Source organism: Lysinibacillus sp. KU-BSD001 (genome assembly GCF_042920265.1).
Taxonomy (GTDB): Bacteria; Bacillota; Bacilli; order Bacillales_A; family Planococcaceae; genus Lysinibacillus_B.
This window is the reverse complement of sequence record NZ_JBDQZI010000002.1, coordinates 1-230,686: the sequence shown is the minus strand read 5'-3', so window position 1 is coordinate 230,686 and position 230,686 is coordinate 1. Positions and strand designations below refer to the sequence as shown.

Annotated in this window: 192 protein-coding genes, 1 pseudogene and 1 riboswitch (1 of these 194 cut by a window edge); of the genes and pseudogenes, 164 read left to right on the top strand and 29 right to left on the bottom strand. The window is 38.2% G+C overall.

Annotated elements, in window-relative coordinates; genetic code table 11:
* The 4 genes and pseudogenes from AAGS61_RS04360 to AAGS61_RS04345 form a co-directional block, all read left to right on the top strand.
* Window positions 1-580, top strand: a pseudogene (locus tag AAGS61_RS04360) (phosphoribosyltransferase family protein) (its annotated part extends 713 nt beyond the left edge of the window); the annotation flags it as partial.
* 78 nt (window positions 581-658) lie between these two features.
* Window positions 659-1,735, top strand: a complete 1,077-nt coding sequence (locus tag AAGS61_RS04355; protein ID WP_391368331.1) for a cysteine protease StiP family protein — start codon at window positions 659-661, stop codon at window positions 1,733-1,735.
* Window positions 1,735-2,526 carry an HAD family hydrolase gene (locus tag AAGS61_RS04350; RefSeq protein WP_391367846.1) on the top strand — a complete coding sequence of 264 codons (792 nt, stop codon included), beginning with the start codon at window positions 1,735-1,737 and terminating at the stop codon, window positions 2,524-2,526. Before AAGS61_RS04355 ends, AAGS61_RS04350 begins: the two co-directional genes overlap by 1 nt.
* Window positions 2,527-2,740: 214 nt before the next feature.
* A complete protein-coding gene (locus tag AAGS61_RS04345; RefSeq protein WP_391367844.1) occupies window positions 2,741-4,129 on the top strand; it encodes an L-cystine transporter in 1,389 nt (462 codons plus the stop codon).
* A gap of 37 nt (window positions 4,130-4,166) precedes the next feature.
* Here the strand turns inward: AAGS61_RS04345 and AAGS61_RS04340 are convergent, their stop codons facing one another.
* From AAGS61_RS04340 to AAGS61_RS04330, 3 genes are all read right to left on the bottom strand, one after another.
* Window positions 4,167-5,516, bottom strand: a complete 1,350-nt coding sequence (locus AAGS61_RS04340) for a YjiH family protein (protein ID WP_391367841.1) — start codon at window positions 5,514-5,516, stop codon at window positions 4,167-4,169.
* Between the two features lie 293 nt (window positions 5,517-5,809).
* The gene (gene bshB2, locus AAGS61_RS04335) at window positions 5,810-6,520 is read right to left on the bottom strand and encodes a bacillithiol biosynthesis deacetylase BshB2 (RefSeq protein WP_391367838.1); all 711 of its coding nucleotides are present in this window, start codon (window positions 6,518-6,520) and stop codon (window positions 5,810-5,812) included.
* Between the two features lie 14 nt (window positions 6,521-6,534).
* The gene (locus tag AAGS61_RS04330) at window positions 6,535-6,885 is read right to left on the bottom strand and encodes a YojF family protein (RefSeq protein ID WP_391367835.1); all 351 of its coding nucleotides are present in this window, start codon (window positions 6,883-6,885) and stop codon (window positions 6,535-6,537) included.
* Between the two features lie 202 nt (window positions 6,886-7,087).
* Between AAGS61_RS04330 and AAGS61_RS04325 the strand changes: the two genes are divergently transcribed.
* The 6 genes from AAGS61_RS04325 to AAGS61_RS04300 all read left to right on the top strand — a co-directional run bounded on the left by AAGS61_RS04325 (window position 7,088) and on the right by AAGS61_RS04300 (window position 11,713).
* The gene (locus tag AAGS61_RS04325; protein ID WP_391368328.1) at window positions 7,088-7,759 is read left to right on the top strand and encodes a uracil-DNA glycosylase; all 672 of its coding nucleotides are present in this window, start codon (window positions 7,088-7,090) and stop codon (window positions 7,757-7,759) included.
* Between the two features lie 62 nt (window positions 7,760-7,821).
* A complete protein-coding gene (locus AAGS61_RS04320; RefSeq protein ID WP_391367833.1) occupies window positions 7,822-7,992 on the top strand; it encodes a uracil-DNA glycosylase in 171 nt (56 codons plus the stop codon).
* Window positions 7,992-8,252, top strand: a complete 261-nt coding sequence (locus tag AAGS61_RS04315) for a YwdI family protein (RefSeq protein WP_391367830.1) — start codon at window positions 7,992-7,994, stop codon at window positions 8,250-8,252. The genes AAGS61_RS04320 and AAGS61_RS04315 overlap by 1 nt, the downstream gene beginning before the upstream one ends.
* 18 nt (window positions 8,253-8,270) lie before the next feature.
* A complete protein-coding gene (locus tag AAGS61_RS04310) occupies window positions 8,271-8,651 on the top strand; it encodes a DUF423 domain-containing protein (protein ID WP_391367827.1) in 381 nt (126 codons plus the stop codon).
* A 118-nt stretch (window positions 8,652-8,769) separates the two neighbouring features.
* Window positions 8,770-9,939, top strand: coding sequence for a M20 family metallopeptidase (locus AAGS61_RS04305; RefSeq protein ID WP_391367824.1), 1,170 nt, complete (start codon window positions 8,770-8,772; stop codon window positions 9,937-9,939).
* Window positions 9,940-10,027: 88 nt separating this feature from the next.
* Window positions 10,028-11,713 (top strand): methyl-accepting chemotaxis protein, encoded by a 1,686-nt coding sequence (locus AAGS61_RS04300; protein WP_391367822.1) that lies wholly within the window; start codon window positions 10,028-10,030, stop codon window positions 11,711-11,713.
* Between the two features lie 40 nt (window positions 11,714-11,753).
* Here the strand turns inward: AAGS61_RS04300 and gerQ are convergent, their stop codons facing one another.
* Window positions 11,754-12,023, bottom strand: coding sequence for a spore coat protein GerQ (gene gerQ, locus AAGS61_RS04295; protein ID WP_391368325.1), 270 nt, complete (start codon window positions 12,021-12,023; stop codon window positions 11,754-11,756).
* 557 nt (window positions 12,024-12,580) lie between these two features.
* On the opposite strand from gerQ, the gene AAGS61_RS04290 reads away from it, so the two are divergent.
* On the top strand, window positions 12,581-12,751 hold the full coding sequence (locus AAGS61_RS04290; RefSeq protein ID WP_391367819.1) for a hypothetical protein: 171 nt from the start codon (window positions 12,581-12,583) through the stop codon (window positions 12,749-12,751).
* Between the two features lie 117 nt (window positions 12,752-12,868).
* On the opposite strand, the gene hemQ is transcribed toward AAGS61_RS04290, so the two are convergent.
* Complete coding sequence (gene hemQ, locus AAGS61_RS04285; protein ID WP_391367816.1) at window positions 12,869-13,618, bottom strand: hydrogen peroxide-dependent heme synthase; 750 nt, start codon at window positions 13,616-13,618, stop codon at window positions 12,869-12,871.
* 162 nt (window positions 13,619-13,780) lie between these two features.
* On the opposite strand from hemQ, the gene AAGS61_RS04280 reads away from it, so the two are divergent.
* Window positions 13,781-14,608 carry a lipoate--protein ligase family protein gene (locus AAGS61_RS04280; RefSeq protein ID WP_391367813.1) on the top strand — a complete coding sequence of 276 codons (828 nt, stop codon included), beginning with the start codon at window positions 13,781-13,783 and terminating at the stop codon, window positions 14,606-14,608.
* Between the two features lie 45 nt (window positions 14,609-14,653).
* Here the strand turns inward: AAGS61_RS04280 and AAGS61_RS04275 are convergent, their stop codons facing one another.
* Entirely contained in the window at window positions 14,654-15,301 is a 648-nt protein-coding gene (locus tag AAGS61_RS04275; protein ID WP_391367810.1) for an RsfA family transcriptional regulator, read from the bottom strand.
* 222 nt (window positions 15,302-15,523) lie between these two features.
* Here AAGS61_RS04275 and AAGS61_RS04270 point away from each other — a divergent pair, with 222 nt between their 5' ends.
* The 3 genes from AAGS61_RS04270 to AAGS61_RS04260 all read left to right on the top strand — a co-directional run bounded on the left by AAGS61_RS04270 (window position 15,524) and on the right by AAGS61_RS04260 (window position 23,815).
* Window positions 15,524-15,748, top strand: a complete 225-nt coding sequence (locus AAGS61_RS04270; protein ID WP_391367807.1) for a DUF1450 domain-containing protein — start codon at window positions 15,524-15,526, stop codon at window positions 15,746-15,748.
* Between the two features lie 107 nt (window positions 15,749-15,855).
* Entirely contained in the window at window positions 15,856-17,106 is a 1,251-nt protein-coding gene (locus AAGS61_RS04265) for an HD domain-containing protein (RefSeq protein WP_391367805.1), read from the top strand.
* 853 nt (window positions 17,107-17,959) lie between these two features.
* On the top strand, window positions 17,960-23,815 hold the full coding sequence (locus AAGS61_RS04260; RefSeq protein ID WP_391367802.1) for a collagen binding domain-containing protein: 5,856 nt from the start codon (window positions 17,960-17,962) through the stop codon (window positions 23,813-23,815).
* 145 nt (window positions 23,816-23,960) lie between these two features.
* On the opposite strand, the gene AAGS61_RS04255 is transcribed toward AAGS61_RS04260, so the two are convergent.
* The 4 genes from AAGS61_RS04255 to AAGS61_RS04240 all read right to left on the bottom strand — a co-directional run bounded on the left by AAGS61_RS04255 (window position 23,961) and on the right by AAGS61_RS04240 (window position 26,762).
* Window positions 23,961-24,614 carry a class A sortase gene (locus AAGS61_RS04255; RefSeq protein WP_391367799.1) on the bottom strand — a complete coding sequence of 218 codons (654 nt, stop codon included), beginning with the start codon at window positions 24,612-24,614 and terminating at the stop codon, window positions 23,961-23,963.
* Window positions 24,615-24,671: 57 nt separating this feature from the next.
* The gene (locus AAGS61_RS04250; RefSeq protein ID WP_391367796.1) at window positions 24,672-24,857 is read right to left on the bottom strand and encodes a 2-hydroxymuconate tautomerase; all 186 of its coding nucleotides are present in this window, start codon (window positions 24,855-24,857) and stop codon (window positions 24,672-24,674) included.
* A 104-nt stretch (window positions 24,858-24,961) separates the two neighbouring features.
* On the bottom strand, window positions 24,962-26,134 hold the full coding sequence (locus AAGS61_RS04245; protein WP_391367794.1) for a tyrosine-type recombinase/integrase: 1,173 nt from the start codon (window positions 26,132-26,134) through the stop codon (window positions 24,962-24,964).
* Between the two features lie 58 nt (window positions 26,135-26,192).
* Window positions 26,193-26,762: a helix-turn-helix domain-containing protein gene (locus AAGS61_RS04240; protein ID WP_391367791.1), complete on the bottom strand. Its 570-nt coding sequence runs from the start codon at window positions 26,760-26,762 to the stop codon at window positions 26,193-26,195.
* Between the two features lie 180 nt (window positions 26,763-26,942).
* Here AAGS61_RS04240 and AAGS61_RS04235 point away from each other — a divergent pair, with 180 nt between their 5' ends.
* The 11 genes from AAGS61_RS04235 to AAGS61_RS04185 all read left to right on the top strand — a co-directional run bounded on the left by AAGS61_RS04235 (window position 26,943) and on the right by AAGS61_RS04185 (window position 34,355).
* On the top strand, window positions 26,943-27,173 hold the full coding sequence (locus AAGS61_RS04235; protein ID WP_391367788.1) for a helix-turn-helix domain-containing protein: 231 nt from the start codon (window positions 26,943-26,945) through the stop codon (window positions 27,171-27,173).
* The gene (locus AAGS61_RS04230) at window positions 27,170-27,442 is read left to right on the top strand and encodes a hypothetical protein (RefSeq protein WP_391367785.1); all 273 of its coding nucleotides are present in this window, start codon (window positions 27,170-27,172) and stop codon (window positions 27,440-27,442) included. The genes AAGS61_RS04235 and AAGS61_RS04230 overlap by 4 nt, the downstream gene beginning before the upstream one ends.
* Before the next feature lie 262 nt (window positions 27,443-27,704).
* Window positions 27,705-29,234, top strand: coding sequence for a hypothetical protein (locus tag AAGS61_RS04225; RefSeq protein ID WP_391367783.1), 1,530 nt, complete (start codon window positions 27,705-27,707; stop codon window positions 29,232-29,234).
* 12 nt (window positions 29,235-29,246) lie between these two features.
* Complete coding sequence (locus tag AAGS61_RS04220; protein WP_391367780.1) at window positions 29,247-30,029, top strand: VapE domain-containing protein; 783 nt, start codon at window positions 29,247-29,249, stop codon at window positions 30,027-30,029.
* Between the two features lie 329 nt (window positions 30,030-30,358).
* Window positions 30,359-30,715, top strand: a complete 357-nt coding sequence (locus AAGS61_RS04215; RefSeq protein ID WP_391367777.1) for a pathogenicity island protein — start codon at window positions 30,359-30,361, stop codon at window positions 30,713-30,715.
* Between the two features lie 25 nt (window positions 30,716-30,740).
* Window positions 30,741-30,878 (top strand): hypothetical protein, encoded by a 138-nt coding sequence (locus tag AAGS61_RS04210; protein ID WP_391367775.1) that lies wholly within the window; start codon window positions 30,741-30,743, stop codon window positions 30,876-30,878.
* Window positions 30,879-31,046: 168 nt separating this feature from the next.
* Complete coding sequence (locus AAGS61_RS04205; RefSeq protein ID WP_391367772.1) at window positions 31,047-31,697, top strand: hypothetical protein; 651 nt, start codon at window positions 31,047-31,049, stop codon at window positions 31,695-31,697.
* Window positions 31,694-32,236: a hypothetical protein gene (locus AAGS61_RS04200; protein WP_391367770.1), complete on the top strand. Its 543-nt coding sequence runs from the start codon at window positions 31,694-31,696 to the stop codon at window positions 32,234-32,236. Before AAGS61_RS04205 ends, AAGS61_RS04200 begins: the two co-directional genes overlap by 4 nt.
* A gap of 4 nt (window positions 32,237-32,240) precedes the next feature.
* Complete coding sequence (locus tag AAGS61_RS04195) at window positions 32,241-32,528, top strand: hypothetical protein (RefSeq protein ID WP_391367767.1); 288 nt, start codon at window positions 32,241-32,243, stop codon at window positions 32,526-32,528.
* 222 nt (window positions 32,529-32,750) lie between these two features.
* Window positions 32,751-33,533 (top strand): hypothetical protein, encoded by a 783-nt coding sequence (locus AAGS61_RS04190; RefSeq protein ID WP_391367761.1) that lies wholly within the window; start codon window positions 32,751-32,753, stop codon window positions 33,531-33,533.
* A gap of 201 nt (window positions 33,534-33,734) precedes the next feature.
* Window positions 33,735-34,355, top strand: coding sequence for a hypothetical protein (locus AAGS61_RS04185; protein WP_391367759.1), 621 nt, complete (start codon window positions 33,735-33,737; stop codon window positions 34,353-34,355).
* Window positions 34,356-34,417: 62 nt separating this feature from the next.
* On the opposite strand, the gene AAGS61_RS04180 is transcribed toward AAGS61_RS04185, so the two are convergent.
* The gene (locus AAGS61_RS04180) at window positions 34,418-34,624 is read right to left on the bottom strand and encodes a helix-turn-helix transcriptional regulator (RefSeq protein ID WP_391367757.1); all 207 of its coding nucleotides are present in this window, start codon (window positions 34,622-34,624) and stop codon (window positions 34,418-34,420) included.
* Between the two features lie 205 nt (window positions 34,625-34,829).
* Between AAGS61_RS04180 and AAGS61_RS04175 the strand changes: the two genes are divergently transcribed.
* The 5 genes from AAGS61_RS04175 (at window position 34,830) to AAGS61_RS04155 (ending at window position 38,909) form a co-directional block, all read left to right on the top strand.
* Entirely contained in the window at window positions 34,830-35,756 is a 927-nt protein-coding gene (locus AAGS61_RS04175; protein ID WP_391367754.1) for an HTH domain-containing protein, read from the top strand.
* 113 nt (window positions 35,757-35,869) lie between these two features.
* On the top strand, window positions 35,870-36,424 hold the full coding sequence (locus tag AAGS61_RS04170) for a hypothetical protein (RefSeq protein ID WP_391367752.1): 555 nt from the start codon (window positions 35,870-35,872) through the stop codon (window positions 36,422-36,424).
* A 211-nt stretch (window positions 36,425-36,635) separates the two neighbouring features.
* Window positions 36,636-37,709 carry a S8 family peptidase gene (locus AAGS61_RS04165; protein WP_391367750.1) on the top strand — a complete coding sequence of 358 codons (1,074 nt, stop codon included), beginning with the start codon at window positions 36,636-36,638 and terminating at the stop codon, window positions 37,707-37,709.
* Complete coding sequence (locus AAGS61_RS04160) at window positions 37,657-37,860, top strand: hypothetical protein (RefSeq protein ID WP_391367748.1); 204 nt, start codon at window positions 37,657-37,659, stop codon at window positions 37,858-37,860. Before AAGS61_RS04165 ends, AAGS61_RS04160 begins: the two co-directional genes overlap by 53 nt.
* Before the next feature lie 527 nt (window positions 37,861-38,387).
* Entirely contained in the window at window positions 38,388-38,909 is a 522-nt protein-coding gene (locus AAGS61_RS04155; protein WP_391367746.1) for a YwhD family protein, read from the top strand.
* Window positions 38,910-39,311: 402 nt separating this feature from the next.
* Here the strand turns inward: AAGS61_RS04155 and AAGS61_RS04150 are convergent, their stop codons facing one another.
* Window positions 39,312-41,396 carry a transglycosylase domain-containing protein gene (locus AAGS61_RS04150; RefSeq protein ID WP_391367743.1) on the bottom strand — a complete coding sequence of 695 codons (2,085 nt, stop codon included), beginning with the start codon at window positions 41,394-41,396 and terminating at the stop codon, window positions 39,312-39,314.
* Between the two features lie 305 nt (window positions 41,397-41,701).
* Here AAGS61_RS04150 and speB point away from each other — a divergent pair, with 305 nt between their 5' ends.
* From speB to AAGS61_RS04110, 8 genes are all read left to right on the top strand, one after another.
* A complete protein-coding gene (speB, locus tag AAGS61_RS04145) occupies window positions 41,702-42,574 on the top strand; it encodes an agmatinase (RefSeq protein WP_391367740.1) in 873 nt (290 codons plus the stop codon).
* Between the two features lie 202 nt (window positions 42,575-42,776).
* Entirely contained in the window at window positions 42,777-43,208 is a 432-nt protein-coding gene (locus AAGS61_RS04140) for a DUF1934 domain-containing protein (protein WP_391367737.1), read from the top strand.
* Complete coding sequence (gene argS, locus AAGS61_RS04135; protein ID WP_391367734.1) at window positions 43,205-44,872, top strand: arginine--tRNA ligase; 1,668 nt, start codon at window positions 43,205-43,207, stop codon at window positions 44,870-44,872. The genes AAGS61_RS04140 and argS overlap by 4 nt, the downstream gene beginning before the upstream one ends.
* A gap of 253 nt (window positions 44,873-45,125) precedes the next feature.
* Window positions 45,126-45,309: riboswitch (cobalamin riboswitch) on the top strand.
* Between the two features lie 183 nt (window positions 45,310-45,492).
* Entirely contained in the window at window positions 45,493-46,440 is a 948-nt protein-coding gene (locus AAGS61_RS04130; RefSeq protein ID WP_391367732.1) for an ABC transporter substrate-binding protein, read from the top strand.
* On the top strand, window positions 46,433-47,431 hold the full coding sequence (locus AAGS61_RS04125) for a FecCD family ABC transporter permease (protein ID WP_391367729.1): 999 nt from the start codon (window positions 46,433-46,435) through the stop codon (window positions 47,429-47,431). The genes AAGS61_RS04130 and AAGS61_RS04125 overlap by 8 nt, the downstream gene beginning before the upstream one ends.
* Complete coding sequence (locus AAGS61_RS04120; protein ID WP_391367727.1) at window positions 47,432-48,892, top strand: adenosylcobinamide amidohydrolase; 1,461 nt, start codon at window positions 47,432-47,434, stop codon at window positions 48,890-48,892.
* A gap of 17 nt (window positions 48,893-48,909) precedes the next feature.
* Window positions 48,910-49,470, top strand: a complete 561-nt coding sequence (locus tag AAGS61_RS04115; protein ID WP_391367724.1) for a cob(I)yrinic acid a,c-diamide adenosyltransferase — start codon at window positions 48,910-48,912, stop codon at window positions 49,468-49,470.
* A gap of 324 nt (window positions 49,471-49,794) precedes the next feature.
* Window positions 49,795-52,026: a (Fe-S)-binding protein gene (locus tag AAGS61_RS04110; RefSeq protein ID WP_391367721.1), complete on the top strand. Its 2,232-nt coding sequence runs from the start codon at window positions 49,795-49,797 to the stop codon at window positions 52,024-52,026.
* Window positions 52,027-52,166: 140 nt separating this feature from the next.
* Here AAGS61_RS04110 and AAGS61_RS04105 read toward each other — a convergent pair whose 3' ends face one another.
* Window positions 52,167-53,762 (bottom strand): Ig-like domain-containing protein, encoded by a 1,596-nt coding sequence (locus AAGS61_RS04105; RefSeq protein ID WP_391367718.1) that lies wholly within the window; start codon window positions 53,760-53,762, stop codon window positions 52,167-52,169.
* A 233-nt stretch (window positions 53,763-53,995) separates the two neighbouring features.
* On the opposite strand from AAGS61_RS04105, the gene AAGS61_RS04100 reads away from it, so the two are divergent.
* From AAGS61_RS04100 to AAGS61_RS04065, 8 genes are all read left to right on the top strand, one after another.
* Window positions 53,996-55,186, top strand: coding sequence for an acetyl-CoA C-acetyltransferase (locus AAGS61_RS04100; protein ID WP_391367715.1), 1,191 nt, complete (start codon window positions 53,996-53,998; stop codon window positions 55,184-55,186).
* 2 nt (window positions 55,187-55,188) lie between these two features.
* Window positions 55,189-56,040 carry a 3-hydroxybutyryl-CoA dehydrogenase gene (locus tag AAGS61_RS04095; RefSeq protein ID WP_391367713.1) on the top strand — a complete coding sequence of 284 codons (852 nt, stop codon included), beginning with the start codon at window positions 55,189-55,191 and terminating at the stop codon, window positions 56,038-56,040.
* Between the two features lie 12 nt (window positions 56,041-56,052).
* A complete protein-coding gene (locus tag AAGS61_RS04090) occupies window positions 56,053-57,189 on the top strand; it encodes an acyl-CoA dehydrogenase (RefSeq protein WP_391367710.1) in 1,137 nt (378 codons plus the stop codon).
* Between the two features lie 61 nt (window positions 57,190-57,250).
* Window positions 57,251-58,390 (top strand): acyl-CoA dehydrogenase, encoded by a 1,140-nt coding sequence (locus tag AAGS61_RS04085; protein ID WP_391367707.1) that lies wholly within the window; start codon window positions 57,251-57,253, stop codon window positions 58,388-58,390.
* Window positions 58,391-58,393: 3 nt separating this feature from the next.
* Window positions 58,394-59,023, top strand: coding sequence for a TetR/AcrR family transcriptional regulator (locus AAGS61_RS04080; protein WP_391367704.1), 630 nt, complete (start codon window positions 58,394-58,396; stop codon window positions 59,021-59,023).
* Between the two features lie 157 nt (window positions 59,024-59,180).
* Window positions 59,181-62,429 carry a fused isobutyryl-CoA mutase/GTPase IcmF gene (icmF, locus tag AAGS61_RS04075; RefSeq protein ID WP_391368322.1) on the top strand — a complete coding sequence of 1,083 codons (3,249 nt, stop codon included), beginning with the start codon at window positions 59,181-59,183 and terminating at the stop codon, window positions 62,427-62,429.
* 408 nt (window positions 62,430-62,837) lie between these two features.
* A complete protein-coding gene (gene rpoE / locus AAGS61_RS04070; RefSeq protein ID WP_391367701.1) occupies window positions 62,838-63,419 on the top strand; it encodes a DNA-directed RNA polymerase subunit delta in 582 nt (193 codons plus the stop codon).
* A 469-nt stretch (window positions 63,420-63,888) separates the two neighbouring features.
* Entirely contained in the window at window positions 63,889-65,493 is a 1,605-nt protein-coding gene (locus AAGS61_RS04065; RefSeq protein ID WP_391367699.1) for a CTP synthase, read from the top strand.
* Window positions 65,494-65,603: 110 nt separating this feature from the next.
* Here the strand turns inward: AAGS61_RS04065 and AAGS61_RS04060 are convergent, their stop codons facing one another.
* Window positions 65,604-66,167: a DUF2529 family protein gene (locus tag AAGS61_RS04060; protein ID WP_391367697.1), complete on the bottom strand. Its 564-nt coding sequence runs from the start codon at window positions 66,165-66,167 to the stop codon at window positions 65,604-65,606.
* Between the two features lie 133 nt (window positions 66,168-66,300).
* Between AAGS61_RS04060 and AAGS61_RS04055 the strand changes: the two genes are divergently transcribed.
* The 41 genes from AAGS61_RS04055 (at window position 66,301) to AAGS61_RS03855 (ending at window position 104,561) form a co-directional block, all read left to right on the top strand.
* Window positions 66,301-66,660 carry a response regulator gene (locus AAGS61_RS04055; RefSeq protein ID WP_391367694.1) on the top strand — a complete coding sequence of 120 codons (360 nt, stop codon included), beginning with the start codon at window positions 66,301-66,303 and terminating at the stop codon, window positions 66,658-66,660.
* A gap of 328 nt (window positions 66,661-66,988) precedes the next feature.
* Window positions 66,989-67,843 carry a class II fructose-bisphosphate aldolase gene (locus AAGS61_RS04050; RefSeq protein WP_391367692.1) on the top strand — a complete coding sequence of 285 codons (855 nt, stop codon included), beginning with the start codon at window positions 66,989-66,991 and terminating at the stop codon, window positions 67,841-67,843.
* A gap of 190 nt (window positions 67,844-68,033) precedes the next feature.
* The gene (gene fsa / locus AAGS61_RS04045) at window positions 68,034-68,684 is read left to right on the top strand and encodes a fructose-6-phosphate aldolase (protein ID WP_391367689.1); all 651 of its coding nucleotides are present in this window, start codon (window positions 68,034-68,036) and stop codon (window positions 68,682-68,684) included.
* 43 nt (window positions 68,685-68,727) lie between these two features.
* On the top strand, window positions 68,728-70,002 hold the full coding sequence (locus AAGS61_RS04040) for a UDP-N-acetylglucosamine 1-carboxyvinyltransferase (protein ID WP_391367686.1): 1,275 nt from the start codon (window positions 68,728-68,730) through the stop codon (window positions 70,000-70,002).
* 101 nt (window positions 70,003-70,103) lie between these two features.
* Window positions 70,104-71,066, top strand: coding sequence for a class II fructose-bisphosphatase (glpX, locus tag AAGS61_RS04035; protein WP_391367682.1), 963 nt, complete (start codon window positions 70,104-70,106; stop codon window positions 71,064-71,066).
* A gap of 102 nt (window positions 71,067-71,168) precedes the next feature.
* Complete coding sequence (rho, locus tag AAGS61_RS04030; RefSeq protein WP_391367680.1) at window positions 71,169-72,452, top strand: transcription termination factor Rho; 1,284 nt, start codon at window positions 71,169-71,171, stop codon at window positions 72,450-72,452.
* A gap of 209 nt (window positions 72,453-72,661) precedes the next feature.
* Entirely contained in the window at window positions 72,662-72,865 is a 204-nt protein-coding gene (gene rpmE / locus AAGS61_RS04025) for a 50S ribosomal protein L31 (RefSeq protein WP_391367677.1), read from the top strand.
* Window positions 72,866-73,528: 663 nt separating this feature from the next.
* Window positions 73,529-74,101 (top strand): thymidine kinase, encoded by a 573-nt coding sequence (locus AAGS61_RS04020; RefSeq protein ID WP_391367674.1) that lies wholly within the window; start codon window positions 73,529-73,531, stop codon window positions 74,099-74,101.
* A 96-nt stretch (window positions 74,102-74,197) separates the two neighbouring features.
* Window positions 74,198-75,274, top strand: a complete 1,077-nt coding sequence (prfA, locus tag AAGS61_RS04015) for a peptide chain release factor 1 (RefSeq protein ID WP_391367672.1) — start codon at window positions 74,198-74,200, stop codon at window positions 75,272-75,274.
* On the top strand, window positions 75,267-76,121 hold the full coding sequence (gene prmC, locus AAGS61_RS04010) for a peptide chain release factor N(5)-glutamine methyltransferase (protein WP_391367669.1): 855 nt from the start codon (window positions 75,267-75,269) through the stop codon (window positions 76,119-76,121). The genes prfA and prmC overlap by 8 nt, the downstream gene beginning before the upstream one ends.
* A gap of 44 nt (window positions 76,122-76,165) precedes the next feature.
* Window positions 76,166-76,711, top strand: coding sequence for a stage II sporulation protein R (locus AAGS61_RS04005; protein WP_391367665.1), 546 nt, complete (start codon window positions 76,166-76,168; stop codon window positions 76,709-76,711).
* Between the two features lie 99 nt (window positions 76,712-76,810).
* Window positions 76,811-77,848: an L-threonylcarbamoyladenylate synthase gene (locus AAGS61_RS04000; protein WP_391367663.1), complete on the top strand. Its 1,038-nt coding sequence runs from the start codon at window positions 76,811-76,813 to the stop codon at window positions 77,846-77,848.
* A gap of 896 nt (window positions 77,849-78,744) precedes the next feature.
* A complete protein-coding gene (locus AAGS61_RS03995; RefSeq protein WP_391367660.1) occupies window positions 78,745-79,185 on the top strand; it encodes a low molecular weight protein arginine phosphatase in 441 nt (146 codons plus the stop codon).
* A 6-nt stretch (window positions 79,186-79,191) separates the two neighbouring features.
* Window positions 79,192-80,484 (top strand): methyl-accepting chemotaxis protein, encoded by a 1,293-nt coding sequence (locus tag AAGS61_RS03990; protein WP_391367657.1) that lies wholly within the window; start codon window positions 79,192-79,194, stop codon window positions 80,482-80,484.
* 261 nt (window positions 80,485-80,745) lie between these two features.
* Window positions 80,746-81,183, top strand: a complete 438-nt coding sequence (gene rpiB / locus AAGS61_RS03985; RefSeq protein ID WP_391367654.1) for a ribose 5-phosphate isomerase B — start codon at window positions 80,746-80,748, stop codon at window positions 81,181-81,183.
* A 7-nt stretch (window positions 81,184-81,190) separates the two neighbouring features.
* A complete protein-coding gene (locus AAGS61_RS03980; RefSeq protein ID WP_391367652.1) occupies window positions 81,191-81,739 on the top strand; it encodes a TIGR01440 family protein in 549 nt (182 codons plus the stop codon).
* 41 nt (window positions 81,740-81,780) lie between these two features.
* Window positions 81,781-83,025 (top strand): serine hydroxymethyltransferase, encoded by a 1,245-nt coding sequence (gene glyA / locus AAGS61_RS03975; protein WP_391367649.1) that lies wholly within the window; start codon window positions 81,781-81,783, stop codon window positions 83,023-83,025.
* 153 nt (window positions 83,026-83,178) lie between these two features.
* Complete coding sequence (locus tag AAGS61_RS03970; protein ID WP_391367646.1) at window positions 83,179-85,344, top strand: EAL domain-containing protein; 2,166 nt, start codon at window positions 83,179-83,181, stop codon at window positions 85,342-85,344.
* Window positions 85,345-85,882: 538 nt separating this feature from the next.
* Entirely contained in the window at window positions 85,883-86,512 is a 630-nt protein-coding gene (gene upp / locus AAGS61_RS03965) for a uracil phosphoribosyltransferase (RefSeq protein ID WP_391367643.1), read from the top strand.
* Window positions 86,513-86,578: 66 nt separating this feature from the next.
* The gene (gene wecB, locus AAGS61_RS03960) at window positions 86,579-87,700 is read left to right on the top strand and encodes a non-hydrolyzing UDP-N-acetylglucosamine 2-epimerase (RefSeq protein ID WP_391368319.1); all 1,122 of its coding nucleotides are present in this window, start codon (window positions 86,579-86,581) and stop codon (window positions 87,698-87,700) included.
* A 667-nt stretch (window positions 87,701-88,367) separates the two neighbouring features.
* A complete protein-coding gene (locus tag AAGS61_RS03955) occupies window positions 88,368-88,739 on the top strand; it encodes an ATP synthase subunit I (RefSeq protein ID WP_391367640.1) in 372 nt (123 codons plus the stop codon).
* A gap of 33 nt (window positions 88,740-88,772) precedes the next feature.
* A complete protein-coding gene (atpB, locus tag AAGS61_RS03950) occupies window positions 88,773-89,498 on the top strand; it encodes a F0F1 ATP synthase subunit A (protein ID WP_391367637.1) in 726 nt (241 codons plus the stop codon).
* Between the two features lie 75 nt (window positions 89,499-89,573).
* The gene (gene atpE, locus AAGS61_RS03945; protein ID WP_004269474.1) at window positions 89,574-89,798 is read left to right on the top strand and encodes a F0F1 ATP synthase subunit C; all 225 of its coding nucleotides are present in this window, start codon (window positions 89,574-89,576) and stop codon (window positions 89,796-89,798) included.
* A 169-nt stretch (window positions 89,799-89,967) separates the two neighbouring features.
* Complete coding sequence (atpF, locus tag AAGS61_RS03940; protein WP_391367633.1) at window positions 89,968-90,489, top strand: F0F1 ATP synthase subunit B; 522 nt, start codon at window positions 89,968-89,970, stop codon at window positions 90,487-90,489.
* Window positions 90,486-91,022: a F0F1 ATP synthase subunit delta gene (locus AAGS61_RS03935; protein WP_391367630.1), complete on the top strand. Its 537-nt coding sequence runs from the start codon at window positions 90,486-90,488 to the stop codon at window positions 91,020-91,022. The genes atpF and AAGS61_RS03935 overlap by 4 nt, the downstream gene beginning before the upstream one ends.
* A 28-nt stretch (window positions 91,023-91,050) precedes the next feature.
* Complete coding sequence (atpA, locus tag AAGS61_RS03930) at window positions 91,051-92,559, top strand: F0F1 ATP synthase subunit alpha (RefSeq protein ID WP_391367627.1); 1,509 nt, start codon at window positions 91,051-91,053, stop codon at window positions 92,557-92,559.
* Between the two features lie 41 nt (window positions 92,560-92,600).
* Complete coding sequence (gene atpG / locus AAGS61_RS03925) at window positions 92,601-93,458, top strand: ATP synthase F1 subunit gamma (protein ID WP_391367624.1); 858 nt, start codon at window positions 92,601-92,603, stop codon at window positions 93,456-93,458.
* Between the two features lie 49 nt (window positions 93,459-93,507).
* On the top strand, window positions 93,508-94,923 hold the full coding sequence (gene atpD, locus AAGS61_RS03920; protein WP_391367622.1) for a F0F1 ATP synthase subunit beta: 1,416 nt from the start codon (window positions 93,508-93,510) through the stop codon (window positions 94,921-94,923).
* Window positions 94,924-94,947: 24 nt separating this feature from the next.
* A complete protein-coding gene (locus AAGS61_RS03915; RefSeq protein WP_391367619.1) occupies window positions 94,948-95,355 on the top strand; it encodes a F0F1 ATP synthase subunit epsilon in 408 nt (135 codons plus the stop codon).
* Window positions 95,356-95,490: 135 nt separating this feature from the next.
* Window positions 95,491-95,733: a DUF1146 family protein gene (locus tag AAGS61_RS03910; protein WP_391367616.1), complete on the top strand. Its 243-nt coding sequence runs from the start codon at window positions 95,491-95,493 to the stop codon at window positions 95,731-95,733.
* 361 nt (window positions 95,734-96,094) lie between these two features.
* Complete coding sequence (gene murA, locus AAGS61_RS03905; RefSeq protein WP_391367613.1) at window positions 96,095-97,390, top strand: UDP-N-acetylglucosamine 1-carboxyvinyltransferase; 1,296 nt, start codon at window positions 96,095-96,097, stop codon at window positions 97,388-97,390.
* Window positions 97,391-97,690: 300 nt separating this feature from the next.
* Window positions 97,691-98,563 carry a stage II sporulation protein D gene (gene spoIID, locus AAGS61_RS03900; protein WP_391367610.1) on the top strand — a complete coding sequence of 291 codons (873 nt, stop codon included), beginning with the start codon at window positions 97,691-97,693 and terminating at the stop codon, window positions 98,561-98,563.
* A 145-nt stretch (window positions 98,564-98,708) separates the two neighbouring features.
* On the top strand, window positions 98,709-99,356 hold the full coding sequence (locus tag AAGS61_RS03895; protein ID WP_391367607.1) for a peptidoglycan DD-metalloendopeptidase family protein: 648 nt from the start codon (window positions 98,709-98,711) through the stop codon (window positions 99,354-99,356).
* 60 nt (window positions 99,357-99,416) lie between these two features.
* Window positions 99,417-99,707, top strand: a complete 291-nt coding sequence (locus tag AAGS61_RS03890) for a sporulation transcriptional regulator SpoIIID (protein ID WP_391367604.1) — start codon at window positions 99,417-99,419, stop codon at window positions 99,705-99,707.
* A gap of 180 nt (window positions 99,708-99,887) precedes the next feature.
* Window positions 99,888-100,886, top strand: a complete 999-nt coding sequence (locus AAGS61_RS03885) for a rod shape-determining protein (RefSeq protein ID WP_391367602.1) — start codon at window positions 99,888-99,890, stop codon at window positions 100,884-100,886.
* An 18-nt stretch (window positions 100,887-100,904) separates the two neighbouring features.
* On the top strand, window positions 100,905-101,744 hold the full coding sequence (locus AAGS61_RS03880) for a flagellar hook-basal body protein (protein WP_391367599.1): 840 nt from the start codon (window positions 100,905-100,907) through the stop codon (window positions 101,742-101,744).
* A gap of 12 nt (window positions 101,745-101,756) precedes the next feature.
* A complete protein-coding gene (locus tag AAGS61_RS03875) occupies window positions 101,757-102,590 on the top strand; it encodes a flagellar hook-basal body protein (protein WP_391367596.1) in 834 nt (277 codons plus the stop codon).
* Window positions 102,591-102,610: 20 nt separating this feature from the next.
* Window positions 102,611-102,880 (top strand): DNA-directed RNA polymerase subunit beta, encoded by a 270-nt coding sequence (locus tag AAGS61_RS03870; protein ID WP_391367593.1) that lies wholly within the window; start codon window positions 102,611-102,613, stop codon window positions 102,878-102,880.
* A 189-nt stretch (window positions 102,881-103,069) separates the two neighbouring features.
* Window positions 103,070-103,504, top strand: a complete 435-nt coding sequence (gene fabZ, locus AAGS61_RS03865) for a 3-hydroxyacyl-ACP dehydratase FabZ (protein ID WP_391367590.1) — start codon at window positions 103,070-103,072, stop codon at window positions 103,502-103,504.
* 91 nt (window positions 103,505-103,595) lie between these two features.
* Complete coding sequence (locus AAGS61_RS03860) at window positions 103,596-103,979, top strand: hypothetical protein (RefSeq protein WP_391367587.1); 384 nt, start codon at window positions 103,596-103,598, stop codon at window positions 103,977-103,979.
* A 93-nt stretch (window positions 103,980-104,072) separates the two neighbouring features.
* Window positions 104,073-104,561 (top strand): hypothetical protein, encoded by a 489-nt coding sequence (locus AAGS61_RS03855; RefSeq protein WP_391367584.1) that lies wholly within the window; start codon window positions 104,073-104,075, stop codon window positions 104,559-104,561.
* A gap of 210 nt (window positions 104,562-104,771) precedes the next feature.
* On the opposite strand, the gene AAGS61_RS03850 is transcribed toward AAGS61_RS03855, so the two are convergent.
* Window positions 104,772-105,197, bottom strand: coding sequence for a YwpF family protein (locus AAGS61_RS03850; protein WP_391367582.1), 426 nt, complete (start codon window positions 105,195-105,197; stop codon window positions 104,772-104,774).
* A 248-nt stretch (window positions 105,198-105,445) separates the two neighbouring features.
* Here AAGS61_RS03850 and AAGS61_RS03845 point away from each other — a divergent pair, with 248 nt between their 5' ends.
* Window positions 105,446-105,922, top strand: coding sequence for a single-stranded DNA-binding protein (locus AAGS61_RS03845; RefSeq protein ID WP_391367579.1), 477 nt, complete (start codon window positions 105,446-105,448; stop codon window positions 105,920-105,922).
* A gap of 199 nt (window positions 105,923-106,121) precedes the next feature.
* Here AAGS61_RS03845 and AAGS61_RS03840 read toward each other — a convergent pair whose 3' ends face one another.
* Together AAGS61_RS03840 and AAGS61_RS03835 are read right to left on the bottom strand one after the other, a co-directional pair.
* Complete coding sequence (locus AAGS61_RS03840; RefSeq protein ID WP_391367577.1) at window positions 106,122-108,884, bottom strand: DEAD/DEAH box helicase; 2,763 nt, start codon at window positions 108,882-108,884, stop codon at window positions 106,122-106,124.
* A 13-nt stretch (window positions 108,885-108,897) separates the two neighbouring features.
* The gene (locus AAGS61_RS03835) at window positions 108,898-110,463 is read right to left on the bottom strand and encodes a hypothetical protein (RefSeq protein ID WP_391367575.1); all 1,566 of its coding nucleotides are present in this window, start codon (window positions 110,461-110,463) and stop codon (window positions 108,898-108,900) included.
* Window positions 110,464-110,797: 334 nt separating this feature from the next.
* Here AAGS61_RS03835 and AAGS61_RS03830 point away from each other — a divergent pair, with 334 nt between their 5' ends.
* The 33 genes from AAGS61_RS03830 to AAGS61_RS03670 all read left to right on the top strand — a co-directional run bounded on the left by AAGS61_RS03830 (window position 110,798) and on the right by AAGS61_RS03670 (window position 153,645).
* On the top strand, window positions 110,798-111,274 hold the full coding sequence (locus AAGS61_RS03830) for an IDEAL domain-containing protein (RefSeq protein WP_391367572.1): 477 nt from the start codon (window positions 110,798-110,800) through the stop codon (window positions 111,272-111,274).
* Window positions 111,275-111,544: 270 nt separating this feature from the next.
* Window positions 111,545-111,919: a nuclease-related domain-containing protein gene (locus tag AAGS61_RS03825; RefSeq protein WP_391367569.1), complete on the top strand. Its 375-nt coding sequence runs from the start codon at window positions 111,545-111,547 to the stop codon at window positions 111,917-111,919.
* A gap of 300 nt (window positions 111,920-112,219) precedes the next feature.
* Window positions 112,220-112,453, top strand: coding sequence for a hypothetical protein (locus tag AAGS61_RS03820; RefSeq protein ID WP_391367566.1), 234 nt, complete (start codon window positions 112,220-112,222; stop codon window positions 112,451-112,453).
* Window positions 112,454-113,053: 600 nt separating this feature from the next.
* Window positions 113,054-114,322 carry a nucleotide sugar dehydrogenase gene (locus AAGS61_RS03815; protein WP_391367564.1) on the top strand — a complete coding sequence of 423 codons (1,269 nt, stop codon included), beginning with the start codon at window positions 113,054-113,056 and terminating at the stop codon, window positions 114,320-114,322.
* Window positions 114,323-114,551: 229 nt separating this feature from the next.
* Window positions 114,552-115,271, top strand: coding sequence for a WecB/TagA/CpsF family glycosyltransferase (locus AAGS61_RS03810; protein ID WP_391367561.1), 720 nt, complete (start codon window positions 114,552-114,554; stop codon window positions 115,269-115,271).
* A gap of 670 nt (window positions 115,272-115,941) precedes the next feature.
* Window positions 115,942-119,886: an S-layer homology domain-containing protein gene (locus tag AAGS61_RS03805; protein WP_391367558.1), complete on the top strand. Its 3,945-nt coding sequence runs from the start codon at window positions 115,942-115,944 to the stop codon at window positions 119,884-119,886.
* A gap of 294 nt (window positions 119,887-120,180) precedes the next feature.
* Window positions 120,181-120,675: a tetratricopeptide repeat protein gene (locus tag AAGS61_RS03800; RefSeq protein ID WP_391367555.1), complete on the top strand. Its 495-nt coding sequence runs from the start codon at window positions 120,181-120,183 to the stop codon at window positions 120,673-120,675.
* 16 nt (window positions 120,676-120,691) lie between these two features.
* Window positions 120,692-122,257 (top strand): O-antigen ligase family protein, encoded by a 1,566-nt coding sequence (locus AAGS61_RS03795; RefSeq protein WP_391367552.1) that lies wholly within the window; start codon window positions 120,692-120,694, stop codon window positions 122,255-122,257.
* Window positions 122,258-122,301: 44 nt separating this feature from the next.
* Window positions 122,302-123,114 carry an ABC transporter permease gene (locus tag AAGS61_RS03790; RefSeq protein ID WP_391367549.1) on the top strand — a complete coding sequence of 271 codons (813 nt, stop codon included), beginning with the start codon at window positions 122,302-122,304 and terminating at the stop codon, window positions 123,112-123,114.
* Window positions 123,104-124,303: an ABC transporter ATP-binding protein gene (locus AAGS61_RS03785; RefSeq protein WP_391367546.1), complete on the top strand. Its 1,200-nt coding sequence runs from the start codon at window positions 123,104-123,106 to the stop codon at window positions 124,301-124,303. The genes AAGS61_RS03790 and AAGS61_RS03785 overlap by 11 nt, the downstream gene beginning before the upstream one ends.
* Entirely contained in the window at window positions 124,303-125,754 is a 1,452-nt protein-coding gene (locus AAGS61_RS03780; RefSeq protein ID WP_391367543.1) for a class I SAM-dependent methyltransferase, read from the top strand. The genes AAGS61_RS03785 and AAGS61_RS03780 overlap by 1 nt, the downstream gene beginning before the upstream one ends.
* A 5-nt stretch (window positions 125,755-125,759) precedes the next feature.
* Window positions 125,760-127,523, top strand: a complete 1,764-nt coding sequence (locus AAGS61_RS03775; protein WP_391367540.1) for a glycosyltransferase family 2 protein — start codon at window positions 125,760-125,762, stop codon at window positions 127,521-127,523.
* Between the two features lie 14 nt (window positions 127,524-127,537).
* Window positions 127,538-130,276 carry a YfhO family protein gene (locus tag AAGS61_RS03770; protein ID WP_391367537.1) on the top strand — a complete coding sequence of 913 codons (2,739 nt, stop codon included), beginning with the start codon at window positions 127,538-127,540 and terminating at the stop codon, window positions 130,274-130,276.
* A 167-nt stretch (window positions 130,277-130,443) separates the two neighbouring features.
* On the top strand, window positions 130,444-130,860 hold the full coding sequence (locus AAGS61_RS03765) for a sugar 3,4-ketoisomerase (protein WP_391367535.1): 417 nt from the start codon (window positions 130,444-130,446) through the stop codon (window positions 130,858-130,860).
* Between the two features lie 2 nt (window positions 130,861-130,862).
* A complete protein-coding gene (locus AAGS61_RS03760; RefSeq protein WP_391367532.1) occupies window positions 130,863-131,429 on the top strand; it encodes an acyltransferase in 567 nt (188 codons plus the stop codon).
* Window positions 131,430-131,442: 13 nt separating this feature from the next.
* The gene (locus AAGS61_RS03755) at window positions 131,443-132,531 is read left to right on the top strand and encodes a DegT/DnrJ/EryC1/StrS family aminotransferase (RefSeq protein WP_391367529.1); all 1,089 of its coding nucleotides are present in this window, start codon (window positions 131,443-131,445) and stop codon (window positions 132,529-132,531) included.
* Window positions 132,524-133,453, top strand: coding sequence for a glycosyltransferase family 2 protein (locus AAGS61_RS03750; RefSeq protein ID WP_391367526.1), 930 nt, complete (start codon window positions 132,524-132,526; stop codon window positions 133,451-133,453). Before AAGS61_RS03755 ends, AAGS61_RS03750 begins: the two co-directional genes overlap by 8 nt.
* Window positions 133,437-133,805, top strand: a complete 369-nt coding sequence (locus AAGS61_RS03745; protein WP_391367524.1) for a GtrA family protein — start codon at window positions 133,437-133,439, stop codon at window positions 133,803-133,805. Before AAGS61_RS03750 ends, AAGS61_RS03745 begins: the two co-directional genes overlap by 17 nt.
* A 16-nt stretch (window positions 133,806-133,821) precedes the next feature.
* Complete coding sequence (gene rfbA, locus AAGS61_RS03740; RefSeq protein ID WP_391367520.1) at window positions 133,822-134,694, top strand: glucose-1-phosphate thymidylyltransferase RfbA; 873 nt, start codon at window positions 133,822-133,824, stop codon at window positions 134,692-134,694.
* 10 nt (window positions 134,695-134,704) lie between these two features.
* Window positions 134,705-135,268, top strand: coding sequence for a dTDP-4-dehydrorhamnose 3,5-epimerase (gene rfbC, locus AAGS61_RS03735; protein WP_391367517.1), 564 nt, complete (start codon window positions 134,705-134,707; stop codon window positions 135,266-135,268).
* A 2-nt stretch (window positions 135,269-135,270) separates the two neighbouring features.
* A complete protein-coding gene (gene rfbB / locus AAGS61_RS03730; RefSeq protein ID WP_391367514.1) occupies window positions 135,271-136,290 on the top strand; it encodes a dTDP-glucose 4,6-dehydratase in 1,020 nt (339 codons plus the stop codon).
* Window positions 136,290-137,135 (top strand): dTDP-4-dehydrorhamnose reductase, encoded by an 846-nt coding sequence (rfbD, locus tag AAGS61_RS03725; protein WP_391367512.1) that lies wholly within the window; start codon window positions 136,290-136,292, stop codon window positions 137,133-137,135. Before rfbB ends, rfbD begins: the two co-directional genes overlap by 1 nt.
* A gap of 72 nt (window positions 137,136-137,207) precedes the next feature.
* Window positions 137,208-138,170, top strand: coding sequence for a glycosyltransferase family 2 protein (locus tag AAGS61_RS03720; protein WP_391367509.1), 963 nt, complete (start codon window positions 137,208-137,210; stop codon window positions 138,168-138,170).
* A 14-nt stretch (window positions 138,171-138,184) separates the two neighbouring features.
* Window positions 138,185-139,045, top strand: coding sequence for a glycosyltransferase family 2 protein (locus tag AAGS61_RS03715; RefSeq protein ID WP_391367506.1), 861 nt, complete (start codon window positions 138,185-138,187; stop codon window positions 139,043-139,045).
* A 23-nt stretch (window positions 139,046-139,068) separates the two neighbouring features.
* Window positions 139,069-140,478 carry an undecaprenyl-phosphate glucose phosphotransferase gene (locus AAGS61_RS03710; protein ID WP_391367503.1) on the top strand — a complete coding sequence of 470 codons (1,410 nt, stop codon included), beginning with the start codon at window positions 139,069-139,071 and terminating at the stop codon, window positions 140,476-140,478.
* 30 nt (window positions 140,479-140,508) lie between these two features.
* Window positions 140,509-141,387 carry a UTP--glucose-1-phosphate uridylyltransferase GalU gene (gene galU / locus AAGS61_RS03705; RefSeq protein ID WP_391367500.1) on the top strand — a complete coding sequence of 293 codons (879 nt, stop codon included), beginning with the start codon at window positions 140,509-140,511 and terminating at the stop codon, window positions 141,385-141,387.
* A 95-nt stretch (window positions 141,388-141,482) separates the two neighbouring features.
* Window positions 141,483-142,757: a glucose-6-phosphate isomerase gene (locus AAGS61_RS03700; protein WP_391367497.1), complete on the top strand. Its 1,275-nt coding sequence runs from the start codon at window positions 141,483-141,485 to the stop codon at window positions 142,755-142,757.
* A 9-nt stretch (window positions 142,758-142,766) separates the two neighbouring features.
* Window positions 142,767-143,774: a UDP-glucose 4-epimerase GalE gene (gene galE, locus AAGS61_RS03695; protein WP_391367494.1), complete on the top strand. Its 1,008-nt coding sequence runs from the start codon at window positions 142,767-142,769 to the stop codon at window positions 143,772-143,774.
* Window positions 143,775-143,839: 65 nt separating this feature from the next.
* On the top strand, window positions 143,840-145,534 hold the full coding sequence (locus tag AAGS61_RS03690; RefSeq protein WP_391367492.1) for a phospho-sugar mutase: 1,695 nt from the start codon (window positions 143,840-143,842) through the stop codon (window positions 145,532-145,534).
* A 347-nt stretch (window positions 145,535-145,881) separates the two neighbouring features.
* A complete protein-coding gene (locus tag AAGS61_RS03685; RefSeq protein ID WP_391367489.1) occupies window positions 145,882-146,937 on the top strand; it encodes a 2,3-butanediol dehydrogenase in 1,056 nt (351 codons plus the stop codon).
* Window positions 146,938-147,290: 353 nt separating this feature from the next.
* The gene (locus AAGS61_RS03680; protein ID WP_391367486.1) at window positions 147,291-149,684 is read left to right on the top strand and encodes an S-layer homology domain-containing protein; all 2,394 of its coding nucleotides are present in this window, start codon (window positions 147,291-147,293) and stop codon (window positions 149,682-149,684) included.
* A 783-nt stretch (window positions 149,685-150,467) separates the two neighbouring features.
* Window positions 150,468-152,573, top strand: a complete 2,106-nt coding sequence (locus AAGS61_RS03675; protein ID WP_391367484.1) for a methyl-accepting chemotaxis protein — start codon at window positions 150,468-150,470, stop codon at window positions 152,571-152,573.
* 316 nt (window positions 152,574-152,889) lie between these two features.
* Window positions 152,890-153,645: an SDR family NAD(P)-dependent oxidoreductase gene (locus AAGS61_RS03670; protein ID WP_391367481.1), complete on the top strand. Its 756-nt coding sequence runs from the start codon at window positions 152,890-152,892 to the stop codon at window positions 153,643-153,645.
* 62 nt (window positions 153,646-153,707) lie between these two features.
* Here the strand turns inward: AAGS61_RS03670 and AAGS61_RS03665 are convergent, their stop codons facing one another.
* Window positions 153,708-155,117 (bottom strand): TIGR00341 family protein, encoded by a 1,410-nt coding sequence (locus AAGS61_RS03665; protein WP_391367478.1) that lies wholly within the window; start codon window positions 155,115-155,117, stop codon window positions 153,708-153,710.
* A gap of 253 nt (window positions 155,118-155,370) precedes the next feature.
* On the opposite strand from AAGS61_RS03665, the gene AAGS61_RS03660 reads away from it, so the two are divergent.
* Entirely contained in the window at window positions 155,371-156,309 is a 939-nt protein-coding gene (locus AAGS61_RS03660; RefSeq protein ID WP_391367476.1) for a LysR family transcriptional regulator, read from the top strand.
* 488 nt (window positions 156,310-156,797) lie between these two features.
* Window positions 156,798-160,046, top strand: a complete 3,249-nt coding sequence (locus tag AAGS61_RS03655) for an S-layer homology domain-containing protein (RefSeq protein ID WP_391367473.1) — start codon at window positions 156,798-156,800, stop codon at window positions 160,044-160,046.
* A gap of 401 nt (window positions 160,047-160,447) precedes the next feature.
* Here AAGS61_RS03655 and AAGS61_RS03650 read toward each other — a convergent pair whose 3' ends face one another.
* Window positions 160,448-161,941, bottom strand: coding sequence for an acetyl-CoA hydrolase/transferase family protein (locus AAGS61_RS03650; protein ID WP_391367471.1), 1,494 nt, complete (start codon window positions 161,939-161,941; stop codon window positions 160,448-160,450).
* Window positions 161,942-162,363: 422 nt separating this feature from the next.
* Between AAGS61_RS03650 and AAGS61_RS03645 the strand changes: the two genes are divergently transcribed.
* A complete protein-coding gene (locus AAGS61_RS03645; RefSeq protein ID WP_391367468.1) occupies window positions 162,364-167,478 on the top strand; it encodes an ATP-binding protein in 5,115 nt (1,704 codons plus the stop codon).
* Between the two features lie 42 nt (window positions 167,479-167,520).
* Here the strand turns inward: AAGS61_RS03645 and AAGS61_RS03640 are convergent, their stop codons facing one another.
* Window positions 167,521-167,949 carry a CotD family spore coat protein gene (locus AAGS61_RS03640; protein WP_391367465.1) on the bottom strand — a complete coding sequence of 143 codons (429 nt, stop codon included), beginning with the start codon at window positions 167,947-167,949 and terminating at the stop codon, window positions 167,521-167,523.
* A gap of 721 nt (window positions 167,950-168,670) precedes the next feature.
* Between AAGS61_RS03640 and AAGS61_RS03635 the strand changes: the two genes are divergently transcribed.
* From AAGS61_RS03635 to AAGS61_RS03615, 5 genes are all read left to right on the top strand, one after another.
* Complete coding sequence (locus tag AAGS61_RS03635; RefSeq protein ID WP_391367463.1) at window positions 168,671-171,529, top strand: S-layer homology domain-containing protein; 2,859 nt, start codon at window positions 168,671-168,673, stop codon at window positions 171,527-171,529.
* Window positions 171,530-171,940: 411 nt separating this feature from the next.
* The gene (locus AAGS61_RS03630) at window positions 171,941-172,237 is read left to right on the top strand and encodes a hypothetical protein (RefSeq protein WP_391367460.1); all 297 of its coding nucleotides are present in this window, start codon (window positions 171,941-171,943) and stop codon (window positions 172,235-172,237) included.
* A gap of 233 nt (window positions 172,238-172,470) precedes the next feature.
* Complete coding sequence (locus tag AAGS61_RS03625) at window positions 172,471-172,830, top strand: S-layer homology domain-containing protein (RefSeq protein ID WP_391367457.1); 360 nt, start codon at window positions 172,471-172,473, stop codon at window positions 172,828-172,830.
* 317 nt (window positions 172,831-173,147) lie between these two features.
* Complete coding sequence (locus tag AAGS61_RS03620; protein WP_391367454.1) at window positions 173,148-174,320, top strand: polysaccharide deacetylase family protein; 1,173 nt, start codon at window positions 173,148-173,150, stop codon at window positions 174,318-174,320.
* 153 nt (window positions 174,321-174,473) lie between these two features.
* The gene (locus AAGS61_RS03615) at window positions 174,474-177,236 is read left to right on the top strand and encodes an S-layer homology domain-containing protein (protein ID WP_391367451.1); all 2,763 of its coding nucleotides are present in this window, start codon (window positions 174,474-174,476) and stop codon (window positions 177,234-177,236) included.
* Between the two features lie 38 nt (window positions 177,237-177,274).
* Here the strand turns inward: AAGS61_RS03615 and AAGS61_RS03610 are convergent, their stop codons facing one another.
* Window positions 177,275-178,702 (bottom strand): HlyD family secretion protein, encoded by a 1,428-nt coding sequence (locus tag AAGS61_RS03610; RefSeq protein ID WP_391367449.1) that lies wholly within the window; start codon window positions 178,700-178,702, stop codon window positions 177,275-177,277.
* Window positions 178,703-178,704: 2 nt separating this feature from the next.
* Window positions 178,705-179,391: an amino acid transporter gene (locus AAGS61_RS03605; protein WP_391367446.1), complete on the bottom strand. Its 687-nt coding sequence runs from the start codon at window positions 179,389-179,391 to the stop codon at window positions 178,705-178,707.
* A gap of 238 nt (window positions 179,392-179,629) precedes the next feature.
* Between AAGS61_RS03605 and AAGS61_RS03600 the strand changes: the two genes are divergently transcribed.
* From AAGS61_RS03600 to AAGS61_RS03575, 6 genes are all read left to right on the top strand, one after another.
* Window positions 179,630-180,289, top strand: a complete 660-nt coding sequence (locus AAGS61_RS03600; protein ID WP_391367443.1) for an S-layer homology domain-containing protein — start codon at window positions 179,630-179,632, stop codon at window positions 180,287-180,289.
* 181 nt (window positions 180,290-180,470) lie between these two features.
* Window positions 180,471-184,736, top strand: coding sequence for a hypothetical protein (locus tag AAGS61_RS03595; RefSeq protein WP_391367440.1), 4,266 nt, complete (start codon window positions 180,471-180,473; stop codon window positions 184,734-184,736).
* A 227-nt stretch (window positions 184,737-184,963) separates the two neighbouring features.
* Window positions 184,964-186,025: an S-layer homology domain-containing protein gene (locus AAGS61_RS03590; RefSeq protein ID WP_391367437.1), complete on the top strand. Its 1,062-nt coding sequence runs from the start codon at window positions 184,964-184,966 to the stop codon at window positions 186,023-186,025.
* Window positions 186,026-186,248: 223 nt separating this feature from the next.
* Window positions 186,249-187,175 carry an NlpC/P60 family protein gene (locus tag AAGS61_RS03585; RefSeq protein ID WP_391368316.1) on the top strand — a complete coding sequence of 309 codons (927 nt, stop codon included), beginning with the start codon at window positions 186,249-186,251 and terminating at the stop codon, window positions 187,173-187,175.
* A 367-nt stretch (window positions 187,176-187,542) separates the two neighbouring features.
* A complete protein-coding gene (locus AAGS61_RS03580; protein ID WP_391367435.1) occupies window positions 187,543-189,243 on the top strand; it encodes an N-acetylmuramoyl-L-alanine amidase in 1,701 nt (566 codons plus the stop codon).
* A gap of 293 nt (window positions 189,244-189,536) precedes the next feature.
* Window positions 189,537-190,325: a nuclease-related domain-containing protein gene (locus AAGS61_RS03575; RefSeq protein WP_391367433.1), complete on the top strand. Its 789-nt coding sequence runs from the start codon at window positions 189,537-189,539 to the stop codon at window positions 190,323-190,325.
* Between the two features lie 116 nt (window positions 190,326-190,441).
* On the opposite strand, the gene AAGS61_RS03570 is transcribed toward AAGS61_RS03575, so the two are convergent.
* Window positions 190,442-191,896 (bottom strand): O-antigen ligase family protein, encoded by a 1,455-nt coding sequence (locus AAGS61_RS03570; protein WP_391367430.1) that lies wholly within the window; start codon window positions 191,894-191,896, stop codon window positions 190,442-190,444.
* 167 nt (window positions 191,897-192,063) lie between these two features.
* On the opposite strand from AAGS61_RS03570, the gene AAGS61_RS03565 reads away from it, so the two are divergent.
* The 6 genes from AAGS61_RS03565 (at window position 192,064) to AAGS61_RS03540 (ending at window position 201,243) form a co-directional block, all read left to right on the top strand.
* Window positions 192,064-194,001: an S-layer homology domain-containing protein gene (locus tag AAGS61_RS03565; RefSeq protein WP_391367427.1), complete on the top strand. Its 1,938-nt coding sequence runs from the start codon at window positions 192,064-192,066 to the stop codon at window positions 193,999-194,001.
* Window positions 194,002-194,277: 276 nt separating this feature from the next.
* On the top strand, window positions 194,278-196,527 hold the full coding sequence (locus tag AAGS61_RS03560; protein WP_391367424.1) for an S-layer homology domain-containing protein: 2,250 nt from the start codon (window positions 194,278-194,280) through the stop codon (window positions 196,525-196,527).
* 140 nt (window positions 196,528-196,667) lie between these two features.
* Window positions 196,668-197,813: a polysaccharide pyruvyl transferase family protein gene (locus AAGS61_RS03555; protein WP_391367422.1), complete on the top strand. Its 1,146-nt coding sequence runs from the start codon at window positions 196,668-196,670 to the stop codon at window positions 197,811-197,813.
* Complete coding sequence (locus AAGS61_RS03550) at window positions 197,810-198,910, top strand: glycosyltransferase (protein ID WP_391367419.1); 1,101 nt, start codon at window positions 197,810-197,812, stop codon at window positions 198,908-198,910. Before AAGS61_RS03555 ends, AAGS61_RS03550 begins: the two co-directional genes overlap by 4 nt.
* Entirely contained in the window at window positions 198,907-200,442 is a 1,536-nt protein-coding gene (gene murJ / locus AAGS61_RS03545) for a murein biosynthesis integral membrane protein MurJ (protein WP_391367417.1), read from the top strand. The genes AAGS61_RS03550 and murJ overlap by 4 nt, the downstream gene beginning before the upstream one ends.
* Before the next feature lie 234 nt (window positions 200,443-200,676).
* The gene (locus AAGS61_RS03540) at window positions 200,677-201,243 is read left to right on the top strand and encodes a TetR/AcrR family transcriptional regulator (RefSeq protein WP_391367414.1); all 567 of its coding nucleotides are present in this window, start codon (window positions 200,677-200,679) and stop codon (window positions 201,241-201,243) included.
* 438 nt (window positions 201,244-201,681) lie between these two features.
* Here AAGS61_RS03540 and AAGS61_RS03535 read toward each other — a convergent pair whose 3' ends face one another.
* Complete coding sequence (locus tag AAGS61_RS03535; protein ID WP_391367411.1) at window positions 201,682-203,040, bottom strand: S41 family peptidase; 1,359 nt, start codon at window positions 203,038-203,040, stop codon at window positions 201,682-201,684.
* Between the two features lie 176 nt (window positions 203,041-203,216).
* Between AAGS61_RS03535 and AAGS61_RS03530 the strand changes: the two genes are divergently transcribed.
* Complete coding sequence (locus AAGS61_RS03530; RefSeq protein WP_391367409.1) at window positions 203,217-204,899, top strand: methyl-accepting chemotaxis protein; 1,683 nt, start codon at window positions 203,217-203,219, stop codon at window positions 204,897-204,899.
* 165 nt (window positions 204,900-205,064) lie between these two features.
* Here AAGS61_RS03530 and brnQ read toward each other — a convergent pair whose 3' ends face one another.
* Window positions 205,065-206,387, bottom strand: a complete 1,323-nt coding sequence (brnQ, locus tag AAGS61_RS03525) for a branched-chain amino acid transport system II carrier protein (protein WP_391367406.1) — start codon at window positions 206,385-206,387, stop codon at window positions 205,065-205,067.
* A gap of 257 nt (window positions 206,388-206,644) precedes the next feature.
* Here brnQ and AAGS61_RS03520 point away from each other — a divergent pair, with 257 nt between their 5' ends.
* Both AAGS61_RS03520 and AAGS61_RS03515 read left to right on the top strand, forming a co-directional pair.
* Complete coding sequence (locus AAGS61_RS03520; RefSeq protein ID WP_391367403.1) at window positions 206,645-207,613, top strand: LysM peptidoglycan-binding domain-containing protein; 969 nt, start codon at window positions 206,645-206,647, stop codon at window positions 207,611-207,613.
* Window positions 207,614-207,961: 348 nt separating this feature from the next.
* Window positions 207,962-208,444, top strand: coding sequence for a C40 family peptidase (locus AAGS61_RS03515; RefSeq protein ID WP_391367401.1), 483 nt, complete (start codon window positions 207,962-207,964; stop codon window positions 208,442-208,444).
* A 259-nt stretch (window positions 208,445-208,703) separates the two neighbouring features.
* On the opposite strand, the gene AAGS61_RS03510 is transcribed toward AAGS61_RS03515, so the two are convergent.
* Window positions 208,704-209,600, bottom strand: a complete 897-nt coding sequence (locus AAGS61_RS03510; protein ID WP_391367398.1) for an accessory Sec system S-layer assembly protein — start codon at window positions 209,598-209,600, stop codon at window positions 208,704-208,706.
* Window positions 209,600-211,969, bottom strand: a complete 2,370-nt coding sequence (gene secA2, locus AAGS61_RS03505) for an accessory Sec system translocase SecA2 (protein ID WP_391367395.1) — start codon at window positions 211,967-211,969, stop codon at window positions 209,600-209,602. Before secA2 ends, AAGS61_RS03510 begins: the two co-directional genes overlap by 1 nt.
* Before the next feature lie 255 nt (window positions 211,970-212,224).
* On the opposite strand from secA2, the gene AAGS61_RS03500 reads away from it, so the two are divergent.
* Window positions 212,225-213,271 carry a glycosyltransferase family 4 protein gene (locus AAGS61_RS03500; RefSeq protein ID WP_391367392.1) on the top strand — a complete coding sequence of 349 codons (1,047 nt, stop codon included), beginning with the start codon at window positions 212,225-212,227 and terminating at the stop codon, window positions 213,269-213,271.
* Between the two features lie 150 nt (window positions 213,272-213,421).
* Here the strand turns inward: AAGS61_RS03500 and AAGS61_RS03495 are convergent, their stop codons facing one another.
* Both AAGS61_RS03495 and AAGS61_RS03490 read right to left on the bottom strand, forming a co-directional pair.
* Complete coding sequence (locus tag AAGS61_RS03495; RefSeq protein WP_391367389.1) at window positions 213,422-214,483, bottom strand: LCP family protein; 1,062 nt, start codon at window positions 214,481-214,483, stop codon at window positions 213,422-213,424.
* A 96-nt stretch (window positions 214,484-214,579) separates the two neighbouring features.
* Window positions 214,580-215,215: a YigZ family protein gene (locus tag AAGS61_RS03490; protein WP_391367386.1), complete on the bottom strand. Its 636-nt coding sequence runs from the start codon at window positions 215,213-215,215 to the stop codon at window positions 214,580-214,582.
* Window positions 215,216-215,382: 167 nt separating this feature from the next.
* Here AAGS61_RS03490 and AAGS61_RS03485 point away from each other — a divergent pair, with 167 nt between their 5' ends.
* The 18 genes from AAGS61_RS03485 to AAGS61_RS03400 all read left to right on the top strand — a co-directional run bounded on the left by AAGS61_RS03485 (window position 215,383) and on the right by AAGS61_RS03400 (window position 230,534).
* A complete protein-coding gene (locus AAGS61_RS03485) occupies window positions 215,383-216,537 on the top strand; it encodes a sensor histidine kinase (protein WP_391367384.1) in 1,155 nt (384 codons plus the stop codon).
* A gap of 38 nt (window positions 216,538-216,575) precedes the next feature.
* Window positions 216,576-217,250 (top strand): response regulator, encoded by a 675-nt coding sequence (locus AAGS61_RS03480; RefSeq protein WP_391367381.1) that lies wholly within the window; start codon window positions 216,576-216,578, stop codon window positions 217,248-217,250.
* A gap of 252 nt (window positions 217,251-217,502) precedes the next feature.
* Window positions 217,503-218,069, top strand: a complete 567-nt coding sequence (locus tag AAGS61_RS03475) for a transposase (protein ID WP_391367378.1) — start codon at window positions 217,503-217,505, stop codon at window positions 218,067-218,069.
* Window positions 218,069-218,218 (top strand): hypothetical protein, encoded by a 150-nt coding sequence (locus AAGS61_RS03470; RefSeq protein ID WP_391367375.1) that lies wholly within the window; start codon window positions 218,069-218,071, stop codon window positions 218,216-218,218. Before AAGS61_RS03475 ends, AAGS61_RS03470 begins: the two co-directional genes overlap by 1 nt.
* On the top strand, window positions 218,215-218,745 hold the full coding sequence (locus AAGS61_RS03465) for a DUF4440 domain-containing protein (protein WP_391367372.1): 531 nt from the start codon (window positions 218,215-218,217) through the stop codon (window positions 218,743-218,745). The genes AAGS61_RS03470 and AAGS61_RS03465 overlap by 4 nt, the downstream gene beginning before the upstream one ends.
* Before the next feature lie 302 nt (window positions 218,746-219,047).
* The gene (locus AAGS61_RS03460; RefSeq protein WP_391368313.1) at window positions 219,048-219,896 is read left to right on the top strand and encodes a DegV family protein; all 849 of its coding nucleotides are present in this window, start codon (window positions 219,048-219,050) and stop codon (window positions 219,894-219,896) included.
* Between the two features lie 139 nt (window positions 219,897-220,035).
* Window positions 220,036-221,427, top strand: coding sequence for a DEAD/DEAH box helicase (locus AAGS61_RS03455; protein WP_391367369.1), 1,392 nt, complete (start codon window positions 220,036-220,038; stop codon window positions 221,425-221,427).
* A complete protein-coding gene (locus tag AAGS61_RS03450) occupies window positions 221,420-222,013 on the top strand; it encodes a ComF family protein (protein WP_391367366.1) in 594 nt (197 codons plus the stop codon). The genes AAGS61_RS03455 and AAGS61_RS03450 overlap by 8 nt, the downstream gene beginning before the upstream one ends.
* Window positions 222,014-222,110: 97 nt before the next feature.
* The gene (locus AAGS61_RS03445; protein WP_391367364.1) at window positions 222,111-222,527 is read left to right on the top strand and encodes a TIGR03826 family flagellar region protein; all 417 of its coding nucleotides are present in this window, start codon (window positions 222,111-222,113) and stop codon (window positions 222,525-222,527) included.
* A gap of 115 nt (window positions 222,528-222,642) precedes the next feature.
* Window positions 222,643-222,903 carry a flagellar biosynthesis anti-sigma factor FlgM gene (gene flgM / locus AAGS61_RS03440; protein WP_391367361.1) on the top strand — a complete coding sequence of 87 codons (261 nt, stop codon included), beginning with the start codon at window positions 222,643-222,645 and terminating at the stop codon, window positions 222,901-222,903.
* A 15-nt stretch (window positions 222,904-222,918) separates the two neighbouring features.
* Complete coding sequence (locus tag AAGS61_RS03435; protein ID WP_391367358.1) at window positions 222,919-223,425, top strand: flagellar protein FlgN; 507 nt, start codon at window positions 222,919-222,921, stop codon at window positions 223,423-223,425.
* A 79-nt stretch (window positions 223,426-223,504) separates the two neighbouring features.
* On the top strand, window positions 223,505-225,226 hold the full coding sequence (flgK, locus tag AAGS61_RS03430; protein ID WP_391367356.1) for a flagellar hook-associated protein FlgK: 1,722 nt from the start codon (window positions 223,505-223,507) through the stop codon (window positions 225,224-225,226).
* Between the two features lie 34 nt (window positions 225,227-225,260).
* Window positions 225,261-226,466: a flagellar hook-associated protein FlgL gene (gene flgL, locus AAGS61_RS03425; protein WP_391367353.1), complete on the top strand. Its 1,206-nt coding sequence runs from the start codon at window positions 225,261-225,263 to the stop codon at window positions 226,464-226,466.
* 142 nt (window positions 226,467-226,608) lie between these two features.
* Complete coding sequence (locus tag AAGS61_RS03420; protein WP_391367350.1) at window positions 226,609-227,175, top strand: DUF6470 family protein; 567 nt, start codon at window positions 226,609-226,611, stop codon at window positions 227,173-227,175.
* A gap of 30 nt (window positions 227,176-227,205) precedes the next feature.
* Window positions 227,206-227,646: a flagellar assembly protein FliW gene (gene fliW / locus AAGS61_RS03415; protein ID WP_391367347.1), complete on the top strand. Its 441-nt coding sequence runs from the start codon at window positions 227,206-227,208 to the stop codon at window positions 227,644-227,646.
* Window positions 227,646-227,867, top strand: coding sequence for a carbon storage regulator CsrA (gene csrA / locus AAGS61_RS03410; protein WP_391367344.1), 222 nt, complete (start codon window positions 227,646-227,648; stop codon window positions 227,865-227,867). Before fliW ends, csrA begins: the two co-directional genes overlap by 1 nt.
* Before the next feature lie 77 nt (window positions 227,868-227,944).
* Window positions 227,945-229,096: a flagellin lysine-N-methylase gene (gene fliB / locus AAGS61_RS03405; protein ID WP_391367341.1), complete on the top strand. Its 1,152-nt coding sequence runs from the start codon at window positions 227,945-227,947 to the stop codon at window positions 229,094-229,096.
* A gap of 199 nt (window positions 229,097-229,295) precedes the next feature.
* Window positions 229,296-230,534, top strand: coding sequence for a flagellin (locus AAGS61_RS03400; protein ID WP_391367339.1), 1,239 nt, complete (start codon window positions 229,296-229,298; stop codon window positions 230,532-230,534).
* The last annotated feature ends 152 nt before the right edge of the window (window positions 230,535-230,686 follow it).

Here is a 230,686-nt window from a genome sequence, read left to right as displayed (position 1 = left end):
TTATGTAGAGCAGGCGCAACGTCTAGGGGTAAAAATTGATGTTGTGTCACTCATGACGGGAGAAATGGCTGTTGAAGGCGCGATAGTAGATCCCGAGCCGCCATCTCAGCGACAGTCTCAAAAAGTGAGGATTGAGCATATAGATGCAAACCTCCCATCTGTTCGCCCGTATCATTCCATTAGTGAAAACGGGAACATCTGTACAGCGCCCTATTATATCGGCACAGGGCGGTTTAGCATAACGAAACAAGAAGAGGAACTAGTGCAGCAAGAATTACAGGTATTTAGTAAGCAGCTAAAATCCGTGCGGCAGCCTGGCCCACTTTTAGTTATTGGTACAGGGGAGTGTATGTATGTCCCGATGCAGATTGCTGCTGCACTTGGAGAAGACGTCTACTTCCAATCGACGACGCGTAGCCCCATTTATGCGCATCCGGATACGCTGATCTATAATAAATTTCACTTTGAAAGTCCGGAAAATGCGGGGGTAAAAAATTATTTATATAACATTCCGAACGGGCGATACCAAGAAGTGGTGATTATTCTAGAACGGTTAGCGAGTGAAAAAGGGTTAAACGAATTACTGGCATGTTTAAGTACGGTTGGCGTAGAAAGAATAACAGTCGTTAAGTTAACAGAACATATACCGCCACCGAATATGCCATCAAGCTACAGCGAAGAGGATATTACGTTTTTACTGCGCGATCTAAGTCATATTGAGATGGAGCACAGTACAGCAGAACGAGAACGTCGTATTCAACAAGGGACTAATTACGCTGAAATGTTACCTGTAGAAGTGCAACCAAATGAACAGTATATGGCGCTGTTTTATCAAACATTAGCGCAATATGCTCCAGCCATTGCAACGGCTGTCGGCGTAGTAGCAGAAAAAATTCTTGAAAAGAAACCACTTGAACAGTTAGTTCTTGTTAGCTTAGCACGTGCTGGTACACCGATTGGTATTTTACTCAAACGTTATTATGCATATAAGTATCGTATTTCTGTGCCTCATTACTCAATCTCGATTATTCGCGAACGAGGGATTGATGAAACAGCGCTACTTTACATTGTTAATCAACACCCGCAAAGTCACATCCAATTTATTGATGGTTGGACAGGTAAAGGAGCGATTACACAAGAATTAACAGCTGCTTGTCAAATGTTTAATGAGACGTATAACAAGACGATTGATGCCACATTAGCCGTTTTAGCGGATCCAGCCTATTGTGCTCCTATTTATGGCACACGTGAAGATTTCTTCATTCCTTCTGCTTGTTTAAATTCAACGGTTTCAGGGCTTGTCAGTCGTACCGTATTAAATAAGCGGTACTTACAAGAGGGCGATTTTCATGGGGCGAAATATTACGGTGAACTCGCACAAGCGGACGTATCGGTGCACTATATTGATACGGTTGTAGCGCAGTTTGATATGGTCGAAAAGGCCATTAAAGAGGAATTACAAGTGCCGATACAGCCACCGAATTGGCAAGGTATGCAATCTGTAGAGGCAATTCAGCAGCGCTTTACTATAAAAAATATCAACCATATTAAACCCGGTATTGGCGAAACGACGCGGGTATTATTGAGGCGGGTACCGTGGAAAATCCTAGTGAACCCAGCGTTTGAACAGCATTTAGCGCATATTTATTTACTCGCACAAGAACGGGGTGTGCCCGTTGAGCCGTATCCCGATATGAGTTATGCATGCTGTGGTTTGATAAAGGAGATGAAATAATGCGTATTTTAACGACCGATTTAGATCGGACATTTATTTTCTCAAAACGCACCGTCAATCGTCCTCTAAGTGAATTAATTTGTGTGGAATATGTAGACGGCGAAGCATTATCGTTTATTTCACATAAAACTGAGCAAGCTTTACGTCAATTATCGGGTGACGCCTTCGTCATTCCTGTTACGACACGTGCTGCACATCAATATGAGCGCATTGAGTTATTTCAACATGTCTATAAACCACCATATGCCATTGTAGCAAATGGCGGTATTGTATTGAAGGATGGACAACGAGACACACAGTGGGATGCTATCATGCAACAATTATTAGCAGAAAGCATGCCTTTTTATGAAATGACACACGTATTTGCAACCGATTGGCAACATCCGATGTTTCAGCAAATAGCGGATGCAGATCAACTCTTTTATGTGTTAATGCTTGTAAAAGAAAAAATAGAGTGGGATTGTCTGAACGACTTGCGAACTCGTATGGAAAGCGTCGGGTGGAGTAGTTATATAAATGGACGTAAGCTGTATGTGTTACCGAAATGTTTGACGAAGGAACGAGCCGTGCAATATGTGTTAGAGCAAATCCCATATACAATGCATTACGCTGCAGGCGACTCCATTATGGACTTAGGAATGCTAGAGCTAACGGATCTAGCGTTTACCCCAGCACATGGTGAACTGTTTAAGGAAAAAGGGTACGATGTAGCGGCTACTGTCATAGAAGATCCAGGGGTGTATTTTACGGAACAGTTATTGTCGAAGTTTCAAAGTAAAGTACAGGTGTAACATGTATTGGCTAGTGGCCGACATTAAAACTGATCATTTAGTGATGAATTAAATACCTAAAAAGCAGGAGCTGTCCAATACAGAGGACGGCTCCTGTTTTTATATATAAAGGTTGCAAAGTTATAGTATAGTAAATAAAACATACTTGACTAATAGGTATTATAAGAATAGAATGCATATAATAGATAAATACAACATCAAGGGGGTAGACAGAATGGATTGGATTGTAGTTGCTAACGTTGTAGTACTACTTGCTTTCGTCGTACTGCTTTATGTATTAAAGCAAAAGCATTTAAAATTTTCAACGCGTGTATTTATTGCGTTAGGTTTAGGGATTTTGTTAGGTGTAGGTTTGCAATTCGTTTACGGAGCAGGCGCAGAAGAAATTACAAATACGGTGCTATGGTATAACATTATTGGCACAGGTTATGTAAAACTACTGCAAATGATTGCGATGCCATTAATCTTTATTTCGATTTTAGTAGCCTTTACGAAAATGAATCTTGGTAAAAACTTTGGGAAAGTAGCAGGGCTGATTTTAGCCATTTTAATTGGTACGACAGCTATTTCAGCAGTAGTAGGGATTACGGCTACAACATTATTTGATTTACAAGCAGATCAAATTTTACAAGGGGAAGCAGAGGTTGCACGTGGTGAGGCAATTGTAGAGCGTGCAGAAACGACTGTTTTACCACTGCCTACTCAAATTTTAGAGCTATTCCCGGCAAATCCCTTTTTAGATTTAACAGGTGCACGCTCCACTTCAACAATTTCAGTCGTCATTTTTGCGGCATTTCTTGGCTTTGCCTATTTACAAGTAAAACGTAAGGATGAAGAAATCGCGAGTGTAATTAAAAAAGGAATTGATGCGATTTATGCTTTAATTATGGGCGTTGTGCGCATCGTATTACAGCTGACGCCATACGGGATTTTAGCGATTATGGGACGTACAGTAGCCATCAGTGATTTTGGCGCGATTTATAATCTAGGGAAGTTTGTATTAGCGAGCTATGTGGCATTAATGTTTGTATTCATCATTCATCTCATTATATTATCAGTAACAGGGTTAAATCCAGTAACCTATGTGAAGAAATCAGCAGAAACATTATTGTTCGCTTTCACATCACGTACATCAGCAGGCGCATTACCGATGAATATTGCCACGCAAACATCTCGTTTAGGGGTACCAGAAGGCATTGCTAATTTCTCAGGTTCATTCGGTTTATCGATTGGTCAAAATGGCTGTGCAGGTGTTTATCCAGCGATGTTAGCAGTGATGATTGCCCCAACCGTAGGCATTAATCCATTATCACCTGGATTTTTAGTATCGGTTGTAGCCATTGTCGCAATTAGCTCATTCGGTGTAGCAGGTGTAGGTGGTGGTGCTACATTTGCAGCTATTTTAGTATTATCAGCGCTTGATTTACCGATTGCCCTTGCAGGGGTATTGATTTCAGTGGAGCCATTAATTGATATGGGGCGTACGGCATTGAACGTCAGTGGTTCCATGACAGCAGGTGTAACAACAGCACGTTTAACAGGAGAGTTAAATACAGACATATACAATACGCCGCATGATGGAAAACCATTAGCGGAAGTATAAAAAAAGGGACATCTCGCAACTGGAGATGTCCCTTTTTTTAAAATAAAATATGCGCAATCGCTGCAACGATCGGAATTGAAATAATTGTACGAACCAAGAAGATGACGAATAAATCCCAAATTTTTAATGGCAGTTTCGTTCCTAAAATTAACCCGCCGACTTCAGACATGTAAATTAACTGTGTAACAGAAACTGTTGCGATAAAGAAACGTGTTAATTCGGATTCGATACCGGCACCTAAAATAGAAGGTAATAACATATCTGCAAATCCAACAATCATTGTTTGTGCTGCTTCACCCGCTTCAGGGATTTGCAGTAACGCTAAAATCGGCTCAAACGGCATCCCTAAAATTTTGAAGAAGCTTGTGAATTCCGCTAGCACTAATGCAATCGTACCGAACGCCATAATGACAGGTGTAACGGCAAACCACATTTCTAGTACGTTTTTAAAGCCACTTGCAACGATCTTGCCTAAGTTTTTATTTGAATCTGCTTTTGATAGTGCATTGTGTAAACCAAATGTGACGGCATTAAAATGAGCTGGTACATCTTCGTAATTTTCTGGAAGCTTTGACCCGTCAATTAATGTATCCGCTTTACGAGAAAGCGGGAAAACCCGCGGCATAATTAACGCTAAAAGGATTCCTGTGAAAATAACAGTACCATAAAACTCTAAGAAGTAATGACTCATACCAATCGTTTCAAGCACCACGATACAGAATGTAATCGACACAACGGAGAATGTTGTCGCGATGACAGCCGCTTCACGACCCGTATAGTTTTTATCTTCATATTGCTTCGCTGTTAGTAACACACCAATTGTGCCATCTCCAACCCAAGAAGCTAAGCAGTCGATTGCTGCGCGACCAGGGACTTTGAAAACAGGACGCATAATTTTCACCATCATGGAACCGAAGAACTCGAGTAAGCCGAAGTCCGTTAATAATGGTAATAAAAGTCCAGCAAATAAAAACAATGTAAACATAAATGTGACTAAACCGCCATCTGGTGTAATCAGTAACCCAGCTGTATAGTCAGAGATAAAACTTTCAGGACCTACTTGGAATAAGTACATACCCGCAAATATAACAGCAAGTACACGCATCATTGTCCAGAACCAGTGGACGCGGAAGAGCGCATCCATTAATGTACGTGGTCCTTTTTGTGGGACAACATGCATCACAACAGAACCGAGTGCTGCGATAATAAATGTGCCAAATGCAAACCAATGAATAAACGGTTCTACTTTTCCAGCTAACCAGTTCGCTAAAATAGCAATCGGTACTTTTAAACCGTCATCTGTTGAAATGGGCGTAATAAATAAAAATACCCCAACGGCAGAGAGTGCTAAGAAAAGAAACCACGTATAAGCCGAAAATTTCTTCATGTATAATAACCTCTTTAAATTGTAGTTTTGAATATTTATACACTATATATGCTTTATATACACTTGTCTACTATTTTGATTAAAGACGAATTATTCTGATAATATGAGTGCATACGATTTGTATACATAGTTAGAAAAAGTTGGATTTACTGTGTGTGGACTTTAAAAAGAACAGCTATATTCAGGTTTTGTTGGCGTTTTGGGGAAGTGTTTGAAAAATATAAAAAGTGTATAAAAAAACGTATATACGCATGCAAAAAAGCGGGACACTATATGCCCGCTTTTGGAATGAATTATAAAAATGCACTATCCATTGAATCATTGATCTCATCTTCATGACGGATAATATAGAACTTTTCAACATTTAACCAGCTTTCGCTCATCGGTTGACCCTCTTCTATCCGTTTTGTCGTTTCAGCCATCATCCAAGCAGTTTGAGACATATGCGCACGTAAGGCAGCCAGTTTATCCATCTTTACACTGCTTACATCTAAATGGATATGCGCCTCGCCATTGCGAGCAACAGTATCATTCGCAAAGCCAACCGCCCAAATTTTTGGCCGCTCACTTTTTGGCATACGACGAACTGCCTCTACGACCGCACGTGCTGTCGCTTCATGATCTGGGTGCACAGAGAAGCCTGGCAAGAAGGTGAAAATTAACGATGGATTTAATTCTTCAATTAAATCCGTTACGAGTTTCACCATTTTTTCATCATCTTCAAATTCAATTGTCTTATCACGGAAGCCCATCATGCGCAGGTCTTGAATGCCCATCGCCTCACACGCTGCTTGTAGCTCAACGCGGCGAATTTCAGGCAATGATTCACGTGTGGCAAATGGTGGATTTCCTAGATTGCGCCCCATTTCCCCAAGCGTTAAACACGCATATGTAACAGGTACTCCCATATTAGCAGAGAGGCGAACAGCTCCTGCACATGTAAATGCTTCATCATCTGGATGTGGGAATACGAGTAAAATTTGACGTTCTTTTTGTAATGTCATCAACGCGTCACTCCTTAATATGAAAATGGCGTTTCACTAATTTCAAGTGCAATCGCTAATTTCCCAGTATTGTCTAATCCAGCCATCAATAGTCTGCCTTGCTCATCCAGTTGGTAATGGGTAATCCCTTGTGCATATACCCAGCCATGCGCCATTTTTAACCCGACGCGATGAGGTGCTTCACCCACGACTTTCCCTAGTTCATAGCAAATACGTGCATTCCGAATAAATGCACCTGCATTAAAGAAATTGGCGTCGTAATGTGTGGCATAAGAGCCGTTTGTTGTTTCTAGGTGAATGTATACATCTTTGTTCGCAAAAGAATTAAGTAAATCCTGGAGCGCATCAACTTGTACTTCCTTCATCTCAATTCTCCTTTCGAATCTGTCTATCTATAAGTATAGTAAATGTTTTCTATAGATGAAAAGGAAAAGGCGTACTTTTTTTGAGGTACCAGGGAAGTACCACCGAGGTACCACCCAGGTACCACCAAAGTACCAGGTACCTAAGGCGATTCACTTGCGAAAAACATATCAACCGACTACGTTAAATAATGAGGTGATTCGTATGAAAGAAGTATTTAAAAATGAATGGCAACATATTCTGCAAGAAGAATTTGGAAAACCATATTATGAAAACTTACGGGAATTTGTTGCAGCTGAATATAGCCACAATGTTGTGTATCCACCGCAAGAGGAAGTAATGAATGCATTGCACACGACTAGTTTTTCCAATGTGAAAGTCGTGATTTTAGGACAAGACCCGTATCACGGACCAAATCAAGCACACGGCATGAGTTTTTCTGTAAAACCTGGTGTCCCGCAGCCACCAAGCTTAAAAAACATGCTAAAAGAATTGCAGGAAGATGTAGGATGCACGATGCCAAATCACGGGTATTTAATGAAGTGGGCTGAGCAAGGTGTCCTGTTGTTAAATACCGTATTAACAGTACGTGCAGGGGAAGCCAATTCACATAAAGGAAAAGGATGGGAGCAATTTACCGATGTGATTATCACAAAGTTAGCTGAGCGACCAGAGCCGATTATTTTTGTGCTATGGGGACGACCTGCACAAACGAAAAAGTCCATTATTGCGCGTCATCCACAACATGTGATATTAGAAGCACCACATCCAAGTCCATTAAGTGCGCACCGTGGATTTTTTGGTAGTAAACCATATTCCAAAATTAATGATCAACTGATCGCTTGGGGCAAAACACCAATCGATTGGCAGTTATAACGAAAGTGCCTTTTTTCTCTATTGGAAACGTGGTAAAGTGGTAAGGAAAGCGAGGGAGTATGATGAAGATTAATTGTTTTAAATGTGCGCATTTTAAAGTAACATGGGACCCCGCCAATCCACGGGGGTGTCAAGCGTACGGCTTTAAAACAAAACAGCTTCCTTCCGTCGTCGTGAAGCAATCGTCAGGGATGGATTGCTTAAAGTTTGTACCAAAGCAAGGAGGACAATGATGATTTCCTATGAAGCAATGATTGTGCAAATGGCGCAATTAGTACAAAACGCTAAACATGCGCAGGACGAGCAACAAATGCGTGAGCAACTCACAGCGGTAAAAGCTTTATGTGATATTGTGCTTGGACAAAGAACCGTAAAAGTGGAACAAACTACTATGTCAACAGCTACAGTACAACTTCCTGTTATGCGACAAGCAAATCCTTCCGATAAACTACAGGAGTCTGATGCAAACGGCGATTCGATTTTTGATTTTTAGCATGAAAGAGGTTCTAGTATGAAAGGTTCAATTATTTCTGGCGCAGTACACGGATTTTTAGCCGTATCGTTAGGGGCATTTGGTGCACATGCACTTGAAAACGTATTAGATGACTATAGTGAGGGCATTTGGAATACAGCGGTACAATATCAAATGTTCCATGCGACAGCACTTGTTCTGATTGGGATTTTAATGAGCGCTAAATTATTTGGAGAAGTAAAGCAATTAAAAATTGCGATGGTTTGTATGAATTTAGGGATTGTTTTCTTCTCAGGTAGTTTATTTGTGTTAGCGTTATCAGGCATTGGTGTGTTAGGGGCGATTACGCCAATTGGTGGTGTATTATTTTTAATTGGTTGGAGTATGCTCATTGCTGCAACACTCAAAGCGACAAAATAAGACGTAAGACCCTTTATTTTTATGAAAATTAAAAGTAGAGGGTATTTTTTTGAGTTTAAGTATAATGAATTTTTGAAATTGAACGATATTTAGTATAGGAGTAGGGGGAGTGGGATAAATGGAGCGGTTATTTAGTCTGTTAGAACAGCATTATGAAGAGATAGTAGCCATTAGACGCTATTTACACGAACGACCTGAGCTTTCATTTCAAGAGGTACATACACCAGCGTATATCGCCAATTTTCATCGCACGCTTGGCTTAGAAGTGAGAGAGCATGTTGGGGAGCGCGGTGTTGTCGCGACACTTCGCGGAGGAAAACCTGGGAAAACGGTGGCGTTGCGTGCGGATTTTGATGCGCTAGCCATTCAAGAGTTAAACGATATTCCATATAAGTCCAAAAATGAAGGCGTCATGCACGCTTGTGGGCATGATGGTCATACAGCGACACTGCTCGTTTTAGCGAAATGTTTAGTGGAAATGAAAGAAGAAATCGCAGGGAATATTGTTTTTATTCATCAACATGCGGAAGAAATCGCGCCAGGTGGAGCGAAGGCTATGATCGAAGATGGCTGTTTAGAAGGGGTAGATGTAATTTTTGGCACACATCTTTGGGCACCGACGCCATTAGGGCATATTTTAGTCCGTGATGGGGCCATTATGGCAGCAGCTGACCGTTTTGAAATAACAATTCAAGGAAAAGGGGGACACGGGGCAGAGCCGCACCATTCGGTTGATGCGATTGTGCTAGGGGCACAGTTTGTCACACAGCTACAAACGATTGTTTCGCGTCGGATTGATCCACTTCAATCAGCTGTTATTTCAGTCGGACATTTTGAAGCGATTAATCCATTTAATGTTATTGCGGATACAGCAAAAATTCAAGGAACGGTTCGTACATTTGAAGAATCAGTACGAGAACAAATCGTAGAAGAAATAGAAGCATTATTAAAGTCCACTTGTGATGGGGCAAGTGCATCATATACATATCAGTACTACCGAGGATACCCACCAGTCGTGAACCATCAAAAGGAAACCGATTTTGTAGCAACTATTGCACGCAACATCCCAGCGGTGGAAAATGTCATCACATGTCCGCCGTTTATGATAGGGGAAGACTTTGCTTACTATATGCAACATGTACCCGGTACATTTTTCTTTACGGGCGCTAAAAATCCGACGTGGGAAACGGCTTATCCTCACCATCATGCCAAATTTAATTTTGATGAACGCGCGATGTTAATTGCCGCAAAAGTACTAGGGCAGGCGACGATGGACTTTTTAGTCTGAACTGTTTGTAAAATAGATAATAAATTATAAGATGTATGAAAATGATAACAAAAAAATGATATAAAAATAGGTTTTAGGAGGGGTTTAAATGAGTGTAGGGGCGAAATTAAATACAGCTTTTTATTCGATTATCATTTTACTCTGTGTGTCGATCGGGATAAGCTTTTGGAATTTATCCAACATAGAAGAAAAGACAGATGAGGCTTTAAATAATCGTGTCGTACAAATTCGTATTATGGACCAAGTGCGTGTGGATTTAGCAATGCAAGGGCTATTTGCACGTGCTGTAATCATTGAGACAACAGATAAAAACCGCGAGAATTTATTAATGTATGCGGAAGATTTAGATCAACGTATTTTAGAATTAAAAGGTTTATTTAGCAGTGAAATCATGCAAGGCTATTGGGATGAAGCTAATGGTTATAATAACGATTTCAATACGGGAATGAAAGAAGTATTAGCAGCTGTTGATGCTGGGGATGTAGAACGCGCAAAAACAATAGTCAATACACAATTAGCAGATGCGAATGCAGGCATTTTAGCAGCAGCTGATAAGATGGTTAAGTACCAGGAAGAACAGATTGAACGAATTAAAGAAGATACAAATAGCGCCATCAAAAATTCTCGCACGACATCCATCATTGTGTTAGTCATCAGTATAGTCATTAGTATTTTATTAATACTTTACGTTCGTCGTACGATTACGACGCCATTAAAGGTAGTAATGCAATCGGCACATATGATTGCAGAGGGGGACCTTTCTCAGCAAGATATTACATTTAAGTCTAAAGATGAAATTGGTCAATTAGCTACTGTGTTTAATAACATGAAAAATAGTTTACGTAACCTAATTCAAAATGTACAAGCGAACGCCGAGCAGTTAAGTGCCTCGGCGGAAGAATTATCTGCCAGTGCGGAGGAAATTACAGCAACGACGGAAGATGTCACACGCCAAGTAGCTAATACAGCCGAAGCAGCACAAGGTTCTTCCCGTGCTGCCGGTGAAAGTGCGGTTGCGATGGAAGAAACAGCACAAGGTGTACAACGGATTGCCGAAGCGTCCCAAACACTGCATTCTTCATCGCTTGATGCAAGTGAAACAGCCACACATGGCCAAGAAATCATTGAACATGCCCAGAACCAAATGAGCATTATCAATAATTCAACTGCAACCGTCAATGATTTAGTTCAGAAATTAGCGAAACAAACAGAAGAAATTGGTCATATTACGAAAGTTATTACAGATATTACAGACCAAACGAATCTTTTAGCACTGAATGCAGCCATCGAAGCAGCGCGTGCAGGTGAGCATGGGAAAGGCTTTGCCGTTGTGGCAGATGAAGTACGTAAACTAGCTGAGGAATCTAAGGCATCCGCCAACTCCATTACGGCATTAACAATGGAAATTAAAACAGATACAGAAAATGTAGAACGTGCTGTAGCAAACTCACTTGTTTCGGTGAAAGATGGTGTCAATATCATTACAGAAGCAGGGGATTCATTCCATGGGATTGTGGGTGCGGTAGAAGTGATGACGACACAAATTCAAGAAATTTCTGCAACAGCTGAACAAATTTCCGCAAGTGCAGAGGAAGTTTCTGCTTCGGTCAATGAAATTTCAAACGGTGCAGAGAATGCATCAGATCATATCGCTACCATTGCAGCAGCAATGGAAGAGCAAGTTTCTACAATGGCTGAAGTAAGTGGGGTAGCTAACACATTAAGTGAAAATGCACAAAACTTACAATCGGAAGTACAACGATTTAAAGTATAAAGGAAAAGCGCAGGTCTCATTCATTTGAGACCCGCGCTTTTTATTGTTGTCTTGGTGTAAAGTAATTCAATTCTTCATCAAACTCTGCATAGTCGAAATAAATCATAGGGAATAAGAAGCGGTGATTTGTTCGCAGTTCACGTAAAATGACATGGTCACGTCCTGCAGCCTCGACTACGCCACGTACTGTTTTTGTTTTCTGACCATCTACTACGTTTTCAAACGAAAAATAAAAATTCCCGGGCTTGCCGCGGTTTAAGCGTAAAATATTTTCAATATAGGATTCCTCACGTAGTTGAGGGGTAGTCATTTGTGGACCAGGAAATTGAGCTGCATAACCGCCTTGCTGTGGATTCCAATAATAAGTCAATGCTTTCTTCCTTTCCTTTTTAAATCGTTCAACTATCAAATTCCATTAGCGCAAAGACACAACGTAATTTGAACCGCCTAAAGGTTAGTAGACCGTTCGTTTAATGGTACGAATATCTCTAACGTCATACGGGATTGACAACAGTGATAGGCGTACCCCCTTCTGTCATTAATATATGTTTGAATAAAAAAAAGTTCACAAAATAAAGTAAAACTTCAATTAGTGGGGTTTTGACGCACAGGACGTGCTAATGCCGACTTCGTCACACGGACGTGATGTGTTTAGTCGGCCCCACTGATTGAGAGGAACGCCACAACGCCTGCGTGACCAACGTCCTGTTGCCCTTCACCTATGGGGATCAAATAATTCCTATTGTAAAGCACACATGATACATTAAATGGTATAATGTGACAAAGTTGTGACAGGTGATAAAAAAGACGCATAAAGAATAAATAACATTAAAGGTCAACAAATAAACACTCAAGGGAGTGAATATAGTGCAAATCGAAAGATGGGTAGGTATGTTCGTTAGTGCGATCGCTGCTTTTGTCATTGGCCATTTGTATGATCAACCGTTGCATTGGTATTTATTTATTTTGATGTTAGTTCTCGGTGTGTTTATTAACCTCGTCATTATTATTTTAAAGGCAGAAGAAGATAGTGTATAAAAGCCTGGGGATAAAGTATGGGCGATTAGATAGGCATTTAAATTGTGGATAGTTTAAAAATGGCAAGTAAACCGAAAAACCTCGCGCAAATGCCGTTCAAATGCGCGAGGTTTTTTATTATACTGTCAGGAATTGTACGAGCTTTTCGTTGTCTAAAAGGTTACCAACAAAGAATGAGCCGAACTCGCCGTAACGCGCGGATACTTCATCAAAGCGCATTTCGTATACTAATTTTTTGAATTGTAATACATCGTCAGCGAATAATGTCACGCCCCATTCGTGATCATCAAAGCCAACAGAACCTGTAATGATTTGTTTTACTTTTCCTGCATAGCCGCGACCAATCATACCGTGAGAACGCATTAAGTTTTTGCGCTCATCCATTGATAGCATGTACCAGTTGTCGTCCCCTTGACGGCGCTTATCCATTGGATAGAAGCACACGTATTTTGAACGTGGTAGCTCTGGATATAGACGTGCACGCACATGTGGATTTTGGTATGGATCTTCGTTTGATTCGCCGGCTAAGTAGTTCGATAATTCCACTACTGAAACGTAAGAGTATGTTGGCACTGTAAAGTCTGCAATCGCTAATTTATTGAACGCTGCTTCGATTTCTTGCAGCTCGTCCATTGTTTCACGAAGCGTCATCAGCATAAAGTCTGCTTTTTGACCAACAATCGCGTAAAAAGCATGTGCACCCGTTTTTGCTACATCTGCTTCGTTTAGTTTTTCTAAGTATTGAATAAACTCATCAACTGCTGCTTTGCGCTCCTCCTCAGAAACTAACTTCCAAGAAGCCCAGTCGATTGAACGGAAATCATGTAAAGCGTACCAGCCGTCTAGTGTAATAGCTGCTTCATTCATTGTGTAAGACACTCCTTTTATGGATAATTATTCACAGTTAGTGTAACACAAGTAGTGAACATTTCGTTATGAGAAACTACAAAAACAAGTAAATTCACCAATTTGACATGAGTTGAAAATGCAGTATGCTAAGTGTAGTCAATTCGTAAGGAGTTATAAACAATGAATCGTTTTTTAACAGAAACAAACTGGCGTTTTATCGATCAGTCGCTTACGATGCTCACGCATTCGCCGCTTGAATCGTTTGCAATGGATGATACACTTTGCCATGTGACAGGGCATGCAAGCAGTCCACCCGTTATTCGGACATGGGTACATCAGGAATCAGTTGTGCTCGGTATTCAAGATCATCGCTTACCGCACATCGAGGAAGGCATGGCGTTGTTACGCGCGCGCGGGTACGAGCCCATTGTACGAAATTCTGGCGGGTTAGCAGTTGTGCTTGACCCTGGTGTGTTAAATGTATCGATTGTATTTAGTGAGAGCGAGCCGACAAGTATCGATCAAGCATTTAATTATATGGTAGATTTAGTGAAAGCGATTTTTCCAAAAGTAGCCGATCAAATTGAAGCATATGAAATTATAGGCTCGTATTGTCCAGGTACATTTGATTTAAGTATCGGGGGTAAAAAGTTTGCAGGGATTTCACAGCGTCGTATGCAAAATGGCATCGCTGTACAAATCTATTTATGTATTGAAGGCAGTGGTAGTGAGCGAGCGTCGCTAATTCGTGATTTTTATGCTGTGAGTTTACAAGGAGAGAAAACGAAATTTACGTATCCGACAGTAGTGCCCGAAGTGATGGCATCCATGCAAGAGCTGACAGGCGAACCGATGACTGTTGCGGAAGTCAATATACGGATTCAGCAATTATTGTTGGCATGGAATTCGAATACAGTACTATTACCACTACAAGAGTCAGAGCTAGCATTATATGCGCATTATTTAGAGCGCATCTATAAGCGCAATGCTGTATTGTTGAAAGGCTGATAAATGAAAGTTTTAGGCTGATAAACAAAAAAACAGGGAGCCTGCTTATTGCAGTTGCTCCCCGTTTTCTGGTTGTGGTGCAGAAGCTATTAAATTACCGTTTCGCTCCATTTTAAATACAGGTGCTACACGTTCTTCCTCTGTATCTAATGTGACAAGGCGACGTGCCCGATTCATAATGTTAACAAATTGTTCGTAGTCTTCTTTGATTTCTCTATTTTCGCGTTCTAATCGTGCCACTTCCTGCTCTAACTCTTTTAACTTGTCCGTTGAGATATTGGCCATATGGCGCCATTTAGCTACTTCTGTTTCTGCTGAACTAGTATGTTGCAAACGTGCTAAGTAGGCAATCACAATATCGAGTGATAATGCAGATAAAGGAATGGTACGTCCTTCTTCTTCATTCGCAGATGGAAGTAGATAGATTTGTTGCGCGCGACGTTTCCCAATTGAGCCAAGGACACGAAGGCGTTCTTTACGCTCTTTTTTTGCTTCTGATAATTCTTTCTCATAAAAACGGCGAACAACGGCATTCCAACGAAAACCACAAGCTGCTGCAGTACGGTTTAATGCATCACCGGCTTCCTCAAAAGCATTTAATTGTGTACTACCTTCTTTTACATGTCTTAATACGGCTTCGGCTAATAGCTCATCATTTTCTTTTAGCCAAGCATCTTGTCTTACTTTTACCATGGAAAATCCCCCTAACTTTATAATTTCACTATTAATATGACCTGATTTACGAGAGTTTATTCCTTCTTTTTTTTTTTAAGTGAAAAATAGCTTCAGACCTTTGACTGATAAACACTGTTTTCTCTTGAATCTAGCTAGATGTATGAGCTACAATAGGAAAGATTAAAATGCAACAAAACTGCTTATGAAAGCGTAAAATAGTATAGAAAGGGTGTTGACACTATGGCAAACATCTTTCACGTTTGCGATGAATGTCAGGCCGTTAATTTAAAAACGTTAATTCCAAAACTAAAAGAAATAGATCCAGAAGCAACGATTGAAATTGGCTGTCATTCATATTGCGGACCAGGCCGCAAAAAAACATTTACATTTGTCAATAACCGTCCCGTAGCTGCTCTGACAGAAGATGAGCTCATGGAAAAAGTTGTGGCAAAACTAAAGAAGTAATGTACATGAGGTTGTTCATCTAGTATGAACAATCTCTTTTTGTTAATGCTAAAGTAGTATGTCTCTCATATAATAGAAGTAACAATAAGTTAGAGGAGGTACAGAAGATGGATTATGCAACAGCGAAACTAGCAGAAGAAAAAGTATTTAAAGATCCTGTGCATCGTTATGTGCATGTGCGCGACCAAGTCATTTGGGATTTAATCGGCACGTGCGAGTTTCAGCGTTTACGCAGGATCCGTCAGTTAGGTACTACATATTTAGTATTTCACGGGGCCGAACATAGTCGCTTTACGCATTCGCTTGGTGTATATGAAATTGTGCGACGTATTATTGACGATGTGTTTAGTGGTCGACCCGAGTGGGATAATAATGAGCGCTTATTAGCACTGTGCGCGGCCTTATTACATGATTTAGGCCATGGACCATTTTCCCATGCATTTGAGGCGGTGTTTGGTACAGACCATGAGCAATACACACGCGACATTTTACTTGGCAATACAGAAGTGAATGCTGTGCTCCGAAAAGTAGGAAACGGTTTCCCAGAGCTTGTTGCTCAAGTCATCGATAATAACTACACAAATCAGCAAGTCGTGAGCCTGATCTCCAGTCAAATTGATGCAGACCGCATGGATTACTTGCAGCGAGATGCGTACTTTACAGGCGTAAGCTACGGGCACTTTGATATGGAGCGTATTTTGCGTGTTATGCGTCCACGAAAAGATATGGTCGTCATTAAATCGAGTGGGATGCATGCGATTGAGGATTATATTATGTCGCGCTACCAAATGTACTTGCAAATCTATTTCCATCCTGTGTCTCGTAGTGCGGAAGCGGTTCTCAATCATATTTTAAAACGCGCGAAAAAGTTAAGTGAAGAAAACTATAAATTTACATTTGAACCAGTACACTTCAGGCCATTCTTCAGTGGAGAAGTATCACTTCAACAATACTTAGCACTAGATGAAAGCATTATGCTGACCTACTTCCAATTCTGGATGTATGAAACCGATCAAATTTTAAGTGATTTATGTCGTCGCTTTATCAACCGTGACTTATTCGAACATATGGATTTAAATCCAGCAGAGGAACCAGAACGCTATGCATGGCTAGTCGAGCAAGTAAAGGCGATTGGTCTTGACCCTGAATACTATATAAAGCCCGATTCCACATCGGATTTACCATATGACTTTTACCGTCCAGGCGTCGTGCCAACGAAAAGGCCGATTTACTTAGAAATGCCAAGCGGCGAAATCCGTGAGTTAGCCGAGCAATCGCATATTGTCTCTGCCATGGCGAACAATATTAAGGTCGACTATAAAGTATACTATCCGAAGGAAATTCACTTTTTAGGTTAATAGGAACAAACATATGGAAAACGGTCAACACATCCCTACACTTGGAAAGTAGGGGTGTGTTTTTTACAAAAGTAATAAGTAAAAGTATAGCATTCCTCCGCTCTAGTGATGTTGTGACAGAGCCCCATTTTTTACAAAGAGAATGGTTTCTGAATATGGTTAGCGTGCCTACATAATTTTTTTCGTCGCTTGTATTGCAAGAGGGGATTTTTGAATGCCTAGCTAATGTCAACTCGCGAAATTGATATACAACTTAATTTAAAATAAGTGTTAAATTGATTCTATTTATCTAAATGGCACTTATCCTCAAATAAGTTGTATCTCAAAATCGACAAATTGAGTTTTGAGCGTTTTTAAAATTAAGCGTATGATTTTCTTGTTAAAAAAATCGCAAGCTATCGTTTGTTTTTATTATTTTTTATAAATGACCTCATCATAAAGACGCGCACCAACTACTTTAGAGCACAACGCATTTTTCGAAAAAAGCTTGAATATTTTCATTTTTTATTCAAAAAGGCGCTTTTTTCGCCCTTCACGCAAGCCTCCTTTTTAGTAAATTTCTCTCTTTTTTATCACAGTAACTATTCGCAGAGTTCTCTATTTTGAATGAAAAGGTTCATTTCCCCCTGAAATATAAGCCAATTGTTAAAGTTTATCGCTTTGTTGGAACATGAAAATTAAATTCTATATAAAGGTTTAAATATATTTATTTTAACAAAATAGTATATATTTCTAATTTTATGGTAGTGAAATGTGAAAATTTAAGAGATTGTTAAGCAGTTTTACATACAATGCTATTGGAATCTTATAAAGAGGTTCTGAAATATAGAAGAAGGAGGGAAAACCTAAGGAAATGAGAAAACTAAATATAGCAGTGCTTGCAGTGTTGCTCGTATTTCAGACCATTTTAAGCCCAATTTCGGTGTTTGCAAATGAAATTGAAACAGGAACACCGCCAGCAGCTAGTTCTACATCAGGCACTAGTGATCCAAATGTTAGTTCATCGACTACTTCTGAAGATTCGGCTACAGTAGTACCATATGTTACTCCAATGACTACTTCTGAAGATTCAGCGATAGTGGTAATAAATGCGCCACTAACTGACTTTACTATGACAATCAATGGTGAACCAATCAAGACTTACGATAAGCCATTGGAGCAGAATGAAAAAGCAAAAATGACATTTTCATTTAATGCCAACTTAGACTATGGTCCTAAAGTAGGGGATTATTTTGAGTTTCAATTGCCGACAAATTTTTTAATTGATTTTAGTGATGCATTTCATGGCGGAAAGCCAAAATCCGCAATAGCACCAGGTTTTAGTTATGAAGCAGATGCTGGAAAAGTGAGAGTGACATTAACAGATGTGGATTTACTTAACCATACCGGCTCTAGTGTGCCGATAAGTTTTGACTTTACATCTGGGTTCAATTTATCTGGTAGAAATGAGGATTTAACTCAAGATTTCGAAGTTCCTAATGCTACTGGAGGGACGGAAATCGTTTCTGTTACTTTCAAGCCAGGTACTGCAAACGAAAAAATGAAAAAAACTGCTACATCTAAAGGCGTTTATACAGGAGACGGCACTAACGGTACAGTGTTAGGGGAACGCTATATTGATTGGGAAGTATGGGTAAATGAAGCAGGTAAAAACCTAACATCAGCTACAGTAAAAGATACACCTACAGGTGGTCATAGTTTAGATGGTGATATAAAGGTAGAATCCTATAGCGTAGGGTTAACGAAAGTAGCAGATACTCCATTTGCTATAAATGATTATCCTAATTTTGCGGCTATTACATTATCAGGCAATGCTGCTTATAAAATTACGTACCGAACAAAAATTACCCTTAAATCTGAAGAGCGTGATGGACAAAAATCATTTTCTAATACGATTGCTTTAACCGATACAGATACTACAAATAATGAAACAATTACTTCGGGCACTGTAACAACAACTTATGGTAAGGCACTGGATAAGAGTAAATTATCTGGTACAAATTATAAGTCGAAATGGGAAGTTCGTTACAATTATAATCAATTAAATATAGCTACAGGTGATGCATGGATTGAAGATACACTTCCTGGCTCACATGTCATTGATCAAAGTTCAATTGTAGTACAAAAAGTTAGTGTTAAAGAAGATGGTACATTTGATAGTGTAATAGCTACATTAAATAGTAGTGATTATAGTGTATCGGATGTTACTGAGGGCGGAAAAGTAGTAGGGTTCAAACTTCAGTTTAATGATGCTATTACAGATGCTTACCGTATCACATATGATGCAGAATACAAAAAAGATAATGGTCAAAAATTCTTTGCTGATGCATCGAATGACTCAGAAACTATTAAGAATACGGTAACAAGTGGTACGGTATCCAGTGGCAAAACAGCTGGTCATACACTTACTGAGGGAATTTTAAAGAAAGAAAGGACTTCAGTAGATTTTGATAAAAAGGAAATTCTCTGGACAGTAACGATTACAAATGATCATCCTACAGAACCTATTACAGGATTAACACTTACAGATACATTTGCGACAGGTAGTAAAACAGGTGTGCATACGCTTGTCGATACGAATAAAGATAGTCATGTTGATACAAATGACATTGGTGTAAGTAAAAGTACAGGTAATAAACAACTAGATTCGAATGGTTTCACTATTGGAAATATGGAAATCGATCCAAATAGTAGTGTTACCGTAACGTATAAAACTTCTTATGCTATTTCAGATGATGGTTCAGTAATAAATAGTGGGTATGGGAATACAGCTGTCGCAACATGGACTGATCCAGTTGCTACAAGTAAAACGTATACATTAACAAAAACAGCTGACTACACACCAGCGCCAGCAACAGCTAACAATGGTCGTAAAACGGGTTCATATAACTATGCAACACAAGAATTTACTTGGCTAGTACAAGTAAATACGAATAAACGAAATATTCAAGGGGCTGTTTTAGTAGATACTTTGGGGGCAGGGCATGAAATTATAGCCGGGACTCTAGGTGTTTACAAAACAACGCTTGGCAGTGGTGATACGAGTACTTCAAAAGGCGAGCAACTTACAGAAGTTACGGATTATACTGTATCGTATACGGAGGAGCTAATTGAAAATGAAGTACGTAAAACAGGCTATACGTTAACATTTGATAATGCATTAGCGTCCGATAAAAATAACGAAGTATACTTAGTTGAGTATAAAACAAAAGATATGGACAATATCGTAGGGATTGGTAGCGATGAACCAAAATACGATTCAGACGATACGTATAAAAATAGTGCTACTTTTAAGACCACAACTACGCATACTTTAGAATCAACGCCAGTCACAGTTAAAAATGCCAACAGCCTAATTAATAAAGCAGTTAGTAATAATACTAGTAGTAATAGTACGGACATCCTACTATGGACAATTGACGTTAATAAATCGCTTTCAGATTTAAAAAATGTAGTTGTAAAGGATAATCCTTCAGATAGTTTAATGCTTATTCAAAGTTCAATTGAAATCCGTAAATATGGTGTCGGTACAAGTGGTGCAACTACTTCGGCAAGCTGGGGGAAATTAAGTAATTCAAGTTTTGTCCACAGTTTTGAGAATGGTGGTTTTACAATTGACTTTGGTAATTTAGCTAAAGAGGGATATCAAGTACGTTATCAAACAATAGCTTTAGGTGCTAAGGGGCAAGAATTTAAGAATAATGCAGTAATTACGTTTGATGACTCAAATAATGTAGCTGGAAACCAACAAACTGATAAGCCAGTAGTAGATAAATTAAATTTTAGTACATCCAATGCTTCTATAGACATGACGAAAGGGAATTTAAAGTTCTACAAAGTCGGCTTAGATCCAACAACTGCTGATAAAAAATCGTTATCGGATGTTGAATTCCAATTAATCAAGACAATTAAGGGTACAGATTATATTATTGCAACTCAAAAATCAGATGCCGATGGTTTTGTTGTATTTAACAACATCAATTATGGTTCTTACAAAATTAAAGAGGTTAAAGCACCGGTAGGGTACAAATTAATGGGTGAGCAAACTGTCATGTTGGATGAAAACACAGACACATTAAAAGTTCCTACGTATGTGACAGAATTAGTAAATGAAAAAACTGTTGATTCAAGTAATGCATGTCCAAACTTCACTTTAACAATCAAAGATATTAACGGTAAACCTATAGTAAATAAAACAATAACATTACAAGATAGTAATAGTAATGTGAAGTTTACAGATACGACAGATAATGGTGGGAAAATAACAATTCCTCGTACTGGAACGAAAGCTGTACAAGCTGGTTCATACCAAGTATATGAGGGTTCAAATCATTTAGGAAATGTAACAGTGAAATATGGAATAGGTGAGTGTCAAGGTGAACTACAGCCACAGAATACTTGTCCAGCATTTACAGTTACGTTAAATGATAAAGATGGAAACCCACGTCCGAATGTTGAAGTCGTTTTAAAAGATAAGTCTGGCAATGTGATTACAGCACCATCAACAAAAACAGATGCAGGTGGAAAATTCACAGTGCCACCAACAACATCTGCGGGTAAATATGACCTTTACGAAGGGAATCAATATTTAGGTGAAGTCACTGTAGATTATTCAAATAATAATTGTGAAACAGCAATTACAGAAGCACCTACATGCCCAAACTTTACATTAACATTGAAAGATGCTGATGGAAAAGTTCGAGAGAATGTAATAGTCATTATTAAGGATAAAGATACAGGTAATACTATTACACAAACAATTAATCCAACAAATAATGAAGGTAAAATAAAGATTTCAAACCTTGAACCAGGCACATATGAAGTATATGAAGGTGCTGAAAAGCTAGGTGAATTTGTTGTAAAAACAACTTGTGAAGCAACTATTCAACCAGCTCCAGCTTGTGAATTCTTCACGATTACTGTGAAAGATGAAGATGGTATTTTACCAGAAAGCACAAAAGTAATTTTAACGAATAAAACAACAAATGAAACAATTGAAGCAACTGTTGACACAGAAGGAAAAGTAGCGTTACCTTCAGCAACTACACCTGCGGGAGAATACGAAGTGGAAGTTACAGATTCAGGGAAAGTTCTTGGTGATGTGACAGTAACGTATACAAAAACACCTTGTGAAGCGGAAGTTGAAAAGCCAAGAGCTTGTGATATTTTCACAATTACAGTGAATGGTCAAGATGGGAATCCTAAGACTAATACAAAAGTAATTGTTGAAGATAGTAACGGCACAGAAGTTGTTTTAACGACAGATGAAACAGATGCTGATGGGAAGATTCAATTACCACAAAATCAAAAACCAGGTGCTTATACAGTCTATGAGCAAAATGCAGATGGTACAAAAGGTGACAAGATTGGTGATGTGGCAGTAACATATACAAGTAACTGTCAAGGTGTCGTGATTAAGAATGCATGTCCAGTTTATACACTAACTGTGAATAATAAAGATCTTCAACCTGTTGGTGCAGGTGTACAAGTAACAATTAAAGACCAAGCTGGTCAAGTTATTACTACAGGTACAACGGATGTAAATGGACAAATTATGTTCAATGATAAATCTTTATTGCAACAAGGTATAACATATGAGGTATACAACAGTGCAAATCAAAAATTAGACGATATTACGGTAAGTTATATTGATGAAATTTGTGGAGCAGCTGTAAAGGTATCAGACAACGCATGTCCAATCTTCACATTAACGTTACTAGATGCTAATAATACTGCACGTGAAGGGATAATAGTAACGATTAAAGATGATATGGGAACAGCCATAGCTACAGGTATAACAGATGTAAATGGTCAATTAACTGTACCTTATACATTAGAAAAGGGAACGTATCAGCTTTATGAAGGAAGTACATTTGTAAGTAATCTAACGGTAGAAAATTGTGAGGCAATTCATAAATTAACACTACCGACAAATCCAGGTGGAGGAACAGATCCAGGTACACCACCAACAAATCCAGGTGGAGGAACAGATCCAGGTACACCACCGACAAATCCAGGTGGAGGAACAGATCCAGGTACACCACCAACAAATCCAGGTGGAGGAACAGATCCAGGTACACCACCAACAAATCCAGGTGGAGGAATAGATCCAGGTACACCACCAACAAATCCAGGTGGAGGAATAGATCCAGGTACACCACCAACAAATCCAGGTGGAGGAATAGATCCAGGTACACCACCAACAAATCCAGGTGGAGGAACAGATCCAGGTACACCACCAACAAATCCAGGTGGAGGAACAGATCCAGGCACACCGCCGACAGATCCAAATACACCATCTCCAGTAACACCGGAGCAGGTAGAGAATATCCAGAAGATTATAGAAGATCCAATTCCAAATAACCCGGAAGATATTAAAAAGCAAATCAAAGAATTAAAGCAATTCCTAGAGATGTTTGAACAGCTGACACCTGAAGAACAAGCAGAGCTTCTGCGTGTATTAGGTGTAGAACTTACAAAATTACAGGAACGTTTAGCAGAGCTTGAGCGTACATTAGTCGCAATGGAGTCGAAAGAGCCAACGACTGACGGTACAACAGCGGGGAACGATAATGTTTCAACAGCAGGCGAGAGCGTAGCGAAACTTCCTCAAACAGATGGTGCGTCTACAACGGCGATGTTTTATGCAGGTTTTGCTTTAATGGCAATGAGTGCATTCTTCTTCATCCGTCGTCGTAAAAACGCTTAATGAAAAGGGGTGTCCAGAAAGTGAAAACTTTTCGGACACCCTTTTCTTACTTCTTGATACATAGCTACTAAGAAATATTGCTCCTGCGGTGGTCGCATCAACATGCCACCATCCTGGTCGCAAAGAAGCCATGCCCAATGTCTTTTCAGATGGCCTCATTTGCATCATACTCAGGTGTATAACGTTGTGTAAATGTTGCGCGAACGGCTAAGCGTTTGGAGCCTTCTACTGCACACGTAATGAGTGTCAGTAATGTTTCATTCGGTACATCATCGATAATATAAACGTCTGTCTCCTCGATGATGTCCTTTGTTGTTAGCTCGTATTCATACACATAGGATAAATCAGATAAATAGATTTTATCGCCGATTTCAGCTTCGTAAAGGGGACCGAATAATATATCTTTTTCTTCAAAGTAATGGCTAGCTAGTGAATAGTTGCCTTGTCCCATCATTTGCTGTGGTTTCATCGTACCAGCGCCAGCAGCTAACGCTTCTTTTCCTACACCTTTTAAAATAGGTAATTCTAGACCGACTTCAGGGATGGCGATGCTACCAATCACAGGTAAGTCACTCTTGCTTGCTTGTGCACGTAACACATCAATAATTGATAGTGATTGTACCGCTTCAAAATCAAAGCTTACCTCACTATTTTCAGCAGCTACTTGCTGGGTGGGTGTCGGCACAAGCGACTTACTTAAGTGAGAGACAAGGAAGCTCTGTATAGGGTTGATCAAAACAAGCATAAGCCCCGTAATGAACATGAGCATAAGGCCGATTTGGATTAGTTTTGTTTTCATACGTCACCTCACAAAAAAAGAGAATTTACTATATTAAGTAAATTCTCTCTCAAAACCTTATTTATCGCAAGCGCGAACGCCGCCTGTAGCGTAGTGTGCTTTTGACATATCTTCGATGATGATTGTTACGTTTTGTGCTGGAGCACCTGTTGTTTCAGCTACCGCTTCTGTTACTTTTTCAACTAATGCACGTTTTTGCTCATCCGTACGACCTTCTAATAATTTGACTGTGACGATTGGCATCTTATAAAGCCTCCCTGCTTTGAGTTATGGTGTATATTATTTATAATAGCGTATATACACCTTAGAAAACAGCTTAATATCAATGTTTTCTGAATGTTTTACTATCAGTTAGCCCCAATTTTAGCCCCACTTGCTTCTAAACTCTGGCTAAATGCCGTAACTAAATCGACTTCCATTTGTTTCATGATGTGACCATATACTTTATAAATCATTTCAGGCGTGTTCCCTAGACGTTCAGAAATTACCTTAGCATCCCGACCTTCGTTTAAAAGTAATGTGCAATGAGTATGACGCAATCCATGCACAGTGATCTTTGGTAACCCAGTACGCTTTAATGATTTTTTTAATATATGGTTTGGACTATTAGAGAAGATTGGAACAGCATCGTCGTTAATAAATACGAATGTATCACTATTTAACTTCTTACCATACGAGAACAATTTCTCCTTACAACATGTTTTATAATGTTCCAATTGCTTCATAACATCTGTATCGATTAGAATAGTCCTATAACTGTTTTTTGTTTTAGGTAGTCGAATACCTTTATGATCACGGGTGCGTTCAATTGTTACAGTTTGATTGTTAAAGTTAATATTTTTCCATTGAAGCCCACAAATTTCACCTTTTCTCATACCTGTGTATGCAGCAACAAGGAAATACATGTAGTTTGTGAGGCTTTCATTTTTTTGTATATCATTTAGGAAAGTTGCTAATTCATCCGATGTAAAGTAATTTAGTGATTCTTTATCGGAATCAGCTGGAAGTGCAATTCGATTAAAACGATTACGAGATAGTATTTCAGCATCCACAGCTGCATTGATAGCAATTTTGAAAATAGTATGCCATAGACGAATTGTAGAAGCCTTAAATTTCCCCTCTAATTTATTAATAAAACTTTTTTGATAAATAATGCGATCTAGTTTTTGTAATTTATGATGACCAACATATGGCTTTAGGTAGTTTTTAATAATACCTAATCGTTGTATTTTTGTGGTCACTTTCCATTTACTACAGTTAGTTTCATACCAGATATCTAGCCATTCACCTACAGTTATTTTCTCATAATCAAGTTGTTTCGTTTCACCACGCAGCGTTTGAGCCTTTACTTCTAAAAGGGCTTTTATCGCTGCTTTTTCTGTTTGAAAGCCACTTTTCTTCTTTTCTTTTCGCTTACCAGTCGAATCATAATACTTGTGGCGGAACATCCATAATTTTTCATTATTGCTATTGAAGTAGTAATACACTTCGTTTTCTTTCACTGATTTATATAATTTCATTTCGCATCCCTTTCCAGCTTTGGCAGGCATGTGTATAGGGATGAATGGGTTTTTGATTTTAAATTTTGCTGACCCATAAAGGTACTAGTTCTTCAATATAGATGTGTAATTGTTCTAAAAAATGTTCTGCGACATAAATAGGCATGGTTAATTTATGCTTTTTAATATTCACTTGGAAAGCATCTGATGTATCGGCATTTAACTTAACTATATTACATCTATGATCTAGCTCCACTTGTACGTTACAAGGAATTTTAAATTGGAAAATCTCTTTTTCATAAATCATCTTACAGAGAATACTTATATTTGTAGTTATTCTACATAAATATTCTTCACCATAACCTTCACTAGGATCTTCTACATACGTTTCATACTCTGCATTAAAAGTTTGGTTGTCCCTCTCTTCTGAAAATTCGAATGTTACATCTACATATGTTAAAAGGTCCCCAGGAGAACAATTTAAAAGTGAGCATAATTGTACTAACGTATCGAATTGAATCCCCGAACCGTAATTGTTAACCAGATTAGAAATAGTAGTTCTTGAAAGTGTTGTATTATCTTTTATATTTTGTATGTTTAAGCCTCTTTCGGCCATTAAGACTCTTAAATTACTATGGATAAATGGCATTTGAAAATCACCTCTTTTTCAACAGATTTTATGTAATTCTATCATAATCTAATCATTTTAACCACTATGCTAATCATTTTTGATTGACAATTAATCAGAATGGTATTATCTTTATACTAATCATTTTAACCAGTATATTGGTTAATTTGTTTTGTATGTTGGTTTCAGGAGGTGTGAAAGATGATTTTAATTAAGTCTCAGGTTGATTTTAATTCGTTGTTAATAAAATCAGGATTTTCTAAGAGGAGTTTTGCAAAATCTTGTGGTATTTCAGCCGCATCATTGATTCAAATATCGAATAGGAGGCAATCTCCAAGACCTGGTACTGCAAAGAAAATTTGCGACACGATAGGAAAAAGTTTTGATGAAATATTTGAAATAACAGAATCCAATTGCGAGGTGTTCAAATGATTCCTACAGCAAGTATCGAAGTTCAAATTGATAAATTAGCAGTCCGTGATTATGTAAACAAAAAAATTGAAGAAGAAGTTAAACAAGCCCTTTGGTTTGTAGATGTAAAACGATTAGCTGAGCTAACTTGTATGAGCGAAAGGTTTTTAGAAGATGAATTTCTTTCCGATCCTCGAATGAGGGCTATTGAAATTAAAAAGTCTCGCAAACGTTGGTACCCAGCGCAAAGTGCGAAGGAAGTTATTTTAGAAATTACAAATGAGTGGTAAAAAATAAATTTGCTTTGGCAGGCATGCAATAAATAAAAGTGGGGCGGTGAATAAAATGTACATTTATTTAATTGAAACTGTATTACATCATCCCGTGAGAAGTGGTTGGGGAAACTTTAATGTGATTTTGGATAGACCAATTGATGATTATCTCTGTGATGACAAAACCTATATACGGACATCTGAGGGGCTCATTATTATGAAAAATAATATTGTATGTATTTGGGATAAGAACGGGCCTGAAAGTAGGTGAAAGAATTAGATGCAATACAATAGAGAACTAACTATATCAGCAGCAGGCAATCGTAAAGCAATGAAATGGATTGCGCAAAAAATACAGTGGGTACAACTTATCGAAAAGCTTAAAGCACCGGTACGCGGTACAGAAACACTGAATGACTATCTTAAACTACCAAAGTCACAACAGGATGAATTAAAAGATGTAGGAGGATTTGTCGGCGGATGGTTACGCGATGACAGAAGAAAAACTTCTAATGTACTTGGAAGAGATCTAGTTACCCTTGATTTAGATAACATTCCTTCAGGCGGCACACAAGATGTATTACGCAGGTTAGAAGGGCTAGGGTGCGCATACGTCACGTATAGCACTCGAAAGCACAGTGAATTTAAGCCGAGGTTGCGTGTGATAGTTCCCACTGATAGAACAATGGGATCGGATGAATATGAACCTACTGCAAGGAAGCTAGCAAGTTTAATAGGAATAGAGTTTGCGGATCCAACTACTTTTGAAGTAGCTCGTTTGATGTATTGGCCAAGTTGTTCAGCTGATAGTCAATACGTGTTCCAATATGGAGATAAACCGTTTTTAAGTGCTGATGGTGTGCTAGCAATGTATGGTGATTGGCGCAATATTCAGGAGTGGCCAGAAGTACCCGGAGCAACAACCGTACAAACACGTAATCTAGCCAAGCAAGGGAATCCTTTAGAGAAAAACGGGGCTGTAGGAGCCTTTTGTCGCGCATATGATATACACGCTGCCATAGCTACATTTTTAACCGGTGTTTATACACCAACAGACGATGGTAGCGGGCGTTATACATTTGTCGGTGGTTCGACTGTAGGCGGGGCGGTCATTTATGAAGATGGCTTATTCTTGTATTCACATCATGCAACGGATCCGTGCAGCGGAAAACTAGTGAATGCTTTTGACCTGGTACGACTGCATAAATACGGGGAGTTAGATAACGAGGCAAAGCCGGATACACCAGTAAACAAATTACCTTCATATGTGCAAATGGTTCATTTTGCTGCATCGTTAGATGCTGTAAATGCTGAACTCGCTACCGCAAGGGTAGCAAGCGCCTTTGATGATTTTGGAAGTCCTATAGATGCTCAAAATATAGAATGGACGAAAAAATTAAAGATAGATCCATACACTGGAAAGATTGCAGCAAGTACAGCAAACATTGAACTGATACTTGAAAATGATCCAAAGCTTAAAGGACGTATTAGGAAAGACACTTTCTACAATAACATTAAGGGTATAGCACCTCTTCCCTGGTCTTTAAGAGAAGGGGCAACCGGTATCTTTGCTTGGACAGATAACGATACCACAGGACTAGAGGTATACATTGAAAAAGTGTACGAGATTACATCAGAAAAACGTATTCAAAAGGCCTTTGTAGAGGTTTACAATCGGAATCGTTTCCATCCAGTTCAGGACTATCTAAACTCGCTTGTATGGGACGGTATCCCAAGAGCTGAAAGAATGTTCATTGATTGGCTAGGTGCAGAAGATATACCAAATTATACACGTCTAGCAACTCGTTAATTTCTGAAAGCAATGGTGAAAAGAGTTTTTGAACCTGGTTGCGAGTATCAAGAGATGATCGTATTAATTGGTGAACAAGGGATTTATAAGTCTAATATCTTCCGAGACCTATCAAAAGGTTGGTTCTTAGATAGCTTAGAAAGTACAGAATCTAAAATAGTTGGAGAACGTACTGAGGGTACTTGGATTGTAGCACTTGATGAATTGAAGCTGTTTAAAAAGCTAAGTGAAGAGGCAAAAAAAGAATTCATTAGCCGGAGGATGGAAAAATATCGTGCTGCTTATGCAAGGCACATAGAAGAGCGATTACGTGAGTTTGTACTAGTAGGTACATCAAATAAAATTGAAATTCTAAGTGATTATACAGGAAGCAGGCGTTACATTCCTATCCTGTGCGGGCCAAAAGAATACGTGATGCAAAAGGAGCCTGAAAAACATTTTAGGCATCATGTGGATCAAATTTTAGCCGAGGCAGTTGTTTTATATAAAGCTGATCCTTTTATCGGTATACCGAAAGACAGTTGGGCTGTTTTTGATAAGCAGCGAAAACACTTCCAATATGAAAATGAGTATGCCGAAGACGTTAAAAAGGCTATTGAAGTGCTAGGCTATCCTGATAGGATTTCAGTAGAAATGGTGGCTGAGAAACTTCCTTATGTAGGTGAGCGTCCACCGCGCAAAATTAAAATGAAGATTAAAGAGGCTATCAAATTAGTAGAATGCTACAAGCCTGTGATGAAGTTATTAAAAGTTCAAGGTAGACCAACTAGAAACGGGTTTATAAAAGTGAATTAGCTTTGTTACCTTTGTGACCTATTTTGTAACCTTGTTCAGCCTTACAGCCTCTAAGGTTAATCTAATATAAGTAACAAGTAACAATATATAAAGAATTATTATTTTAGGTAGATTAGAGAAATAGGTAAAATGCCTAATCTACCTAATCAGCCTAATTATATATAGATGAAAAATTTTTGTAACCGATACTTTTTTTATATTTTTAGGTCTGAACCCTTGATGTGCTTGGGTTTCTGCCTGTTACACAAAAAGTAACAAAATGAAGCTAGAGCATATAACGCAAAATTATTAAGTGCCACAATAAAAACTGATGAAAAGAGGTTAGAATCATGCAGGATGTAGCATTGAAAGTGTTGGAATATATACGAAAGAATCCAGGTGCAAGTTATACAGAGGTAGAACGTGTATTTGAAGAAGTAGGGTTTCAGTATAAAGGGGATTATGAGATTTATGATGGTGAGTTCCAAAACATTATCTTTTGGACTGGGTGGAATAAAGAAGCGATTGAGTTGATTGTTGATTTGCAACAGCAAAAATTAATTGCCAAAGAGCTAGCAGATCCAATCATTTATTTAATTGATGGTAAAAGTTTACGGCTTCCTTTAGTTGAGCATATCAAACAATATAGTACACCGCATTGGTTGCCTATAGGATTTGTAGCAACACCGCAAATTCCAGGAGCTTAAAACATCAGGAAGGAGGGGTAGCAGAGTGAAAGAGATTAAGTGTTCACAGTGTAGCAAGTTATTGCTGAAAGCTAAAAAGGATCATGAAGTTAGTCATCATGATTATGACTTAGAAGTGAAATGTAAGCATTGTAAAGCTATCAATCGTTACAAAGCTAAATAATACTAGAAGCTCACGAAGCTCATTACATGCCAGCGATGGTGTGATGGGCTTTTTGTTTCTATAGCCCCCCTCCATTTCAATATAGAGAGGTCAATGCCCCTACACCGATTGCCCATTAAACGCGCAGAAAAATCCGTTTTTGAAAAATTTTTTTAGAAAGAGAGTTGGATGAAAATCGAAAGAGCAATTTATGGATTAGCTGCTGATTTTGGAGCTGTTCATTGGAATAAAAAAGGCGAAAATGTGGAGTATTTTCACGTTGAGCCTAGCACTGTTAAATATGCTAAAAACGTAGCATTCACACTGGAACATGAACCGAAGCAGACAGTTACAACTACGAAAAACCAAGAGAATGGCCAGCTAATTATCGTACAAAAAGGGCCACTATTATTCTTTAAATTTATTCCTACAACAAAAGCTGGTGAACGTATTTATCGCTATGTAAAGCTACAAAAATTACGTAAATGTAGCTACATTTTTAGAAGATTTACGAGCTTACGTGATATAAAAACCGAAAGCAAATTATCGTTAGTAATGGATCCAGGAGAAGCCATTTTGATTAATCACGGTGCTGTTTATGAAATTTGTTTGACCAATCATCCACGTGATACAACTACTTTCTGTACAACGGACGCGAATCATCCATTACTAAAGGGAATCGAATGGAAAACGAATGTACAATTTACAGCAAGTGATTATTGGGGCCAACATTTAGAACGTGAAGATTTTAAGAATGAGCTAGATAACATGCAGCGACGTATCGATGATCTAGGTGAAAAATGTGAACAACTATTAAAGGAAAGAGGGATTAAAGCATGATGAATATTAAACAAGCGATTGATGTTTACCAGACACAAATTCCGCAACTAAATCAACTGAAAACAGAACGTTTTGCATTGAAAAAGGATATACATGCTCTGAATATAGAGAAAGCAGTACTACACGAGCAAGTAGCTAAATATGCGACGAACAGCCGTTACAGTGAGGCTGAAGAAATTGAATCAAAGATCAGCGAAATGACACAATCAATTAAAGTATTAGAATCCCGTTTAAATGATAATGAAGCAGAATATAAAGCATTAGAAACAATAGTACATGAAGCATTACAAACATTTACAAAGGATGCTGAAGATACACGTAAAGCTTATTATCAGCAAAAACAATCCGCTTTAAAGTTACATGCACAGCTATTTACCATTGTGGAAGATTTAAACGAAAAGCGCCTAAAGATGCTAAATCGAGGAAATATAGTATCACGAATTGCTGAATCTATTCGTTCACAAGTAGAAGTACCATCGCCAGAACCGTTACATGTTTTGCTGGATGAACTTTCTTTGAATCCTAAGAAAGTGTGGTGAGTGTATGTCTTATCGAGAGAACGAATGGGAAGTAAGTACACAACCTACATCATTTATAGAAATCCAAGCACGTAAAGAGTTTTTTGAAACGCTGCCATTGAATGTGCGAGCTATATTCAAAGAGCAAATAGAATCAGCGAAAAAAGTATTAAACAATCCTGAAGCTTATTCAGATGCAGAACTTATTGCAAAAGCTAACTCCTTGAAAGAGATCCAGGCGCGGATTGAAATCGGATATCAAGCAAATGAATCAGCTAAAGCTACACAAGAAATACTAAAGAAATTGTGGTAATTTGAACGGCGGGGGAAGCGAGGTTGAAGGACTAGCTACAAAAATAAAACCAGTATCGGTGTATGCAGCTGGAGAAAAATAAGCAGTGTGCATTGAAACAGTTGAATAGGATGTTTAAGTGAGACCGTGCAATGTGTGCGGTCTTTTGTTATTTATCAAAATTGTATTACTGTTATTATCTTCCATTTCATTTACAATTGTAAATGGATGGGAGGTGAGAGTATGAGTAATGAGACTAATCAATTAACAGCACAAATTAATGAACAAGGTCAAATGATTTTGATTGAAAGTAGAACTATGCGTGATCAAAATGTATACCGTGATGATGTACTGGATAAAGTAAAGGCAATTTCAGTTATAGGTGATAAATTAGAAGTCACATTAACAATGGCGGCAAATTACTATGAGGTCCCTGTGGAAACAATTCGGACAATCATTAAACGCCATCGTGCAGAATTTAACGATTATGAAGAATTGCGCTTACTTAAGGGGAAAACGTTACAGGAGTTTAAAGCTCTGGTTCATAATGAACCAGACCTATCTTCAGCTCCGTCACTTCAGGTGTTGAACCGTCGTGGACTATTGAGAGTAGGTATGCTTTTAACTGAATCTGATGTGGCTGCAAGTGTTAGGAATTTCCTTTTAAATGTGGAAGAAGTAGCCGATGATGCTCAAAGAGCCTGGGCAGTAGAACGTGAAATTTCAAAACGCGAACGTAGACGATTAACAGATTCAATTCAACAATTCTTTAATGGGAATTTACCAATTAATGAATATGCTGCATTCACAAATATTGTTTATTCCACAGTATTTGGTGCAAGCGCAGCTCAATTAAAAGAATATTATGGCTTAGAAAGAAATGATCCGTTAAGAGATAATTTAACTACCGAGGATTTAAGAAAAGTGGTTGAGGTAGAAACGGTCATGGCTTCACTTTTACGATTAGGAAAAAGTTATGACGAAATCCGTGAAGAAATGTTAACTAATAAAGATTCGTTTAGATAGTAAATAAGTCACGTTCTTTTGAGTGTGACTTTTATCATAGACAAAATAAAACACTCCAAACTATGTATGTAGCTGGAGAAGAATAAGCAGTGTGCATTGAAGCAATTGAATAGTTTGTTTAAGTGGACACTTACCTTTGGGTAGGTGTTTTATTTATGGTATTATTTAGTGAATAATTATTTGAAGGTGTGCGGAGAACTTATGAAGAAAAAACTATTTTATCATACAATAGAAAAAATATTTAAAGACGATTTAGATTTAATGTCGGAAATGTTAAGTTTTACAGGCAGAATCCGATCTAAGGAATTTGATTCAGAGCTAATCAATGCAATTGTCATGAAACGGAAAAGTGACGATTTAAATATTTATGATGCGTATGTTATTTATAAGATTTTAAATTTTATTGAGCAAGATTTAATACTTTATAAAAAGATTTTTATCGGCGAAGGACCTCATAAAGATAAGTGTCGCGATGAAAATAATGCAATTTTAAGTAAGTTACCATCTGAATTTGAAGCAGAATTTTATCCAAGTAGTGGGGCGTCATTTTATAACGATGGGTATTTTAAAGTTAGGGACGGAAATATAGAATTTGAATTGAAACAAAGTAGAGATAAATTTAGTGTACCGGAACTATCGGTACCCTTAGAAGTTGGAACAACGGAGAGCTATACTAGTTTTAATCATATATCTTTTGAGGGAGGGTTAGCGCGTTGGCCGTATGGAAGTGAATATATACATCTTTTTTATAGAAACTATCAGCGACAAAGCAATTATGAAAGATATATTAAATCCCGTTCAAATAATAATGAAAAAAAGTAACTACTGAAATGTGGTAAATAAAACACTCCTAACTGTTTACGCAGCTGGGAGTGCTTTTGTATTTAGATTTTCTCTCCATCCTCCAGAAAGAAAAATCCCTCATATTTAATTCCTAATGCTTCTGCGATCTCAATCAGTTCTTTTTCACTAAAATTATCACGTTTAAATTTGTTGTATAAGTTTTGTGGTTTAGTGCCCAATTTTTCAGCAAGATCAACGGAAGACATCCCCTTTTTTATTAAAAGGATTTTTATTTTTTCAGCCATCATTTTATAACCACCTCCTATAAACATTATAACATTAATTAGTTTCTTTTTGAAACTGTTGAATTTAAAAATGTAACTAAAAGTGTTGACAATGTAACTTATTAGTTTTATTATGTAATCAATGAGTTACATTTTATTTCAAAAACCTATCAACAGGTAGCGGTGAATGGACGAGAAATAAGCCGCGCATTAGAAAGGAGAGGGAAGTATGAAAGAAATTCAATCAAACGGTGTATTCGGTTACTTACGTGAACACCAAACATTTTCATCTGTTGAAGAAATGGATGCAGCAGTAAAGGATCACATCTATACGCATTTCGACAAGCTGACATTAGCTGAACGTCGAACACTTTATACACTATCGCGTCACTCATTGAAGTACCCAGGTGCTTGTCATATTAAAGCTGATACGCTCGCAAATGAGATTGGCGTTACGACAAAAACCGTTTATCGAGCTATTAAGAAGTTAACTGAATTACACATTATCGAAAAAATTAGTAGTACACGTAAACATGGTATCAAGGGGGCATCTATCTATAAGATTCTCCCTAATGAAATGACACAGAATGTCTCAACAAGTCCTAACATGCATGTCTTATCATCTATGTCCTATCAGCAACATACGCAAAACACGCAATCTATCAACGATTCACACGTAAATTTCAAAACGCAATCTTTTAATTTTTTTAACGAAAAATCTTTTAATCATTCTTTCGTAAATTCGTGTAATACGTATTCGCAACAGGTCACATTGAAAGATAAGCTGGAGATCATCTACACTTCACAACCTGTGGAAGAACAACGTGATTTTGAAGTATTACTTCCCGTTGTATTTGGGAGCATGAAGCGATATAAAGGCGCTCTTAGCCACATACAATTGGAGCAGGTAATGATTAGCTCAATGGAAGCATTAACACGTAAAAAAGATGTACGTAACGAATGCGCCATGCTATCACGTATTATTCAACGTCAAGTAGAACAAGCCACACAACCGACTTACAGGCCGATACAACAACGTGCAAGGGAGTTAGTTCCGCATTGGTTTGATAAGCGTAATGAGCAAATAATGGAGCCTGCAGCGGGTATTGATTTTGAAGCAGAACGCGCCAAAGTATTAGCTAAATTAAATGCTTAGGGGGTGAGATAATGCTAGTAAAAGTTAGTGAGTGGCGTGCTTTATCCACACGTAACAAAATGTTGCTGCTTAAAGCAGTAGCGAACCAATAACCAGAAAAGAGGGAGAAATATATGCAGCAACAAATTCAACATACATTAAGAACAGTCGTACAAGAAAATAGCCACAGTGTTTATAACTTATCAGCACAAATGATTCAATTAGAGGTTATACAAGGGGCAGTAGCAAAGTTAATGGAGCGAATTGACGAGATCACACATAAAGGGTGGGATAAAGACTGGGGTATGTCATATCTTGCAGTTAATGAAATCCGAGATACAGTACGCTTAATTGATATGGGATTCCATCCTTTGTTTAAGGAAATGTCAGAAGGAGTTAATACCCTTAACATTCATGCTAATGAATTACACGAAACAGTGATAAAGGGAGAAGCAGAGCAACCAAGTAAAGCAAATATTAAACTGGATATAAACAGTGTGGAAGGCTGGAACGCTTTTGCAATGGAAGGCAACATCAAAACATTTATCAAAGAGGTTGGCCGAGAGCCGGAAAGTTTTGAAGAAGTGTCAACATATATAACTGAAAAGGTAGCGAAAGTGGTAGCTAAAAGCGAAGAAAATAAAAAAGCCGATGCGCCAACATCGACTAAAGAAATGAATTGTAAATAGATTGTAACACTTAGGTAGGGCTTGCGCAAAAGTTCGCAGGCCTGTTTTAAATTGAGCTGATTTTGAAGTGACAAGGGTATTTCACCAAGGCATAAGAATTTTTTGTAGCTCAATATAAATATAAATATAAATATAAATATAAATATAAATATAAATATAATTGTTAATATAAGGATATGGTGTTATATTTATTTTAAGGGGAGGTGGCTTTATGTGTAAAGTTTATTCAATTAATTATAAGAATATCGATAAGGATATTTTATATTCTTATATTCTTGAAGAAAGCTTAAATATAAAGTATCAATCTCCGATTTTAGATGTTCTGTACTTAGAAATAGATACATATAATCTATTGATTATAGAAAAAAAATTCCCTGAATTAATTATAAATGAAGCTGTTAAAGGGAAGTTACAGTCCGATTTTGAATTTGATTTTATTCCACCTATTCAGGCCGTTGGAGCAAATATAGGCATTCAGTCCCCTGGTTTTCAGACTATTGTAGGGGTCTTGGATAGTGGGATTAACAAAGAAATGGCCACTTACAGAAAAGATTATACAGGATATGGATTAGAGTTGGCTTCGGAACATGGAAATCTAGTAGCGAAAATTATAAAAAGATTAGCCCCAGCGGTAACGTTGAGAAGCTATAAAATCTGTCATAGTGCGGAATCTGGGATTGATGAATTTCATTTTTTAAGTGCACTTGATGAAGCTGTTAAAGATTGTTCTATTATCAACCTATCACTAGGATTCACAATTCCTTATTGTGAAAAAGATAACCCTTGTCATATTTGTCAAGCTATTAATAAGTATAGTGAGCTCTATCAAAATAAAGTTTTTATAGTAGCAGCTGGAAATGAAGGTAAGTATTTAGACGAAGATAGTATAGATTGTCCGGGAAATGCAATAGAGAGTATAACTGTCGGGTCATTAGACGATAATGGTAAAGGAGTCGCGAAATACTCAGGTAAAGGACCAATTGGGGGAAGTAAGCCGAATTTATTGGCTACGGGTTCTATATTTGATAAAAGTATTCGAGGTATGCGTAGAGGAACTTCTTTTGCGACACCAATTGTTACGGGTGTAATTTGTTCAGTATATATTTTCTTTGATGGGAAGAGATATGAATTAAAAGAAAAAATATATACAACGGCAAAAGATTTAGATTTACCTAGTCATCATCAAGGGTACGGGGCTCTAGATATAGCTAAATTCTCGGAGGTGTGTTTTGATGAAGAAGATAATATTACAAGTGAAAAACAAAGAGGATTTACAGGCGATTAATAGACTTGCGACAATAGTCTATATGTCACCTGTATTAAATGTAGTTGGTATTGAAATTCAGGAGAAGAATATTCCAATGTTAAATAGTATAGAGAATATTATTTCTTGGAATTATACTGTAAAGGGAAATTTGATGACAGCTATTAGTTAAAACTACTTATCATATTTATGGTAAGTAGTTTTTTCTTGTTAGCAACCGCAACTGTGTAAGCGTCAAAGCAATGACACAAACTCTCGAATATCAAATTGATTGATATTGTATAATGAATAGTTAATAGAAAATTCTATATGAATAGATAAATCGATTGAATGAACATCCTACTTCAACTCTCACATTTCTGTACACACGCCCTCTGTTTTTTCCTATTAGTCCATTTTTACACTCAATACCTACCTTTATGGCTAGATAATAAACAAAAAAAACTGGAGCAAATAGCCCCAATTTTATTTAACACACTATATCTCATCCACACAAACATGCCCACCAAAGCGTAATTTATAGCCCCAAAAACTGCCCCAATTAGCCCCAAAACCATACTTTTATATGCACAATTATGCAAACATTAATTTCCTATATAGTATAGAAGAAGCCCTATAACACAAGTGTTGCACATTCCTTTTGCAGTATCATGCGCTATGATAGTATTATTTATAATAATACAAACGGAGGGATTTACAATGTTTAATGAAGAAAAACCAAAACAAAAAATGGGCTTTACCATTATTAAAAATGATCCGACTGATGGACATGGCGGGTTTGGGATTGGCTCGCTAACGCTTGAAAATGTATCGCCCGTGATTATTGATGTGCAAGAGAAAACAGCGGCTGTGGATATTGGTGCGATGCATGCGAAAAGTGATGTAGAACGGGGCATTAAGTTCACAACGAATCGCGAAGATTCTGAAGGTGGAAAACCATACTGGCTTGTATGGGTCACGATTGATTATAAAGCGGACGGTCCGTACTTTGCGGGTGTGACGGCATGTGAGATGGTTGTAAACCGTGAAAAACGTCGCGGCTATAAGCTATTACCAGAGCATGTCAATAAAATGGATAAATCGATGAAGCGACATATTATGGTTGATTTTATGGATGATGTTTCAAAGCAAGTGTTGGCTGATTTCTTTAAGACGCATAACTTGGAAATGTGGCATCGGAGTGAGCAGAAACTACGAGATGATTTAACTGTAAAATCATAAAATTTTTGCATCATAAACATAAAAAGCTAGATGTTCGTCAATCTTTTTATAGAAAAATATATAAAAATGCGTGAACAAAGTGTGACAATTGTAATTAGTATTGAATCGGTAGTTGAAACTACTAATGAAAAAAAGTACACTTGAAGCAGAGCTTACGGTAGTAGGCGCTAGGACACTTGGCCAAACGAAAAGCGATGAGAGCTATGCGGCATTTGAACATTCCCAAGCCGAATGCCCCATGATTCTCATGCTTTCGCTTGCCATAAAAGGGCTACTTCTTCCCACGGAACAATCGTATTTCCGGGGAAGAAGTAGCTCTTTTTATTTTCATTTGGCAGATGGACGCCTGTCTTTATAGGTGACTATATGAATGAAAGTCCTGGTATACCATTAGACGTATCATTATTGTACAGGTTCCTTAAATAATTCAAATGGTAGCCAGTTTAGTAAGCTATCCCATGAATTTTCCAATGACTCTTGATTAAACCAATCTGAGTCAAACCAATAGGTTGAACATTTTTCTTCCGGTACATCCTCTGCTTTTACATAAACAAGACGCTGATTTTCTGGGCATGCCTCGTTTGCAATTTTACCTGAAGCAATATCAATGACTACGCCTTCAACAGTAGAAGGCGGTACAAATTCCTCGTTAGGCAATCCTTTATGCACAGCCTCCATAAAATCAATCCATACTTGCTTTGTAGTCGAATTATCTGCTTGTGTAGATAAATTTTTTCCATGGTCATAGCCATTCCATACACCCGTCGTTAAATGAGTAGAGTAACCAACCATCCATTGGTCGCTATTTGTTGTGCCGGATTTTGCGGCATACGTATGCGTCATTTTTGGTCGAATGGATACACCTGTTGCGGGAGAATAATCGCTAAATACAGGATCAAATATCCCTGTGAGCATTTGCGTCATAATGTATGCATCTGCTTCTGTTACAACTTGTTCGTTTTTAGGCTGTTCATACTCATAAACGATTTGTCCTTTCGCATTTTCAATGGAAAGAATCGTTGTTGCATGAAGAGATTCACCACCAGCCGCTAGTATGTTGTAAGCATTTGTTAAGGCATACAGGGATGTTTCGATTGTCCCGAGTGCAATAGAAGGTGACTCACTTTTTGTTGAATTTAATTGGAAACGCTCTAATATATTACGGAAGCTTGGATAACCGATATCTTGTAATGTTTTCACTGCATACACATTATCAGAAATAGCCAATGCTTGTGCGAGTGACATTTCATGGGTCGCAAACTGTCCGTTTACATTTTTTGGCGTATACGTTTGGCGACCGTTATCATACGTAAAGGTCGTTTGCGATACATCTTTAAATGTCATCGGTGTATAGCCTTTTTCCAGTGCTGCCGTATATAAAATGGGTTTAATGGTCGAGCCTGGTTGACGTTGTGCGAGTGTCACACGGTTAAATGAGCTTGTCCCATAATCACGCCCACCGACAAGGGCTGTCACAAACCCAGTAGTAGGGTCCATGCTGACAAGTCCCACTTGCAATTCACTATCGGGCATATGATTGGCGACTGCTTGTTCAGCTGCCTGTTGATGTGCTTGATTTAACGTCGTTTTAATTTTCCAACCGCCTTCACTAATGTTTAAGTTTTGGCTTTCTAAAATTTCGCTTGCTTCAGCCCACACAACATCTAGGAAATAAGGGGCAATTGATTTAGAGGCAATCCACTCATCACTTTTATACACCAACTGTTCTGAAACACCGCGTTCCTTTTCTGATGCTGTAATTTTCCCTTGGCTTTCCATTAAGCTTAAAATAAGCTGCTGCCGTTCTGTCGCTTTTTGTTCATTGGCAAGAGGCGAATAGTATGTTGGCCCTTTCGGAATACCTGCAAGCATCGCTGCTTCCGCTAATGTTAAATCACTGGAGGATTTCCCAAAATAATAACGACTCGCCGCTTCGGCTCCGTACATGCCGTGACCGTAATAAACCGTATTTAAATAGCCCTCTAAAATCTCATCTTTCCCGTAAAATATTTCAAGGCGGTAGGCATACAGGGCTTCGTTAATTTTCCGTGTCCACGTTTTTTCATGTGTTAAAAATAAGTTTCGTGCATACTGCTGTGTGAGTGTACTCGCCCCTTGCACTTTGGAGCCGGCTTTCAAATCTGCTAATAAGGCCCCCGCGATACGAGAGTAATCAAACCCACCATGCTCATAGAAATCCTTATCTTCTACAGCAATCGTTGCATCGATTAAATAGGGTGATAACTCATCGATTGCGACCCAGTAACGGCGTTCGTCTGTATAATAGTCACCGATTTGGTTATTTTGATTATCTAAAAATATCGAAGCTTTCGGAACTGTCAGTGGTGGTGCGCCAGCTATTTGTGCATAAACACGTAATGAAAGGATTGAAACTACAAATGCACTAGCTAATGCAACCATGACTAACAGTACATTTTTAGACCATTTTTTACGTGTTTTCTTTTTAAAATATTGACGTCGTTTCATACGATTTCACCTCAATCTGTACTCGTTATGGTAGTATGTGCTTTTCGTGTGAATTAATAACGAAAAACTCTTGCACTTTGCAGAAAAACATCTATACTTTTTTTGAACTGCATAATATAGTACGTTTAACTGAAACGGAAAGTTTCAATTGTGTTACAAAAGTATTTCATTTGTGTAAAATTTGCAGTTTAGATAAATTGATACTTGCATTTTTAACATTTAATCACAGGAATATTCCTATTATTCTAGGAAATAATTTAAATGGTACAAATGCAACATAAAAATAACTAGAGAAGGTGAATAATATGCGTTTTGATGAAACGTATTCAGGGAATGTTTTTATTAAAAGTCATCCTAATTATGAAGAAAGTACAGCGGTTTTATACGGCATGCCCATGGACTGGACAGTAAGTTATCGTCCAGGTTCTCGTTTTGGTCCTGCACGTATTCGTGAAGTATCGATTGGGTTAGAAGAGTACAGCTTGTATTTAGATCGTGAGCTAGGCGATGTAAAATTCTTTGATGCGGGCGATATTCCACTACCATTTGGCAATCCAGAAAAATCATTAAAGGAAATTAAAGACTGGGTACGTAAATTGCTTGCAGATGGTAAAATTCCTGTTGGCATGGGCGGAGAGCATTTAGTGTCTCTACCTGTGATGGAAGCAGTGTATGAAAAATATGAAGACCTTGCCATTATTCATTTTGATGCACATACAGATTTACGTACAGATTACGAAGGGGAGCCGTATTCACATGCGACACCAATTCGTAAAATTGCTGACCAAATTGGACCATCGAATGTATATTCATTCGGTATTCGCTCAGGTTTAAAAGAAGAAATGGAATGGGCAAAAGAAAACGGTATGCACATTTCATTATTCGAAGTACTAGAGCCACTGAAAAAAGTATTACCAACACTTGCGGGTCGTAACGTCTATGTAACAATCGATATCGACGTATTAGACCCAGCGCATGCACCAGGTACAGGTACGGTAGATGCGGGCGGGATTACATCAAAAGAGCTACTAGCATCTATCCACGAAATCGCACGCTCTGAAGTGAATGTGGTAGGTTTCGACTTAGTAGAAGTAGCTCCAGTGTACGACCACTCAGAAATGACGGCGAACACTGCCGCAAAAATAATCCGCGAAATGATTTTAGGCTGGGTAAAATAATAGATTTTATTATAAAGTGTAGACAAGCCGGTGTTTAGGTTTGTCTACACTTTTTACGTATTAATGATAATATGAGAGTTTACTAACATGGTTTTGTTGCGGAGGAAAGTCATTCATTCAGCCAGTTCATTCTTGATTAAATAGAGAAAACTATCCTATAATAAGAAGGTTATATAATCGAATTAAAGGGGTTGTCCAGGCGGTGAACGATGTAGGAACTGAAGTGAAAATAAAGCTCGTTTCTTCTATTATCCCGACAGAGGGTGAATTAGAAACATATGAGATGTGGTTACAAGGAACCTTTATTGAAAAAGCGGGGACGCACTATTTACGATATGAGGAAGTACAGGATGATAAAACAATCCGTACGACAGTCAAATTAACAGATGAGCAGGCAGTTATTATGCGCAAGGGCGGCGTGAATATGCGCTTGCCACTCAACACAAAGCAAAAGGAACAAGGTCATTACGATAGCCCTTACGGCATGATGCCACTAGTGACAAAAACCCATCAACTATCGTATGAGCGACGAGAGGCAAGTGGCGAGTTTAAAACGCAGTATGATTTAATTCTCGGCGGTACGTCAGTCGGCAACTATACGTTACAAATACAATATACGGAGGTACAACTATGAACGCAGTAGAACAACTACAACAACAAATTAAAGCTGCGCTTGCTGCTGCTGCTGTGAAAGCAGGCTTAGTAGAAGAGGCAAGTGACTTAACTATTCATTTAGAAACACCGAAGGATAAAGCAAACGGTGACTTTGCAACAAACTTAGCGATGCAATTAACAAAGATTGCGAAAAAGCCGCCACGTGCGATTGCAGAGGCAATTTTAGAAAATCTTGAAACAGCAGGGACAGATATTGAGAAAATCGACATCGCAGGTCCTGGCTTTATGAACATTACAGTACGTAAAGATTTCCTTGCAGGTGTTGTGAAAGCTGCTTTTGAGCAAGCGGAAAACTATGGTCGTTCAAACGCTGGTGCGGGTGAAAAAGTGCAAGTGGAGTTCGTATCAGCAAACCCAACAGGTGACTTACATTTAGGTCACGCACGTGGGGCTTCTGTTGGTGACTCTTTATGTAACGTAATGGACTTTGCTGGCTACAATGTTTCACGTGAATACTATATTAACGATGCAGGTAATCAAATTAACAACTTAGCGTACTCATTAGAAGCACGTTATAAGCAAGCTTTAGGTATGGATGCAGAAATGCCAGAAGACGGCTACCATGGTCCAGATATTATTGAAATTGCAGGTCAGTTAAAAGAAGAGTTTGGTGCAGACATTTTAGAAAAATCAGAGGAAGAACGTTTCAAATTTTTCCGTGAGCACGGACTGCGCCTAGAGTTAGCGAAATTACAAAAAGACTTAGCGAATTTCCGTGTTGAATTTGATGTATGGTATTCAGAAACATCTTTATACAACAACGGTAAAATCGATGTAGCATTAGATAAATTAAAAGCAAATGGTCACGTATTTGAAGAGGAAGGTGCTACTTGGTTCCGCTCGACAACATTTGGTGACGACAAAGATCGTGTATTAATCAAAAACGATGGCTCTTACACATACTTAACGCCAGATATCGCCTACCACGAAGATAAATTACAACGTGGTTTCGATAAGCTCATCAATATTTGGGGCGCTGACCACCACGGTTATATTCCACGTATGAAAGCAGCAATTGAGGCGCTTGGCTATAATCGCGGCACATTAGAAGTAGATATTATCCAAATGGTACAGCTGTACAAAAACGGCGAGAAATTTAAAATGTCGAAGCGTACGGGTAATGCGGTAACGATGCGTGAATTAGTAGAAGAAGTAGGCTTAGATGCAGTTCGTTACTTCTTCGTGAAAACAGCAGGCGACTCGCATATGGATTTCGACCTTGATTTAGCGGTATCACAATCAAATGAAAATCCTGTGTACTATGCACAATATGCACATGCACGTATTGCGTCAATTTTACGCGCAGCAGGGGAGCAAGGCTATGCGGCTTCACTTGATAACCTTGGTTTACTAACAGCAGAAAAAGAAGAAGAGGTACTGAAAAAAGTAGGGGCATTCCCGCAAGTCGTGGCAGATGCAGCAAAACATCGCACACCACACCGTATTGCCAACTACATTCAAGACTTAGCGGCAACGTTCCACAGCTTCTATAATGCTGAAAAAGTAATTAACCAAGACAACAAAGAGTTAACAGAAGCACGCTTAGCGTTAATTACAGCCGTAAAAACAACATTAGCGAATGCCCTAAAACTAATCGGGGTAAGTGCACCTGAAAAGATGTAATCAATAAAAAGCGAATGCAATCTTTCATTGTTCTGTTCTGTAGCGAAAGGCATAGCCGACAGCTACAAACGCCCTAAAACTAATTGGCGTAAGCACACCTGAAAAGGTGTAATCATCGAAAGCCATCCTTTATGGGTGGCTTTTATTAATTTTTGCGACGTATTTGGGGAGTGCATAAGCAGCACTACAATAGAGTTTTCAGAAAATTATTCTTTTCAAAACGAAGATTTCAGCTATAATAGAAATGTTAGACAATTTGATAAGTAGTAAAGGTTCTTTGCCACGTGCAAAGATAATAGGGAAGTCGGTGTAAATCCGACGCGGTCCCGCCACTGTAACTGCTAGCTTGCTTATAAAAAACCACTGATTCATTCGGGAAGGGATAAGCCAGCGTTTGATGCATAAGCCAGGAGACCTGCCTTTATGAACACCAAGATAACCTACGAGGATAGGAAGGTGGCTTTTGAGTATAGATGTTATACGTAATGTTAGCCTTTTCCAAAGTCTCTCGTACTAGAGAGACTTTTTTTATTTACAAATTTATCTATTTTTACAAACGTGCCACCATCTTAGGTTTATTGGATAAAAGGGATATTTTCGCATAATAGGAGGAACAACAAATGAAGAAGTTTTGGCAGTTAGCCGCATCAGCAACACTTGCATTAAGTATGCTTGTAGCATGTGGAACAGAAAAGGAAACACAACAAAAGGAAGGTGCTGTCGTTGTAGAGGAAAATAATGAGACAGTCTTTCCAGTAACAGCTGTAGATGCACTAGGCAATGAAATTACATTAGAAGAAGCACCAGACCGTATCGTGTCGTTAACACCATCCAATACAGAGATTTTATTTGGTCTTGGCCTAGATGAAGAAATCGTCGGTGTGAATGACAATGACAACTATCCTGAACAAGTAGCGGATAAAACGCGTGTAGGTGGTATTGAATATAATGTCGAAACAATTGTTTCATTACAGCCGGATATTGTCTTTGCACATGAATCAAGCATGTTTTCAAGTGAAGGTGCGATTGCACAATTAGAGGCATCAGGTATTACTGTATTCGTTGTTGACAATGCAGAAACCTTTGAAGAAACATATGACACGATTGAAGTAGTAGGTACATTAACAGGAAAAGAGGATGAGGCGGAAGAAGTCATCTCATCTATTAAAACAAAACTATCAGATATTGAAGCGAAATTAGAAGGAGTTGAACCAAAAACAGCCTTTATGGTTGTTGGAGGAGCACCTAATATTTATGTGGTTGGGCAAAATACATTTATGAATGAAATGCTGAAGTTCATTCATGTTGAAAATGCCGTAAAAGAAGAGGGATGGCCGATGTATAGCCCTGAGCAATTCCTTGCAGCAAATCCAGATTCCATCATTTTCACTTATGAGGGGGATGATGTAACAATTAAAAACAACCCAGCCTTTGCGAACATGACAGCTGTAAAAAATAATGCATTAACAGTTGTAGATGGCAATACAACAAGTCGTCAAGGTCCACGTATTGCAGATGGTGTTGAATCAATCGCAAAAGCAATTTATCCAGAGGTCTTTAATGACTAAAAAATATATAGCGGCCTATATACTTTCTATCGCTATTTTACTAGTGAGTATATGGTGTGGGATATCGATTGGTTCCGTATCTGTTCCGCTTTCTACATTGTGGGACGGGGAAGCTAATCCAACCGCTTATAGTATTTTATGGCATATTCGAATGCCGCGCGTCATACTTGCTGCATTAGTCGGCGCCTCACTGGCAATTGCCGGTGCAGCGTTTCAAGGCTTGCTCAAAAATCCGCTTGCTGATCCATATACACTTGGGATTTCATCCGGTGCATCAGTAGGTGCTGTTTTTACATTATTCTTTAGTGTCTCGATTCCGATATTGGGTCTGTTTACATTGCCTGTTTTTAGTATGGCAGGCGCTTTAGTGACGCTTTTAATTGTTTTAGGCTTTGCACGAGTAGTAGACCGGACAATGAAAATGGAGACATTAATTTTAACAGGGATTATATTTAGTTCGTTTTTAGGCTCCTGTATTTCACTGATGATTGCACTTACTGGCGAAGAGCTTCGTTCGATTATGGGCTGGCTGTTAGGGAGTGTGTCCATGCGCGGCTGGCCATATGTCAAAATGATTTTACCGTTTGTCATTATAGGCACCATTATTCTTTGGTTTAATCGTCGCGAGTTAAATGCAATGATTTATGGCGAAGAACGCGCAAAATATTTAGGGGTCGATGTCAAACGAAGTAAGTATATTATTTTGATTGGTGGCTCGATGTTAACGGGTGCCGCTGTAGCGGTATCCGGCACGATTGGTTTCGTCGGACTAGTTGTCCCGCATATGGTGCGGATGATTTTAGGGGCAGACCATCGTCATTTGCTTCTGATTTCATTTTTAAATGGCGCAAGTTTACTTGTCATTTGCGATCTTGTATCACGGACCATTATTGCACCGACAGAATTACCGATTGGAGTCATTACATCATTTATCGGTGCACCAGTATTTGCCTATATTTTCTTTAAGCAACGTAAAGGACGGGTAGCATAAATGTTGAAAGTTGAACAAATTTCAGGTGGATACGGACATGTGCCAATCGTCCAAAACGTATCATTTGAGGTAGAGCAAGGAAAGGTACTTGGCATTTTAGGCCCAAATGGGAGCGGGAAGTCTACACTGTTAAAGCTCATTAGTAGCATTATTGAACCAACTGCAGGGAATGTTTATATAGAAGGCAAACTGATGAAAAGTTACAGTGCCAAAGCGCTCGCGAAACAAATGGCCGTCTTACCGCAACTGCATGCCAATGCCTTTTCCAATTCTGTTTATGATGCCGTCTCATTAGGACGTTATCCACATCAGAAGGGTTTTTTCTCAAGTTGGTCGAAAGAAGATGAAGAGGCAGTAGAAAATGCGATGGCACAAACGGGCGTACAAAAATACCGTGACACGATGATGGAGTTTTTATCTGGTGGGGAGCAACAGCGTGTTTTTATTGCACAGGCACTGGCGCAATGTTCCAACGTATTATTATTAGATGAACCAACGAATCATTTAGATATTGCACACCAAAAGCAAATTTTAGATATGATTCGAAAAGAAGCAACAGAATGTGGATTAACGGTTGTATCTGTATTTCACGACATTAATTTAGCATCACTTTACTGCGATGAGCTATTATTGATGGAAAACGGGCAAGTAAGGGCGTACGGGGCACCACATGAAGTGGTACTACAAGAGCAAATTGCAGATGTGTATCAGGCAAAGGTATCGACATACGCACACCCGGAAATGCCAAAACCGCAAATTACGATGATGCCAGACCCAATTAGTCAACATAAGCCTGTTGTCTCACTAGAGCAATTAACGATCACGCATGATTATGTACAGCTACAGACAGAATTTCCGTTAAAAGTCATTTCCTCTGCCGTGCATAATGCAGGGATGGGCTGGTACAACACCTTTCTAAACCGATCCGTATCACCGTACTATAATATTAATGATGTAAAAGAAGAAACCAACCAATTTTTGAAGGAACAAGGCTTTTCATTAACGAATACTGTGGTCATGTTAACGGCTGTTGAGGCGAATCTTGCCGTGACACGCGTATTTAGCAATGACCGCTTTAGTGTCATTGTGGCTGTAACAGCAGGTGTAGGCAATGCAGTAGATGCCACGCGCACGTATGAACAGGAATACAAACCGTATATTGGCACGATTAATACATGGGTCATTGTGAATGGAAAGTTATCAGATGAGGCATTTTACCAAGCGATGATTACAGCGACGGAAGCAAAAACAAAAGCGCTTGCGGAAGAGGATATTCGTGATGCACAAACGAATACAGTAGCAACAGGAACATCGACAGATAGTCTCTTAATTGCGGCTACGCAACACGGCGAAGAAATGCCGTATGCAGGTCCGATTACGGATGTTGGGAAGTTAATAGGGCGTGGGGTTTTTGAAACAACAGTCGCTGCTATTCAACGATATAAGCAATCAAAAATTTAAAGAAATGGGTGATGGGGATGAAGCTTTACACAAAAACAGGTGATACAGGAAAAACAAGTATTATCGGAGGGCGTGTGGATAAAGATCATGCGCGAGTGGAAGCCTACGGGACAATTGATGAGTTAAATTCCGTCATTGGCAAAGCTGTGTCAGAGTTAGATAAAGGAATTTTTGCCGATCTTTTAGAAGATCTTGAGGCGATTCAGCATGAGTTATTTGATGGCGGCGGCGATTTAGCCAATGTGATGAAAAATCGCGTGTATAAGCTAACAGAAGCACCAATCGAAGTCATGGAAAAGCGGATCGATAAGCTTTCAGAAGAGGCGCCTGCACTGAAGCGCTTTATTTTGCCAGGTGGTGCTCCAGCAGCAGCAACGCTTCATATGGCGAGAACCATTGCGCGCCGTGCAGAACGTCAAACAGTCACATTAATGCGCGAAGTCGAGGATGTATCACCGGTTGTGCAAAAATATTTAAACCGTTTATCGGATTATTTATTTGCCGCAGCACGTGTCGTGAACTTCCGCTTAAAGATTTCGGATGTAGAATACATTCGCAGTGGCGATGTTTTTAAATAAATAGTAATTCTCCTCTCAATGCATTTTGAGAGGTTTTTTTATTTGTATTTATAAAAAACGAAAATTTTTAACGTTAGTTAGCAGGATATTCTCGAAAAGGTATAGAATTTCTCTAAATAAGAATGATATTGTTTAATTGTTATATACAAAATTTTCTGACGTTTGTGATGAAAAACTGTTGACTGAATGCTCATTCATATCTACAATAATACTAATAGTATTAATATGGAAATATAATTTATTTATAGTAAGTTATGATGGAGATGATGAATCAGTAGAAGGGGAGTAATCATCTTAGTGTAACTTGCTTAGGGGGGATTTGTAGTGAATAATACACTATTGATTGTGAACTGGGTAGCTACAATTGCGGTTATTTTGTATGCGTTAGGGTTATTTGCATACTTATTAAAAACACGCTATCAGTTTATTCAGTTAGGGAGAAAAGAAGAGTTCGAACAGAAATTGAGCGAACGTATTAGTGATTTAGTCGAAAAAGTATTCGGTCAATCGAAGCTATTAAAAGACAAGAAGATGGGGTTAATCCACGTTCTATTTTTCTATGGCTTCTTAATGGTCCAGTTCGGCGCGATTGATTTAATTTGGAAAGGGCTAGCACCTGGCTCTCATTTACCATTAGGTGGGCTTTATGGGTTCTTTACGTTCTTCCAAGAAATTGTTGCCGTCGTTATTTTAGTTGCTGTATTTGGCGCATTTTATCGCCGTTATATTGAAAAGCTCGTCCGCTTAAAGCGCGGCTGGAAAAATGGTTTAGTACTGATTTTTATCGGTGGATTAATGACATCGACATTAATCGGTAACGGTATGAGTTTAATTTGGCATGACCATAGTTTTAACGGCTATGAGCCAGTCGCATCAAGTATTGCTTGGGCATTCCAATGGATTTCACCAACAGTAGCGGCTGCTGTATTTTACGTTATGTGGTGGGTGCATTTAGTCATCTTATTAACATTCTTAGTGTATGTACCACAAGGCAAACACTTCCACTTAATTACGAGTATCGTCAACGTTGGGGTGAACCGCTTAGAGCGTAAAGGGACACTACGTCCAATTGACTTCGCGGCACTGGAAGAAGCAGAAGATGAGGCAGATATGCCAGCACTTGGTGTTGGGAAAATTCAAGACTTCACACAAAAGCAATTACTCGATTTATATGCTTGTGTAGAGTGTGGTCGTTGTACGAATATGTGTCCAGCAACAGGTACAGGAAAAATGTTATCACCGATGGACTTACTCGTGAAATTACGTGATCATTTAACTTTCACGGGGGCAGTTGTCACAAAACAAAAGCCTTGGGTGCCATTCCAATTCTTTAATAATACACAAGGAAATCAGTTAGCAATGGCTGCAGCAGGTGGCGGTACGCTTGAGTCTATTTATGACCGCGAGTTAATCGGTGGCGTTATTACAGAAGAAGAAATTTGGGCTTGTACGACTTGTCGTAACTGTGAGGATCAATGTCCAGTCATGAATGAGCACGTAGATAAAATTATTGACCTTCGTCGTTATTTAACGATGACAGAAGGGAAAGTAAACCCAGATGCACAACGCGCGATGACAAATATTGAGCGTCAAGGTAATCCGTGGGGCTTAAACCGTAAAGAAAAAGAAAACTGGCGCGAGTTAGATGAGTCGATCCACATTCCAACTGTGAAAGAGGCGAAGAAATCTGGAGAAGGTTTCGAGTATTTATTCTGGGTTGGTTCGATGGGGGCATTTGACAATCGCTCACAAAAAATTGCCTTATCCTTTGCGCGTTTACTGAACGAAGCAGGTGTTAAGTTTGCGATTTTAGGTAACAAAGAGAAAAACTCTGGCGATACGCCGCGCCGTCTTGGAAATGAGTTTTTATTCCAAGAGTTGGCGACAGGAAATATCGAAGAGTTTGAGAAAAATGAAGTAACTAAAATTGTGACAATCGATCCCCATGCATACAATATTTTCAAAAATGAGTATCAGGATTTCGGTTGGTCAGGTGAAGTCTATCACCATACTGAGCTGCTGTATGACTTAATTAAACAAGGGCGTTTAACGATGAATCACCGTGTAGAAGAAACGATTGTATTCCATGATTCCTGTTACTTAGGTCGCTACAATGATGTATATGATCCACCACGTGAAATTTTAAAAGGGATTCCAGGTGTGGAACTTGTGGAGATGGAGCGTAACCGCGAAACAGGTATGTGCTGTGGCGCAGGTGGTGGTTTAATGTGGATGGAAGAACATGTTGGAAATCGTATTAATGTTGCCCGTACAGAACAAGCGCTGGCAACAGATGCTTCCGTTATTTCTTCAGGCTGTCCGTACTGCTTAACGATGCTACAAGATGGTACGAAAGCAAAAGAAGTAGAAGATAAAGTCGGTACATTCGACATTGCTGAGCTATTAGTGCGTGCTGTATTTGGAGATGGTGAAGCTGCGAAAGAAGAAACAATAGAAGACGACATCATTGAAGAAACAGAAGAGCCAGTGCAATCTGAGGTATATGCAGTAGAAGAAGCTATTGCAATCGCAGAAGGTGTGGATACACAAAAATAATGAAAAGCATCTACTCGTACGAGAAATCGTATGAGTAGATGCTTTTTTCATTTTAGCTGAGATAATAGACAAACTTGGATCATTAATAGACAAAAGATTTAAGTTAATAGACAAACCCGAGTGATTAATAGACAAACCATCTATTTAACCGTAAATGTGATTGTTTTCCCACTTGTTACAGTCCGTCCATTAGTAGATTTAATCGCATCTGTTATCACAAGCGTATACATTTCGCCAGATGTATAACCTTGATCTGGGGCATGTACAAATACTTTTTTCCCTTCACTTGAAAAGGTTAAACCATTCACTCGTTCACCTGCTGCATTGACGACATACACCGTATTCTCGTTCAGTGAGCGGGGGTCAACGGGTTGGCTAAATGTGATAGTCCATGTTTTGTTTTTCTCATATGCTTGTAATGTAGAGGGATGTATCATCGTTAGCGTGTAAGAATAATCCTTTGCATTATAGCCATGTGCTAAAATGTTTCCTGTTTCGACGACATCAAGAAAATGAATCGCCTGTTTTAAGTGACCAACGATTTGCGCAGTTTTTGGATTATAAGCTACAGTGGATACTGATTTATTAAAGCTATGCAACAATACGTAGTCATTTAACAGTGTCAATAAATCTCGTTCGTCGTGCTGGCGAGCAAATTGTTTACCAAGTGCATACCCTTCATCAAATAAATAAAAAGATTGATCCGTCATCAAATAAGTTGGATATTCGTAATCAGACGAATAAGCGATGTCACTATCGAGCGTTGTGGTAGATAGTTGCATCGTATCTAAATTCAGTAGCAAATATTGATCATCGTAGGAAAAAGCAAAGCGATTTCCTGTTGAGAAGAAATCATAATAGAGCTCATCTTTTCCAAATTCAATTTCCTTCACGATCTGTCCTTGTGCATTAAATTCGATAAAACGGTGTGTCATCTGTGTATCATCTGTTTTATGAACGGAATTAATATACATCATATAGCGATCTGGTTGACTAAAGTCCACTTTGTCATAAGAAATCGCATCAAAATAACGTTCCCAATTATAAACGAATACGGAAACGAAATTGACGATGTGATCTTTTGGGAAATGAGGCTCTAGTGTTACAGTTTGGTTGATATTACGTACTGGATCTTTAATATCTACATCAACAGTAGCTAACTCTGGACAGAAATCTTCACCGACGCAAGGTGTTAACGTAGGACGCTCATACACAATTGCAGGAAATACCAATTCTTCTCCTAATAAATTAAACCCAAGCATCGGTACAAGGTTGACCCCATCATAAAAATAAAATTGCCCATCAATTACGTCCCAGAACATCGCTTGTTCTAAATACATGAGGTAATTTTCATCTTCAAGCGACCACACAATTTCTAAGTTTTCATCATACAATACTAGACTCATTAGCTTTGTATCATAAAACATTAAATAGGCTTGTCCATCTTCAGACTTAAACGGGAATACATAACCGCTCTTTAGTAAAAGTTTCTTTTGAATTTTCCCGCTATCACGATGTAACTTATAAAAATCAAAAAGCAATTGTTCCTCATCGGCTGTATAGCTAATAGTTAATATATCACCTGTCGATGTTGACATCGCTGTGTATAAGCTATAGTCAAGTGTGCGACTCCACTGCTCATTAAAAGCAATATCTGTCTTTGCACTAGCAGGCAATGTAAAACTACATAAAAAAAGGCAGCATATCATCATTATAACGCTACGTTTTAAATTCATGTTTATCCCTCCTGAAACTATCATATAATCAATATAGCAAAATTATCCAAGTTTTAAGCTTCATAAATTATTAAATTTCAAAAATTTTAAAAAATGTATTTGAAAATGTTCGAATTATTTAGTATATTTTATACAAATAGGTTTTGTTATTTTTTTGCAGTTAAACTGAGCGAGCGTTCAGTCGACGGCGAAACAAATACATAAACACAATCTAAACAAAGGGGTGTTGAAGATTGAATAAAGCAGTTATTTTAGACGGTGCACGTACGCCATTTGGGAAATTTGGTGGGGCATTTACAAACTTACAAGCAAGTGACTTAGGTGGGATTGCCATTAAAGCGGCAATGGAAAAAGCAAATATTCATCCGAATGATGTGGGAGAAGTCATTATTGGAACGGTGTTGCAAGCCGGGCAGGGACAAATTCCTTCAAGACAAGCGGCAGCTAAAGCAAATATTCCTTGGCATGTGAAAACAGAAACGATTAACAAAGTGTGTGCTTCCGGCATGCGCAGTATTACGTTAGGCGATCAGCTGATTCGTTTAGGAGAAGAGGAAGTCATTGTAGCTGGTGGAATGGAATCGATGTCTAATGCACCATATTATTTACCAAAAGGTCGCTTTGGCTTCCGTATGGGGGATGCAAGTGTAGTGGATGGCATGGTATATGACGGACTTTCTTGTGCGTTTGATCCGAAAAATCCGCATATGGGTATTTACGGGAATGCTACGGCAGACGAATTCGAATTGACACGTGAGCAGCAAGACAAATGGGCTGCACGGAGTCATCAGTTAGCGGAAGCTTCACGTGAGAAGTTTGCAGAAGAAATCGTGCCAGTAGAAATTCCGCAGCGCAAAGGTGAGCCGATTGTTGTTAGTGCAGATGAATCAATTCGACCAGACACTTCTGTGGAAACACTTGCAAAGCTACGTCCAGCATTCGTGAAAGATGGTACGATTACAGCGGGGAATGCACCAGGGATTAATGACGGTGCTTGTGCAGTTGTACTTATGAGCGAGAAACGTGCTCAAGAAGAAGGGCGTACACCACTTGCAACGATTGTGGCCCATGCAGAGGTTGCGGTAGAGCCAAAAAACTTCCCACAAACACCGGGATTAGTCATTAATGCGCTGTTAAAGAAAACAGACAAAACGATTGATGACATTGATTTAGTGGAAATCAACGAAGCATTTGCAGCAGTTGCCCTTGTAAGTAATCAAATCGCAGGGCTTACAGAAGAGAAAGTAAATGTAAACGGTGGGGCAGTCGCACTTGGACACCCAATCGGGGCAAGCGGTGCGCGCATCATTTTAACATTAGCGTATGAATTAAAACGTCGTGGTGGCGGGATCGGCATTGCAGCAATTTGCTCAGGTGGCGGTCAAGGGGATGCAGTCATGATTGAAGTCAAAGGGGATGAATAACAATGGCAATTCAAAAGGTAATGGTCATCGGTGCAGGACAAATGGGATCAGGGATTGCACAAGTATGTGCACAGGCTGGCTTTGATGTAAAACTAAATGATATAAAACGAGAATTTTTCGAGCGTGGTTTAGGGGTAATCACAAAGAACTTATCACGTGATGTAGAAAAAGGTCGCAAAACAGAAGAAGAGAAACAAGCGATTTTAAATCGCATCACGATGTCGGTGGATTTACAGGATGCAGCAGATGTCGACATTGTGATTGAAGCAGCGGTTGAAAACATGGAAATCAAGCAATCTATCTTTAAGCAACTAGATGAGATTGCACCACAGCAAGCGATTTTAGCTACGAATACATCGAGCTTACCAATTACCGAACTTGCAGCAGTCACAAAACGTCCAGAAAAAGTCATTGGTATGCACTTTATGAATCCGGTACCGATCATGAAGCTAGTGGAAATTATTCGTGGTTTAGCAACGGCAGATGAAGTCTATCAAGCGGTGGAAGAAATGACATATAAGCTTGATAAAACACCAGTTGAAGTAAATGACTTCCCAGGTTTCGTTGCGAACCGCATTTTACTTCCGATGATTAACGAAGCAATTTATGCACTGTATGAAGGCGTTGCAACGAAAGAGGCCATTGATGATGTGATGAAGCTCGGTATGAATCATCCGATGGGACCGTTAACGCTCGCTGATTTTATTGGCTTAGACACATGTCTTTATATTATGGAGATTTTACACGAAGGGCTTGGCGATTCGAAATACCGCCCATGTCCATTACTACGTAAATATGTGGCAGCAGGTTGGTTAGGGAAAAAATCAGGTCGAGGTTTCTACGTTTACGAATAAGGGGTGCACATCATGGAACTACGTTTTACAGAAGAACAAGATATGATTCGTCAAATGGTACGCGATTTTGCACAAACAGAAATTGAACCATTTGTTGAGCGCATGGAACAGGGAGAGTTTCCTCGTGATATTTTGAAGAAAATGGGTGAGCTTGGCTTAATGGGCACAACGGCACCAGAAAGTCTTGGCGGGTCAGAGATGGATTTCACATCCTATATTATTGCCATTCATGAGTTATCTAAAGTCAGTGCAGTAGTAGGGGTGATCCTTTCTGTACATACATCAGTTGGAACAAACCCGATTCTATATTTTGGTAACGATGCGCAAAAGCAAAAGTACGTACCAAAATTAGCAAGCGGTGAATATTTAGGTGCATTTTGTTTAACAGAGCCAAGTGCAGGTAGTGATGCAGGGTCGTTAAAAACACGTGCTGTAAAAGACGGCGACAACTACGTCATTAACGGTTCGAAAGTATTCATTACAAATGGTGGCGAGGCTGATGTATACATTGTGTTTGCGTCGACAAATCCAGAACAAGGAACACGCGGTGTGTCCGCATTTATCGTGGAAAAGGGAACACCTGGATTAATCATCGGTAAAGATGAGCATAAAATGGGACTTCACGGTTCGCGTACAGTACAGCTAACGTTTGAAAATATGATTGTACCAGCTGAAAACTTGCTTGGCGTTGAGGGAGAAGGATTTAAGATTGCAATGGCGAATTTAGATATTGGACGGATCGGTATTGCGGCACAAGCACTAGGGACAGCAGAAGCTGCACTCGAAGCCGCAACAAATTACGCAAAAGAGCGTGTACAATTTGGCAAGCCAATCGTTGCAAATCAAGGGGTAGGATTTAAATTAGCCGATATGGCAACAGCGGTTGAAGCAGCACGTTTACTTGTATACCGTGCAGCCGATCTTCGTTCAAAAGGTCTGCCATGTGGCAAGGAAGCGTCGATGGCTAAATTATTTGCTTCTAAAACAGCGATGGATGTAGCGATAGAAGCTGTGCAAATTTTCGGTGGCTATGGCTACACGAAAGATTATCCAGTAGAACGTTATTTCCGTGATGCGAAAGTGATGGAAATCTACGAAGGTACATCGGAAATTCAACGCATTGTGATTAGTAAGCATTTGATGAGTTAGTCAAAGGCTTGTAAGACCTTACTATTATACAATTCATTTTAACAAAAAGGGGATTTGGAGAATGAACTTTCAATTAACAGAAGAACACGAACAATTACGTGAAATGATTCGCGACTTTGCAGTAAATGAAGTAGCACCAACAGCAGCAGAACGTGATGAAAATGAAACATTCGACCGTGCTATTTTTGATAAAATGGCGGAGTTAGGATTAACAGGGATTCCGTGGCCAGAAGAATACGGTGGTGCAGGCTTTGACTACTTAGCATATTGTATCGCAGTAGAGGAACTTTCGCGTGTATGTGCATCGACAGGGGTAACATTATCAGCGCATACGTCTCTTGCAGGCTGGCCGATTTATAAATTCGGTAACGAGGAGCAAAAGCAAAAGTATCTTCGACCAATGGCAGAAGGTACGAAAATTGGTGCGTACGGCTTAACAGAGCCAAATTCAGGATCTGATGCTGGTGGGATGAAAACATACGCTGTAAAAGACGGCGATGACTACGTATTAAACGGTTCAAAAATCTTCATTACAAATGGTGGGGTTGCAGATATTTACATTGTATTTGCGGTAACAGATCCAGAATCCAAGCATAAGGGCACATCAGCATTTATCGTAGAAGCTGATTTCCCAGGTTTCTCTGTTGGGAAGAAAGAATCGAAGCTAGGGATTCGTTCATCGCCAACGACAGAAATTATGTTTGAAAACTGTCGTGTACCAAAAGAAAACCTTCTTGGTGAAGAAGGAGAAGGTTTCGTGATTGCGATGAAAACATTAGACGGTGGTCGTAACGGGATTGCGGCACAAGCGGTTGGCATTGCACAAGGAGCTCTAGATGCAGCGGTTGATTATGCGAAAGAGCGCGTGCAGTTTGGTAAGCCAATTGCAGCAAATCAAGGGGTATCATTTAAACTTGCAGATATGGCAACAGCAACAGAAGCATCACGTTTACTAACGTATCAAGCAGCTTGGTTAGAATCGAATGACCTTCCATACGGAAAAGCTTCTGCGATGGCAAAATTAATGGCGGGAGATACAGCGATGAGTGTCACAACGGAAGCTGTGCAAATTTTCGGTGGTTACGGCTATACAAAAGACTATCCGGTAGAGCGCTTCATGCGTGATGCAAAAATTACGCAAATTTACGAAGGTACACAAGAAATTCAACGCCTTGTAATTTCGCGTATGCTGACAAAGTAGTACATGACAGATAAGATTCATGTAGAAACATCTGTCAAAGATGAAAGCCTTATTGAGATTCGTCGTAAACAAATTATCCGAGCAGGTGTTAATTTATTTCGCGAAAAAGGCTTTCATCGAGCGACAACAAGAGAGATTGCCAAAGCTGCAGGATTTAGTATCGGTACACTGTATGAATATATTCGTACGAAGGAAGACGTGCTGTATTTAGTATGTGATAGCATTTTTAATGAAGTAATAGATCGTCTTTCTCATTTTCCGACCAAACCAGGGACCATTGAGTCTCTGAAAGAAGCCATTCGCCAATATTTTCTTCTTATTGATAACATGCTGGATGAATTTACGATCATGTATCAAGAAACAAAATCTTTGCCGAAAGAAGCCATGCAATATGTTTTAAGTAAAGAACTTGAAATGGTTGCGATTTTTCAAAAAATGATAGCGGATTGTGTAGAGAACGGTGTCCTAGACCTGAACGAAAAAGAGCTGTTTCTTGCAGCGAATCACTTAGCCGTTCAGGGACAGTCGTGGGCATTCCGAAAATGGGCGATGAAACACCGTTACACAATTGAAGAATATATTGAACTGCAAACGAATTTGTTTTTAAACGGCGTTTTGCATTTTAGAAACTAGAAGTAACACCGTTAATTGCATACATTATGTGGCAATTGGCGGTGTTATTTACATTTATCTTCATGCTCAGTAGGGGTGCTGAGCGCATCAACAAAGGGATATTTTACAAAGCAAAGGGGAGTTCAATATGACAACACAAGTAGAAACAAAAGCGGAGATGACAGTTGAAAACAAAGTGCAAGTATATAAACCTACACATCACGTACGTTTTGTGACAGCATCCAGTCTATTTGACGGACATGATGTATCTGTGAACATTATTCGCCGCATTTTACAGGCGAGTGGGGCAGAAGTCATTCACTTAGGGCACAATCGTTCAGTAGAAGAAGTGGTCAATGCAGCCATTCAAGAAGATGCACAAGGAATTGCTGTATCGAGCTATCAAGGTGGGCATATGGAGTACTTCAAGTATATGTACGATTTACTACGTGAAAAAGGCGCACCACATATTAAAATTTACGGTGGCGGTGGGGGCGTAATTCTACCTCGCGAAATTAAAGAATTGCACGAGTACGGAATTAGCGGTATTTTCTCGCCAGAAGACGGTCGTCGTCTCGGTTTACAAGGCATGATTAACGAAAAAATAAAAGGAGCAGACTTCTCTACATTAGCAGGCGATTATCTAGAGAAACTCGAAAAGCTTTCGACAGATGCACCTGAAATTTTAGCGAATTTAATTACAGCAGCTGAAATAGGGGGAGAAGATGTCGCACCATTACTGCAAGTGGCACGTGCGAACTCGAAACATACACCTGTTCTAGGAATTACAGGAACGGGGGGCGCCGGAAAATCAAGCTTAACAGATGAATTAATTCGTCGATTTTTACAAGAGTTTCCTGATAAGAAAGTGGCGATTCTTTCGGTTGATCCGACAAAACAAAAAACAGGAGGCGCTTTACTCGGTGACCGTATCCGTATGAATGCGATTTTCAATCAGCGTGTATATATGCGTAGCTTAGCGACACGTGGATCGCGTACAGAGTTATCTGCGTCGATTGGTGATGTGCTTGATGTCGTAAAAGCGGCAGGCTATGATTTAATCATCGTAGAAACGAGTGGTATCGGGCAAGGGGACGCTGAAATTACAAAGTATACGGATCTATCTATGTATGTGATGACAAGTGAGTTTGGTGCACCGACGCAGCTAGAGAAAATCGATATGATTGATTATGCAGATATTATTGCGATCAATAAGTTTGAGCGTAAAGGTTCTGAAGATGCACTACGCCAAGTGCAAAAACAAATGCAACGTTCACGTGAAGCATGGACGACAGATTTAGATGAGATGCCGGTATATGGTACAATTGCCTCTCAATTCAATGACAAAGGAACGAACTCGCTATTTGCAGCGCTTGTACGTTTAATCAATGAAAAATTTGATTACAATTGGCATACATCATACGAACAATCCGTAAAAACACAAAAGCAAGATGTCATTATTCCGAATGAACGTCGTTACTATTTACGTGAAATTACAGATACGGTGCGCGGTTATCATAAAAAAGCAGCAGAGCAGGTAGAGCTAGCACGTAGGCTCTATCAGCTAGAGGGAACGTTAAAGCAATTACCTACGACAGAGGAAGCACTAATTGCTTCGTTAAATTCGCTCATTACAGGTGTTCGTGACGAATTAACAAAGGAATCGAAAACGATTTTAAATAACTGGCAAGCATTAAAAGAAGCGTATGCTGGTGATGAGCTTGTCACAAAGGTTCGTGATAAAGAAATTCGCACGATTTTGAAAACAAAGTCATTATCAGGCACAAAAATTCCGAAAGTGGCATTGCCAAAATATAAAGACTACGGCGAGATTTTACGCTGGGTATACGCTGAAAACGTACCGGGCTCATTCCCATATACAGCCGGGGTATTCCCGTTCAAGCGTGAAGGGGAAGATCCGAAGCGTCAATTTGCGGGGGAAGGAACACCAGAGCGTACAAATAAACGCTTCCACTATTTATCGAAGGATGATGATGCAAAACGTTTATCGACGGCCTTTGACTCGGTTACGCTTTACGGAGAGGACCCACATATTCGTCCTGATATTTACGGGAAGATTGGCGAATCGGGTGTAAATGTATGCACATTAGATGATATGAAAAAGTTATATAATGGCTTTGATCTATGTGCACCGAGTACATCAGTATCCATGACGATTAACGGTCCGGCGCCAATTATTTTAGCGATGTTTATGAATACAGCGATTGATCAGCAGGTGAAAAAGCGTGAACAAGAGCTCGGTCGCACATTAACTGTAGAAGAATTTACAGAAACACGTGAAGCGACATTGCAAGTCGTGCGTGGGACAGTACAGGCGGATATTTTAAAAGAGGATCAAGGGCAAAATACATGTATTTTCAGTACAGAATTTGCACTACGTATGATGGGCGATATTCAGCAGTACTTTATCGACCATAAAGTGCGTAACTACTATTCTGTATCCATTTCTGGCTATCATATTGCGGAAGCTGGCGCCAACCCGATTTCGCAGCTAGCCTTTACTCTTGCAAACGGCTTTACGTATGTAGAGTATTATTTAAGTCGTGGCATGCATATAGATGATTTTGCACCGAACTTATCGTTCTTCTTCTCAAACGGGCTAGATCCTGAATATACAGTGATTGGTCGTGTCGCACGTCGCATCTGGGCCGTAACAATGCGAGATAAATACGGTGCTAATGAGCGCTCACAAAAGCTGAAGTATCACGTGCAAACATCCGGTCGAAGCTTGCATGCACAAGAAATCGACTTTAACGATATTCGTACAACACTACAAGCGTTAATGGCACTACAAGATAACTGTAACTCGTTACACACAAATGCATATGATGAAGCGATTACGACACCGACAGAGGAGTCGGTACGTCGTGCGATGGCCATTCAAATGATTATTACAAAAGAGCATGGCTTATCGAAAAATGAAAATCCATTGCAAGGGGCTTTCATTATGGAGGAGTTAACGGATTTAGTAGAGGAGGCAGTGCTTGCTGAATTTGATCGGATGAATGATCGCGGTGGGGTACTTGGTGCGATGGAAACGCAATATCAGCGTGGTAAAATCCAAGAAGAATCGATGTACTACGAGCACTTAAAGCATTCAGGCGAACTGCCGATTATTGGCGTAAATACGTACTTAAATCCAAATCCAGCTTCCGATGAGGCGATTGATTCAATGGAAATTGCCCGTGCATCCAAAGCAGAAAAAGATACACAAATTGTAAACTTACACGCATTCCAAGAGCGCAATGTAGCACAGATTGATCAAGCGCTTAACCGTTTAAAACAAGCAGCAGTTACGGGTGGTAATATTTTCGCGGAGTTAATGGAGACTGTAAGAGTAGCAAGTCTTGGGCAAATTACGCAAGCGCTTTATGAAGTGGGCGGGCAATATCGCCGTAATATGTAAGTTTACTCGAAAAGTGTGAATTTATTTTTACAAAAAAATCTAGTTTGATTAGAAAAATGCTCGCTTAACGACTTCTTCTCCATAATGAGCTAGTTACGCGCTTTCTTTTACACGACGATTTCTCGCTAATTTTGTATACTAGCTTTAAAGACAGCAAGGAGGTGGCACAGATGATGCAATATATGAGATATATCATAATACTTGGTTGTTTGGTCGCCACCTTCTTTTTGTATAATGAGCAATTAGCGTCCGTTCCACTGCTAATTTTGTCTGCTTTCTTATTTTACGTAGGCATCAAAGAATGTCAGAAAATAAAAAACAACAAATGAAACTAGCATAGTACTATTAAGTTTGTATATAATGGGTATTATGTTTAGGTAATGTAATCAAAGAAAGGACGTGCACGATTTGAACTTTCGTGAAATGACAAAAGAACAATTAGCAGAAGAGTCGTTAATTGATTTAGCATACGCAGTTTTAGAAGAACGTAAATCAGCCATTTTATTTAATGATTTAGTAAAAGCCATTCAAAATTTAAATGGTTATTCAGATGAGGAGATTAAAGCTCGTCTTGTACAATTTTATACAGATATGAATGTTGATGGTCGTTTCTTATTAAACCATGAGAGCGGTTGGGGTTTACGCGAATGGTATAAAGTAGAAACAATCGAAGAAGAAACAGCACCAACAGTAAAAGTGCGTAAGAAAAAATCAAAAGCGGTACTGGATGATGAAGAGGAAATCCTTGAACTGGATGAAGATGATATCTCATTCGATGAAGACTTCGATGAGTTTGTAGACGAAGAAGATGAAATCGAAGAAGATGATTCACTCGACTTTGTAGAAGAAGATATTGAAGATATCGATGCAGAAATCGATGAAGAGCTCATTCCAGAAGAGGAAGAAGAATTCATTATTGAAGATGAGGACGAGGAAGAGGAAGAGGAAGAAGCTGACGATTTCGATGAGTTTGTGGATGACGAGAAGTAAACTCGCTGCCATATTCTTTCCTCACATCGTATAAGATTTGAATAGCAAGAAATGTAGGCAAAGTCCAAGTTTGACTTTGTCTACATTTTTGTTTAGGTAATGTCAAACAAGGGGATACCTAACTTTGTTCAGGGAATGTCCCGTGTAAAAGTGCTTGACTTCTTTTACACTTCCGTATAATCTTTTACTTGGGCTCCTTAAAAGAGGAGATTGACCGTACGATTGATACGCTCCCCCTGCAACAAGCAGGAGGAGCGTTTTTTATTTGTGGATAGGAAAGTATTAGTTTCATGGATATCCGCATCAGAATGGGCATCATTTCGACCTAATTCGGAAGAGATGTGTCTTTCTAATAATTAGCGCTCGCACTGGCCGAGCGAAATATAAGTTTTCGTTTAGTTTATTGCTTCAACTGTTTGCCGGTGTGCCAAACGTTTAAGCTTTTCTTATTTTCAAGGAGGAATTTAGCATGACAAAGTATATTTTCGTAACAGGTGGGGTTGTTTCATCACTCGGAAAAGGGATTGTCGCAGCATCTTTAGGGCGTTTACTCAAAAACCGTGGTCTTGAAGTGACAATTCAAAAGTTCGACCCTTATTTAAATATTGATCCAGGTACAATGAGCCCGTATCAACATGGTGAAGTATTCGTTACAGACGATGGCGCAGAGGCTGACTTAGACTTAGGTCACTATGAGCGTTTCATCGATATTAACTTAGGGAAACATTCAACAGTGACATCTGGCCGTGTGTACCAATCTGTGTTACAAAAAGAGCGTCGCGGTGATTACAACGGTGGTACGGTGCAAGTAATTCCTCATATTACAAACGAAATTAAAGACCGCATTCAACGTGCTGGTCGCGAAACAAATGCCGATGTCGTCATTACAGAAGTAGGCGGTACTGTAGGGGATATCGAATCATTACCGTTCTTAGAAGCGATCCGTCAAATGAAAACAAGCCTTGGTCACAATAATGTTATGTATGTGCATTGTACATTAATCCCGTACATTAAAGCAGCGGGTGAAATGAAAACAAAGCCAACGCAACACTCTGTAAAAGAGTTACGCTCACTTGGGATTCAGCCAAACATTATCGTTGTCCGTACAGAACAAGCGATTTCACAAGATATGAAAGACAAGTTAGCCTTATTCTGTGACGTACAACCACATGAAATCATTGAATCGCGTGACGTAGAGCATCTATATGAAGTGCCACTGAACTTACATGCACAAGACTTCGATGATATCGTTCTTGATCACTTTAGAATCCAAGCACCAGAAGCAGATATGTCTGACTGGAAAGAGCTTGTACACAAAGTGAAAAATCTACAGCACAAAACACGTATTGCCCTAGTTGGGAAGTATGTAGAGCTACAAGATGCTTATATTTCAGTAGCAGAAGCATTAAAGCATGCGGGCTACGTATATGATTCAGATATCGAAATCGATTGGGTGAATGCAGAGCATATTACAGCAGAAAATGCACAGGAACTGTTAGGACAAGCTGATGGTATCCTTGTACCAGGTGGCTTCGGTGATCGTGGTGTCGAAGGGAAAATTGAAGCGATTAAATTTGCGCGTGAAAACGATGTGCCATTCTTTGGGATTTGTTTAGGGATGCAGCTAGCAACAATTGAGTTTGCACGCAATGTACTTGGCTTACAAGGTGCACATTCAACAGAGCTGGATAAAGAAACAAATTACCCAATTATCGACTTCTTACCAGATCAATCAGAAGATGTGGATTTAGGTGGTACATTACGTCTTGGTTTATATCCATGTAAGCTAAAAGAAGGTTCTCGTGCACGTGCTTGCTATGGCGGGGAAGAGTTAGTCTATGAACGTCACCGTCACCGTTATGAGTTCAACAACGAATTCCGTGAAGCAATGGAAGCAGAAGGCCTTGTTTTCTCAGGGGTATCGCCTGATAACAAGCTTGTTGAAATCATCGAATTACCAGAGAAGAAATTCTTCGTTGCTGGTCAATTCCACCCAGAATTAGTATCGCGTCCGCAACGTCCACAGCCACTATTCCGTGAGTTTGTTGGTGCAGCATTTGCGAATCGTAAATAATACTTGATACGAACTACCTCGCTAAAATAGGGCGAGGTAGTTTTTATTTCGTAAGGGAGCCTGGGCAAAATAAAAAGCCACCGCTCTTATGAAGGAGCAGTAGCAGATCATTAACTAAAGGGGGAAGTCGATGTATCCTCCTCTAACTCTTCATCATCTGAAATCATTTCATCATAGGCCATTTTAATTGCTTCATAAATAAATAACGCCGCGATTAAATGTGGGAAGACAATGCGCTCACCTAGCTTTGTGGGATGGGGTAAAATGCCGCCACGAACTTTCAGACTAATATATGTATAAGCAAGCTCGCTTAACGGATTGTCAGCATTCGCCACTTCACTTGCCACAGCGGCAAATGGGATAAATGCATTGTACAATTTTTTAGCTAACGTAAGTGCTTCTGGATCTTGACAACTGCGTACAAAAATAATGACTCGGTCTACTTCTGTGACGACCACATCATCTTTCCATGGTACAATTTTTGCAAATGGCGCTACACTTGCCACCGCATTCAGCTCCACTGCTTTTAATTCACCGAAGCAGGCGAAATATACATGACCTTGTCCAATGCCAGCTTGCGCAAGTAAACGTGCTGTTTCTTCAATTGCTTCCTCTTCACTTGTTTGAATACGCTGTAATAAGCCACTCATTTGAGTAGTTAAAATTTTTGACATATTTCCACCTCCATCTCATTATAAATTTGATGCAACTGAATTGCAAAATTTGAAAATGATTTTAGTGGATAAGAAGGTATTTGTATATTATTATAGAATTTATTACAAAAATGGTAATAAGGGGAATTTTCTAATGCAAAACATACTAATCGTTGACGATCAACCAGGTATTCGGCTGTTATTGAATGAGGTATTTAAAAAAGAAGGGTACATGACATATTTAGCGCAAAATGGGATTGAAGCATTAAAAATCTTCGATGAAGAAGCGATTGATTGCGTTTTACTAGATATGAAAATTCCGGGTATGAATGGCATCGAAATTTTACAACAGCTCAAAGTTAAAAATGAGACTATTCCGGTGATGATGATGACAGCTTACGGGGAACAAGATTTAATCGATGAGGCAATGAGACTTGGCGCGACAAAGTACTTTACAAAACCATTTAATATTTTTGATGTATTAAATAGTGTGAAGGATGTACTAAGTGTATAGTTTTATGGAAATTATATAAGGAATTCATGCGTAGAGAGCATGAATTCCTTATTTTATCTACAATGTTAATGTGTTTTGTCATAGACAACAGAATAGCTTAAAACACTTTTGGGATTGAAACAATTTTGCCCCTGCGGCTTCGCTTTCGGTGCAGAAAACATAACGGTCTGAAACACTTTTGGGATTGAAACAATTTTGCCCCTGCGGCTTCGCTTTCGGTGCAGAAAACCAACGCATCTGAAGCTTTTCAGATGCGTTGGTTTTTGTTATGATGGGATTGAATGTTTTCATATAAAATATTTAGCATCCTTAAGGGAGGATTTCCATAATGGCATTAGTTTCTATGAAAGAAATGTTAATCAAAGCAAAAAATGAGAAATACGCAGTAGGGCAATTCAATATTAATAATTTAGAATTCACACAAGCAATCCTTCAAGCTGCGCAAGCAGAAAATTCACCAGTTATTTTAGGTGTTTCTGAAGGTGCAGGGAAATACATGGGCGGCTTTGTAGCAGTCGTACACATGGTAAAAGGATTAATCGAAAGCTATAACATCACAGTTCCAGTAGCCATCCACTTAGACCACGGTTCATCTTTCGAAAAATGTAAAGAAGCCATCGATGCAGGTTTCACGTCTGTTATGATTGATGCTTCACACCACTCATTTGAAGAAAATGTAAACATCACAAAAGAAGTAGTAGAATATGCGCATGCTCACGGTGTATCAGTCGAAGCTGAATTAGGTACAGTTGGTGGGGAAGAAGATGGTGTAACAGGTGGTATCATCTATGCTGATCCAGCAGAATGTAAGGCAATGGTTGAGCAGACAGCGATCGATTGTTTAGCGCCAGCACTTGGTTCAGTTCATGGTCCATACAAAGGCGAACCAAAACTAGGTTTTGCTGAAATGGAGCAAATCGGTAACGAAACAGGTATGCCTCTAGTATTACATGGTGGTACAGGTATTCCAGATGAGCAAATTCAACGTGCGATTTCTTTAGGAACAGCGAAAATCAACGTAAACACTGAAAATCAAATCGCGGCAACAAAAATAATCCGTGACATTTTAAACAATGATCAAAAAGTATATGATCCACGTAAATATTTAGCACCTGCACGCGAAGCGATTAAAGAAACAGTTATCGGTAAAATGCGTGTATTTGGTAGCTCGCAAAAAGCGTAATATATAAGAGTTTTATGATGAGGGGAGCATCTGATACGCACCCCTTCTCTTATCTTGGTGGATACGAAAATAGAAGTACTCAAGAAAATCCACATAAGAAAACATAGCAACTCGCACTATTACAGCGCGGGTTGTGTTTTTCTAATCATGACAATACATTTATGCAGCTTTGTACAAGGAGGATAAATACATGAAATTCTTTATCGATACAGCAAACTTTGAAGAAATTAAAGAAGCCTATTCTTGGGGCATTTTATCAGGTGTGACAACAAACCCTACGTTAGTAGCAAAAGAGCCAGGCGTGAATTTCCATGACCGTCTAAAAGAAATTGCTGAATTAGTAGATGGGTCAGTTAGTGGTGAGGTTATCTCATTAGATGCGGAAGGCATGATGAAAGAAGGCTTAGAATTAGCGGCGATTCATCCAAATATTACAGTAAAATTACCGATGACACCAGAAGGATTAAAAGCATGTAAATTTTTCTCTGAAAAAGGCATCAAAACAAATGTTACATTAATCTTTTCAGCGAACCAAGCATTAATGGCTGCGCGCGCGGGTGCAACATATGTATCACCATTTTTAGGGCGTCTAGATGATATCGGACAAAACGGGGTTGAATTAATTGCAACCATTGCAGATATTTTCACAATCCATGATATTAAAACAGAAATTATCGCTGCCTCTATCCGTCACCCACAACATATTACAGAAGCAGCATTAGCTGGTGCACATATTTCAACAACACCATTTAAGGTATTAAAACAATTATTCAACCATCCATTAACTGACAAAGGAATTGAAGGATTTTTAGCGGATTGGTCAAAGCGTGAAGGTCAATAATAAGAAAAATAAGCTTTCCAAGTGATGAAGGAGAAACGCTAGCATGGATGTTTACAAAATTAACGGTGGTCATCGTCTACAAGGTACAGTCAAAGTCAGCGGTGCGAAAAATAGTGCGGTCGCTTTAATTCCAGCATCAATCTTGGCGAATTCTTCCGTCACTATTGGAGGGATTCCTGAAATTTCAGATGCTTGGACGTTAAAAGCTTTACTTGAAGAAATTGGCGGCGAAGTCACATTTGAAGACGGAAAGATGACAATCGATCCTTCAAATATGATTGCGATGCCATTACCAAATGGGAATGTAAAAAAACTTCGCGCTTCGTATTACTTAATGGGCGCTATGTTAGGACGTTTTAAAAAAGCAGTTGTCGGCTTGCCAGGCGGTTGTTTTTTAGGGCCGCGCCCAATCGATCAACATATTAAAGGATTTGAAGCGCTAGGTGCGAAAGTAACAAATGAGCACGGTGCAATTTATTTACGTGCTGAGGAGTTGCGCGGGGCAAAAATTTATTTAGACGTGGCAAGCGTTGGCGCTACGATTAATATTATGCTGGCAGCGGTACTTGCAAAAGGACGGACAATTATTGAAAATGCTGCAAAAGAGCCAGAAATTATTGATGTAGCAACACTGCTTTCGAATATGGGTGCCAAAATTAAGGGCGCTGGTACGAGTGTCATTCGGATTGACGGCGTAGAAGAATTGCATGGTACGAAGCATACGATTATTCCAGATCGTATTGAAGCAGCCACATTTATGATTATGGCAGCAGCGATTGGCGACGGGGTAACCATTGATAATGTGATTCCGTTGCACTTAGATTCTGTCATTGCAAAGCTACGTGAAATGGGCGTTGTGATAGAAGAAGATGAGGAAAGTGTTTTTATACCAAAGCAAGGTGTATTGCAAGCTGTCGATGTAAAAACACTTGTATACCCTGGTTTTCCAACAGATGTACAACAGCCACTATCTGTTTTAATGACACAAGCAGTAGGTGCATCGAAAGTGACGGATACCATTTATACAGCGCGTTTTAAACATATTGATGAACTCCGTCGGATGAGTGCCAAAGCACGTGTGGAAGGCAATACGGCGATTGTGGAAGGGCCAACCCAATTAGAAGGTTCGGTCGTAACGGCAACGGATTTACGCGCAGGTGCTGCATTAGTACTTGCTGGTCTACTTGCCAAGGGAGAAACGGAAATTCACGATATTTATCATATTGAGCGCGGTTATAGCTCCTTAATTGAAAAGCTTTGTACATTAGGTGCTAATATTCGTCGTGAAACAATTTTAACATCAGATAAAACGAGCTAGACGAATATGTTACAATGAAAGTGAAATGAAAGTGAAGGTTTAGGCGAGCATGTAGCAATCTTTTTTTGTTCAGCTAGCCGAAAACAGGAGGCAAATTTACAATGGAACGTAGTTTATCAATGGAAGTTGTTCGCGTAACAGAGGCAGCAGCGATTGCTTCAGCCAAATGGATGGGACGTGGACTTAAAAATGAAGCAGATGACGCCGCAACAACAGCGATGCGTCACATGTTCGATACAATCCCAATGCATGCAACAGTTGTTATCGGTGAAGGTGAGATGGACGAAGCACCGATGCTGTACATTGGGGAAGAATTAGGATTGCGTAACGGTGGTCCAGAGGTGGATATCGCAGTGGATCCACTTGAAGGAACAAATATCGTTGCAAAAGGTACAAATGGTGCGATGACAGTGCTTGCGATTGCAGATCGCGGCAATTTATTAAATGCACCGGACATGTATATGGAGAAGATTGCAGTCGGTCCAGAAGCCGCTGGTAAAATTGATATTAATGCATCGGTCACATATAATCTATTACAAGTAGCAAAGGCGAAAAACAAAGACATTTCAGATGTCGTTGCAACATTATTAGATCGTCCTCGTCACCAAGCAATTGTGGATGAAATTCGTGAAGCAGGTGCACGTATTAAATTCATTCAAGACGGTGATGTAGGTGCTGCAATTAATACAGCATTTGACGAAACAGGCATTGATATTATGTTCGGTATGGGTGGTGCCCCTGAAGGTGTTATTTCTGCCGTAGCATTAAAATGTTTAGGTGGCGACTTCCAAGCGAAGCTAGTACCTGAAGATGAAGAACAACTAGAACGTTGCAAAGCAATGGGGATTGACGTCGATAAAGTACTTTATATGGATGACTTAGTAAAAGGTGATGATGCTATTTTTGCAGCAACAGCTGTAACAGATAGCGAACTTTTAAAAGGTGTTCAATATAAAGGTTCTTACGCTTTAACACACTCTGTTGTTATGCGTGCAAAAACAGGTACAGTACGTTTTATCGAAGGACGTCACAGTATCGAAAAAAAACCAACATTTAATAAATAACTTCAATGTTGCCCGGCATCTCTAGCCGGGCCCTTCTTTAAAAAAGTTCTCCCATTTTATGAACATTCCAAAAGAAAAATAAATATAGTTAGGAGAGAAGCTATGTCAGCTCTTACAATTGCGCAATTAGAAAATATGACATTAAAAGAGTTATATGCGCAAGCACGTGAATTTAAGATTTCTTATTATAGTAAGTTAAATAAAAAAGAATTGATTTATGCGATTTTAAAGGCACAATCAGAATTAGAAGGTTATTTCTTTATGGAAGGTGTCCTTGAAATTGTGTCGCAAGAAGGCTTTGGTTTCCTTCGTCCGATCAACTACTCACCATCTAAAGAGGATATTTATATTTCAGCTTCCCAAATTCGCCGATTTGATTTGCGTAATGGGGACAAGGTAACAGGGAAAGTACGTCCACCAAAAGAGAACGAACGTTATTACGGCCTCCTTCAAGTACAAGCAGTCAACGGGGAAGACCCAGAAGTTGCAAAAGAGCGAGTTCACTTCCCAGCGCTAACTCCACTTTACCCAGATCGTCAAATTAAGCTAGAAACAGAAGGGAATAAACTATCAACACGCATTATGGATTTAATTGCGCCTGTCGGTTTTGGTCAACGTGGTCTCATCGTAGCCCCACCAAAGGCAGGGAAAACATCGTTACTAAAAGAGGTAGCGAACGCGATTACGACAAACTATCCAGAAGCAGAATTGATTGTGTTATTAATTGATGAGCGTCCAGAAGAGGTAACGGATATTGAGCGCTCTGTCAAAGCGGATGTTGTCTCATCAACATTCGATGAAGTACCAGAAAACCATGTGAAAGTAGCAGAAATCGTTTTAGAGCGTGCTCGTCGTCTAGTAGAGCATAAACGAGATGTTATTATTTTAATGGATTCGATTACACGTTTAGCACGTGCCTATAACTTAGTCATTCCGCCAAGTGGACGTACATTATCAGGGGGGATTGACCCGGCTGCATTCCACCGTCCAAAACGTTTCTTCGGTTCAGCCCGTAACATCGAAGAAGGCGGTAGTTTAACGATTTTAGCAACAGCGCTTGTTGATACAGGTAGCCGTATGGATGAAGTTATTTACGAAGAGTTTAAAGGGACAGGAAACTTAGAGCTGCACTTAGATCGTAGCTTAGCAGAGCGCCGTATCTTCCCAGCTCTTGATATTCGTCGTTCTGGTACACGTAAAGAGGAGCTACTGATTCCACAAGAACAACTCGATAAGCTATGGGCGATCCGCAAAACATTCAGCGATGCGCCAGACTTTGCGGAGAAGTTTTTACGCAAACTACGCGGCAGCAAAACAAACGAAGAGTTTTTTGAAAAATTAGATGCAGATATGAAAAAAGCAACAAAAGGAAAAGGCTTGCTATAACATTTTTACGTATTTAATTTTATCTGTGAAATAGCACTTGCAATTAAATATTTAAATATGTTATCATTCTCTAGTATGTAACGTGTACATATGTAGCTGGCTTTTACGCTTTTATTACGGAAATACTGTAATAACATATTCGGGCTATGTAAGGTGCAGTTCGATAATACTCTGTTCCAGATGGTTCAGGGCGAGAGGAGAAAACGAATATGAAACAAGGAATTCATCCAGATTACAAAACTGCAACAGTAACTTGCTCTTGCGGTAACACTTTTGAGACTGGTTCAGTAAAAGAGAAAATCGTTGTCGAGTTCTGCAACGAGTGTCACCCATTCTACACTGGTCGTCAAAAATTCGCGTCTGCTGACGGACGTGTTGATCGTTTCAACAAAAAATACGGTCTTAATAAATAATTGTCAAAATGCCTGCCAAACGATTACGTATGGCAGGCATTTTCTTTAGTAGATAAGAAAGTGTAAATGGCTTATTTATATAGCTCGTAATGGACAAAAATACATCCTAAAAATACCAGTTGAATAGTGAAGGGTATGTATCATAGCCTCCGCGCTTTGCCACAGCCTACACAGGAGCTAAAACAGGCGTGGCCTGTTTGGATCTCCTGTTCCTGCTCCTGACGCTACGCTTTCGTCGCAAAGAAAATCTTGGCTCTTGTGGCTATGGCGCGCTACGGCAAAAGTGAATATTTCTCGATATGCTAGAAAAACATTTCTCTTCTTTAAAAGAAATCATTTTCTTTTCATTTACACATATCGTCGCCTAGTCCCTGTAATGTATGAGGATATTTCTTATTTTTTAGCAACCCATTTTTATTGAACAATAGTTGCTTGTAGTGGAGGCACGAGACTCCTACGGGAAAAGCGAGACAATCAAGACCCCGCAGGAGCGAAGGATGAGCGACGAGGAGGCTTGATGCTCGCCCGTGGAAAGCGAGTGCCGTAGCGGAAAGCAACGGTTACTCAACTGGTAATATATGTTTTATGGTTTGCTCGTTATGAATAACTTATACTGAACGAAAAATACTAGATACATCAACATGCGTGAAAAGGAGGCTCATAATGGCACAATTATTTTTTAAACATGGTGCAATGAACAGCGGAAAATCAATTGAAATTTTAAAAGTAGCGCATAACTATGAAGAACAAAATAAACCCGTTTTGATTTTTACATCTGCTATTGATACGCGTGAGGCAGTTGGGATAGTGTCGAGCCGAATTGGTCTACGCCGCCCCGCACAGGCCGTTTTTAAAGAAACAAATATTTATGAAATCGTCAAAGCGCATCCAGAAAAGCTCTATTGTGTACTCATCGATGAAGTCCAGTTTTTATCAAAAGAACATGTGCTTCAACTAACACGCATTGTGGACGAGTTAAATATTCCCGTGATGGGGTTTGGGTTGAAAAATGATTTCCAAAACGAGCTATTTGAAGGTAGCCGTTACATGCTCATTTATGCAGATAAAATTGAAGAAATGAAAACAATTTGTTGGTTTTGTCATAAAAAGGCGACGATGAATTTACGGGTTGATGAAAATAAAAAACCTGTATATACAGGGGAACAAATTCAAATTGGTGGCAATGATACGTATTATCCTGTTTGTCGCAAATGTCATAACAATCCGCCTTTGTAATGAATAATGGTAGCACCAACGACCAGAATTCATTATACTAATGAAGGTAGATTTGAAAGAAAATTTGTTAATTCATAATACTAGAGGTGAACATATATGTTTGATCGATTACAAGCGGTAGAAGATCGTTATGAGCGCTTAAATGAGCTTCTAAGTGATCCAGATATCGTCAATGATAGTAAAAAACTTCGTGACTATTCGAAGGAACAATCGGATATTCAAGAGACAGTCGAGGCATACCGCGAATACAAAGAAGCAAAACAGCAATTTGCGGATGCACGTGAAATGTTAGAGAACGAAAAAGACCCTGATATGCTTGAAATGGTAAAAGAAGAGTTCAACGGATTAAAAGGGCAAATCGAGGAGTTAGAAGAGCGTCTACGCATTTTATTAATCCCGAAAGATCCAAACGATAGTAAAAACGTAATTATGGAAATTCGTGGTGCAGCTGGTGGCGATGAGGCGAATATTTTCGCAGGTGACTTATTCCGTATGTACACACGTTATGCTGAAACACAAGGCTGGAAAATCGATATTATGGAAGCGACACCAAATGCGGCAGGTGGTTATAAAGAGGTTATCTTTATGATCAATGGGCAAGGTGCGTACTCTAAATTCAAATTTGAAAACGGTGCACACCGCGTACAACGTGTACCAGCCACAGAATCGCAAGGTCGTATCCATACATCAACAGCAACAGTAGCATGTCTTCCAGAGGTCGAAGAAGTAGATGTGGACATTCATGAAAAAGATATTCGTGTGGATACATTTGCATCATCTGGTGCAGGTGGTCAATCCGTTAATACGACGATGTCTGCCGTTCGTATGACACACATTCCAACGGGTGTTGTTGTATCGATGCAAGATGAGCGTTCACAATTAAAAAACCGTGACAAGGCACTAAAAATCTTACGTGCACGTGTAGCAGACATGTACCGTCAAGAAGCGCAAAAAGAAATTGATGCAACACGTAAATCAGCAGTCGGAACAGGCGACCGTTCTGAGCGTATTCGTACGTACAATTATCCGCAAAACCGTGTAACAGACCACCGCATCGGTTTAACGTTACAAAAGCTTGATCAAATCGTCGAAGGTAAGCTAGACGAAATTATCGACACACTCATTTTAGAAGAGCAAGCTTCTAAACTAGAGAAGTTAAATCAAGATGCATAAAACAGTATTTGAGGCCCTAAATGGGGCTTCTTCTTTTTTAGTAAGTAACGGTCGCGATGAAAATGCTGCAAGAATATTACTGCAACATATTTTGAAAACAAATTATTCGGGTCTAATGATGCGCACGCATGAAGCATTAACACCTGAACAATTTTTTACATTTAAATCGTATGTGGAGCAACATGCAAAAGGGCGCCCTGTACAATACATTACGGGGGTCGAGGAATTTTATGGTCGTACATTCCACGTCGATGAATCCGTCCTGATCCCACGTCCTGAAACAGAGGAATTAATTGTTTGTACATTAGAACAGGGTAAAAAGCTATTTGGTGACAAAGAAGTAATGGTAGCAGATATTGGGACAGGTAGTGGGGCGATTGCGATTACGATGAAAAAAGAATGGGCAGCTGCCAAAGTAACAGCGACCGATATTTCACCAACAGCCCTTGCGACAGCTACAAAAAATGCGGACCGTTTACAAGCGGAAATCGATTTTCGCTTAGGGGACTTAACGGCACCTATTGAACAGGAAAAATGGGATATTGTCTTATCTAATCCACCATACATCGCAATTGAGGAAGCAAAGGATATGTCAGAAGTGGTGCTAGCGCATGAGCCACATACCGCACTGTTTGCTGAAGAGGAAGGGCTCGTATTATATCGTAAACTAGCAGAAAACTTGCCGCACCTGATGAATACGCCGGGATTTGTGGCGGTAGAAATAGGCTATAAACAAGGTTTAGCAGTAAAAGAAATGTTTCTAAAAGCCTTTCCGCAAGCGACTGTAGAGGTCGTGCAAGATATTAACGGCAAAGATCGAATAGTTTTTTGTAAAATAGTAGAATAAAAATTTACCTCCTTGTCCACAATGCTAGGCAAGGAGGGATTTTCATGTTACGTGATTACGAGATTATAAGAAATGATAAATTACTAGCTACATTGAAACTGCTCATTAGCGCCATTGCTTTGTATATCATTATGCATACGGTACCAAGTTTTGTAGAATTATTAGAGGATCAAAGACCAAGCTATACAGAGGATTTATTAGTAAGAGTGATTGCCAATAGCAACACAGTGAAAGATCAAGAAGTAAAACAACAGGTGGCACACGATGTCAATCAATTAATGAAACAGTCAACGGTAGCCACATTAGAGAAAAATGAGCTCATGCAACACATTCAATTACATGTGGAAAAGAATTATGCACATTTAAATATTCAAATGAAGCATGGGGATAACTTAATCCCGCCAAAGCGAATGATGCAAACATTTTATCCACAACATGCCAAAGATTCATTGGTCATTATTATTGGCAGTGGTCGTGGTGAAAATTGGTTTTGTTCAGCGTTTCCAAACGTTTGTGAGGATGAGGAACAACCAGAAAAAGAAAAAGTCAGATTTAAATTGATTGAGTGGCTTAAGAAAAAAATGGCGTAAAGTTATGCACATTTTCAGAAAACTTATACACATCCTTTTAGAAGTTATTAACAATTTGTGGATTATTTGAACAATTACTTGTAGGTAAAGAGGTAAAAAATGAAAACAGATAGACTGATTGTGGATAATAATGTGAATAGTGAAAAAATATATGCACAAGCTGTGGACTTTTTAAATGCTAGTCAAGTTGTGGCATTTCCAACGGAGACGGTCTATGGTTTAGGTGCTATCGCAACAGATGAAGTGGCTGTGAAGCGTATTTTTGAAGCGAAAGGCCGCCCATCTGATAACCCGTTAATTGTACATATTGGGACAACTGAGGAAGTGACAGCGTATATTGAAGATATTCCGCTTGTGGCAAAGCAATGTATGGAGGCATTTTGGCCAGGCCCATTAACGATTGTCATGAAAGCAAAGCCAGGTATACTCGCGCCAAGTGTCACAGCGGGGTTATCAACAGTTGGCTTACGTATGCCAGCACACCCTGTCGCGCTAGCGTTATTGCGCTTGTTAAAAAAACCGCTCGCTGCGCCGAGTGCCAATCGAAGTGGAAAGCCGAGTCCAACAAAGGCTGAACATGTAGCGGAAGATTTAAATGGCATTATTCCTTGTATCGTAGATGGAGGAGTAACGGGGATCGGGATTGAATCAACGGTGCTTGATGTCACACTAGATCCACCTGTAATTTTACGTCCAGGTGGTGTGACAAAGGATATGCTAGAAGCAGTCATTGGGTCTGTTCTAGAGCCAACATATGTAGAGCAAAAACAAGAATCAACACCAAAAGCTCCTGGTATGAAATATACACATTATGCACCGGAAGCGCCTGTGTATTTAATAGAAGAAACAGCGGATATCGCAACAGCTGTGGCTACGTTACAACAGCAAGGTCATCAAGTAGCATTGTTAGCACCGACAACATACGCGCATATAGCAGCGGATTATTTTTTCACATTTGGTGATGAACATAACCAGCAACAAATGGGTGCGAATTTGTACGATGTCCTTCGACGCTGTGACAAAACAGATGCAACGATTATTTTAGCAACCGCTACGACAAAAACAGGTGTGGGTTCAGCGATTATGAACCGCCTAGAAAAAGCAGCTGGTGATAAATGGTATAAAAAACAAGACTAAACTTCACATACTTATGTGGAGTTTTTTATTTATAGCATAAATTCTTATCTTTTAATGCCTTTTTATCTAGTATTATATTATAATTAAGTAATTATATGGAATGTTAACCGCTGTATATATTACTATTTGATAACCGAAATTATCTTCGTATTCTACATAATTTACCTCTTTAAGTATTGAATTTTAGTGAATGTGATTTTTTATCTCATCTGAGACAATTCACCTATTATGTTACATTTTTAATAGTTCATTACTTTCCTTCTATACTTAAATTTGATATGCTAATGATGAAATACAATCAATTTTTATATATTTACTTGTAATGAGCAAAAGTGCATCCTAAAAATATCGATAGGATAATTAAACTAAAGTGGTATCGTAGCCTTCGCGCTTTGCCACAGCCTACACAGGAGCTAAAACAGGAGTGGCCTGTTTGGATCTCCTGTTCCTGCTCCTGACGCTTGCGCTTTCGTCGCAAAGAAAATCTTGGCTCCTATGGCTATGGCGCGCTACGGCAAAAAAAAGTGAATACTTCTCGATATTCTAGAAAAAGCATTTATCTTTTCTATAGGGAATTATTTTCTTTCTATTTGTAAGTATAATCGCCCTAGCCTCTACTAGAATCAATGAGGATATTTTATTAATTTTTTAGAACCTATTTTTTATTGAACACTAGTTGCTTGTAGCGGAGGTACGAGACTCCTACGGGAAAAGCGAGACAATCAAGACCCCGCAGGAGCGAAGGATGAGCGACGAGGAGGCTTGATCTCGCCCGTGGAAAGCGAGTGCCGGAGCGGAAAGCAACGGTTACTCAAATGGTGATATATTTATGTAAATACTCATTATGAGTATTTACTATAATCATAAAACAACTAAGACAATGGAGAGAGTGTGACATGAATATTTACTTTGTATGTACTGGCAACACTTGCAGAAGTCCGATGGCAGAAGCGATTCTGAAAAGTAGAAATTTACCGAATGTTAACGTGAAATCTGCGGGCATTTATGCTTTAGAAGGTGGGGAAATGTCAGAAAATGCAAGAGAAGTTCTGATACAAGAAAATATTCCACATCAACATGTCTCAAAACAAGTAAACGAACAAGATGTCCAATGGGCCAACTTAATTTTAACGATGACAAGCGCACATAAAGATATGATTTTACGTACATTTGAAGAAGCAAAAGGAAAGACCTATACATTAAAAGAATATGTAACCCCATACAGTAGTCAAGATGTATTCGATCCATTTGGTGGGGATTTAACTACATATAAACAAACATATCAAGAGTTGCAACGTTTAATGGAGCAATTTGAAGCTCAGTATAAGGAGGGATAAAGGTTTATGAAATCCGAAAGGAAAATATTTAATTTGCGTACGAAGCTAGTACTATTTGTAGGGATACTAGCGTTAATTACGTATTCAGTGAGTTTCATATTTATTGAATTTATCCAACCTATGTTTTTTCCATCAGTAAATCGTCAACTATTTGAAATCATTACGTATATTTTAGGGATTGCATGGTCCTGTATTTTAGCGGCCGTGTTCAGTATCGTTCTTGTGAAACCTTTGCAACAACTAGAGCAAACGGCTACGCGTGTGGCAGAGGGGAAAATTGGACAAGACGTGAAGATGCCTAATACAAATGATGAAATTCGTTCGGTTGCTGAGGCATTTCAACGAATGTTAATCAATTTACGTGGTATGGTTGACGGCATTGAGCAAAATTTTCAAACGACGAACGATACGATTCAACAATTATCCAAGCAAACGGTCGTAGCACGCAACGAAGCGTCGAATATTGCTACGACAGTGGGACAAATTTCACGTGGAGCAGATGCATCTGCGAATGCCATACAAGATACGGTAGAGGCAATTGAAGATGTCAGGATGTTAGCGAGTGAAGTGAATAGTGTTGCCGTCAATTCAGCAACAAAATCACAGGTTATTATTGATAACTTATCACACACGACGACTGCCATTCAAAGTTTAGTAGAGAGTATTCAGCATATCGCTACGGGAAATGAACAGGCTCTTCAAAGTATTCATGAATTAGAAAACAACGCACAACAAGTTGAACGGATTATTGGTCTTGTTGGTGATATAGCAGCACAAACGAATTTGCTCGCTTTAAATGCATCGATTGAAGCAGCGCGTGCAGGAGAACACGGAAAAGGGTTCGCCGTAGTAGCAGAGGAAGTGCGAAAATTAGCGGATGAAAGTGCCAATGCAGTGAAAGGAATTACGGACTTAATCAAAACGATTCAACAGAATGTCGATACTGTCGTAAATCAAATGAATGAACAAGTTGCGTATGCAGTAACGGAGTCAGCGCGCGTGTCAGAAACAACGACTGCGGTCGGGGAGATGTCAGCGAGTGTCCATGAAATGGCGGAGGCGGTCATTACGATTTCTAAACTTGTTGAAAAACAAATGCATAATATTGAAACAACCGCACAACAGTCACATGAAGTAGCAGCCATTGCAGAGCAAACATCGGCCAGCACACAAGAAGTCAGCTCGGCGACAGAGGAGCAGGCGTATTCCATTGAACAAATCGAAAAACTATCGCAAAACCTCCAACAGCAGTCAAATGAATTGCATAAAGTCATTTTACAATTTGATCGAACAAAATAAGAGAAACGAGCTTTTTAATAATCTATAAGCGGTTATTAGAAAACTCGTTTTTTTAGTTTTCTTTTAGTTTTCCGAATTTAGGCGAATGTTAGCTTTGTAATCTAGCAAAAAATAGGTATAAAAATGAACAATTTTCGCTTTGTAAGCGAAAACATTCGTATTTCGCCTAAAAACATTCATTTGTTTATCGTAAAATACGTGTCATAATGGGGTCAGAAATGGTACACTGTACATGAATATATTTGAAAAGAGGGAATCTTAGTGAAAATCGCAATTTCTTCGGATCATGGCGGCAATAATTTGCGCAAAGAAATTATGGCGCTATTAGATGAGCTGAATATTAGCTATGAAGATTTCGGTCCACAAACAAACGATTCTGTAGACTACCCAGATTACGCAAGACCAGTAGCAGAAGGTGTTGCAGCTGGAAAGTTTGACCGCGGCATTTTAATTTGCGGTACAGGGATTGGTATATCGATTGCAGCAAATAAATTTAAAGGTATTCGTTGTGCATTAGTGCATGATGTATTTTCAGCGAAGGCAACACGTTGCCACAATGACTCGAACGTATTGGCAATGGGTGAGCGTGTCATTGGCCCAGGTCTTGCACGCGAAATTGTTGCTACTTGGTTAAATACGGATTTCGAAGGCGGTCGACATACGCGTCGCATTGAAAAAATTACTGAGTTAGAAGGGTAACGGGCTTATGACTTTACAGCATTTGAAGCAGGAAATCGCGCAATTGTTAAGTGAAGTAGAAGAGCAAATCACTTTTCAACCGAAACAGCTATTCGTCATCGGTTGCTCTACCTCGGAAGTGATAGGGGAGAAGATCGGTACAGCGGGTGCAATAGAAGTTGCACAGCTGTTATATGACGAGCTTGAACGTTTTGCGAAAAAGCATGATCTGTACTTAGTTTTTCAAGGTTGCGAGCATATTAATCGAGCGCTTACGCTTGAGCGAGCGGCCGCAGAAAAATATCATTTAGAGCCTGTTGCAGTTGTTCCTGTCAGAACAGCAGGCGGTTCCATGTCTGCGTATGCTTATACGCAAATGAAGGATCCGGTCATTGTTGAATATGTACATGCACATGCAGGCATCGATATCGGGCAAACATTAATCGGTATGCATTTAAAAGTAGTAGCTGTGCCAATTCGTACATCGGTGAAAACGATTGGACAAGCCATTGTCACAGCGGCGAAAACACGTCCGAAATTAATCGGTGGTGTACGCGCTCAATATGAGATGCACTAATGGCGGAAGCCAAGAACTTAAACTTTAGGGGGATTTTTATCATGGCATTTGAAAAATTAGCAGCACAAGATAAAGCAGTTCTAGACGGCATTTTAGCAGAGAAAAAGCGTCAAAATACAAACATCGAACTGATTGCTTCAGAAAACTTCGTATCAGAAGCTGTAATGGAAGCACAAGGTTCTTACTTAACAAACAAATATGCAGAAGGTTATCCAGGCAAACGCTACTATGGTGGCTGTGAGTTTGTGGACGTAGTAGAAGATATCGCGCGTGACCGTGCAAAAGAATTATTCGGTGCAGCTTACGTAAACGTTCAACCACACTCAGGTGCACAAGCAAACATGGCTGTTTACCACACAATTTTACAACCGGGCGACACAGTACTTGGTATGAACCTTTCTCACGGTGGTCACTTAACACACGGTTCACCAGTAAACTTCTCGGGTATTCTTTATAACTTCGTAGAATACGGTGTATCAGAAGAAACGCAAACAATCGACTATAACGATGTGCGTGAAAAAGCATTAGCAGCTAAACCAAAGTTAATCGTGGCAGGCGCATCTGCTTATCCACGTGAAATCGACTTCGCGAAATTCCGTGAAATCGCAGACGAAGTAGGCGCATACTTCATGGTCGATATGGCACACATCGCCGGTCTTGTCGCGGCAGGTGAGCACCAATCACCAATTCCATACGCTGACTTCGTTACAACGACTACACACAAAACATTACGTGGTCCACGTGGCGGTATGATTTTAACAAAAGATGAGAAATGGGAAAAAGAATTAAACAAATCTGTATTCCCAGGTATTCAAGGTGGTCCGTTAATGCACGTCATCGCTGCAAAAGCGGTAGCATTTGGTGAAGCATTACAACCAGAATTCAAAGAATATGCAAAACAAATTAAAGCAAACGCAAAAGCATTAGCAGCAAGCTTAATGGAAGAAGGCGTTGAAATCGTATCGGGTGGTACAGATAACCACTTATTACTGTTAAACGTGAAATCGCTAGGCTTAACGGGTAAAGTAGCGGAGCATTTATTAGATGAAGTAGCGATTACAACAAACAAAAATACGATTCCATATGATACAGAAAAACCATTCGTTACATCTGGTATCCGTGTTGGTACTGCAGCGATCACTTCGCGTGGTTTCAAAGAAGAAGATGCAACAGAAGTTGGTAAAATTATTGCATCTGTTCTAAAAAATCCAGAAGACGAAGCAGTAAAAGCCGAAGCACGTCAACGTGTACAAGTGTTAACAGATAAATACCCATTATACGCATAAAATACTATCTTGAGATACTTTCCAATTAATTGGAAAGTATCTTTTTCAGTAATATGGAAATAATTTATTTGTTGATTTATGGCATTAAGTTGGGTAATAATGGACGAAAGATTGCTTGTTATTTAACATTCATTGAGAAAGGAGGAGAGGGAGATGCTAACTCAATTTGTTGAGTATGAATCGAATATTCTGTTTCGCACATTAAGAGATTTAGGGGATAAGTCGAGTCAACAGTACGTTATTTTAAATAAAACATTTTCTTTGATTTACTGTAATGAGCTTTATACAAATTTAACAAACTACAACTTTGAAGATATAACGTATACACCTTTTCAACAACTTTTACAGCATATAAAGTGTAATATCCATATGGAAGAAGTGGAGCAACGTCTGCGAAAAGGGAAGATGACGAAAGCACAAGTTATACATAATAGAAAAAGTGGTGCTTCTTTTTATGCAGAATTAGCATGTATACCCCTTCAAAATGAGGACAATGAAACGGAATTTGTACTTGTTTGTATTCAAGATGTTACATATACACAACTATATGGTTTTGTAGATCGACTCGAAAAGGATATGTTTACAGCCATTCAACAGGAAGTGCCGTTTATCGAAAAGCTTCAGCTTGTTTGTAATAGTATGGATGATTTCTCTCATCCGCATAGCTTTACATCGATTATTTTAAGGCATGACGGTGCACTTCACATGGTGCAGTCGAGTGCATTTTATCCAGAAAAGCCTGGTCATTATTTGCTTGAACAATGTGCAGAAATAGATTACTATACGCAATTAATAGAATGTGAGCATATGACAATGGGCAATGACCTCAATCAAATGCCGATTCATCTATTACATAAACAGCTCGCACTAAAAAATGAATTAACAAATTATGCATTTATCCCGATTCGTCAGGAAGACGGAGAAGCGCTCGGTGTGATGACAATTTACTATAGTAAACAACAGGACGATACGAAAATATATAGCTTATTTATTGAAAAAATTTTAAATTTAATCACCTTGGCCCATTCTTACGAGCAAAAACAGAAACAAATCTATCAGCTGGCTTATATGGATATGCGGACGGGCATGATGAATCGCTATGGATTTATTGAGCGTTTAACAGCACTTGATGTCGTAGATGGAGTGATTCAAATAATAGAACCGAGTGAATTTTCACGTATTGTGGAATTATACGGACGCGATGCAGGCGAAGAACTACTCAAACAGTTATACGAACGTATTTTACATAGCGGTATGAAGAATCAAGCCTTAATCGGCCGTTTTTCTAGCGAATCAATTGTTTTATATATGGAGCGAGAGGTAATCGAAACGGCTAAAGGGAATGCAGAAGATTTTTTAAACAGTTTAGTAGTACAGTCATTTGTCATTGATAGAAAAGAGTTTTATATTACATTAAAATGTGGTAGTGCCATACTTCAACATAACAAAGCCGTACAAGATGCTGTTCGATACGCTGAAAATGCGCTATCGGAGGCAAAAGGTGTGTCTGGTACGTGTGTGAAGTTTTACTCGCGAGAAAATGATGCGCAATTAGAAAAGGAATTTACTATTTTAAAGCATCTCATAGAGGCTTTAAAAAATAAAGAAATAACAGCCTATTTCCAGCCGAAAGTAGCGCTAGGGAAAGTGCGCATTACAAGTATGGAGGCGCTTGCGCGTTGGATTTCGCCGGTACTTGGATTTGTCTCACCTGCTGAGTTTATTCCGATTGCAGAACGTGCAGGTCTTGTCCGTGAAATTGACTTGCAAATCATCGAGCAAGTTCTTCAGTGGTTTCAGCAACGGCAATATGAGGGCAAGCGGATTGTGCCTGTAGCAATTAATATTTCGCCCGAGCATTTCTACCATCCTCACTTTGTAGAGGAACTGGAACAGTTAATAAAAAAATATTATGCAGACCCCAATTATTTAATTATCGAGATTACAGAAAATTTAGGGCTTGTTGATGTGAAGCGGGCACAAAAAATTATTCAAGATTTATTTGTCGGTGGTTTAAAAACGAGTGTCGATGATTTTGGAATAGGTCACTCTTCGTTAAGCTATTTACAAAAGTTAATGTTTGCCGAATTAAAAATTGATCGGAGCTTTACATCACGCATCCATGAAGTAGGGACATTTGTCATTGTTCAATCGATTATTCAAATTGCGTACAATTTAGAAATCGATGTAGTAGCAGAAGGCATTGAAACGCAAGAGCAAGCCGATCTACTATATCAGCTTGGCTGTAAAAGTGGACAAGGCTACTTATTCTATAAACCGATGTCCTTGGAAGAAATCGAAGAAAAGAATATATTATAGTGCTATAAGGGTACTTGAAAACTGTTGAAAGCACGTATGTTATACTGGGATTTTTTTTTATGTATGTTGATTATACAAGTAATAGTATATTATGAGCGTGCTTTTTAGTGAAATGATTAATAAAAAGGCGCTTGCTCGTTGATTGGAGCGGAGGCGACTCGACTCCTGTAGGAGAAAGATCAAAGGCTAAAGTCACCACGTCCTGTGGCAACGCCTTTGTGAGCAACATCATGTTGCCCCGAGCTGAAAATCCATTTATTTCGGCATTAGCCGAAATAAATTAGTTGAAGCCGTGCCTGCGGAAAGCGAGTCAGCCGTAGCGGAAATCAACGTATTCCAATGTTCTCTTTAGCAATAAGAGGTAAATCAACACGCGGGATTTTTTCCATAAGCATTCATACCAAACATCAAATGCATTTTAATAGTGAGCTAAAATAATCATATATTTCAAAAAACAAACTGTGATAACTCTCGATGTTACAGTTTGTTTTTTTATGCTATACTGATTCAGATAAACAACAGTTAGGAGAGATCCACCTTGAGTAAAGTATATGTTTTTGATCACCCACTAATCCAACATAAGTTAACTTATATTCGTGATAAAAACACAGGCACAAAAGAATTTCGTGAGCTTGTGGACGAAGTAGCAACATTAATGGCATTTGAAATTACACGTGATCTGCCATTGGAAGAAATCGAAATTGAAACGCCTGTTACAACGTCGAAAACGAAAGTATTATCAGGTAAAAAAATTGCCATTGTGCCAATTTTACGTGCAGGCATTGGGATGGTTGATGGTGTACTAAAACTGATTCCAGCTGCGAAAGTAGGGCATATCGGTCTATACCGCGACCCAGAAACACTAAAACCTGTGGAATATTATGCGAAGCTCCCAGCTGATGTAGAAGAGCGTGATTTCATTATTGTAGACCCAATGTTAGCAACAGGTGGTTCAGCTGTTGAAGCGATTAACTCTTTGAAAAAGCGCGGTGCTAAAAATATTAAGTTTATGTGCTTAATTGCAGCGCCAGAAGGTGTAAAAGCGATTCAAGATGAGCATGATGATGTAGATATTTATATTGCGGCATTAGATGAAAAGTTAAACGATCACGGTTACATCGTACCAGGTCTTGGTGACGCTGGTGACCGCTTATTTGGTACAAAATAATATGAAACAAAAGGGATGTTGCGTATGTGACATCCCATTTTGTAATAAAGAGAGGATAAGACTTTAATCATGGCAAAATTTAAAGTGATGACGATTTTTGGGACGCGTCCTGAAGCAATTAAAATGGCACCGCTTGTACTGGAGTTGCAAAAGTATCCTGAAAAAATTGAATCGATTGTGACAGTAACGGCACAGCATCGCCAAATGCTCGATCAAGTACTGGAGACATTTCATATTACACCGGATTACGATTTGAACATTATGAAAGATCGCCAAACATTAGTCGATGTAGCAACGAATGCATTACAAGGGCTAGATCGTGTGATGAAAGAGGCACAACCAGATATCGTCTTGGTGCATGGGGATACAGCAACGACGTTCATTGGTAGCTTGGCGGCGTTTTACAATCAAATTGCGATTGGGCATGTAGAAGCAGGGCTTCGAACAGGCCAAAAATACTCCCCGTATCCAGAAGAAATGAATCGTCAATTAACAGGGGTAATGGCTGATTTACATTTTGCGCCAACAGAAGTATCAAAGGAAAACTTACTAAAGGAAAATAAGCTAGCTGAAGCGATTTTCGTCACAGGGAATACGGCCATTGACGCCTTAAAAACAACGGTCAAAGAAGCGTATACACACCCTGTGCTAGAGAAAGTCGGTCAGGATCGGATGATTTTACTGACAGCACATCGCCGTGAAAACTTAGGTGACCCAATGCGCAATATGTTCCGTGCGATCAATCGCTTACTAGCGGAGCATGAAGATGTACAAGTGGTATATCCTGTACATATGAATCCAGCTGTTCGTGAGGTAGCCAACGAAATATTAGGAGATAATCCTCGTATTCACTTAATTGAACCACTTGAAGTATTTGATTTCCATAACTTTGCAGCGCGCTCCTATATGATTTTAACCGATTCAGGTGGTGTACAAGAGGAAGCGCCTTCTTTAGGGAAGCCTGTGCTAGTACTGCGCGATACAACAGAACGTCCAGAAGGGATTGCTGCGGGTACATTAAAGCTGGCAGGTACAGATGAACATACCATCTATACATTAGCGAAAGAATTGCTTGTAGATGAAGCAGCGTATGCGGAGATGGCTCAAGCTTCCAATCCTTATGGTGACGGATTTGCATCGAAACGAATTGTAGAAGCACTTATTAAATTTTTAGATAGTGTGAAATAATATAAAAAGTAGGGGAATGTTGAGTTACGCTTTAACTCGAAACAGGCGATTTTTATCTCAATATGCCCCTTTTTTTATGTATTTATTGCGCTAATGTAGCGAAAATGCACTTATTACTTTAGTAGTAGATGTTTGTCGTAGAAGTTGAAAAATTGCGAATACACTAATTTTACAAACAATAGAAGAAAAACGTCTTAAAGCAGCTAAAAATGACGACAATAAAAAATATTGTTGGCAAATGTGAATTTTCATACACAAATTTGTCAACAATTTGACAAGAAAAGTGAGAATGTGAAGTTTTTCACCTGAACCAATTGACATCAAATAACCCCTATTGTATGCTAACAAAGGGTAAGAATGATAAGGGTTTCTTGTAGTCAAAAAGTGTTGAAACACTTGTTATATCAAGTTTCTACTAGACTGGCAGTTGAAACCAAAATTGTCAATTTGCAACGTTTTTATGCATCTGGATCAGTGTCCATAAAAGTGGTTTAGCTTTCTAGTAAGTAGCATGACTTGTTGTTGAGGGAGCGGACATGCTCAAAATGCAACTATTATTTCTAGATGCAATACAGCTTGTAGTGCATCTATTTGCTACGATTTAGTTCACTTGATGGTCTAAAACGATTCTTTACTCGAAAAAAAAGATTCAGGAGATTAATTGCCAATGCTAGATTTGCATCATATTTTCGCTATGCAGAAAAAAGCGTTATTTTTTTTGCTTGCTCTCAGTGCTTTAGGCTGGGGATTTACTGCATATCAAACAGTATTCGCTGGAATAGCTCTCGGTGCATTCTTTGGCACGTATAACTTTTGGATTTTGCTTCGACGAATGGAAAAGTTTGACCGTTCCATAAGTGAAGGGACGAAAGCACCATCAATCGGTACGGCTTTGCGGTTCGGATCTGGTGTTGCGGCAGTCGCAATTGCAATTTCGTTGCCACAATATTTTCACTTAATTAGCACGGTTATAGGCTTAATGATTCCGTATGTATTGCTTGTGATTGAACGTGTCGTACATGCCATCAAAAACCAATAAAAAAGTGCATTGGAAAGAGAGGTGAATGCAGAAATGAATCATAAAAGTCCTGAAGCACATTTAGATCTTGGGTTTGTAACACTTACATTCAACTTATCTACAGTAATGATGTTATTAGTGACAGCTATAGTCGTGTTCTTAATCGCGTTTATTTCGACACGTAGCTTAGCACTTAAGCCAACAGGCATGCAAAACTTTATGGAGTGGGTTATGGACTTCGTAAAGAACATCGTTACGGGAAATATGGACTGGAAAACAGGTAAGCCGTTCCACGTTCTAGGAATTACACTTATCATGTTCGTTGCAGTTGCCAACTTACTGGGTCTTCCATTCGCTATCATTTATGATGATGTATTATGGTGGAAATCACCAACAGCTGACCCAACAGTCACAATGACATTAGCCGCACTAGTAATCGTGTTATCACATTACTATGGTGTGAAGGCAAAAGGTGCAGGTGGTTATGTAAAAGAAACATACTTCCAACCAATGTCTTTCATGTTCCCATTAAAGATTGTTGAGGAGTTTGCGAACACATTAACTCTTGGTCTACGTCTTTACGGTAACATTTATGCTGGTGAGATTTTACTTGCGTTAATCGCAGGTTTAGCGACATCTAGCGCAATTGGTGCTGTCGGTGCAATCGTACCAATGATGGCATGGCAAGGATTCTCGATTTTCATCGGGTTTATCCAAGCTTTCATTTTCACTATGTTAACAATGGTTTACATGGCGCACAAAGTGAGTCACGACCATTAATTATAAAATTCCACGTTAACCACGTGGTAATTTGAACCAAACAAAAAACAAACATTCCAAGGAGGAAATTTTAAAATGACAGGTTCATTAGGTTTATTAGCAGCAGCAATCGCAATCGGTTTAGGTGCACTTGGTGCAGGTATCGGTAACGGTCTTATCGTTTCAAAAACAGTAGAAGGTATCGCTCGCCAACCAGAAGCTCGTGGCGTACTTCAAACTACAATGTTCATCGGGGTTGCATTAGTTGAGGCCCTTCCTATCATCGCGGTAGTAGTAGCATTCATCGTAATGAACAAATAATCTCAGGATTATTAGATGATAATGGCGAAGCACATCTTCGCCATTCCTTTTGTATGGTTAGGTAAATGCTTAATCGTACATATTAAAGTAGTATTTGACATTGAACGTAAAGTTTTAAACATTATAGATTTTTGAATTTAGTCAAGCTCTTGAAGGGAGTGAAACAATCGTGGGATTAGATAAACTTGTACTTGCTGCTGGAGCAACAGGTCTTAACACTGGTGATATCCTTGCAACGGGAATTATCTTCCTAGTATTACTACTTCTTCTTAAAAAGTTCGCTTGGGGTCCGTTAATGGGCATCATGGAACAACGTGAAGAGTTAGTTGCAAGCGAAATCGATGCAGCTGAAAAAGCTCGTAAAGAAGCACATGCCGTATTAGAAGAGCAAAAATCTCTTTTAAAAGAAGCACGTACTGAAGCACAAACAATCATTGAAGGTGCGAAGAAACAAGCTGATGTAACTCGTGAAGAAATCGTATCTGCAGCTCGTAATGAAGCAACTCGTTTAAAAGAAGCTGCTGTTCGTGATATCGAGGCAGAAAAAGAGAAAGCTATCGCTGCTGTGCGTGAAGAAGTGGTTTCACTATCAGTGCTTGCAGCATCTAAAGTTCTTGGAAAAGAAATTTCTGAGGCTGACAATAGCGCATTAATTAAAGAAACGATTGCGAAGGCAGGCGAGGCGAAATGAGTCAATCGACTGTAGCTAAGCGTTATGCTGAAGCATTATTCCAATTAGCAAGTGGACAAAACACGCTTGCTGAGATCGTCGCAGATTTAAAGGAGCTTACAAAAGCTTTAGAAGCAACTCCAGAGTTACTTTCTTTACTACAAGCGCCTAAAATCTCTACGGACAAGAAAAAAGCATTAATTACTGGTGTGCTTGCAAATGCGAACCCAGCAGTAGTAAATCTTTTACACGTATTAGTAGATCGTAAGCGTATTAACGAAGTATCTGCAGTAGCAGAAGCATTCCAAACACTAGCAGCATCGGCTCAAGGCGCTGCTGAAGCAACAGTTTACTCAACTCGCGCTTTAACTGACGAAGAACGCGCAGAAATTTCTGCATCTTTCGCCAAGTTAGTAGGAAAAGAAAAGCTAAACATTACAAACTTAATCGAGCCAGCATTACTTGGTGGCATTCGTGTACAAATCGGCAACTACATTTATGACAGCACAGTAGCTTCTAAGCTTGAAGGTCTAAAGCGTACGTTAGTTGGTTAATTTTAAGAAATGTGAGAGGTGAACATACATGGGCATCAAAGCTGAAGAAATCAGCAGTCTGATTAAACAGCAGATTGAAAATTACCAATCTGAATTACAAGTAAGCGAAGTAGGTACAGTTATCCGCGTTGGTGACGGTATTGCTCTTGCTCATGGCCTCGACAACGTCATGGCTGGAGAGCTTTTAGAGTTCTCTAACGGTGTTATGGGTATGGCGCAAAACTTAGAAGAAGGTAACGTAGGTATCGTTATTCTAGGGGACTACCTTGGCATTAAAGAAGGCGATGAAGTTCGTCGTACAGGTCGTATCATGGAAGTACCAGTTGGTGAAGCACTAATTGGTCGTGTTGTAAACCCATTAGGTCAACCAGTTGACGGATTAGGTCCAATCAACACAGATAAATCTCGTCCGATTGAAAGCCCAGCTTTCGGTGTAATGGCGCGTAAATCAGTACATGAGCCATTACAAACAGGTATCAAAGCGATTGACGCGCTTGTACCAATCGGTCGTGGTCAACGTGAGTTAATCATCGGTGACCGTCAAGTAGGTAAAACATCTGTAGCAATCGATACAATCTTAAACCAAAACGGTGAAAACATGATTTGTATCTATGTTGCAATCGGTCAAAAAGAATCTACAGTTCGTGGCGTAGTTGAAACATTACGTAAAAACGGCGCTTTAGATTACACAATCGTTGTAACAGCTTCAGCTTCTCAACCAGCTCCGCTATTATACTTAGCGCCATTTGCTGGTGTATCGATGGCAGAAGAATTCATGTTACAAGGTAAACACGTATTAGTAGTATATGATGACTTATCTAAACAAGCATCTGCTTACCGTGAGTTATCATTATTATTACGTCGTCCTCCAGGTCGTGAAGCTTACCCAGGTGACGTATTCTACTTACACAGCCGTTTATTAGAGCGTGCTGCGAAGTTAAACGAAACGTACCAAAACGGTTCGATCACAGCGTTACCGTTCGTAGAAACACAAGCAGGGGATATCTCAGCTTACATTCCTACAAACGTTATCTCGATCACTGATGGACAAATCTTCTTACAATCTGACTTATTCAACTCTGGTGTACGTCCAGCGATCAACGCCGGTTTATCAGTATCACGTGTAGGTGGTTCTGCTCAAATCAAAGCGATGAAAAAAGTAGCGGGTACATTACGTCTTGACTTAGCAGCTTTCCGTGAGTTAGAGTCGTTTGCTCAATTCGGTTCTGACTTAGATAAAGCGACTTTAGCTAAATTAGAGCGTGGTAAACGTACGGTAGAGGTTCTGAAACAAGACCTAAACAAACCACTTAAAGTTGAGAAACAAGTTGTTATTTTATACGCGTTAACTCGTGGTCACTTAGATGATATCCCAGTAGCAGACATCACTCGTTTCGAGGGTGAATTGTTAAGCTGGTTAGATTCAAACCACACTAACGTTTTAGATCATATCCGTACAACAAAAGATCTTCCAGCGGATGCTGATATCGTTGAAGCTATCAACGCATTCAAAAAAACTTTCGCTAAATCTGAGTAATATCGGACTGTGATTAAAAAACAAAAGGTGGTGAAATACCAGTGGTAAACTTACGCGAAATTAAAGGTCGTATTAATTCTACAAAGAGTACGCAAAAAACGACTAAAGCGATGCAGATGGTTTCTTCTTCGAAATTACGTCGTGCAGAGCAAAACGCTAAAGCTTACGTTCCTTACATGGAGAAAATTCAAGATGTAGTAGGTGCAATCGCTTCAGGTACAAAAGACAGCGGGCATCCAATGTTAACTGTCCGTCCTGTTAAGAAAACTGCTTACCTTGTAATCGGTTCTGACCGTGGTTTAGCAGGTGCTTACAACTCTAGTATTTTACGTCAAGTGCAACGTACAATCAACCAACGTCACAAGTCAAAAGACGAGTACGTAGTTTTAGCTGTAGGTCGTATCGTACGTGATTACTTTGTAAAACGTGATCATAATGTTATTAGCAGTGTCGTTGCTCTTCCTGACCAACCAACATTCGCTGATATTAAAGAAATCGCTCGTAATGCTGTTGGTATGTTCATTGATGGCGCATATGATGAACTTTATATGTACTATAACCACTTTGAAAGTGCTATTTCTCAAGTAGTTACGGAGAAAAAGCTTCTTCCATTAACTGATATTGCACCGGCTTCTACTCAAGCTGCATACGAATTCGAACCATCTGGTGAAGCAATTCTAGAAGTATTACTTCCACAATATGCAGAGAGCTTAATTTATGGTGCTCTATTAGACGGTAAAGCAAGTGAACATGCTTCTCGTATGACGGCAATGCGTAATGCAACAGATAATGCATCTGACTTAATCGCAGACTTATCTCTGCAATACAACCGTGCACGTCAAGCAGCAATTACACAAGAAATTACAGAAATCGTTGGTGGAGCTGCAGCCTTAGAATAGGCGGCAGTCTGCCAATGTCGTATAAGAATACGATAGGAGGGTACACATAATGAACAAAGGACACGTTCTACAAGTAATGGGTCCAGTTGTCGACGTTAAGTTCGAGAACGGTCAATTACCAGCAATCTATAACGCATTAACAGTTAAGATTGAACGTCCAAACGAAGAGCCAACAACTCTTGCTTTAGAAGTTGCACTTCACTTAGGTGACGACGCTGTTCGTACAATTGCGATGTCATCTACTGATGGCTTACAACGTGGTGCAGAAGTGACTAACACAGGAGCACCGATTTCAGTACCAGTTGGTGATTCAACACTAGGTCGTGTATTCAACGTACTTGGTGAAGTAATCGACTTAGGTGAAGAAATCCCAGCTTCAGTTCGCCGTGATTCAATTCACCGTGAAGCACCAACTTTCGATCAATTATCAACTACAGTTGAAATCCTAGAAACAGGTATCAAAGTAGTAGACTTATTAGCACCATACATCAAAGGTGGTAAAATCGGTCTATTCGGTGGTGCCGGTGTAGGTAAAACAGTATTAATCCAAGAATTAATCAACAACATCGCGCAAGAGCACAGCGGTATCTCTGTATTCGCTGGTGTAGGTGAGCGTACTCGTGAAGGTAATGACTTATTCCACGAGATGACAGATTCAGGCGTTATTAAGCAAACTGCCATGGTATTCGGTCAAATGAACGAGCCACCTGGTGCACGTATGCGTGTAGCGTTAACTGGTCTTACAATGGCGGAATTCTTCCGTGATGAGCAAGGTCAAGACGTACTTTTATTCATCGACAACATCTTCCGTTTCACACAAGCAGGTTCTGAGGTTTCTGCCCTATTAGGTCGTATGCCTTCTGCGGTAGGTTACCAACCAACACTTGCTACTGAAATGGGTAAATTACAAGAACGTATCACATCGACTACAAAAGGTTCTGTAACTTCGATTCAAGCAATTTACGTACCAGCCGATGACTATACTGACCCAGCTCCAGCAACAACTTTCGCTCACTTAGATGCAACAACGAACTTAGAGCGTAAATTATCTGAGATGGGTATCTACCCAGCCGTTGACCCATTAGCATCAACTTCTCGTGCATTATCACCAGAAATCGTAGGTGAAGAGCACTATGCAGTAGCTACTGGTGTACAACGTACGATCCAACGTTACCGTGAATTACAAGATATCATCGCCATCTTAGGTATGGATGAGTTATCTGATGAAGATAAGCAAACAGTAGAACGCGCTCGTCGTATTCAATTCTTCTTATCTCAAAACTTCCACGTAGCGGAACAATTCACTGGTCAAGCAGGTTCATACGTACCAGTTAAAGAAACTGTACGTTCATTCAAGGAAATCCTTGAAGGTAAATATGACCACTTACCAGAAGATGCTTTCCGTTTAGTTGGTAGCATTCAAGAAGTAGTAGAAAAAGCTAAAGGCATGGGCGTAGAGGTTTAATTCTAACGGCGAGGAGGAAAAAATATGAAGACAGTAACAGTCAATATTGTCACTCCCGACGGCCCAGTATACGATGCTGAAGTAGCAATGGTTATCGCGAAAACAACTTCAGGTGAAATGGGTGTGCTTCCAGGCCATATTCCTATGGTAGCTCCACTTGCAATTGGTGCAGTGAAGCTAAAAACAGAAGGCGGCCAAACAGAACTTGCGGCTGTTAACGGTGGTTTTATTGAAGTGCGTCCAGACAAAATTTCGATTTTAGCATCATCTGCAGAGGTTGCTTCATCGATTGATGTCGCTCGTGCAAAAGCAGCTTTAGCTCGCGCTGAGCAACGACTTCAACAAAAACAAGATAACGTTGATTTCAACCGTGCGGAGTTAGCTCTAAAACGCGCAATTAATCGTATCAATGTTCATGAGGGTAATATCTAATAAATAGGAGCGGACAATTACTGTTGTCCGCTCTTTTTTAGCAGATAGGGAAGTATAAGTTTCGCATAAGCAAAAGACACCTTCTCGACCTACTTTTGTCGAGAGGTGTCTTTCTAAACATGGAGGCATTCAAGGATGGATTTTTATACGGAAGCGGGTCAGCAAGCTTTATTTGGTACGGTAGCGTACATCTTTTTTATCGGTGTTACTTTTTACGCGCTACAAGCGTTTCGCTTAGAGCAGCTTTTTAAAAAAGGGAAAGTATTTCAAATTCAATTGATTTATATTTTATTAAGCATTGCGATTGGTTCAAGTGTCGCTGATTTCTTTATCCATTTTTCGAATTGGTCACAGCAAATTCCTTATTTATTTCGATAAAATAAGAGGATACATAGTAAGTTATATGCATTGTAGGGGGAAATAAGCCCTTGTTTATCGCTACAAAGTTTATAATGGCCCATATTGTTACTTGTTTTTATTTCCACAATAGTATTTTGCCTGTAGTGTAGTAAACAATTATACATTTTTTTGATTAATAGGTAATTCACGATATTTGTATAAGGTGCGTATTATAAAATGTAGCTTATTTCTACAAAATAACGTAAAATAGTGATTTGGGCGCTTGTATTGAGAGGTCTTACAAGTTAACATTAAATTGTTTGTATAAATTAGACTATTAAACTTTTTTTATAAATTGGGTTTTGCAGTTTCGTAACAATTGTATTCGGAGGGACGAATTGTGGATAAAATTATTGTAACAGGTGGCCGGACATTAACAGGCAAAGTAAAAGTAGAAGGTGCAAAAAATGCCGTTTTACCCATCTTGGCAGCCTCACTGTTAGCTTCAAATAAAAAGCATATTATTAGAGATGTACCAGACTTAGCAGATGTACACACGATTAGTGAAGTACTCAAAAGCTTAAATGCCAAAGTAGAATATAAAGCAGATCAAAATGAAATGGTTATTGATGCTTCAGGTAGCCTTTCAAGTGAAGCTCAGTTTGAGTATGTAAGCAAGATGCGCGCTTCGATTTTAGTAATGGGGTCATTGCTTGGACGTAACGGGTTTGCTCGTGTCGCACTTCCGGGGGGATGTGCAATTGGATCGCGACCAATTGAGTTGCATTTAAAAGGTTTTGAGGCAATGGGTGCAGAAATTTCAGTTGGTCACGGGTATGTGGAAGCTGTTGTAAAAGATCGTCTAAAGGGTGCGAAAATTTATTTAGACTTCCCGAGCGTTGGGGCAACAGAAAATATTATGTCAGCAGCTGCACTTGCAGAAGGTACAACAATTATTGAAAATGCAGCAAAAGAGCCTGAAATTGTCGATTTAGCAAATTTTATTAATGCTATGGGTGGACGCGTCATAGGTGCGGGTACAGACACAATTCGAATTGAAGGTGTAACAGAATTAACAGGTACGACACATTATATTATTCCTGATCGTATTGAAGCGGGCACATTTATGGTAGCAGCGGCCATTACACGTGGGGATGTAGTCATTGAAAATGCAGTGCCTGAGCATATGACCGCATTAATTGCTAAAATGCGAGAAATGGGTGTAGAAATCACAGAAGAAGCAGAAGGACTCCGTGTACGTGCAAATGGTCCATTAAAAGCAGTCGATATTAAAACGATGCCACATCCAGGTTTCCCAACGGATATGCAGTCGCAGTTAATGGCGCTAATGCTTACGGCTGAAGGCACAAGCATTATTACGGAGACGGTATTTGAGAACCGTTTTATGCATGTCGAAGAATTCCGTCGTATGAATGCAGTGTCTAAAATCGAAGGGCGCTCTGTGTTTATTGAGGGAAAAGCAGACTTGCAAGGTGCTGAAGTAGCAGCTACTGATTTACGTGCAGCAGCCTCGTTAATTTTAGCAGGGTTAGTATCAGAAGGCATGACACGTGTGACAAAGCTCCATCATTTAGACCGTGGGTATGTCAATTTCCATGAAAAGCTTGCCGCATTAGGGGCAGATATCGAACGTGTAACCGATAAAGCGATTGTCAAAAAACAAGCAACGGCTTAAATGTACCCTATGCTTATTTCTATCATTATATGATAAAAAATTGCGAGTAATTAATTTTGCTCGCAATTTTTTTGTTTGGCAAAAGCTCAGGGTATCCGAGCAAAAAGTAGCTGAACGGGCAAAACGAGTCTGTAAGCGGTCAAAACAAACGCTATACGAGCAAAAACCAGTGTTATCCGATCCAAACACTATCCCCCCACTCACATCCATAAAAAACAAGCAGAATTGTGCCGAAAACAGGTGGAAAAAATTTAAAGCTTCCTCGGAATTATTACAAGCCCTTTCCTCATACATTGCGTTATGAAAAAATACATTATATTTGTTGCCCTTATTATTTTGTTATTTATCATTCCGTTGCAGTACAAAAAAAATCAAACTCAAACTCAAACGTCACAGGAAGAGGAGGATTGTGAAGTTTTTATCACGCTTACCGAATCAAATGAACAAATTGCGCTCGAGCAATATTTAATTGGTGTAGTGGCTGGGGAAATGCCAGCAAGCTTTCATCCAGAAGCGTTAAAGGCACAAGCCATTGCAGCGAGAACATACGCTATGCATCAAACCAGTTTCGGGACAACCCCTATTAAGCAAACGACGGCCCACCAAGTATTTAAAGAAGAACGAGATCCGAAATATGAAGAAAAACTAAAAGAAGCGGTAACGGCTACGAAAAATCAAATTCTTACGTATAATGATGAACCGATTACAGCGATGTTTCATGCTGCTTCCAATGGCCAAACAGAATCTGCCCAAAACTATAGCGGATCGACCGTAGCCTATCTTACGACTGTTTCTACACCGGAAGAATATACAGATACACAAACGTTCACACTTACCCAGTTAAATGACAAGCTACAAACAACGTTGACGCTTGCTCAACTGCAGCAAGCCGAAATAACACGTAACAATACCAAGCGTGTCGAAACGATTACAATTGGCGGGAAAACGTGGAATGGGCGCAAGTTTCGTGAATTGTTAAACTTAAAATCGACAGACTTCACGATTACGGTGAATACAGACATTACGATTGCTACAAAAGGTTACGGGCATGGCGTAGGAATGAGTCAGTACGGAGCGAATGAACTTGCCCAAACAGGGAAAACAGCGGAACAAATTTTGGCGCATTATTATCCAAATACACAGATGGCTACCCTTGCCTGTGCAGAACAATGAGTCTTTTTTATGGAAATGGTGGCAGCAGGATTCAGTCCGTTATTAAAAACCATATATTTTCACAAAAAAATATTGTAAAATTTCGGTATAACTTTGTTTAAAATCACCAAAATGTGTTAACAATAGCACTCGAGGTGATAATATTATGCGAGAGGATAAACAAACTACTTCTCCAAAAACTTGGGTCGATCAAAAATGGTTTTGGCCAGCTGTCTATGCAATCATTGCAATTATTATGATTGCCTTTATCGTACTTTATAATGTACTAGTTACACCGGAAGAGTCGGATACACTTCAACCTGTATCACAAGAGCCGGAAAACACAATCATTGAAACAAATGCAGTAGAAGAAACAATGAAGTTTCCGTTTGATGAGTTACAGTTAAACAACGTGAAAATTTTACAGGACTTTTATGATGTAACAGCAGATGCTGAAACACGTGAAAATGCACTACTTGTATTTAATCAAACATACTCAGCGTCAAATGGTGTTTCAATCGCTATTAATAGCGAACCGTTCCAAGTGTTAGCCGCGTTAAGTGGCACAGTCACAGAAGTGAAGCTTGATGCATTTACGGGCAACAAAGTGACAATTGAACACGAAAATGGCTATACAACACAATATACTTCTGTAGGGGATATTGTCGTACAAGAAGGCGATAATGTCGTACAAGGGGAGCCGATTGGGATGACAATTGAAAACGAATGGAACCCAAAAGCAGGCATTCACCTTCATTTTGAAGTATTAAAAGACGGTCAGTACATTAATCCTAGAACGTTACTGGCATTCTAAGTTCTAATGTTCCTACACGCGGCATAAGCTGAATAAACACGCGATTGAAAGGAAGAGAGCGTGCACGAGCATATTCGGCATCGCTGCGTGAAATTAGGGCAGCTGCTAGTAGAGACAGGGGAAACCGTTCGCGCCATCGCTAAAATGACAGGGTATTCGAAAAGTACAGTCCACAAAGATCTGACAGAACGCCTAGAAAAAGTCAACGAGACATTGTCAACAGATGTTAAGCAAGTTTTAGCGTATCATAAATCAATCAGGCATCTCCGAGGAGGAGAAGCGACACGGAAGAAATGGCAGCAAAAACAGCACAAAGATCAACAGACCCACATGGACGAAAAAGCGTTTTGACGAGTATCAAAAATCGTCGAAATGCTTTTTTTATTGTCGAAATGAGTAGGTGGAATCGTTGTAAAAGGAAAGTATTACCGATAATATAGATGTAATTTAGCCTTTAATATGATAAAATATTCAAGATAAACAGATATGCACGTGTACATGTTGGAGAAGCTGGGAAGGAGATAAAAAAACATGTTTTCTAAAGATATTGGCATCGATTTAGGTACGGCGAATGTACTGATTCATGTGAAGGGCAAAGGCATCGTGTTAAATGAGCCTTCTGTTGTAGCCATTGATAAAAAATCAAATAAAGTCCTAGCTGTTGGTGAGGAAGCACGTCAAATGGTTGGACGTACACCAGGTAATATCGTAGCGATCCGTCCATTAAAGGATGGGGTCATTGCCGATTTTGATTCGACAGAAGCGATGCTAAAATACTTCTTAAATAAGTTAAATGTAAAGGGCTTTTTATCGAAGCCACGTATTTTAATTTGTTGCCCGACAAACATTACAAGCGTAGAGCAAAAAGCGATTCGTGAAGCAGCGGAAAAATCGGGTGGCAAAAAAGTATATTTAGAAGAAGAGCCAAAAGTAGCGGCAATCGGTGCAGGAATGGATATTTTCCAACCGAGCGGTAATATGGTCGTCGACATCGGTGGCGGAACGACAGATGTCGCTGTACTATCAATGGGTGATATTGTAACAAGTGAGTCAATTAAAGTAGCGGGTGACGTTTTTGACAATGATATACTCCAATACATAAAGAGACAGTACAAGCTATTAATTGGTGAGCGTACAGCAGAGCAAATTAAAATGACAATCGGTACTGTATTTAAAGAAGCAGGGCATGATGAAACGATGGATATCCGTGGTCGTGATATGGTGACAGGTTTACCGCGCACGATTACGATTCATTCGAGTGAGATTGAGAGTGCACTACGTGAATCGGTAGCGATGATTGTACAATCAGCCAAAAATGTACTAGAAAAAACACCGCCAGAGTTATCAGCGGATATTATCGACCGCGGTGTGATTTTAACAGGTGGTGGCGCATTATTACATGGCATGGATCAACTATTAATGGAAGAATTAAAAGTGCCTGTATTTATCGCCGAAAATCCAATGGACTGCGTAGCCATTGGGACAGGCATTATGCTTGATAACATTGATCGCGTAGCATCAAAACTTTAATTCTCGAGGTGAGCTTCCATGTTTAAAGGGTTTTATACAGCTATGTCTGGTATGACTGCTCAACAACGAAAAACAGAAATTCTGACAAATAATATGGCAAATGCTAATACACCAGGTTATAAAGCAGACCAATCGACAATCCGTTCATTTCCGGATATGCTGATGTCGGCCATTACATCGAATGGTATTCCAACGCAAAAAGGGTTAAATGCACTACAAGCCACACCTGTTGGCGCATTAAATACGGGTGTGTATTTACAAGAAACACTGGCGAACTATATGCAAGGTGCATTACGAGAAACAGGCCTGTTAACAGATGTCGCGTTGCTTGATGGACAACTCCCAGTGGATGAGCAATCGGGCAATCGAGGGGCGATTTTCTTCCGTGTACAGCACCCAGATGGGAACGAGGCTTACACACGTAATGGGAACTTTACATTAGACGGGCAAGGCAATCTTGTCACAGCAATGGGACAATATGTGCTAGATCGAGAAGGCAATCCGATTCAATTACAAAATGATCAGTTCACCATATCGCCTGATGGTATCATTACAGATGAAGACGGCGGGCAAGTAGCACAACTAGGCGTTGCATTTGCAGCGAATACGGATCTCTTAATGAAACAAGACAATGGGGTATTCCGTCTATTAGAGGGAGAGGCATTGCCTTCTGCCTATGAGGTAGATGGGGTCACATTTAGTATGCAGCAGCAATACTTAGAAGCATCGAATGTAGATTCTGCACAATCCATGACAAATTTAATGACCGCTTACCGAGCATATGAAGCAAACCAAAAAGTGCTACAAGCTTACGATAAGAGCATCGACAAAGCGGTAAATGAAATCGGTAGAGTATAGGAGGCTTAGTAGATGATTCGTACAATGCATACAGCAGCGAACACACTCGGACAACTGCAAGTTCAACTAGATACGATTAGTAATAATATCGCAAATAGCAATACAATTGGCTATAAAACAAAACAAGCAAATTTCCAAGAGCTATTGTATCAACAATTTAATAATGATCAGCAAGATAACCCTGCGTTTCGTCAATCACCAGCAGGCATTCGCTACGGTGTCGGGGCACATATAAGCCAAATTCAATCAAACGAATCACAAGGCTCATTACAAATGACTGATCGTAACTTAGACTTTGCTTTTACAAAGTCCAATCAATACTTTAACGTTGCGCTAGCAGATGGTTCAACAGCCTATACACGCCAAGGGAATTTCTATATGTCCCCACAAGGAGACGGTACAAACGTATTAGTGACAAGTGATGGCTATCCAGTACTTTCTGCTAACGGAACATCGATTACGTTTCCGGATGGTGTGAAAGACTTTACGATGTCACAAGCAGGTACATTAAATGTCAACTACGAAGATGGACAAGTCATCCAATTTGATTTAGCTGTAACAGAAATTACAAAACCACAAGTAATGGAGCACTTAAACAGCGGTGCATACATCAGTTTACCGAATAATTTGGACGAAATTGGTTATGCTGAAGAAGAGATTTTAACTGATTTACAAGGGTTGAATCGTAATGAAGTGAGCATGCAAATCGGTGCATTAGAATCTTCAAACGTAAACTTATCGAAGGAAATGACGGATTTAATTGCAGCACAGCGTTCTTATCAATTCAATTCACGTGCCATTACGATTGGTGACCAAATGTTAGGCCTGATTAATGGCATCCGATAAGTAAATTAGGGAGAACAGTAATGACGAATGAATTAAACCATACCGCCAAAGAGCAGCCAAAAAAGAAAAGACAAGCGGAGACGCCGGTTGAAGAAAAATCCACACGATGGGTACAAATTCGTCTAATACCGATTTGGCTTCGTATCATTTTAGTGCTACTATTATTTATAGTAGCAGGGGCAATCGGTGTTGTTTTCGGCTATTCTGTCATAGGTGAAGGAAATGCGAGCGATGCCCTGAAATGGAGCACGTGGGAGCATATTCTCGACATTTTGAATGGAAAACAGTAAAATAATAGCTTATGTGTTTGTAATGAATTATGAAATGGAATAAAATGACTCATGACAAAGGCAAGGCTGGCATCTCGACCTGTTTTAGGTCGAGATGTATCTTTCGAACATAGAAGATGTAACGATTCGTCATTTACATAATGTGAACAAATCGTTTATTTATACATAGCGCACGAGGGGAGTATGGACATGTTAAATGTAGAACAAATTCAAGCAATTTTACCACATCGTTATCCTTTTCTTTTAGTGGACCGTATTGTTGAATTAGAACAAGGAAAACGAGCTGTAGGACTTAAAAATGTAACCATTAATGAAGACTTTTTTAATGGACATTTCCCTGGTTATCCAGTGATGCCAGGTGTATTAATTGTCGAAGCATTGGCACAAGTAGGTGGTGTCGCTTTATTAAGCGTAGAAGAAAATAAAGGACGCTTAGCATTTTTAACAGGTATTGACAATTGTCGTTTTAAACGTCAAGTAACGCCAGGCGATCAGCTACTCTTGGAAGTGGAATTCATTAAGTTACGCGGACAAATGGGCAAAGGCAAAGGGATTGCGACAGTAGACGGTGAGCTTGTATGTGAAGCTGAAATTTTATTTGCATTAGGCCCTGTTACAGGCTGATTTGTTTTTTTTGGCTAAAGGTTATAAAATACAAAGGTTAACATTGTTTATGTACGTAGGTTTGGCTTTAAACGTAGGAGGTTTAAAATAGATGTATAAAGAACTATCTTCAGGCGTCAAGATAAGCATTACCCGTTCTATCTCAACATCATTTGAATTGTATTTGGCGAGTATTGGCTGGGATGAAGATAAATTTTCGATGGAGGATTTTGTCGCAAGTTGGCAAAAGTATTTTACAGAAAATGCAGCTTGGTTTGACAAAGTACCACAAGAAATACTAACGAATCCTGAGTTCCATGAAGAAGTGGCAAAGAAAATCGACGAAGTGATTGCAAAAATTTTAAATGAAAAACCAACAAAAAAGCAAATGGATTCGATTGACAAAATGCAGAAACAACTTGGAACAAACTATACTTTTGATTGTAAAGCAGAAGCAGCATATGTAGAACAACTACTAAAACAGCAATTAAAATAGATACGTAAATTTCGGATAGTTCCTCCTTTTCTCGGGCAATCTACTGTTGACTACATTGTAGTCAGATGAAACCGAAGAAAGGAGGAATTTTTTATGCGCAAAGGGAGTCTAATTGCCGCTGCTTTACTAGCTAGTACAACACTTGCTGCTTGTAACACAGGCACAAATGATGAGGAAACGCCAATGAAGGATAACGAAAATGCCAGTGACATCATCACACCGTATGATAATGATAATAACAACGGTACAATTGATGGGGTAAATAACGGCACAAACGGTTCAGATCGTGGTCTCTATATGAATGGGGACAATGCCAATGTGGAGTCACCGACATCGAATAAAGATAATCGTGGCTCTGACTTTAATGGTGGTAACAACATGAATGGTGCTGGGGGCAACAACGGGATGAGCGGTAACAATTCAACAAATGACCGTAATTTAAATGGCCAAAACTCAAACGGTGCTGGTCAAAATGCTGCAGCCCCTGATATTAACAACATGGACGAGCGAGTTATCAATAATGAAGAAGACATTATTGAAGATAAGCGTGACCGTCTCGACCGAGATAATAAAGATGAATAACGATAAACACGGCTGCTGATTGGCAGTCGTGTTTCTTTTTAGTTATTTGAGGTAATTCGTTTTAAGGGGGCAAAAGCCCATTTTATCCGAGCAAAAAGGCACGGCAAACGAGCAAAATCAGCGGCTAAGCGGTCAAAACCCCCGCGTATCCGACCAAAAGCCGCGTGTATCCGCTCCCCTCAAGCAAAACGACCTCTTAAGCACGCCATTTTACATACCTTTCAATTTCGGGCGCTCTTTCATACCTTGTTTAAAGCGGTCAAGTAGCTGGTCATTTGATAAGCCTTCTACTAAAAGCTCTTGCAATAATTGCTCTGCGTAACGCTTGCGCTGTGCTTTTAATGTCCCTTTCAATAAGACAGAAATATGATCACCGATGTGTTTTATTTTGCTGACAACTAGTGTAAAAGGTGCGGGTTCATTGTCGGGGAATGAGATGACGGCTCGTGCTTCAAACACATCACCAGAAGCGAGCAGTGGCTCGAACACTTCATTAAAGTTATTTGGAATATATAGCTCTAAAATCCACGAATGATGGCTATTTTCCTGATTAATAATAATGCCATCTATTAGCGGAATTTGCTGTGTATGATCAGCTAACAGTAAGTCAAAAGAGATCATTTTAAACGTTTTCATTTTCCTCCACCCAGCTTTCTTTTTTGAAGTCATTATACCATAGAAAAACTTTGCAAATTTAAAAAGTCGGCTCTTTCTGCCGTTGTTGCTAGACCAAGGATAGACACATAAAATGATGCATTTTTTTATTTTGGTGTGTAGCTAAAAATGATTTTTGGTAGGCCAAAATGATAGCAAATCTTTATTTTGGCGTTTTGCTCAAAACGACATTGTGTAATAAGATAACAACAACGAAAGGAGGTGTGTCAATGAACCAAGTCGGGCTAGTCGGACGATTGACAAAAGATCCCGTTCTTCGACAACTATCTGACAATAAAGTAACTGTAAGCTTTGTCATCGCAATCAATCGAAACTTCCGAAATACTCAAGGCGGAGTCGATGCAGATTATTTACTTTGCATCGCTTGGGGAAAACTTGCGGAACGTATCGCTAAATATTGCGGCAAAGGCTCACTCATTGGGGTGAGTGGACGCTTACAATCCAAAGCGTATGTCAATAAGGAAAATAGTAAAGTGTATACAACCGAAGTAGTCGTCGAAGATGTCCGATTTTTTGCCTTGAAGCAGCGAGAAGAGCAGCTCGCATCGGAAGCTTCAGCATATAAAGCGACGCAAGAAATAAGGGAAACTCCTTTAGAAGAACATTTTGTGCTTCCTTCTGAGGAGCAAGAAGTAGACGTAAATGCGGAGTCAGTGACAGGTGAACATGCAATTGTAAGAAGGTAAAGAACATGACGAATTGCTTTCGTTATAGTAGTGCAATAAACAAATCGAATCTGTACAAAAGACTGTACAATTTTTACCCCCACTTACTAAACTACGGTATATCGCTATCTATACCGTTAACTTCTTAACAACTGAATAGTAGTAGAACCGATAAAAAGAGAGTCTTTCCTGCGCGCGTGGCAAAAAAGACTCTCCCTCTTTATGTTAAATTCGCTGTGTCGAGCATCATTAAATGCATTAACTCAGCATCATCTAGTTCTGTAAGCCACTTACTTGATTGAATCAATTCTTCTGAAAGTGCGGATTTGATGGCGATCATTTTATCGATTTTTTCTTCAATCGTCCCAATCGTAATAAATTTATGCACTTGCACAAACTGTGTTTGACCAATACGGTAGGCGCGGTCTGTTGCTTGATTTTCAACCGCTGGATTCCACCAACGATCGGCATGGAGAACGTGATTGGCAGCTGTTAAGTTGAGTCCTGTCCCGCCCGCTTTGAGCGATAGTAAAAAGATTGGGAACTCTCCTTTTTGGAAGCTGTCCACTAAGCGATCCCGCTGTTGTTTTGGCATGCTACCGGTTAAAAACGGTACATCTAGGTCATAGAGCTCTGAGAAACAATGCTGTAGCAGTTGCCCCATCCCGATATATTGCGTAAAGATTAAACACTGCTCGCCATTTTCAACGATGTCTGCTGCCAGCTGTACAATCCGTTTCACTTTAACAGAACGCTCTAGCTCAACTTGTGCTTCATCAAATGGCTCCTTTAAATAAAGGGCAGGGTGGTTACATAATTGTTTGAGCTTATTCAGCATTTTTAAAATGCGCCCTTTTTTCTCAAAGCCCGTTAACTTTTCAAGCTGCGCAACGGTCTCTTCAATAAACCCTTCATATAGCGCGGCTTGCTCAGGTGTTAATGGACAAAACTCTTGCGTTTCCTGTTTATCTGGCAAGTTGAGCATTAAGTCTGGATCACGCTTTGTTCGGCGCAGTAAAAATGGACGAATTTTCATTTGTAGTATTTGCTTATGTTTTTCGGATTCATCCTTTTCAATCGGTAAAATAAACTGCTCTTGGAATTTACCGAAGCTACCGAGATAGCCTTTATGCATAAAGTCAAAAATGGCCCAAAGCTCCGATAAGCGATTTTCAACAGGTGTCCCGGTTAAGGCAATATGATGCGCCCCTTTTAATGTGCGAATGGAGCGGGACTGCAACGTTTGCATATTTTTAATATTTTGTGCTTCATCTAACACAATCGTTGCCCAACGTATATGCTGTAAGAACTCGGCATCTTGCGAGATTGTTCCGTATGTGGACAAAATAATATGTGGGCGTTCTTTTTGTAAGAACCCCTCAAATTGTTCGTGCTTCAAACGATTAGCGCCGTAATGCGTATGCACAGTGAGTGTTGGCGCAAAACGCGCAAGCTCCTTTTGCCAATTGCCAAGTACGGAAGTTGGGCAAATAATGAGAGTCGGTTCTTCGACTTCTAGCGTCTCAATCGTATAAAGCACATAAGAAATAAGCTGCACCGTTTTTCCAAGCCCCATATCATCGGCTAGACAGGCACCGAATTGTTGCTGTCGCATAAAGACAAGCCATTCGTACCCTTGTTGCTGATAGGGACGGAGCGTTGCCTGCAAGCGAATCGGAGGTGCAACAGGTGGAAGCCCTTGCTTATGTTGCAGTTGTTCAATGTACCCTTGCAATGATTTCTGCATTTCAAAGGCGAACATCGGGTCGTCGCGTTCTGCATCATCTTCCTCTTCAAGTGGTGCCATCAATGTTTCCGGCAATTCACGGAACAGCAAATCGCGAACGGTCCAGTTTTCTTCTTCTGCTTGATTCATCAGCTCGCGCATTTCATGGAGCCAGTTTGCATCAATACGGAACCATTCGTTCCCAATTCGCATAAATTCACGCTTTTCTTCTACGAGCTTGCGGAATTGTTCCGCAGAGATGGCTTCATTATTCATCGAGAACTGCCAGCGAAATGTCAAAATATCATCCAGACCAGCTGTTTTTCTTGCGGATGTATTTCCTGCGCTTACTCGTACTTTTAATTTTGACTGCTTCAGCTCTTTTAACCAAGCAGGTAAAATAATTTCAAATCCGAGTGCTTGTAACTTCGCTAAATCATGCTGTAAGAAATGTCGCACATCCGCATCCTGCAACCGTAGATGGATAAAGGTAGTGGGAGACGTGGGAGACGGCGCGTGATGCTCGAGTGTAAGCAGTTTGATGATTTGGTCTTGTAGCTGTTCAATGTCTGGCGTCAGTTCTGCCCATTTCTCGGGAAGTACAATTTCAATAGGTAAGGTACGTTTACGAATCGCGGGTGTCCAGTGCTTCGCTGAGGTAGGGGATAGCAAAACGGTTTCTAGTACCCAATCCTCCTCCTGTTCAGCAGGTTCACTTAAACGAAGCGCGACTTGTACATTGCCAGCCATGCGCTCTGTTTGTAACGGCCAGCCCCCATTTTGAAAATACGGCAGTAGCGCAGGAACATCTGCAACTGTCAGCCCGGCTTGTGTTAATTGCTGCGTCACAGCTTGCTCAAGTATGGCTGCATGTTCCACATCAAAGGTTAGTTTGTCTTCCGTTACATGTGCATGTTGCCAAAGGGTCTCGTCTTGCCAGTAAGTAAGTGCAGCGTTAATATGGGCAAGGTGCTGTGCCGAACTTGGGTCAACTGGCTCAATGTGTAGAAACGGATGTTTATAGCGTGGCGACAGGGCATCCAGTAAATGAGCAGCCGAAATCATAAGGTCACGCTCATCCATTTTCGCACTAATCCCATAAAAGTTTGGCTCATATTTATAGTAAAGAAGCGGTGCCCAACTCGATGCTGCATGAATGAGCCCGTCTTCATTTAATGCAGTTAAGGAGTAGTAACCCGCGTTCACTAACTCGATTTTTAAGCGGAGCGTTTTTACGAAAGGTGCTGTCTCAATCATTTTCTATCACTCCTTAACATAATTTGGCTTTATCGAGCTCTTCTTGTAATGCTCGTAGTCGTTTAAAATGCAGTCGTACGTTTTCCATATATGCTTCAAAGTAAGCCGTTTTGCCCGCTTTTTTCGCAGCAGACTTCATCCCTTTCCAAAGTCGAACGGCCTGTTTGTAATTCATACGTGATTTTTGCTTAATTTCTTCCATTGCATAGTGATGGTACAGCGGTAATGTAGCCGCTGGGTTTTCTGATAGTACTTGTTTGAGTCCAATCGACTCCAAATACGAAATAGACGATGGGTAAAGCTGATGAAGGGCTACCCAGTCCGCGTAACGTCCTTTTTGTAATAAGTAGTCGGAATACGGTTGAATACCATACCTGCCGAATGCGCCGTAAAGTATGAGTTCCTCTGCCTCGGTGAGCTCAATTGCTGCATATAAATCATTTAATGTATTTGTAAAGAGCTGGCGGTGATGCGGAGGTAATACTTCCTGAATATACTGTTTTACATGTGGCAACATCGCCTTTAATAGAAGGGTAGCTGCCCGTTCATCGAATACATTGCGGGCAAAATGCACAAGTGCTTCGTAAATATGAATAAATTCAGGTTGTATGTGTTGCAAGCTTTGCTCAATTGCTTTGTAATCTTTTAATACGATATAGAAAAGCAGGCTAATGGCATCACGCGGGATATCCGCTGCTTGTTTCATGTCTGCTAAGGCAGCTAGCTCTTGCTCGGCTCGTTTTTTGTCATGGAAAATTTTTTCCCAGCATACTAAATAAAAACTAATTCGCAGGTGCGGTAATCCTTCCCCTTGCAACAAGAGTGTGCGCACCTGTTGTTGCAACGCATCATAAAAGGGATCTGTCGCAAAAAGCCTTGATTTACTGCTTAGTTCATCGATAATATCGAGCGCATATTCGTAACGTCGATCCATCGCATATTGGAAGTAATCCGAATGCAGTGGTGAAGCCGTTGCGATAAAGTGAGACCAAATTTTATTTAATACCGCGAGCTCCATGTAAAGCTTATAAATCGGTTGCCATTCTCGCTCAAGTGGCATATAGCGGCGCAATTTAGCGTGTGCATGATCAATAATCGATGTCACTAAATAACTTTCAATGCGGCGTCCTGCTGGGAGTAAGTGGTTCATCACTTCCTCCACCATTCGCTGCCAGCTTTCTGGTGTTCGTTCTGTTGCTAACTGGACGAATTGGACGGATTTCTTATTGCGCCAGTTCGCGGCCCACTCTTGCACAGAGCCAAAGTATTGATACAAGCCGAGCAGTACACCGAGCTGGTGCCGGCACATTTTTTGTGGGCATGTACATTGTGTAGCCTGGTGGCGGAAATCAATTGTTACTTCCGCAGGGCGTACATCTTGCACGACCGTAAATAATTTGGATGATGCCGTGTTATAACGTTCAAATAAGACAGACTTATTGCGTACTGAAAACACAGCACGACGCACGAGTTCCTCATCTTCACCCGCAGAAGGATGCAACTCGCGCTCATATTTTTCTAACTCTCTATTAATAAAATCGACGTTATCCTGTGCAATGACAGGAATCGAAAGTCCCATAAAAAACCTCTCCTAAAAAAGTCGTTCCTTCTATTATAACGTGAATTGTTTCGAAGCGTAAATAAAGATGAAACGTTCCTTCTGGATTAGGGCGAAAAAGTAAATGGTGAAGTGAGCAAAACTTATCTGTATCCCATCAAAAGGGCGTTTGAATTCACTAAATTGTGGATATATTAGTACTATGTAACCCCGTTGGTATTAGTCATGTTTTTTCTGACGAGAAAACCTACTAAGTGCAGGATGCTTTACATAAAATGAATAAATATACCTATTAGTGTATTAGTTTTATTTCGTTAATACACAGAATATTTTAACTATTAGGAGGGTGTGGATATTGATTACTGTTCAATTTATGAAACCGTTTTACACAAAAGTATCGGGAACGAAGCTACGCCTAGTGTTTGCGTATCAGTATTTTTCAATTATGAAAGACGATGAAATTTATCACTTCATTCCGATTGAAGGCAAAGAAATGACTGTTGATTTAAATACGATGCAAGTAGAAAACTTATCAGAAGTATTCGTGTTCCAGCGCGGCAATCGCTTTATCCGGTTACCATTGTATCAATTGCTACTCGTATCAAATGTAAATGAGCATCTAACGCCGATTCTCCAAAGCTCGGCTGCCGATGCGAAACCAGCAAAGGATGAAGTAGAGGAAATGGATGTAGAAATTTTAGGATTGATCCAATCACTGGAAGAGGAAAACCTTTCGCGTTTAATCGATGATGCATTAGCCGAGCGCAATGAAGCGTTATTTTATGATTTAATTATGCAGAAGGGAAAGTTAAACGGAGGATATGCAATGTGAGTAGATACGCCACTTAAAAAACACCGATGAAAAAATTTTTTCTCGGTGTTTTTTTAGCCAAAAAAATTGTAAAATACATACTACAAAAAACTATTATACTAACATTAAGTTTTACTATTTGATGCGATTAAATCAAAATAATATACTAGAAAATATTTGAAATTGGATAGTATTGTCAGTATAATTTGGGTAGGTTCATGTAAACACGATGAATCTTTCCTCAACCCATATTTTCCTCTTTTTGCTTAGGCAAAAGGAGGCCTTTTTATTATGCACCGCTCTTTGCATTATTTGGGGCTGCATACGTTATTAAAAAGACTTTCTTCTAATTGCGATCAATATCCTCATATTCAAAACGAGCTGAAAAATGTTGAATCAGGTGACTACGGTGAACAGTATGTTACCAAACTGCTCCAAACACAATTTCAGCATCAAGTCACTGTGCTTTCAAATATTTTCATTAGTTCTTCGCAAATCGATTGTATCGTCCTCACACCTTATTTTTGCGTAGTACTCGAGGTAAAGAATATAAAAGGGCATATTACCATCGTGAAAGCTTCGCGCCAAATGATTCGTGAAATGGATGAACATAAAGATGTTTTACAAAGTTCAGAAGTCCAGTTAGAACGAATTGAAATCGAATAAAATCGCTTGTTTGCTAAGCATAAAATCGAACTCCCGATTTTTAGTGCGATTTTGTTTCCGTTTCATACGTCAATTATTCAAAATGAATCCAAACAATATCCTGTGCTGATAGGAAAAGAAGTGTTAAATTATATTCACTTGCTACCAAGTACAAAAATATTCATAAATCCAGCAGAGGTAGCAAATATATTACAAAAATAATCCGAACCATGGCACCGGTTTCCATTATGTGATTACTATAATATTAATCCTAGTTTTCTACAAACCGGGGTGGAATGTAGAAAGTGCGGAGCAATCCCAATGGTAAGAACGAAGCGCACATGGAAATGTATACGCTGCGGTGTGACAGATCGTGTAGCCCATGTCCAAGCCATAAAGGAGTATTATGCACTATTTTCAAATGTCATGACAAATCGAGAATGTGTAGCGTTTTTACATCTGCGAAACCGCCAAGAAGCAACAAGAATCTTAAAAAGTATCGGACTAGAAAGAGAAGGAGTCAAACGAAACAGTATTTATAAACTACAGCTATAAGCAAATGAGGAATCGGTTGAGGAACTACCGCTACAAATGAAGTAGCGGTTTTTTTATGTTTCATTAGGATGATGTGCGAGCAAAAGCCAAGGTTATGCGATCAAAAAGCAGCTGTGCGAGCAAAATGAGCGTGTATCCGAGCAAAAAGTCGTGCTATCCGAGCAAAAACCAAGGTTATCCGATTAAAAAGCAGCTATGCGAGCAAAACAAGCGTGTATCCGGTCAAAACTCGCAGGTGAACGAGCAAAAACCAAGGTTATGCGGTCAAAAAGCAGCTGTGCGAGCAAAACGAGCGTGTATCCGGTCAAAACCCCTGGGAGAACGAGCAAAACACCAGGCTATAAGGTCAAAAACCAGGTGTATCTGGTCAAAAACCCCCCCACACGAGCAAAACAAAGATTCTCCAACGTCCTCCTAAAATGCTTAAACAATCTATAATAAAAATCATTTCCCACAACCTAGACAAAGTTGTATACTATAAGGTAGTTCATTTTGAGCTAATGCTATAAAAGCTATGAAAAGTTTTAGGAACCAAACTACATTCCTAGACGTTTATAAAATAATATCTATTCTTTTTTGAACTAGAAAGGAAGTCACATCATGACAAAATCAATCTGTGTCGTTGGGTTAGGATATATTGGTCTTCCGACGGCAGTAATGTTTGCAAACCACGGTATCAAGGTGCACGGCGTTGACGTGAATCCAGCTGCCGTAAAAAGTATTCAAGAAAAACAATTACACATCGAGGAAACAGGCTTACAAGAGCGTTTAAATAAAGCAGTAGATGAAGGCTTTTTAACAGCTTCGACAACACCTCAAGAAGCAGATGTGTTCGTCATAGCAGTACCATCACCGATTAATCCGGACAATACAGCGAATCTTGAGTATGTACGTCAAGCAACAGCTTCGATCGTACCTTATGTGAAGCCAGGTAACCTTGTCATTTTAGAATCAACGGTACCGCCAAAGACAGTTGAAAATATTATGCTACCAGAATTAGTGAAATCAGGCTTAACAATTGGTGAGGAATTATTCGTCTCACATTCACCAGAGCGTGTGATTCCGGGCAAAGTGTTTGAAGAGCTTGTAAACAATGACCGTATTGTTGGGGGCATCAATAAAAAATCGGCAGAAATGACAAAGGAACTTTACGAAACATTCGTACAAGGGACAATTCATTTAACAGATGCAACAACGGCGGAATTAGTAAAAGTAATGGAAAACACATACCGTGATGTGAACATTGCCTTTGCGAACGAGCTAGCAAAAATGGCAGACAAGCTTGGGGTCAATATTTGGGAAGCGATTAAATTTGCAAACTATCACCCTCGTGTCAATGTGCATCTGCCGGGCCCAGGTGTAGGTGGTCATTGTATCGCTGTTGATCCATGGTTCCTTGTGGAGCTTGGTGGGGAAGCTGCGCAAATTATTCACCTATCTCGCAACACGAACGACTCTATGCCAAGCTTCACGGCACAAAAAACGCAAAGCATTTTAAATAAAGCGGGCGTTGCAGGTGCAACAGTTGCTGTATTAGGTCTTGCATTTAAGGGGAATATTGACGATATGCGCGAAAGTCCGTCGACAATTGTTGTCGACGAGCTACAAAAGCTTGGGTTAAATGTCGTGTCATTTGATCCACATATTAAAGAGAATAAACACGCGACACAAACGCAAAGCTTAGAAGAAGCAACAAAAGACGCGGACATTTTACTGTTCTTAACAGACCACAACGAATTTAAAAAGATGGATGTTTCTTCTATTAAATCGAAGGGCAAAATCGTCTTTGACACGAAAAACTGCTTAGACCGCGGCGCTTGGGAAGCTGCAGGATTTGAGTTCCATCTGTTAGGCGACGCAAAAAACTAAAAATAGTAGGGGAGCAGTGTGCACAGGCACGCTGCTTTTCTTTAGTGGATAAGTATAAAATTTAAGGAAATCCACATAAGAAAGGACATCATCTCGACCTATTTTGGTCGAGATGTGTCTTTCTAAGGATAAGGGATTTTTGATAACCGATTAGAACTCGGTAAGTGAGCAAAACTAAATAGTACCTAAGCAACTCCATCAACAAAAAAGAAAGAAGGTCTATATAAATATGAAAGAAACCGTACTAGGTATCCAAGTGAATACCGAAAGCTATGATGAATTACTCCCGAAAGTATTCGAGCGAATCGAAACGAAGCATAAGTCACTCATCGTGGCGATTAACCCTGAAAAAATCATTAAAGCGAAAGAAGATCCAGCGTTAAAAACACTACTGAATAATGCAGAATTCCAAATCCCTGATGGCATCGGGGTGATTTTGGCGTCGAAAATTCAAAAAGGGCAAATTACATCGCGCGTGACGGGTGTGGACATGATGCTACGCCTTTGCGAGGAAGCAGCAAAACGTCAAAAACCGATTTTCCTATACGGTGGGAAGCCAGGTATTGCGGAAAAAGCAGCAGAAAAGCTAAAACAACTGTACCCAGGCATCCAAATCGCGGGTACACAGGATGGCTATGAAAAGGACAACCAAAAGGTGCTTGATACAATCAATGCGGCACAACCGGACCTATTATTCGTAGCGATGGGTTCGCCAAAGCAAGAAAATTGGATCAATGTGAATCGTGATCAGCTTCATCCAACGATTTATCAAGGGGTAGGTGGCTCATTTGATGTATTAGCGGGTAATGTCAAACGGGCACCAGAAGCATTCCAAAAAGTTGGGATGGAATGGTTTTACCGTTTAATGAAAGAACCGCATCGTATTAAGCGTCAAATCAAATTACCGCTCTTCCTACTAGAAGTAGCTAGAAATAAAAGAGCCAAATAAACTTTATTACGTTAAAAATAAAATGTTTTATTATTACAATAAAAAATATTTTTGTAATCATTGTAATAATTCGTTGTTCTTTTTTTGGCGAAGTGGTACACTGTAAACAGTAGTAAGATTTCCTCTTATTAGGTATAGATGTAATTTCCCTGCAAGGAAACGGTTGGTAGCCCATTTTTGTCTATACTTACAAGTGAGACAGAGACAAAAGGAGAATTTGCGTAGCAAATTCTCCTTTTGTCTTTTTTTATCCGTTTTAATATGTGCCTTAGAACATTGATATATATAGGTTTTGAGAAAGTTTTCATATTCAAATATTCTCTTGCATATAACGTTATCGATGTGTTTTTCGTGTGCCGAAAAAATATATACGTAAGTCAAATCTCTTACATTTATCTAATATTTTTTACATAAATTATAAACTTTATAGAAACCACTGTCTTTTATACTTTTTTTATGGCATAATGAAAAAGATTCCAAGTTATCCGATAATATGGAATGAATAGATGAATTTTGACAATAAAATTGATTTTTATGTAATTGTTGTCAAAAAACATTTGACATACCAAATATATACTACTAAACTTTAATGTGTACTTAGTTGTTTACACTATGAATCTTTAGTGCGGATAACTAGATTATTAACTGATATTCGAGGAGGAAATTTTCAATGGCTAACCAACCAAAGAAATACAAAAAGTTTGTAGCAACAGCTGCAACAGCTACATTAGTAGCATCTGCGATCGTTCCTGTAGCTTCAGCTGCAGCATTCAACGACGTAGCTGAAAACAACGAATTCGCACCATATATCGACGCGTTAGTGGAACAAGGTATTATCAACGGATACTCTGACGGCACATTCAAACCAGGCGCATCTTTAACTCGTGGCCAAGTAGTTAAGATGTTAGGTCGTTGGGTTGAAGCACAAGGCGTGGAAATTCCATCTGACTGGAACTCAAAACAACGCTTCAGCGATGTACCAGTAAACCACAAAGATTCAGAATTAGTTAAATATGCTGCATTAGTAGCTGATAACGGCGTATTCACTGGTGCTGCTGGCAAATTAATGGCTGGCAACAACATCACTCGTCAACAAATGGCAAAAGTACTTAACGGTGCTTACGAAGCTGTTAATGGCGTATCATTAATCGAGCTTGCTGACGGCGTAGAAAACGTTAACGTTCGCGACCTATTCAACGCTCGTGCAGAATTTGAAGATGCAATCCAAGCATTAGCGGATCTTGAAATCTCTACAACTGCAAGCGGTAACTTCCGCCCAACAGAAAACGTAACTCGCGCACAATTCGCGAAGTTCTTATATAACACGATTAACCTAGAAGCTGTTGCATCTGCAAATGTGAAAGCAATTAACGCTACAACTGTAGAAGTAACATTTGATGAAGAAGTTGGCAACATCAACGATTACAAATTCGAAATCGCTGGTTTAGACATCAAAAATGTTGCTAAAAAGCAATCAGATGCTAAAACTGTTGTATTAACAACTGCAGTACAAGAAGCTGGTAAAGAGTACACTGTTACTGTAAACGATGAAGAAGTGGGTAAATTTACTGGTGTATCTGCTGTATTACCGACAGCTATCGATATCGTTGAAAAATCTCAACAAAATGTTTTAGGTAATCAAGTTACTGTAACTGCTAAAGTAACAGTTGCTACAGGTGATTCAGCTGCAGGTATTCCTGTAACATTCAACATTATTAATGGTGAAACAAATAACCAACAAGTAGGTTCTAACTTAAACCCAACAATCGTTGGTGAAGCAGTGACTAACGCTGATGGTGTAGCTACTTATACTTACACTCGTTATGCTTCAACTGCACGTGACTTAATCACTCACGACGAAGTACAAGCTTACGCTACTGGTAAAGCTACTGTACGTTCATTCTCTAAAGTATACTGGGGTGCAATTCAACCATTAACAATTACTGAAGTTACTGAAGGTAATAAAATTACTAACGGCGGTAAAAAAGTTTATAAAGTTAAGTTAGCTGGTGTATCAACAAATGTAACACCTGGTGGAAATCAATCACGTACAGTAAACATTGGTTTCAAAGAAAACGTAAATGTTGCTCCTGATAAAGCTGTAAAATCTGTAACTGTAACTGATTCTCAAGGCAACAATTTAAATTACCCAGGTCAATTTACAACGACTGGTTCTGTAACAACAGGCACATTCAACTCTGTAGTATTACAATTAGATGCTAACGGTGAAGCTACATTTACATTAACAGGTAGCAATGCAACTATAACTCCATTTGTATTTAAAGATATTTATGCTAATACAAACAATACAGATCCAAGTCAAGGTCGTTTTGATGCAACGGAACTATTTGCAGAAGCACCTAAATTAACGTTTGAAAAAATCCAAACGTTACAAGTTGAAGTTACTTCTTTAGGTGTAAGCAATGCATCTGCATATTCAGAAAGCTTTAATCAAGGTGCAACATACCGTTATATTAATACTGCAGCAGGTACAATTTTAGTTCGTGATGTTGTAGGGACTTTAACAACTGCTCCTATCAATGCCGTTCCAACAAATGCAACTATTATTAACCAAAACAACCCATTACGCACAGGTGAAGCATTACCAGCTGGATTTGTAGTAGATTATACAAGCGGTGTTGCTAATAATGCTGGTGTAACAGCATTAAACAACCGTTTAGGCACAAATGCAAGCTATATTTATAACCAAACTAATGGTAAAGATTTATTAACGGCAGATTTAGTAAATACGGGTGGCCGTGATTATAAAGCTGTAATTAAAAATGTAGATGGTAAACTTGCAACTTCTAACACACCTGTCAAAGTTCAAGTTGATTATGGTACTGCACGTACAGCTACACAAGCAGCACCGATTTACGTGATTGATAACAATTCACGTACAGTTTACAAAATTTCAGATTTCGATAAAACATCTGCAACGTATAACTTCTTAACGGATGCAAAAGGTGAAATTTCATTCACTATTATTGGTGGCCGTGATAGCTACGCTACTCCAACTGTATTCATCGAAACAGGTGATAAAGCTGGATTAGACAAGAATGATGCGCAACATGCTGGTGAAATCGTATACTTCGGTGACCGTACAATTACAACTGCAAACTTAACAGTGAATGACAAAGAAGTAACTTCAACAACTGTTTCTGGCGCAGCTAAATTCTCTTATAAAGTAGCTGATCAAAACGGTAAGTACTACTACTTATGGAACAATACTACTTCAACAACGAATAGTAATATTTTTGAAACTTCATTTGAAGTATCTTCTCAGTTCTCGGTTGCTTATGTTTATGATCGTCCAAAAGACGAAGCTGGTGCTCGTTTATTAGAAACTGTACCTCAAGGTAGCACTCGTACTGTAAAAGTGAACTCTACTCTTGGTAAAGCTGACATCTATGTATATTCAACAGTAGGTAATACAGTAACAGTAAATGCAAGTGCTTCACAAGGCACATATCCAAACAAAACTGCTTCTGCAACGTTCTCTAACTTATTAAATGAGGGTGTTGAATCAGAAGTAAAAGGTCGTATCGTTGCGATTGATAAAGACAATAACCGTATCTTACTTTCTAACAGCAAAGGTGATACTGTATATGAATTAAAATATGGTGAAACAACAGATGAGTTAGCTGTTGGTGGTGTAAATGTTACTGAATCAACATTCGAACATAGCTTACGTGTTGGCGAAGAATTACACTTTGTACAAAAAACTGATACTACAAAAGCTAAGTTTAATAACTTTAACTTTGATTCAGGTGTTAAATTAAGTGCTACAAACCTTAATTTAATCCTTATCAATGGTGATCAAACAGCGCAACCAAAAGTATATGACTTCGGTCGTTACACTACTGATGGTGGTACTACTTTAGTGACTGGTACAACTGGATCTGGATATGATGCATTAGGTCGTCAAGAAGTTACTGCTAAGCAATTAGTAATTAACGGTGATAATATCACAGTTAAAAACTTAGCTTTAACTGGTGATTTAGTAGTAGGTGTTCCAGCAGGTTCATCATTAACTCAACCACAATTATTAAATGACTTTACTATTAACAACTCTTCAGTTTCAGGTACAACTACTGTAAACCGTGGAGATGGTAGTACATTTAATGTTGAAGCTTCAACATTAACTAAAGTAATCTTGAATATTAAGGAACACGTAGCAGTAGGTGCAGGTTCAACAATTACTGAATTAATTGCTAAAGTAGACGGGTCAACAATTACTCCGATTACTTCAGGTGCTTATGCAGGTACAGGTACTGTAACTACTATTACAACTAATCCAGGTGTAACTGTTGCTCAATCTGTAGGAGCTAGTGTAATTTCATTTACAGCTAAAACAGATACTACAACGACAACAAATGATACAGCGGTATTCACATTTGCACCTGCATTATCAACAAATCCAACTGCATCATTAACAGTAGGTGGAACAGTAGCTACATTAGATACTGCATCAGTTTCTACAACAAATGTTAAATTTACAATTCCGACTGCTATCGTATCTGGAACTAAATTAACATTCACAGTAAATGGTTTTGTATATGAAGCAACTTACACAGCTCCAGGTACATTAACGTTTACTCGTAAAGAAAACTAATTAGTTGAAAACTTATTAGTCTTGTAATAACTCCCCCCTCTACGAAGAGATATTTTTCGTAGAGGGGGGTTTATTTTTTTACATGGGAAAAAGTAGTATTATTTGTTTTACGATACATGAAATTAGATGCCATAGAAGTAAATTCAGTATCATCATAAAAGTAGCATAACATCGTAGAGTATTAATGAAAGTGTCTACTATTAATAAAGGCAAAAAACCAAAAACTAGTGAATCCCTAGTATTTTTATTGTATAATTAGTATGGTCTAAAATGTAAATCAAGGGAATGATTGAAGTGCAGTTAACAGAAAAAAATAGAAAGTACATATTATTAAGTATCGTTTGTTTAATTATAGTTGGTATTCTCGTTGCTAAGTTCATGGGGAAGAGTCAAGATGAACAATTCTCCAATGAGGATAATTTATATGCTACAACATATAGTCTTGTTTCAGAACAAAAGTATAGTGAAGCTACTCCATTTATAAGTGAACTGTTACAAGCTCAGCCGAGTTCGGAAGCGGTCAATTATTTAGGCTCGATTGTTTATGCTAATAATGGGGATTATAAGCAAGCTGCTATTCTAATGCAAAAAGCGATGGATCTTAATCCGTATAATGTCGAAAATCCGATGTTTATGCTTCAGTTTGGAGAAGTGTTAATTTTTTCTGAGCGATATGAAGATGCGAAGACTGTATTAACACGTTGCCAAGAATCCGGCTGGGCCCCACAGGAGTACCCAACATATCAACAACGTGTACAAGAACTACTAGCCTATATTGAAACTATATAAAGGAAGGAATACATAAATGAGTTCATTTTATGATGTAATTCTCAATGACGAAGAAGAAGATCTTCAGTCGAGAAAGAATGTAGATAAGTGGATTTTTAGATTATTTTTATTACTACTAGGTGTAATGCCTTTGATTGTTTTAGCCAGTGCTGAGGAAGTGATTAGTCCTTTAATTTCAAATGTCGATGTATTGTCATCAGGAACAAAAGGGGACTTATTTACACAGTATAAGGCATTATTGTTATTAGTAATCACAGTGATTGTTAGTGCTTTGTTTGTAGCAAAGATTCTCTTTATGAATGGAACAATCCGTAAAACATTTTTAAACTATGTGTTAGGTGCATTTGTGATTGCAATTATTGTTTCTACGGTTGTGTCACCGAATATTACAATTGCTTTAAATGGTCAATATAATCGTTCAGACGGAACAATTAGTTGGCTTTGCTATATAGCGTTAATGTTTATTGCCATGAATATCGAATATCCGAAAAATGTTGTTCGTTATATTATGTATGTGATGATGCCTTTTGTGTATATCAATTTGATCATTATTACATTGAATTTTTATGGGAAAGATATATTACAACAAACATGGATGCAGAAGTTAGTAACAATTATGTTACCTGAAGGATCAAGCTTAAGTGAAGGGTCAACTTTATTAGGGACATTAAATCACGGTAACTATATGAGTGGTATGTTTGCAATTATGACGCTGATGTATTTTGTATGGACTATTTTAGAGAAAAAAATGGCACCTAAAGTTGTTGGATTTATTACATCAATTGCTTCTATATTAGTTCTACTAATGTCATTATCTACAAGTGGTTTTTTAACAGTGGTATGTATTATGCCATTTTTATTATGGATTGTGTTTAAATCCGAGCAGAAGCTGATTTCGTATATTTCACTAGTAGTGTATTTACTTACTGCTGGAATTAGCTTACACCTGTTAGCGCAAGAAAACTCCAAAGTTTGGGATGAAACTTTTGGTTTCTTTGTTTCTTCAAATCCATATGTCGAGGAAACGCCACAGCCAGCTACTTCTTTAAATGATGGTCAATACAAGCTACCGTCTTTATTTGATAATAAAGCTTATGCATCAAATCAAACAGTTGAGCTACCAGTGATTCCTGAAACAGGCGTTGGGGCAGGGTCGGGGCGTGTATACATTTGGACGTACATGTTAGATTTAATCAAAGATAAACCGTTATTCGGTTATGGTTTAGATTCGTTAATGTACAATTTCCAACATTATAATATTGATGCACGAGCAAATTTAGAGACAGAGACAGTAATAGTAGATAAACCACATAATATGTACATGGGGATTTTATATGGAACAGGTATTATCGGCTTCATTGCCTTTATTGTACTAGTTTTCACAACTATTTTGACTTCATTAAAACAAATTTTTAAGCAACAAGATAATATTGTAACTACTGTTTTAGCAGTAGGAGTTTTAGCATTTTTATTCCAAGCGATTTTTAATGATACACTGCCGGGAATTGCTGGAGTGATGTTTGTGGCTTTAGGAATGTTTCTAAGTAATTCGGGAAAAGTGAAAATACAAGAAACACAATGATATTCCTTGCTTTGCAAGGAATATCTTATTGAGGAGAAAAAATTATGTTAGGTTCAGCTTTTTCACAATTTAAAAATATATACAATCAAAAATCTTTGATTAATCAATTTACACGTAGAGAAATATCTAACCGATATAAGGGTTCATATTTAGGTATTGTATGGTCTTTTATAACACCTCTAATCATGTTAGTAATATATACATTTGTTTTTAGTGTTGTCTTTCAAGCAAAATGGGGAGCAGGTGAAAATACGAGTAAAGTAGAGTTTGCATTGTTATTATTATCTGGATTACTCGTCTTTAATATATTTTCAGAAGTATTATCTAAATCCCCAACTTTAATTACATCTAACCCAAACTATGTAAAAAAAGTGGTTTTTCCATTAGAAATTTTACCAATCGTTACTTTAGGATCAGCATTATTTCAAGCATTAATTAGTTATGTAATACTTGTAAGTGCACTATTTCTTTTAATGGGAGTATTTAATTGGACTGCTTTGTTATTCCCTTTAGTTTTAATTCCATTAGTGTTATTTACAGTAGGTTTATCTTGGTTCATTTCTTCCCTAGGTGTGTATATTAGAGATATAGGACAAATCATTAATTTAGCTTTGCCAGCATTAATGTTTATGAGTCCTATTTTCTATCCTATATCAGTAATCCCTAAAGAGTTCCATTTTATATATCAAATTAACCCTATTAGTTATGTTGTCGAAGATGCTAGAAGAACGATTATTTGGGGAGAACTACCTTCTTGGGATTGGATGGTTTATGGAACTATAATTGGAGTAGTATTCGCAGCTTTCGGCTATATTTGGTTTAAAAAGACAAGAAAGGGTTTTGCAGATGTCCTCTAATAGTATTGCAATAAGTGTTAAAGAATTAACTAAAAAATATGAAGTTTATGATAAACCTATAAATAGATTAAAGCAAAGTTTATATAGAGGAAAGAAAAATTTCTTTAGAGAATATAAGGCACTAGATAATATTTCTTTTAAAATTAATCAAGGTGAAACAATAGGAATCGTAGGGAAAAATGGGTCTGGAAAAAGTACACTATTACAAATATTAGCTAATACATTAAATGCTACTAGTGGGGATGTTTTAGTAAATGGTAAAGTAGCTGCGTTATTAGAATTAGGGAGTGGCTTTAACCCTGAGTATACCGGTAGAGAGAATGCTATTATGAATGGTGTCATTATGGGGTTATCGGAGGCAGAAATTAAGGCAAAGATGCCAGAAATTGAAATGTTTGCTGAGATTGGGGATTTTATTGATCAACCAGTAAAAACCTATTCGTCAGGGATGTTTGTGAGGTTAGCTTTTGCGTGTGCAATAAATGTGGATCCAGATATATTAATTGTTGATGAAGCTTTAGCAGTAGGAGATATGAAATTTCAATTAAAGTGTATTGATAAAATGAAAAGTTTCCAAAAACAAGGGAAAACTATTTTGTTTGTAACACATGATACGTATTCTGTCAAAAACTTTTGTACGAGAGCTATTTGGATTTCAGAGGGGAAAATTAAGCTAAGTGGGGATGTAAATACTGTAATAGAAGCTTATGAAGATGAGATGAAATATGGTATGACAAATGTAGAAAGTCCTACTATTCCCCAAGAATCAAAGGACAATGTTTTAACAATTGATGGTGTAGAATTCTTAGACTCTTTAGGCAATAAAACAAAAGACTTTCAGTATAAGGATAATATTACTATTAAAGTTAAATATACTATACATTCTGAAATGGAAAACATTGTAGGAGGTATAGCCTTGTTCGATAAACAAAATACGTATATTTGTGGTTTAAACACAAAACTTGATGGAGTACCCTTACCTTCTAAACCAGGGAACTATATTTTACAATTAAATTATAGCGGTGTGAATTTATTACCGGGTACCTACTTTATAGATATAGGATTTTTTGAAAGTTTAGGTATTATAAGGCTTGATTATAAAAGTAGATATAGTTATTTTCGAGTAAGTTCAGGTGAATATTTTGCTGAAGGAATTATTTGTATTGAGCACAACTGGGGTGAAAAATAATGAAGTACAATTATCAAATAAATATTAAGGCAAATAATTCTCATGCAGCGATATTAAAAAAAATCCAACCCAATTCTAAAGTGCTAGAGTTTGGTCCAGCAACGGGCTATATGACTGAATATATGAAACATGAGTTGAATTGTTCAATATATGCGGTAGAAGTTGATTCAGAGGCTGCTTCGATAGCTGAAAAATTTACTGATAAAATGGTAGTTTGTGATGTAGAAACGTTAGAATGGGTAGAACAATTTAAAAACCAAACATTTGATTTTATAATATTTGCAGATGTTTTAGAACACTTAAGAGATCCATGGAGGATTTTAAGGATAGTAAAAGATTTTTTAAAACCTAACGGACAACTTTTAATTTCTATTCCTAATATAGCACACAATGCAGTACTGATTGAACTACTTGGTGGGAAATTTAAATATCGTAAATTAGGGCTTTTAGATAATACACATCTACGTTTCTTTACAAAAAGTAGTACTATTGAGCTTATAGAGCAAAGTGGATTATATATAGATGACATTCAAAAAGTTATAATACCACCTGAAGTGACGGAGCTAAATACTACTTATCAAGGTTTGCCTTATAGTGTAGCAGATTTTTTAAGAAGTAGAAAAGATGGCAATGTGTATCAATATGTAATTACGGCGACAAAAATAGAAGCTTCAACTAAGAAAAAAATAAGTGACGATAAACAAGAGGTAATTTATATTGCTTCAGATTATGTAGAACTATTTTATGATTTAGGAAATGGTTTTAATGAAAATGATGTAATTAAGTTGCCTATTAAAGAAGTTGGTGAGCTAGTAACTTATAAATATCAACTACCTTCACTGCCAATTAAAGCTATACGTTTAGATCCTTCTAATAGCCCTGGGGTAGGGATGATTTCAAATTTTGAATTGAGGTACTTAGAAAAAAATGTATCTATAAATCTTTTGAAAGAAATGAAACCTTTAAATGAACTAAGTCTTTTAGAAATGAAAGATAGTCAATTTATTTTTCTAAGTCTAAATAATGATCCGCAAATTAAAATAGAACTACCAAATTATTTGAAAGAAGATAACATAGAAATCATTATTTCTTTAAGTTTTTCGAAATTTTATGATCATAAACAGAGTGAGTTATTAAAGTATTATTTTAAAGAAAATGAAACGAGATATTTAAATACTTTAAGCGAATCAAATAATAAATTAAATGAGTTGGAAAATGATTGGAATTTATTATTGATGAAAAATGATGAATTAGAAAAAACTAATAAACTTTTATCGAATAAAATTCAAGAATGTATGTCACGAAATGATTATTTAAATATAGAATTAGAAAAAGTTCAAGCTATAAAAAATGATTTGGAAAAAGAGTATTATAAATTAATCAACTCATTTTATTGGAAAATAACAGAACCATTAAGAGTTATAAAAAAAATATTTAAATTTAAAAGGTGATAATGTTGGAAATAGGTCTTGATATAGTTGTTGTTGTGTATAACTCAAGTAAATGGTTAGATGGATTGATTTGTAGTTTAGAAAAGTCTGAGTATCCATTGGATAAAATTCATTTAACGTTTGTTGATAATGCTTCTTCTGATGACTCAGTAGCAAAATTAGAAAATTATAAGCTGAATCATAAGTTTGGGTCTTTTAATATATATCCGTCAAACGAAAATTTAGGGTTTGGTAAGGCGAATAATTTTGGTGTTGAAAAAACAAATCAGCCATATGTATTCTTTTTAAATGTTGATACGGAAGTATTACCAAATACGATTTCAGAGCTAATGAACAATGCCATAAATAGTACAGATGATGTAGGTTTGTGGGAATGTCGACAGTTCCCTTATGAACATCCAAAGTTTTATAATCCAGTTTCTTTAGAAACATCTTGGTCTAGTGCTGCTGCTTGTATGGTGAGAAGAGAGTACTTTGTGAAGATCGGTGGTTTTGATGATAATATTTTTATGTACGCAGAAGATGTTGATTTAAGTTGGAGATTTAGAGCAAACGGTTATAAATTAAAATATTTACCGAGTAGTGTTGTATATCATTATACATATAAATCTGCTGGGGAAGTTAAGCCAAATCAGTTTTATAATAGTACGTTTAATAACTTAATGCTGAGATATAAGTATGGTTCAGTTAAAGATATTTTAAAAGGTTATGCTATGTATAATGCTTTGTATGGAATTCGAGGACCAGCCGAAAATCATAGAAAAAGATTAGCAAAAGGTTTTATGAAAAGTATTCCAACTGGTATGAAATTTAGAAGCTGGAAGAGAAAAAATAAAAAATTAGATTTTAAACCTAATTTTTTAGGCTGGGATTATGAGTTGATTCGTGAAGGGGCTTTTTATGAGAACAGTTTACCTAAAGAATTCCCTTTAGTCTCGATTATTGTCAGAACATGTGGAAGACCAAATGTTTTAAGAGAGACTTTAAAAAGTATTCAAAATCAAACATATAAAAATATTGAAGTTGTTATAGTAGAAGATGGTCCAGAGATATCTAAGAAAATGATTGAAGAGGAATTCTATTTCTTAAACTATATTTATGAAGCTACTGGTGAAAAAGTTGGACGATGTATTGTGGGAAACAGAGCTTTGTCTTTAGCTAATGGGGAGTATTTTAACTTCTTAGATGATGATGATGTATTTTATGCTGATCATGTAGAAGTTCTAGTAAAAACAATTTTAGATAATCCTCAAAATGATGCAGCATACTCAATTGCATTTGAAACGCCAATTAAAGTGTATTCAACAGAACCTTATGTTTATGATGAATTATTCCACAATATTCAGTATAGACAAAGTTTCAATAAATTGTTATTACTAACTCAAAATTATTTCCCTATTCAGACGGTTTTATTTTCTCGAAAGCTATACGATACTTACGGTGGATTTGACTTGAAATTGGAATATTTAGAGGACTGGGATCTTTGGATTAGATATGCTATGAATAGTCAATTTGCTTATGTAGAGAAAGTAACATCTATTTATCGAGTACCAGCTGAAAGAACTGTAAGTCAAAGTAGACAAGAAAAGTTAGATGAGTATTTGAATTTGGTGAGGAGAAAGCACGAGAATACAATTATGAATATTTCTATACGGGAATTACGTGAAGCTACTGAAGGAATAGCACAAAAAACGAATATAATATATCAGCTCAAAAATACTAGTTTTAAAGTGATTTTACATAAAATTGCTAAAAAGATTTTAAGATAGTAGGGGTGTACTTTATGCTAAGTAAAATCCAAACAAGATTTTTGAATGAAAATTCAAGAGAATATACTGTACCGTTAAGTATAGTAGTTGCTATATCTATAATTCTATATTTTAAGTTCGTCTCATTAGCTAAAGTATATATATATAATGATACAGGTAGTGACACTTTTGATTCATATTGGCCGTTTATTGTAAATCTTCACGAGACCATTAGAAGTGGTAACTTGCCTTTTTGGTCACATAACACAGGGATTGGGGCCTCGCAATATGCTACCAATATCTTTATAGGAGATCCATTTATTTATTTCTATCTTTTGTTTCCAGTTCATGTATTACCATATTTATTTGGACTAATGGCAATAATGAAAATCAATGTTGCAGCTTTCTTTTTTGTGAAATATGTAAGATATTTAAATGTTAAATATTTTACAGTTATTATAAGTACGTTATTATATGCTTTTAATGGCTATATTATTTTATGGGGACAACATTATCAATTTGTTAATATTATTGTGTTCTTGCCGTTATTATTGTTAGGGTTTGAAAAGATTCTTAAAGAAGATAAGAAGATTATTATGAGTATTGCAGTCGCACTGCTAGCGATAAATTCTTATTATTTTTTATATCAAGTGAGTCTATTCTTGATAATATATGCATTTGTAAGATACTTTACACTAAAAAGATTTAATTTGAAGAATCTATTTTTTATAACTTTAAAAAGTTTATTAGCCTATATTATAGGCATTGGTTTAAGTGCTTTTTATTTGATTCCTACAGTTAGCTATGTGCTTAGTAGCCCAAGGATTTCAGGGAACTATATACCAAGTTTATTTTCACTAAATAGTTTAGAATATTATATTTCATTATTTTTTAGATTTTTCTCAAACAATACATTAGGTATTGGGAATAGTTTCTTTGGGGATATTAACTATTATGAAGCACCAATATTATTTAGTTCAATTTTAATAATTATATTATTTCCAATAGCATTTATGAATATGACTAGAAGAGAAAAAATTGTAAATGGTATTTTTATTGGAATGATATTCACCTTTTTGCTTTTACCGATTTTTTCAACTATGTTTAACGCTTTTAGTAAAATAGATTATAGATGGACGTATGTAGTGATTTTTTCTAATATTTATTTGATTATTTTTAGTTTAGAGAAAATAGAAAACATATCTCGAAAAAAAATTCTAGCATCTTTAATAGGATTGTTAATTACTATTAGTACCTATATTTTTGTAGTAAATATAGGTACTGAATATTTTATTTGGGATGAGAAAAATAAAATTTATCTAACTATTACTTTATTATTAACTATAGTATTTGGAATAAGCTATATTGTATTACTATTCGGTATTTATAAAAAGAATAGCAAAATATATAAATATCTAATAGTAGTTGTATTAATGTTAGAAATAATAGCTCATAATTATCCTACTATAAATAATAGGCTACTTCTTTCTCCTGAAGATATAACACTTAAACAAAACTATAACGATTATACAAATGAGGCTGTGGTCTATTTAAATGAAATTGATTCAAATTTCTTTAGGGTTGAAAAGGATTATTTTTCTAGGTTTTTAAATGATCCTATGATACAAAATTATAATGGGATTACAGGATATAACTCTTTACATCAATTCTCAACGTTAGAGTTTTTAAAAAATTTAGATGTGAAACTAGAATCTTTGAATTTAATTTATGGTGTAAATAATAGAACAAATTTAGAAGCCTTATTAGGAGTGAAATATTTATTAAGTAAATCAAGTGATTTAAATTTATTTGGTTATGAAAAAATAAAAAATATTGGTGATATATTTATTTATAAAAATATTCTATATGTGCCCACTGTATTTACATATGAATCATTTATTGAGGAAGAACAATTCTTGAGTTTCGATACTCAGAGTAAAGATATGATGATTCTTAACAGTGTAGTATTAAGTGATAGCTCGATTCAAAAAATCAAAGATCTTAATATGAATATTGTACCTAAGTCATCTTTTATAGTTGATAGAAGTGCGGAAACGATAAGTTTAAATTATGCTGCACTAAAAGGAGAAAATGTTGAGTTTTTAGGAGAGACTTCAGATGATGTAATTAAGTTCGAAGCTTTAAATGAAGACCCCATAATTACCATACCTTTAAATGAGACTCAAAATGGCCATTTTTCACTTAAAATAACTATAGACTCTCCAATAGTGAATGAAGGACAGATTTTTTGGAGGGGGATAGATGAAATTTTCAGTGAAGAAAAATCTAGTAAATTCCAATTGGATAAAGGGGAAAACATATACGAGATCGATTTAGGTTCTATTGAAAATTTTAGTGAATTAAGAATAGATGTTTCAAGGGTAGCACAAATTTATTCAATCAAACAAATTATTTTGTTGAAAAATGATACTAATGCAGTGGTAGGTAGTATTAATAATCTTCAAGAATTGAAAGTCAATATTATTCATCATGGATCGAATAAAATTGTAGGCGATGCTGAACTAGATAAAGATGAAATATTATACTTTTCAATACCGTTTGATAAAGGGTGGAAACTAAAAGTGGATGGCATTGAAGTAACACCTTTAGTAGCTAATTTTGGCTTTATGGCAACTCCCTTAGAAAAAGGAAAGCATAATTTTGAATTATCTTATACTCCACCCTTTCTTTTTGAGGGGTTAATAATAAGTTTAATTTCTTTATTTGTTATGTTATTAGTAGCAACTCGCAAAAGTAAAAGAAGAGTTAGATAAGTTATTTATTCTATGTTAAACAATAATTTTATTTTTCTAATAGTTTTGCAAAGATTAACTTTTCTTTAAGCGTGAAAAAAGTAAGAATATATCCAGTTATTCTTGTGGTTAAGTGAAATTTTGAAACTAGATGGTTGGACTTTAATGTAAAGAAAGGTGGGAAAATTTTGTTAAAAAGCAAGATGACAAACGTCAACATTTTAGGGGATGATCGTGGTAGTCTGACTGTTATAGAAAGTGATATAAATGTTCCTTTCGAAATTAAAAGAGTGTTTTATATTTTTGGTACAAAAAAAGGGGTAAGACGAGGTTTTCATGCACATCATAAAACAAGACAAGCATTAATAAGCGTTTCCGGATCATGTAAAGTATATCTTGATAATACTATTAGAAAAGAAGATATTATGTTAGATGCTCCGAATAAAGTTCTCATTCTAGAACCAAATGACTGGCATGAAATGTACGATTTTTCAGAGGATTGCGTTTTATTAGTTTTGGCTTCAGAGTTATATGATAGTGAGGATTATATCAGAGATTATGATGAATTTTTTAAAGTTTATTCAAACGTTATGCAGGAGGCATAGTTATGCAAGCATTTTTTAAACATTCACATGCAATTGTAGAAACAACTGAAATAGGTAACGGTACGCGTATTTGGGCATTTGTTCACATATTATCTGGTGCTAAAATTGGACAAAATTGCAATATTTGTGATCATTGTTTTATCGAAAACGATGTAGTAATTGGCGATAATGTGACAGTGAAGTCGGGTATTTATATTTGGGATGGTGTGAAAATAAAAAATAATGCTTTTTTAGGACCAAACGTTGTATTTACAAATGATTTAATGCCAAGAAGTAAAAAATATCCTGAAAAGTTTTTAGAAACAGTAGTTGAGGAAGGTGCAAGTATTGGCGCGAATAGTGTTATTATTGCAGGAACAACTATTGGGAAATTTTCGTTAGTGGGAGCAGGTTCAGTAATTACCAAAAATGTACCGGCATATGCAGTTGTATTTGGTAACCCAGCACAATTTAAGTATTATATTTGTGAATGTACAGAAAAATTGCATTTTACAGATGGCAAGGCGGAATGTAGTTGCGGTAAAAAATATACTAAGACCTCTTCTGGAGAGGTTATTCAATTAAACTAAAGGTGGTGTAAAGATGATTCCATTTCTAGATTTAAAAAAGCTAAATGAAAAACATTACCATTCAATCAGTGAAACTTTAGAACAAGTTTTAAAATCAGGCTGGTATATTATGGGGGATTCTTTAAATCGTTTTGAACGTGAGTTTGCCGATTTTTGTGGAACAAAATATTGTGTTGGTGTTGCAAATGGTTTAGATGCACTTTCTTTAATAGTAAAAGCTTATGATATTGGAGAAGGGGATGAAGTGTTAGTTCCTTCTAATACATACATCGCATCTATTTTAGCGATTTCAGCCAATAGCGCTACACCTGTGTTGATAGAGCCTAAATTAAGTACTTATAATATAGATCCATCTGAAATTGAGAAACATATTACGAGCCGTACAAAGGCGATTATGGTAGTCCATTTATATGGTCAAAGTTGTGAAATGGATGAGATTAATGCCATTGCTAAAAAGCATAAATTAAAAGTGATTGAAGACTGCGCACAAGCACATGGTGCTATTTATAATGGAAAAAAAGTAGGTAATTTAGGGGATGTAGCTGGTTTTAGTTTTTATCCAGGTAAAAACTTAGGCGCACTTGGTGATGGTGGCGCAATTACTACTAATGATGAACAACTTTATTTGAAATTAATGGCTTATAGAAATTATGGGTCACATAAAAAATATGAAAATATTTATAAAGGTGTTAATAGTAGACTTGATGAAATTCAAGCAGCGGTCTTATCTGTGAAATTAGCATTTTTAGATAGCGAAAACGAACATCGCCGTCAAATTGCAAAATACTATTTAGAAAATATCTCAAATGAAAAAATTATACTACCATCAGTAGAAGTAGATGAGCAACATGTCTGGCATGTATTTGTAGTACGTACAGCAGAAAGAGATAGACTTCAAAAATACTTGTTAGATAATAAGATTCAAACAATTATTCATTACCCAATTCCACCGCATAAGCAACAAGCTTTTAAAGAGTGGAATCATTTAAGTTATGAAATATCTGAAAAAATACATAATGAAATCTTGAGCTTACCAATTAGCCCAGTAATGGGTATAGAAGAAGTAAGGAAAGTTGTAGAGGTAATAAATCGTTATGAATAAGAAGACTTTTTCTATTTTAGTGCCAATTTATTATAACGAATTAAATATTCCTCATACAGTTCCGCGTCTTCAAGCATTGGAAAAATTAATTCCTGATTATAATTTAGAATTTGTTTTTGTCGATGATGGTTCGAAGGATAATTCATTAAAATTATTACTAGAGCAACAGAAAAACGATTCTAGAATCAAAGTAATAAAATTAAGTAAGAATTATGGTTCAATGCAAGCGATTCAAGCAGGATTGAATTATGTAACAGGTGATTGTGTAGGAATTATTTCTGCCGACTTACAAGATCCTCCTGAACTATTTCAGAAGATGATTAATACATGGGAAAACGGTAAGAAAATAGTGATGGCGACAAGAAGTGATCGTGAAGAGAGTTTTTCGCAAAAATTATTTTCAAATACTTACTATTACCTTATGGATAAATTTGCCATAAAAGGATATCCTAAAGGCGGATTTGATTTTGTATTAATAGATCAGCAAGTTGTTGAAGAACTAGTATTAATTAGTGAAAAAAATACAAATATTATGAGCTTAATTTTCTCACTTGGACATGAGCAAGAGTTTATTCCATATGTTAGACAAGAAAGAAAACATGGTAAGTCGAGATGGACGTTATCTAAAAAGATTAAATTATTTGTGGACTCTTTTGTCAGCTTCTCTTATGCCCCGATTCGATTTATGACAGCGATTGGTTTTACTGTTGCACTTCTAAGTTTTTTATATGCGTTCTTTATAGTTATTGCATATATAAGTGGTTTAGTTGAAGTTCAAGGCTGGACATCAATTGTTGCATTGATTACCTTATTACAAGGTCTAACGATGATGATGTTCGGTATCATTGGCGAATATTTATGGCGTATTTTAGATGAAACTAGAAAAAAACCGGGATATATTGTAGATGAAGTTTATGAATAAGGAATTTTTCCGTTTTCTTATAGTGGGTGGTATTAATACAGTTACTACCTATATAATATATGCGTTGTTTTTGTTGTTTTTAGAGTATAATTTTGCATATATTATTTCTTATGTAAGTGGGATAATTGTTTCATTTATTTTAAATGGCAAGTTCGTCTTTAAAGTACATTTAACGCTCGAAAAAGCAATAAAGTTTCCTTTAGTATATGTTGTACAATATATGATTAACTTTTTAGTTTTAAATTTTTTAATAAAACAATTAGCTATACATGAGTTAATAGCCCCAGTAATAGTTATCATTATATCTATTCCTATAACATTTATTTTATCAAAAGTAATTTTAAAAAAGTGAAATTTGGAGGTTTATTTTGAAAGGCATAATCTTAGCAGGTGGCAGTGGTACACGTTTGTACCCATTAACGCGCTCAGTATCAAAGCAATTATTACCGATTTATGATAAGCCGATGATTTATTATCCGCTATCGGTGTTAATGTTAGCGGGCATTAAAGAAGTTTTAATTATTTCTACACCAGAGGATACGCCGCGCTTTGAGCAATTACTTGGTTCAGGGGGAGATTTAGGCATTCGTTTAGAGTATGCAGTGCAGCCTTCTCCAGATGGCTTAGCACAGGCGTTTATCATTGGTGAGGAGTTTATTGGGAACGATTCAGTTGCGTTAATTTTAGGCGATAATATTTTCTACGGTCATAAATTCTCATCAATGTTAGAGCGTGCAGCTTCACGTGAGTCTGGTGCTACAGTATTTGGTTACAATGTAAAAGACCCAGAGCGCTTTGGTGTAGTAGAGTTCAATGAAGAAGGAATAGCGGTTTCAATTGAGGAAAAACCAGCACAACCAAAATCGACATATGCTGTAACAGGTTTATATTTCTATGACAATGAAGTAGTAGAGATTGCAAAATCAATTGAGCCTTCATCGCGTGGAGAGTTAGAAATTACAGATATAAATAAAGTATATTTAGAGCGAGGCAATTTAAATGTTGAGCTTTTAGGTCGTGGATTTGCATGGCTAGATACAGGCACACACGAATCTTTATTGGAAGCATCTACATTTATTGAGACTATTGAGCGTCGCCAAAGTTTAAAGGTAGCATGTTTAGAAGAAATTGCTTATCGTAAAGGTTATATTTCAAAAGAGCAGCTTTTAAATCTTGCAGAGCCATCAAAGAAAAATAGGTATGGTCAATATTTAATTGAGCTAGCAAACCGTAAACTGTGAGGCGAATGAAATGGGATTTTTAAAAACAACATTAAAAGATGCATACTTATTTGAGCCTAAAGTGTTTGGTGATAACCGAGGTTTTTTTATGGAAACATACAACGGAAAAGTGTTTGAAGAAGCAGGGCTTTCATTTAATTTTATTCAGGACAATCACGCGATGTCAGCAGAAGCTGGAACATTACGAGGGATGCACTTCCAATTAGAACCATATGCACAAACAAAACTTGTACGTGTTATTAAAGGTGCAGTTTACGATGTTATTGTCGATTTACGTGCAGGTTCACCGACATATGGCCAGTGGGAAGGGTTTATTTTATCAGAAGAAAATAAACGCCAACTGCTTGTACCACAAGGCTTTGCACATGGTTATTGCACATTAGTTAAGGATACAGAGTTTGTTTATAAAGTGGATAATTATTATTCACCAGAATGTGATCGTGGGCTTGCTTGGGATGATCCACAGTTAAATATTAAATGGCCGATTTCAAATCCGATCCTTTCTGAAAAAGATACGAAACAGCCGCTATTTAAAGACTTAGACTGTCCATTTACTTATAAAGGTGAGGAATAAATATGAAAATTTTAGTTACTGGTGGCGCGGGCTTTATCGGTAGTAACTTTGTAAACTACATGGTACGCACATACCCAGCTTATACAATTGTAAATTTAGATGCACTTACATACGCAGGCAATTTAGAGAACTTAAAAGAATCTGAAGGTAAAGAAAACTATCGTTTCGTAAAAGGGAATATTACAGATCGTGCGTTAGTTGATTCTTTATTTGCTGAAGGGATAGATGTTGTTGTAAACTTTGCAGCTGAATCACACGTAGACCGTAGTATTACGAATCCAGACGTTTTTGTAACAACGAACATCCAAGGTACACAAGTATTATTAGATGCTGCACGTAAATATGAAGTGAAAAAGTACATTCAAGTATCAACGGATGAAGTGTACGGTTCCCTAGGGGCAGAAGGTTATTTCACTGAAACAACACCTTTAGATCCGAACAGTCCGTATAGTGCAAGTAAAGCAGGAGCGGATATGCTTGTAATGGCATATCATGAAACGTATGGTTTACCGACAAATATTACACGTTGTTCAAATAACTACGGGCCGTTCCACTTCCCTGAAAAATTAATTCCGTTAATGATTATTAACGCATTAAACGACAAACCATTACCGGTATATGGTGACGGATTAAACGTACGTGACTGGTTACACGTAGAAGACCATTGCCGTGCAATTGATTTAGTGCTTCACAAAGGTAAGGTTGGTGAAGTATATAACGTTGGTGGTCACAATGAAAAAACGAACATTGAAGTTGTAAAGGGAATTTTAAAGCAGCTAGATAAACCAGAGTCATTAATTAAATACGTGGAAGATCGTTTAGGACATGATCGTCGTTATGCGATTGATCCGACAAAGCTTCAAGCAGAGTTAGGATGGGAGCCAATTTATAATTTTGAAACAGGTCTTAAAGATACAGTGCAATGGTATTTAAATAATCGTTCTTGGTGGGAAAACATTATTTCAGGTGACTACCAAAATTATTATGAAAATCAATACGGTAGTAAATTGGAGCAGGAATAATGAAAATCTTAGTAACAGGTGCTAACGGTCAGCTTGGACAGGAGCTAGTGCAGCAATTGTTGAAGCAGAACATGGAGTTATTTGCATATACTAAGAGTGATTTAGATATTTGTGATTTAAATACTGTTATTGAAGTAGTAAAAAAAATCCAGCCACATGTCATTATTAATGCGGCTGCTTATACAAAGGTTGATTTAGCTGAATCAAATCAGGAGCTTGCTTTTACGGTGAATGCTTATGGACAGCGTAATTTAACTGTTGCAGCAAACAAAGTTGGGGCGAAAGTTTGTTACGTAAGTACAGATTATGTGTTTAATGGAAATGCAACAGAGCCATATGAGGAGTATGCTTTAGCTAATCCAATTGGTATTTATGGTAAATCTAAATATGCAGGTGAACAATTGACACAAACATTAAGTACGAAATACTTCATCGTTCGTACAGCTTGGGTTTACGGTGAATATGGTCCAAACTTCGTAAAAACGATGCTACGTTTAGCGAGAGAGAAAGACGAATTAGGTGTTGTGAGTGATCAAATTGGTTCACCGACGTATACAGTGGATTTAGCTGAGTTTATTATTGAACTTGTGCAAACAGAGAAATATGGTATTTATCATTGCACAAATGGCGGTTCTTGCTCATGGTATGAATTTGCCAAGGCGATTTTTGAGGAAGCTAACATTGATATTAAAGTAAATGCATTAACGACAGAGCAATATCCGACTCCTGCTAAAAGACCAAGTTATTCAGTCTTAGGTGATACAGCATTAAAATTAAATAATTTTAAGCCTGCTCGTCATTGGAGAGAAGGTTTAAAAGCTTTCTTACAAAACTACTGGAAATAACAATCTTTCATAGATTGTTATTTTTGTTTATTTTCCTTAAAATAGATAGAATAGAAATATAAGGAGAAAGAAATGAAATCAACTGTTAGTGTGCAAATCGTTACATACAATAGTGAGAGTGATATTGAAGCATGTTTAAGTGCTGTCCTGAAGCAAACATATCCAATATTTAAAACTATAGTTATTGATAATAATTCACAAGATGAAACGGCATTGAAGGTGCGAGCTTTCCCGAATGTTCAATTAGTTTTAAATCAACAAAATACCGGATTTGCACCTGCGCATAATCAAGCAATTCACATGACCAATACAGATTATGTTTTAGTGTTAAACCCAGATGTTCAACTACATGATACATATATAGAAAATATTATAGAAATATTAGAAAGTAATTCTTGCATGGGAATGGCGACTGGAAAACTATATAGAGATATTAATAATAAACTTTTAGACAGCACAGGGATTCGGATGAAGAAAAATCGCCGTGCAATCGATAGAGGCGCTAATGAAATAGATACAGGGCAATATGATCAATTAACGAATGTTTTTGGTGTGTCAGGTGCTGCAGTGATTTATAAAAGAAAAATGATTAATGATATTAGCTATGAAAGTGAATTTTTTGATGAAAGCTTTTTTGCCTATAAAGAGGATGTAGATGTTAGCTGGCGTGCACAAGTATTAGGATGGCAAGCAGTTTTTGTACCAAATGCTATAGCGACTCACGGTAGAGGATGGAAAGAGGAAAAGAAGCGATCGGAAGTGCCAGTTTATATACGACAAAAATCTTATATCAATCGCTATTTTTATATATTGAAAAATGATACTATATTCAATTTTATAATGCATTTACCCTATATACTCTTTTTCGAAATTGCTAGTTTTATCTATACATTATCAAAAGAGCGAGAATTATTAAAAGCATGGGAATTTTTCAAACAACAGTTTGTAAAAATGAAATTAAAAAGAGACTTTATAAAACAAAAACAAAAAGTGAGTAATAAGTTTATTCGTTCATTCTTTAAAGGAATATGGTAATGAAAGGAAGTATAATGGATTTAACAATAGTAATCATCAATTATAATACAAAAAAGCTTACATTAGAATGTATCGACTCCGTGTATAAATCTAACTTACCATATATGTTTGAAATATTTGTAGTAGATAATCACTCTTCGGATAGTTCTGTTGAGGCAATTAAAAAACATTATCCGAATGTAAGGCTAGTTGAAAATAAAGAAAATGTAGGTTTTTCGAAGGCTAATAATCAAGCGATTAAACAGGCTCAAGGAAGATATATTTTACTTCTTAACTCTGATACAGTTTTAATGGAAAATACATTAGCTGTTATGACTCAATATATGGATAATCATATAGATGTGGGAGCTGCTGGCTGCGAAGTATTGTTACCGAATGGTAAATTAGATCAAGCTTGTCATCGCGGATTTCCAACACCACAAGCATCGTTTTACTATATGTCAGGATTAGCTAAAAAATATCCAAATAGCTCTAAATATAATGGCTATCATAAAAGCTATTTAAATATGAAAGAAATTCATGAGATTGATTGTTTAGTCGGAGCATTTATGTTAATACGAAAAGAAACGATTAATCAAGTCGGGATGTTAGATGAAGAATTTTTCATGTATGGGGAAGATATTGATTGGTGCTATCGTATTAAAGAAGGTGGCTGGAAAATTATTTATAATCCTACTGTTTCAATTATTCACTATAAAGGGGCCAGTAGTCGCAAAAAGCCCTTTAAAATTATTTACGAGTTTCATAGAGCGATGTATTTATTTCATAAAAAGCATTATGCAAAGAAATATTCTATTTTTGTTAACTGTTTAGTTTATGCAGGCATTGCTGTGAAGTTAGGTTTGGAGATTGCTAAAAATAAAATGAAAAAATAATTAGAAAATTTATAGGTGAAGTCATGATACGAGGAAGAGAGAAGTTTTTAACAAGATTGTATATGACGTTTGATTTTGTTTTTATCCAAATAGCCTTTTTTGTAGCATGGGTTATTCGATTTAGGATAGTTGAAGACGTCGATACTAGTAGCGTATTACCTTTTAAGGAATATTTCCTTTGGAATTTATCGTACTCATTAATATATCTTGTCATTGCTTTTTTTGTAAGATTATATGTTACGAAGCGGAAAGCAAAATTTGCAACGGAAATGTTTAAAATTAGTCAAGCACACGTTTTTAGTATGTTTGTATTGCTAAGTTTATTATTTACAGTGAAAATAATGGACGTTTCACGTATGTTTTTAGCCATATATATTATCAGTGCGATATTTTTAAGTGTAATGTACCGTTTTGTGATTAAACAAACGCTACGCCACCTTAGAAGAAAAGGCTTTAATCGCCAATTTGTGTTAGTACTAGGCGCAGGTACTGTTGGAAAAAAATACGTTGAAAATTTAATGAACCATCCAGAATATGGTTTAGAGGTTTTAGGGTTTTTAGATGATTATCGAACGGAAGAAGCAGATTGTAACTATTCGAGATTTAAAGTTATTGGTAAAGTCAATCAACTACAAAATGTTTTAGAGGAAAAAATTGTAGATGAAGTTGTTATTGCATTACCTTTAACAGCGTTCTCAAAATATCAACATATTATTACGACTTGTGAGAAAGCCGGGATTAGAGTGACAATTGTACCTGACTTTTTTGATGTTTTACCGGCAAATCCACACTTTGAGCAATTTGGAGATTTACCGATTATTAATATTCGTGATATTCCGTTAGATGAGCAAGTTAATCGTGTTGGGAAGCGTATTTTTGATATAGCCTTTGCATTAGCGGTGTTAATTATTACATCGCCATTAATGTTAATCATTGCAATTGGTATCAAAATCTCATCACCAGGACCTGTATTTTTTAAGCAAGAGCGTGTTGGCTTGAATAGACGAACATTTATGATGTACAAATTCCGTTCGATGAAAATGATGGATACGTCAGCTTCAGATACACAGTGGACAGTTGAAAATGATCCACGTCGTACGAAATTTGGCACATTTCTTCGTAAAACAAGTTTAGACGAATTTCCGCAGTTTTATAATGTATTGATTGGGGATATGAGTATTGTCGGTCCTAGACCAGAAAGGCCGTATTTTGTCGATCAATTTAAAGAAGATATACCGAAGTATATGGTAAAGCACCAAGTAAGACCAGGTATTACAGGATGGGCTCAAGTATGTGGCTTACGCGGCGATACATCTATTGAAGAGCGCATTAATCATGATATTTATTATATTGAAAATTGGACGCAGTTATTTGATATAAAGATTATTTTAAAAACCGTCATTAATGGATTTGTGAATAAAAATGCTTATTAATGTTATGTTATGAAATAGAGGGAGGAGCTTATGACAAAAATCCGTAAAGCCATCATTCCCGCAGCAGGGTTAGGAACACGTTTCCTACCTGCAACGAAAGCAATGCCAAAAGAAATGCTACCAATTGTAGATAAGCCGACAATTCAGTATATCGTCGAAGAAGCAATTGATTCTGGAATTGAAGATATTATTATAGTGACAGGTAAAGGCAAACGAGCCATTGAGGATCACTTTGATAATGCGTTTGAGCTTGAAACGAGCTTAATGGAAAAAGGAAAGCTAGATATACTAGAAAAAGTGCAGAAGTCTGCGAATGTAGACATCCACTATATTCGTCAAAAAGAACCTCTTGGATTAGGTCATGCGATTTGGTGTGCACGTAAGTTTATCGGAGATGAGCCATTTGCTGTTTTGTTAGGTGATGATGTTGTCAGAAGTGAAGAACCTTGCTTGAAACAGTTAATGACACAATACGAAAAGACATTTTCAAGTGTTATTGGTGTGCAAGAAGTGCCAGATGAGGATGTACATCGTTATGGTGTCATTAATCCAGTGAATACGGACAGCCGCTTAATGCAAGTTACACAGTTTGTTGAAAAACCAGCATTAGAGGATGCCCCTTCGAATTATGCGATTATCGGTCGCTATATTTTAACGCCTGAAATTTTCCGTTTCTTAGATGAAAAAAAGAAAGGAAAAGGTGGAGAAATCCAATTAACAGATGCAATTGAAGCTTTAAATGAGATTCAACGAGTATTTGCTTATGAATTCGAGGGACGTCGCTACGATGTAGGAGAGCAATTAGGGTTTATTGAAACAACGATTGACTTTGCTTTATGTAGAGAAGACTTGTCAGAACAAGTGAAACAATTAATTATAAAAAAAGCACAGCAACTACAGAATAGTTAAAATTATACCAACTCGCTTAGGGTTGGTTTTTCTGTTTATATATGTAATAATTATGAAAGTTAACAGGAAATTAAACATGAATAGAGGTTATTTCGTTGTGCACTAAAATATTACAAACAACCCACTTAAACTGTTCATTAACAATACAACAAATTAATGATTATAGTCAGATTATTAAAGAATTACATAATAGATTAGAAACAACAAATGACTTAACAGGTTGGCTACATTACCCAGAACAGAATCATGAGGAGTTACTTTTTCAAATTGAACAAATAGCAGCAGAGATTCGACAAGAAGCAGATGTGCTCATTGTTGTAGGCGTCGGTGGTTCATTCCTTGGAGCTCGTGCGATTTTAGATGCCCTCACTCCGTATTTTGGAAGACAAATGCAAGGGATTGAGGTTATTTATGTTGGTCAAAATATGAGTGGTGCTTATATTAATCAACTACTTAAATACATTGTAGATAAGCGTGTATATGTGAATGTTATTTCGAAATCAGGTGGGACGATGGAGCCTGCCCTTGCTTTTCGTGTGATGCGTCAATACATGGAGGCAAAGTATGGGGAAGATGCACAACATCGAATTATTGTAACAACAGATGCCGAAAAAGGAATCTTAAAAGCTTTGGCGGATAAATCTGGTTACCGTCAGTTTGTCATTCCTGATAATATCGGTGGGCGCTTTTCTGTGTTGACACCAGTAGGTTTACTTCCAGTGGCAGTAGCAGATATTGATATTCGTGCATTACTAGCGGGAGCAAAGCAAGCAGCAGTAGAATTAGCCAATCCTAATTTAGAAGAAAATGATGCCTATAAATATGCCGTTATGCGTCATATTTTATATAAGCAAGGTTATAGTATAGAGCTTCTTGCTTCTTTTGAGCCTTCGTTAAATAAATTTCATGAATGGTGGAAGCAGCTTTTTGGAGAGAGTGAAGGGAAAGAGAAAAAAGGGCTTTATCCTTCAACGGTGAACTTTTCTACAGATCTTCATGCAATCGGTCAATTTATTCAAGATGGCAGTCCGATTTTATTTGAGACACTATTGCACTTTAAATCCATTGAACCTGATTTTATGGTGAGCTTTGATAACCGCGATGAAGATTGTTTAAATTATTTAGCCGGTCGTACGTTCAATGAAATTAATGCCATTTCCAAGCAAGGAACCGCTTTAGCTCATGCAGAAGGTGGTGTGCCAGTTATTCAGCTGGAACTACCGAGATTAGATGCCTTTCATTTAGGCTATTTAATTTATTTCTTTATGAAAGCCTGTGCGATGAGTGCATATTTATTGGATGTTAATCCATTTGACCAACCGGGAGTAGAGGCATATAAAAGGAAAATGCTAGAATTGTTAAGGGAATAAGGTGAATACATGAGTATTTTAGTAACAGGTGGACTAGGATATATTGGCTCGCATACAGTCAACGCATTAATAGAGGCGGGTTATTCGGTTGTGGTTGCGGATAATTTAAGTAATAGCAAAGCACAAGTGCTAGATGTACTACAGCAAATTACAAATAAAAACATTCCTTTCTATCAAATCGATGTAACAGATGAACAGGCGGTAAATGATTTATTTGAAAAACATCCAATCGAAGGTGTTATGCACTTTGCTGGTTATAAGGCGGTTGGGGAGTCAGTTTTACAGCCGTTAAAGTATTATCAAAATAATGTATTAAGTACGATCACATTAGCCAATGCGTGCAAGCAGTTTCAGGTGAAAAAGTTTGTATTTAGTTCTTCTGCCACGGTTTATGGTGATAATGAAGTCCCATTTAAAGAAACAATGTCGCTCTTACCAACAACTAATCCTTACGGAGAAACGAAAGCCATGGGAGAGCGTATTTTAAAAGATTGGGTGAATAGTGATAGTAGTTTTGCCGTTTCATTGTTGCGTTATTTTAATCCAATCGGTGCCCATCCAAGTGGTCTACTCGGTGAATCACCCAATGGTATTCCGAATAATTTAATGCCTTATGTTACACAAGTCGCAAAAGGAAAGTTAAAGGAGTTACAAGTGTTTGGGAATGATTATCCAACATCAGATGGTACTGGTGTTCGAGATTATATTCATGTCATGGATTTAGCAGAAGGACATGTCGCTGCACTGCAGCATGTGACACCGGGTGTACATATTTATAATTTGGGTACGGGTGCAGGGACAAGTGTATTCGAGATTATTCAGACGTTTGAAAGAGTGAATGCTATTAAAATTCCTTATAAAATCGTAAATCGACGTCCAGGAGATCTTGCCTTTTATTATGCAGATGCAACGAAAGCAAAAGACGAGCTTGGGTGGTATGCGAAGCGTACATTAGAGGATATGTGTCGAGATGCTTGGCATTTTGAGAAATCCCTTAATTTGATACAGATAAAATAATAGAACATACGTAGCTGTAAGAGCTTTATGTTCGAGTTGTTGAAAGAAGAGAAGGTGACCAAATAATGGCTTTAAAAGAATTATATAATCAATGGCAACATGAAACATTACCAAGTCATTTAGCAGAAGAATTAGAAGCGATTGCAACAGATGAAAAGGCGATTGAAGATTGTTTTTATCAATATGTTTCGTTTGGTACAGGTGGAATGCGCGGATTGCTTGGGGTTGGGACAAATCGTATTAATATATTTACGATTCGCCGTGTAGCAGAAGGGTTGGCACGTTTTATCGAATCAAGTGGTGAGGTTGCTAAAAGGCGTGGGGTTGTCATTGCCTATGATACACGCCATTTTTCGTATGACTTTGCGGTTGAGACAGCACGTGTTTTAGGAGCGCATGGCATTACGTCTTATGTTTATAAAGAATCGCGTCCAACACCTCAGCTATCATTTACAGTGCGTGAGTTGCAGGCATTTGCAGGTGTTGTTATTACAGCTAGCCATAATCCAAAGCAATACAATGGTTTTAAGGTATACGGTGAGGACGGAGCACAGCTTGTGCCATCTGGTGCCAACGCTATTATTGAACATATGAATCAAATTGCCGATATTTTTGAAATAGAGGCTTTAAGTACAGAAGTACTGGAACAGCAAGGGTTACTTCACTGGATTTTAACGGATATAGATGAAAAATATATGGATCATCTATTAACATTACAAAATAATGCTGAAATCGATGTGAATATGAAAATCGTTTATACTCCTTTGCATGGTGCAGGATTAGTGCCAGTTACAGATGGACTCAAGGAATTTGGATTTAAGCAGGTCTATTTAGTAGAGCAGCAAGCAGTACAGGATGGTGCGTTTCCAACAGTACCTTATCCAAATCCAGAAGAAGCTGCTGCATTTTCATTGGCCATTGAGCTAGGGCAACAAGTAGGTGCGGATTTATTATTAGCGACGGACCCAGATGCAGATCGCTTAGGTGTAGCAGTACGTAGTGGTGATACATATGAGCTACTAACAGGCAACCAACTCGGTGCACTATTATTACACTATATTTTACATACAAAACAAGTAAACGGCACACTACCTAAAAATGGTGTGATGCTGAAAACGATTGTGACATCAGAGCTAGGTGCGGTCATTGCTAAGCAATTTGGTGTGACGACTGTAAATACATTAACAGGCTTTAAGTATATTGCGGAGAAAATTGCAGAGTTCGAAGTGAGCGAGGCCTATTCCTATGTATTTGGCTATGAGGAAAGTTACGGCTATTTAATTGAAACCTTTGTGCGCGATAAAGATGCGGTGCAAGTGGCACTAAAAGTAGCTGAAATGGCTGCCTACTATACAGCACAAGGCAAAACATTATTACATGCACTGGATGAGTTGTATGAGCAATATGGCTATTATCAAGAAGCGTTAGTTTCAAAAGTATTTGAAGGAAAAGATGGTCAAGAGCAAATGATAGCGATTTTAAATGGCTATCGGGAACAACTACCAACTGAAATAGCTGGTGTTGGCGTAGTGCGTATAGAAGATTATTTAACGAGCATTGCCACTCAGAGTGATGGGCATACGGAGCCTATTTTATTACCAAAGGAAAATGTGCTGAAATTTATGTTAGCCGATCATTCATGGATTGCTATTCGTCCTTCGGGTACAGAGCCGAAATGTAAGTTTTACTTCGGTGTTGTGAAACCATCAAAAGCACAAGCAGATGAGGCTATTGCTCGATTGAAAGAGTATTTTGCTTAGTATTCGTTTAAAATAATGAGATAGGAGTAATCATTCATAATGGGATGGTTGCTCCTAATTTTTATATTGTTAAAAATCAGGAGTAGAAGAATTTATTTATAATGTATTTGTCTTTTCTTCATAGAAAAAACAAAAAGGGGTTCTTTAATTTTTAATGAATAAGGCGTAAGAATCTAGCTATATTATGGTCTGTTCAATTTGTAATCCTGGTGAAATCATATAATGATTATTTGTAAGCAATACATTAATTAATTGTTAAATAATTCCCCACTTCATGTTAATATATAAAATTCTATGATACGATAAAATTGTAACTCTACTATACACTTGAAGGAGGAATTCAAACGATGAAAGCAGCAAGATGGTATAAAGCAAAGGACATGCGTGTGGAAACAATTGAGGAACCAGTGATTGCACCAGGAAAGGTCAAAATTAAAGTACACTGGACGGGGATATGTGGTAGTGATTTACATGAATATGCGGCAGGACCAATCTTTATTCCTGTAGAAGCACCACATTATATCAGTCAAGATATTGCGCCAATCGTCATGGGGCATGAATTCTCTGGTGAAGTAGTAGAAATCGGTGAGGGTGTTACAAAGGTACGTGTTGGAGACCCTGTTGTGGTAGAGCCAATTCTTGCATGTGGCGAATGTGCTGCATGTAAAAAAGGAAAATATAATATTTGTAAGCATCTCGGATTCCACGGTTTATCTGGTGGAGGCGGGGGGTTCTCTGAATATACAATGGTCGATGAAAAAATGGTGCACAAAATGCCAGAGGGATTATCATACGAGCAAGGGGCGCTTGTAGAGCCTGCCGCTGTTGCGTTACATGCTGTTCGTCTCAGTAAGCTGAAGGCAGGAGATAAAGCGGCGGTTTTCGGTACAGGTCCGATTGGCTTATTAGTCATTGAGGCGCTTCGTGCAGCGGGGGCATCGGAAATTTATGCAGTGGAGCTGTCACAGGAACGAGCGGCAAAGGCATTAGAGCTAGGTGCAACAGCGGTCATTAATCCACAAGAAGAGGATGCTGTTGCCCGTTTACAGGAGCTAACAGATGGCGGTGTGGATGTCGCCTTTGAAGTGACAGGTGTTCCCGTTGTATTAAAGCAAGCGATTGATTCGACAACGTTTGAAGGAGAAACCATCATTGTTTCTATTTGGGAAACAGAAGCTTCAATCCAACCGAACAATGTTGTCTTGTCAGAGCGCACAGTCAAAGGCATTATTGCCTACCGAGATATTTTCCCAGCGGTGATGGAGCTAATGACAAAGGGTTACTTCCCAGCTGAAAAGCTTGTGACAAAACGTATTAAGCTTGACGAAGTTGTGACAGAAGGCTTTGAGACGCTAATGAAAGAAAAAAATCATATTAAGATTCTTGTTAGCTCTCAAGAATAAAGAATGAAGAAAAGATATGCTAAGAAGAAATTAATACGATTAATCGACGTTTAGATAAGGTAAACAGATGCTTTGGCAACAACAAAAATTGTTTAGAAGTAAAAAGGATATAAGGGTAGAACGAGTCTATTCGTTACTTATTTTGAGTAGATAAAACAAAACCTTATATACCGTTGTCAGTATTTGAACGAGTTATAGGAAGGTTTTATACTGCTTGTTATATTTCTTGCTGTTTTGATTCATAGCTTACATGTACTAATAATGAAAGCGCTGCTGAATTTTTCTCGGCAGTGCTTTTTTTTAATAGTAATATATAGATATATAATTATTTGAAAATTAGAAAGGATTAAATAATGCGAAAACATATTAGTAAATTCATTGTATCGACTTTAGTCGTTACTGCTATCGCTGTGCCAAGCGCCGAAGCAGCGATATTTACCGATGTCTCAAAGACGAATGTTCATTATGATGCGATTAATGATTTAGTCAATCGAGGGATTATTAATGGCTATAGTGATGGAACTTTTAGACCTGATCACACGCTTACTCGTGGACAGGCAGCCAAAATATTAGCGGGCGTATTACAGTTGGATATATCCAATAACATGCAAAATTTTGCCGATGTTCCTACCTCCTATGAGCATGTAGGGGCTATTAATGCACTATATGAAAAAGGGATTATTGGTGGCTATAGTGATGGCACATTCCGTCCTAGTGCTACGCTCACAAGAGGCCAGTTAGCCAAAATTTTAGTAAAGGCATTTGAGTTAGAAGGAGCAGAGGATACGCCTTTATCTTTTTCGGATATTATACGGCACACTGATTTAGAAAGGTACGTGCAAATCTTATTAAACTACTCCATTACACAAGGGACGAGCAAAACAACATTTTCTCCTGCAAACGCTGTAACAAGAGGGCAAATGGCTTCCTTTATTACAAGAGCAGAAAAAGCAGTGAAGGTACGAGCATCTAAAGAAAAATCAACTATCAAAGTGTCTTCAGCGGTGTCAATGAATATGCAAGAGCCCATTGCATTACAAATTAACGAGACGACAACATGGCCTGCAACGATTTCAACTATTCACGCAGAAGAAATCAATACACTGCTCATTACATTTGAGCAGGACGAACAGGGGAATGCATTTCCTTTAAACGATTTATCTGACACGATAACCTTTTCCTTTGAAGGTACGGCGTATGTCGTGACTTTAGAAAAGGAAGGGTGGGTACTTTCTATTGATCGACCGGTAGCACCGATCAATGTAGTAGCGCAAGGGGGGAATCAGCAAATTACATTAATGTGGGATGAGGTACAAGAGGCAACAGGTTATATTGTGTACCGAGCAGAAGTAGTGGATGGTTCTTACATAGTAGTAGGGGAAGTAACAGATAATGACTTTACCGATAGCAACTTATCAAAAGGGAAAACATACTATTATAAAGTGGCTGTTAAAAATGGACAGCGAGAAAGTGAACAAGTAAATGCAACAGCTAATATTGTACAACAGGGACCATTATACGGTGGCGATTATATCGTGATTTCGAATGAATCGCTTACTATAGGTGAAAGTCAATCAACTGGACCATTAATATTCCATCCGCAACAGTCCGTAAAAAGCGAGATGGACTACCTAACAGTTCCATTAAAGGATGCCTTCGCCGTAGTAGATACCCAACTATCTTCACATCAAGTAGCGACAACATATCATCTAGGAGATATAAAGCTGTTTAATTTATATAACCATGCAACAAGTACGTATTATAATAATTATGCAACACTTGCCTATATTGGAGAACATGCTGAGGTTTGGGTACAAAATAGAGCGATTACGAACGAGCAAGCAGTAAAATTAGCCAACGAATTTGATCGTCATATTTACCCGCTTGTAACCGAAAATTTTGGGCTTCCTTCAGATATAGATGGCAATGGACGAATCGCCATCTTATGTTTTGATGTAAAGGATAATTCAGCAAGGGAAGAAGTGGATAATTATATTGCAGGTTATTTTAGTCCGGTAGATTTATATAAAAATGAGCAGCTGGATGTATCCGTATCGAACGAGATGGAAATGATTTATATTGATACGTACCCGACAATGGGGAATGATCCGAGTAATTTAGATGTAACAAAATCGTATGCAACACTTGTGCATGAATTCCAACACCTTGTTACAGCTGTACAGGAACGGTTTACGGAACAGAAACATCAGGTCATGGCCAATTGGTTAGATGAAGGTCTTGCATTGGCGGCAGAACAGATGTATATAAAAGGTCCATTACACGATTATATGCAATACTATAATGAATCAACGGCCATCCGAGACGGGCGCTCTCTTTTAGAGTGGCATAATGCAGATCCGCTAGCAAACTATGCATTATCTTATTTATTTATGCAGTATTTAAAAATACAAGCACAGCAAGGCGATGCGATTTTTAAAGAGATAATTTTGCATGAGGGGACAGAAATAGAAGCTGTGGAGTCGATTATTCATCAATATATTGACCCAAATCTGTCCTTTGGTGAATTTATGACTGCATTTAGAGTAGCCCTCGTTTTAAAAGCAGAAACAGGATTATATGGATTCAGAGGCAATAAAGATTTTGATAGTATTATGACGCAAGTATATACAGGTACTGCGCCAAACTTAAAAGCCGGTGAATCAGTAGTGATTCAAACAAACAATCGATTGCTAGAATCATCTTTTACGAAAGAAAGCGATATTACATTGACAGGGGTGTATAAATAGGGTCTTTGGGGTGTAGAGACGAGCTGTTTTTCTCAGCAATCGCAAACTAAATGAATGATGTAGTTGAATAATTTACTAGGCACACCTTCTATCTTTTATTTTGAAAAAGATAGGAGGTGTTTAGTTTGTAGATTAAAAGTTTAGGAGTAAAATATAAGGTACTCGTATAATGGTTACTCTTTTCATACGGATGTTCACGATACGAAGCAAGATTCTTGGTTTTGGTTCTTTTATTTTATAATATTAGACAGACAGTAAAGGCAATACGACCAACCTAGGAAAATCGGTTTCACGGAGGAGGAATGGCATATGAATGTAACGTCTTTAATTACAAGTAAATTGGTCGGAAGTTTAATGTTTCCGTCATTTTCTGATGGATTACACAAAGTATAGAGTCAATACCCGATTGCACCGATCGTATTAAAGGTGCAAACGACCGTACGGAAAGTAACGGAGTCGTACCGTATGAAGCGACATGGATTTGGCACGCTGAAAACTTAGAAAAAAATGCAGAGCAATACGTGCAATTTATGGAAGAAAAGCTGCTTCGTGAGTAAGGTGTAATCTGGCTACATAAGGATACTATTTCAGAAAAAACGACTGTACGCCTATACATATGAGATTATTTAAATAGTTCTATTGATGGAAAGTAGAATAGATAAAAAATCCTTATATACGGCTTCTGTAGAATCTATTTTTTAGTAATTTCCTACTTTATTGTATTACGAAAAATAGTAATTTTTGGTATAATGGAGATAAATCAATACTTAAGGAGGGAATTCAATGAAGAAGTCAAAAAGTATTGCATGGAAGCTTTCGGCGCTTATTATTAGTGTTTTTTTAGTGTTATTTGTTGGATATTCATTGGTAACAAGTACGATTCTTTATAAACAGAGCATGGAGGATGCTGAAAGTGCGACGATTCAACATGCGGAGCTATCAGCCGCTAAAATGGGTGAACGTTTTGAGAAGGCAAATGATACGTTAACAACATTAAAGCTTACATTCGAACAGCTTGGCGCCAAGAATGAGTTAACAGCTGAAAACGTGTTAACTTTACTAGAAGCGAATGTAACAGCCAATCCCGATATAATTGGTGGAGCGGTCGTGATAGAGAATTTCAATATAGATGAGGAAACGCCGTTACAGGCAGGCCTTGTTGATTCGAAAAATCGATTTGTCCCGTATGTAGTGAAAGATGGTAGTTCAACCGTCATCGAACCGATTGAAGGAGTTGACAATCAAGCCGAAGCACTATGGTATTGGACACCGAAACAAGAAGGACGTGCCATTTTAACCGAGCCTTATGAATATGAAGTCAATGGGAAGAACATGTTACTAACAACCCTCGCTGTTCCGCTTGAGAAGCAAGATGGTACATTTTTGGGGACGATTATGTTTGATATGTCTGTCGACTTTTTAACCGAGCTTGTGACAACTGTAAAACCAACGAACGGCTATGCGAGTATTATTACAGATGCCGGTATGCTGACCGTCAATAGTATCAATGAGGGCTTAAATGGGACAAACATGCAAGAGGCGATTGATTGGGTAGCAGTAAAATCTGCGTTAGACAATGGCGAAGCAACGGGGCTTTATGTTGATTCTCGTCAATTAGACGAGTCCTCTTTTAATGCGTTTGCCCCCATGATACTAGAGGGAATTGACGATCGCTGGTCTGTGCAACTTGTGTTACCAAAATCCGAAATTCTCTCTACATATAATGAAGTTTTATTTTATACAGTGCTTGCGGGCCTAGTTATTGTCCTGCTCATGGGCGGTGCAACAGCCTGGTTTATCTTTAGACAATTACAGCCATTAAAAGTATTACAGGAATCGATTGAAACAGCGGCAAACGGTGATTTAACAAAAACGGTCGCTACAACATACTTAAAGCAAGGTGAGATTGGTGCAGTGGCAACGGCCTATAATCATATGCTGGAAAAAACGAATGATGCGATTCATGGCGTGTTACAATCGTCCACATTGTTGAATCGTGCCTCTCAACAGGTGACGACGACTTTTGATGAGGTTGTCGCTTCTAGTCAACAAGTAACCGTTGCCACAAATGAGATTGCACAAGGCGCTGCGAAGCAATCAGAGGATACAGAGGAAACGAATTCGCGCATGATGGATTTATCCGATCAAATTGATGCCTTAAATGAATTAGCAGCAAAAATGAATGTGCTAGCGAAGCAAACACAAGAAACGACTGCAAAAGGGATGCAAGAAGTACACAATCTGCATGTCCGAAACACGGAGACAAATGAAATGAATGCGGATGTGCAACAGCAAATTGAATCGCTCGCCGCAAATATTGCGAACATTAATCAAATTATTGTATCGATTCAAAGTATTACAGCACAAACGAATTTACTGGCGCTAAATGCAAGCATTGAAGCAGCACGTGCAGGGGAGCATGGAAAAGGGTTTGCAGTTGTAGCAGAAGAAGTGCGCAAGCTAGCAGAACAGTCTAAACATGAAACAGAAATCATTCAGCAAACAGTGGAAAGTATTTTACGTGATTCACAGCAAACGGTAGCGATTATTGCCTCCAATGCAAGCTTACTCCAAGCGCAAAATGAATCTGTTCAAAGTACAGAAGCGGCATTTAAAGAAAATAATGAGCTTTCTACGGCGATTGCCACAGCGATTACGTCATTAGTAACAGAGCTAGAAAATATGATGGAATACAAAAATCAGGCTCTTACGTCGATTCAAAGTATTTCAGCGATTTCCGAGCAAACAGCAGCTTCGGCAGAGGAAGTAAGTGCCTCCACAGCCGATCAGCAAGCTGAGCTAGAACGTGTGAACGATTCGATTAACAGCATGAATGATATTGTGAAAGAGCTACAAGCTATTGTGAGTCGTTTTAAACTGTCAGAATAATAGTGTGTAGGATTATAAAGACTTTGTGAGAGAGAGTTCTCGCAAGGTCTTTTTTGTTTGGCGGATATATGTAAAGATGTCTTGTTAAACATTATAGTAAGTTCACTTTAATGTTCCTGTATAGGGGATGATTTTCAAAATTGATAGTTTTGACCGTATACAGTGTCTTTTTGTCCGGATACTAGATATCCACATAATTGATTTTAAAGAATAAAGGTAAAAAATAGATGATATTCCTTAAAATAAGCATATTTTGAAAGGTTTTCTCACGAGGATGTAGAAAAGTATAGATAGAACGAAAAGGGGGGATGGGATTATGTTATTTGAAGGAAAAGTAGGCATTGTCACAGCAGCAGGAAATGGGATTGGCCGCGCAAGTGCCATTGCGTTTGCGCAAGAGGGTTCAGTGGTTATCGTCAGTGATGTGAATGAGGAGGCTGGACAAGAAACGGTGCGTCTCATTGAAGAACTTGGGGGGAAGGCCGAGTTTATTGCGTGTAATGTAGCAGAAGAAGCGCAAGTGCAGTCTTTAATAGAAGAAACGGTGAAAAGATACGGGAAGTTAGACTGGGCCCATAATAATGCGGGGATTGGGGCACCTTCCAAACCAATTGGTGAAACAGATAGTGCAGATTGGGATCGATGTATTCAAATTACACAAACAAGTCTTTACTACTGTTTAAAGCATGAAGTAAACGCTATGCTCCAAACAGGCGGTGGTGCGATTGTGAACACAGCCTCTACATCTGGTCTGTTAGGCAGTGAAAACTTAGCGACGTATAGTGCGGCGAAATGGGCAGTGAATGGTTTAACGAAATCGGTTGCGTTGGAATATGCCAAGCAGGGCATTCGGGTGAACTCGATTTGTCCAGGTATGACATTGACGGGGGCAGTGGAGCAATGGGCAAAAGAAGTGCCAGACCAAGCAAAGTATGTAGAAAATGATATTCCGCTTGGGCGAATGGGGAAACCGGAAGAACAGGCCAACGTTGCTGTTTTCCTATGCTCAGACAAAGCCGCGTACATTACAGGCGTGAATTTAGCGGTTGATGGTGGACAAACAGCGAAATAGTGAGCACACCCCCTTCTATCAGGTAGAAGGGGGGCTTTACCGAGCCGACTGCTATGAATAAATTATTCGGGTTCCTCTAATGTTTCTACATCCTCTACTACTTCAGGTTCCTCTATTTCAGTGGGGACTAGTGTCACAACAACCTTCCGCTTTAGCTCTTCTTCTAAAATAGTTTCCAGTGTTTTGATGAATGCTTTATCTAAAGTTTCTTCACTTGTAATGTCTAATAGCACATTATATGTACCTGTACCTTGTTGATACGCAAAGCTAAAGTCGTGTAAAGTACCATCAAATAATTGCAGCTTTTCGTTTACGACTTGTGCAATGATTTCCTCTGGTGTACTCGTTTTTAATTGGACTACTTCTACGACTTCCGGTTTTGTTTCAGGTAACAGCGCTTTATAGCCATCTGTTGCACCTTCATTATTTACGCGCTGAATCATTGCGATATTCGCTATGATTTGTACAGGAGCAGTGAGTTTATATTCCAAGCTGTTTTCAAGCTTTCGAATATCTTCTGGTAAAATAATCTGCGCTGAATGCAAATCGACATTGATACGAAATGTTGTGTCATTTCTCGTAAACTTCAAGGCATTGATTGTAGCATCTGGTGCCATCACGGCAAGTCCTTCTTCCAATGTGTTGCGAATAATCTTTTCGCGTTGGTCAGATTCAATCGACGTTTTTAATAGGAAGATGAGCGGAATGGACACGATGACTAATAATAAAATAGGGTAAATAATTTTGCCACCGACTAAACGTGATACATACGGTTGCTTTTCTTTTGGTGTATCCAAATTCAAATAATGGGAGAGTAATGATGTATTAAACCCTGCAAATTGAAAAATAATCATCGCAATGACGTTGATCGCTACCATATTCGCAATGAATAATAATAAGGCGCCGCCTGCCAAATGATATTCTTGCTTCGCTAACGTAATCCCTACTACACATAAAGGTGGCATCAAGGCAGTTGCAATGGCAACCCCGGGTAAAGTGGCACCCGCGCGATAACAAATGGCATAGGCGCCAGCTGCACCAGAAGTAAGGGCGATAATTAAATCAATGAGTGTAGGTGCTGTTCTCGCTAATACTTCAGAAGTTAAATCTGAGACGGGCAAAAGTAATGTTAAAAAGGTCGATAAAGCAACGGCTATGACAGCGCCAATAAACTCTGCTTTAATTGTTACTTTTAATAAAGGGTTATTCCCCGTAATTAACGCTAGTCCACTTCCTAAAATGGGGTTCATTAGAGGGGCGATTAACATAGCGCCGATGATGACTGCCGTACTATTTGACAGTAACCCGTATGTTGCAACAGTACAAGAGAGCACAACCATAATGTAATAATACGTATCTGGCTGCGAGTCTTTTGAAATTTTTTCCGTGATGGTTTCACGTGTAAAATAGTCAAGCTGGTATTTTTTCTTTTTTGGCTCAAGAATTGTCTCTCGCTCCATAGAAGTTGTCATGGAAATCATGCTCCTTTCATCTTTTATAGTGTACTATAGTTTTTTAGTATATTTAGAGTTTTTTTGTATATAAGGGTATAAATGGTTTAAAGGTGGGTGCAACGAATTTCTTTTGTGAAGATGCTAGCTTCGAAGAATAATGCAAAGTTAGTTTTTCTAAATAATATATGAATCAATTAAAACACAGACTATTCAATCAATTAATGCTGACGTGTTATACTAGAAGTAAATCTTTTTTTGAGGGACGTTATTTATGGAGTTAAGACAATTAGAGTATTTTCTAGTACTTTGTGAAGAGCTGCATTTTACACGAGCAGCGCAAAGATTGTACATTTCACAGCCTACACTAAGCCAACAAATTAAAGTATTAGAACAGAAATTTGGCCTGCCTTTGTTTGACCGAATCGGAAAGAAGATTTTACTGACCGATGCAGGACAAGTGCTCTATACACAGTGCCTGCAAATTTTTAAACAGATTGAAAATGCAAAGCAACAAATGCAAGAGTTGCACGAGCTACAAAAGGGACATTTGAAAATTGCATCATTACCTGGTGAGCTGACCAATTTACTTTCGGAAAGTGCGTTAGCCTATATGGAAGAGTACCCTGGGATGCAAGTATCGATTACAAGTACAGATGATGTATATACGTTACTGAAAGAAAATAAAGTTGATTATGCTTTTTCCTATGCCCAGCATGCGCTGACGATGTACGACGAGCAATTTGTCGAGCTGCCATTGTATACAGAGGAATTTTACTATGTTACATACCCAACAGATCCACTATTACGCCATCAAGAACTAACATTAAACCAATTAGCTGATGTCTCATTTGTATTATTTCCGACAATCCATGTGTGCCGAAATATTTTAGACAAAGTATTAAAGAAAGAGGAATTGGCCTTAAAGGTGCAGTTTGAAACAGCTAGTACACAAGCAATTTTTCAATTTGTGCAAAAAAAGCTTGGGGGCACAATCGTCGCAAAATCATTGTATGAATCGCAGGAGAGTGCAGAGTTAGTCGGGCGACCGATTCATCATTCGGATTTAAGACGGGATACCGTGCTCATTGTGAAAAAAGATAAATATTGGAACGCTGTCGCAAAATCCTTTATGCCGATGCTAATAGACTATTTAACTAACAATAAGCTGATTGTTTCAGCACATACGCTTCGTGCTTTTCTCTCGCCATAAGATTTAAGAAAGGACAGAGGGACAAGCGGGAGGTTAACTGCCGAAACAGGTTAGTGGAAGAAGGATTTTTTAATATACTAGTAAAAAAAGGGAATAAATTTTCATGTTTTATCGGTTATCAAAAAGATGTGATGAAACAGGTATAAGTCATACTTATAGGGGATTAAGTGAAGGGCTAATTAACAATCGATAGAAAAAGAAGAGCTCATCGATTAGAACTCCAGTTCCCTTGCTCAAAAATATACATAAATTCTTTTTCATCTACCATGTTGTTTCACATACGTAGAAATTCTTTCCCAGGGTGGGAAACCTCTTTTTCCGTTACTCATTGAGTCGCTATAAAAACTATGAAATATGGATTCCATTTAAGTTTGTATCGATTGGAAGCTGATATTCAAAAAAATTTAGAATAATATATTTTTTAACCTCGTTTTAACCTTTCTCTAGTAAAGTGAAAAAGATTAAGTAGTTTTATAAGGAGTGAGCGTATGCAATTTCCAAAGAAATCTTGTCTTTTAGTGTTATTGTGCTTTTTAATAAGTTTTTCTACATCATTTCCGTTATCACTTGTAGCGGCTTCGAGTGTAGGGCAATTTACAACCTTTTTACCGAATAACGGTCAGTTTAGGGAACCTTATGGCATCGCGGTAGATGCTGGAGGGAATGTGTATATTGCTGATACTAATAACCATCGTATTCAAAAGTTTACATCGGACGGTACTTTCATAAAAAAATGGGGAAGTTATGGATCAAATGACGGTCAGTTTAACACTCCTACTGGAATTGCGGTAGATGCTGGAGGGAATGTGTATGTTGCTGATTATTATAACGATCGCATTCAAAAGTTTACATCGGACGGTACTTTCCTAAAAAAATGGGGAAGTTATGGATCAAATGACGGTCAATTTTATCAACCATATGGAATCGCAGTAGATGCTGGAGGGAATGTGTATGTGGCTGATACTCATAACCATCGCATTCAAAAGTTTACATCAGATGGTATTTTCCAAGAAAAATGGGGTAGTGTTGGCACAGGTGAAGGTCAGTTTAATGTTCCTGTTGGAATCGTGGTAGATGCGGTAGGGAATGTGTATGTCTCTGATTTTAATAATCATCGCATTCAAAAGTTTACATCGGATGGTACTTTCCAAGAAAAATGGGGAAGTGTTGGAACGAATGAAGGTCAGTTTAGCAATCCTGATGGCATTGCGGTAGATACAGTAGGGAATGTGTATGTTGTTGATCGATGGAACTATCGCATTCAAAAATTTACATCGGATGGTACTTTCCAAGAAAAATGGGGAAGTAGGGGTATGGGTAATGGTCAGTTTAACCTTCCTACTGGCATCGCGGTAGATGCTGGAGGGAATGTGTATGTGGCTGATACATTAAACAATCGCATTCAAAAAATGCTCGTTCAACAACCTGTGTCTAGTAATGTGGAGTTAAGTGGCTTAACCGTTAGCTCAGGTATGCTGAGTCCGTCTTTCTCAACAACACAGGATACATTTACATTGAATGTAGGTAATGGTATTTCATCGCTCGACGTAACGGCCACAGCTGTTGATTCGCTTGCGAAGGTGGAAATACTGGGAATGACAGCACTAGGTACGGTTACACATACGATAGGATTGAATGTTGGAAGCAATGTTATCCCTGTTGTGGTAACAGCAGAAGATGGTGTCACGACAAAGACCTATACGATTACCGTGACACGTGCAGGCTCAAGTGATGCTACGTTAAACAGTTTAACCGTAAGTGAAGGAACGCTTAGTCCAGCGTTTGCTTCTCACACCGATGCTTATACAGTAAGTGTGGATCATACTGTGTCTTTACTCAATGTAACAGCGATTCCGACCGACTCTTATGCGACTGTTATGGTGAACGGAAACGTCACAACATCGGATACTATTACGCTTACGGCAGGGCAATCTACGACAATTCCGATTTTAGTGACCGCACAAGACGGGGGACAGAAAACCTACACGGTGACGGTTCAACCTGCAAGCGTAGTGATCCCTGTCACTAGTGTGGCATTGCATCCGTCCACACTGAGTCTAACGGCAGGAGGGAGTAGTACTATACTAACTGCAACGGTAAATCCAGCCAATGCGAGCAATCAAAACGTCATATGGAGTAGCGATAATCCGACTGTAGCCTCCGTAGATACGAATGGCGTTGTTACGCCAATAGCAGCGGGAACCGCGACGATTACAGTAATGACAGTAGATGGTGGTAAAATAGCCACAAGTCTCGTATGGGTACAGGAAATGGCGTCAGGTGGAGGTAGTTATATACCTAATCCAACACCTATATCAACTGTTGAAAATATGACTGTGAATATAGCAGGAGAAAACGGTCATCTTTTAACAAAAACATTGCTGGAACGTAGAAGAGAGACGAATGGTGTCATCAAAGATCGATTAGAACTATCAGGCAGCATCGCAAGAGAGTTAATTGCCAAAGCAACAGAACAAGGTATTCATACTGTGCGTTTTATCCTGCCAAATCCAGCGGAGAAAGCAGTGGAAACACGGATCGATATTTTGAAAACAGCGTTATTAGAGCTGATGAACGGACATATGAATATAGAAATGGTGACAGAAAATGGAGTCATCGCGATTCCAGTAACGTCACTGGAATCTTGGAAGGATGACCTCTACTTCCGCATCGTACCTGTGAAAAAAGAGGACGAGAAGCACGCCATTGAAACACGTGCGAAGCAAGATGAGAAAATTCAAGAGATGGCGAAAGCAGGCAATGGAACAATTGAAATATTAGGTTTTCCGTTGACTATTGAAACGAATATGCAAAATGTTCCTGTTACAATAACGTTGCCACTACCAGCAAACGTGACAGAAGAACAGATGGATCATTTAGTCATTTACATTGAACATAGTGATGGAACGAAAGAGGCTGTCCGTGGACGTATCACACAGATGAACAGTACAATGAAGGGCGTCGCCTTTGACGTCAATCATTTCTCTACATTTAATATGCTGTATGTAGAAGGTGCTGCGGAATATTTTGCTTCGTTAGAGCAAGAGCCAGTACCAGAAGAAACAACGACAGAAGAAATACAAGTAGAAGAAACAATGGGTACACACCTTCCGTACATTCAAGGGTATAGTGACGGCACATTCCGCCCGAACGCCACTGTAACACGTGCACAAATGGCGGCGATGCTTGCACGTAATTTAAGTGAGAACGCTGTACCCAATGCATCTAAGCTAACTTACAAGGATACAAATGAGTCATGGGCAAAAGATGACATTGAATTTGTTCGTGCACAGGGCATTATGACAGGACGTGCGGATTCTACATTTGGTCCAAACGATGCTATTACGCGTGCACAAATGGCAGTGATTGCTGTCCGCTGGATTGACAAGCAATGTGCGAAAAATCCTGAAAGCATGTCATTCTGCGAAATGGACAAGCGTTTGATTTCATATAGTGATGTAAAAATAACGTATTGGGCAGCAAAGGAAATCGAACGTATCGGTCAATTTGGCATAATGGAAGGATCCGGTGATGGAAAATTCCGTCCAAACGACAAACTGACACGTGCACAGGCAGTGAAGGTATTGAATCGACTATTCGAACGAGGTCCTTTTGAAGAGGATTCCATCCCGATGTTCAAGGACGTATCCACACAGCATTGGGCATTTAAAGACATTCAAGAAGCAACCCTTCGCCATACCTACAAAATCCAAGAAGGAATAGAATATAAACAATAATCAAATAGACAGGCTAACCAAAGTGCACCGAGCAAAGCCACTTTGGTTAGTCTTATTCCTTTATAAAATATGGATTAAAAAAATGGGCGTTCCTGAAATTTAAGTATCGTTAGAGAATACTATGTAAATGTCGAGAAATCCTTATTCAGCTAACAAAGGCTTTCATGGAATAAGGAGATGTAAAATAATCAATCTTTTTTATAAAAAAACAGTTCTTAAAAATAAATGAAGCGATTTTTTGGAATAAAGGTTGACCAAAACCATTGCTTTCTATAGGCAGTAAAGTTAAGGATTTAAAGTGATTTATAATCAAAATTTATTCTAAAACAACAACTGTTTGAAGTTTCACTTTATCAAAAAAAGTAGGAGTGCCAACTGATATGGCGGCTCCTACTTTTACTTTATTTTTTCATTGTTTTTTGCTTTGCTAATTGGACATGCCATGATAATGCTTCTTCTAGAATGTGTGGTGTGTGGGCATTATTTGTTTGCTCGATGGCGCGGTGGTAATAATCGAGTAATTGCTCTTTATAATCAGGATGTACGCAATTTTCGATAATTAAGGCAGCACGCTCTTTTGGCGCAAGACCACGTAAATCTGCAATGCCTTGCTCGGTCGCAATGACGTCTACATCATGTTCTGTATGGTCATGATGGGCTACCATCGGCACAATCGAAGAAATATCCCCACCTTTTGCATATGATTTTGTGACGAAAATGCCTAATCGTGCATTTCGTGCAAAATCACCAGAGCCACCAAGTCCGTTCATCATTTTTGTCCCAGATACATGTGTCGAGTTAACATTGCCATAAATATCAACTTCGAGTGCGGTATTAATCGAAATTAAGCCTAAACGACGAATCACCTCTGGATGGTTCGAAATCTCCTGTGGGCGTAACACTAAACGATCCTTATACTTTTCAAGATTCCCGTAAACTTGCTTGCCACAATCCTCACTTAACGTAATGGATGTACCCGAAGCAACTTTCACCTTTCCAGCATCGATTAGCTCGAACACCGCATCCTGTAACACTTCTGAGTAAATTTCTAAATCGTTGAATTCGGAATGTAAAAAGCCATTGAGTACAGCATTGGCAACAGAGCCTACCCCTGATTGTAGCGGGGCTATTTGTTCCGTTAGACGACCTGCCTTAATTTCATCTCGCAAGAAATTGAGCAAATGCTCCGCAATTTGTGCCGTTTCTTCATCTGGCTGTACGATTAATGATGGGGCGTCTGTAATGTCAGAAATGACAATCCCTTTAATTTTGGCTACATCAACAGGAATACCCTTTGTCCCAATACGTTGCCCAGCACTCGTTAATGGAATCGGTTCGCGTTTTCCTTGCTCCTCTGGAATGTAAATATCATGCAAACCTTCTAATGCAGCTGGCTGGGCCGTATTTAATTCGACAATGATTTCTTTCGCATATTGCGCGAAAATCGCAGAGTTCCCGATAGAAGTGGTCGGGATAATTTGACCATCTTCTGTAATCGCTGTAGCTTCAATAATTAAAAAATCAATCGGTCCGATAATGCCTGTCCGAACGAGCTCGGCATTGTGCGATAAATGCATATCTGTGTACAAAATATCGCCTTGATTGATCAATTGGCGAATGGCTGGGTCACCTTGATACGGCGCACGCTTCCGAATAATTCCTGCTTGTGCCATATACTGATCGACTTCTGGTCCGAGTGATGCTCCTGTATACACATCGACTTTAAAGTTTTCTGTTTTTGCTTTTTCTACTAAAGCTAGCGGTACGACTTTAGCGTCACCTGCCCGTGTAAAGCCACTCATGCCAAGTATCATCCCATCTTGAATCCACGTAGCCGCTTCCTCCGCAGAAACGATTTTCCCCTGTAACGATTGTAAACGAATTCTTTCTTCCATTAGTCCCTTACCCCTTCCATCATAAATAATACAAACTTCCTCTATAGAATTTATGTTTAGTATAGTGAAGAAAGAAGTAGAAATCTAAATGATTATTTCTATGAACATCATAGTTTGAAACTATCGGTTTACTATAAGTTATGCTAGTAAATCTTATTATTTTGGGGGGATGAATGTTTTTGCCCGGATATGAGTGACTTATGCCCGTATACGGTAACATTTCGCTAGGTGACACAATTAAGGCATCTAAATAAACGACTTTCATCTGTAGAGCTAAAAATATTTACTTTTCCTTTCTAATGAAAGCAAGCAATTAATTTTCTTACTTCATTAATATGTAAATAAAATAGAATATTATTACATAAAATAGACCTTTACTTTATATTGAATATATAGGTAATAGTTGATTGAGGGGGGATAGAATGCTTGACACATATCGTTCTACGGATTGGACGATTCACCGTAAATATTTGCCGCATTTTGAACGAGTCGTACTGTTGCAAGTGATGGAAGGAGTATTAAATGAAGAACAGGCAAAGAAGTATTTTGATTATGCGGTATTTGAGCAAGAACATAACCAATGGCTGTTGCAACCGATTGGGTATGAGTATGTTGACGATGCATATGTCATCGTCTATGAGGATTTTATTGGTCAACCGTTACAGCAACTGCTGAAGCAACAAATGCCTTTGCACCAGTTTTTGTATATCGCCATAGAACTCGTCAATGCATGCATTAGCTTGCATCAAAAAGGACTGTTATATGGACAGTTAAATCCAAAATATATTTTTGTTCATGCCACGTCTTTACAAGTCAGATTGGTCAAGTCACCGATGACAACGAAATGGGGTCCGAGTGCAGGACGTGACATGACACCTGCCTTTGAATTAGACGAACTCCCTTATTTGGCCCCTGAGCAGACAGGGCGCTTATCGATAGAAATCGATGAACGAACTGATCTCTATACACTAGGCACAATTTTTTATGAAATGATTACGTTAAACAAGCCGTTTCAAGCTGACAATGCAGTAGATTGTATTTTTGATATTTTAACGAAAGCCCCTAATTTTAGTCCATTTGAAAAGGGCCATGACGTAACTATTATCAAAATGATGATACAGAAATTACTCGAAAAAAATCCAGATGACCGCTATCAAAGTGCCGTTAGTTTAAAGGAGGATTTACTACGTATTCAACAGCAACTAGCAGATGGCAAAAGTGACATCGTGTTTCCACTTGGACAGCGTGATCAACAAATGCGTCCGAAACCTTCAAATAAATTATGTGGTCGGGAAGATGAAATGAATATTTTGACACATATGTTGGATGAAGTAAAGCAAGGCGCACAACATATCGTTTTCATTAAAGGTCCATCGGGATGTGGGAAATCTTCGCTTGCGCATCATCTTCGTAGGGAGGTGGCACACGTAAAAGGGTATTTTGTTGACTGTAAATTTGACCAGCTTCAACAGCAACAGGCTTTTACGTCGATTCTTCAACCACTTCGTCATTTACTAAAGCAAGTTTATGTAGAAGGGGAAACATCGATTAAACAGTTCCAACAAGGTATGCAAGAAGTCAATTTAATGATGGCAGAAAGTTTACTTCATGTGATTCCAGAATTGCGTTGGTTTTTATCGGATGAGACGGAACTGCTATTTGAAGATCTCCAGTATACGTTACAAAGGAATGCGTATATTTTCGCATCTATTCAAAAAATACTAACTATCTTTTCGCGTCAGCGTTGTCCCATTGTTTGGTTTGTTGATGACTTACAGTGGGCTGATCAAAGTGCACTTCATATGTTGAAGGCTATTTATGAGCAGCATCAGGGTGGCTATTTTTTATTAATGATGGCTGTTCGAGATGATGCATCTACAATCAGTCAGCAGATGTTAGAGTGGCAAGTGGAGCTCCCTTCTTTTTGTGCGATTTCTTTACGTTTATTAACTGAGGAAGATGTACATGTTTGGTTGGCAGATTCTTTAAAGATGCAGTTAGAGACAACGGGAGATGTAGCAAAACGGCTTTATCGAATGACACAAGGCAATCCGTTATTTATGCACGAGGTATTTCGCTTATTTTTAAATAATCGGACACTTTATTTTGATATCACGGATGAAACATGGCAGTTCAATCACCAACAATTACAGCAAACGATCGTCAATCAAGAATTATTAGGCTTTATTAGTGGACGAATTAACATGTTATCCGTTCAGGCACAGGCGATTTTACGATTAGCTTCTTGTTTTGGACGTGAGTTTGAATTGCATCTTTTGCTAAAGCTTATGAATATACCATTCTATGAGTTAATCGAGCGGTTAGAGGAATTAGTGGAACAAGGGTTTATTTTGGCACTCGATAGTCGTTTAAAATGGGCACGTTCTAGTGATATGGAAGATGGCACGCAGCTCTTTACAATGAAGCTTCAATTTATTCATGATCGCATTCAACAAATGGCTTACGAGTCGTTAGAAGAGAGCCATCGAATGGATACACATTATACAATCGGGCAATTGTTGATTCAAATGTGTGACAATATGGAAGAAAGTCCTTATTTACAAGAAATCGTTCGACAGTTTAATTATTGTAGCAATCGATTAACAGCTGAGGAACAACAACAGTTAGCTATTTGGAATGCCATGTTAGGTGGACAGGCGAAAAAAGCAGGGCTTTATCAAAATGCATTGCAATTCTTTTCATCTAGCTTAGCGTTATTACCAGTAGATCATTGGGCGATTATGCGAGAAATGTCACTGCAAATTTATATGGATTTAGGGGAATGTAAGTATTTAGTAGGGGATTATGCCGATTCTAAAAAGCATATTGAAGAGGCCCTTCAACATGCTGAGACGACGCTTGAAAAACTGCTGATATACCGTTTAATGTCGCTTATTTATATTGAATCAGAAAGCTCAGAAATTGTCATTAATGCAGGGTTTTCAGCGTTCCAATTATGTCATATGCAGATTGATCGTGAGCCTACAAAGGCGCAAGTATTAAAGGAGTTTTTGCTTTTAAAGTGGGAGCTAAAAAATAAAACAGACGAACAATTAATGCATTTGCCCCCGATTGAAAAGAAGGAAATTGATGTGTTAATCCAAATTATGATTAGCATTGTTTCCAATACGTTTCGTATGAGCCCTAATTTAACAGGTATTTTATTGTTAAGGGTGTTTCGCTTACAGCTAAAATACGGGGCTACAACAGAAAGTGGCATTGTATACATTAATTATGCGCTTATATTAATTTCAGGGTTTAATAATGTGAAGCAAGCCTTGCGCTTCGGAAAGCTTGCCTTATCCATGGCTGATAGTCAAAATAGTTTATTTATTAAAGCACGTATTTATTTTACGTATGGCATTTTTTTAAATCACTGGGAAAAGGATTATGATACGAGCATTCAGTACATGCGTGTCATGCAGCAATACGGCGAGCAGGTAGGGTTATTTTATCAAGTAACGGCGATTTCTTGTTTTTTATGTGCCATACAGTTGATGAATGGGACCTCATTAAAACAATTAGATGAGGAAGTACAGTCTCAGCAAGCGCAGTATGTCAATCATTCGAATATGTTATCTGATGATTATTTAACAGAGTTTCAGCATTGGGTTTCAGCACTTCGCCATGCGAATATCACACCGAAGTGGGATTATGAGATTTCCCTTAAACATGAAGAAGCCGTCGTAGTTATGCATTATATTCTACGTTTGCAAATGGCCTATTTATTTCAGGATGAGCAACAAGCATATCGTATTTTAGAGGAGACACGTCAACCGATTAAACAAGTGTACTCATTGCCGAATACGCCGATTTATTTTTTGTATCGTGCCCTTTGGCAGTTTGATTTCATCGAGCAACCTTTTAAGCATCGAGGGAAGCGGCGTCAATATGTAAAAGAGATTAAGGAAAGCATTGGAAAGTTTAAAAAGTGGGCAAAAGAGGCACCACATAATTTTGAACATTTGTATATGCTACTGTTAGCAGAAAATTGTCGGAGGAAAAGGCTCGATGGAGAAGCGATCCTCTATTATGACCGTGCTATTCAGCTAGCGAAAGTCCATCAATTTCCGCAAGATGAAGCAATCATTTATGAACGCGCCGCAAAGTATTATGAGGCACAACAAGATCAGGTGAAAACAAGTGATTATAGTATGCGTGGTATTCGGGAAATGCGAAAGTGGGGGGCAGTAACGATTGCCGCACTGTGGGAGGAGCGCTTCTCGCAATATATTCAAGTACAGCAGCAAAAAAAGGAATACGCATTATCATTTGATCTGGTGACCGTGCTAGAGGCAACCCAATCCCTTGCAAAAGAAATTCGTATGGAAGATTTACTACACAAATTATTATTTTCCTTGTTAAAACAATCCAATGCCACGAGCGGTTATTTTATCCGTCATCAGCAAGGGAAGCTGAATGTGCTAGCGAAGGCACAGGCGGAAGCGATGCAGTTTACGTATTATAGTGAGCCTACATCGCCTGCTACACATATCCAACGTATAGCAGACTATACGTTACAGAGTGAGGAAGCTGTTGTCATTTCAGATGTCAACAAAAGTACACTGTTTACACATTTGAAAATAGCCGCAAAGTCCATCCTTTGCTTACCTGTTTATCATAAGGGAGAAGTGACGGCTGTGTTGTATTTGGAAAACGCCCTTTTGCAAAATGCTTTTAGTACAACGCCAATCGAACTGATTGCCATGGTTGCAACGCAGATTGTTGTTTCACTTGAGAACGCAGAAATCTACATGGAGTTAGAAAATCGTGTAGAGGCTCGTACAAAAGAGCTTGGTGAAATGAATCTCCATTTAAAGAAAATAAATGATCGGTTAGCCATGCATGAGCTTGAACGAAAAAAGCTACTGCATAGTATTTCTCATGAATTGCGTTCGCCTATTACGTCAACGCTTGGTTATATTGAAGCGATTTTAGATGGCGTTGTAGTGGAACCAGCACAACAACAGTTTTATTTAATGCGCAGTAAGGAACGGTTGTTGTCCTTAAATGGATTGATTCAAGATTTATTTGATTTAGCGAAGCTAGAAGCAGGACGCTTAGACTATGCGTTAACAAAGGTGAGTGTGCAGGGGTTTTATGATCAACTTGCCTATTACTATATAGAAGATATTCAAAGAGCTGGATTAAATTATCAAACAAATGGCTGCTTTGAGAAGGAAGCCTCTATTTTAATCGATACGGCAAGAATTCAACAAGTAATTACGAATATGATGATGAATGCGATTAAATATACAAATCAAGGGAATATAACCTTTACGATGTGGACAGAGAACGAGGAGCTGTATTGTTCGATAGAAGATAGCGGGATGGGCATTCCAGAAAAGGACATCCAATTTATTTTTGATAGTTATTACAGTGCATCGAATAGTCAAAATGTCGATTCACACGGGATTGGCTTAGCCATTTGTAAAAGAATTATCGAGCAGCATGGCGGAAAAATCTTCGTGGAAAGTGTCGAACAACGAGGCTCCCGCTTTTACTTTACGCTCCCGTTAATGGCGGAAAATGAATAACATGTCAGGCGCGGCTACCCTATACCGTGCCTGACATTCACTTTATCTTCTTCGTCTTCTTGGCTTATGGCAATGGTTTGGTGGCATCCCACACATTGTATTTGTTTCAAAGCATTCGTTTACAACGGATTCTGTATGCGGGAAGAAGTGTTGGTTATTGACCATATGTCTGTTGACGGTTGTTGTATGGGACGGGTGAACATGTGGTACAACAGTGTTGAATATATTTGTACGAATGAATTCTTGTGTTGGTGAAACGACTGGTTGTTCATACTGAGTAGGGAATGTTTGTGGCGGGAAGCGAACAGGCGATTGATTACGACCTGGTGGATTAAACATTGGCTGATTAAATCCAGGTTGGTTGAACCCAGGCTGATTAAATCCTGGTTGATTGAAAGTTGGTTGATTAAATCCTGGTTGGTTAAAAGCGCCAGCAGCTTCATTTGGATTGAACCAATTTCCAAAATACATAGATAGTCCTCCTTTTTCGAATAATGTAATGCATTAATAATATATGAGCATAGAGGCGTGGAGGAATAGTTGTATACCTATTAGGTGATAAAAAGAAAACGCGATTCGTATGAGGGAAAGGGGGGAGCGAAGAAATTATGCTATAAAAAGCAAAAACTCCCCAGATCGACGCATCCGAGAAGTTTAGGCTAACCAAGAAATACATTATAAAAAACAACAGGGCCAAGTTTCTGTTGTTTTTTATTTATACATTTCTTATATCAATAAAAAATAAGATATGAATGAGTAATATCATACAACAAAAATGAGAGAGCGGACATCATACATGCGACTTATTTTTTAGGTTTTCTGAAACAAATAATGTATAATTATACCTTTAAAGGTATGAAACTACCTATGGGTATTATTTTTATAAATAATAAAAAATTCCAAGTTTAAATTTGGTAATATTTTTATTTAGAGTGATTATTTAATAATAAAATGATTATTTAATTTTTATAAAATAAAAAAATACTAATTTTAAACACAAAAGCTTTTAATACTAACTAATAAATTACCTTAAAAAGGATATTATACTAATAATAACTAATATTATTAAAATAATATTACAAAGCAATGAAAATGTTTGAAAAATGCATAGAGTTAGTAATATAATTTCATTATTACCAGTGAAATAATTGGTAATCTACTTAGTGTTTACTATTCTAGGAGGAATTTATCTATGGCTTACCAACCGAAATCATATAAGAAATTTGTTGCAACAGCAGCAACAGCTACATTAGTAGCATCAGCAATCGTACCAGTAGCATCTGCATCTGGCTTCTCAGATGTACAAGCTGACAACGAGTTTGCTACATACATCAACGCTTTAGCAGAAGCTGGCATCATTGGCGGCTATGCTTCAGACAATACATTCCGTCCAAACAACAAATTAACTCGTGGCCAAGTGGCAATCATGTTAGGTCGTTGGTTAGAAAACAACGGTGCAACAATTCCAGCTGACTGGGATACTAACCCACGTTTTGAAGACGTATCAACTTCTAACGAAGAATTAGCAAAATATGCTGCTCTAGTAAAAGATGCTGGCGTATTCACTGGTGTTGCAGGTAAATTAAATGCTGCTGACAACATCACTCGTGAAAACATGGCTGTAGTATTAGACCGTGTTTCTAAAACAGTAACAGGTACTTCTTTAGTAGAATTAGCTGCTGACATCGAAGACGTAACAGTTGCAGATTTAGGTACTACTCAATATAAAGAGCAAGTTCAAGCTTTAGCTGACCTTGGTATCACAACTGTTTCTAACTTCCGTCCAAAAGAAACTGTAAGCCGTGCTCAATTCGCTAAATTCTTATACACTTCATTAGAAGTAATCGAAGCACAAGCAGTAACTGCTGAAAAATTACAAGCAGAAATCGATGCTGTAGCAAAAACATTACCAGCAGTAGATTCAATCACAGCTGACAACGCTGCTGCTGCAAAAGCTACTGTAGAAACTGCAAAAGCAGAATTAGCTAAAATCAAAACTGCTATTGCTGAAGCTGAATTAACAGAAGAAGAAGTTGCTGGATTAGAAAAAGCAATCGCTGCTGTTGAAACTACAATGCAAGCAGTTGTAGCAAAAGCTGATAAAGCAATTGAAGACGCTAAAGAGTTAGCTGTTGAATCTGTAAAAATGATTAACGCTACTGAATTATTAGTTACTTTCAATAAAACAGTAAACAAAGATTCTGCTAATACAGAAGCAAACTACAAAATTGAAACAAAAGCTCCATTCACTGTAACAACAGTAGACGTTGCGGATGTTCAATTACAAGAAGACGGTAAATCTGCAATCGTACGTGTAAACAACACTACGCTTACTCCAGCTGTTGTATACAACGTAACAGTTGATGGTGTAGTAGATACAAAATATGCAAAAATCAAAAAATACGAAGGTACTGTAACTGCAACTGAAGCAGCTGCTCCAACATTAGCTGGTGTTGCTTATGTAGGTGGTACTGTAGAATTAACTTTCAAAGAAGAAGTTGACTTTGCAAATGCAATCGTTAAAGTTGATGGCGTACAAGTAACAACAGCAGACTTCGCAGCTAAATCTTCAAATGCGGGTGAATACACTTACGTAGCAACATTAGCAAATGCTGCAAACAAAACAGAAGGTGCTCACTCAGTATCAGTTGTAGGTTTAAAAAATAAAGCTGGTAAAGAAGCAACTACTTTAACAGGTTCTTACACAGTATCTAATGATACAGTTGCTCCAACTGTAACTAAAGTTACTGCAAGTGAGACTTCAGCTTACGAGTTCACTGTTGAATTCAGCGAAGTAGTAACTGCTCCAACAGTAAAAGTTACTAAAGGTAGCACAACTTACACTGCAACTGCAACTGCTGATACAGCTACAGCTAAAAAATGGGTTGTAGCAATTAATGATATCTCTGGTGCAAATGCACTTTACCCAACAAATGTAAATGAAGTTGCAGTTAACTATGAAATCTCTGGTTTCAAAGATGCAGCAAACTTAATCGGTACTGCTGTAACTGGTTCAGTAACATTATCGAAAGATTTCGTTGCTCCAGCTGTTAAATCAGCAAACTTAAACACGATTACTACTACAAGTGGTGATACTGTAATCGTAGTACCATTCACTGAAGCAATCACAGCTGTAGGTTCTACAGTAACAGTGAAAGATCCAGAAGGTATCCTTCAAACAGCTAACGTATCAGTTGTAAATGGTTCAGAATTAAAATTAACAATTGCTAGTCATGCGACTAAAGAAGGTAAATATGAAATCGTATTACCATCTGGTTTAGTAACGGACGGTGGTTCAAATAAAAACGTTGCAACAACTACTTCAGTAACTTATACTGCAACAACTACAAATGTTGTGGAATTAGCAAATACAGCTATTACTCCATCAAACTCAGTAGTTAATGGTGTAAATACAAACGTTATTACTGTAAACTTTGGTCAAGAAATGACTGAAACAGCTTTACAATTAGCAAACTACACATTAGATAACGTTGCATTACCAGCAGGCACAACAATTGGTTTCGTTGGAAACAAAAATACTGTTCAAATTACATTACCAGCATCTTATGTAGTTTCAACTGATGCTGCTTATAAATTTGCAGTTTCTAAGGATTTAACTACTAAAGCAGGTCAAGCAATTCGTTTAGATGATAACGCTGCTACTGTTTCTACATTACAATTAGAGAAAAACATTACTTTACAAGATAACAAAGCTCCTGAATTAAAAAATGAAGCTAAGTTATTATTAAATGGTGCTACTGCAACTACAGAAGCGAACCAAGTTAAATTAACTTTCTCTGAAACATTACAAGCTGTTGGTACAACTGCTCCAGCTAACATTGCTGATGACTTCATCGTAAAAGTAAATGGTACTGTTGTTAACCATACAGTTGTAGGTAATGCTTCAAACAGCAATGAAATCGTACTTTCAATCGGTTCTTTCAACACAGCTCAAACAGTTACTGTAGAATTAGCTTCTACTGGACTAAATTTAGTTGATGTTAAAGGAAACGTAATTGTAGGCGGTAAATCAGTAACTGCTACTAAGTAATTTAATATAATTACAGAATAATTTAGAATCCTATGGCGTTTTCGCCATAGGATTTTTTTCATTCTTGTAAACTTGGATTTGATTTCCGTAGGCTTCCTGTTAGTTAGTTTTAGACCAACGCGGCATGAATCGCGATGATTATAATCGGGAGATATCATAGCTAGGGCAGAAAGCATAGAGCCCGCTTCATTTGAGTGAATTCATGAAACAGATGAAGATATAATTACAAAAAATATAATTTAACCTTCTCTTTCTATAATTATTGGTATTGGAGTCTTTTTTGTATAAAAAGGAGACAGCTAAAGAAACAAACTATTTTAGAAAGAGAGGTTGATTATCCGAAAAAAAATTTATAAAACCCTATCAGTTTTTGGAATCTTACTATTATTCTCACAAACTCTTTTCGGGAGTTTGCCAGTATTCGCAATGACAAACAGTAACACGACATCAGCGCTGACGATTACGATGGTGACTAACGGACAGCTGTATAGTGAAGGTGACATCGCAACAAGTCCTGTCACAATTCAAGTAGCAACATCACCTGACAGTGCAAGTATACAAGTGGAGATTTCGCAAGATCTTGGTGCAACGTGGCAAACATTTGATGCAGCTATGCCACTTATATTACAAGACGTAGGAGATTATGATATTTGGTTTAAGGCAACAGATGCAATAGGTCAAATAGCCATCGAAAAACGTCGTATTTAAATCACGCCAGTCGCGGCATTCCTATTGACAAAGACAACTAGTGTTACAACACCTGCCAGTGCCGTTATTTATGTAAATGAAACAGCACAAGCTGGGGGGACGGAACGAGCTCGGTAACTGCTTATCAAGACTTACAGACGGCATTAACCGCTGTAATAGCAGGACAAGAAATTTGGATTGCGAAAGGAACTTATAAACCAACGGCAGGAACAAATCGAAATGCTTCCTTTCAAATGAAAAATGGTGTGGCGATTTATGGTGGTTTTAATGGGATAGAAACCACACTAGCTGAACGAGATTATAAGGCAAATGAAACGATTTTAAGTGGGGATATTGGTGCAAACGGTGCATTTAAATCAAACGCACCGATGACCCGTGCACAAATGGCAAAAGTCATTGTGCTAGCTTTTGGTTTAACACCAGGTGGAACGAGCACATTTAATGATGTGCCCCGGACACATTGGAGCTATGACTATATCGCGGCACTAGAAAATGTCGGAATTTCTTTAGGCGATAACGGTAATTTTAAACCAGATGAACCTGTTACACGGGCACAATTTGTTGCATTTATGTATGGCGCCATGAATGGATGAAATAAGGTGTTTGTTCGAAAGAAAAATCAGGTTCTTGGTAAATAGGAGTATGAGATTTTCACTAACAATATATTTAGTCTAGTTTTTATTAATTGCTAAAGTAGTGTTACGAAAATATAGTAAAGTCTATTTGATAAAATTGAAGTACAGAGCGAAAAACCCTCTCGTAGTTTATTTAAACAATAATTACGGTATGTGGGTTTTCGTTTTTTTATGGCTGTTTATAATCTTTTATTGCTATAGCGTTAATCGTAATTTACAGTAATATACAAAATGTATGATAGAATAATCTCGATTAAACAATAGGGGGGAGTATCTTGAAAAAAATCTTATTTCTTTCTTTATTTTTTTATGTATGGACCACACAGCAGCTAGTTTCATATGCAATCAATATAGATGAAGGGCAATCAAATGTGTTCTATGTAAAAACAAATTCTGCGCCTGTTTATGATGAGAGTGGAGCAGTGTTAGGTGTGATACATAAAAATCAAGCATATTTTTATATGGTTAAAACAGAAACTTGCTATTACATAGAAGTAGAAAATCATCTAGGATGTGTATCGACAGCTTCCGTGGTAGAGGGAAGCACAACGTTTGTTGAAGAGAAATTAGAGCGTACTGGGGAGATGATTTACACAACAGATTTCACACAATTGACGGATCTAGATGGACATGTTCTTTATACATCCCAACCAAATCGACGCCATTATGCAGTAGCTGAAGATGATACCTATTATTATGTAAAATTAGCAGGTCGTACGGCGTTACTGCAAAAAGTAAATACGGCGCTTGATAAAGGGATTCCGGTGTTGATGTACCATCATATTGTCGGACCTCATGATGGTCGACAGAGTTTGACATCGGCGATGATTACAGAGGCGCAGTTTGCCTCCAATGTGCGTGCACTGCAAGAAGTAGGGGCGCAAGCTATTACGATGGACGAGTTACACGCCTTTTTGCAGGGAGAGAAAAACCTTGGGAAAAATGCAGTTGTCATCACATTTGATGATGGATTAAAGTCAAATATCGTATACGCCTATCCACTGCTACAGCAAGCGAAAATGAAGGCGACGAATTTTGTCATTACATCTCGTGTCCCGACGACGACTCAACCGTTTGACCCACACAAGCTACAGTCGATTTCGCAAGAAGAGATAGCTTGGTCAACGGATGTTTTCAACTACGAGGGGCATACCCACCAGTTGCATAGCCAAGAAGAGGGGAGTTCACTTGTTGTACTACAAAGTCGTAAATCATTGAAGGACGATTTACTGATAAGTCAATCGATTGTACCGCAACACTATTTTGCATATCCATTTGGCCAGTTTAATGAGGCAACAAAGCAGATTTTAACTGAAACAGGGTACCGACTAGCATTTACAACAAAACACGGTTATGTCAAATACGGCGATAATTCGTATGAGTTAAAGCGGATTGCCATTGAACCAACAACGACGGAAGAGCAGTTTAGGCAATATATCTCATATTAAATTATCACTCTACTATTAGAAGGAATAGTAGAGTTTTTAGTATTATGAAAAATGAAGATACTGCTGCTTCAATTAAAAAAAGCTACGTTCTATCCGATATTTAACACAGAAGAGTGTAAATGGTTTTTATAAATAAGTTGAGGAGGAAATTGGATGAATCGAAAAAACCGTTCCTATCAAATGCTTTCAACTGTTATGGCTTTAACAATTGCAACGACAGCAGTAGCTCCAGTTGCTAATGCGGCACATTTTACGGATATAAAGGGTTATAAATATGAAAATGAAATTTATAGTCTTGTATCTAAAGGGATTGTAAAAGGGTATCCAGATCGTACATATAAGCCTAATAAGACATTAACAAGATCAGATGTTATTAAATTATTAGGGAAATACTTAACATCAAAGGGGTATCGAGTACCAACTGATTATAACAGTAAAATGCGTTTTCGCGATTTAACTTCAAGTTCGGATGAAGAACTATTAAAATATGCAGCAGTTGTTTATGACAATCGTATTTTTGTAGGAGCGAATGGTTATTTAAATGCTAACAATAGTATGACATTAGAACAATTAGCGATTGTGTTAGTAAGAGCGAAATCAATGCTAGATAATTATGATTATATTCGTTATGTAGAAACTCAAATGTATATGCAAGAATATTTAGATATTGAAAAAGCAACAGCAGAGGCGCAACGTTCGATTAATGTATTAGACTATTATGATATATCAACCGATGACCATTTTCGTCCGAAATCTAAAGCGACACGTGGTGAGTTTGCAGGCTTGCTATATGGCATTTTAAATGTAAAATCGCCAGATAAAACAAGCGGAAAAGCGACGGTCACAGCAGTAAATGTCTTATCTGAAACGGATTTAGACGTCACGTTATCAAATGGTAAAACATATCGAGTTCAATTAGATGAACCACTTCCGGAAAATACAAAGGTAGATGCTACATTTGAAATCAATGGTGTAAGCTATACATATAAAGTGGAATATATAGTGGATACATTGAAAATCATGAATGTTGAAAGTGTTAATGAAGGACAGATTGTCATTCACTTTAGTGAACCAGTTGAGCTCGAGACAATGAGTAAAAATACGGAGTTAATGAAATACTTTAAACTGGAAAAGGTAGATGAATTAGGGGAAAATAAGTCAAATGTTTTACTAAGCAGGGGTGAGCTCAGTAAAGACGGTCGCTCATATACATTAACGATTAATTCTTTAACCATTGAGCCAAGTTATCGTCTGCGTGTGTTCAATATATATTCAAGTCAAGGGCGTAAATTGTCTACTTATAATGAAGTAATTCATCTTAACGGCGATACAACCCCTCCTGCTATTCAATCTGTAGAGCAAATTAGTAAAAATCGCTCTAAAGTTATGTTTACAGAGCCCGTGAGAAATTATACTGCTCGATTTAAGTTAGCGGATGGTTCTGTCGTAACAGGCATTACTTCTTCTGTTAAGGGCAACGCAATTACGTATAATCTAGAAAAGGCAAGGGCTAATGGGGAATTAGTTCCGGATGGTAGTGAGATTACAGTTACATATAATGGGATTCGAGATGTATCTGGGAATGTCTCAAAGCCTTATGTACTAACGGCGAAGATTGTGAAAGGCGAGAGCTCTAGTCTGCAAGTAATAGCCGTTCAGCAAATGAGTGAAAGGAAATTTAGCATCACATTTAACCACACGTTATGGTCATTAGCGCCAAGTGATTTATTAGTGACAGCTGGAGGAACAGGTTTTTTTGTTCAAAGTGTAGAGCATGACGGATATAGTAAGACCTATATTGTCACGGTTAATAGTCCTTTGTCTGGTGATGTGACAATTAGTACGGCGCCTAATCGCTATGTAACGGATGAAGAAACGTGGGAAGATGTGACATTTTCCGTGACACATAATTTTGATACACAAACAGCTAGTGCAAAAATAATGAACTCCGAAGTCTTACGTGACAATAATTTAGAGTATTTATTTATTGAATTCGATCGAAATGTCATCGTAAGTGAAAATACGACAACTTCTATTTCAGGTACCTATAGCGCAAACGGTCGAAAACAACCAATCGAAAAGCAGGATGTAAAGGTGTATAGCGTGTATGGAAAGCCGCAAATGGTGAAGGTACCATTACGAGAGCTGCTTAAACATACTGATATTGAAAATACAACATATGACGTAACGATGAGTTTTAAAAACTTGATGGGGCAGTATGGAGGCACTTTAGCTAATAGTGAAGTTTCCTTTACACGTGGCAAGGACTATTCGTTCAACGGAGATAAACTACAAGTAGTTGCGGTAAAGACGTCATTAACAGATAGTTCCATCAAAGATCCAAGTATTATTACAATTGATTTTAATTATCCAGTGGATGAGGCAGTTGCTTCTAATTTAGAGAATTATGAAATTAGGGGATATAATCTTGGGCAAGTACAAGTAAACCCGTCAAATTCAAAGCAAGTCATTTTAAAAATTGAAAGTCAATGGAGTTACTCAGTAACACCTTATCTTTATATTACGGATTTACGTGCGGAAAACTCCTTTGAAGAAATGGATTCTTATTACGAATTGATTAGTTTACCGCCAGTTGTGGCGCCGGGACAAAGCTATTGGAATCCAAGTTTATCTGTAAAAAGTTCCCGTGAGGTTGTATTAACATTTGGACAAGCCATTACAATACCAGATGAAGATGCATTCTTTGTTACAGATTCATCAGGGACATCCTACAGTGCGAAGGCATCCATTGATCCGAACAATTCGAAAAATGTTATTTTAACATTAGATAAAACGATGCCTCGTTACACAACGATGACAGTAGAGTTAAAAGGTAATCGGATACTACGAGATGTGTATAATAATCCAGGGAGATTTGACCCTAAAACGGTCTATGTACCGTATTACTATTATTAAAAAGAAAACGGGCTTGCCGACTGGCGAGCCCATTTTACTTATGGTTGCGCGATAAACTTGACGATATCTCTCCATGTGACTTCGCCGACTTTTTCCCATTTATATGTTTGGAGTGGGTAAGGGCGGAAGGTAGGGGCATAAATATTACGTGCCGTTCCATCGAGTAAAATTGTATTTTCATCGAGTAACCCTGTAAATACAGTCACGTCGTATAGTTCCTCATCGATGTCTTCTTCTTTTTCTGTACCGAAATCTACGGTCTGGATAGCGGGCACTTTTTCTGTTTCTTCTTCGGTGATCTTTTCCTCTGGCATTTCCTCTTCAGGAATGACTTCTTCTACAGGTGCATCGACTTGACCGAGCTTAGTGAAGGCAACGTCTACAGGTGTTAGACGTGTTCGACCATCATAGCCAAGTGTATAAATATGTGTATTACCGATATCAGGTACTTCGTAGTGAATGATCCAGTCAGAGTGGACTTTAAAACTACTAAATACTTCATCCGTTGTAATCGTTACAGCTACTTTTTCACCGTATGGATAGTCCGCTAGTAGATCAGTTGGCTGAATTTGAACTTCGTACAGTGTTTTAGCAGGGTCCACTTTTTCATACTTTAACAGTTCTTGATACCACATCGACTCCTTAGCAGGAATCGCTTGTTTTTCTGTGACGATGCCTTCCACCGTGGATTCATCTTCTTCCCCAGCGCGAACGATGATTTCAGCGCGTTGTCCGGCTTCGACACGTTGCCATTGCGTTTCGTCAATGTATGTGGCGACACTTTTACTTGATGGATAAATAACGAATGTAATTGTATCACCGTCTTGCTGAATGTCCCCTACGATACCATCAACGGGTGTTGCTAAAGTTTGATATGAAATTAGCTGTGTGAGCAAGGAATCTGTAATGTCAAGCTGCCGTTCAATTTCCGCGATATGACGACGAATCATCGCTTTTCCTTCGGCGGTCGGTGTATTTTGTTCGATGCCGAGTTCTAGCGAGAGATTTAAATTCCAAATATTCGAGTCTCCGATTGTTGTACTATCTGTTGCGGTAGACGGACGAGCGCTCGACGATTCACGCTCAAGGGCAGACAAAATTTGTTCGAGCTCCGTTAATTCGGTTTCATAGGCTTTGCGTTCGATTTCTAATCTTTTTCGTTCTTGCTCAACTGCATCCGATTTGTAGGAAGCAAGCTCTTGTTGCATCGTGACAGCATCACCACGCTTTACGAGCACCTTGTCAATCGCTTGCACGGGTGCAGCAAGGCGCATTTCATTGCTTGTAGCGAGAATGCCTTCTTTATCGAGTTCCTTTGTATGCACACCACTAACGGCATACTGCATGTCACCGATATAATACGATTTTGGAATGACGTCGTTGTTTTTTAGCAAAAGGTAGCCATTGATTCCGACGAAAATAATCGTAATGACTCCCCATAGTTTCAATTTTGTTGCTTTAGCCATTATTAGCTTACACCTCCTTCAATCCATTTGAGAATAGGAAGTATACTAATAGCTCCGACTAGTAATGCTAGTCCAATTTGAACAAAGATCAGCTTTGCTAGCAGTATTTTTTTACTTTCTTCTTCCCATTGTGAGAGGAATGTGTATTGGATGATAATAGTTACGACTGTCGCGACCGTTAGTTGATTTAAAAAGTAGAGTACATACTCATCTTGATAGAAATAGGCCGTGATCGGTGCTAGTGAGAAAAAGGTGAATGGTGTCGTAAACCCAACAATGGCGAATACGAGGAACGTAATGGCCTTTTCTAGCACGATAAAGGTCATCACATACAGTTGAACTTTCTGAATCCATTTAAAAGGTAAATCAGTGAGTAAGTGCAACACATATGTAAGGACATAGTAATGGAAAATAAAGAAGGCAATGGCCCATAAAACGGCACCGCCTAAAGAAATTAAGCGGGCAAACATATATCTGTCGTCAAGCCCATTTGCAAGAAGGGCCGTTAAGCTTTCTGTATGCATCCCCCATAAATTCCGTATCGCAAAAAATAAAAGCGTCGTAAAAAATAGCAGCCATAGCGCTTTTTTATAGCCGCGAATTTTTTCGTATTCCTCTTCATGTTCCAGCATATGTGTTAGGGAAGATGGATGAAATAACAGATGCCAAAACTTATAGTGAAATACCATGTAAGTCACCCTTTCGTTGTCATAAATTCTCTCTATTAAACTATCATTAAACGAAGTCAATATAAGTATAATAAAGGAAAAATAGGATTTTTGATAATGAAAAAGGTTGTATTTTTCATTTTGTTTATAATGTTTCCTATCAGTGTAAGGGTTTTTCTAGCTAAGTTGACTTATATCATGTTTCGTATTTTTCATGTACAATTGGAATAGATTTTAAAAATTAGGAGGCTATAACGATATGAAATCTCCGTATTGTAAATATGTGTTAGCGGCGACACTGGCGGCAACGACTGTAGCATATGTGGCACAGGTTCCAGCAAACGCAGCAGTGCCATTCACTGATTTAAAAAATGTAGGAGACCATTATACAGCGATCGAGGAATTATACAATTCAAGTATTATTACAGGGCGTACAGCGACAACATTTGCACCGTATGAAGCGGCAACGCGAGCAGAGTTAGCATTGTTTATAGCTAATGCGCTCCATTTAGATACTAAAAATGTAAAAGATCCTGGCTTTACAGATGTACCAAAAAATAGTACATATTACGGGGCGATTGCAGCTTTATATAACGAAGGCATTATTGGTGGTTATAAAGATCAAACTTTTAAGCCGAATGACCCTGTCAAACGTTCACAAGTAGCGAAAATGCTTGTGCTTGCTTTTGACTTAGAATTAGCCAATACAACGACAACGAAATTTACAGATGTCAATAGTATTGCAGATGTAAATACTCGTCGTTATATTCAAACGCTTGTACAGTATAATATTACAAAAGGGACAAGCGCTACGACATTTAGCCCGAGTGATTCTGTGAAGCGTGCACAACTTGCAACATTTTTAAAGCGTGCCATGGATTATACACAATCAGACTTTGATATCATAAACGTTGAATAAACTATATAAAACTACTCTTTTCACTAGTTGAGAAAGGGTGGTTTTTTATTTTTTTAAATAATAATCTGTCATTTTGGACAATTTCTTATTTATGCATAAAGAATCTTACTATTTTGCCGATAGTAGGTTTAGAATAATGTAGAAAATTATGGGATATTTATATAGAGAAAGGATGACTTTCATGAAGAAAACAGTAAAAGCAGGTGTACTCACGGGGCTAATTCTGGCACCAGCAGCAGTTGTAAGTGCCAATGAAACGGATGTAGTGATGGACGGAGAACAACTAGCGCCGATTGTAACGGAAGATACTAGCGCGGTGGCTGTGCCTTATAATACGGTTGCAGATTTAGATGTAACAAAATTACGTTTAGAAGAAATTTTTAATCTAAATGAAAAAAGCTCAATCGCGAATTTTCAGGCATATCGTGACTTAGTTGATAGTCTACTACCAGACGACCCTAATACACCGGAGAAAGAATATAAAAATGATCGAGAATTATTATTAGCAAAATTAGATTTTTTAGAACAACTGCAAGGCTTAAAAAGTCGTGCAAATAGTTTAACAAATGAAATCAATCTACTCAAAACGACGCACCCAACATTGTTTAATACAGTTCCAGGATTAGAAGTAGAATACGCAGCCATTGCACGAGATTTTAAAACAATTCGTGAAGAACTGGATAGTGTTATTACTAAATATGAAGGGAATGATTATGATTTAAATGTAGAGTATGGAGGGGCATTTGAAACAAAAGCATTAGGTGGCATGGCAAGTTATCTAGCAACAATTGAAGATTTTGAAAAAGAATTTATAAAAAATATCGCCACATTAAAGACATTTATCGAAAATATTAAAAAGCCAGAAGCGTTTATTTATGGGGGCGAAGTCATCTTAGTAGATGTTAATGGTGATATAATATTAGATAATGTTACTGGAGAGCCTGTAACCGAAATTGTCCACGGCTATATCACTGACATTATCTTATACGATGTACTGGATGCATCAGCTGCTGCTACTTTTAAACAAGTAGTAGAAGAGGCTACTAGTTACTACACTGAAAAAATGACACCAAATGAGAAAAAGATTGCTGATTCTCATGTGCTAAACGATGGTCGAACGGTAGCAACTGTGATGAAGCAAGCTAATGATGATTTAACGGCAGCAAATAAAGTAGCGGATTTAATTACGGGTATTCAGTCTGTTACAGCAGTCGATTATAAAAGCAAGGTAGGGAAAATTGTAGCTGATTATGAAAAGCTCAATGTTCGTGCAAAAATGCTTGTGCTTGATTATGAGACAAAAGTGGCGAATCAAGTAGATGCTAATGGCAGAAATACAGGGTACAAAGACGGATTAGACTTCATTGTTTTAGTCGATGCGTTAAAACCAAACGCTACAGATGAATATCGCACGGCTTTAGAAGTAGCGGAAAAAGCCGCTAGTGATTTAGCAACAGACCTACAGAATTTATTATCAAGCTATAATGATAAATTGACAGCATATCGTACAGATGTGACAGCTGTTGAATTAGTAGAAAATCAGATTGAGGCATTAACTACAGCATCTAATGTTACTTCTACAGATATTGAAAATGCTCGACAAGCGTATGATGCCCTTACTTCCAATCAAAAGAAAATTGTCAATAACTACAAAGAGTTGCAAGATTGGGAGAAGTCCGGCAAAACGACAATTAAGCTAAGTGATCAAATCGATGCTATCACTATCGAAAATAAAAAGACATTTGCAACGAAAGTCGATGCACTCAATAAATCGTATGCCAAGTTAAGCGTTGGTGAACAATCACTAGTCGCAAGTGGCCCTCGTCTAAAGTATTTAATGCCTTTTGCAACGGTAACAGGTAGTTATTATAACTTAAAAACTACAGCGGAGAGTTATAAAGCAGACGTTTTTACGTTGCATGCTACATTAACGGCAACAACAGGGGAGCTTGTAGATATTTTAGGAGCACCTACAACAAATGCTGATGATAAGACAGCGTTGCAAAAATTGAAAGACGAGTTAACTGCATCTGTTATAACTTTAAAAGCTCAATTAGATAGCGCGGCTACTGTTATTCAAAATATTGAGGATGCCAACAATGAAACGAATAAAGTAGAGCAGCTAAAATTAATCCAAAAAGCGCGCGATGCATATAATGTTTTGCCAAAAGAAGAGCAAAGACTTGTTACAAACTTAAAAATATTAACAGAGCTTGAAAAAGTAGTCAAGCAGCCAGCAGATACGACGAAAAAAATTGAGGCGGTTGATCCAGAGAATATTAGCAAGTTCCCTTCCACTGCCAAAACAGCAATTACGGCATTTGAGAAGCTAACAGCAACGCAAAAATCGTATATTTCTGATGAAAATCAAAAACGGATTGAAGATTTTAAAGTGTACTTAGCATTTGTAGAGCAAATAAAAGCGTTAAAACCAAGTGCTGCTGGATTTCAAGAGGCATATACAAAAGCGCAGGCAGAATTTGATAAGCTAAGTGTTGCTTCTGCTTGGACATCTTCGTTGGCTCCGAAAATTGCTGATGCAGTAAAGACGTACCAAACTACATTGACAACACATAACGATTCTATTACGAATGGTAATGAGTTAGTAAATCGTATTGATAAGCTTGGTTTATTAACAGGTCAAGCATTTTTAAATGAAGCAGAAGCAATTGAAGCAATCTACGCTTCTTTATCGGCCGATGCGAAAAAGCAAGTAACAAATTACAAACACTTCCAAACGCTGAAAAAAGACGGTACAGCAGCGTTAAAAGTAGTCGATTTAATCAATGACCCCATTATTAGGGGTATAGATGTAGCGAATAGTGGTTATGCGAAAAAGGTGGAAGCGGCGATCAAAGCATATGATAAGCTAACATCGCGTCAAAAATCATATGTTTACAACTATGATAGTAGTTTAAAGCCATACTTAAAAGTATATGAAATTGTCACAGCGATTAATAACTTAAAACCAAGTGACAAAACCTATATAGAGGATGTCGCGTCGATTCGTTTGCAGTATGATCGACTTTCGACAGTAGAACAAAGCTATCTGGCACCGATTTTACACAAAATCGAAGGGGCAGAAACAGGGTTAGTCACTGTCAATGAAGTGATGGATCTGATTGATGCCGCACGTCCAGGCGTGGAAAATTACGTACAAAAGTTAATGGAGGCTCGCGAAGCGTACGATAAGTTGGCACGCATCAATTCATCTTATCAAAAGCTTGTGTTAAATTATAAAACGTTACAAGAGCGTGAAAATGCGTTAAAACCTGTAACAGCAGCCATTCATCAAATCGAAGAGTTAAAAGCGATGATGATACGTCCATTTAATAATGCACGAGATTTCGTCAAGAAATATAACGATGCAGTGAAAGCATACGAAAAAATTCCGTATGAAAGCCGTGAACTCGTCTATAATCGTGACGCGTTGCTTTCGACAATCTATCCAGTAGCTCAAACAATGGAAGCCATCGCCAATATTAAATCATCTAGTAAAACCTTTGGGGAAGATGTCAAGAAAGCGCGTGAATTATATAATGCATTATCGAATGAAGACAAAGCATTGGTGACAAACTATAGTGACTTATTGGCATTTGAAAATACAGTGAGCGGCGGTTCAGCAGTGGATGAGCTGATTCGTGCGATTCCATCTAAATCGCCGTCTCAGTATATGCAAGCGATTAAAGATGCAAGAGCGGCTTATGATGCTTTAACAGCGAACGAGAAGAAAGCTGTCACGCTTTATAAAGAGTTACAAAACTATGAAAAAGGCGTGAAAAATGTATTAGTTGCTATTGATGCTATCGATAATTTACAATTTGCTAGTAATCTTATATCAGCTTATGATAAGGCAATGAAAGCATTAGATAAATTAACAGCAGAGCAACGTCAAATGGTACCGAATATGAGTAAGCTACAAAATGTTGCGCCGGCGATTGAAGTGTATAAAATGATTCAAGCACTGAAGCCATCGAGTGCAAACTATATTGGTAGTGTACAAGCTGCTTATGCCGCTTACAATATGCTATCGAGCAGTGAAAAGCAGTATGTGACAAACTTTGCACAGTTGCAAGAGGCGAAAAACAATATCGATAAAGTACAAGAGGTCATCTCAAAAATTAGTAGTATTTCATCTTCTTCTCGTGATTATAGTAAGCTAGTAGAGGAAGCGTTAGCACTATACAATTCCTTGCCTTCCGCATACCGTAAGCTTGTCACGAACTATGATATATTGCAAAATGCACAAAAAGAATCGGGCGCAGTAGATCAAGTACGTTCATTAATTGCTGAAATTAATCCGAATGCAAGTAATTTTGAATCGAAAGTGAAGTCTGCGCGTTCGGCTTATGATCGATTAACGACGCAACAAAAACGCCTTGTCTCAAACTATTTCATGTTAGAGGATTATGAAGAGCAATTAAACGATTCATCTTTCTTCTTCTAAAGTTCTTTTGTTCTCATTGTAATAGTAGTACTATAGGAAATAGAATTCGCCTTTCATTTGAATGAAGGGCGAGTTTTATCGTTGTTAAGGAAATTATAAAATTTCGCATTGTGGATAACGGTTGTGGAAAAGAGCCTGTATGTCTAGGCGAAAGCGCGATACCGATGTAATACTCGGGCTTCGGCATGCGCGTTCGCACTTTTGTTCTTAGAGGAGAAGATAAAAAATTGCGCAAACAATGGATAGGGATTCTTGCTTTTTTAGTGATGTGGCAACTCGTAGTTCCACCGATGTCATTTGCGGAACGAAATGCGTTAGTCGATGTGAAGTCTACTTACTGGGCCGCACCATCGATTCATGAAATGGTCGCAAGTGGTTATATGAATGCTTATGAGGACGGAACATTTAAGCCAAACCAACCAATAACACGTGGTGAAGTTGCTGAAACGCTTGTGAAAGCACTAAAGCTCCCACTGGATGGATCGATTCAATTACAAGCAAAAGACATGCCAACGACACACCCTCAGTACGATATGTTCCAAAAATTAGTGGAGCTACATGTTGTTGATCATCGGCAACAATTGAATCCGGACAAGTTTGTCACACGTGGGCAAATGGCTAAAATGATAGCCCAAGCATTTGGCATCGCGGTCGATGAAAGCAATGAGGCGACATTTCTTGATACGAAAAAAGGTTGTTGGGCCAAGCATTATATTGAATCATTGGCGGATGTTGGTGTTATAACAGGAAAGCCAAACATGAAATATGAGCCGTATGCCCAGGTGACACGTGCCCAAATGGCTGTGCTGATAACACGTGCTCTCGATTTTAAAGCCCAAATGGACAAGTTAGAAGTGGCTTATGATTATTTAGGAAAGCGATATATTACAACGGTTTTAGAAAATGAAGCACAGGGCACTGAAATTGTTCGTTTAGTTAACGAAGAACGTGAGAAAAACGGTCTTTCTTCATTAATACAAGATCCGTATTTAAACCAACTTGCAACCATTAAAGTACAGGATATGTTTGAATACGGTTATTTCGACCATCAATCTCCGTACTACGGGCATTCTTGGGACATGGCGACATTGTATGACTATGAATTTTTAAGTTTTGGTGAAAATATTGCACGCTTTTTCATAAAACCGGAAGAGGTCATGGTAGCATGGATGGCATCCGAGTCACATCGTGAAAATATTTTAAAGCCCAACTATACTCATATTGGGGTGGCAGTAAAAAAAGACGATAATGGAAAATATTACTTTATCCAACTTTTTTCGACGAAATAATATGCCAAATTATAGTGCGTAACATTACAGAGATATTACGGTTGAGTAATGCGAATTTATAAAATCGCTTATAAAAGCGCTAGATTACTAGCTTTCGCTAGAAATTTAGTGCTTTTTGATTTTCATCTAACTGTTACAAAAGTGAAAAATTATTACATGGTAATCTGTGTTAGTCTTGAAGTAGGCAAAAGAACCAACAATTTGAAGGGAGTATCAAATACTTATCATGAAGAGATGGTTATTGCCAGTTTTTGCATCGTTTATGATTTTTGCAGGAGCTGGAACAGACAGCGCAGAGGCAGCAACACCAAAAGAATTAACAGCTACAGCTTATAAATATATTGGCGTTCCATATGTATATGGAGGCACAACAACAAGTGGTTTAGATTGTTCAGGATTTACACGCTTAGTATTTAACCAACTAGGTATTTCTATTAACCGTACATCGTCAGCACAGTATTCACAAGGGACAGCCGTTTCAAAAAGCGATTTACAAGTAGGCGACCTTGTATTTTATAATACATCTGGTAGAGGTGTATCGCATGTAGGCATTTATGTTGGGAATAACAAGTTTATCCATTCTGGTACAAGCACAGGTGTAACAGTGGCAAGCATGAGTACTTCCTACTGGGCAACACGCTATGTTGGCGCAAAACGTATTGCGACATTTACAGAAGAAGCTGTTCAACAAACAACAGAGCAAGTAAAAGATGCATCAATTGATTTTACCGTATATGCATCACGTGGTGAAGTGGCACTTCAATTAGCACAAGTTTTAGGTGTCAATACATCCAATACAAACTCGCCTTTTGTAGATGTCAAATCAGATTCAAAATATGCAGGTGCAACAACGGCACTTTATAATTTAGGTGTATTTACTGGTGACGCAAACGGTAAATTCAATGCAGGATCACCACTTACTCGCTCACAAATGGCAAAAGTCTTAGTTGAGGCATTCAACTTAAAGATGACAAATAAAGTTGTACATTTTACAGATGTTAGTGATAAGAGCTGGGATTATGAATATATTAAAATTTTAGCTTCCAATGGTGTTACAATTGGACAAGGTGATGGTACATATGGTGGATCTAGCTATGTCACATTGAAGCAATTACATACATTTATTGAACGCGCAAGCAATTTAAATTAGGTTGTCTACTTTTGTAAGCATAGATGGCTACCAACCGAGCTCTTGCAAAAGTTTAACAATAGAGTGGAGAGGCTTCCGACAGGCGCCTCTCCCTTTTTTTGCAATCTGGAAAGATACGACATTATTTTGATGGAGAGCCATAATGATTTTGCTATATTTTTTCGTATACACTAACAATATAGCAAATGTAGATGTAATCGCCTGTTTTACATAGAGAGATTTTCTTGTCTATAAACCATTCTAAAAATAGAGAAAGCTATGTTTTCTTCGTGAAGTAAGGTAGAATAAGGTAGAAAAGCCATATATTTTTATCGACAAAAATCTGCTAAAATAGAGTTGTTTATAGAAAAGAAGGAGGAAAGAGACATTGTTTTTTAAGAGATTTACTTTAACTTTTATCGTTGTCATTATGTCAATGTTCAGCATACAAAGTGCGTATGCAAGTCAGCGTTTTGCTGATATTCCGACTTCTCATGAAGCTTATGAGGAAATTAATTATTTAGTGAATGAAGGCGTTATTCAAGGATATACGGAAAATGGAAAAAAGGTATTTAAACCAGGAGATAACGTAAAGAGATGGCAAGTAGCGAAAATGGTCATTAATGCTGCTGGTATTCAAGTCTCGAAACCATCTACATCATCATTTACAGATGTAAAGGTTGGATCAGAAGAGTCGATGTATGTAGAAGCAGCGGTTAAATTAGGGATTATTGCACCAACGTCAAGTACAACATTTGCTCCGCATGTACCCATTACACGAAATGAAATGGCGAAAGCATTAGCTGTAGCTTTTAAATTAGATGTAAACAAATATGCAAATTTAGCGATACCATTTAAAGATGTATCAAGTGCTAACAAATACTATAAATATATTTCGGCTATTTACTATAATGGCTATACAAAATTAACGTCTGCAGGAACATTTTTACCGAATAACAACTTAACACGTGGACAGTTTGGGTTGTTTGTAGCACGTGCGGCATCAGAAGACTATCGTTTAGACTTACCTGTACAAGGTGAGACGGTACCGAATGAAGATGAAGCAATTATGCAAGTAAAAGCAAATACGGATAATTTAAACGTCCGTTCATCGAAGGAGTTTTCGGGGACTGCCAATATTTTAGGGAAAGTAAGTAAAGGGTTCATTTTCAATGTATATGAAGTAGGCGCTGACTATTATAAAGTTGATTTTAATGGACAATATGCTTACATTTATAAAACGTATGCAGATGAAATCACGAAGCCACCTGTAGAAGGGAAGCCGGATGAAGGTGAGCCACCTGTCGTGGAAAAGCCGGAGTCAAATGCCACAACAATCGGTATTGCGACAGTGGACAATTTAAACATTCGGGCAGAAGGAAATGCGAGCTCAACTGTTTTAGGGAAAATTAATCGCGGTACAAAAGTCGATGTGCTATCGATTTCAGGTGCTTGGGTAAAAATTTCATATAACGGTACAATTGGTTATACAAGTAAAACGTATTTACGTTTAATCAATAAATCGGGTTCACCAGTGGCAGGACGTATTATTGTGATCGATCCTGGTCATGGTGGGAAAGATCCGGGTGCAGTAAGTGGCAATGCGGTGGAAAAGTCAATTGTGTTTAATACAGCGAACAAAGTAAAGCAAAAGCTAGAAGCAGCTGGTGCGATTGTAAAGATGACGCGTACAGGCGATACATATCCATCGTTAGAACAACGTGTAAAGTTTGCGAAAGATAATTACGGTGAGATTTTTGTTAGTCTTCATGCCAATGCTGCAGGTGCATCCGCACAAGGAACGGAAACATATTATAGCATTAGCGCAAACGATAATGAGAAAGAAGATTATGCGTTAGCAAAATTCATCAATGATGAAATCGTCAAAAATGCCGATATGAAAGATCGTGGTGTAAAGCGTGAGGATTATTATGTCATTCGAAACCTTTACATTCCAGCGATATTAGTAGAGTTAGGGTTTGTGACAAATAGTGAAGACAGTGCAAAGTTAACAAGTGATCAATATGTTGATATTTTTGCGCAGTCCATCTATAACGGGATTGTAAAATACTACTCGCAAACAAATTAAACATAAACGTTACCTTATTGTGTACAAGCATGATAAGGTAACGTTTTTTTATTATCTAGGAAATAAAATATGGCAAAATTCGAGTTTGGAAGATTTAGTAGGAAATTGTTGAATAAAGTCGAAGTGGTCATAGATAGATTGCGAGGGGAGGAGGAAGGGTTGATTATTATTCATCGGAGTGTATGCAAGAAAATGCAACTGTACGAGTCATTATTAAAATGAATAAATATACAAAGTGTGCAATAGCGCTTGAAGTATTGTATAAAAATGCAAGGTAAGGCTATTGTGGTGAGTTGCGTGCTGATAGGGAATGGGTAGATATGCAATTACCAAAGCGCCATTACTTATTTCATAGTTATGAAATGGTTAATCCGTTTGGCTATTCCCATCAGATAGATACGTTGTTTATAAGTAAGCATTTCGTATTAGTAATGGAAACAAAGGATATTGGTGGTCAAATTGATTTTGATGATAAGGTACGACAAATGATTCAAACAAAAGCAGGTGGGACAAAAATGGTTTATGAGAGCCCGACGAATCAGGAGTTAAGGTATCAAAGGTTGATCGAAGGAGAGTTATTGAAAATAGGTGTCAATGTTCCCGCTGTACCAGTTGTTGTGTTTACCGATCCCAAAACATGTATTGCTACATCAACACAGGAAGTAGATGTGTTTCGGTTAAGTGGTTTGCAGAGTAAAGTGAGTAGATTGTTTGAGCAGTATCCAGCTACTCTAGGAGAGGAGTTACTTGACTATGTGAAGGCGCATTTCATGGCTTGTTATCAGAAGTTGGTGCTCAAGCGGATCTGTCCAAAAGTATCAGTTCTAAAAGGCGTGGTTTGTCCCTGTTGTTGGATGCAGATGAAACATGAGCGAAAGGGGGTTCGCTGTATGCAGTGTGGGACGAAAACGACGAATGGTGTTTACGAGGCGCTACATAAGTATCAGTTGCTGTATAAGGACGGGATTACGAATCAAGAATTTCAGGATTTTTTAGGGGTGGAAAGTATTTATACCGTTAGTCGGATGTTAAGTAAATTAGGGATAGATTATATGGGAATTTCAAAAACTGAAAATATGTAATTCACACAAATATTTTAGAAATGGCAAGTAAAAAAGGGAATTAGGCAAGTAAACCTAAAAAGTAAGCTAATCAAGCGAAAACCCTCGCGCAATCGAAAAGTTGCGCGAGGGTTTTTTTATACTCGATATTGTTTATAAAACTTATGTTCCACAGCGAATGCTGCGAAGATTGTGAAGAAGATGAGTGTATATACTTTTAGTTCCCAAATATTATAGAATGCGCCACATACGCCAGTTGCAATCCACAGTCCAAGCATCATCTGTCCGAAACGTGTATGACGTTGCTTCCAGAAGAGTGCGACCATCGCAAGTAAGTAGACAGCAAATAAGATGACACCGAGTGTACCTGTCTCTGCAATGATTTGAATGTACTGATTATCTGAGTAAATTTTATTTTCAAAGTAAATCGATAAGTCGATGCCGTAGTCTGCGTAAATTGGTGAGCCGTAAGAAATCGTAGCAGCGCCACCAAATGTACCGAAACCAGTACCAGCGACTGGATAATCTTGATAGATTTCAAATCCTTTTTTAATATAGAAGACGCGCCCGTTTGATACCATACGATCGACGTTTTTGTTATCTAAAATTTGACCGAAACGATCGGCTAATGAACCGACTGTACCATCAGGTGCTTCTACACCAAGGTATTTAACGAATGATACACTTGCATTTACTGGATAGTACACGAGTATAAATGCGGCAAGCCAACCGATGGCAAGCGTTTTGACCAGCTTCCAATCTCTTGAGAAAATTAAGTACGTAACCGCGAAGAATGCACCAGCAATTAATGTACCACGAGAGAATGTTAAGATTAATACCCCAATAAAGAGCACTAAACTAATATTTAAAAACCATTTGTACTGCATGTTTTTGTAAAGGTTTTTTAGGAACAATACAGCGATAACCGTAAACATCATAATTAATGCAAGCGAGTTCGGATTACCTGGTAACCCGTATATACGCTGTAAATTTTCAGCTGATAACGGCATGTACTGCCAATACTCTGGTAGAAGCCATTGACGAATCGAGATTTTTTCCACTAGCCCGTGTAAGGATACTAACCAACCGAGACCGACTGCTGTCCAACTCAGCTGTTCTTTCCAATTTGCAGGTAGCACTGTACGTGATAGGAAGTAGTACACTAAGTACATAATGACAAATGTACGCACTTGGAATACGATTGCCCCAATACTTACCCCGTTTAAATAACCCACAAGTGAACCTACCCCTAAGAAGAAGAAAAACGCCCATTCAAATAGTTTAAAATGTAATAAACCTTTTATATCGAATCGACTAGCGATTAATAGTTTGATCAATAAGATGAATGTAATTAAATCTCCAATGAATTTTAACCCTGGATTCAACTCTACAAGTAGAGGGCGAATTGCTACATAAATGAGTAAGTATAAAACGCTTTGCAAAGGTTTTATAAATGCAAAAATAGCAAAAATCAAACTCGTTACAATTAGTGCAATCTTAGAAGGTAGCAATAATGATAAAAATGTTACGGCCACTAAGAGAACGATTGTTAATACTTCTTTTGAAAGAAGTGACTGTTTCATGCGTTGCATAGAATTATTCCTTTCGTGTTGTTATCAAAAATGTATTATACCATTGTCCTATAAAAAATGTGCAATAGTATGAAATAAACCATATCACCTACATATTTTAGGAAGACTTTCCCTTAATAATTCTAATATATTCTGCTAGAATAAGACATAGAAAAGGAGAGAGATAAATGAAAAAAATTATTATGTTCATCGTTGTTTTTTTATTTTCTGGGGTATTTCTCCAACCTGCAGAGGCAAGTGATATTGACGGGCATCATATGGAAACAGAAATGACCTATTTGATTAAGCATAACATACTCCTTGCTGAGGATGGAAAATATTATCCAAACCGTGCAATTACCCGAGCAGAATTTGCTTCGTTTGTCTCGAGAGCCTTACAACTGGATGAAACAGAATCTTATACTTTTGTAGACGTACCTCCTTCGTATCAGTATGCGCAAGATATTTCAAATGCAGCGGCTGCTGGGATCATTACAGGGTACGGTCAAAATGAGTTCAAGCCAAATCAACCAGTGACACGTCAGCACATGGCAGTAATGCTATATCGTGCATTAAACTACCTTGATATAAAGACGACACCGACAACTTTAACGTTCCGTGATACACATACCATTCATAAAGACTATCACGCGGCGGTAGGGGTAAATACAGGTTTAGGCATTATTAAAGGTACACCGATGAAAGATGGTACATATTTTTACCCTCAAAATAATGCAACTCGCGCACAAGCAGCAGCATTTATTTACCGCTTAATTGGCGTGATTGCAGATGAAAAGCCGGAGCTAGGTTATGAAAAGCCGGTGGAAGTGGAAAAAGAGGTTTATACATTACATAAAATTGCAAATGGTCAATCGTCTGTCGTAAAAGAATTTGAGACATTTGAACAAGCTGTAAAAGCATTTGATTTTTCGCAAGGGCATTATATTAAACGCGATGAAAAAATTGTGAAAATGTCATACGGCTTAGCCGTAACGAATAATTTTACACTTGTTTATGATACAGACAAAAAAACACAGCGTACATATGTGACGTATGATGCTGAAATGGTTTATAAAAATGTGGACAATGATTTAACATGGGTTGAAGTCGAGTTAGCGGGTCAACGAGGGTATGTCAAGTTATCGGATGTGACATTAATCCCTTATGCGTTACTACCAGGTCGGGCCTATTATGAAGTGAAAAATGGTCAATTAGTTCACAATATTTATAGTTATAAAACAGGAAAATACGCTGCCTATATTACGGGAAAAGCGCCAAGCTTTTTAGTGGAAAATAGTAAGTATTACAGCTGGGACGGGGTATCGTTCTTTAATGGTGCTGGTACAGTGGTAGGGAAGGCATATAACTATTATCAGTTCTTGCCAATCCATTCAAAGACGAACTATACAGCGGAAGAAATTGATGCATATGTGATGGAAAGACTGAGCGAATTAGAGGAACTGGCCAATCGCTATCCAGATACGTATCGCATTTACAAAGATGCAACGACAAAGAGCAAAATCATTGGGATAGGGGAAATGTTGAAAAAAATTGAAGCCCAGTATAACGTCAACGCCTTAATGATTTTAGCGCTATCCTTCCATGAGAGTTTGTATGGCATGAGTGATCGTGCACAACTAGAAAATAATTTATTTGGTCTTTACGTAACAGATTCCAACCCACTATTAAAGAAATTTGAATCGGTAGAAGCAAATATTTTAGAACTGTTAAATGCATTTTGGTTGAAAAATTACGTGCCAGCCAATGGGAAACATGCAAATGGTGCTGTATTTGGGCATAAAGCAATCGGATTTAATGTCAAGTATGCATCCGATCCGTATTGGGGCAGTAAAGCGGCAGGACATTACTATCGCATTGATAAAGCACTCGGTTTGAAAGATGCCAAAAATGCTTATACAGTTGGGATGACGAATACAACAGGATTAAATGTTCGTACAGGCCCAGGGACAAATAATCCGAAACTATTTACTTATGCAAAAATGAATCTACCAGTATTGATTTTAGGACAAGAGAATGGTTGGTATCGTATTGTCTCTGATGTCACAAGAGAAGGCAATGCTTACGTATCAGGTCAGTATATAGATGTCTTAAATACGTATAAGTAGATTAATAGTTAGTGAAGTGAAGAGAAAAGTAATGTATAATGAATGAGATAACCTTACATTTATTTCCATTTATTGTTTTTAATGAAGAGATTAATAAGGTTTCAATGTTCTAGTTATATCGTTACTTTTTCTTCGCTTTTATTTTTAAAATATAATGTTATTTTTCTCTGAAACTTATTCGTAGTGGAGAATAGAAACGTTTGCAGCAAGTGTGCGCTTGAAAAAGTAATAAATATTAGGAGCTAGTTTCAGAGATAGAGAGGTTAGGAAAGTACAATGAAAAAAATACTTATTTATTTAGTTGCTTTTGTACTAGCATTATCACCGCTATATAGCGCCTCAGCTAGTGCAAGTCAAACAACGAAGCTAACAAAGCCAGTATCTTCAGGTACAACGTTATATCAATATACACATCAAGGTGCGTATACAAATCAAATTAGTCATCTATCGATTAATTTAAATGATCCGTATACAAAGGTTGAGGTAGGGTTACCAAGTGTATACGGTGGTTTAGCAACAACAACGGCGTTAGCAAATAGTCATTCGTCTGATGGACATCGCGTAGTCGGCGCAGTGAATGCGGCTTTCTATGATATGTCCACGGGTTATCCACTGTATTTAATTTCGCAAAATAACGAGATTTATAATGGTGGTATTTTAGCTAAAAATGCTTCAGGGTATGTAAGCTATCCGATTGCCTTTGGTGTGACTGCCAATGGTTTAGCAGAAATTGATACATATGATTTTGCAGTAACAACAGTTTCTAAGCTCGGTAGAATTCCATTAACGGGCTTGAATCGTCAACGTCAACAAGATGAATCGATTTTATTTACACCACAGCATCATACGACCGCTACAAATTCGAACCAATACGGTGTCGAATATGTCGTACAAACTGATGAACAGATTACATCTACATATTTTGGTCAACAGTTAAGTGGGAAAGTCGTACAAATCCGCCCGTATGGTTCGACACAAAAGCTAGATATTCCAAAGAACGGTTTTGTTATTTCAGCAAATGGTGCACAAGCCGCAAAATTCGAGTCATTGCAAGTGGGCGATGCGATGGCAGTAGAAATAAGTATTAATGAAAAATGGCAAGATGCTGAATTTATGTTGGCGAGTGGACCGATGCTTGTGCGCGATGGCCAACGCCATATTACGATGGATACATCTAGCTCACGTGCAAAAGAAGTAGCACCTCGTAGTGCGATTGCGATTAGTAAAGATAAAAAGACCGTTCACTTTGTCACGGTAGACGGGCGTTTATCGGATAGTAAAGGGATGAATCTTGTCCAATTTGCGGATTACTTAGTGAGCCAAGGGTATGACCGTGCCATTAATCTAGATGGTGGTGGTTCAACAACAATGGCTTATCGTAATCATGGTAGCAACAATGTTGTCGTAGCAAATAGACCATCTAATAGTGGCGGGGCTGAGCGTCGTGTATCGGCGATTTTAGAGGCGATTAGTACAGCGCCTTTATCAGACGCCAAAACGTTGAAATATTCACGTACAAATGTGGGGACATTACTCGTTGATAGTACGTCAACTGTCACAATTGAGTATGTATTAGATCAATATTACAACCCGCTACCAGTTAGCAGCTCAAACATTTCGTTTAAGTCTGAAAATGGCTATGTAGCATTTACAAATACAACGATTCAAGCTGTCTCAGCAGGTACGGATCGTGTTCAAATTTTATATAACGGAAAAGCGGTTGAGTCATTCCCGATTACAGTAACTGATACACCAGGTGCAATGGCCATTTCGGGTAGTAAAGATGTTGTAAAGGATGCGGCAACAACGTATACGCTAGCAGCAAAAGATCAAGCTGGTAATAATCTAGTATATAGTCCGTCGCAAGTGAAATGGTCGGTAGACGGAGATATTGGCTACATTAATCAAGACGGTAAATTTGTTGCGACTAAAACAGGCACAGGAAAAATTGTGGCACAGCTAGGTAATACCTCTACTTCTATGACAGTGACTGTTATGGATAAAGCTATCTTTACAGATGTCCCAGCAAGTCACCCGTATTATAAAGAAGTAAGTTATTTAGTCGAAAAGAAATATATTACAGGGTATGGTGATGGCACGTTTAGACCAGAGCAAACGTTAACACGTGCACACGGGGCCGTGATTATTAGCCGTGTACTTAAATTAGATACGTCAAAAATCAAGGACCCTGGCTTTAAAGACGTGAAAGCGTCGCATACGTATTATAAGGAAATTGCCGCGATTCAAAATGCAGGTATTATGGACGGGTTAAACGGTAACTTCAATCCCGAGGGGCAATTAACACGTGCACAGATGGCCAAAATCATCGCGAATGCATTTAAATTAGAAGGCATTTCTTCCATTCAGTTTAAAGATGTACCAAAAAGCGACTGGGCATATGAATATGTACAGGCACTAGCTGCTAATGATATTACAACAGGTTATGGTGGCGGCATCTTTAAGCCAAACGAAAAAATTAGCCGCGTACACTTCGGATTATTTTTATACCGCGTGTTGAATCAATAACAAATAGGAATCTCGTTTTTACATACAACGAGATTCCTATTTTATTTAGCAATCGTAATGAGTATGAGTGGTGTTTTTCTAATAGTCAGCATGTATGCTATAATTTCTTTATTATAATTTTATTCAAAGGATGTAGTTTAATGAAAATCGGAATCGTAGGAAATTACGGAAATGATAATAACGGTGATGAATCGATATTATATGGTCTCATTGAACAAGTAAAGCAGACATTTTCCGTAAATAGCGCGGATATTACGGTGTTTAGTAATAATACGCAGCAGACATCCGAACAGTACGGTGTCAAAAGCTACCCGCTATATTATCGAAAAAAGAGTTTATATAAAACGTTTTTCAAAACATATCAAACTAACGGAAAATATGTTTCGGAATTGGACTTACTCATCATCGGTGGCGGCGGAATTTTGATGGACTTTTACCGAAGAGAAGCGCATTTGTTTAGTACATATGCTTTCATGGCGAAAAATAGCAAAACCCCCTATATAATCTATGGCTGTGGGGCTGGTCCACTTGATACATTCTCCGGTAAGTTCATGATTCGTCTCATGTGTAGCTATGCGCAAAATATTTCCGTACGTGATTTTGAATCGAAGCAACTGTTACAGGAAATTGGCGTCAAAAAGAATATTGAGGTTATTGGCGATCCGGCTTTTACGTTATATCGTCCAAAGCAACAATATGCGGACAAACCTAAAAAAGTGGGGCTTTCTGCTGTGCCGATGTACAATGCTAACTATTGGCCATCAGGTGATGTCGAAAAGTATGAGTCCTATGTGACAAGTATGGCAACAAATTTAGATGAATTGATTAAACATAAAAATGTAGACATTACATTTTTTGCGACGAAATATCCGCAAGATGTGACCGTAACGGAAGATATTCAACAGAAAATGCGCTATGCGGACAAAACGACAATCATCGATCGAAATTTAAAGCCGGATGCATTAATTGACGTCGCCTCCCAACAGGATGTCGTGATTGGTACGCGCTTACATTCGCTTATTTTAGCGACAGATTCTGCTACCCCGATTATAGCAATTTCGTATCATCGAAAAGTGCAAGATTTTATGAAACTTATTAATAAAGAAGAACGTTGTTGTTCCATAGAAGATATTACGAATAAGCCAAATCAATTGCTGCACATGTATGAAGCAGTAGAAACAGAGTGGCAGCATGTTGTAGAGACGACAAAAGCAACTTCGAAGCATCTTCATGACGAGGCAATGCGAGGTAAACAATTGATGATAAAGGCAGTGGAAGGCAAATGAAAAAGCTATTAGTAATCAGTAATATGTATCCTTCAGAGCAGCACTTATCATTCGGGATTTTCGTCAAGAATCAAGTCGAAGCTGTAAAAGCCAATGGTGTTGATGTACTTGTCGCGGCGAATGATAATCCTGCAACAGGTAAGAAAAATACAATTCTAAAATACGGAAAGTGGGCACTGCATACATTATCTACAGCATTCCGTCATCGTAAATCAATTTCTGTGACACATGCACATTACGTATTCCCATCTGGCGTGTTTTCACTGCTATTAAAAAAGCTATTTAAGATTCCGTATATCGTCACAGCGCATGGGGGCGATATTGAACGTATGGCGAAAAAAAATGCGCGCATTCGCAGCTGGACAGAGCTGATTTTGCAAGAAAGCGAGCATGTCATTGCGGTAGGACCGGTGCTCGCTCAGCAAATTGAAGAGGAATTCCATGTGCCACGTGAGAAAATCACAATTTGTAGTATGGGTGTGAATCGTACTGTATTTAAACCGAGCGATAAAGAATCGGTGCGCGCTGAATTAGGTGTTCCTACTGATGTATTTACGTATTTATTTGTAGGCAATGTCATTAAACAAAAAGGGATTGAAGAGCTACTCCTTGCCTTCGAGCAAGTACAAGCGCAAACAGATCAGAAAGTGAAACTTATTATTATTGGCTCACGCCGCGATACAAATTTTATCGAAAGTCTTCAACCATTGGTCGATCAAGATGTCCAATTTGTTGATCCACAACAGCAAAAAGATCTTGTGAAATGGTTTCAAGCGAGTGATGTATTTGTGTTGCCCTCTCATTTAGAAGGGTTTGGCCTGGTTGCACTTGAAGCGATTGCATGCGGTACACCGGTCATTGCTTCAAAAGTTGGTGGGTTAGTATCATTACTCGGTGACGGGGCAGGGCATCTTGTTGAACCACAAAATGCATCGGATTTAGCACAAGAAATGATGAAAGCGTTACATACGCCAACATCTGCTTATTATAACGAACAAGCTGCAGCTACGATTTTACATGAACACGATGAAAAAGAAATTACGAAACGTGTCATTGCACTCTATGAATCTGCTATTAAAGGTGGCATAGGGCGATGAATAAATTTTTAAAAATTGTTGGAGCCGTCACGCTGATTAATATTGTCGCACGTGTTTTTGGTTTTTTCCGTGAAGCGGTTATCGGTTATCAATATGGTTCTTCTCGGATAGCTGATAGTATTTTTACAGCCTATAACATTCCGAACTTTTTATATTTAGTGATCGGTGGCGCATTTACGACAGCATTTATTTCGATTTACAATCGAAAAAAGACCGATCAAGCGCTATTTATTAAGCAATCCTTTACGATAGTAGCGATGACAGGGATTGTGTTGGCGATTATCATCTTGGTTTTCACAACACCTATTTTGAATTTGATTTATCGAAAAACGGATTTGACAGTAGCAGAGTTTGAAATGACAAAGCATTTATTTTACTGGATGATGCCGTCATCAATTTTATTAATGCTTTCTTCTTGGTATAGTGGACTACTTAATGTGAATTCGAAGTTTCACTTATCGAGTGTGGCAATTTTAATTTATAATGTATTTTTCCTCATTATTGGGGTGGTATTTTCTAATATCATTGGACCAATTGCTTATGGAATTAGTGCTTTAGCGAGTGCGGTTATTATGATTTTCTTCTTAATCCGTGGTTATCGTCAATTAGATTCGTATAGTGTTGGACTATCGTTCGTACGCACACACTCGACTCGAGATCTATGGATTATGGTATTTCCGCTGGCTATTGGTGGTGGTACGGTGCAAATTTATGCGATGCTTCAGCGCTTCTTTGCTGCATTTTTAGGGTTGGGGGACAGTGCGGTTGCTGTAGTGAACTATGCGTCACGACTAACGCAATTTCCGCAGTCGATTTTAATTACGGCTGTGACAACGGTCATTTACCCGATTTTAAGTCGCAAGGAAGCAGAGGACGACCATCAATCCATTAAAGGGCTATATGGCAAAGGGCTGCATTACCTATTATTGTTAATGGGACCTGTGACGATTTACTCTTATTTTTATGCGGAAAGTTTAGTACAAGTTATTTTTGAATATCGCAAGTTCACAGCTGAAGACACAGCGATTACAGCGCCTGTAGTAGCTATTTTAGCACTATCGATGTTCTTCTTAGCCGCGACTATGTATATTACGCGTTTTTACTATGCAAAGGGCGATTCGATGGCACCGGTTGTGTTAAGTATTGTGAATGTCTTTATTATCAATATTGGCGCGATGTATTTCTTCGCTGACAATGGTTTTGGCGCGGATGCGATTGCATGGGGGACGCTGATTAGTTCTATTACGAATACATTGATGTTAATAGCATATGCATCATTTAAATATGACTTAAAACTAGGTGATGGCTTAAATAAGATTGAATTATTAAAACCTATTGTCCCATTTATCGTGCTAACATGTATCACGTATATTTCTAGCGAATATTTAGTATTTGATTATAAATGGGTAACATTTATCGCCGGTATCGTTATTTTTACATTTAGTACAATCATGCTCTATATGCTATTCCGAATAAAGGAAATTAACCAAGTTTATATTAAATTGAAATCGAAATTCATCAAAACTAAATAATAAGAAAAAGATGCTCACAGAAGAACGGTCGTTTTTCATGAGCATCTTTTTTATTAAAGTAATAAAGTGTATGTACTTTCAAGTAATATATAAAATATACAAAATACTATAATTAATGTTATTTTTATGGAAAAATCCTTTATTTTGAAAGATTGTTATTATATAATGTATGTAAAATATTTGGTAGTTAATGAAAGATTAAACATCTACTAAGAGAGATAAAGGTGGAAAAGTATGGCAAGAGGACGTCGAGTTAATTCAAGTGGAGAAAAAAGTAAACAATTATTGTTGGAAAAGGCGATTGAGCTCTTTTCGACGCATGGGTATCATCAAACGAAAATTAGCGATATTGTAAAAGCTGCTAATTTAACTCAGCCCACATTTTATCTATATTTCCAAAGTAAAGAATCATTATTTAAAGATTTAAATATGGAATTCCAAACACGCCTTTATGAAACTTTTGATCATGGTTTAAAACATGCGGCATGTGTACGTACAGAGTTGTTTGAAAATTTAAAAAGGGTTTTTGCTTACTTTGAACAAAATCCGCATTTAACAAAAATTGGATTTTATGCTTCGGAGGATGCAGAGGATGTGAAAAATAATCTCGTAAAACGAATAATCAAAATCGTTGAAATGAAACAAGATCATCCTGTAGAGGCTCAGACTTTGGCTGAAAGTATAGTAGGTTCAATTGAACGTTTAACATTAACGAATTTATTAACATATGAAAAAGAACCTGAAAAATTAGCTGAAGATATTGTGAATATTTACTTTGTCAAACAAGCTGAATTAGTATAACAACTAGTAAGCGATATATTTTTCTGTCTTCCAAAATTCAATACATAATTATAATGTCGTAACTATATATTTATCCCGCATTAGCGGATATTAAGACGCCCACCTCAAGGCTTAAGGAAAATCGAAAAGCAGAGGTGGGAGATCAACTGCCGTAAAAGCCCGATTGGTGAAGGGCAACAGGAAGTTTTACTTTATCAAATCACTGTATGTTTATTACCTGGGGAATAAAAAGGGGAGTGGGGGACACTAGTTAGTAATGTCTCATGCGCTAAATAAAAAGTGGTTGTCCGAAAAGTGTTACTTTTACGGACAGTGCTTCGTTCCTATGTTAAATATCCGCTGCAGGCGGTGCTTCTGCGGTGGTAGAAATAAAATTTCCACCATCCTCGGCGAAAAGGGAGTGTCCCAGAATTACTTCTCGGACACTCCCTTTTCTAATTATTTCACAGTAATATACAAATATGATCCTTTTTTTAGTGTATTGTTCCCTTGCCCTTTAATTGTTGGGTGAATAAGTAGCATATATTGTTCACCCGTTGCGAGCGGTTGAGTCGGTTTTACGACGAGTTTTGCGCCTTGTTTTTCCACTGAAGTAGCTACAGCTTCTCCTCCAAGTTTTACGAGTTCAATCGCTCCCTCTGGCACTGTATCGACAACCCCTTTAAAGTTAATCGTAAAGGTTTTCGTTGTAGGGACCTGAAGTAATGAAGGTAATTCTTTATAATTGGCATACTGTGCAGCAATCGCATCAGCATGTGCTTGATAGATGGCGTCACCTGTTGTTGCTATATGCGGCTGTACCCCTATTTCATTAATCGTTGTTGTTGTAGGTCCTGCAAAACGTGCCATTGTTAGTTTTAAATAGCTACCATCAGACAGTTCGTAAAATGTTTGCATAGTCCCTTTCCCGTACGATTTTTCGCCATATAAAATCGCCGCTTGCTGGTCAACTAAAGCTGCGGCAGTCATCTCAGAAGCACTGGCGCTGTAACCATTAATGAGTACACGTGTATTCGCTGGGAATTGTACGGATTGCCTTTTCGCGTAAATCGTATATTTACCGGAAGTATCTTCATACGTGTAAGCCACTTTTGCATGTGGAAATAGACCAATGACTTCCTCCGCTGCTTCTACATAACCTCCACCGTTATTTTGTAAATCGAAAATAAACGATGTGGCACCTTTCTTCGTTAAGTCACGAATCCCATTTTTAACGAGTGTCGCTGCATCTGTAGAGAAGGAAGCGAGTGAAATATAGCCAATCTTTCCATACAGCAGCTTTGTTGTGGCGTTTGGTAAAGAAAAGGGCTTCCTTACAATAGTTTTCGTGACGGATTGACCACTTACTTGTAAAAATGTCAGTGTAACGGTCGTATCTTCTTTTCCTAGAATAAGAGCAGAAGCATTAGAAGTAGTCATGCCAGCTGCTGACTTGCCATTGATGTGTGTAATAATATCACCGCTCACAATTCCTTCTGCAAAGGCGCTGCCATTTTCAATGACATCGGTAATTAAAATGCCTTTTTCATGCTGATCAATGACAATTCCAATGCCTACAGACGTCATATTAACAGCGTTCATAAATGCTTTAAATTGTTCAGCAGTATAGTATGTAGAGTAAGGATCGAGCATGTCGATTACTTGCTCAACCGTTTTTGCTTCTTGTACATTTCCGTTAATTTCTCCAACATAGTAATCTTCCACATAAGCTTTAATTTCACTTAGAGGTGCAGCACTTGTTGTAACGGGTAATAGAAAAAGAAACAACAGTGCAAGGAATAATTGAACTTTTCTCAAAAAATATCACACCTTTTATTTTTAATAACTTCATTATATAACGATTATCCAAATGATGGTTAATAATAAATAGTTGATAAAACAAAATATTATGTACTTAAAAACAATTTGACCAATATATGGTATTTTAAATATAATAGAAAAAAAACGTATAAAGTAGAGAGAAGGTGTTGTTTATGAAGATTCGGGGGAAATTGTATGGTGGTTTTTTCATGATGACAGCCATCATCATTATTATTTCTATTTATTCAATGGGACAGATTAATAACATTCGTTCACAGTATGATCAAGTGATTAATGATAATGTCCCACAGTTAGAAATGATAGGAGATATTAATTTTCGTATTGCTAGTCAAGGGGCATACATACGCGCTTATTTTCTAGGTACAGAATCAGCGATGAGCAATTTAGAAAATACACAAAACGTATTAGCAACTAGTTTAGATGAGTTAGCTAAATTAGCGAATACACCAGAAGCACAGCAAAAAGTAAGTGAGGCAAAGACGTTAAAAGCGCAATTTGATGAGTTAGCAAATGAAGCCATTATGTTATTTCAACAAGGACAAGAAGAGCAAGCACAAGCGATGATTGTCGATGATATTCGTCTCATAAATGAAGGTATGGTAGCGGTAATGGTTGAACTAGAAACGATTGTTACCGAATCCTTTGCATCACAGCAGGACGCTTCTAAGCAGTCAGCGTTAAATGCACTTTATATTTTAATTGGTATTTCCATCGTCGGAACGATTATTGGGCTTGTTATTACAACTGTCATTGCTCGTTTGATTGCGACACCGATTAGTAAAATAGCTGAAGCTGTCAAAGTCATTGCGCAAGGGAATTTAACGGAAAAGGATCTTTCCGTATCAACGAAAGATGAGTTAGCAATGCTCGCTTCCTCTTTTAATACAATGAAAAATACACTTCGTACACTGATTCAAGATGTCGGATTAAACACAGAACAACTATTTACTGATGCAAGAAAGTTAACGGCAAGTACCGCACACATTAATGATGTATCTATAGAGGTCGCTAAAAATATACATACATCGAACGATAATGCCAAAATATCCGCAAAAGCAGCTGGAGAAAGTGCACTTGCCATGGATGAAACGGCAGCTGGAGTTCAGCGAATCGCAGAAGCGACACAACAAATTCACGGGATGGCGACCGATACGCTTGAATTAGCGGATACAGGCAGTAAATCTATTGATGTCGCGAAAAAGCAGATGGGTATTATTTATGATTCCACAAAAATCACAACAGAGCTTATTAAGAAACTGGCAGAACAATCAGAAGAAATTCAAAACATATCGCGTGTCATTACACAGATTACAGATCAAACCAATTTACTCGCACTGAATGCAGCGATTGAAGCAGCTCGTGCAGGAGAACAAGGCAAAGGTTTTGCGGTGGTAGCTGATGAAGTACGAAAACTTGCTGAGGAATCCAATCGAAGTGCTACACAAATTGTTGCATTAACTCATGAAATTCAGCAAGATACACGGAATGTAGAACGTTCCGTATTAGAGGGCATGCGTACAGTAGAAGACGGGGTATCCATTATTCATGACGCAGGAGATTCTTTTACAGCGATTGTACAAGCAGTAGAGAAAATGTCCGGACAAATGGAAGATGTATCTGCAGTCACGGAACAGCTTTCTGCTACAGCAGAAGAAGTAGCGGCATCGATTCAAGAAATTGCAGGACAGGCGGATCATTCGTCAAACATTACACAACATGTAGCAGCCAATGTAGAACAACAAGTTACTTGTATTGGTGAGATTAATGATGTATCCAATGATTTATCAAAACGTGCGGAAGATTTACAAAGCTTGATTCGACGATTTAGTGTATAAATGATAGAAGGGGCCGTCTGAAAAGACATTTTGAGACGGAACTTTGCGACGAGGGTGGTGGCATTTTGATGTGACCACCGCAGGAGCAATATTTCTTAATAGATAGTTATTAAGAAGTAAAGGGGTGTCCAGAAAGTTTTTACTTTCTTGACACCCCCTTATTTTTTATTTCTTCTTTGTGACTAGACTAATGATGATACCAATTACCGTTGCAATAATCGATGGAATAAGCCAACCGATCGTTTGCTCATGTAATGGTAACATGCTTAGCATATTTTCCAGTGGCTCTAGTGTAATGCCAGCTGTTTTTAATCCGTCGTTGAACCCGACAATCGTGGCAACAATTAACGGTAAAATATAAATGATTCGCGCATGACCGAAGCTACCTGCAAATAATGCAACAATCATTAACACAATCGCGATTGGATAAATCATCATTAATACAGGGATAGAAATGCTGATTAATTTTGCTAGACCCACATTGGAAATCGCAAAACTAAACACCGTAAAGACGATTAAATAAGCTTGGTACGACAGTTTGGGGAAAATACGTGCAAAGAATGATGCGTTCGCTGAAAGTAAGCCAACGGACGTCGTTAAACAAGCTAAAATAATAACTGCTGATAAGACGATGCTACCGAACTCGCCATACAATACTTTTGCTGACGCGGCGATGATTTGACCGCCATCCTCAGAGTAGCCAATTGCCTCTGTACTTGTAGCCCCAATATAAGCTAATGACACGTAAACAAATGATAAGCCTAATGCAGCCACAATGCCTGAAAAAATGGATACTTTTACTTGTTTTTTCACTTCAAATACACCGCGTGCTTGAAGGGCTTGTACAATAACAATCCCAAATACAAGTGCGCCAAGTACGTCCATTGTTAAGTAGCCTTGAATAAAGCTTTCAGAAAAGGCATTTGTTACATAATTGCCTTGTGCTTCACCAAATTCGCCCATTGGTGTAATGAAGGCTTTCGCAGCTAATACGACAATGACGATAAATAAAATAGGTGTTAACACTTTACCGATACGATCTACTAATTTTGTAGGATTAAATGCTAAGTAAAGCGTCAACCCGAAGAAAATTAATGTCGTAATAAACAATGGTATCCAGCTGTCCATTTGCCCATCTGTTAGAAACGGTGTTACCCCGATATTGTACGATACAGCACCCGTACGCGGAATGGCAAAGAACGGTCCAATGGATAAGTAAACGATCGATGTAAAGATAATCCCGAATACTGGGTGTACACGATTCGATAAAATTTGTAGATCCCCACCGTTTTTTGCGACAGCAATAATGGCGATAAGTGGTAACCCGACCCCTGTAATTAGGAAGCTAATAATAGAAATCGCGAAATGCTCCCCAGCTTGTTGTCCTAATAATGGAGGGAAAATGATATTACCGGCACCTAAAAATAGTGCAAATAACATAAATCCGACAGCTAAATTTTCTTTAATAAATCCTTTGTTGCTAGACATATTGTCAAAAACTCCTTTAATTATGGAAAAGCCGAAACTTTCAAAAAATTTATTTGTCACATACAAGAATGGATTCTATCATAAAAAAATGATGCTGCCTACTCCTTTGATGAAATTTCTTTGTTAATTTTGAGAAAATTGCTGGTTTAGAAGGATTTAATATGATAATCTGCTATATTTCTAGTAATTTAGTCTATTGTTTTAGCTAGATTACTTTATGTAAAATGATAGAAAAGAGTTGGAAGGTGGGGTTTTTTATGAGAAAATGGCAGTTTATTTTAGCTTCTGCAGCAATGGCGACAATAGTAGTGACACCGATTGGCGAAGCAGCGACGCATTATAAGGTAGAAAAAGGCGATACACTGTCCAAAATTGCTACAAAACACAATACAACAGTTGCATTATTAAAAGAATGGAATAGTTTGCAAAATGACCGTATTTATGTAGATCAAAAACTCATTATTTCCACAAAGCACGGTAGTAATTCAAATGGATCATCATCCACTAGTCCAAATGGTGGAGTGACTAACAAACCAAGTCACGATACGTCTAAAATTAGTACATATACTGTTGTAAAAGGTGATAATTTAACGAAAATTGCCATAAAAAATAAGACGACAGTAGCAAACCTAAAAGAATGGAATGGTTTAACGTCAGATAAGATTGCTATTAATCAACAGCTTATCATTCGACAAGTAGGACAGGGCCTGAATGATTCAGTTGATCCTGTAGTCCCAGGAGATGTAACGACTGGCACACAGCAGCCTAGTGAGACAAGCGCGGATGAGGAAATTGCAAAGAAATTAGCTGCTGAGACAAAAATCATGAAAAATCCAAGTGCACGAAACATTGAGAAATATAGCAAAACTGTGGAGCTAGCCCATTCATTGCTTGGCACACCATATGCTTATGGTGGAAATTCGGTAAACGGCTTTGATTGTAGTGGATTTATCAATTATATTTATACGAATACGGGTATAGATATTACACGTAAAAGTAGCTTAGATTACTTTATGAACGACACGACAATAGTAGCTAATCCTCTACCAGGAGATATCGTATTTTTTAAAAACACATATATTGCAACGATTTCTCATATGGGCATATATATAGGAGATAATCAATTTATCCATGCAGGTACATCGGGTGTTGAAATTTCTAATTTATCATATGACTATTGGGACGAGCGTTACGTAGCATTTAAGCGATTTAATGTAGTGGAATAACACTGTAGTTGAAACTAATATAAGCAGAAAGAGATGTTTGAAAAAGGGGTCGCTTTTTCGACATCTCTTTTTAGTTTACATATAGAAGTTTTGTGTTACAAATATTACAGAAATTATAAATATAAAGATAATAATGTAAGTCGATATGTAACGAAAAAAATAGATATATAAAGAAAACATTGATATAAAAGGTGCTAATAGGTTGTGTAACAATTTTCCTAAAAAGGTTTTACGTAACTGACTTGTTACATAACTGTAATGTTATAAAAGGCTTACTCATGATAATCTTATAACAGTTAAATTATTTAGATAATTTAGTAGAATTAAAACTAGTATTGGAGGATTACAATGAATAATTCAGTATTATTAAAAAGTACTTTTATAACTTTCTTAGCAGCATTAGCAATTTTCTTTTCACCAGTAATGGGAGAAAATAAGGCAGAAGCTTCGACAATTGCTTCTGAGGATATTACGACAACAGCTCAAAAATTCATAGGTGTAAAATACCGATATGGTGGTACAACAACGGCTGGTTTTGACTGCTCTGGTTATGTTCGTCATGTATATAGCGAACTAGGTGTATCATTACCACGTACATCAAAGTCTATGTACGATACTGGTACGGCAGTTGAAAAGTCAGATTTAGCGGTTGGCGATTTAGTGTTCTTTAACACTTCAGGTAGCGGTATTTCACACGTGGGAATTTACATTGGCGACAATAAATTCATTCACTCAATGACTGGTACGGGCGTAACAACTACTGATATCAATGATAAATGGTATTGGGGTAGCCGTTACGTAGGTGCTAAGCGCGTAGCAACTGTAGAATAATTCAATTAGAGAACGATTCATAGTAAAAATCCAATATGGTATTGAAGGAACCTCTTTGCTTATCATGACAAGTGAAGAGGTTTTTTAGTGTGAAAAAATTTTGAAAGAGCCAACCTATACGCCAACCGAGCAAAAGCCTTGTTTATCCGGTCAAAAAGCAATCGTATCCGAGCAAAACTACGATTTATGCGTTCAAAACCCAAAAACTTCATCAAAAAATCCGCAAACCCCATAAAAAGGGATTGCGGATTTTTATCTATTATTGTGGAACGCGTGCAGTCCAGCGAGAAAGGTCAGCACCTTCTGCAGTTACTAACTCAGCTGGGAAAATGAATGTCCATGGCTTGGTTGAATTTGGTTGTACGGTTAACACAGGATCCATTTTAAACGAACCCTTTGCTACAAGTTTAGCGTTTGCGTCCACGATTTCTAAAGGTAATTGTTCCAAGTTGATGGCTTTGTCATTACCATTTCGAATGAAAATGGATGCGTGTAATGATTGATCGTCGTTTAAGTGCACTTGTAAGCCCGTAAAGTTCACTTCTTGCTTCCCTAATTTCGGTAAATCTTTTACGATTTCTGCAAGCTTTTCTTGCTGTTCTTTTGGTAATTGTTTTTTCCACGTTTCGTCTAGGTCTAATTGATGCCCACGTAATGAAATTAAGTTAAAGGCGATTGTCCAACCTTCTTCAGGTATTTCATTTCCTTCAATAGAAGCTTTGTCGAACTCGAACACCCAAGGGCGAGCACTGTTTGGTGGGATGACACCTAATTCTTTAAAATTAAATGTTTGCGCACCAATGCGATTTCCTTCTTTATCTAATAATAATAATTCAATTTCGCCAAGTTCAATTGGTTGCGATAAAGAAGAACGGAAAAAGGCTTTGACATTCCAAGCACTTGTTTTCTTGTCTTCCTCGATATTAATCGCTGCAAGAGATAATTGGTTAGGTTTTAATGGTTGTAAATCATTTGCTAAGAAGTTAAATACATATTGTTGCTCTTGTGGTACATGCCAGTCTGGGTGGAACGACAATTTCGTTTTGACTTCTGATTTTGTGCTAAGTCCAGCTTTTTTGCCTGTTAAGTCTTTTGAATCAATCGCTGAATCTTTCCCGACTTTATCTGATTTTTTAAAGAATGAAAATAAACCCATTATACTTGTTCCTCCTGCGTTTGAGTCGTTAATGATTTCATGAAAATGACAAGTTCTTCTACGATTTGACGGCGTAGTTCTTGATAGTTTTTGCCGAATAGTTCTAACCCTTCACGCTGATAAATACGCATAGGATCTTCTTGTTGGTATTGGCGTAAGCCGATGCCTTCTTTTAAATGCGCCATTTGTTCAAGATGTTTGACCCACATACGATCGATGTACGTCAGCATAACGCCAGGAATCACTTGCATCATACGCTCGTTCTCACTGTACGTATCAATCATATTTTTAATTTCATCCATTTGTAGTTGCATGCTAGCTAAAATATTAGGGACTTTGCTTTCTTCACGGTCGATTGTAATAGGTGTTAAGAATAGGGAATTGACCGTACGCTCCATCTTATCGAAATCCCACTCCATCATGTCTAGCTCTTCTGGCGCATTTTCACGAACGGCAAAGTCTACTGTTTCATCTAGCATTGTTTTTAATTTACCAAGCAAATCTTCATTTGCTAACACACTATCACGTAATGTGTAGATAACGCGACGCTGATCATTAATAACATCATCTAATTTTAAGTTGTATTCACGCATAGAGAAGTGGGCTCCTTCTACAATGCGCTGTGTACGGTCGATTAATTCTTGTACCTCTTTGTTTAAGACACAACCGATTTCATTTGTTTGTAATTTCTTTTTAAATTTTTCTAAATCGTCTTTTGCGAAGCGTTTGAGCATATCGTCTTCAAGGGAAAGAATAAAAATACTTTCACCAGGGTCTCCTTGGCGACCTGAACGTCCGCGAAGTTGGTTATCAACGCGGCGGCTTTCGTGTTTTTCCGTACCGAGTACACATAGTCCGCCAAGCTCATGAACCCCTTCACCAAGCATAATGTCCGTCCCACGGCCAGCCATGTTTGTTGCAACAGTAATACGTCCTTTTTGACCAGCCTCTGAAATAAGCTGTACTTCTTGTTCAACTGTTTTAGCATTTAACAGTTGATGAGATAAGCTATATTTTTTTAAGCAATTCGACACAGCCTCAGATTGTAAAATAGACGTTGTACCAATTAATACTGGTTGGCCATTTTCATGACGGCGAAGCGTTTCTTGTGCCACATATTCGTACTTTTGTTCAATTGTTTCGAATACGATATCTTGTTGATCTATTCGTGCACGAGGACGATTTGTCGGAATTTGAATAACGCTCATTCCGTATACTTCATGAATTTCTTTCTCTTGTGTTTTGGCTGTACCTGTCATTCCCGATAATGAAGGGTACATGCGGAAATAGTTTTGAATCGTGATTTGTGCCTGAGCTTTGTTTTCCTCAGTAATCGTCACGCCTTCTTTAGCTTCGATGGCTTGGTGTAGGCCGTCAGATAATGAACGACCTTCCATAATACGTCCTGTGAACATATCCACTAGTTCGATTTTGTCGTCACGAACGATGTAATCGACGTCACATGTGAACATCACATGTGCGCGTACAGCCTGAATGACGTAATGGTAAAGTGTTTGGTGTTCTAAATCGTATAAATTGTCGACACCGAATGCAGCTTCTACTTTTTCGATTCCTTTTTCTGTTAAGGAAGTCGCTTTTGTTTCATCATCAAACTCGTAATCTTCATCTACAACAAAGCGTTTTGCTAGCATTGCAGCAATTTGATGAAGCTCAGCATTGGCCATCATTTTGCCAGCAATAATTAATGGTGTTTTGGCTTCGTCGATTAAAACAGAGTCTACTTCGTCAATGATGGCGAAATGATAGGGACGCTGTACTTTATCAGCAATTGTATGCGCCATATTATCACGTAAGTAGTCGAACCCAAACTCTGTGCCGACACCATATGTAATATCTGCGTTATAGGCTTGTTTTTTCGCATCTGGTTCCATCATCGGTACGTTTAAACCAACTGTTAAACCTAAAAATCGGTGAATTTGTCCGATTAACTCGAAGTCACGCTTAGCTAAGTAGTCATTTACCGTAATTACGTGAACGCCTTTACCTTCAAGAGCACGTACGTATGACGGTAGGGAAGCGACTAATGTTTTCCCTTCACCAGTAGGCATTTCCGCGATATTGCCTTCTGTTAATACGAGACCACCAATTAATTGCACGTCAAAATGACGCATGTTTAATACACGTTTAGAAGCTTCGCGCACAACTGCAAATGCTTCAGGTACAATTTGCGGAATGGTTTCGCCATTTTCTAAACGTTCTTTAAATACTATAGTCATATGCTGAAGCTCTTCGTCTGTCATCGGGGCAAACTTGTCTTCTAGCTTATTAATCTGATCTACAATTTTATAGTATTTTTTTAGCTCTCGAGCACTTGTTTGCTCTTTGTTACGATTGAAAATTGAGAACATGTTTTTACGCTCCTTTAACTTCACCCACATATTAGTAGGCACTAAATTATTTTATCAAACTTTAAAAAAAATGACTACCAATGGCAGAAAACATTTTAATAAGAAGAAAGTGGAAAAGTTATATTTTGGAATAAAATGAATTTAAATGGTAAATAATGTTCTGTGTTAAATTGAGAAATGCTATATTTTATAGAGTAGACATGCTATAATACATTTGATTAAAAGTGTAGATTATTTTTCTTAAGGAGGAGAGACATGCTTTACGTGTCTTTAATCGTGGCGGTACTTGCTGCCATTTTACTAACTCCACTTGTAAAACAGTTAGCTTTTCGCATCGGTGCTGTTGATGCTCCGAACTATCGAAAAGTACATGCGCGCATTATGCCACGGCTTGGTGGTTTAGCGATATTCGGTGCGTTTTTAATCGGTGTTGCTATATTAAGACCAGATGGCGAAAATATGTTAGCTATTGTGTTAGGCGCAACGGTTATTGTCATTACAGGCGTTTTAGACGACATGTACGAAATTTCGGCAAAAGCAAAAATGTTAGGACAATTAGTGGCCGCATGTATTATCGTATTTTTCGGTGGCATTCAAATTGAGTTCTTCAACTTACCGTTTGATGATGGAACATTAAGCTTAGGTTTATTAAGTATTCCGTTAACAATTCTTTGGATTGTTGGAATCACGAATGCCGTGAACTTAATTGATGGTCTTGATGGTTTAGCAGCGGGTGTATCAACTATTGCATTGATTACACTAGCAACGATGGCGTTTACTCTGAGTGACATGTTTGTAGTAGCGATAGCCGCTATTTTAGCAGCGAGCACATTTGGCTTCCTATTTTATAATTTCCACCCTGCGAAAATTTTCATGGGGGATACAGGAGCCTTATTTTTAGGGTTTATGATTGCGGTATTGTCGTTACTAGGCTTTAAAAATATAACAATGGTCTCATTCATCGTTCCTGTTATTATGCTTGGTGTGCCTATTTCGGATACATTCTTTGCAATTGTACGTCGTCTACGTATGAAACAGAAATGGTCAGATCCAGATAAATCACACTTACATCACCGCTTGTTAGATTTAGGTTTTTCACATCGCCAAACGGTGTTAATTATTTATGGTATCGCGACGTTATTCGGTTTAGCAGCGATCATCTTCTCGATGTCAACTGTATGGGGTGCTATTTTACTGATTACGGTCATTTTAGTGGCAATCGAGCTATTTGTAGAGATAATTGGGTTAGCAGGTAAAAATTACCGACCTCTGATTAATTTTGTAAGAATGTTTAATAAGTAACTAAAAGTGGATAATCAGCTACTATCTTCGGATGGTAGCTTTTTTGTTTGGAAATATGAGTGGATAAAGGTGGTTTATGCCCGTTCGAAGAGTTAATCCTATTATTTACAATAAAAAAGCCACCCACCAATATTGGTGGGTGATAACGGATTATTGAGTTTCTAAATTTAATGATGCATCTGAATGGGTATGTTCATTTGCCTCGTTTACAGATCCATCAGAAACATGTGTAGTATCTGGCGTTAAGCCTAGATGACTTTGTAAAATATGTTTTGTTTCTTCAAGTGATTCTTGGTCTAGCGCATAATAGTAAACTCCTGTCGACCAATCATCGTAGCCTGCTAGTGTTAATGTATCCACACGGGGTACACCATCTGTTAAGTAGCTAATAAATGACTTCATTTCTTTAAACGTCATATCTGTTTTCATGTTATCGCCTACAGCTTCGATGACATCATCGTATTTTGTAATAGCAGAAGCTGTAGCGGCTTTAGTGATAATCGCTTTAAGAATTTCTTGCTGACGTTTCCCACGTTCAATATCACTATCTAATTTACGTGTGCGGGCCAGGGCTAACGCTTCTTGTCCGCTTAATTGTTGTAAGCCAGGTTGTAAATTAATCGTATTGCGGTCGAATTCATCTTTTTCAAGCATTGCATAAGGTACTTCTGCTTCGATACCGCCTAAAGCATCGACAACATCAATGAATGCATTGAAATTCATGCGTACATAATAATCAACAGGAATGTCGAATAATTCCTCCACCGTTTCAATTGTTGCTAATGTACCACCGAGCGCATGGGCGTGCGTGATTTTATCTTTATAGCTAACATATGGAATGTATACGTAAGAATCCCGAGGAATACTTAACAATTTAATTGTTTTTGTTTTGTTATTTAACGTAGCGAGCATCAGTGCATCAGAACGCGAGCCTTCTGCGCCTTGCCCACGTGTTTCACTATCATCAATCCCAATAAATAAAACGGAAACATTGTCTTGTACGGGCTCCGCTTTTACTTCACGTTTATCCGATACTTCTCGATTTTCTACGACTTCATATGCCTTGTTGACTGCATGTTCCGCTTTTTTCGATAAATACACACCGTAAGTGGTTACGCAAATAAGCGCAGATGCTGCTAAGATTAGTGTTATTTTTAGAATGAGGCCAAATTTTGACGAGCCTTTTGTCCCCTTCTTGTTCGGTTTACTCATAGTAATTCTCCTTATATAGGAATAATGTTCTGGGAAAAATTTTTTCAATAAGATTAATTATACTAGGTTTTATTGAGAGCGTAAATGGGAATTACTTTAGGAAATCACAAATTCGACAAAATGTTTTTCGACACAAGTAATCGTAGCTTGCCCATTTGTGAGTTCCGTCAGCCAGTGAATAAATGCCTCTTCTTCATCTTTTAACACAAACACATATAATTCAACACCGTCAGTATATTGGATATCGCGTAGTGTATAATGAGATCCCCGTACTTCATTTTCTACTTTGCCTAGCCATGTATAGTCGATCGCTACTTTCATGACATGATGCAATTTGCGTTCTACCACTTGAGCGGCTTGGATGCCTTCAGTTGTCGATTTGCCATATGCACGGATTAAACCGCCACCGCCGAGTTTAATGCCTCCAAAATAGCGTGTTACGACAACCACTGTGTCTTGCAGTCCTTGTTTCTTTAACACTTCTAGCATTGGGACGCCTGCCGTGCCACTAGGTTCCCCGTCATCATTTGCTTTTTGAATGTGATTATGTTCCCCAATTAGATAGCACGAACAGTTATGGGTAGCATTTGGATGTTTTTTCTTAATTTTTTCAATAAAAGACAGCGCTTCCTCTTCTGTCTCTGCTCGATCTACATAACAAATAAATCTTGATTTTGAAATAATAATTTCATGTTCTCCGTAGCCTGTTACTGTTTTATAGTCTTTTCGCATTATGATAACTCCTTTAAATTCCAAAAAATATGCTTGATAGTACGTATAAAATTACTTAAAAATTGTTTAGAAAATGGTATAATAGTGTAGAATTATTATGTTTAAGCGCTATTAGATGTGTTTTGACTCCATGATTAGCAATATCTAAGTAGAATGGGGAATTTATTATGTTTTCAAATGATAAACTCGATATTGCTTCACTTGATGTTATATTTAACAGAATGCTTGAAACAATTACAAGCTCTAAAAATGATATTTTTATTATAAGCGAACAAAGCCGAAGAAGCTTTGAAGACATGGAAAAAGAGCTTGAAATTGTTCGTCAAGAAATTGGTCTTATTATTAATGAGGCTGATCATTTAGAAGCAAAATCGCAACTTTCTAAGCAACGTCTCGTCCAAGTAAGTAAGGCCTTTGATAATTATAGCGAAGAACAAGTGCGAAATGCATATGAAATTGCAAATGATATACAAATCAAGTTATTGCTAGCACGTGAAAAAGAAAGACAGTTACGTAGTAAAAGAGATGATTTAGAACGTCGAATGAAAGCGCTATATGAGACAATCGAACGTGCCGATCATATTGTGAATCAGGTAAATGTTGTCATTAATTATTTGACTTCAGATTTAAAAAATGTCGGTCTTGCTTTAGAACAAGCAAAAATTAAGCAAGACTTTGGTATACGCATCATTGCTGCACAAGAGGAAGAACGAAAGCGACTATCACGAGAAATTCATGATGGACCTGCCCAAATGATGGCCAATGTGCTGATGCGTTCGGGATTAATTGAACGTACATCTCGTGAAAAAGGGATGGATGCCGCTATACAAGAGTTAGCGGAATTAAAAGTGACCGTTCGAAATGCCCTTTCCGAAGTACGGAGAATTATATACGATTTACGACCAATGGCATTAGATGATTTAGGCATTGTACCAACATTAAAAAAGTATTTATCAACTGTAATGGAATATAATTCAGGCGTAATGATTCATTTCCAGTCAATTGGAAAAGAGCAACGTATTTCGTCAAATCATGAGGTAGCGATATTTCGACTTGTTCAAGAATGTGTTACCAATGCCTTAAAACATGGGCAACCAAAAGAAATAAGTGTAAAATTAGAGTGGTTATATAACGATATAAACATTGTCGTAAAAGACGATGGAAAGGGATTTGACCAAGAAAACGTGAAAGAGCAGTCGTTCGGGATTATCGGGATGAAAGAGCGTATCGATTTACTAGAGGGACAGATGCAGATTCATAGTGTAGTAGGTAAAGGAACGATTGTAATTTTTAAAATTCCATTTCCTGATGTAGAAGAATAACAGTATAGAAAAAAGATTGATTTTAGGGGGTAACAGAAATGACGAAAATTATTATTGTAGATGACCACCAATTATTCCGTGAAGGAGTAAAGCGTATTTTAGATTTTGAAGATACATTTGAAGTAGTGGCAGAGGGAGATGACGGTACAGATGTCATCAATTTATATAGCCTGCATAACCCAGATGTTGTATTGATGGATATTAACATGCCAAAGAAAAATGGCGTGGAGGCAGCAGCCGAATTAATAGCAGAATTCCCAGAAGCGAAAATCATTATGTTATCTATTCATGACGATGAGTCATACGTAACACACGCATTAAAATCAGGTGCGCTTGGTTACATGTTAAAAGAGATGGATGCAGATGAAATCGTCGAGGCGATTAAAGTAGTTGCAAACGGTGGCTCTTACTTACATCCAAAAGTAACGAAAAACTTAGTAGCCGAATTCCGTCGTCTGTCAGAGCACGAAAACAAAGGGAACTTCCATCAAACGGAAATTCGCCGTCCATTCCATTTATTAACGAAGCGTGAATGCGAAGTGCTACAGCTACTGACAGACGGTCAATCAAACCGTTCAATCGGTGAAACGTTATATATCTCTGAAAAAACAGTGAAAAATCACGTTTCAAGCATTTTACAAAAAATGAATGTAAACGACCGTACACAAGCGGTTGTAACAGCTATTAAAAATGGCTGGGTAGAAGTACGATAATAAGTTGAGTTGAAAACCTGCTAATCTATAAGGATTGGCAGGTTTTTTGCGTATGGAGGTGCCGCTGTTGTACCACCGTAGTACCAGGTACGTACCATCAAAGTACCACCTTTGTCCTCGGTACGTACCATCTTACACAAAACCAAAAATCAAAATTGAGCAAAAAAAGTGAACCAAATTTAAAATTTCGGCATTTGCCAAAAAAATCACTTTATATGTATAATCGCGGAAAAATTATAAAGGAGAATGCATGTGCCAAGAACACAAAGGGTGTGGAGTCCGGAACATTATGATCATGTTGTAATTCGTGGGAACAACAGACAAAATATTTTTGGGAGGGCGGAGGATGTATTTCATTGGTTTCAAATTTTAGATGATGTGTACAGAGAACATTCTTTTACTATCGCTGCTTATTGTATTATGACAAATCATGTCCATCTATTAATTCGTTCACCAGAAGAACCGCTTAGTAAAGTAATGATGAAGGTGAATAAAAGATATTCGAATTATTTTAAAAGGAAATATGGATATAGTGGGCATTTATATGAAAAACGTTATTTTGCTAAAATGGCGAAAGGAACAAGAGCTTTACTAGATATCAGTGCTTATATTCATCGCAATCCGATTCGCACAAATCCCCCAATCGTAAGCACGATGGAAGAGTATCCATACAGTAGCTACCATTTAATCAAAGAAGGAATAAAACCTGCTTTTGAATTTATTAATTATAGGCCTTTAATCGAGGTTGTGTTGGGGCAATCCAGTGAGGAGTATTGTTCTTATTGTGAAAAAGGGTTTGATAGGATGGGAGGGATATAATGGGTACCACCATTGTACCAGGTACGTACCATCGAAGTGCCACCGTGGTACCAGGTACGTACCACTTTTCTCGCAACATTCAATACTTTATTTCGTCATTACATATGAGAATTGTGCTACAATATTGCGCGGGAGGGTTTAAACAATGAAAAAATGGTTATTAGCAGTAGTGACAGCGGTCGTCCTAGCTGCTTGTGGTGATACGGATACAGCAGAACAATCATCGAAAACAACAGAACAAATCATTGAAGAAGGTACGATTGGTTTTGAAGTGTTAGGTGATTCTATTGAGGAAGCGACAAATGTTCCTGAGGCAGAAAAAGCAGCGGTGATAGCAGCATTTAATGAATACATTGATGCGTTTAACTCTGGTGATGCAGAACGCTACGGGAAGACAACAGCAGTCAATGCAGTAGGTTTTGACTATGAGCAAGATGTAGCCGCGTATAAAGAATACTTTGAGCAATACGACTACATTATTAAAACAGCAGAAGACGTGACAATTACAAAATATAGTGAAGATGAAGTGCAATTATATGCGAATGTTACAACCAAATTATTAGAGGCTGGATCAGATGAGGAACTGTCAGATCACGGTCGACAAGTGACGGTTTTTGTAAAAGAAGACGGGGCTTGGAAGGTTACAAGCATTCATTATATTGGCAATATGAACTAAACGAGAGCGTTCTGTGGACAAGTGCACAGAGCGCTTTTTTTAAAGATAAGAAAATACAAAATTTTTCAAACTGAAAGCGTGTCTAGCGCAAGTACCTAGCCCCTCGTGATGCTTCGGAAGTCTCTTCATGTGAGTCTATCTCCAACGCGTGTCGGGGATTAGCGGGGGGTTTAGCACTTTTGTTCATTAGAATAAGTAGTGTGATAAATAGTGGTTGTCGAGATTTGGCTATCTTACACTTAGGCATTCACAATCTATAAGAGATACGTTAAACTAGGGGGTATAGGAGAGTGGGGAATTTGATTAAAACTGCAGTCGTAACAGATAGTACGGCGTATTTAACACAAGAAGAACGCGCACACTATAACATTCATATCGTTCCGTTGAGTGTCAATTTAGAAGACGGTACGTATGAAGAAGAAATAACGATTACAGCGCCAGAATTTTATGAAAAGGTGCGCCATGCAAAACAGTTCCCAAAAACGACACAGCCACCGATTGGTAAGTTTGTTGAGCTTTTTGAAAAGCTAGCGAAAGACTATGATGAAGTGGTTACAATTCATTTATCAAGTGGGATTAGCGGAACGTATCAAGGCGCAGTGCAAGCCGGTGATATGGTAGAGGATATAGAGGTGTACGCCTTTGATAGCGAAATCGCGTGTGCCCCTCAAGGTATGTTCGTGATTGAAGCAGCTAAAATGGCGCAACAAGGTGCATCAGCCAAAGAAATTATGGCGAAGCTAGAAGCGTTAAAAGTGACGATGAACGCTTACTTTATCGTGGATGATTTAGCGCACTTGCAACGGGGAGGCCGATTATCGGCAGCAGCTGCTTTAATTGGCGGATTACTGCAAGTAAAGCCTGTTTTGCATTTTGTTGATAAAAAAATCGTGCCTTTCGAAAAAATTCGCACACGTAAAAAAGCATTGCGTCGTGTAGAAGAACTGTTGAAGGGAGCTACAGAGCAGTATGATCAATTACAAGCCGTCATTATCCATGGGAATTGTGAAACAGAAGGACGAGCTTGGATGGAACAACTGCAAAAAGATTTCCCGACAGTTGATTTTAAATTCAGTTATTTTGGTCCAGTCATTGCCACGCACTTAGGAGAAGGTGCCATTGCCATGGGCTGGATGAAAAAAGAAGACTAACAAAAGCGGTTTCTACAGTTTAGTAGAAATCGCTTTTTTTTAGAAAGTATACACTTTTTCAAATTGAAAGCGTGTCTATCTCCAACGCATGTCGGGGCCGGAGAGTGTACTTGCGCTTTTCTGATTGGAGGGAGAAGAGATGAAGTTACGACGAACAAGAAATTTTCAACAATATAAAGGGTTTATCATCGAACCGAGCGTTCAAAATTTTTTATGTGGGCGGGTATGGGCAAGAGACGCCACACTGTTTTCACGTGAAAAAATAGATGGCTATATACAGCATGGTCTCATTGAAGTAAAGGCTGCTATCCGTGAAGGTCCGATTTGTAACAGGTGTCTCAATCAAGACAAACAACAATTTATTACGTTCCAATGTGTCCGTTGCAACAAGCGATGTGTTTATTGTAGGCATTGTATTGCGATGGGGCGAATGAGCAGCTGCACACAACTTATCACTTGGATTGGACCACAGCCGCGAAGACACAAAAATCATAGGCTTGATTGGCAGAGTCAATTTACATCGCTACAAAGAAAAGCGTCCGAGGAGCTGACAGAGAGTATAAAACGAGGGCGAAATCATGTATTGCATGCGGTATGCGGGGCTGGAAAAACAGAGATTTTGTTTACTGCCATCTATGATGCATTAAATGAAGGGAAGCGTGTATGTGTAGCGACACCGAGGACAGACGTAGTGTTGGAACTATATCCACGTTTTCAGCAAGTATTCCCGCACACGACCATACATGCGCTTTACGGAGATGCCCCAAAACGCTTTAGTTATGCCGAGCTCATCGTCACAACAACGCACCAACTTTACCGGTTTGAGCAGGCATTTGACGTCATGATTGTCGATGAAGCGGATGCGTTCCCATATACATTCGATGAATCGCTCAAACAAGCGGTAATCAAAGCAAAAAAACAACAGGCACCGATTGCATTTGTCACAGCTACCCCGTCATATTCATTATTACAACAAAAAAAGCACGGCGGTTATTCTTTTATTCCAAGTCGCTATCATGGCTATCCGCTACCCGTACCGCGTTACGATAGTTTGTGGGGGTATGACAAGTCCATTCACAAAAAACGCCTACCAAAGAAACTAAAAAAATGGACGCAAGCTCGCCTTGCCAATCATGAACCGTTTCTATTATTTTTCCCAACAATCGACTTAATGGAACAAGCCATTCCGTTATTTCAAGCACTCCATTCGCAGATTGAGGCGGTACATGCCGAAGACCCGGATCGGAAACAAAAAGTACTGAGCTTACGAAATGAACAGCTAAAAGGACTTCTGACAACAACAATTTTAGAGCGCGGCATTACGATCAAAAATGTGCAAGTCGCAGTAATCGGAGCGGAAAGTCAAGTTTTCACATCAAGTGCACTTATTCAAATTAGCGGTCGGGTCGGACGAAATGCGCAGTATCCAACAGGGGATGTCGTCTTTTTCCACCATGGCATTACAGTAGAAATGGATGCGGCAAAAGAAGAGATTGAACGGCTAAATAAGGAGGGGTTCCCACATGCATAAAGAGAATCTACATTGTTTACTATGCGGTACATTATTAACAGAACAAATTTCGTGGTTGACGCTTATTCAAACGTTTCCAACAACGATTTGTACAAAATGTGAAGCAAAATTTGAACCATATACAAATACTGAACCCGATCATCGTGCACTATACACCTATAATGAAGTAATGAAGGACTACTTACATCGCTATAAATTTATGCACGATGTCGTACTAGCGAAAGTGTTTCAAAAACAGCTGCACAACGTACTGAGAAATGAAAAACGGATGATTATACCCATCCCTATGCATCCCGAAAAACTAGTAGACCGCACCTTTTCACCCATTGATGAACTGCTCATTGCCGCAAAACTACCGTATGAACATGTACTAGAAAAAACGACGACGACGAGTCAAAGTACGAAGTCGAGAGAAGAACGCCTAAATACACCACAACTTTTTCGGATAAAAGGGCATGTAAAACATACAGATTACGTGATCTTTGACGATATTTATACAACAGGTACTACGATGAACCATGCGAAAAAAGCGTTACTGGAAGCGGGAGCAAAATCGGTGACAGCTGTCACACTTATTCATGGTTAAGAGAAAGAAATGGAGATGTTGAAAAGAATTTACTGCTATAATTGTTTGTAGTGTATAATATATTCATAGAGTGAACGGAAAAATTGGAGGGATTAGTATGGCGGAATTACGTAATTGCCCAATGTGTGGAGGGTTTTTCAATTACACAGGCTTACGCGAGGTTTGTCATAATTGCGCGCAAAAGGAAGAAGACCTGTATCAAATCGTTTACCGCTTTTTACGAAAACGTGAAAATCGTGCGGCGACGATTGAACGTATTGAAGAAGCAACAGGGGTAGACCGCGACCTTTTATATAAATGGGTGAAAAAGGGACGTTTACATAGAGCGATGTTCCCAAACCTAGGCTATCCATGTGACAACTGTGGAAGGTTAACGAATCAAGGGAAGCTTTGTGATGCATGTACGGAAGCCTTACAATCAGATTTACGTACATTTGAGGCAGCAAAAGAATTCCGTGAAAGTATCCTACAACAAGACCGCGGAACGTATCATGCAGATCGAAAAAAGAAGTAATGCAATTAAGCTCTCCGTAGATGGGGAGCTTTTTTCTAATTTCAAGCATTAACTTTTAACGCAAGTGACCGAAATAGTAAGTAGATGAGAGAAAACGTGGGAGGAGGAATTAACAGTGAAAATCAATGGGATTGGCTTAAATCACATTAATCCATATAACAAAGCAAACCGCCCTGTACAGACAAATAAAGCCGGACAATCATTTGCCGATAAGTTAGAAATTTCATCCGCAGCAAAAGGAATGAAAGTAACAACAGAATATACAGAAGCTCGTGCAGAACGTGTACAACAGTTAAAGGCTGACATTGAGTCAGGCGAGTACAAAGTAGATGCACGTAAAGTAGCGGAAGATATGCTGAAATATTATCGTATGTAAAAGGAGATATGCTACGTGTCAGTAGAAAACCTTATTTCAACGCTTGAGAAGCTAGAAAGAATGCATAAAAGCTTGCTTGAATTAGCGAACAAAAAAACAGATTTCATCAAAACAAATGACATGGAGCAACTAGATAACATGTTAAAGACGGAGCAGGCACATGTAGCTGCTATTGAAACACTTGAGCAACAGCGTCAGGCAATGGTAACGGATTATCTACAAGCAAAAGGAATTGCTTTGACTGGCATCCCGACTGTCGTACAAGTGATTGATGCAACTGATGGACCTGAGAAGCAGGCTTTGCAGAAAGTACGTGAACGATTATTAGTACTACTAACGGATTTGAAGAAGCGAAATGATTTAAATCAAAAGCTTGTATTCCAATCGCTGCAATTTGTCAATTTAACATTAGATATGCTGCGACCACAGCACCAACAAGCAAGTACATTTAACTACTCCGGTGCAGAGGTGCGCGGTGAGACAACAGTCGCTAAAAAGTCATACTACGATTCGCAAGCTTAAAGACGCATGTTAATCGTTACATGCGTTTTTTTATGAAAATAAATCCCGCACAATGCGGGATACATAAGGAGGAACAACAATGCGTTCTACATTTATGGGGTTAGAAGCAAGTAAACGCGGTCTATTTGTACAACAATCAGCCCTTTATACAACGGGGCATAATATTTCAAACGCCAACACATTAGGGTACTCTCGCCAACGTGTTAACATGCAGGCAACATCGGGTTATCCATACCCAGGCTTAAACTCACCGCAATACCCAGGTCATATGGGAACAGGGGTTGAGGCAAGCTCTGTGCAGCGTATGCGCGACGAATTCACAGACCGCCAATTCCGTCAAGAAACAAACAAGCTTGGCTACTGGGATTCAACGTTAAAATCGATTAATCAGATGGAGGACGTTTTATCGGAGCCATCTGAGTTTGGGATTAATCAGTCGTTCACAGAGTTTTGGAAGTCGTTTCAAGATTTATCGAAAGATCCAACAGACTCGGCTGCACGTAAGGTGGTGGTTGCCCGTGGGGAATCATTAGCTGAAGCGTTCAACTATAACTATACGCAACTTGAAACAATTCAAGGAAACTTAGGAAATGAAATCGCGGTTTCCACTCAGCAAATTAATACGATTTTAGAAAAAATTGCGATGATTAATGATCAAGTAAAAACGCTTGAACCGAATGGTTACGTGACGAATGATTTGTATGATGCGCGAGATGTATTAATTGACGAATTAAATGAATATTTACCAGTCTCAATCGAACGTGTGCCATCGGGTGGAAGGGCTAGTGAAGTGGCAGAGGGGAGTTTAACAGTAAAATATAACTTCACTGACAATGCTGGACAACGTCAGTCGATTGTATTAGTTAATGGTAAGGATTTTGCATCTTTAAGTGTTAATGGATTAAATAATCAGCAAATTAATGGATCATTACCAGCAAATTACTTTAACAATATTACAGTGACTGACCCTAATAGTAGTGGGAAAGTTGGTTTAGTTACGCCAGGGACACCGCCAAGTTATGGCCCAGGAAACGTTACTTACAATAACTTTGAATCTTCTCGAGGGAAGTTAATTGCATTAATTGACTCTTATGGTTATGCACAACGTGATGCTACGGGGAACCTCGTAATGCAGCCGAGTGGTACGGATCCTGTAATCAAAGGGACTTACCCTGAGATGATGGCGGATTTAAACTTAGTTGCAAAAACGTTTGTAGAGGTATTTAATGAAGCTCATGCATTAGGTTATACATTAGATGGATCAACAGCATCTACTAATGGTGGAGCTTTTTTCACAGTATCTACTACTGATCCAGCAGCTAAAACGATGAAAGTTAGTGATGATCTTATCAAAGATCCAAATTTAGTTGCTGCTTCTTCTCGGAAAGGGGAAGAAGGTAACGGACGTTGGGCAATGGAATTGTCAAATTTACAGTATAAAAAAATTACGGAAAATTATACTTTCACTAATACCTTTGATCCGAACCCTGCACCGTCTACACCACCGACTTTACCACGTCCGAATCATTTAGGAGGGTTTACCTTCCAAGACTTCTACACAGGTATGGTTGGTGACCTTGCTGTAATGGGTGACAAGGCGATTACAAACCAATTCAACTCACAAACGCAAATGATTACGGTATCAAATGCTCGTTCGTCAATGAACTCTGTATCGCTTGATGAAGAAATGACAAATATGATTACGTTTCAGCAGGCATACAACGCAAACGCACGTATGATTACTGTTGTAGATGAAACATTAGACAAAATTATTAATGGTATGGGCCGTGTAGGTTTATAACATTTAAATTTGGAATTTTGAAAGGGGTTCAATTATGGTACGTGTTACACAATCGATGCTATCTACGAACATGCTCCGCAATTTAAATACAAGTTATTCAAAAATGTCAAAATATCAAGATATGTTGACATCGGGACGTAAATTTGGTCGTCCGTCAGATGATCCAGTTGCAGCGGTAAAGGGGATGAACTACCGTGTGCAATTGGATAAAGTCAACCAGTTCCAGCGCAATTTAAATGAAGCTGAAGGCTGGTTAGATACAACGGACTCATCGCTTGATCAAGTAGGCGAAGCGTTAAAACGTATTAAAGAGTTAATTGTACAAGCATCACACGATACGAATACGCCAGATGAGCGCGCGAAAATTAAAGTTGAGATTGACCAAATTCGCGAGCAAATTAAAGATGTAGCGAATACGCAATTAGGGGATAAGTTTATCTTCTCTGGTACGCATACACAGAAGGAATTGTATACGAAGGTGCAAGTAGTTGATGTACAAGGGTACTATAATTCTTTAGGCGCTACTGACCCACATAAAGCTGAATTCGAGTCTGGGGATACAGCTAGGATACAAGCTGTAATAGATACAATAAATAATCCAAAATTCTTCAAAGAGATTCGAGTATTAAATACACCAGAATCAGGAGTGGGCAATCCGCCGACTGGATTTGCAGATGTCAAATCTGAAGTTTTCTCGATTTCTGATCCAAGTGATCCAACTAAAAAAATTAAAATAGAGCCACTTGATTTACAGGTAAAAGGGCCAGCTGGTTCAGTTCCTATGATAAGTGAAACAGGAAAAAAAGGGAAAGTAGAATTAGAGGTTTTCAATGGTATTCAACTAACAGTAAATACAGACTTTGGTCCAGAGCTTTTTGATCAAATAGATAATGTACTAACTAAAGTGTCGAATGTTTTAGCTGACGCGAATGCTACATCAGAAGACATCAGCGAAAAACTCGGTGGTATGTCAACGAATTTAAATGCAACAATCGCCGACGTTCAAGCTCGCGTATTAGACGCCCGTGCTGACGTTGGTGCGCGTATGAACCGTGTTGAGTTAATGACAAATCGCTTAGATATTCAAAAAGTTAATACGACAAAGCAAAAATCATTAAACGAAGATACAGACTACGCTGAAACGATTACGCATATGGTAACACAAGAATCGATGCATCAAGCTGCTCTATCTGTAGGTGCGAAAATTATCCAACAGACATTAGTAGACTTCATTCGCTAGATGAAATCTACTAATGTCTGTGCTGAAAGCAAAGCGATAGGCACAGACAGTTTTAAAATAAACATATATTATTCTGTAAGTATTTATAAACAAAGCGTTTGGACATATGTCGAACGCTTTTATTTTAAAGGGAGGGACAAGAATGCGGTTACCACAAATTCAAATAAAAACGACAGACATTCAAATGGATTTAATCATTCAAAAGCCTGTACAACGAATTAGTCAGCCGCAAGCAGAACAAACGATTTCACAACCCCCAGCAAAGCTTGAAATAAACACAACGCGCAGTGTGTTAAAAATTGATTCTTCAGAGGCGAGACGTGATTTAGGTCTCTATCCCACGGGGGAAATGATAGAAAAATATGCACAAGAGGGTAAGCAAGCTGTACTGCAAGGCATTGCGCGAAGAGTGAGCGAGGGGAACCGCATAATGAAGGGAGCTGGCAAAGGTCAAGCGCGAGAAATAGCTCAGCAAATTGCGATGCAAAACACAGGTCCTAAACGTCCAGGTCCATATAATATTAAATTCGTACCTTCTGTTGGCTCTGTAAAAATAAATTTCACACCAGGCACGACAAACATTAAAGTTACTCCTGGTAACTTAAATATAAATGTCAAAGTGAACAAGCCCATTCATAACTATACACCTGGTAAAGTAACAGGGGTAATGGTGCAAAGACCGCGTGTTGATATCGATGTGATTCGTTAAGGCGAAAATAAACAAAAGAAGGGTTCCAAAATGAAAATAAATTCGAATTTTTTAGGTGAAGTAGAAATTGAGGCGCAGGATATTCTACTTTTTGAACATGGTTTAATGGGTTTAGAAGAGTATAAGGAATTTGTTCTTCTGCCACTTGATGTTGATTTACCACTAATTCTATTACAATCAACAGAGTGTGCGGAAATTAGTTTTATTCTTGCCTTCCCTTATGCCTTTAAAACAGATTATCACTTCGATCTAAGTGAAGACGATAAAGAGCAACTACAAATCGAAAAGGAACAGGATGTAATGGCTTATGTCATCATTACATTCAAAGAGCCATTTGAAAAATCTACATTGAATTTATTGGCGCCAATTGTGATGAACATTAATAAAAAGCTAGGTAAACAAATTGTTTTATATGATAAAGATTATCCACTGCGTTATCCAGTTCCAGCGTTAAAAGGAAGTGGTAAATAATGCTCGTATTGTCAAGGAAAAAAGGTGAGTCTATTATAATTGGTGACGACATCGAATTAAAAGTATTAGCTGTTGAAGGGGAACAAGTAAAGCTAGGTATTATCGCCCCAAAAACAGTTACAATACACCGTCAAGAAATATATGAGGAAATTCAAAGACAAAATAAAGAGGCATTAGTATTAAATGTTGATTTATTAGAGCAATTAAAGAAATACAAATAATGTGGACAAAGTTAACCTGAAAGATTTCTTTCGGGTGTTTCTTTGTGTAAAAAATACTAAATGAAGGAAGATTAACGATGAAGAAACAAGTACTGCAGCCTACTTATTTTGAAAAATTCTCTTGCATCGGTCCAGCTTGTGAGGATACTTGCTGTGCGGGATGGAAAGTAAGTGTTGATAAAAGAACTTTTCAAAAGTATCGAAAAGTAACAAGTGGTGCTATTGCTAAAAATTTACGCACGAACGTAACACGGGAGCGCGCAAATCCCTCAGATAGCAACTATGCTAAAATAAATGCGGACGAAAATATGAAATGTGCTTTCTTAAATGAAGATAAATTATGTAATGTTTATATTGAACTAGGAGAAAGTTATTTATGCGATACTTGCACATATTTCCCTAGACAAATGAATGTGATAGATAAGCATATAGAAAGAGATCTAAGTGTAGCATGTCCAGAAGCGGCAAGATTAATATTATTGAATCCAGAAGGAATCGATTTTGTGATGCAGGAGGGAGAATTTGATAAACATACACCTCTTACACATCCTGACGTTACGAATCTTTTCTGGGATATTCGTATGTTTGTCATTCAAATTTTGCAAAATCGCCAAGCTTCCATTGAATCTCGTTTACTTGTATTGGGAATGTTTATGGAAAAAATACAAGCTACAACGGAGGATGAATGGGCGCATAAACTACCTCGTTATATAAGCGAATATGAAGGTATTTTGAATAACTCAGCAGCCTTTGATTTACACACTTATTTACCAAGTGATGAAGAAATGGTCAATATTTTATATACACTTGTAAAATTCCAAAAAGAATATGAAGTATTTAATCGTCGCTTCGATGAATGTGTAGAGGAATTAGAAGAAGGTTTACAGTTAAAAGGGCAAGAAACAGTACAGCAGTCGGTTGCTTTGTACACGCAAAATGAACAAATTTATTACAAGCCGTTCTTCGAGAAAAAGGAATATATATTAGAAAATTATTTAGTGAACTATGTGTTTAAAAATAGCTTGCCACAAAGTCAAACGAGCTTCATAAAGGAATATAAGCGATTATTTATGTATTTTTTATTTATTAAAGGTACTTTAATTGGTATGGCAGGTTATCATCAGGTGTTATCGGAAGAGATGGTTCTAAAATTTGTACAATCTTTTACGAAAGCGTTGGAAAATAATGATGCTTTTTTAAATTTTATGGAAAATATTTTAGATAATTAAAAGAGTCATTACAAATTGGACGTTCATATGTGACGAAGTAGTGAAGTTGAAAATAAATTAAAAAATAATTTGTTAAATATATTAAACATTGCAAAAGCATGTCGATAAAGAAAGTGTGGGAAGCAAGAAGTTGAAAAACAACTTGTTTCAACACAGCCACAAGGACGTGGGAATAAAAATATTCAAGGAGGAATTCCGAATGAGAATTCAAAATAACATTGCATCGTTTAACGCACACCGTAACTTGGCAAACAATACAACAAATACGAGTAAACATCTTGAGAAATTATCTTCAGGTTTCCGTATTAACCGTGCTGGAGACGATGCAGCAGGTTTAGCGATTTCTGAAAAAATGCGTGGACAAATCCGTGGTCTACAAATGGCTTCTAAAAACGCACAAGACGGTATTTCATTAATCAAAACTGCTGAGGGTGCATTAGAAGAAACACACGCAATTTTACAACGTATGCGTGAGTTAGCGGTTCAAGCATCTACACAAACAAATGAGCGCGGAAATGTTGCGGGAAATGCAGCATCAGCAGCAGCTCTTGAAGGCTCAGCAGCGACATTAAAAGGCTCAGCGGCAACTATTGGTGCATCAGCAGCGACACTTCAGGAATCAGCAGCTAAAATTAAAGGCTCAGCTGACGCTCTTACAAAATCAGCAGCTACACTTCAAGCATCAGCAGACCTTCTTCAAGCAGCTGGTAAAACAGCATCGGCAGCGGCTAAAGCAGCATCGGCAGCGGAGAAAAAAGCATCGGCAGCTGGCAAATCGGGTTCAGCAGCTACTAAAACAGGTTCAGCAACTACAAAATCTGCATCAGCAGCTAAGAAAACAGCATCAGCAGCTAAGAAAACAGCATCAGCAACTATCAAATCTGGTAAAGGTGAAGGTAATAAGGATGCAGCTTCAAATAAAGATATCGGGAAAATTCAAGAAGAAATGGGAGCCCTTCGTAATGAAGTAGACCGCATTTCAGAACAAACTGAATTTAACAATATGAAGCTATTAGATGGTACGTACCAAGCTAGAAAATTCCATATTGGTGCAAACCAAGGACAGAATATTGAAGTGAGTATTAACAAAATGAATCTTGAAGGTCTTGAACTAAGAGATTCAAATGGGAATGACTTAATGGAAATTACTACCCGTGCAGATGCGGATGCAGCGATTCAAAAAATTGATGATGCAATCACAAAAGTATCTGTTGAGCGTTCTCGCTTAGGGGCAGTACAAAACCGTTTAGAGCACACAGTGAAAAACTTAGGTACATCAGCTGAAAACTTAACAGACGCTGAATCTCGTATCCGCGACGCTGACATGGCGAAAGAGATGATGGGCTTCACGAAGAACAACATCTTAATGCAAGCAGCACAGTCTATGCTTGCGCAAGCTAACCAACAACCACAAGGTGTTCTTCAATTATTACAATAAAAAACATAGAAAAAGCCTTCATTTTGAAGGCTTCAGACTGTAGACAAACTCGAAAATTTCGAGTTTGTCTACAGTCTTTTTTCTTTATAAAATAAAATTAAAAGATATTCTTGAAAATAAAATTAGCACTTACTACTAGAGGTGATAGATAT

Bases quoted from the DNA above. Each gene is read 5' to 3' on its own strand.
- AAGS61_RS04195 (WP_391367767.1), top strand. From the start codon at position 32,241: ATGTCTTATCGAGAGAACGAATGGGAAGTAAGTACACAACCTACATCA.
- AAGS61_RS04245 (WP_391367794.1), bottom strand. From the start codon at position 26,134: ATGAAATTATATAAATCAGTGAAAGAAAACGAAGTGTATTACTACTTC.
- fabZ (WP_391367590.1), top strand. From the start codon at position 103,070: ATGTTAAATGTAGAACAAATTCAAGCAATTTTACCACATCGTTATCCT.
- AAGS61_RS03485 (WP_391367384.1), top strand. From the start codon at position 215,383: ATGTTTTCAAATGATAAACTCGATATTGCTTCACTTGATGTTATATTT.
- AAGS61_RS03515 (WP_391367401.1), top strand. From the start codon at position 207,962: ATGAATAATTCAGTATTATTAAAAAGTACTTTTATAACTTTCTTAGCA.
- AAGS61_RS03760 (WP_391367532.1), top strand. From the start codon at position 130,863: ATGCAAGCATTTTTTAAACATTCACATGCAATTGTAGAAACAACTGAA.
- AAGS61_RS03640 (WP_391367465.1), bottom strand. From the start codon at position 167,949: ATGTATTTTGGAAATTGGTTCAATCCAAATGAAGCTGCTGGCGCTTTT.
- AAGS61_RS03660 (WP_391367476.1), top strand. From the start codon at position 155,371: ATGGAGTTAAGACAATTAGAGTATTTTCTAGTACTTTGTGAAGAGCTG.
- AAGS61_RS03720 (WP_391367509.1), top strand. From the start codon at position 137,208: ATGAAATCAACTGTTAGTGTGCAAATCGTTACATACAATAGTGAGAGT.
- AAGS61_RS03795 (WP_391367552.1), top strand. From the start codon at position 120,692: ATGAGTTCATTTTATGATGTAATTCTCAATGACGAAGAAGAAGATCTT.
- AAGS61_RS03915 (WP_391367619.1), top strand. From the start codon at position 94,948: ATGAAGACAGTAACAGTCAATATTGTCACTCCCGACGGCCCAGTATAC.
- AAGS61_RS03780 (WP_391367543.1), top strand. From the start codon at position 124,303: ATGAAGTACAATTATCAAATAAATATTAAGGCAAATAATTCTCATGCA.
- AAGS61_RS03495 (WP_391367389.1), bottom strand. From the start codon at position 214,483: ATGAGTAAACCGAACAAGAAGGGGACAAAAGGCTCGTCAAAATTTGGC.
- AAGS61_RS03955 (WP_391367640.1), top strand. From the start codon at position 88,368: ATGCTAGATTTGCATCATATTTTCGCTATGCAGAAAAAAGCGTTATTT.
- AAGS61_RS04180 (WP_391367757.1), bottom strand. From the start codon at position 34,624: ATGATGGCTGAAAAAATAAAAATCCTTTTAATAAAAAAGGGGATGTCT.
- AAGS61_RS03850 (WP_391367582.1), bottom strand. From the start codon at position 105,197: ATGAAAACGTTTAAAATGATCTCTTTTGACTTACTGTTAGCTGATCAT.
- AAGS61_RS04165 (WP_391367750.1), top strand. From the start codon at position 36,636: ATGTGTAAAGTTTATTCAATTAATTATAAGAATATCGATAAGGATATT.
- AAGS61_RS03615 (WP_391367451.1), top strand. From the start codon at position 174,474: ATGAATCGAAAAAACCGTTCCTATCAAATGCTTTCAACTGTTATGGCT.
- AAGS61_RS03750 (WP_391367526.1), top strand. From the start codon at position 132,524: ATGAATAAGAAGACTTTTTCTATTTTAGTGCCAATTTATTATAACGAA.
- AAGS61_RS03655 (WP_391367473.1), top strand. From the start codon at position 156,798: ATGCAATTTCCAAAGAAATCTTGTCTTTTAGTGTTATTGTGCTTTTTA.
- fliB (WP_391367341.1), top strand. From the start codon at position 227,945: ATGAAGAAACAAGTACTGCAGCCTACTTATTTTGAAAAATTCTCTTGC.
- AAGS61_RS04115 (WP_391367724.1), top strand. From the start codon at position 48,910: ATGAAGCTTTACACAAAAACAGGTGATACAGGAAAAACAAGTATTATC.
- prmC (WP_391367669.1), top strand. From the start codon at position 75,267: ATGCATAAAACAGTATTTGAGGCCCTAAATGGGGCTTCTTCTTTTTTA.
- AAGS61_RS04095 (WP_391367713.1), top strand. From the start codon at position 55,189: ATGGCAATTCAAAAGGTAATGGTCATCGGTGCAGGACAAATGGGATCA.
- AAGS61_RS04155 (WP_391367746.1), top strand. From the start codon at position 38,388: ATGTTTAATGAAGAAAAACCAAAACAAAAAATGGGCTTTACCATTATT.
- AAGS61_RS03605 (WP_391367446.1), bottom strand. From the start codon at position 179,391: ATGGTATTTCACTATAAGTTTTGGCATCTGTTATTTCATCCATCTTCC.
- AAGS61_RS03745 (WP_391367524.1), top strand. From the start codon at position 133,437: ATGAAGTTTATGAATAAGGAATTTTTCCGTTTTCTTATAGTGGGTGGT.
- AAGS61_RS03645 (WP_391367468.1), top strand. From the start codon at position 162,364: ATGCTTGACACATATCGTTCTACGGATTGGACGATTCACCGTAAATAT.
- AAGS61_RS04225 (WP_391367783.1), top strand. From the start codon at position 27,705: ATGCAATACAATAGAGAACTAACTATATCAGCAGCAGGCAATCGTAAA.
- AAGS61_RS04150 (WP_391367743.1), bottom strand. From the start codon at position 41,396: ATGAAACGACGTCAATATTTTAAAAAGAAAACACGTAAAAAATGGTCT.
- rho (WP_391367680.1), top strand. From the start codon at position 71,169: ATGTCAGCTCTTACAATTGCGCAATTAGAAAATATGACATTAAAAGAG.
- AAGS61_RS03855 (WP_391367584.1), top strand. From the start codon at position 104,073: ATGCGCAAAGGGAGTCTAATTGCCGCTGCTTTACTAGCTAGTACAACA.
- AAGS61_RS04230 (WP_391367785.1), top strand. From the start codon at position 27,170: ATGATTCCTACAGCAAGTATCGAAGTTCAAATTGATAAATTAGCAGTC.
- AAGS61_RS03480 (WP_391367381.1), top strand. From the start codon at position 216,576: ATGACGAAAATTATTATTGTAGATGACCACCAATTATTCCGTGAAGGA.
- AAGS61_RS03470 (WP_391367375.1), top strand. From the start codon at position 218,069: ATGGGTACCACCATTGTACCAGGTACGTACCATCGAAGTGCCACCGTG.
- AAGS61_RS04205 (WP_391367772.1), top strand. From the start codon at position 31,047: ATGAAAATCGAAAGAGCAATTTATGGATTAGCTGCTGATTTTGGAGCT.
- argS (WP_391367734.1), top strand. From the start codon at position 43,205: ATGAACGCAGTAGAACAACTACAACAACAAATTAAAGCTGCGCTTGCT.
- AAGS61_RS03980 (WP_391367652.1), top strand. From the start codon at position 81,191: ATGACTTTACAGCATTTGAAGCAGGAAATCGCGCAATTGTTAAGTGAA.
- AAGS61_RS04080 (WP_391367704.1), top strand. From the start codon at position 58,394: ATGACAGATAAGATTCATGTAGAAACATCTGTCAAAGATGAAAGCCTT.
- AAGS61_RS03810 (WP_391367561.1), top strand. From the start codon at position 114,552: ATGAAAGAAACCGTACTAGGTATCCAAGTGAATACCGAAAGCTATGAT.
- bshB2 (WP_391367838.1), bottom strand. From the start codon at position 6,520: ATGACATTACAAAAAGAACGTCAAATTTTACTCGTATTCCCACATCCA.
- galE (WP_391367494.1), top strand. From the start codon at position 142,767: ATGAGTATTTTAGTAACAGGTGGACTAGGATATATTGGCTCGCATACA.
- atpD (WP_391367622.1), top strand. From the start codon at position 93,508: ATGAACAAAGGACACGTTCTACAAGTAATGGGTCCAGTTGTCGACGTT.
- AAGS61_RS04090 (WP_391367710.1), top strand. From the start codon at position 56,053: ATGGAACTACGTTTTACAGAAGAACAAGATATGATTCGTCAAATGGTA.
- AAGS61_RS03445 (WP_391367364.1), top strand. From the start codon at position 222,111: ATGGCGGAATTACGTAATTGCCCAATGTGTGGAGGGTTTTTCAATTAC.
- AAGS61_RS03805 (WP_391367558.1), top strand. From the start codon at position 115,942: ATGGCTAACCAACCAAAGAAATACAAAAAGTTTGTAGCAACAGCTGCA.
- icmF (WP_391368322.1), top strand. From the start codon at position 59,181: ATGACAGTTGAAAACAAAGTGCAAGTATATAAACCTACACATCACGTA.
- AAGS61_RS04200 (WP_391367770.1), top strand. From the start codon at position 31,694: ATGATGAATATTAAACAAGCGATTGATGTTTACCAGACACAAATTCCG.
- AAGS61_RS04325 (WP_391368328.1), top strand. From the start codon at position 7,088: ATGAAAGAAGTATTTAAAAATGAATGGCAACATATTCTGCAAGAAGAA.
- AAGS61_RS03520 (WP_391367403.1), top strand. From the start codon at position 206,645: ATGAGAAAATGGCAGTTTATTTTAGCTTCTGCAGCAATGGCGACAATA.
- flgK (WP_391367356.1), top strand. From the start codon at position 223,505: ATGCGTTCTACATTTATGGGGTTAGAAGCAAGTAAACGCGGTCTATTT.
- hemQ (WP_391367816.1), bottom strand. From the start codon at position 13,618: ATGAATGAAGCAGCTATTACACTAGACGGCTGGTACGCTTTACATGAT.
- AAGS61_RS03530 (WP_391367409.1), top strand. From the start codon at position 203,217: ATGAAGATTCGGGGGAAATTGTATGGTGGTTTTTTCATGATGACAGCC.
- AAGS61_RS03895 (WP_391367607.1), top strand. From the start codon at position 98,709: ATGCGAGAGGATAAACAAACTACTTCTCCAAAAACTTGGGTCGATCAA.
- flgL (WP_391367353.1), top strand. From the start codon at position 225,261: ATGGTACGTGTTACACAATCGATGCTATCTACGAACATGCTCCGCAAT.
- AAGS61_RS03455 (WP_391367369.1), top strand. From the start codon at position 220,036: ATGAAGTTACGACGAACAAGAAATTTTCAACAATATAAAGGGTTTATC.
- AAGS61_RS04300 (WP_391367822.1), top strand. From the start codon at position 10,028: ATGAGTGTAGGGGCGAAATTAAATACAGCTTTTTATTCGATTATCATT.
- AAGS61_RS03935 (WP_391367630.1), top strand. From the start codon at position 90,486: ATGAGTCAATCGACTGTAGCTAAGCGTTATGCTGAAGCATTATTCCAA.
- AAGS61_RS04340 (WP_391367841.1), bottom strand. From the start codon at position 5,516: ATGAAGAAATTTTCGGCTTATACGTGGTTTCTTTTCTTAGCACTCTCT.
- speB (WP_391367740.1), top strand. From the start codon at position 41,702: ATGCGTTTTGATGAAACGTATTCAGGGAATGTTTTTATTAAAAGTCAT.
- AAGS61_RS03840 (WP_391367577.1), bottom strand. From the start codon at position 108,884: ATGATTGAGACAGCACCTTTCGTAAAAACGCTCCGCTTAAAAATCGAG.
- AAGS61_RS03715 (WP_391367506.1), top strand. From the start codon at position 138,185: ATGGATTTAACAATAGTAATCATCAATTATAATACAAAAAAGCTTACA.
- AAGS61_RS04060 (WP_391367697.1), bottom strand. From the start codon at position 66,167: ATGTCAAAAATTTTAACTACTCAAATGAGTGGCTTATTACAGCGTATT.
- prfA (WP_391367672.1), top strand. From the start codon at position 74,198: ATGTTTGATCGATTACAAGCGGTAGAAGATCGTTATGAGCGCTTAAAT.
- AAGS61_RS04320 (WP_391367833.1), top strand. From the start codon at position 7,822: ATGAAGATTAATTGTTTTAAATGTGCGCATTTTAAAGTAACATGGGAC.
- rfbC (WP_391367517.1), top strand. From the start codon at position 134,705: ATGGGATTTTTAAAAACAACATTAAAAGATGCATACTTATTTGAGCCT.
- AAGS61_RS04085 (WP_391367707.1), top strand. From the start codon at position 57,251: ATGAACTTTCAATTAACAGAAGAACACGAACAATTACGTGAAATGATT.
- AAGS61_RS04000 (WP_391367663.1), top strand. From the start codon at position 76,811: ATGAAAACAGATAGACTGATTGTGGATAATAATGTGAATAGTGAAAAA.
- AAGS61_RS03995 (WP_391367660.1), top strand. From the start codon at position 78,745: ATGAATATTTACTTTGTATGTACTGGCAACACTTGCAGAAGTCCGATG.
- rfbD (WP_391367512.1), top strand. From the start codon at position 136,290: ATGAAAATCTTAGTAACAGGTGCTAACGGTCAGCTTGGACAGGAGCTA.
- AAGS61_RS04125 (WP_391367729.1), top strand. From the start codon at position 46,433: ATGACTAAAAAATATATAGCGGCCTATATACTTTCTATCGCTATTTTA.
- AAGS61_RS03680 (WP_391367486.1), top strand. From the start codon at position 147,291: ATGCGAAAACATATTAGTAAATTCATTGTATCGACTTTAGTCGTTACT.
- AAGS61_RS03710 (WP_391367503.1), top strand. From the start codon at position 139,069: ATGATACGAGGAAGAGAGAAGTTTTTAACAAGATTGTATATGACGTTT.
- AAGS61_RS04040 (WP_391367686.1), top strand. From the start codon at position 68,728: ATGGATGTTTACAAAATTAACGGTGGTCATCGTCTACAAGGTACAGTC.
- AAGS61_RS03970 (WP_391367646.1), top strand. From the start codon at position 83,179: ATGCTAACTCAATTTGTTGAGTATGAATCGAATATTCTGTTTCGCACA.
- galU (WP_391367500.1), top strand. From the start codon at position 140,509: ATGACAAAAATCCGTAAAGCCATCATTCCCGCAGCAGGGTTAGGAACA.
- AAGS61_RS03465 (WP_391367372.1), top strand. From the start codon at position 218,215: ATGAAAAAATGGTTATTAGCAGTAGTGACAGCGGTCGTCCTAGCTGCT.
- AAGS61_RS03400 (WP_391367339.1), top strand. From the start codon at position 229,296: ATGAGAATTCAAAATAACATTGCATCGTTTAACGCACACCGTAACTTG.
- AAGS61_RS04220 (WP_391367780.1), top strand. From the start codon at position 29,247: ATGGTGAAAAGAGTTTTTGAACCTGGTTGCGAGTATCAAGAGATGATC.
- murJ (WP_391367417.1), top strand. From the start codon at position 198,907: ATGAATAAATTTTTAAAAATTGTTGGAGCCGTCACGCTGATTAATATT.
- rpmE (WP_391367677.1), top strand. From the start codon at position 72,662: ATGAAACAAGGAATTCATCCAGATTACAAAACTGCAACAGTAACTTGC.
- AAGS61_RS03675 (WP_391367484.1), top strand. From the start codon at position 150,468: ATGAAGAAGTCAAAAAGTATTGCATGGAAGCTTTCGGCGCTTATTATT.
- AAGS61_RS04160 (WP_391367748.1), top strand. From the start codon at position 37,657: ATGAAGAAGATAATATTACAAGTGAAAAACAAAGAGGATTTACAGGCG.
- AAGS61_RS03595 (WP_391367440.1), top strand. From the start codon at position 180,471: ATGAAGAAAACAGTAAAAGCAGGTGTACTCACGGGGCTAATTCTGGCA.
- AAGS61_RS04235 (WP_391367788.1), top strand. From the start codon at position 26,943: ATGATTTTAATTAAGTCTCAGGTTGATTTTAATTCGTTGTTAATAAAA.
- AAGS61_RS03540 (WP_391367414.1), top strand. From the start codon at position 200,677: ATGGCAAGAGGACGTCGAGTTAATTCAAGTGGAGAAAAAAGTAAACAA.
- AAGS61_RS03825 (WP_391367569.1), top strand. From the start codon at position 111,545: ATGCACCGCTCTTTGCATTATTTGGGGCTGCATACGTTATTAAAAAGA.
- gerQ (WP_391368325.1), bottom strand. From the start codon at position 12,023: ATGACTACCCCTCAACTACGTGAGGAATCCTATATTGAAAATATTTTA.
- AAGS61_RS03490 (WP_391367386.1), bottom strand. From the start codon at position 215,215: ATGCGAAAAGACTATAAAACAGTAACAGGCTACGGAGAACATGAAATT.
- AAGS61_RS03450 (WP_391367366.1), top strand. From the start codon at position 221,420: ATGCATAAAGAGAATCTACATTGTTTACTATGCGGTACATTATTAACA.
- AAGS61_RS04185 (WP_391367759.1), top strand. From the start codon at position 33,735: ATGAAGAAAAAACTATTTTATCATACAATAGAAAAAATATTTAAAGAC.
- AAGS61_RS03690 (WP_391367492.1), top strand. From the start codon at position 143,840: ATGGCTTTAAAAGAATTATATAATCAATGGCAACATGAAACATTACCA.
- AAGS61_RS04275 (WP_391367810.1), bottom strand. From the start codon at position 15,301: ATGGTAAAAGTAAGACAAGATGCTTGGCTAAAAGAAAATGATGAGCTA.
- AAGS61_RS03565 (WP_391367427.1), top strand. From the start codon at position 192,064: ATGAAAAAAATTATTATGTTCATCGTTGTTTTTTTATTTTCTGGGGTA.
- glyA (WP_391367649.1), top strand. From the start codon at position 81,781: ATGGCATTTGAAAAATTAGCAGCACAAGATAAAGCAGTTCTAGACGGC.
- AAGS61_RS03755 (WP_391367529.1), top strand. From the start codon at position 131,443: ATGATTCCATTTCTAGATTTAAAAAAGCTAAATGAAAAACATTACCAT.
- AAGS61_RS03635 (WP_391367463.1), top strand. From the start codon at position 168,671: ATGGCTTACCAACCGAAATCATATAAGAAATTTGTTGCAACAGCAGCA.
- AAGS61_RS03625 (WP_391367457.1), top strand. From the start codon at position 172,471: ATGAAAAATGGTGTGGCGATTTATGGTGGTTTTAATGGGATAGAAACC.
- AAGS61_RS03860 (WP_391367587.1), top strand. From the start codon at position 103,596: ATGTATAAAGAACTATCTTCAGGCGTCAAGATAAGCATTACCCGTTCT.
- AAGS61_RS03990 (WP_391367657.1), top strand. From the start codon at position 79,192: ATGAAATCCGAAAGGAAAATATTTAATTTGCGTACGAAGCTAGTACTA.
- AAGS61_RS03600 (WP_391367443.1), top strand. From the start codon at position 179,630: ATGAAATCTCCGTATTGTAAATATGTGTTAGCGGCGACACTGGCGGCA.
- AAGS61_RS03570 (WP_391367430.1), bottom strand. From the start codon at position 191,896: ATGCAACGCATGAAACAGTCACTTCTTTCAAAAGAAGTATTAACAATC.
- AAGS61_RS04175 (WP_391367754.1), top strand. From the start codon at position 34,830: ATGAAAGAAATTCAATCAAACGGTGTATTCGGTTACTTACGTGAACAC.
- AAGS61_RS04255 (WP_391367799.1), bottom strand. From the start codon at position 24,614: ATGAAAACAAAACTAATCCAAATCGGCCTTATGCTCATGTTCATTACG.
- AAGS61_RS03790 (WP_391367549.1), top strand. From the start codon at position 122,302: ATGTTAGGTTCAGCTTTTTCACAATTTAAAAATATATACAATCAAAAA.
- AAGS61_RS03785 (WP_391367546.1), top strand. From the start codon at position 123,104: ATGTCCTCTAATAGTATTGCAATAAGTGTTAAAGAATTAACTAAAAAA.
- AAGS61_RS04020 (WP_391367674.1), top strand. From the start codon at position 73,529: ATGGCACAATTATTTTTTAAACATGGTGCAATGAACAGCGGAAAATCA.
- AAGS61_RS04260 (WP_391367802.1), top strand. From the start codon at position 17,960: ATGAGAAAACTAAATATAGCAGTGCTTGCAGTGTTGCTCGTATTTCAG.
- glpX (WP_391367682.1), top strand. From the start codon at position 70,104: ATGGAACGTAGTTTATCAATGGAAGTTGTTCGCGTAACAGAGGCAGCA.
- AAGS61_RS03420 (WP_391367350.1), top strand. From the start codon at position 226,609: ATGCGGTTACCACAAATTCAAATAAAAACGACAGACATTCAAATGGAT.
- AAGS61_RS03550 (WP_391367419.1), top strand. From the start codon at position 197,810: ATGAAAAAGCTATTAGTAATCAGTAATATGTATCCTTCAGAGCAGCAC.
- AAGS61_RS04270 (WP_391367807.1), top strand. From the start codon at position 15,524: ATGGCAAACATCTTTCACGTTTGCGATGAATGTCAGGCCGTTAATTTA.
- AAGS61_RS04280 (WP_391367813.1), top strand. From the start codon at position 13,781: ATGAATCGTTTTTTAACAGAAACAAACTGGCGTTTTATCGATCAGTCG.
- spoIID (WP_391367610.1), top strand. From the start codon at position 97,691: ATGAAAAAATACATTATATTTGTTGCCCTTATTATTTTGTTATTTATC.
- AAGS61_RS04130 (WP_391367732.1), top strand. From the start codon at position 45,493: ATGAAGAAGTTTTGGCAGTTAGCCGCATCAGCAACACTTGCATTAAGT.
- secA2 (WP_391367395.1), bottom strand. From the start codon at position 211,969: ATGTTCTCAATTTTCAATCGTAACAAAGAGCAAACAAGTGCTCGAGAG.
- AAGS61_RS04005 (WP_391367665.1), top strand. From the start codon at position 76,166: ATGTTACGTGATTACGAGATTATAAGAAATGATAAATTACTAGCTACA.
- AAGS61_RS04355 (WP_391368331.1), top strand. From the start codon at position 659: ATGCCATCAAGCTACAGCGAAGAGGATATTACGTTTTTACTGCGCGAT.
- AAGS61_RS03650 (WP_391367471.1), bottom strand. From the start codon at position 161,941: ATGGAAGAAAGAATTCGTTTACAATCGTTACAGGGGAAAATCGTTTCT.
- AAGS61_RS03820 (WP_391367566.1), top strand. From the start codon at position 112,220: ATGGTAAGAACGAAGCGCACATGGAAATGTATACGCTGCGGTGTGACA.
- AAGS61_RS03555 (WP_391367422.1), top strand. From the start codon at position 196,668: ATGAAAATCGGAATCGTAGGAAATTACGGAAATGATAATAACGGTGAT.
- AAGS61_RS03685 (WP_391367489.1), top strand. From the start codon at position 145,882: ATGAAAGCAGCAAGATGGTATAAAGCAAAGGACATGCGTGTGGAAACA.
- AAGS61_RS04305 (WP_391367824.1), top strand. From the start codon at position 8,770: ATGGAGCGGTTATTTAGTCTGTTAGAACAGCATTATGAAGAGATAGTA.
- AAGS61_RS04310 (WP_391367827.1), top strand. From the start codon at position 8,271: ATGAAAGGTTCAATTATTTCTGGCGCAGTACACGGATTTTTAGCCGTA.
- AAGS61_RS03500 (WP_391367392.1), top strand. From the start codon at position 212,225: ATGCTTTACGTGTCTTTAATCGTGGCGGTACTTGCTGCCATTTTACTA.
- AAGS61_RS04120 (WP_391367727.1), top strand. From the start codon at position 47,432: ATGTTGAAAGTTGAACAAATTTCAGGTGGATACGGACATGTGCCAATC.
- AAGS61_RS03665 (WP_391367478.1), bottom strand. From the start codon at position 155,117: ATGACAACTTCTATGGAGCGAGAGACAATTCTTGAGCCAAAAAAGAAA.
- AAGS61_RS04055 (WP_391367694.1), top strand. From the start codon at position 66,301: ATGCAAAACATACTAATCGTTGACGATCAACCAGGTATTCGGCTGTTA.
- fsa (WP_391367689.1), top strand. From the start codon at position 68,034: ATGAAATTCTTTATCGATACAGCAAACTTTGAAGAAATTAAAGAAGCC.
- AAGS61_RS04265 (WP_391367805.1), top strand. From the start codon at position 15,856: ATGGATTATGCAACAGCGAAACTAGCAGAAGAAAAAGTATTTAAAGAT.
- rfbB (WP_391367514.1), top strand. From the start codon at position 135,271: ATGAAAATTTTAGTTACTGGTGGCGCGGGCTTTATCGGTAGTAACTTT.
- AAGS61_RS04170 (WP_391367752.1), top strand. From the start codon at position 35,870: ATGCAGCAACAAATTCAACATACATTAAGAACAGTCGTACAAGAAAAT.
- AAGS61_RS03560 (WP_391367424.1), top strand. From the start codon at position 194,278: ATGAAAAAAATACTTATTTATTTAGTTGCTTTTGTACTAGCATTATCA.
- AAGS61_RS03845 (WP_391367579.1), top strand. From the start codon at position 105,446: ATGAACCAAGTCGGGCTAGTCGGACGATTGACAAAAGATCCCGTTCTT.
- brnQ (WP_391367406.1), bottom strand. From the start codon at position 206,387: ATGTCTAGCAACAAAGGATTTATTAAAGAAAATTTAGCTGTCGGATTT.
- AAGS61_RS04240 (WP_391367791.1), bottom strand. From the start codon at position 26,762: ATGCCATTTATCCATAGTAATTTAAGAGTCTTAATGGCCGAAAGAGGC.
- AAGS61_RS03880 (WP_391367599.1), top strand. From the start codon at position 100,905: ATGTTTAAAGGGTTTTATACAGCTATGTCTGGTATGACTGCTCAACAA.
- atpB (WP_391367637.1), top strand. From the start codon at position 88,773: ATGAATCATAAAAGTCCTGAAGCACATTTAGATCTTGGGTTTGTAACA.
- AAGS61_RS04330 (WP_391367835.1), bottom strand. From the start codon at position 6,885: ATGAAGGAAGTACAAGTTGATGCGCTCCAGGATTTACTTAATTCTTTT.
- atpA (WP_391367627.1), top strand. From the start codon at position 91,051: ATGGGCATCAAAGCTGAAGAAATCAGCAGTCTGATTAAACAGCAGATT.
- AAGS61_RS04215 (WP_391367777.1), top strand. From the start codon at position 30,359: ATGCAGGATGTAGCATTGAAAGTGTTGGAATATATACGAAAGAATCCA.
- AAGS61_RS04190 (WP_391367761.1), top strand. From the start codon at position 32,751: ATGAGTAATGAGACTAATCAATTAACAGCACAAATTAATGAACAAGGT.
- csrA (WP_391367344.1), top strand. From the start codon at position 227,646: ATGCTCGTATTGTCAAGGAAAAAAGGTGAGTCTATTATAATTGGTGAC.
- AAGS61_RS03510 (WP_391367398.1), bottom strand. From the start codon at position 209,600: ATGGGTTTATTTTCATTCTTTAAAAAATCAGATAAAGTCGGGAAAGAT.
- AAGS61_RS04105 (WP_391367718.1), bottom strand. From the start codon at position 53,762: ATGAATTTAAAACGTAGCGTTATAATGATGATATGCTGCCTTTTTTTA.
- fliW (WP_391367347.1), top strand. From the start codon at position 227,206: ATGAAAATAAATTCGAATTTTTTAGGTGAAGTAGAAATTGAGGCGCAG.
- AAGS61_RS03870 (WP_391367593.1), top strand. From the start codon at position 102,611: ATGACGAATGAATTAAACCATACCGCCAAAGAGCAGCCAAAAAAGAAA.
- AAGS61_RS04050 (WP_391367692.1), top strand. From the start codon at position 66,989: ATGGCATTAGTTTCTATGAAAGAAATGTTAATCAAAGCAAAAAATGAG.
- atpE (WP_004269474.1), top strand. From the start codon at position 89,574: ATGACAGGTTCATTAGGTTTATTAGCAGCAGCAATCGCAATCGGTTTA.
- AAGS61_RS03770 (WP_391367537.1), top strand. From the start codon at position 127,538: ATGCTAAGTAAAATCCAAACAAGATTTTTGAATGAAAATTCAAGAGAA.
- AAGS61_RS03610 (WP_391367449.1), bottom strand. From the start codon at position 178,702: ATGGCTAAAGCAACAAAATTGAAACTATGGGGAGTCATTACGATTATT.
- AAGS61_RS04345 (WP_391367844.1), top strand. From the start codon at position 2,741: ATGGATTGGATTGTAGTTGCTAACGTTGTAGTACTACTTGCTTTCGTC.
- AAGS61_RS04250 (WP_391367796.1), bottom strand. From the start codon at position 24,857: ATGCCAATCGTCACAGTCAAATTATTAGAAGGTCGTACGGATGAGCAA.
- AAGS61_RS03815 (WP_391367564.1), top strand. From the start codon at position 113,054: ATGACAAAATCAATCTGTGTCGTTGGGTTAGGATATATTGGTCTTCCG.
- AAGS61_RS03910 (WP_391367616.1), top strand. From the start codon at position 95,491: ATGGATTTTTATACGGAAGCGGGTCAGCAAGCTTTATTTGGTACGGTA.
- AAGS61_RS03885 (WP_391367602.1), top strand. From the start codon at position 99,888: ATGTTTTCTAAAGATATTGGCATCGATTTAGGTACGGCGAATGTACTG.
- AAGS61_RS03875 (WP_391367596.1), top strand. From the start codon at position 101,757: ATGATTCGTACAATGCATACAGCAGCGAACACACTCGGACAACTGCAA.
- AAGS61_RS04315 (WP_391367830.1), top strand. From the start codon at position 7,992: ATGATTTCCTATGAAGCAATGATTGTGCAAATGGCGCAATTAGTACAA.
- AAGS61_RS03835 (WP_391367575.1), bottom strand. From the start codon at position 110,463: ATGGGACTTTCGATTCCTGTCATTGCACAGGATAACGTCGATTTTATT.
- AAGS61_RS04350 (WP_391367846.1), top strand. From the start codon at position 1,735: ATGCGTATTTTAACGACCGATTTAGATCGGACATTTATTTTCTCAAAA.
- AAGS61_RS04065 (WP_391367699.1), top strand. From the start codon at position 63,889: ATGACAAAGTATATTTTCGTAACAGGTGGGGTTGTTTCATCACTCGGA.
- AAGS61_RS03670 (WP_391367481.1), top strand. From the start codon at position 152,890: ATGTTATTTGAAGGAAAAGTAGGCATTGTCACAGCAGCAGGAAATGGG.